Below are 229005 nucleotides of genomic sequence, written 5' to 3' on the forward strand. Positions count from 1 at the left end.
ATTGGTCACGACTTTAGGGATGTTGACACTGGTCGGATCTTCATCCTCGCCTATCCAGCAAAAGCCATTGATGACAGCCTGCATGTGCTGTTCTTTGACCTTGATAATCCGCTGGATGTCCAGCGGGTCAATGACCGGCTCATCCCCCTGAACGTTGATGTAGATATCCGCATCGATTTGCTTGGCGGCTTCAGCCAAGCGGTCTGTCCCCGTCAAGGCACCCGCGGACGTCATCACGACGTTGAAGCCCGCTTCCGTCACGACATCAGCGATGCGTTCATCTTCTGTGGCAATGTAGACATTCGCCTTTCCAACTGCCTGGGCAGACAGTTCAGCCACCCACAACACCATAGGTTTTCCCAGCAAGGGTACCAAGGGTTTCCCTGGGAAGCGGGATGACTTGAACCTTGCAGGTATTACAACAACGCTTTTCATATCATTTGTCCAACGCATAAATCGATTTTGATTTCAATGCATAACGCGACGGGGTCACTGCGCAAAGCTCGAAGCCTGGCATGACATCCTTGAACACATTCAGAATGCCTTGGACCTCTGTGGTTCTAGGGTCGTCAGCACCATAGCCGTCAAAGCCTGCGAGGTGGACGAGGTTTGCCTTGCCACTGGCGGCAATCGCCAGTGCATAAGCGAACACCAGCGAACTCGGCAGGGTACAGTATGTCCCGTGGACCTCGAGGGTATTAGCCTTGATCGCGATACCGAAATCGAGAATTTCCTTGCCGCGAAGGGATGCGGTGACATCGGCCGGCAGCATACTTGCCGGTGTGATCAAAGGTTGCGGCAGATTTGCATGATGCTGGCAGTCCGCCAACAACCGCACAGGATGACAAGCAACCCGCACATCTATGAGCGCTGGATCGATCATCGACTGTGTATTGAGCGCCATCACAAATGGCTTGTTACGCTTAATGTATGACTCCAACGCCCTGCGATGCTCGGCCACCCCGGGACCGGTGCCCAGCAAGAGCACTTCGCGGCCCTGAATAAGGCTTTCAGGAGACCATGCCCCTCGTGGGTGGCCTTGATAGAAGTTTCTCGCCGTATCAAGGGTATTAGAACTAAACTTCTTCCCACCTTCGACTTTCAGGTGATGGATAACCGCAAACACATCTTCTTCGCTGTATCGAGAGTCACCCAACATTTCCTGAATGTAAGTTGGATGAATACCGTATTTACCAGCCAGATAGTAGTACGTATTGGTTCCCCACCCACATTTGTGCTGCAAAGGCTTGAAGTATTTCTCAACCAAAACCATCAATGGAACCAGGTTTATCTGAGAATATTCTCGTTCCCCCAACTCCAACAACAAGTACTCGCTCTTGGCATTTCCTGGGCCACGCCCCATACCCGTCACCGTGGCATCCAGCCACTCCACACCGCACGCGGCAGCTCGCAGTGTGTTGGCCAGCGCATGGCCCATGTTATCGTGGGTATGAATACCCATAGCCCCACTCCAGTACTGCCTGAACCAGCCGATTATCTCTTCGATCCGATCAGGATCCATGCTACCCATGCTGTCGGCGAAATAGAGAACATCCACTGGCCATTGGCTTGCCTTCCTGGCTAGCTCCTCAATCTCGGGCTGATTGCGGTCGGCAACCTGCATCAGGTTGAACCCAACCGTGAACCCCCTCTCCTTCAGCCATGAGGACGCGGGCAAGGCATCGAAGAATTCGTGTACATGGCAGGCAATGCGCACGATGCTGACGGGCGAGAGCCCAGCCCGCTCAGGGAACAGGCTCTCCAGTACCTCAACAAGCGACTGCTGGTTACCCACCAGCTCGGAGGCGTTCACCATGACCGCAATCTCAAGACTTGCGGGCAGATTCAAACTTCTCAGGTAACTATCCGTGGTGAATGCGCTTGCACCGAGGAATGCACTGTTTTTCAGCGAGCGCAGCCCCAACTCAACAATATCGACCTTGGCGGCCACCATCGCCTGGAGGTACTCGGCAACTACCGCCTCCGGGAAATTCCATGAGTTGTAATAACCACCGTCACGCAGAGTGCAATCCAGGATCTTGACGTTGCGCACTATTCACCCCTCGAATTCAGTATTTCCACAAGCTGGCCATGGACGACACGCCAGTCAAGACTGTAACTAATAAAATCCCGGCGAAGGTCGGCGTCCTCCGGGCGATCAACAATAAACTTTTTATCGACTAACCGCGTGCGTCGACGTACATGTTCATCGGAATCTATCATCTTGGTATTGAGATGGCCCACCCCAGGGCGACCCGCAAATCGCGCCACGTGGAGACCACCCGTTCCAGAGTTTCCAACGTAGGCATCGGCAACCCTCGCATACGCTATTTTCTGGGTACTGGTTGCACCAACAGCACTGAAGACGGGGATAGACGGGTTTAATTTGCTGGCCACTTCGGCGACCACTAAATTATCTTTTGCCGTCTCACTTTTGTCTGCCGCAGTCGGGTTGAGTGGCGAAGTCCACCCATCAAAAACAACGCCAACCTTGGGGTAGGTTTTCTGCAACTCGTTCATCAAATTTTGAGCTGCCTCAACCTGCTCAAGCCATGAACGCTTTTGTACCGTGATGCCGAACCAGATGAGGGGATAGCACTCAGACATCGACGACAGTTCAGCGTCGTTTGAAGCTTTATAAGTACCCCGAGAGAAACGCAAAAACTCATCATCGAAGCGCGTTAGGCGCTCACAGGACTCACGATCAAAAAGCGTACCGACATGAAATACATAGCCGCTATGCCTGGCGACATGCGCTTGTAAAGCAACGGCATTTAAGGTTTGCTCATTCGCCGGCAACTGGTAAATATCCTTGTACGAGCAGAAGTCGGCACCTTCGTAATAATAAATATTATCTAGCCTGTACAGGATATCTGCTTCATGCAAGCCTTGAATCGCTGGCGCGACATCATAATAAAAATGGTAGGGTCGACCATGAGAAGCGATGGCACCCAAGAATTGCCTTTCGTCGCTGGGCTCTGTCAATGCCTCATCCTGCATACCCTTCAACAAGGCGACCATGGCATTTCTTACAGACTCTGCCGGCAAATGTTTCACGAGGACGACAAGATTTTTGGCAGGAAAATAAATTGCGTCAGCGGAGCTTACATGCTGGAGTACAAAGAAAGCCTCTTGGGAAGGTGCACGGAACATTAATACGTTTATATTCCCAGGCACCGTGAAGCTGTGACGACAGAGTGCCACTCCATAACCAAAAGGGTTGGGGGCAACGATCGCCCCATGGGACAGTGCGGTTTCCAGGGCGTGACACGCAAAGTCCTCTGCGGTCAAGTAATCTATCAGCTTTTTGCCGCGCGCCAACCAGCCCGATCTTGCCTCAACCGCCTTCAGTCCGACAACCTCCGCCTCCCCCATGAGCACACGCGAGATGACATCATTGCTCAATGAATCTAAGGTGCGCAGGAACTTCAAATCTGCGGGGACCACCGGCTCACCCGTCGAATACCCACGCCAGAAAGACTGAAGCCGAGGATAATCGAACTTGGAGGCTTGCACGCCTAATGTGGTCCAAAGATGAAGCACGCCATCAACTTCGAAATAGATTTCAATTGGGCTCTTCGGATTGATCGCCAGCTCAATAGAAAAGCCACAACGCAGCTGCGGGTGACGCGGTAGCTCAGCATCATTGATGCCCAATACTTTTGAAAGGACATCGCGCCGCTCAACAGGCGTGCCAACCGGGTGCGCATGACCACCGTTCTTGATAACGATGGAGGTAAGCTGACCGGGCACAGCACCCAGCAACCAACCTGAGAAAACTATTTTATCTTGAAAAACCTGTCCATCTCTCGGCAAGTCAAGGCACGAGAAGTTAACAACTTCTTTTGCAGACTCGGGCAACCGAGCCGCAACATTCAGCTCAAACAATGTCTCTTGCATAACTTCTCGCACCTTTGCCTTCACCATTACAACTAAATCAAACCGCGCTCGAATGCCGCCCGCTTCCACCCGAATAACACATTTCGGCCGAACGGCCGCGCATACATGCTTCGACGGAACCTATCTGCTTGCTCATCGTCGAAGTCTTCAGCGATGACCTCTACATCACGAACAGAGAAGGCACCTCGATAAAGGCCGTCCAGCTTGACGAATGGCAGCCCTATGCGGTGCAGAAAAATAGCATTCTGGTGAACTTGCGAGCCCTTGATAAAGAAGTCGAGAAATGCGTAAAGCGCCTCTTCTCGCACAGCGCTGGACATATCGCTCTCACAGAATTCCCCACCACTGATCGAGCTGGAAATAAACTTGCAATACCCAGAAACATTACGAGCATAGTGCAGCGGGAGGTTATCAAAATTCTCCAACTCGGAGACATCCAGATTTATCCCAACCAGACTGGATGAATTGAACAGGTACTTAGACACCAGCTTTTCCGACACATGCGACAAGGAAAAGCTTCGGAACTCTGGATTGACATTCTCGCGCGCCAACACGGTGAGTTCGTCCAGCATATCCTTATTGTTACGCAAAAAATTAGCAGCCGCAGCGACATCATACAAAGCGCGGAAATTTTCAGGCGAACTGACGCATGACTTTAACGTCTTTGACAGCTGCATTTCCCCGCGCTTAATGACCAGCGGGCGGACATCGCTGCATTTGTAGTCTTTCCAGTACTTCTTCAGCTTTTCGTGACGAAGCACATTGCCCGCCATCGCAATACAGAAAGAACCCAGATGATGTTCGATCTCAAAGTTCTCTGTCCCCCCGAGCACCTCAGCGGGCGACTCAAACATGTCCTGAATAAAGTTTTCCGCCTTGCTGGCGCTATAGAAAACGCTGTCATTCAGCATCAAAAGCCGAGGGCAATTCTCCGATATACCTTCTCGATAGAGGTACTCAAAAGCAGACTGGTAGCTACCAAAATCGCGCCCGAAGTTGTACTTATCTATGTAGCAATCAACCAACCCATCATAACGCTCAGGGTTGGCAATACGCAGTGTATTGACACAGAGCACATAGGCACCTTGGCGCTTTGCACTCTCAAACAGCGCCAAAACATCATGGCGAATCTCGCCTTTTTCAAAAAGAGCCATCAGCAGGATTTTTTCGCCGGCATAAGGCTTGGCAAAAACTACCTTGTCCTTTTTCGACAGGCTTTTCATCTTGTTCCAGCCCGATTGCAGCGATACATACGCATACGCCGCAGGGTAAATCAGGCGGTTTTGGAGATTTTGCAGAATGCCCAATGCTAATATCCTATTCCAGGTACTTAAAAGGGGTATTTGGCCAGCTTACAGGGTGATGTTTTTCTTGATACCGCAAAGAACCTCACGACTTCCATCGGACATTCTCAACGAAAAACCGTAAGCCCCTTTTGGAACTTCAGCCACACTCGCTACCAAGGTAAATCCGGCCCCCGAGACTGCAGGGCTTTTAAACACCTTGGCGACATCCGGCCGCTCAGCGCGCTTACCACCCGCAATGACAAACACTTTCCCCTCGCGGTCCTTGAGCAGTAAATCCACCGTCTCAGGCACGGTCATCGTATTGTGATCAAACGCCCATCCGCGCATGGCAATCCTGCCATCAGTTACCGCCACGAGAGGATTGGCACTGCCGTTGATAAAATCCACACTGCACGCATTCGTTGCCGACACGGATTTGGAGGGCGCGGTTTCTGCCCCACAGCCGGCCAACACCATGACCAATGCCAAAGGCATGCTCAACGCAAGAAACTTCATTTTCACTACCTTGTTCATCTTGATGAAATCATTTCTTCATAAATCTCAAGAACCTGTTCAACCGACTCCCCGGAGACAACGCGCCCCTCGTCGAGAATCACGCAGCGGTCACACAAACTCTCGATCATCGTTTTCGAATGCGAAACAAGCACTACCGTTTGCCCGTGCGCAATTTTTCTCATCATGGTGTGCTCCGCCTTTTTTTTGAAATTGGCGTCACCCACACTCAGCACCTCATCAACCAGCAAAACGTCCGGGCTTATCGTCGTGCTGATGGCGAAGCCCAGCCGCGCCGCCATGCCCGTTGAATAACTGCGCACAGGTTCATGGAAATAATCGCCAAGCTCTGAGTACTCTTTTATTTCCTCAAGTTTGGGCATGATCTCTTTACGACTGTGCCCCAGCAACATACCGCCAAATATGGCGTTATCTCGGCCGCTCAGATTGGGGTCAAAACCGGCCTGCAACGCAAGCAGCGAAACGGAAACACCGTGATTTTCCACCACGCCAAAATGGGGCTTCAACGCCCCGGACATAACCTTCAACAGGGTCGATTTGCCCGCGCCATTGATGCCAAGCACACCCAGTGTTTCACCACCGAATACCTCGAGATTGACTTCCTTCAACGGCTCGAAAAATCTGGAACCTGCGGCATGATTTCGTTTGAAGCGAACACCAACATTACGCAGCGAAAGAAATTTTTTTATGCTCACGCCATGCCTCGACGTACAAAATTATTACGCTGCCATTTGTAGAATGCGGCGCAGACTACTGTCATGACCAAGGTGACCACAATAACGTACGCCATCGCATAGGCATCGGGCGCAGCACCTTCGAGTATGATGGTTCGATAGGCCGCTATCAGTAACGTCAAGGGGTTGTACTGAACCCAATGCCCAACACCTTCAGGTAGCGACTGATACTGGTAAATGACACCTGACAAGAACATCAAAAGCATCAGGCCCGTCCCCACCAGATTGGCCAAATCCCTCACCACTGTCACCGCGGCCGCGAGCAGCATACCGACGGTGAGCGTCAACAGCATCTGCAGCGCCATGATTACCGGCAGATAACAAATATTCCAGGTAAGCGATTTACTGTCGGTCAGCAACGCCAAGACAAAAAGCGCCGCCAACGCGGGCAACTGCTTCAGAGTCGACTGAACCATACTGACCAAGGGGAAAAATACAGCGGGCAAATTGCTGTTCAACATGAGCCCCTGCCCGCCGATTATGCTGCTCGCGCTCACCGAAACGGACTTGCTGAACCACATCCATGGAACCAGGCCGCAAAGCAAAAATAACCCGTAGTTTTCAACACCGGCGTTCAAGATTTGCCCAAACAGATAATAATAAATAACCAGATGCAACAAAGGCTCAGCCACCACCCACACATAATTCAAGTAGGTTCGCGAGGCTTCGGATTTAAGGTTTAAACCGGCCTTGGTGAACACCAATCCCAGAAAATGCGAGAATCGAGTTAACCCTACGGCTGCGGTCTTATTGCCGCCCGGCGCGCCACTCGGCACGGCCTCCAATAAATTCGCACCGTATTTTGCAGCCAAGCGGTAGCGTCGTGCGCTGAGCAGATCACCCTTCAACTTGTAAATGCTCACTAATTGAAGGTAACCGCGCGTGAAATCAGGCTTGAGTGCCACGACGGCTTGCCAGCGCTGTTCCGACTGCGCCCAATCCTTCAGACTGTCGGCAAATTCTGCCGCCTGAATCAACGGCTCTATCGCATCGCCACGCTGCTGAACCGCAAGTTGGTTCAGCGCCTCAGCAGCCTCGACATCCCCTTTACGCATGTGCAGTTCGGCACGGCGACACACAATTTCCCAGCGCGCACTCAGTACATGCTGCCCCTGGGCCAAGATGTCGTCTTCAGCCGCTTCATCATTCTGAAGTTTCGCCAGGTCAGCAGAGATCAGCCAAGTCAGAGGATTCTTGGGGAATTTTTCGCGCGCGACCACAAGCAGCGCTTCAGCGTTGTCACAATGGCCCTGGCGCATAAGACAAACAGCCCCCTGCAACCATGGAGCGGCATGACCTGAATACTGATCACGAAAAGCCCGCCACAACGTGCCCGCTTCCACCCAGCGTTTCTGGCGCATCTGTGCCATCGCCAGTTCAAATGCCTGAGCCGGCGCGAGATTTTCTATCTGAGTCATAAGTTCCAATACGCAAAGCGCAGGGCGGGTGCCCTGCGCCTGCTCGGTCGCTAATTTGCTATTGGTTTCAAACAGCCCCGAACACTTCAGCCTCGGCCAACCGCTTACCCAGCTGGTCCTTGGCCGACAACTGCGGCGCCCACTCGATCGGCCATTCGATGCCGATCTCCGGGTCGTTCCAGGTAATGCAGCGCTCGTGTGCCGGTGCGTAGAAGTCGGTGGTCTTGTAAAGGAACTCGGCGGTTTCCGAGAGCACCACAAAACCGTGGGCGAACCCTTCCGGGACCCACAACTGATGTTTGTTTTCCGCAGACAGGTGCGCACCCACCCACTTGCCGAACGTCGGCGAGTTGCGGCGAATGTCTACAGCGACATCGAAGACTTCACCTTGGACGACGCGCACCAATTTTCCCTGCGCCTGTTGCAGCTGGTAATGCAAACCGCGCAGTACGCCTTGGGCCGAACGCGAATGGTTGTCTTGGACAAACTGGACGTTGCGGCCAACGACTTCGTCGAAGATCTTCTGGTTGAAGCTTTCAAAGAAGAAGCCGCGCTCGTCACCAAAAACCCGTGGTTCGAACAGAATGACATCTGGAATTGCGAGTGGAATTGCTTTCATCAGTAAATCTTTTCCTGCAGCAAACGCTTGAGGTACTGGCCATAACCGTTCTTGCTCAGCGGAGCGGCAAGTGTCTCGAGTTGTTCGGCGCTGATCCATTGCTGACGGAAAGCCACTTCTTCCGGGCAGGCGACTTTCAGGCCTTGGCGATGTTCGATCGTTGCAATGTAGTGGCTGGCTTCAAGCAGCGAATCATGGGTACCGGTGTCGAGCCAGGCGTAACCGCGGCCCATGATCTCTACCGAGAGGTTGCCCTGGTCCATGTAGATGCGGTTGAGGTCGGTGATCTCCAGTTCGCCACGCGCGGACGGTTTGATGCTTTTGGCGATCTCGACGACTTGCTGGTCGTAGAAGTACAAACCCGTGACGGCATAATTGGACTTCGGTTGCAGCGGCTTTTCTTCGAGGCTGACCGCCTTGCCCTGGGCGTCGAACTCCACCACACCGTAGCGCTCGGGGTCATTGACGTGGTAGGCGAAAACGCTTGCGCCTTGCTCACGGACGGTCGCGCTGTGCAGCAGCTCGTTGAAGTGGTGGCCGTAAAAGATGTTATCGCCCAGCACCAATGCCGAAAGGTCGTTGCCGATGAACTGCTCGCCAATCAGGAATGCCTGGGCCAGGCCATCAGGTGAAGCCTGAACCGCATACTCGATGTTCAACCCCCACCGCGCGCCATCACCGAGCAGTTGCTCGAAACGTGGGGTATCTTGAGGTGTGGAAATGATCAGGATGTCGCGAATGCCGGCCAACATCAGCGTGGTCAGCGGATAGTAGATCATCGGTTTGTCGTACACCGGCAGCAGCTGCTTGGAGATGGACAATGTCGCCGGGTGCAAGCGGGTCCCCGACCCGCCCGCCAGAATGATGCCTTTACGTTTGCTCATTATTGCTTCTCGATAATTTCCGTCAGCATCCGTGCCACCCCCTGTTGCCAGGCGGGCAGATTGAGCATGAAGGCTTTCTGCAGTTTTTCGGTATTGAGGCGGGAGTTGGCCGGACGCTTGGCGGGGGTCGGGTAGGCATCGGTGGTCAGCGCCTTAACGGCTTCGGCCGGCACCTTGAGTTGCACGCCGGCTGCCGCTGCCTGGCCAATGACGTAACGTGCGTAACCATGCCAGGTGGTCTCACCTGCTGCTGCCAAGTGATACAAGCCACTCAGCTGAGGCTGCCGTCGCGTAGCCTGGATAGCATGTGCAGTAACGTCGGCAATCAGGTCTGCGCCAGTAGGTGCGCCGAACTGGTCATCGATAACGCCCAGGCTGTCGCGCTCACTCGCCAGGCGCAGCATGGTCTTGGCGAAATTGTTGCCGCGCGCCGCATAGACCCAGCAGGTGCGGAAAATCAGGTGCTGACAACCCGAAGCCTGTATCGCCCGCTCTCCCGCCAGCTTGCTGACACCGTAGACATTCAACGGCGCGACCCCATCGGTTTCTCGCCATTGCGCTATTCCGTCGCCGGGGAAGACATAGTCGGTCGAATAGTGCACCAGCAGCGCACCACTGCGGGCCGCCGCGTCTGCCATGACCTGCAGCGCCTCAGCATTGACGCGATGGGCCTGCTCTGGCTCGGACTCTGCCTTGTCAACGGCGGTGTAAGCCGCTGCGTTGACAATCACATCGGGCGCATAGCGCTGCAGTGTATCCGCCAGGCCTTCGAGGTTGGCCAGGTCACCGCAGTATTCCGGGCTACGAGAATCAAGTGCCAGCACCTCGCCCAGCGGGGCGAGGCTGCGCTGCAATTCCCAGCCGACCTGACCATTCTTGCCAAGCAGAAGTATTTTCATGCATTGCGCTCGGTGTAGTTCTTCTCGACCCACTCACGGTAATTGCCAGACTGGACGCTTTCTACCCATGCCTGGTTTTCCAGGTACCACTGCACCGTCTTGCGGATACCCGTCTCGAAGGTTTCGGCAGGCTTCCAACCCAGTTCACGCTCCAGCTTGCGCGCATCGATCGCATAGCGCCGGTCGTGGCCGGGGCGATCGGTAACATAGGTGATCTGCTCATTGTAGTGCTTGCCATCGAGCCGAGGACGCAGCTCATCCAGCAGCGCACAGACACGGTTGACGATTTCCAGGTTGGGCTTTTCGTTCCAGCCGCCAACGTTGTAAACCTCACCGACAGTGCCCGCTTCCAGCACGCGGCGAATGGCACTGCAGTGATCCTTGACGTACAACCAGTCGCGGATCTGCTGACCATCGCCATACACTGGCAACGCCTTGCCGGCCAGCGCATTGACGATCATCAGAGGGATCAGTTTTTCAGGGAAATGGTATGGGCCGTAGTTGTTCGAACAGTTGGTGGTCAGTACCGGCAGGCCGTAGGTGTGGTGATAAGCCCGCACCAGATGGTCACTCGCTGCCTTGCTCGCCGAGTATGGACTGTTGGGCTCGTACTGGTGCGTTTCAGTGAATGCGGGTGCGTCACCGGCCAGCGAGCCATACACTTCGTCGGTTGAAACGTGGAGGAAGCGGAACTTTTGCTTTTCGTCACCTTCCAACCCATTCCAATAGGCGCGAACGGCCTCCAGCAGGCGGAACGTGCCCACGATGTTGGTCTGAATGAAATCTTCAGGACCGTGGATAGAGCGATCGACATGCGACTCTGCTGCAAAATTGACGACAGCCCGAGGGCGGTGTTCGACCAGCAACTGCTGCAGCAGTTGGCCGTCGGCAATGTCACCACGCACGAACACATGCTGGGGGTTACCCTCCAGGGTGGCGAGGTTCTCCAGGTTGCCGGCGTAGGTCAGCTTGTCCAGGTTGATGACGGTTTCACCCGACTGGTCAATCCAGTCGAGGACGAAGTTGGCGCCGATGAAACCGGCACCACCAGTTACCAGAATAGTCATGTGATCAGATCTTTTTCAGTATTGTCGCGAGCAGCAAGCCGAGGTTGCCGAGGAGGGTCTGCCGATGCAGGCCTGCCCTGAGTACTTTATAGACCCGTACAGGCAAGCTTCTTTTCCGCGCTGTCTTGAACAGCTTGAGGGTTTTGCGGTGGTCTTTGCTCAACCGGTGGCTCATGGTCTCAAGGGCACGGATGTTCAGCGCGTTCCACTCATAGAAGCGCCCCTGGAACACCATGGCCAGGCGACGCATGCGTGCGCGCCAGTCGGAATTGCTGCCAACCACGTTGTTTTCATGTTGACGGTAAAACACCCGAGGCTGCGGATCGTAATGCACGATACCGGCAGCTCCGGTGATCAGCTGGTAACACCACCAATCATGCGAGGGCACCGTCAACTCGGCCCCCGCTTCCATGATCAAGGCGCGCGCCGCCTTGTTGAAAACCATGGTGTTCCCGCCCCCGATGCTTTGCACCAGGGCATTCTTGAAATGCGGCGGCGAGGCAAAATGCGGCGAAAAGCCGCGGTGGATACCGCCCTCGCAAATCAGCTGGGTTCGCCCGCAATAAAGTGCAGGCTCATCAGGCGGCAAGGTGGCTAACCAGTCCACAGCGACTTGCAGCTTGTCGGCGCCCCACACATCGTCCTGATCCGACCAAGCGAAATACTCTGCGTCGATATCCGCCCGGCAAGTGACAGACAGGAAATTGCGCACGAAACCGGCTTGCGGCCCTTCGTAGACCTTGATGCGATGCCCGCCCCACTGCTCGGAGTAGGCCTTGAGGACATCGAGCGTCTGATCCTTGGACGCATCGTCCGAAACGTGGAGTACCCAATTGCGGTAGCTCTGCTGCTCGAACGAGTCCAACTGCTGGGAGAGGAAGTGAGCACCGTTGTACGTGCACATCAAGATGGCCACGCGTGGCACGCCAGGCAGGCTCAACTCCTGCGAAAACACACGTTTGCTCGGCGCATCGACGCCGGGAGGTTGAGTAAGCACCGCCACGGATATCTTCCCTGAATGACCACTGCGTGCGCAGCTTATGTAAATTAATGTGACGTGCTATCAAATAGCCATTGCAAAAAATCGCCGCAAATAGTAGCACGCTCACATCACTTTCTAAATATCCCGTGAAATTCTTCCGTGGCAGGTGAAATCTTTTTTACCGAAAAGAACTGAAACCTATATTAAAGTCATTTAATGGATTATCTCGGAATATTGAACACTAAACGACTAATCATTTCCGGTTGCGATCAGGGATCGATTCGCTAAAAAAAGTGGCGAAAATCGAGAAACGTGATTTTTGTATTCGGCCGATGTCCAGCGTACTGACTGAGCATCGGGAGAATTTGAGACTTACGTTTCATTACAAATTTCTGACAAGCGGTAGTCGGAAAAGCGAGATTTCACTTGAACAATGGTGAAATTTTGACCAGCTAAGGGTGGGTGATCGCAACAAGCGGGCTGGGGTGAGGGGGTCATGCAGGCCCGCCGCGAGCCCCAGTGCCCACGGCGAGCTTTGCCTACATCAGTAGATGTTGCTTTCCAAAAGCCTCAGCAGATATTGCCCATAGCCATTCTTCGCCAGCGGCGTCGCCAGCTTCTGCAACTGCTCTGCAGTGATCCACTTCATGCGGTAGGCCAGCTCTTCGGGGCAAGCTACCTTCAACCCTTGGCGTCGCTCGATAGTAGCGATGTACTGGCTGGCCTCTAGCAACGAGTCATGCGTCCCCGTGTCGAGCCAGGCGTAACCCCGCCCCATGATCTCGACAGAAAGCTTGCCCCGCTGCAGATAAGCGATATTGACATCGGTTATTTCGTATTCGCCGCGCGCGGAAGGTTGCAGTTGCTTGGCGATGTCCACCACGTCATTGTCGTAGAAATACAGACCCGTCACCGCGTAGCTGGAAGGCGGTTGCCGAGGTTTCTCTTCAAGGCTTACCGCCTTGCCGGCATCATCGAATGCAACCACGCCATAACGTTCCGGGTCCTGGACGTGGTAGGCAAACACACTGGCGCCTTCATCGCGGGCCATGGCACTGGCCAAAATGACATGGAAATCATGCCCATAGAAAATGTTGTCGCCCAACACCAGTGCCGAGTGGCCACCAGCAATGAAGTCTTCGCCAATCACGAAGGCCTGGGCCAAACCATCAGGTGAAGCCTGCACCGCATACTGGATATTCAACCCCCATTGGTGGCCATCGCCCAGCAGATGCTGAAACCGCGGCGTGTCCTGCGGCGTCGAAATCACCAGGATGTCGCGAATGCCCGCCAACATCAGGGTGGTCAGTGGGTAGTAAATCATCGGCTTGTCGTATACCGGCAGCAACTGCTTGGATATCGACAGGGTTGCTGGGTGCAGACGTGTGCCTGAGCCACCTGCGAGTATGATGCCCCTACGTTGTATCGTCATGATTACCCCTACGTGTCGTGCCACCCCGCTGGAGTGGCGTCACTGGCTTTGACCGTAGTGCTTCGAGACCCAGTCCCGGTAACTGCCAGACTGCGCATCCTGCACCCACTGCCGGTTATCGAGATACCACTGAACCGTCTTGCGAATCCCTGTCTCGAAGGTTTCTGCCGGCGTCCAGCCCAACTCCCGCTCAAGCTTGCGCGCGTCGATGGCGTAGCGGCGGTCATGCCCGGGGCGATCGCTGACAAAACTGATTTGCTCACGGTATGAAAGCCCATCAGCACGGGGCTGCAGCTCGTCAAGCAGCCCACAGACGCGCTCGACAATCTCAAGGTTCGCCTTTTCATTCCAGCCGCCAACGTTGTAGACCTCGCCTGGCTGGCCTGCCTCTAGTACACGGCGGATGGCACTGCAGTGGTCCTTGACATAAAGCCAGTCGCGTATCTGCTGGCCATCGCCATACACCGGCAACGGCTTGCCAGCCAGCGCGTTGACAATCATCAGCGGAATGAGCTTTTCGGGAAAATGGTAAGGGCCGTAGTTGTTCGAACAGTTAGTGGTCAATACCGGCAAACCGTAGGTGTGGTGGTAGGACCGAACAAGGTGGTCGCTTGCGGCCTTACTGGCCGAATAAGGGCTATTGGGTGCGTAAGGGTGGCGCTCGGTAAACGCGGGGGCATCGGCATCCAGCGAGCCGTACACCTCATCCGTTGACACGTGCAGCAGGCGAAAGTGTTCACGTTCTGGCTGCGGGAGTGCATTCCAGAAACGCCGCACGGCCTCCAACAGGCGGAAGGTACCGACGATGTTGGTCTGGACGAAATCCTCAGGGCCATGGATCGAGCGATCGACATGGGACTCAGCAGCAAAGTTGATCACCGCACGTGGCTTGTGCTCGTTGAACAGGCGCTCGAGCAGCTGCGCATCGTTAATGTCACCCTTCACGAAGATGTGCCGGGCATTGCCCTCCAGGCCGGCCAGGGTCTGCAGATTGCCAGCGTAAGTGAGCTTGTCGAGATTTATCACGTGCTCGTCAGACTGGGCAACCCAGTCCAGCACGAAGTTGGCGCCGATGAACCCGGCGCCGCCGGTTACCAGTATGGCCACAGGAGAGGTCTTCAATTCTGGCAAAAAGCGGCAACGGCCGTCGCTGCAATTCGCGGGTTCATGGAAGTTGCCCTGTAGAGTAGACCACTGTCATGCAGGATGAGGTATGTCAGAGGTCTCGACGCCGCTGTTGGTAGACCCAGTCGACAATTTCGCCCTCGGGCGAATAACCGCTCACCAGCTCCCGCAGTATCAAGCGAATACGGGTAAAGTCGTCTTCCGCTACGGCCTTGAGCAAAACGCCCAAGCGCTCCCTCAACACGTCCCAGGCCAGGTAATCCTCGTTGGCGGCCATGATCATCGGGTGTGCGGTAGGTGACACATCGTCGCCAATCAGCAGTTCCTCATAAAGCTTTTCACCCGGCCGCAGGCCACTGAACTCGATGGCGATATCGCCATAGGGATTGCTGGGGCTTCGCACGCTCAACCCGGAGAGGTGAATCATTTTTTCCGCCAGCTCGACAATCCTCACCGGCTCGCCCATGTCCAGCACGAACACATCACCGCCCTGCCCCATGGCACCGGCCTGCACAACCAGTTGGGCCGCCTCCGGAATGGTCATGAAGTAGCGGGTGATCTTCGGGTGGGTCACCGTCAGCGGGCCACCGGCCTTGATTTGCTGATGGAACAGCGGGATCACCGATCCGGACGACCCCAGCACGTTGCCGAAGCGCACCATGGTGAAGCGGGTCTTGTTCACCCGCGAAACCTTGCTGCTGTCGCCATACATCACCGGCGCCGGCTCACGGCTCAGCGCCTGCAGGACCAGCTCTGAAAGCCGCTTGGTGCCGCCCATGACATTGGTCGGCCGCACGGCCTTGTCGGTGGAGATCAGCACGAAATTGGCCACGCCGGACTGCAGCGCCGCCTGCGCCGTGCACAGCGTGCCGAAAACGTTGTTGAGCACACCTTCAGCCATGTTGTGCTCGACCATGGGCACATGCTTGTAGGCGGCAGCATGGTAGACCGTGTCGACATTCCAGGTGCTCATGACATCCGCCAGATGCTGCTGGTTGCGCACCGAACCCAGTATCGGCAACAGGCGCACCGACAGAGACTCGCGGGCAATGCGCTGCTCCAGCTCGGTCAGGATGCTGTAAAGGTTGAACTCGCTGTGGTCGAACAACAAGAGCGTCCTGGGCCCCAGGCCGATGATCTGCCGACACAGCTCGGAACCGATCGAACCGCCCGCACCGGTCACCAACACAGCCTGCTTCTTGATGCATCGCTCGAGCAGCTCGTCCTGCGCCGGCACCGGATCGCGGCCAAGCAAGTCGGCGATGTCGACGTCCTGGATATCATCGACCTTGACCCGACCACTGGCCAGGTCGGAGAACGCCGGCACACTGCGCACGTGTAACGGATAGGGCTCGAGGAACGCGAGGATCTCCTTGCGGCGGGCGCGCGAGGCGGACGGCAGCGCCAGGAGGATCTCCTGGGCGCCGGTTTCCTTGATCAATTGTTGCAGGTGCTTGGGCTTGTACACCTGCAACCCTGAAATGACTCGGCTGGCAAGATCGCCATCGTCGTCGATGAAAGCCACTGGGCGCATGACCCGGCCCATGCGCAAGGCTGCCAGCAGCTGGTTACCCGCCGTGCCCGCGCCGTAGATGGCGACCTTGATCAGCCCGTCATCGCGGTGCGCGAACGGTATTTGATGGGTGCCTGAAAACCAGTCCCCCAGGAAGAACTGGCGCATGATCAGGCGCAGCCCACCGATGATGACCAGGCTCAGCCACCAGTAGTTGAAGATGATCGAGCGCGGGACGACGACCTGATGGTTGCTGTACCAGAACACTACGACGGCGAGAATAAGCGACGACAGCGTGACGGCCTTGATGATGGTAACCAGTGCATCGTTACCGAAGTAGCGCATCACGGCCCTGTACATGCCGAAACGAATGAACAGTGGAATGGCCACGATCGGTGCTGCTACAAATAGCCAGGCGTGCTCGAGAACCGGGTTGTACATCTCCTCGATGCCCAAGCGCACGATGAAGGACAACCACAGGGCAAACCAGATCAACAGCACATCGGTACACACCTGGATCAGGCGCTTCTCACGCCTGGAAAGGTTCACCAGGTACTGGCGGATCCGGTCTTTATTTTCGTCGCTCATCCGGCTCTCCTCAAACCCGTGAACCCACACATGGCCGCGCAATACGGGAATCAGCACACTCGATCATTGTCTTCCCGTTTACCCGCCTGGTATTTGATCGCCAGCAACGTAAGAGGCACGTAGGCCACCAAGGTTCCAACAGCACCCTCGAGGTCGTACATTACCACTGCCACTGCCACCGGCAGCAACCAGCACAGGTTGATGACCGCCACGGCCATGCTGACCGGGCGATGACTGGCGTGGTAACGCGACGCATACTGATAGGCATGGCTTCGATGTGCCTCATAGACACGCTCGCCCCGCAGCAATCGCCGGCCGAGGGTGAATGTGGCATCGACCACGAATACGCCCAAAAGTATTAACCACCCCCAGAAGAATAGCGGGTTTATCCAGGCCGCCTGCAGAGACAGCAACCCCAGCACGATACCTAGAAAACCGCTGCCGGCATCACCCATGAAGATGCGTGCGGGTGGGAAATTCCAGAACAGGAAGCCGGCAACCGTCACGGCCAGCAGCAAAGGCAGGCAGATGGCCTGCAGGTTGCCTGTCATCCAATACAGTACGCAACCCCCCAGGCAGACACAGACAGCCTCGATACTGGCGATCCCGTCAATGCCGTCCATGAAATTGTAGAGGTTGAGCAGCCATACCAGGTACAACGCCCCAAAAGCCACCCACAGCCATTGCAGTTCAAGCCGGACCCCGAACACCGCAAGCGGCGGAACCCCGCCGAGCCAGTAGAGCCCCCAGGCTGCCGCGGCGAAGTGCCCCAACAAGCGCCAGCGCGCCGCGATGTGCCCATGGTCGTCCATGAAGCCAACCACCGCCACCAACCCGCCAGCCCCCAGCAACCCGATCAGCAGCCCCGGCGCCACTTGCCCAGCCCAGCCCAGCGCACTTAGGGCGAGCAAAAACGCAACCACAAAGGCCAGCCCGCCACCACGCGGGGTGGGCTCTGTATGCGAGCTGCGGGCATTGGGGATATCCAGCAGGCTGCGCGACAGCGCATAACGCCGCAGGGCTGCCGTCATTAATAGAGAGGCCAGACCGGCGGCCAGTATCAACCAGATCATGGGCGACGGTTTTCCAGAAAAGAGCGAGCGGTCACATCGAGTCCTTGTTGCAACGTATGCGGCGGGCGCCAGCCCAGCACGCGTTGATTCTTGAAGATATCCACCTGCAGTGAACCCAGCAGGCGCTCGGCAAGGTCGCGCCTGCCAGCCAAGCGAGCGGCAAACAGCAACAGGCCCGGCGGAACCGCCAACAGTCGCGCAGGGCGATCCAGTGCACGGCCAAGGGCACACAGTAACTGGTTTAGCGAAACGTCTTCGCCATCACTCGCCACGAAGGTCTGATTAGCAGCCTGAGGATGATCGATGCATGTAACGACCAGGTCGACCAGGTTGTCCAGGAATACCAGGCTGCGGCGATTGTCCACCGCCGCAAAGGGCAGCGGCACACCGCGTTGCACCCAGCGCATCATGCTGAGGAAGTTGGCTTTCACCCCAGGCCCGTACACCAGCACGGGACGAATGACCACCAGCTCCATGCCTGTATCTGCGGCCAACTGGTGCAATGCCTGCTCAGCCTCGTACTTGGAAACCCCGTAAGCGTCCTGTGGTGCAGGTAAGTCATCGGCATTCAACGGCCGGCCTGGGTGGCTGGCCTCACCGTTGACCTTGATCGAGCTGATGAAGATGAAGCGCCTCACACCGGCAGCCGCAGCTTGCCGAGCCAGGCTGAGTGTCCCCTCGACGTTCACCCGCCTGAATTCGGCCAGGCTGTCGGCGGCGGTCTCCTTCATCACATGAACGCGCGCGGCAGCATGCACCACCACCTGTACATCCCTCAAGGCCGCGGCCCAGTCAGTGGATGCAGCCAGCTCGCAGCCGAACGCGAGTTGCACGCCGGCGGGGAGCCGTGCACCGGCTTCGCGCAAGGCCGCCCTGACGTTACCGCCCCCCTGGGCCCCCAACGTGCGGCACAGGGCACTGCCGACGAAGCCGCTGGCACCGGTGACTAGAACGGTTGGTCTATCTCTATCCATGGAAAATGACTCACAAGCTGCACACGCACCCCTGCCAAGGTTACTCAACCTTTAAGCAGGCCACGGTAAAGGTCGGCATAGGCACCGGCCATTGCTGACGCGGTAAATACATCTTCGTAACGTTGCATCGCTTGCCCCCCCATGGCCTGCGCCATGACCGGGTCATCCCAGAGCCGCTGCATCGCCTGCGCCAAGGCCGCTGCGTCACGCGGCGGTACCACCAGGCCAGTTTTATCGGCAATGTTGATGAAGGTGGTGCCCGAGCCCATTTCGCAGGCGATCAGCGGTTTGCCGTACATGGCGGCTTCCAGTAACGAAATGCCGAACGACTCGGAACGCAGGTGCGATGGGAAAACAAAGCCGTAGCACAGCTCCAGTAGCGCTGCCTTGTCCTCGTCGGGCAAGCCACCGAGGAAGTGCACATTGGCCAGGCCCAAATCGGCAGCTTGCTGCTTGAGTGACGCTTCAAGGAAGCCGCCACCCACGATGACAACGGGCAGCCCGTTGATACGCGCCGCCTGCAGCAGGTAGTCCAGCCCCTTGTAGTAACGCAGCGCGCCGACGAACAAGAAGAAACGTTCACCCACGCGTGCTCGCCAGTAGGCCAGTTTTTCTGCACTGGAAGGGGGGTAGGTGGCGCGGTCAAGGCCGTAAGGAATGACACTGACCTTATCCTTGAAACGCGTCAGTGCCTGGCTGCTTGCGGCGTAATTGGGTGAAGACGCGACGATCCGGTCGACACTGGAAAAGAAGCGGTTCATCAGCGGCTGGTACAGCTTGAGCAACCACTTCTGCTTGACGATATCCGAGTGGTAACTCACCACCGTCGGTTTTTTCAAGCGCGTGGCGAAATGCACCAGGTCCATGTAAGGCCAAGGGTAGTGGTAGTGCACGATGTCGGCCTGGCTGGCCAGCTCGGCAAAATCCTTGAACGCCGACAGTGAGAAACCGGTCGAGGCGACATGCAGGTCCAACCTGGAGCGATGCGCCAGGTGGTGGGCTACCTGGATGTCGCGCGCCGCACCCTGAGGGCTGAGGGAGAGCACCTGTGAGTCGATGCCCTGCGCGCGACCGCCTTCAGCGATCTGGAAGATGACCTGCTCGATGCCGCCCATGGAATCGGGGTAATACGTCTTGAAAAAATGCAGAACCTTGATCATCGCCCCTCACTGACCTTGTGATACACCTCGACGGTCGCCTGCGCACAGCGCTCCCAGGAAAAGCCCGCAGCATGCTCTAGTCCCCGCCCCACCGCAGCCCTACGCCAGGGCTCATCTTCCAGACCACGCTGCAATAACCCACTCAGGCCTTCGACGTCATCGGGCGCACACATCAAGGCTGCGTTGCCCGCAACTTCTGGTAACGACGAACTGTTGGAGCACACCACAGGCACCCCGGAGCTCATTGCCTCCAGCACCGGCAAGCCAAACCCTTCGTAATGCGACGGGAATGCGAACAGGCGTGCGCCGGCATACAGCAACGGCAGGTCTTCGCTGGCAGCGAACCCCAGGTAACGCGCCCAACCTTGCTGTTGCGCCTGGGCAATGCGTGCGTGGATCGCCTCACTGCGCCAGCCGTGGTAGCCGGTGAGGATCAACGGCCAGCGTTGGCGCAGCGCAAGCGGCAACCTGCCGTAGGCGTCCAACAGGGTTTCAATATTCTTGCGCGGCTCGATGGTGCCCACGAACAGGCTGTAACCACCCGGCTGCAGGCCATGACGCGCGAGGGTTTCACGCAGCATCTCGGGGCTGCGCGGGTAGAACTCCGGCGAGCTGGCCAGTGGCACCGCATGAATGCGCTCGATGGGCCAGGCGAAGTAATCGGCCAGCTCCTGGCGGGTGTAATGCGAGTCGGTGATCAACGCGTCGGCCCGTTCCAGGGTGAGCTTCAGCTCTTTTTGCAGGAAACGCGCGATCTGCGGCGCATGGCAGTGTGACCAGGTGAATGGCGACAAGTCATGGAACGTCGCCACGCTGCGGCCGGCGAACGGTGGCAGGTAGTAGTTCGGGCTGTGGTAAAGGTATTCCCCGTACCCTTTTAGCGCGCGTTTGCGCAGGTAGGGCATGAGCCGCCGGTAGGCCTCGACGGCCAGGGCGTTCTTCTGCACCACACGCTTGAAGCCATGCACCGCATCGGACTGATCGGAAGGCTTGGGCAAGCCCGGCAGGAAGCGCCGCCCCGCGAACAGCCGAAGGTCGGTAATCTCGCTACTGCGCTGCAGCCTCGAAGCCAGTTCGTAGGTATAGCGCCCTATGCCGGTCAGCGGAAAGCGGACCGGCTCGACAGAGAGAATTAGCTTCATTTACCCGCAAGCATCCAACCCAGGGTGTCGTCCAGCGACGGGGTTTGCCAGCCGGGTACCAGTGCACGCAGCCTGGCGTTGTCACCACACAGGGTTTTCACCTCGTTGGCGCGGACGAATGCCGGGTTGACCTGCACCTCGATCTCATGGCCGGTAATGGCCGAACACTTGGCAATGACTTCGCGCAGCGAATGGGTTTGCCCCGAGCTGACGTTGACCGTCTGCCCCAGCGGGCGGGCTTCGATCAGGCCGCGGTAGGCCTGGACCACTGCACGCACATCGCTGAAGTCGCGCCACACGTCGAGATTGCCGAGCTCGATGGTGTCGGCCTTGCGACGGAAATGCGAGACGATCTTGGGCAGCAGGAAGTTTTCTGCCTGCCCAACACCGGTGTAGTTGAAGGGGCGCGTGATGACGATCGGCAGGCGATCGGACCACAGCCGCGCCATGTATTCCATGGCCAGCTTGCTGACCGCGTAATCATTGGCCGGCGCAGGCAACGTCTGCTCGTCCAGCATCCCTTCGGAAACATTGCCATACACATTGGCACTGCTGGCGATCAGCACACAATCCGGTGCCTTGCCGCAGGCTGCGATGGCGTCGAGCAGGTTGCGTGTGCCCACCAGGTTGACCTGGTAAAACGCATCGGCTGCACCGTGCCCGACAAACGCAATGGCAGCCAGATGCACGACAACATCCGGCTGCACTTCGGCCAGCACTGCGCGCAAGCCCGGGCCATCCGTAAGGTCGACCTGGTAGTAGCCTGGGGCATCCAGCGCTTGGCTGCCCGTGCCGACCACTTCATAGCCATTGGCTCGCAACTCGTCCGCCATGTAGCGGCCGGTGAACCCCTGAATCCCTGTGATAAGCGCGCGTTTACTGGCCATTTGCATCAGAACGAGAACCCTTTTTCGTTACGACGCAGGTCGGCTTCGACCATCATGCGGCACAGCTCTTCCAGGCTGGTTTTTGGCTCCCAACCCAGCACTTCCTTGGCCTTGGCCGGGTTGCCGATCAGCAGCTCCACTTCGGCCGGGCGGTAGAATTTCGGGTTGATGACGACCAGTACCTTGCCGCTGGCGGCGCAGGTGCCCTGCTCTGCCTCGTCCTTGCCGCTCCAATTGATTTCGATGCCCGCAGCCTTGAAGGCCATGGAAACGAAGTCACGCACGGTTTCGGTACGGTTGGTAGCCAGTACGAAGGTGTCCGGCACGTCAGCTTGCAGCATGCGCCACATGCCCTCGACGTACTCCTTGGCGAAGCCCCAGTCGCGCTTGGCGTCGAGGTTGCCCAGTTCGAGCTTGTCGAGCAGGCCGAGTTTGATCTTGGCCACCGAGTCGGTGATCTTGCGGGTCACGAACTCACGGCCGCGCAGCGGCGACTCGTGGTTGAACAGGATACCGCTGGTGGCAAAGATGTTGTACGACTCGCGGTAGTTGATGGTCATCCAGTGAGCGTACAGCTTGGCGACGCCGTAAGGGCTGCGCGGGTAGAACGGGGTGGTTTCGACCTGCGGAATTTCCTGGACCTTACCGAACATTTCCGAGGTGGACGCCTGGTAGAAGCGCACCTTCGGGTTGACGATACGAATGGCTTCGAGCAGGTTCACCGCGCCCAGGCCAGTGATTTCGGCGGTGGTCAGCGGCTGTTCGAACGACACACCCACGAAGCTTTGCGCAGCGAGGTTGTAGACCTCGGTGGCTTCGGTGGTTTGCAGCAGGCGGATGCTGGCGGACAGGTCGGTGAGATCGTATTCGACCAGGTGCAGGTTGGGGTTGGTGTGGATCCCCAGTTCCTCGATGCGCCAGAAGTTAACCGAGCTGGTACGACGGTAGGTGCCGTACACGGTGTAGCCCTTCTCCAGCAGCAGTTCCGCCAGGTAGGCGCCGTCTTGACCTGTGATCCCAGTGACGATTGCTTTCATGCGACTTAACCAACTCCGATAGTGCCGTGCGGGCATGGGTAGATAGAAGGCCTGGCGCGGGCAATTCCTGGCCACGCGCGTGAGGGTTCGAGGGCGGAGTATACATCCGTTGTTCGGTGTACTCGACTCAGAAAAAGCTGCGGCACATGCCAATACGTGCAGGCTGTAGCCCATGGAGGATGCACATCATTACACTGGGTGGCAAACCCTGCGCAACTCCTTACCTATAAACGACGCCGCAATCAGCAATGCCGTTGCTCGCAGCACGTAGATCCGGGCACAAACGCTTCTTGCTGCGGACCGCGAGCGCCCGTCACTGCATGCGTGTCGCCAGTCACCCAGCAACAAAGGATGTGCATCCTCCGCACCTCGGCTATCATGGCGCCCCCTCTGGAGGTATCAACTTAACCTCCCCCTTTTCAAACCCAGCATGGATAGGTGTTTGAGCATGACGAAAGGATTTCCCGGGCCTGCCCACGCTCCCGCGCCTCGATCGGCCCAGCCATATTCCCCGACCCCAATTGCGCGGTCTCATGTCCAACCTGCCCGCATTGCGCCCTTTGTACTCGAGAAAACATCACCTACAAAGCTGGCAGCACTCGACCACTCGCCGTCAGTAAAATCCTCAAATTTCCGCCGCCCGGCGACTTCGCCGCTGAACTTGCAGGCTCGGTGGTAGACTCCGTGGCCCGGAGCTACTTGAGCGTGGCACTGGGGTTCCTACCAGAACCTCATACAGCAACTTATGTAACCAACGGTATTTTCCAATTCGGTAATCTTCATGGCTTCAGTAAAACTCCAAAACGGGAAGACATTCAGTTCCGAGTCCGGCACCTCATTGCTCGACAGTGCCAAGGCTGCGGGCATTACCCTGGAATACAGCTGCCGCACCGGCCGCTGTGGTGTTTGCAAGACCATGGTACTTTGCGGTGACACCGAAGCGTTCAAAGAAGAAACTTCGCTGACCCTCGAAGAACAGGCTGCCGGGATGATCCTCACCTGCTGCCGCCATGCCACAACCGAGGTAGAAATCGATGCCGAAGACCTCGGCGCACTCGGCGACATTGTGGTCAAGACCGTGCCCTGCCGCATCGACAGCCTTACCCGGTTGGCGGACAACGTAGTCGAGGTGGTGCTGCGGGTACCGCCCACCGGCAAACTCACCTACCTGCCGGGCCAGTACCTGGACGTGATCGGCGAAGGCGGCCTGCGCCGCAGCTACTCCATTGCCAACGCCCAGCGCGCCGACGGCAAGCTGGAGCTGCAGATCCGCGAAGTCGAGCAAGGCCTGATGTCGCAATACTGGTTCGGCAGCGCCAAGCACAACGACCTGCTACGCCTCGAGGGCCCACTGGGCACCTTCTGCCTGCGCGACAAAGACGCCAGCACCCTGGTATTCCTTGCCACCGGCACCGGCATCGCGCCGGTCAAGGCGATGCTTGAGCAGTTGCTGGGCAACCCCGAGCTGGCCGCCGGCAAGAAGATCTACATCTATTGGGGCGGGCGCATTCCCGGTGACATCTACTGGGCCCCACAGCTCGAAGGCTTGAACGCCGAATTCATTCCGGTATTGTCACGGGCTAGCGATCAATGGGCCGGGCGCACCGGCTACGTACAAAAGGCACTGCTCGAAGACGGCATCGACCTTGCAGACGCTGTTGTCTATGCCTGCGGTTCGGAAGACATGATTCATTCTGCCCGCGATGCCCTGACGGCCGCCGGGTTGCCTGTCAAACACTTTTACTCAGATGCATTTGTAAGCTCAAACTAACAAGGAGCAGTCATGAAAGCAGTCATTTTGGCAGGCGGGCTTGGGACGCGCTTGAGCGAAGAGACCGGTACTCGTCCAAAGCCAATGGTCGAGATCGGTGGCAAACCGATTCTGTGGCACATCATGAAGATGTATTCCGCCCATGGCATCAATGACTTCATCATCTGCTGTGGCTACAAGGGCTACATGATCAAGGAGTACTTCGCCAACTACTTCCTGCACACCTCGGACGTAACTTTCAACATGCGTGACAACAGCATGAAAGTTCACGACAAGCGTGCAGAAGACTGGAACGTCACCTTGGTCGACACCGGCGAAACTTCGATGACCGGTGGCCGCCTGCGCCGCGTCGCCGACTATGTGCGAGACGAAGAAGCCTTCTGCTTCACCTACGGCGACGGCGTAGGCGACATGGACATCGGTGCCACCATCGCTTTCCACAAGCGCCACGGCAAGGCCGCGACGCTGACTGCAACCTTCCCGCCAGGGCGCTTTGGGGCACTGGACATCAGCGAAGGCAAAGTCCTCAACTTCAAGGAAAAGCCGAAGGGCGACGGTGCCATGATCAATGGCGGCTTCTTCGTGCTTTCCCCCCAGGTGCTCGAACACCTCACCGACGACAGCACGGTCTGGGAACAGGAGCCTCTGATGGGGCTGGCAGAAGCCGGCCAGTTGATGGCGTTCGAGCACGCCGGCTTCTGGCAGCCGATGGATACCCTGCACGATAAAAATCTGCTCGAGAAGCTGTGGCAGAATGGCACCGCGCCATGGAAATCCTGGGAATAACAACGATATGAAAGCTTGCGTCTCGGCCGCCTTCTGGGCTGGCAAGAAGGTCTTCCTCACCGGCCACACCGGTTTCAAGGGCAGCTGGCTGGCCCTGTGGCTGCAGGGTATGGGCGCACAGGTCAAGGGTTTCGCCCTGGCACCGCCCACCACGCCGTCGCTGTTTGAACAGGCACAGGTCGAGCGTGGTATGGCGGCATCGCAGATCGGCGATATTCGAGACCTGCAGGCCATCACCGAAAGCATGACGGCGTTCGACCCGGACATTCTCATCCACATGGCCGCGCAGCCGCTGGTGCGCCTTTCCTATCGCGAACCGGTGGAAACCTATGCCACCAACGTGATGGGCACGATTCATGTGCTGGAGGCTGCGCGCAAGTGCCCGAGCCTTCGCGCCATCGTCAACGTCACCACCGACAAGTGCTACGAGAACCAGGAATGGGAATGGGGCTATCGTGAAAACGAACCCATGGGCGGCCACGACCCCTACAGCAACAGCAAGGGCTGCGTCGAGCTGATCACCAGCGCCTACCGCAACTCATTCTTCCACGGCGAGCACGCCGTGGCGCTGGCTTCAGCGCGCGCGGGCAACGTGATCGGCGGCGGCGACTGGGCAGATGACCGGCTGATCCCGGATATCCTTCGCGCCGTTGAACAAAGCAAGCCCGTGGTGGTGCGTAACCCCAAGGCCACGCGCCCTTGGCAGCACGTGCTCGAGCCGCTCAGCGGTTACCTTGTCCTGGCCCAGCACCTGTGGGAGCATGGCCACGCCGTCGCGCAAGGCTGGAATTTCGGGCCGCGCGACGAAGACGCACGCCCTGTCGAATGGATCCTCGATCACATGGTGCAGGCGTGGGGGGACGGCGCCAGCTGGCAGCTCGACAACGACCCACAGCCGCATGAAGCACGTTATCTGAAACTGGATATATCCAAGGCTCGCGCTCACCTGAAATGGGAGCCGACCTGGAGCCTGGAAACCACGTTGACCCGCATCGTGCACTGGCATCGTGCCTGGTTGCAGGGCGACGACATGCACGAGCGGTGCGTGGAAGAAATCAATAGCTACATGGCAGCCATGGCCACTGGCGCCTAACCAATTATTAGCTTGAGCAGGAACTACTATGACCCCCGATATGATCCGTCAGGAAATCAGCCAGCTCGTCGAGCGCTATGCCCAGACAGCCCTGGCTGCCAAACCTTTTGTTGGGGGCGAATCCGTCATCCCTCCTTCGGGCAAGGTGATCGGCGCCCGTGAATTGCAACTGATGGTCGAGGCCTCGCTGGACGGCTGGCTGACCACTGGCCGCTTCAATGCCGAGTTCGAAAAGAAGCTGGCCGAGTTCATCGGTGTCAAATACCTGATCACCGTCAACTCCGGTTCTTCGGCCAACCTGGTTGCCTTCAGCACCCTGACCTCGCCGAAGCTCGGTGATCGTGCAATCAAAAAAGGCGACGAAGTGATCGGCGTGGCCGCTGGCTTCCCCACCACCGTCAACCCGATCGTTCAGTTTGGCGCGATTCCGGTGTTCGTCGATGTCGACATGGCCACCCACAACATCGACCCCGAACTGATCGAAGCGGCCATCACACCGAAAACCAAGGCCATCATGCTCGCCCACACCTTGGGCAACCCGTTCAACCTGGCCAAGGTCAAGGAGCTGTGCGAGAAGTACAACCTGTGGCTGGTCGAAGACTGCTGCGACGCCCTGGGCGCCAAGTTTGACGGCAAGCTTGTCGGGACCTTCGGCGACATCGCCACCCTGAGTTTCTACCCTGCGCACCACATCACCATGGGTGAAGGCGGCGCGGTGTTCACCAACAATGCCCAGCTCAAGCTGATCGCCGAATCGTTCCGTGACTGGGGCCGCGACTGCTACTGCGCACCGGGTTGCGACGACACCTGCGGCAACCGTTTCGGCCAGCAGTTCGGCAGCCTGCCACAGGGTTACGATCACAAGTACGTGTATGCCCACCTGGGCTACAACCTGAAGATCACCGACATGCAAGCCGCCTGCGGCCTGGCCCAGCTTGATCGCGCCGCGGAATTCATCGAAACCCGCAAGCGCAACTTCAAGCTGCTCAAAGAGCGCCTGTCCAGCCTGAGCGACTTCCTCGAAATCGCCGAGCCGACCCCGAACAGCGAACCTTCCTGGTTCGGCTTCCCGGTCACGCTGAAAGAAAGCGCCGGGGTCAAGCGCGTCGACCTGCTGAAGTTCCTCGACCAGCACAAGATCGGCACCCGCCTGCTGTTCGCCGGCAACCTGACCCGCCAGCCGTACTTCCATGATGTGGAATACCGCGTCGTGGGTGAGCTGACCAACACCGACCGGACCATGAACCAGACCTTCTGGCTGGGCGTACAGCCTTCCCTGGGCCAGGAACACTTCGATTTCGTCGGCGAAAAACTGGAAGAATTCTTCGGGATCGGTTTCTAACTATGAAAGCTTCAGATGCAGTGGCAAAAGTTCTGGCGGACAACAATGTCCTCTATGGTTTTGAGCTCATTGGTGGAATGATCGCCCATCTGGTGGACAGTATTAACTTGCTCGGCAAGACCAAGTTGGTATCCATGCACCATGAGCAAGGCGCGGCCTTCGCTGCATCTGCTGTCGCACGTGCGACGCATCACAAGGTCATGGGCGTGGCCCTGGGCACCAGCGGCCCAGGCGCCACCAACCTGATCACGGGCATTGCCGACTGCTGGCTGGATAGCCATCCGTGCCTGTTCCTCACCGGGCAGGTCAACACGCATGAACTGAAGGGCGACCGGCCCATCCGCCAGCAAGGCTTCCAAGAGCTCGACAGCGTGGCCCTGGTGCGCAGCATCACCAAATATGCTCACCAGGTCACCCATGTCGACGAACTGATTCCCAGCCTTCTCAAGGCGGTCCGTATCGCCCGGGAAGGCCGTCCGGGGCCTGTCCTGCTGGACATCCCCATGGACATCCAGCGCGCCGAGATCGACGAGGCGGTGCTGGACCAATTACTCAAGGCCGATGCAGAGGCCGCAGCGCCCGCCCCGGCCTCCTACGGCGACGTTTGGGCAGCCTTGGCCAAGGCGCAAAAACCGCTGTTCCTGATCGGTGGCGGCGCGGTCAACTGCCCAAGCTTCAATCGCTGGTTAAGCCAGGTAGGCAAACTGGGCATTCCTCATGTCGCCAGCCTCAAAGGCGCCGAAAAGCTCACCGCCAGCGAACATTACCTGGGCATGCTCGGTGCCTACGGCACCCGCGCCGCCAACCATGCCGTGCAGAACTGCGACCTGCTGGTGGTGTTCGGCAGCCGCATGGACGTACGCCAGACCGGCGCTAAAACTGAAACCTTCGCAGCCAAAGCGCACATCGTGCAGTTCGACCTCGAACAAGGTCAGCTGGATAACCGGGTCAAGGGGCAGGATTCGATCCTGGCCGACCTGGAAGCCGTCTTCACCGACTTCCTCGCCTACGCACCGGCCCTGCAACCGGCCCCCACCGCCTGGCGCGCCAGTCTTGCCACGGTGTTCAAGCAGTCGTTCGTCGACGAGTACGCATCGTGGAGTATCAGCCCCTTCGAGCTGCTGAACCTGCTCAATGACATGGCCGCCGACCGCGCCCTGGATTATGTGGCAGACGTTGGCAACAACCAGATGTGGGCCGCGCACACCTTGCGCCTGGGGCCAAACCAGGCCATGCACCACTCCGGTGGCCTGGGTACCATGGGCTTTGCGATTCCCGCAGCGGTCGGCGCCAGCATTGCAGGCGACAAGCCGGTGATCGTCATCACCGGCGACGGTGGCGCCCAGCTCAATATCCAAGAGTTGGACATCATCGCCCGCGAACAGCTGCCGATCCTCACAATCGTGCTCAACAACCACTCGCTGGGCATGGTGCGTGGCTTCCAGGAGATGTATTTCGAGGGGCGCAACTCCTCGACGTACTGGGACGGCTACACCTCGCAGTTCAAGGCCCTGGGCGACGCCTATGGGATCAACTCGCTGAGCGTGGTCGACCTCGCGTCGTTCAAGACCGCAGTGGCCGAGTTCCTCGCCAACGGCAAGCCGATGCTGATCGAGGTGCTGATGCCAGACGCACGCGAGTGCCGGCCACGGCTGGAGTTCGGCCGCCCGATCGATGAACAGTCGCCCCTGCTGGACCTGGGACAATGAGGCTAGCGATTCTGGGGGCGAGCAGCCATATCGCCAAGGACCTGGTAGCCAGCATCGCTGAACAGACCACTTACGATTGCACCCTGTTCGTGCGCGCACCGCACGCGATCGATGCCGAAGTACGTTCCATTGCCGAGCGCAAGGCATTTGCCGTGCTCGACTATGCTGGCTTCGATGCCAGCCGCCAGTTCGATGCGGTCATCAACTTTGTCGGTGTTGGCGACCCGGCCCGTGCGGTGCAGATGGGCAAGGACATCTTCACCGTCACCGAGCAGTACGACAATCTTGCCCTGGATTACCTGCAACAGCACCCGCAGTGCAAGTACATCTACTTGAGCAGCGGCGCAGCCTACGGCACTAACTTCGAGACACCCATCACCGAGGCCTCGAAGGCGGTTTACGCCATTAACGCACTCACGCCACAGGACTGGTATGGCGCGGCCAAATTCCAAGCCGAGTGCCGCCACCGAGCCCTGCCAGCAGCGGCTATCGTCGATGTCCGGGTGTTCAGTTATTTCAGCCATCGCCAAGCGGTGGAGGCGCGCTTCTTCCTCAGCGATATTCTGCGGGCACTGCGGGCCGGCACAGTGTTGGAAGTTGCCCCAGATGACATGCTCCGCGATTACCTAACGCCAGCCGATTTCTTGCAATTGATCAATCGGATCCTGCAAGCCCCGCCGTGCAACGACGTGGTCGACTGCTATACCTTGGCGCCCGTTGGCAAATTCGAGCTGCTGGCGGCACTGGGCAAGACGTTCGGCCTGCAGTACACCGTTGCAGGCGACCAGGCACGGGTCAATGCCACCGGCCCCAAAGCCCATTACTATTCGCATAATCGCAAGGCCGAGCAACAGTTCGGTTACGTGCCCGGCGACTCCTCGCTCAGTGGTGTATTGCGCGAAATCAGGCAGCAGTTGAATGCAAGAGATTAATCAATCGCCGTCCTTGCTGCGTAGGCTTCTGCAGGTAAAGCTGTTCAGGTTCCTGCTGGTGGGCGTCTTGAATGCCGCCTTCGGCTACGGCTGTTTTGCCGGTTTCCTCTACCTCGGGCTGCACTACAGCGCAGCCTTGCTGCTGGCCACGATACTGGGCGTCGCGTTCAATTTCAAAAGTACCGGCGCGCTGGTGTTCGGCTCGAAGAACAACAAGTTGATCTTCAGGTTCGTCGCCGGCTATGGCGTGGTATACGGCGCCAACGTGGCAGGTATCGCAGCGCTCAAGCTGTTTGGCGTCGACCCGTATTTGGCTGGCATGGCCTTGATCGTGCCAATGGCCCTACTTTCATTCGTCATTAATAACAGGTTCGTTTTCAATTATGCGTAAGCTTATCAGCATAGTGACACCCTGCTACAACGAAGAAGCCAACATTGATGAGCTGTACCAGCGCATTGTCGAGGTGATGTCAGGCCTCGATTATGACTACGAACATATTTTCATCGATAACTGCTCGACCGATGGCAGCCACGCGAAACTTCGCGCCCTGGCGGCGGAAGACAAGCGGGTCAAATTGATCTTCAACGCGCGCAACTTCGGCCACATTCGCTCGCCCTACCATGCGCTGCTGCAGGCCAATGGCGATGCCGCCGTGCTGATCGCCTCCGACTTGCAAGACCCGCCAGAGATGATCAAAGAATTCGTCAAGAAGTGGGAAGAAGGCTTCAAGACGGTCATGGCAGTCAAGCCGGAGAGCGAAGAATCACGCCTGATGTTCCTCGTACGCCGTACTTACTACCGCTTCGTCACCCGCATCTCGGAAGTGCCGCTGGTCCAGAACGCCACCGGTGCCGGCCTGTTTGACCGCGCCGTGCTGGATATCCTGAAGAAGATCGACGACCCCTACCCGTACTTCCGCGGCCTGCTGTGCGAAATCGGCTTCCCGATCGCCACCGTGCCGTTCAAGCAGCCACGACGCCAGCGCGGGATCACCAAGAACAACTTCTACACCCTGTACGACATCGCGATGCTGGGCATCACCAACCACTCCAAGGTGCCACTGCGCCTGATGGTAATGGGCGGTGCACTGCTTGCCGGCCTCAGCCTGCTGGCGGCTTTCGGCTTCCTGCTGGCCAAGCTGGTGTTCTGGAATTCGTTCTCGATGGGGATCGCGCCTTTGTTGATCTCGCTGTTCTTCTTCAGCTCGGTGCAGATCCTGTTCCTGGGGATGCTGGGGGAGTATCTGGGGTCGGTGCATACGCAGATGCGTAATATGCCGCTTGTGGTTGAAGCTGAACGCGTGAATTTTGACTGAACCCTAGGGACAATGCACTTTGAACTCACCTAATCTTCATGCCAGAGCAGGCAGCCTGCCTACATCGACCCAACTTGGGTGGCGAAGCATTGTCAATGAAGACTGGCGCTTGATACTTATCGGTGCAATTGCGTCTTTCTTTCTTGCCAGTTTGATAACCTCTGGAGCGCCAGCAGGGTTCATTCCAGACCTGTCAGTGCCATTCGGTTATAATGGCGACTCGATTTTTCACGCCTGGATGGCCAATCGGGTCGATGAAGGCTGGATATTCAACAACGCCAGAAGCGGCTATCCCTTCGGCTCCAACTTTCTCGACTATCCCGGTGCCGATGCTGGCAACCACCTTGTCATCAAGCTACTTTCGGGCTTGACCGGGGGGTGGGTCGGTGGGCTCAACCTGTACTACCTGCTCGGGTTTCCGACGTGCTTCGTCGCTAGTTATATTACAAGCCGTGCATTCGGATTGAACCGCAGTTTCTCAATGGCCGTGGCCTTACTCTATAGCTTCACGCCTTTTCACTTCCTTCGCTTAATATACCAACATCTTTTTTATACATGGTACTTTGTAGTACCTGTATTTTTCTACTTAGCACTCAGCGTTTACCGGGCCGGCCAGCCCCCCCAGATCGGTAGCCTGCCAGCCCGTATTACCAAAGCAGTCCCAGCAACACTGGGATTATTCATACTTGCCTCATTTGGTGTTTATTACGCGGTATTCGGCGTCATTGTCATTGCCTTGGCTGGCCTTTTGAGCTGGGTGAACTCAAAACACCTCCAAGGCCTGAAAAAATCTATCCTGTTGAGTTGCGCTATCGGCGCAGGCGTTGCCCTCAATGTCGCTCCAAATGTGATAAACACCTACACGAATGGCGCGAATGAAGAAGCGGCACAACGCTCGCCAGGCCAGTCAGAACACCTCGGTTTCAAGTTAATGCAGCTGATGCTGCCAAGACTGGATCACAGGTCGTCAGCGTTGGCCAACCTGACGCAGGTTTATAACAACAGCTCTCCACTGATCAATGAAAATGCCACGGCGACACTCGGCATGATCGGCGCGGGAGGGCTAGTGCTGGTATTCTTCTTCCTGCTGTTCAAGCCATCGGGCGCTGCCGATGATGAACGCCTACGCCTTGTTGCTGCAATTACCTTTGTACTTTTCATGTTCGGCACCATAGGCGGGCTAGGTACAGTCTTTGCTTGGATCGTCTCCCCGTCCATCAGGGGCTGGAACAGGATCAGTGTTTTCATTGCCTTCAGCACTGTATTGTTCACTTTTATAGCATTGCAAATACTGCTAAAAGAAAAGGCTCCGCGCCTCGCCCGATACGCTGCAGCCATTGCCGCAGTAGCGCTGTTGTTTGGCCTGCTCGACCAGACCGTTCCTGCTTGCAAAAGCTGCTATGTGCAGCGTAAAGCTGAGTTCGAAAACGACAAGCACTTCGTTCAATCGATCGAAAGCGAGTTGCCTCCTGGGGCTGCCGTGTATCAGTTACCGTACTTCGGCTTCCCAGAAGAGCCGCCCATGAATCGGATGATGAGCTACCAATCTATGGCCGGCGTTATCCACTCCAAGGGGCTGCACTGGAGCTTCGGCGGGATGAAGGGACGGGATGGTGACGCGTTCTATCGTGCCTTGGCCAAAGAGTCAACGAGCAAGCAACTGAGTGTGATTCGCCAACTTGGCTTTGACGGAATCTATATTGATCGCCGAGGCTATGCCGACAACGGTGATGCCTTGATCAGTGAGTTGACCGAGCTTCTTCAAAGCACCCCACAGTTAGTCAGCAGCAGTGGCGACCAAGTTTTCTTCAGGGTCACCGGTAGCCAGCATCGGCCACTGGAACACCTCAGCCCAGCTCAGATCATGAAGCTGTCGGGATACTACGTCGATCACAACGGCATTCGCTACCCTTCCACCCTGGAGAACGGCATTGACTTCACCAGAGAAGGATGGCCAGAGTTTATCGCCAACGTGAAAGGCGTATGGCCCCTGGAATCTTGGGGCAGGTGGTCAGTCAAACCGGAAGTTACCCTCGACTTCACTGAACCCTTACCGCAGAAATTTACCTTGATATTAAAGGCTCGTGCATTCGCATCTAACGCTCAGCACCCTACTCGCATTCGGGTAGCCGATAGGGAATACACAGCCCAGCTGACGGGCGATACCTCAGAGGTGCGGGTGGAGGTCGATCTCCAGGGCTCAAGCACTAATCGAATTACTTTCATCCCGCACGCTCCAACCTCACCCCGGAAAATTATGGGTGGTTCGGATGATCGAATGCTGGGTATCGGTTTCGTATCGATGCGTATAGAGCAATAGCCTACCCACATAGCCTCGTGCGGGCGCTACTGATCTGGTGCCCGCGCTGATGCCATAGCTGCACTGACCGTGCATGCCTTTTTCTCTGATATCCTTAAGGTTCTCATCATTACCAATTGCGAAAAAGCAGGGCACCAAACATCAAGCGCTTGAGCACTACTCAGCGGAGCGTGTACGAAAAACCGATATTACTTTGCTACCAAGCTATAGATACTTGTGCGAATACTTTACTGGACCAAGATCCAAAGCTGCAGCCTTGTCTGACGGGTAATTTCCAGAAAATTCGCTCAATCAGAAGTCACAGAATTACAAGGAGAATACATGTTTGGATTGTTGAGAGGGCTATACAGCTATAGAAGCTTCATCGCCACCTCGATCCGCAATGAGTTTGTGTCGCGATTTTCGCGAAGCAGCCTGGGTGGGCTGTGGATGATAATCAATCCACTGGCAAATGTGCTGATCTATGCGCTGATTCTTTCGAACGTACTGGCCGCAAAACTGCCTGGCATTGACAATAAATATTCATACGCATTGTATCTGATGGCCGGCACCCTAGCGTGGAGCTTGTTCGCCGAAATCATCAACCGGTGCCTGACATTGTTCATTGAGAATGGCAACCTCATGAAGAAGATGAGGTTCCCACGAATCACGCTACCTTTCATCGTACTTGGCTCCGCCCTGTTAAACAACCTGCTCCTATTACTATCAGTACTCGGCGTATTTGTTTGCCTAGGCCACTGGCCAACATTACAGATGTTGTGGGCCATTCCACTAATCATAATGGTAGCGGCCTTGGCCATGGGCATAGGCCTTATCCTTGGCGTGCTCAATGTATTTGTTAGAGACATTGGGCAAGTAGTACCTATTGTTTTGCAGATACTTTTCTGGTTTACGCCCATTGTCTACCCCATTACCATCATCCCTGAAGAATTGAAAACGCTGATCGGCTACAACCCAATGTTCCCGATAGTGAGCGCATACCACGACATCTTTGTTTATGGTGTAACCCCTCACCTTTCACAAATCGCGTTCACGTTCGGCATCACTTTGCTGCTGCTCGCCTTCAGTCTCTATATATTTCGCCGCGCGGCCCCTGAGATGGTGGATGCACTATGAGCCTTATGAGTGCTAAAGATCTGGGCAAGGCCTACCGCACCTACAGGAGTGAGTGGCAGCGTATTGCACGATGGTTAGGTGTCAATACTAGCCCCCGCGAGGAGCACTGGGTGCTCAGGCATATCAATTTCGAGATAAATGCCGGTGAAGCGATAGGCATAGTTGGGCAGAATGGAGCGGGGAAATCGACCTTGCTGAAGATGCTCACTGGTACGTTGCAACCTACCACAGGTGAGGTCAAGGTAAACGGACGTATTGCTGCAATTCTGGAACTTGGCATGGGCTTTAATCCGGAACTGACAGGCCGTCAGAATGTGTATCACGCTGCAGGACTGATGGGCTTCAGTGCACAAGACATCGAGCAGTTGATGCCGGCCATAGAAGCATTTGCTGAAGTGGGGGAATACTTTGACCAAGCTGTTCGAACGTATTCCAGCGGCATGCAAATGCGGGTAGCGTTCGCTGTAGCAACGGCTAAGCGCCCAGAGATCCTGATTGTCGACGAAGCGTTGTCAGTGGGTGACAGCTATTTCCAGCATAAGAGCTTTGACCGAATCCGGGAATTTCAGGAGCAAGGTACGACGCTATTGATAGTTTCTCATGATCGTAGTTCGATTCAGGCGCTGTGCGACCGCGTCTTGCTGATCGAAGGCGGCACCGTGATCAAGGATGGCGCCCCTGAAGAAGTGATGGATTTTTACAACGCCATCATTTCCGAAAAGGAGAACGCCACTGTCCAAGTGCACAAGTTAGAGGATGGCACGGTTCAAACAAGATCCGGCTCAGGTGAAGCCTCTATTGAGAGCCTTGCCCTGTATGATGAGGACCATAACCCAATTGAATTTGTAACCGTTGGCCAAGCGGTTAACTTAACAATCAAAGTCAACATCAACAAGGCTATTCCAGAACTGGTCGTTGGCTACATGATCAAGGATCGACTGGGGCAAACCATCTACGGCACTAACACTCACCACCTTCAAAAAAAGATGGGCGCATTGAGTGCTGGCCTTCAACTGGAATACAGTTTCAGATTCAATGCCAACATCGGCGTTGGGTCATACTCCATAGCGGTTGCTCTTCATACCGCAGACACTCACCTCAATGCAAACTACGAGTGGCGAGACTTGGCGCTGGTATTTAATGTTATCAATATTGATAAGGTCCCATTCGTTGGCTCTGCCTGGATCCAGCCCACTGTGGAGTGCGATCAATGACTCAATTTTATCGCGCATTTGAAGATGAACATCGCGGCTCTCATGACGTGATCAAAGAACGCTTGCAGGTGTATCTTCCTTTTGCACTGCCGTTACTGACACTTTACCCCAATGCGCGCGCGCTCGACGTAGGCTGTGGTCGGGGTGAGTGGTTGGAAACGCTGGTGGAAAACGGCTTCGACGCGACGGGAGTGGACCTTGACGATGGAATGCTTGAGGCGTGCAGTGCCCGTCAACTCCCCGCGCAAAAGGCTGATGCGCTCGTCTATCTGCAATCAATGCCTAACGAATCTTTCGCTATGGTTACGGGTTTCCATATCGCGGAGCACATCTCTTTCGACAATCTTAGAGAGCTGGTGTCCGAAGCCCACCGGGTCCTCCAACCTGGGGGACTGCTGATTTTAGAAACCCCCAACGCAGAAAATCTTATCGTAGGTACGCAGAACTTCTACCTGGATCCAACTCATGAGCGCCCAATCCCGCACATGCTTCTGGATTTTCTTGCGAGATTTTGCGGCTTTGAACGCAGTAAACTATTGCGGTTACAGGAAAATCCCAATCTGGCGCACGCTGACTCACTGACGCTCATGGATGTAATCGGAGGCACAAGCCCTGATTATGCAATTGTTGCCCAGAAAGAATACGCCGGTCTCGATACGTCAGCGTTCGATGGCGCATTTGAGGAGGATTATGGCCTGAGTATGGCTGAACTTGCCCACCGTTACGAGTTGACATTAGACGGCAAAGCCGAAAAACAACGTCTAGCGCTAGAGGATCGCACTGCAGCACTAGACGCAAAGACTGTAGAGCAGCACGTGAATCTGTTGAGCAACCAGAACTTAATCAATGCCAGGGTTGATGCCATTGAACAAACGCAACTGGTTATTGAGAGCCAGCTATACGGCGTTCAAAAATCAGTTCTAGCGCTAAAACTAGAAGAACTCAAGCTGGCCAACGCCTCCTTGCAAAGGTCGTTGGACGAGACACATAAAAACGCTCACCACTGGTATACAGAAGCGGAGGAGCGCCAGCAGCACATTATCGCACTGAGAGATGCAATCAACTATAAAGATCAAGCAATCAATGCATTGAGTGATAATGTGCAGCAGTTAAAGTCGAGTACGTCTTGGCGAATCACTGCCCCCATGCGCAAAAGCGTGACCGTTACCAAAGTGCTTATGACTTCGCCATCACAAGCTACTAAACGCATAGTCAGAGCGCTGGGAAAAAGAGCGCTGAAGCACAAGAGCCTGATCAAAATTGCCAAGAAAATTTTGCAGCGTTTCCCGACTCTGAACGCGCATGCGAGAAAACTGGCTGTTCGCTTGCAAACCGAGGCCGCATTTTCTAATCACGGCGTTCATTTCAATGAACATTACTCGGCTCCCATGACTGATGCAAGCCAGGCGCCGGCGCCGCCCGCCCAATTTACGGAAAACGCGAAGGCCATTTACAATCGCCTTAATAGCAACGTTCAACGCAAGGAGATGAACTGATGCGCGTCGTCATTGACCTCCAAGGGGCACAGGCAGAAAACAGAACCCGAGGCATTGGGCGATATGCACTGTCGTTCGCCAAAGCGTTTATCAAGCATCGTGGTGAAATCGAAGTTTATGTTGTTCTCAATGGCTTATTTGAGGAGTCAATCGACTCCATCCGCGACGAGCTATACGGCCTGTTACCAAGCAGCCATATCCAAGTATGGTTACCTAACGCCAATGTGAGCGCGCTTGCGCCTGAACATACTTGGAGCCGCAAGGCAGCCGAACTGGTCAGGGAAGCATTCATCGCAGGCCTGGATCCTGATCTGGTGCTTGTGTCTAGCCTGTTCGAAGGCTTGGTGGATGACGCGGTCACGAGCATCAAGACGTTAAATGCGTCCACCCCCACTGCCGCAATCGTCTATGACTTGATACCGCACATCAACCCTGATGATTATTTGCATTCTCCGCCGGTGCGTCAGTGGTATGAAACCAAACTCAAGCACCTGCGGCGCGCCGACCTTATATTGGCGATCTCGAATTCGTCGCGTTCTGAGGTAATTGATCACTTGGGTTTCACGCCCAGCGAGGTAGTCAATATTTCTACGGCGATCGACACTGATCGATACCGGCCCGTGGTCAGCGAAGACATGGATATTGCGCTGAAGGGACGCCTCGGAATCGATCGCGAATTCGTGATGTATACGGGAGGCATCGATCCACGGAAAAATATAGAGGGTTTAATCAAGGCCTACGCCAAGCTGTCCGCACCCGTGCAGTGCAAGCACCAGCTTGTTATCGTGTGTAAGATACAGCCAGAAGAACGCTCACGCCTCGAACGCCTGGCAGTGTCGAGCGGCCTTAGCAAAAACGACGTGCGCTTTACCGGATACGTCAGCGAAGAAGATCTGGTCGCTTTGTACAATGCCTGCAAGCTTTTCATCTTCCCCTCATTCCATGAGGGTTTTGGCCTTCCAGCGCTGGAAGCAATGTCTTGCGGCAAGCCCGTCATAGCTTCGGATACCTCCAGCCTGCCGGAAGTCGTTGGTTGCTCGGAAGCACTGTTTGACCCTTACCAAACAGATTCCATTACAGCCAAGCTTCAAGACGTACTCGTCGACGACGCTTTACGATCAAGGCTCGCCATGTCGGCAATTGAACAGTCGACTAAGTTCAGTTGGGACCAGACCGCAATAACGGCGATCAGTGCCATTCAAAAGCTGATTATTGAGCGTCGAGCAATTTCAAGCCCGACTGCAACACCCAGACAGCCTCGACTGGCCTACGTCTCCCCGCTCCCTCCCGCCCGCAGTGGCATTAGCGATTATAGTGCAGAGCTACTTCCCGAACTTGCCGCACATTATCAGATCGATGTAATTCTGGCACAGGAGTCGGCATCACCCGTCGATGCCGGCATAAACTACACCTTACGCTCAGTCGCCTGGTTTGAAGACAACGCGCATTTATTTGATCGGGTAATTTATCACTTCGGAAACTCCACTTTCCACGACCACATGTTCCGCTTGATAGAAAAAATCCCCGGAACGGTAGTTCTTCATGATTTCTTCTTGTCTGGTATCGTGGCCAACATGGAAGTACACCAAGGACAGCCAGGATTTTGGACCCAAGCGCTCTACCACGGTCATGGATACAAAGCCGTTAGTGATCGAATCCACGGCGAAGACACCGCTGACGCTGTATGGAAGTACTCCTGCAACCTACGAGTATTGCAGCAAGCAGAGGGCATCATTGTGCACTCTCATTACTCGATTCGCTTAGCACAGCAGTGGTATGGCGAAAACTCGGGATTGAAGTGGGCAGAAATCCCCTTGCTGCGTACACCACGGTTCTCGGACGCGCGCAAACGAACTCAGACACGGGAAAGACTTGGTTTCTCAGAACAAGATTTCGTAGTTTGCAGCTACGGCTTGCTGGGTCCTTCGAAACTCAATGATCGTCTACTCGAGGCATGGCTTGACTCACAGCTCTCGAAAGACGAAAACTGCTACCTTGTTTATGTCGGGCAAAACAGCGAAGGTGCATTTGGCGAGGCCCTGCTGAAAAGAATTAAGGCCAGCCCTTGCCGCGATCGGATCAAGATCACCGGCTGGGCCGATGCGGATGCGTTCAAATCTTATTTAGAAGTTGCGGATGCCGCCGTGCAACTCAGAACCTTGTCACGAGGCGAGACCTCAGCTGCCGTGCTAGACTGCCTGAATTATGGTATCGCCACAATTGTCAATGCCAACGGCAGCATGTCGGACATATCTGAGTCGAGCCTCATCAAGCTCTCGGATGATTTCAGTAACGCCGAACTGTCAGAGGCACTGACTTTGCTCAGGAATGATATCCATATTCGAGCGCGAATCGGTGCTGAAGGGCAACGACTGATACATACGCGACATTCGCCACGTGCTTGCGCCGAGCTCTACCACCAATCCATCGAAAAATTCCACGAAGAATCTTTCCATTCAGTGGCTGAATTGGTGACGTCCATTGGCGCGTTGGAAAAGACTAACTTCAGTTTTGAAGGCTCAATGGCAGTTGCAAACTCGATAGACCAGAGCATCAGGCCGACGATTGCAAAGCCTCAGCTGCTTGTGGATATATCCGAACTGGTAAACCGAGACGCAAAAACTGGAATTCAGCGCGTCGTTCGCAATATCCTTGAAATCTGGCTGCTGAACCCTCCCGGCAATTATCGAGTCGAGCCTGTCTATGCAACGGAGCATGAAGCTGGCTATCGTTATGCGCGCCAATTTACACTCGGTTTTTTGAACTGCCCGCCCCACCTGCTTCATGATGAACCCGTTGTGGTTCACAGTGGAGACCACTTTATCGGCCTAGATTTGCAGCCAGTGGTAGTTCCCAAACAACAAGCGGCACTAGCGGACATGCGGCGCCGCGGCGTGAAAGTTCAATTTGTTGTTTATGACTTGCTGCTGAAGAAACTTTCTGACTGCTTCCCACCTGGCGCCGACGGCATTGTGGATGAATGGCTGAAGGTCGTTTCACAATCTGACGGGGTAATCTGCATATCAAAGGCTGTAGCGGATGAAATGACCGAGTGGGTTGAAGACTATCGCACCCCACCCAAGCGACCGTTCTCTATTAATTGGTTCCATCTGGGCGCCGACATTACGAAACCTAGCCATTCCGAGGCAACAGCTCCTATCCCGACAGAATTGACCTCTAGCCTTAAAAATCGACACTCTTTCTTGATGGTAGGCACGATCGAACCGAGAAAAGGCCACGCACAAGTTCTCGATGCATTCGAATTGCTTTGGGCCAATCAGCAAGACGTTAATCTTTTGATTGTCGGAAAGGAAGGCTGGCTGGTGGAGCCACTGATCAAGCGTTTGAGAAATCATCCAGAAAAAGGCAACAGACTGTTCTGGTTTGAAGGAATCGATGATGATTATCTAAGCGCGCTATATACACACGCAGACGCTCTGATCGCTGCGTCACTTGGTGAAGGATTCGGATTGCCACTCATTGAAGCAGCGCAGTACGGTGTACCGCTGATTGTGCGAGACATTCCGGTGTTCCGCGAAGTGGCGAAAAACCATGCGTACTACTTCACGGGGAAATTAGGGCAGGATCTGTACACTAGCCTCAATGCTTGGCTCGAACTGCATGCTAAAGCGGAGCACCCTAAGTCAGTCAGTATGCCTTGGATGACCTGGAAGCAAAGCGCACAACAGCTCTTCATAGCATCCCAGTCTGCTGCTGAGTAACCTAGAAACCACAAGCCCCCAACGTCGGGGGCTTGTGGTTACTGGAAGCCAGTTAGCCGTACCTGAATCACCTCTACTCTAGCCCTGAATCAGACGGGCGATTTCCGCAACGCGTTGCGTTACCAGCGCCTCATCGGCGCGGCTTTCGACGTTCAAGCGCAACAGCGGCTCAGTATTCGACCCCCTGAGGCTGAAGCGCCAGTCAGCGAATTCGACGCTGATACCGTCCGTGCGGTCGACGCTAGGGTTTTGCGCTGTATAGAAGTCGAGGATCTTCTCGATGGTGCCCTTTACATCGGCCACTTCGTAGTTGATCTCACCACTGCACGGGAACGCGGCAATGCGCTCATCCACCAACTGCGCAAGGCTCTTGCCACTGACACTCATCAGCTCGGCAACCAACAACCAGGGGATATTGCCGCTGTCGCAATAAGCGAAATCACGGAAATAATGGTGGGCGCTCATTTCGCCGCCATACACGGCGTCTTCGGCGCGCATGCGCTCTTTGATGAACGCATGGCCGGTTTTGCTCTGAATGGCCAGGCCGCCGGCGGCTTCGACTTGCTCGATGGTGTTCCAGGTCAGGCGCGGATCGTGGATGATCTTGCTGCCCGGGTGCTTGGCCAGCAGCATCTCTGCCAGCAGGCCGACCACGTAGTAGCCCTCGATGAAGCGGCCCTGGTTGTCAAAGAAGAAGCAGCGGTCGAAGTCGCCATCGAAAGCGATGCCCATGTCGGCGCCGGTTTCGAGTACGGCCTGACGGGTCAGGTCGCGGTTCTCTGGCAGCAGCGGGTTGGGAATGCCGTTGGGGAAGTTGCCATCCGGCTCGCCGTTGATGATGGTGATGTCCAGTGGCAGGCGTGCCTTGAGCAGCTCCAGCACCGGGCCGACGGCGCCGTTGCCGGGGTCGGCCAGCACCTTGAGGGGCTTGAGGGCGGACAGGTCGACGTAGGTCAGCAGGTGGTCGATGTAAGCCGTCTTGTCGAATGCTTCGCGCACGCTGCCCGGCGTGGCAGCCACGGTGCCGAGATCGCCGGCCTCGACGCGCTGGCGGATGTCGTTCAGGCCAGTATCGCCGCTGATCGGACGGGACTGCTCGCGCACCAGCTTCATGCCGTTGTAACCCTTGGGGTTATGGCTGGCGGTGACCATGATGCCGCCGTCGGCCTGGTAATGGCTGGTGGCGAAGTAGACTTCTTCGGTGCCGCACAGGCCGATGTCGATCACATCAGCGCCGCCTTCGGTCAGGCCTTTCTTCAAGGCGCGGGACAGGCCTGGGCTTTCCAGGCGCATGTCGCGGCCGACTACGTAGGTACGCCCGCCCAGTTGGGCCACCAGGGCACGGCCGATGCGGTAGGCCACATCGTCGTTGAGGTCAGCGGGCACTTGGCCGCGGATGTCATAGGCTTTGAAGCAACGGGTCTGGATAGGTGCGTGCATACAACTCACTTGATGCGGCGCTGAATGAACGGGCGCCGATTGAAAGGCGGAGGTCAGCGGCTATTGGCTGCTCAATATGAGCCCGCAACCCCGTAAAGGGGCCACGGACCGACTGAATGACCGGGTATCAGGCGCCACAACGGCCGTAGTTATCCTCGAAGCGGACGATGTCGTCCTCGCCAAGGTAATCGCCGCTCTGCACTTCGATCAGGACCAGGTCGATAACACCTGGATTCTGCAAACGGTGTTTGTGGCCGGCACGGATGAAGGTGGACTCGTTGGTATTGAGCATCAGCTCCTGGTCGTCGTTGACGACCACGGCCATGCCGCTGACCACGATCCAATGCTCACTGCGGTGATGGTGCATCTGCAGTGAAAGCGACGCCTTGGGCTTGACCACGATGCGCTTGATCTTGAACCGCTCGCCCTCTTCCAACGTGGTGTACGTACCCCACGGACGGTGCACCGTCTGGTGCAGCATGTGTGCTGTGTGGCCATCACTCTTGAGGCGCTTGACGATGTGCTTTACATCCTGCGCGTGATCTTTGTGCGCGATCAGCAAGGCATCGGGCGTATCCACCACCAGCAAGTCCTGCACACCGACCAGCGCGGCAAGACGGTCTTCGGTGCTGACGTAGTTGTTACTGGCACCGTATGCCATCACCTCGCCTTCGAAACGGTTGCCCTGCTCATCTGGCGGGGTCAATTCGCTGACCGCATTCCACGAGCCGATATCGCTCCAGCCGATGTCGCAAGGGATGGTTGCCACCTTGCGCGAGCGCTCCATCAGCGCGTAGTCAATGGAGATGTCCGGCACCTTGGCAAAGCTGTCGGCATCCAGGGCCAGGCAGCTGTAACCGGCGGAAGTAGAACGACGGGACGCGGCAAGCGTAGTGGCAACTGCCTCCAGGACATCGGGCGCATGCGCCTTGAACTCCTCGATGACAGTTCCAACCTGGAAGCAGAACATACCCGCGTTCCAGAAGTAGTTACCGGCAGCAACGTACGATTCCGCGGTCTTCAGGTCAGGTTTTTCAACGAACCGCTCCACCTTGAGCCCGCCTTCGAGCACACCCCGGGGATCAGCCTCGATATAACCGAAGCCGGTTTCCGGATACTGAGGTTTTATACCGAACGTCACCAGCCAGCCTTGCCCGGCCAGCTGCACGGCCTTGCTTACGGCTTCGCAGAAGGCTTGCTCATTCTGGATGAGGTGGTCAGCGGCCAGTACCAGCATGTGAGCCTGCGGGCCATGCGTCTCTTGCAACTGCAAAGCGGCCGCAGCGACCGCTGCGGCGGTATTGCGACCGAAGGGCTCGAGGATGTAGCCCTGGGCATGCCCTTTGCTGTTGATGGCGCGATACTCGTCCTCGGTCTTGAACAACAGTTCACGGTTGGTAACGGTCAGCAACTCGACCACCCCATCCAACTGAGCTGCCCGCAGGAACGTTTTCTGAATAAGATTTTGCCCGTCCGGCAACGTCATGAATGGCTTCGGATGAGCCTCACGGGAGACAGGCCAGAGGCGACTGCCAACACCACCGGATAGGATTACCGGGATCAATTCCATCTTCGAGTCCTTAAGGGCCCCTAGAATTCGTTCAATTCAGGGCACCGGCACATGTCTTATTTCTGATTGCCATCGTGAGATCCGCAACGGCTCTAGTCCAGCGCCCAGCATGTTCATTTCCTGGCCATCCATAGGCCCAGGATTCAAGCATCGGCCAGTAGAATATCAGAGATTTTTCATCGCAGGTTGCCGGCCACACTGCAGCGTATCCCGCATCCTGCGTACGCTCAAGGTCCACCACCTGCTGCTGTAAACGCCACGAAACACTTCATGGCGCGCATCAGACAACGCCACCCGGCATCGTTCACTCGACCCTGCGTTTCAGGCCGGAATCTTGATGTTCGGCCGCGTTGTCGAGCCGGCATATTCACGCTCCAGTGCGGCAGCCAGTGCAAGCTTGCCCCGACGCTCACCGTGCACCAGAACGATGGACGCAGGCGGGCTGGCCATGCTTGTGACAAACTCGACAAGCCCCGCCTGATCAGCATGCGCCGAATAACCGCCAAGGCTGATCACCTTCGCCCTGATCTCATGCATCTGCCCATCCAGATCAATCTGTACAAACCCCTCCGCCCCCTCGCTGGCCTGGATAACCGCACCCGGCGTGCCCTTGGCTTGATAACCGACAAACATCACTTCATGACGGGGGTCACCCAGCATCGCCTTGAGGTAATTGACGATCCGCCCACCGGAGCACATGCCATTGCCAGCTATGACAATCGCCGGCCGGCCGGTGCTCTTGAGGTAATTGACCACTTGCTGATGCCTGGCATGGGTATCCACGCAGACCAACTGGCCGAAGCCAAGGGGGTCCCTGCCCTGCCCCAAGCGCATCCTGGCCTCATGATTCCAGTACTCATGCAGCTCGCCATAAACCTTGGTAATGCGCTGGGCCAGCGGTGAGTCGAGGATGACCGGCAAACGGGACCAATCGACCCCCAATACGGGGTCGGCCCCTTCACCCCCTTTGCTTTCAGCCAGCAAAGCCTTGCGGTGAAGGATCTCTTCGAGCTCGTACAGCAGCTCCTGGGTACGCCCCAGGCTGAAGGCGGGAACTAGCAGGGTGCCATTGTCGGCAAGCGCCCGGTCGACGGCCGCTTCGAGCCGCTGCAGGCGATCACGTCGATCAGGGTGCAGCCGGTCACCATAGGTGCTTTCCAGTATCAGCAGATCGGCACGCTCGGGCGAGCACAAAGCCCTTAACAGCGGGTTGTTGGCTGACCCGAGATCGCCAGAGAAGACAATGCGCTTGCTGCGCTCCACGCACGGGTACCGCACATCGCATTCGACATACGCAGACCCCAACAAATGGCCGGCACGTTGCAAGCGAATGGAACACAGCACATCGCCCTGCTCAACCAGCGGATGCCATTGCTCGAAAGGTAATGCCACGATGAGCCGCTGAAGCAGAGCGAGGTAGCGATCGACCTGTACTGGGTCTGCACTGACTCCCAGCTTGTAGGCATCTTCCAGCACCAACGGCAGCAATCTGGCCGAGGGCTCGCTACACAGAATCGGCCCGCGATAACCCGCAGCCAGCAGCGCAGGAATACGGCCGACATGATCAAGATGAACATGGGTAACGATCAGCGCCTGGATACCCGCGATGTCGAAGCCCACAGGCGCAGTCTCGGCACCAGGCGCGACGTCGGCACCCTGCTCCAGCCCGCAGTCGATCAGCAGGCTCGAGGATGCATCGAGGTGAAGCTGGTGGCAGGAGCCTGTGACGCTCCGGGTACCACCATGATGGGAAAGCGTAGGAAATGCCATGCTGCTGCGCGCTCGTCTTGGCCGGGAATGAAGTGCGTATTACTTCATTTCAGCGCCCCCGCGCACAGGTGATCGCTTCCTATAAAAGGGTAGGATTTCCCTTTAATTACCGCTCAGCACCGCCTGACGCGCCGAAGCGCGAATCTTGCGCTTGCTCCGCTGCACACCATAGGCGCCCAACAGAGGGCCCACCGCCAGCCCAACCACCAGGGCAGCCAATACTGGGACCGCCACGGGTACGGCCGGCGCCGCCCAACCAAACAACACCAGCGCTACGGTTTGCTGGTTCTCCAGCACGAAGAACAGCACCACAGCCGCCAACAGCAGCACGAATAACGCCGCGAGGGCACGCTTGAGGTTACGCATCAGATTGCTCCTTCATCACTCAGGGATGCTCGTGCTCTTCTTCATTGACCCGGTCACGCAGCTCTTTACCCGGTTTGAAATGCGGCACGAACTTGCCTTCGAGCTCCACCGATTGGCCGGTCTTGGGATTACGCCCGACCCGCGGCGCGCGATAGTGCAAGGAAAAGCTGCCAAAACCCCGGATCTCGATGCGATCACCAGTAGCCAGGCATTGGGACATCTGTTCAAGCATGGTCTTGATTGCCAACTCCACATCCTTGGACGAGAGTAGCCCTTGATGGGTGACAATACGTTCGATCAGCTCCGACTTCGTCATGTTTTTCCCTTCGTTATCAAGCAGCTAGATCATTGCTTAATCAGTTTGTAGCACGCTCGGAAGGATTTGAACAGGCCGGTTCTTGACTTAATAAAAAAATTCAAGATTCAAGTGTGAGGAAATAAGATCCGAGTTGCGCTGCACCCCATCGCTGGCAGCCGGCTCCCACAGGGTTAGGCGTGGGCCAAGAGGAAAATCAGGCACAAAAAAAGGGTGGCCCGAAGGCCACCCTTTTTTACCGATCAAACAGAACTTAGTTCTGCTTGGCCATAGCTTCGCGCAGCAGCGCGGCCATGGTGGTGTCGGCAGCCGCTTCCGGAGCAGTTTTCAGGCTCTGGATGGCTTCACGCTCTTCAGCGTCGTCTTTCGACTTGATCGACAGGCTGATGACGCGCGATTTGCGGTCAACGCTGATGATCTTGGCTTCGATCTCTTGGCCTTCCTTCAGGACGTTACGCGCGTCTTCAACGCGGTCACGGCTGATTTCGGAAGCTTTCAGAGTGGCTTCGATGTCGTCGGCCAGGGTGACGATGGCGCCTTTGGCGTCAACTTCTTTCACGATGCCCTTGACGATAGCGCCCTTGTCGTTGACAGCAACGAAGTTGGAGAACGGATCGTCTTCCAGCTGCTTGATGCCCAGGGAGATGCGCTCGCGCTCTGGGTCAACCGACAGGATGACGGTTTCCAGCTCGTCGCCCTTCTTGAAGCGACGCACGGCTTCTTCGCCGGTTTCGTTCCAGGAGATGTCGGACAGGTGAACCAGACCGTCGATGCCGCCGTCCAGACCGATGAAGATACCGAAGTCGGTGATCGACTTGATGGTACCGGTGATCTTGTCACCCTTGTTGAACTGGCCGGAGAAGTCTTCCCATGGGTTGGACTTGCACTGCTTGATGCCCAGGGAGATACGACGACGCTCTTCGTCGATGTCCAGAACCATGACTTCCACTTCGTCGCCAACCTGAACGACTTTCGACGGGTGGATGTTCTTGTTAGTCCAGTCCATTTCGGAAACGTGTACCAGACCTTCAACGCCTTCTTCCAGCTCAGCGAAGCAGCCGTAGTCGGTCAGGTTGGTAACGCGAGCTTGTACGCGAGTACCTTCTGGGTAGCGGGCAGTGATAGCAACCCACGGATCTTCGCCCATCTGCTTCAGACCCAGCGAAACGCGGTTACGCTCACGGTCGAACTTCAGAACGCGAACGTCGACTTCGTCGCCAACGTTAACGATTTCCGATGGGTGCTTGATGCGCTTCCAAGCCATGTCGGTGATGTGCAGCAGGCCGTCGATGCCGCCCAGGTCCACGAATGCGCCGTAGTCGGTGAGGTTCTTGACGATACCTTTGACTTGCTGGCCTTCCTGCAGGGTTTCCAGCAGGGCTTCGCGCTCGGCGGAGTTCTCGGCTTCCAGCACGCTGCGACGGGAAACGACAACGTTGTTGCGCTTCTGGTCCAGCTTGATGACCTTGAATTCCAGCTCTTTGCCTTCCAGGTGGGTGGTGTCGCGCACAGGGCGGACATCAACCAGGGAGCCCGGCAGGAACGCACGGATGCCGTTAACGTCGACAGTGAAGCCGCCTTTAACCTTACCGTTGATAACGCCCTTGACCACTTCTTCGGCGGCGAAAGCTGCTTCCAGAACAATCCAGCACTCGGCGCGCTTGGCTTTTTCACGGGACAGTTTGGTTTCGCCAAAGCCGTCTTCGACCGCGTCCAGCGCAACGTGAACTTCGTCACCGACCTTGATGGTCAGCTCGCCAGCTTCGTTGTAGAACTGCTCGAGCGGGATGACGCCCTCGGACTTCAGGCCAGCGTGTACGGTAACCCAGTCGCCGTCGATGTCGACAACGATACCGGAGATGATCGCACCCGGCTGAAGATTGAGGGTTTTCAGGCTTTCTTCAAAGAGTTCTGCAAAGCTTTCGCTCATTTTAATTCCTGTAGATTCGGGCGAAACAAACGCCCCTCGCCACATTCCAGACAATGTGGGTCTGTTTTAAGTAAAGGAAAACCGACAGGACGTTGACTGGTGCCCCTGCCTGCTCTCCTGGTTATCAGAGCAAGTCGCGCTGGGCGATCTCACTCCTGATACGTTGCAGCACCTGCTCGATGGACAACTCGGTAGAGTCCAGCTGAATGGCATCGGCCGCTGGTTTCAGCGGGGCCACTGCACGCTGGGTGTCACGCTCATCACGCGCACGAATCTCATCTAGCAGACTCGACAGACTAACATCTTCGCCCTTGCCCTTCAACTGCAGGTAGCGGCGACGGGCACGCTCCTCGGCACTGGCGGTGAGGAAGACCTTCAATGGCGCGTCCGGGAACACCACGGTGCCCATGTCGCGGCCGTCGGCGATCAGCCCCGGCAACTCACGGAAGGCGCGCTGGCGCTGCAGCAGCGCCTCACGCACCGCCGGCAGCGATGCAACCATCGACGCCCCGGCACCGACCGTCTCGGTGCGGATGACATTACTGACATCCTCACCTTCAAGAATGATCTGCTGCAGCTTACCCGGCTCGGCAGCGATGAACTGCACATCCAGATGGGCGGCCAGGGCCTTGAGCAGCTCTTCGTTGGTCAGGTCGACGCCGTGGTTGCTGGCGTTGAAGGCCAGCAAGCGGTAAAGCGCGCCGGAATCCAGCAGCTTCCAGCCCAGCTCGCGCGCCAGCAGACCAGCGACCGTACCCTTGCCCGAACCGCTCGGGCCGTCGATGGTAATGATGGGCGCTTGCGAACTCACGACTTGCCCTCTTCCGCGACGCGGATACCGACCTCAGCGCACAGCTTGAGGAAGTTCGGGAACGAGGTGGCGACGTTGGCGCAGTCATGGATACGGATCGGCGCGCTGGCACGCAGCGAGGCGACACTGAAGGCCATGGCGATACGGTGGTCGCCGTGACCATGCACTTCGCCGCCACCGATCTGGCCGCCATCGATGATGATGCCGTCCGGGGTCGGCTCGCACTTCACGCCCAGGGCGATCAGGCCGTCAGCCATGACCTGGATGCGATCGGATTCCTTGACCCGCAGCTCTTCTGCGCCACGCAGCACGGTGCGGCCTTCGGCACAGGCCGCGGCGACGAACAGCACAGGGAATTCGTCGATGGCCAGCGGCACCAGGTGCTCGGGGATATCGATACCCTTGAGCTTGGCGCCACGCACGCGCAGGTCGGCCACCGGCTCGCCGCCGACTTCACGCTGGTTCTCCAGGGTGATGTCGCCGCCCATCAGGCGCAGGATATCGATGACACCGGTGCGGGTCGGGTTGATGCCGACATGCTCGAGCACCAGCTCGGAGCCTTCGGCAATCGACGCAGCCACCAGGAAGAACGCTGCGGACGAGATGTCTGCCGGCACTTCGATGCGGGTCGCGGTGAGCTTGCCACCGGACTGCAACGATGCCACCGGGCCATTCGTCTCGACCGGGTAGCCGAAGCCGCGCAGCATACGCTCGGTGTGGTCGCGGGTCGGAGCAGGCTCGGTGACGGTGGTCTTGCCTTCGGCGTACAGGCCAGCCAGCAGCAGGCAGGATTTGACCTGGGCACTGGCCATCGGCAGCGTGTAGGTCAGCGCCTTGAGCTTGCTGCCGCCACGAATGGTCAGCGGCGGGCGGCCATCCGGGCCGGTCTCGACCACTGCACCCATTTCGCGCAGCGGGTTGGCCACGCGGTTCATCGGGCGCTTGGACAGCGACGCATCACCGGTCATGGTGACGTCGAACGACTGGCCGGCCAGCAGGCCGGAAAGCAGGCGCATCGAGGTACCCGAGTTACCGACATAGATCGGCCCGGGTGGCGGCTTGAGGCCGTGCAGGCCGACACCGTGGATGGTCACGCGGCCGTGGTTGGGGCCTTCGATGACCACACCCATGTCGCGAAAAGCCTGCAGGGTCGCCAGGGCATCCTCACCTTCGAGGAAACCTTCGACTTCGGTCGTGCCTTCGGCCAGCGAGCCGAGCATGATCGAACGGTGGGAAATCGACTTGTCGCCCGGTACACGGATTCGCCCGGTCAGGCGGCCACCCGGTTGGGCCAGGAAAATCAGATCGTTGGCGTTCATAGCGTCCACATAGGCCCGGCGGGCCAGGATTTTACTGAAATGCTCGCGGGCAACCCGAGCGCGGGTGAATACACCCAGCAACTGGTGCCCATCCCCTGCATCGACCGCGTCGCGCAAGGCGTCGAGGTCGCTGCGAAATGTGTCCAGGGTGCGCAGGACAGCCTCGCGATTGGCGAGGAAGATGTCGTGCCACATGGTCGGGTCACTGCCGGCGATTCGGGTGAAATCGCGGAAACCACCCGCAGCGTACCGGAAGATCTCGAGGTTTTCATTGCGCTTGGCCAGCGAATCGACCAGGCCGAAGGCCAGCAGGTGCGGCAAGTGACTGGTGGCGGCCAGCACTTCGTCGTGGCGCTCCACCGACATGTGCTCCACATCGGCATCCAGCGCGCGCCACAGGCGGTCAACCAGCAGCAACGCCGCAGGGTCGGTTTCGGGCAGCGGCGTGAGGATGACTTTGTGGCGACGGAACAGGGTGGCGTTGGAAGCCTCTACCCCGCTCTGCTCGGAGCCGGCGATCGGGTGGCCGGGCACGAAGCGTGGCAAACGCTGACCGAACACGGCGCGCGCCTCACGTACGACATTGCCCTTGGCGCTGCCGACGTCGGTGATAATGGCATCGCCGAGGTCGAGCTGGGCCAGGCGGGCCAGCACCTTTTCCATGGCCAGAATCGGCACGGCGAGCTGAATGACATCGGCGCCGACACAGGCGGCGGCGAGGTCTTCTTCACAGCGGTCGACCACGCCCAGGTCCACGGCGAGCTTGCGCGACGGCGCGTCCAGGTCGACGCCGACCACTTCGCGGCACAGGCCGCTTTCACGCAGGCCCTTGGCGAAGGAACCGCCGATCAGGCCAAGGCCGACGACGACCAGGCGACCGATGAGCGGTGCGGATTTGTTTGTTACGGCATCTACCACGAGTGCGAACCCTGTTCAGAAATCATGCGAGTCTGTGAAAGCCATTGGGGCCGCGTTGCAGCCCCAATGGCATCAATCAAAGCACCGCCTTCGGATACGACCCCAGCACCTTCAACCCCACAGCCTCCTGGCTGATTTGTTCCAGCACCGCCTTGATCAACGGGTCGCGGTGGTGGCCGACGAAGTCGATGAAGAACACGTAGGTCCACTTGCCGCTGCGCGACGGACGAGTCTCGATGCGAGTCAGGTCGATGCCGTTCTCATGGAACGGTACCAGCAGCTCGTGCAAGGCACCTGGCTTGTTGCTCATCGAAACGATGATCGAGGTCTTGTCATCGCCGGTCGGCGGCACTTCCTGGCTGCCGATCATCAGGAAGCGCGTGGAGTTGTCCGGACGGTCTTCGATCTTCTCGGCCAGGCGAGTCAAACCATACAGGTTGGCCGCCATGTCGCCGGCGATCGCCGCCGAATTCCACTCGCCCTTGACCCGTTTGGCCGCTTCGGCATTGCTCGACACCGCCACGCGCTCGACATTCGGGTAGTGCGCGTCCAGCCACTTGCGGCACTGGGCCAACGACTGTGCGTGGGAATAGATGCGGGTGATGCTGTCGGTCTTGGTGCTATCGCCCACCAGCAGGTGGTGGTGGATGCGCAGCTCGACTTCGCCGCAGATCACCATGTCGTGCTCAAGGAAGCTGTCCAGGGTGTGGCTGACCGCGCCTTCGGTGGAGTTTTCCACCGGTACCACGCCGAAATTGACGGCGCCGGCCGCGACTTCGCGGAACACTTCGTCGATGGCGGCCATCGGGCGGCTGATCACCGCGTGGCCGAAGTGTTTCATCGCCGCGGCCTGGGTGAAGGTACCCTCAGGGCCGAGGTAGGCGACTTTCAGCGGCTCTTCCAGGGCCAGGCAGGACGACATGATCTCGCGGAACAGCCGCGCCATCTCTTCGTTGCCCAACGGCCCCTTGTTGCGCTCCATGACGCGCTTGAGCACCGCGGCCTCACGCTCGGGGCGGTAGAACACCGGCTTTTCACCTTCGGCCAGCGAGGCGGTCTTGACCCGGGCGACTTCCTGGGCGCAGCGGGCACGGTCGCTGATCAGCTCGAGGATCTTCTCGTCGAGGCTGTCGATGCGAACGCGCAGCGCCTTGAGCTCGTGTTCGGACATCAGCCGTGCTCCTTCTCGAATTCAGCCATGTAGGTGACCAACGCATCAACGGCGTCCTGGCCCAGGGCGTTGTAGATCGAGGCGCGCATGCCGCCCACCGAGCGGTGGCCCTTAAGGTTGAGCAGGCCGCGGGCATCGGCGCCGGCAAGGAAGGCCTTGTCGAGGCGCTCGTCAGCCAGGCGGAACGGCACGTTCATCCACGAACGGGCATTGATGCTGATCGGGTTGGTGTAGAACTCGCTGGCATCGATGAAACCATACAGGCGGTCTTTCTTGGCGCGGTTGCGCTGTTCCATGGCCTCGACGCCACCTTGCTCCTTGAGCCACTCGAAGACCAGGCCGGAGAGGTACCAGGAATAGGTCGCCGGGGTGTTGTACATGGAGCCGTTGTCGGCCGAGACCTTGTAGTCGAGCATGGTCGGGCAGCTGCTGCGGGCGCGGCCCAGCAGGTCTTCGCGAACGATCACAACCACCAGGCCGCTTGGGCCGATGTTCTTCTGCGCGCCGGCGTAGATCAGGCCGTACTGCGAGACGTCGATCGGGCGCGAGAGAATGTCGGACGACATGTCGACCACCAGCGGGACGTCACCGGTCTGCGGCACCCAGTCGAACTGCAGGCCACCGATGGTCTCGTTGGAGGCGTAGTGAACATAGGCTGCGTTCTTGCTCAGCTGCCACTCGTTCTGGCCGGGGATGGCCAGGTAATCGTAGGGCTTGGCGCTGGCGGCGACGTTGACGTTGCCGAAGCGACGCGCTTCCTCGATGGCCTTTTTCGACCAGATACCGGTTTCGACGTAGTCGGCAGTGCCGTTTTCCGGCAGCAGGTTCAGCGGAATCTCGGCGAACTGCTGGCTGGCACCGCCCTGCAGGAACAGGACTTTGTAGTTGGAGGGGACGGACAGCAGGTCACGCAGGTCCTGCTCGGCCTTTTCGGCGATGGCCACGTAGTCGTCGCTGCGATGGCTCATTTCCATCACCGACAAGCCCTTGCCACGCCAGTCCAGCATTTCGGCCTGGGCACGCTGCAGGACAGCTTCAGGAAGCGCGGCAGGGCCTGCGCAGAAGTTAAAGGCTCGTTTGCTCACATCCACTCTCGCTCTGCCAAATAGAACAAAATCGTCAATCTTCGATGTTGCCGAGACCCCTGTGGAAGCGGCTTCAGCCGCGAACAAGGGCGAAGCCCTTGCAAGCACCGCACTTGCCCATTCGCGGGTAAACCCGCCCCCACAGGGATTTGCATAGCCTCAAGGGCTTTGCCATCCGTAATCAGTCAAACGGGGCGACCTTGGTCGCCCCGTTCGGGTTGTTGCGCTTGCTTACTCTTGCGGTGCCTCTTCGGCGCCCGCATTGTCGTCGTCCGCCGCTTCTGGCGCGTCGGCTTCGACGCCCTCCTCATCCGTCTCGATCAGTTCATCGAGCTCTTCCTCGGAGGGCTCCTGGATACGCTCCAGGCCAACCAGCGTTTCATCTGCCGCCAGCTTGATCAGCGTCACACCCTGGGTGTTACGGCTCAGGCTGGACACTTCACCGACCCGCGTACGCACCAGGGTGCCCTGGTCGGAGATCAGCATGATCTCTTCGCCTTCCTGCACCTGGATAGCGCCGATCAGCAGGCCGTTGCGCCCCTTGGTGCCCATGGCGATCACGCCCTGGCCACCACGGCCGCGACGCGGGAACTTGGACAGCGGGGTACGCTTGCCGAAGCCACGCTCGGAGGCGGTGAGGATCTGCGCGCCGGATTCCGGAATCAGCATCGAGATGATCTGCTGCCCCTTGCCCAGCTTCATGCCGCGCACACCACGGGCGGTACGGCCCATTTCGCGCACCACGCTTTCGGCGAAGCGGATCACCTTGCCGGCGTCGGAGAACATCATGACTTCCTTGGCACCGTCGGTGATGGCCGCGGCAATCAGGGTGTCACCTTCTTTCAGCTTCAGGGCGATCAGGCCGTTGGAGCGCGGACGGGCGAACTGCACCAGCGGGGTCTTCTTGACGGTACCGGAAGCGGTGGCCATGAAGATGTACGCGCCAGTCGGCTCAGCCACCCACTCGAGCGTGTCACCGTCTTCTTCGTCGACCTCTTCGACTTCGACCACTTCGCCTTCGATCACGTTCTCGTCGCTGTCTTCCAGCTCTTCATCCGGATCGGCGCTCTGCTGCAGCGCTTCGAGGTCGATCTGCAGCATGGCGGTGATGCGCTCACCTTCTTCCAGCGGCAGCAGGTTGACCAGCGGGCGACCACGCGCGGCGCGGGAGGCCTCGGGAATCTCGTAGGTCTTCTTCCAGTACACCTTACCCTTGCTGGAGAACAGCAGCAGGGTGGCGTGACTGTTGGCGACCAGCAGGTGCTCGATGTAGTCCTCGTCCTTCACCCCGGTCGCCGACTTGCCTTTACCGCCACGGCGCTGGGCCTGGTAGGCGGACAACGGCTGGGTCTTGGCATAGCCACCGTGGGAGATGGTCACCACGCGCTCTTCTTCCGGGATCATGTCGCCGTAGTTGAGGTCGTGGCTGGCGTTGAGGATCTCGGTACGGCGGGCATCGCCGTATTCGGCACGAATCGCTTCGAGCTCTTCGCGGATCACTTCCATCAGGCGCTCGGCGCTGCTGAGGATGCGGATCAGTTCGCCGATCTGCTCGAGGATCTCCTGGTACTCGGCCAGCAGCTTCTCGTGCTCCAGGCCGGTCAGGCGGTGCAGGCGCAGGTCGAGGATCGCCTGGGCCTGTTCGGGCGACAGGTAATACTTGCCGTCGCGCAGGCCGAACTGCTCTGGCAGGTCTTCCGGGCGGCAGGAATCGGCGCCGGCGCGCTCGACCATGACCTGCACGGCGCTGGATTCCCAGGCAGTGGAAACCAGCGCCTCCTTGGCTTCCGAAGGCGTCGGCGAGGCCTTGATCAGGGCGATGACCGGGTCGATGTTGGACAGCGCAACCGCCTGGCCTTCAAGGATGTGGCCACGCTCACGGGCCTTGCGCAGCTCGAACACGGTACGACGCGTGACCACTTCACGGCGGTGACGGACGAACGCTTCGAGCAGGTCCTTGAGGTTGAGCAGGCGCGGGCGGCCGTCGATCAGGGCCACCACGTTGATGCCAAACACGCTCTGCAGCTGGGTTTGCTGATAGAGGTTGTTGAGCACCACCTCCGGCACCTCGCCGCGACGCAGCTCGATGACGATGCGCATGCCGTCCTTGTCGGACTCGTCGCGCAGTTCGGTGATGCCTTCGATCTTCTTCTCTTTGACCAGCTCGGCGATCTTCTCGATCAAGCGGGCCTTGTTCAGCTGGTACGGCAGCTCGGTGACGACGATCTGCTGGCGACCACCGACCTTGTCGATGTCTTCGATCTCGGAGCGCGCACGCATGTAGATGCGGCCACGGCCGGTGCGGTACGCCTCGATGATGCCCTGGCGACCATTGATGATGCCGGCAGTCGGGAAGTCGGGGCCGGGGATGAACTGCATCAGCTCATCGATGGTGACTTCCGGGTTGTCGATCAGTGCCAGGCAACCGTCGATGACTTCACCGAGGTTGTGCGGCGGAATATTGGTCGCCATGCCCACGGCAATACCGCTGGAACCGTTGACCAGCAGGTTGGGGATACGGGTCGGCATGACCGCCGGGATCTGCTCGGTGCCGTCGTAGTTGGGCACCCAGTCGACGGTCTCCTTGTGCAGGTCGGCCAGCAGCTCGTGAGCCAGCTTGGACATGCGCACTTCGGTGTATCGCATGGCTGCAGCGTTGTCGCCGTCCACCGAACCGAAGTTGCCCTGGCCGTCGACCAGCAGGTAGCGCAGCGAGAATGGCTGGGCCATACGCACGATGGTGTCGTAGACCGCAGTATCGCCGTGCGGGTGGTACTTACCGATCACGTCACCGACCACACGGGCGGACTTCTTGTACGGTTTGTTCCAGTCGTTGCCCAGTTCGCTCATCGCATAGAGAACGCGACGATGCACGGGCTTCAAGCCGTCACGCGCATCGGGCAGCGCTCGCCCGACAATCACGCTCATCGCGTAGTCGAGGTAAGACTGTCTCAGTTCGTCTTCGATATTGACCGGGAGGATTTCTTTGGCCAGTTCGCCCATGAGAAGCCTGATTCCTTTTTCTGGTGAAACTTCGCAGCTCCATCAAGGGCCGAACGAAGCTCGCCGCCGCAGCGCATAGGGGTGCGACGACTTACGACAAATCAATGAGTTGTGCCATGGATCTGCGCAAAATTGGCCGCCGTGATGGGCGGTCTTGGAAACTGCCGGATGTTATCACAAAGGCAGTGGCGGTGGGGAGATATGGCAGGCTGCCGCCGGGACAGAATTAATGCCCGGCTGCGCCCCCTCATCCGACTCAATGCAACCGCTTGCGACACATCAATTGCGCCAGCTTGGCGGTGTCCGGGCGTTCGACGATGCCTTTTTCGGTCACGATCACATCGATCAAGTCGGCCGGGGTCACATCGAATACCGGGTTGAACACCTCGACATCCGGCGCCACGCGGGTACCGGCGTAATCCAGCAACTCGTCCGCGTCGCGTTCTTCCAGTGGAATGTCCTCGCCCGTAGCAAGGTTCAGGTCGATGCTGGTGCTCGGCGCCACCACCATGAAGCGCACGCCGTGGTGCATGGCGCTCACCGCCAGCTGGTAGGTGCCGATCTTGCCGGCCACATCACCATTGGCGGCAATGCAGTCGGCGCCCACCACCACCCAGGTAATGCCCTTGCTCTTCATCAGATGGGCCAGCGCCGAGTCGGCGCACAGGGTCACCGGGATGCCTTCGTTGGCCAGTTCCCAGGCTGTCAGGCGCGAGCCCTGCAGCCAAGGGCGGGTTTCGCCGGCATACACGCGCTCCACCATGCCTTCGATGAAGCCCGCGCGGATCACCCCCAGCGCGGTCCCGAAACCGCCACTGGCCAAGGCCCCGGCGTTGCCATACGTCAGCAACGTCTGCGCGTTGCCCTGGTGACGACGGATCAGCTCGATACCGTACTGGGCCATGGTCAGGTTGGCCTCGCGGTCGCTTTCGTGAATGGCCACCGCTTCGGCTTCCAGCGCTGCCAGCACGTTTTCGTCGGAGCGCACACGCTGCAGGCGCTCACGCATGCGGTTAAGTGCCCAGAACAGGTTGGCAGCGGTGGGACGCGCCTCGGCCAGGCTGAGGAAATCCTCCTCCAGGTCCATCTCCCAATCGCCACCCTCGGCCAGGCGCTCTTCCAGCGCCAGCACCAGGCCATAGGCGGCAGCAATGCCGATCGCCGCCGCGCCGCGCACGGCCATGTCGCGAATCGCCGCCACCACCTGCGCGACATTGTCGCAGGCCAGCCAGCATTCTTGCGATGGCAGCAGGCGCTGGTCGAGCAGGTGCAAGGCGCCGTCGTGCCAGCGGATGCCGGTCACCTTCTCCGCCGCCAAAAGTTGCTCGCGCATCGCCTCTCCCCGTCGTTCGGACATCAAAAGCGGACGATTATAGCGACCATCAGCCGTGGGCGCTCGGGTATACTCCCGCGCAATTCGTAGAAGTTTCAGAGGACTGTTCAATGAGCAACGTCGACCACGCCGAAATCGCCAAGTTTGAAGCCTTGGCGCACCGTTGGTGGGACCGCGAAAGCGAGTTCAAGCCGCTGCACGACATCAATCCGCTGCGCGTCAACTGGATCGACGAGCGCGTCAGCCTGGCCGGCAAGAAGGTGCTGGACGTGGGCTGCGGTGGCGGCATCCTCAGCGAAGCGATGGCCCTGCGTGGCGCCACCGTCACCGGCATTGACATGGGCGAAGCGCCACTGGCCGTGGCCCAGCTGCACCAGCTGGAGTCCGGTGTACAGGTCGAATACCGGCAGATCACCGCCGAGGCCCTGGCCGAAGAAATGCCCGAGCAGTTCGACGTGGTCACCTGCCTGGAAATGCTCGAGCACGTACCCGACCCGTCCTCGGTCATCCGCGCCTGCTACCGCATGGTCAAGCCCGGCGGCCAGGTGTTCTTCTCGACCATCAACCGCAACCCCAAGGCCTACCTGCTGGCCATCGTCGGCGCCGAATACATCCTCAAGATGCTGCCGCGCGGCACCCATGACTTCAAGAAATTCATCCGCCCCTCCGAACTGGGCGCCTGGAGCCGCGTCGCCGGCCTTGAGGTCAAGGACATCATCGGCCTGACCTACAACCCGCTGACCAAGCACTACAAGCTGAGCAGCGACGTGGACGTCAACTACATGATCCAGACCCTGCGCGAGGAATGAGCATGCGTTTGCGAGCAGTACTCTTCGACATGGACGGCACCCTGCTCGACACGGCGCCGGACTTCATCGCCATCTGCCAGGGCATGCTCGCCGAGCGCGGCCTGCCCGCTGTTGACGACAAGCTGATCCGCGACGTGATTTCCGGCGGCGCCCGGGCGATGGTTGCCGCGACCTTCGCCATGGACCCGGATGCCGAGGGCTTCGAGGCCCTGCGCCTGGAGTTCCTCGAGCGCTACCAGCGTGACTGCGCCGTGCACAGCAAGCTGTTCGACGGCATGGCCGAACTGCTGGCCGACATCGAGAAAGGCAACCTGCTGTGGGGCGTGGTCACCAACAAGCCCGTGCGTTTTGCCGAGCCGATCATGCAGCGCCTGGGCCTGGCCGAGCGCTCGGCCCTGCTGATTTGCCCGGACCACGTGAAAAACAGCAAGCCCGACCCCGAGCCGCTGATCCTGGCCTGCAACACGTTGAACCTGGACCCGGCCAGCGTGCTGTTCGTCGGCGACGACCTGCGCGACATCGAGTCTGGCCGCGATGCCGGCACCCGCACGGCGGCCGTGCGCTACGGCTATATTCATCCAGAGGACAACCCGAACAACTGGGGCGCCGATGTGGTGGTGGACCACCCGCTGGAACTGCGCAAAGTGATCGACAGCGCCCTGTGCGGCTGCTGATCCGCCCCCGGTCATTCAAGGACACCTGACATGTTCGACTACACCGCCCGCCCCGACCTGCTCAAGGGCCGCATCATCCTGGTCACCGGTGCCGGCCGCGGCATCGGCGCCGCCGCCGCCAGGGCCTATGCCGCCCTGGGCGCCACCGTGCTGCTGCTGGGCAAGACCGAGGCCAACCTGAACGAAATCTACGACCAGATCGAGGCCGCCGGCCACCCACAGCCTGTGGTGATCCCGTTCAACCTGGAAACCGCCCTGCCCCACCAGTACGACGAACTGGCAGTGATGATCGAGAACGACTTCGGCCGCCTCGACGGGCTGCTCAACAATGCCTCGATCATCGGCCCGCGCACGCCACTGGAGCAATTGTCAGGCGACAACTTCATGCGTGTGATGCACATCAACGTCGATGCCACCTTCATGCTCACCAGCACGCTGCTGCCGCTGCTCAAGCTGTCGGAAGACGCCTCGGTGGTGTTCACCTCCAGCAGCGTCGGGCGCAAGGGCCGGGCTTACTGGGGGGCTTACGGGGTATCGAAGTTCGCCACCGAGGGGCTGATGCAGACCCTCGCCGATGAGCTGGAAGGAGTGGCACCGGTGCGCTCCAACAGCATCAACCCGGGTGCTACCCGGACGGCGATGCGGGCTCAGGCGTATCCGAGCGAGAATCCGCAGAACAACCCGCTGCCCGAAGAGATCATGCCGGTGTACCTGTACCTGATGGGGCCGGATAGCACCGGGGTGAATGGGCAGGCCTTCAACGCCCAATAAACCTGGGTTGACAGTACCGGCCGCTTCGCGGGCGTGTCCCGCGAAGCGGCCGGTACTGCTCAGCCCGCAGCCAACGCCGGGCGCATGCGCCCCTGCTGGCGCCCTTCCAGCTGCATGCACCGTTCCAGGAACAGGTACATGCAGTCATAGCTCTTGCACACCGCCTTGCGCAGTTCGTTGCGCAGCCCCAGGGTCGGGTTCTCGCCCGCCAGCGTGCAAATGATCTCCAGCGCCTCCCATGGGTGGGCATCGTCGTACTGCGCATGCATCTTCAACCATTTCATGGCGCGCTTGCGCTGATCCTCCGGGAAGCCCATGGCATAGGTGTCCTCGGCGCAGACCACCGCCGACCATTCACCGGTCGCGCCTTCGATGGCATAGTTGGTGGCCGCCATGGCGATCGCCAGTGACTCGGTGGTGCACACCCGCCAGCACCAGTCGTTAAGCCCATTGAGCTCCGCTGGCACCTCCTGGGACTGCAGCTCGTGCAGGTGAATGCCATGGGCATGGCACCAGTGCACCCAGTAGTCGGCATGGTTGAGCTCGACGCGGATATTGCGCATCAGCCAGCGCCGCGCCATGTCTTCGCCGGGGTGGCGAGCAAAGCGGGTCTTGGTCAGGTTGTGCGCCATGTACAGCGAGAACTGCTCGACCACTGGCCAGCCGCCGATCAGGTACTGGCGAATGGTCGATTGGCGCAGCTGGCCGTCACGCAGGCGCTGGTAGAACTCATGCTCGACCACCCGGCGCTTGCTCTCGCGGCAATCTTCGATCAGTTGCTGAGCCCAGGCGGGGTAACTGGCGGGGTCCATCAATGGCCCGATGCGAACGAATGCGTCAATCACTTTCAGCTCCTTGATCCTTGTGATTTTGCGGACGTTTCTTCAGCGAAAAGTACCAGGCGCCCGATGCAGCAGGGGCCGTGCAGCTATCCGTTGCCGCTGCAGACTGTCACAGGTGAACACCTGCGGACGTTCGATCAGGTAGCCCTGGGCGTAATCCACGCCTATTTCCTGCAAGGCCTGCTCGATCAACGGTGTTTCGACGAACTCGGCAATGGTCCGCTTGCCCATGACGTGGCCGATGTGGTTGATCACCTCGACCATGGCACGGTTGACCGGGTCATCCAGCATATCTTTGACAAAACTTCCGTCGATCTTCAAGAAGTCGACGGGTAAATGTTTCAAATAAGCGAATGACGACATTCCGGCACAGAAGTCATCGAGGGAGAACTTGCAGCCCAGCCCTTTCAATTCATTCATGAATCGAATGGCGCTTCCCAGGTTCGAGATAGCGCTGGTTTCGGTGATCTCGAAGCAAATCAGCCGCGGCGGAATGGAATATTCGACGAACAGTCGCTGCAGGTACTCAAGAAACTTGTCATCGCCGATGCTCGTCCCCGACAGGTTGATCGCACACATCGACAGCGGCCCCTCGCGCCCCTCCTCCAGGCACTGGCGAATGACCTGAAACACGTTGCGCACCACCCAACGGTCGAGGGCGGTCATCAGGCCATAGCGCTCTGCCGCCGGGATGAAGCTGTCGGGCAGTATGGTGCGGCCACTTTCATCATGCAGGCGCAGCAGAATCTCGATATGGCCCGGCCCTTCGATGGCAGTGAGCGGGGCAATTTCCTGGGCATACAGGCAGAAGCGGTTTTCTTCCAATGCCACATGAAGGCGCTGGATCCAGGCCATTTCGCCGAAGCGCATGGACAGTTCGCTGTCGTCGGCGTGGTACACCTGAACCCGGTTGCGGCCCTTTTCCTTGGCCATGTAGCACGCCATGTCAGCAGCACGCAGGGAGGCCTCCAGCGTGGACGGGGCCTGCGCCATGTTCACCAGGCCAATACTGACGGTGGTCACGAACGGCCTGCCCTTCCACACGAAGTGCAGGCTTTGCACCGCCTGGCGCAGGCTCTCGGCGATACGCTCGGCCTGATCGGGCGGGCAGTTCTCCAGCAACACACCGAATTCGTCACCGCCCAGCCTGGCCAGGGTATCACCCTCGCGCAGCCCCGACTGCAACACCGCGCAAATATGCCGCAGCAGCTCGTCGCCGGCGGCATGCCCACAGGTATCGTTGACCAGCTTGAACTGGTCGAGGTCGAGGAACATCAGCGAGTGGCGCCCGGCCTGACGCACCAGGCCATTGAGCGCCTGCTCCAGGCGGTACTCGAACTCGCGGCGGTTGGCCAGGCCGGTCAGGGCGTCATGAGTGGCCTGCCAGGACAGGTTGGCGATGTACTGCCGCTCCTGGGTCATGTCGTGCAACACCAGCACGATGCCGGCCATCTGGCCGTCGTTGATGATCGGGGAGCCGACCAGGTTGATCGACACCGTGCTGCCGTCCAGCCGCTGGATCAGCCGGGCGTGTTCGGCACCCCCCTTGAGGCTGCCGCTGAGCACCTGCTCGAGCAAGCTGCCGCTGTCGTTCTCGGCCTGCTCGTCGACCAGGCTGAACAATGCCGTCAACGGCAGGCCCTGCGCCTGCCCTGCCTGCCAGTGGGTAAGTTGCTCGGCCGCCGGGTTCATGAACACGATGCAGCCTTCGACATCGGTGGTGATTACCGCGTCGCCGATGGCCTGCAGGGTGATCTGCGCCCGCTCCTTTTCTTCCTGCAGGGCGCTGGCAAAGGCTTGGCGCTGGGCCAGCAGCTTGCTCGAACGGCGCCAGGCGATGGTGATGAGGAACAGCGCGGTCAGCAGGTTGGTGATCAACAGCACCCGCAGCAGCATCCGCGAGCCCTCGCCCAAGGCATCACTGAAGGCCTTGGCGGCCGGGGTCACGCCTTCGTTGATGGCGACAATGCGCGCCCGCCACTCGCTGACCTGCCGGGGGCTCGCCTGCTGACTGGCAAAGCCGTCGCGCATGTCGCGGGCCAGCACATCCAGCTGGCCGAGGTAATCGTCACCGATGTTCCAGTAGGCGATGGCGGTCTGCATGTAGCTGATTTGGCGGAAGTTGCGGTAGAACCAGATGATGCGGTCAACATCGTCAGGGTGGTTGCCGCCCTGCAGGACGGCCTGGCGCGCCGCTTCCAGGTCTGGGTCGGGCTGCTCGAGCACCTCACGCAGCTGGTGGTCGCCCTGAGGCACACTGATGACCTGGCGATAACGCTGATAAGCGCTCTCGTCACCACTGTCGGCGTACAGGTTGAGGTAATAGATGGCATCTTTCTGGGCTTTCGACCACAAGCTTTCACCCGCGACATAGGCACGCACGGCCGACAGCGCATAAAGGCTGAGGCTGCCCAACAGGACCTGGAAGACTACAACGGCGATGAAGGGCCAGATGATACCCAGCAACCTTGGCGCCTCTAGCGTGCGATTTCCCTTCATGAAGTCCCTGTCACAGAGCAGATAAGGCTTGAATCAACCCAGACAAGCACAGCGTAGGCCATTTGCCATCTGTATGGAGGGAATTTTGTGACGGGAGATCGTAGTCGAATGCTTCGCGGGCATACCCGCGAATAGGCCTTCATAGCCAACACAACACTGTCAGGTCTGCTGCAAATGCCCATACAACTTGGCATACAGCCCACCGTCGGCAATCAGCTGCTGATGGTCGCCATCCTCGGCCACATGCCCACCATCAAAAACCAGCACCCGGTCGGCCTGCTTCACTGCGGACAGCCGGTGAGCGATGATCAGCGTGGTGCGGCCGCTTAGGAAGCGTGCCAGGGCCTGGTGCAGGTTGTACTCGGTGGCGGCGTCCAGCGCCGAGGTGGCCTCGTCGAGGATCACCACCTTGGGCTCGGCCAGGACCATGCGGGCAATGGCCAGGCGCTGGCGCTGGCCGCCGGACAGGCGCACGCCGGAGCGGCCGACCACGCTGTCCAGCCCTTGTGGCAAGGCGGCGATGGTGGCGTCCAGCTGGGCGATGCGCAGCGCCTGCCAGCAGGCCTCGTCCGTGCAATCGCGGCCCATGGTCAGGTTGGCGCGCACCGTGTCGTTGAACAACGAAGGGTGCTGCAGCACCACCGCTACATTTTCCCGCAAGGTCTCCAGGCCGATTTCCTGCAGGCTGGCACCGCCAAAGCGGATGGTCCCGGCCTGGGCGCTGTACAGGCCCAGCAGCAACTGCACCAGCGTGCTCTTGCCGCCGCCACTGGCACCGACGATGGCGACCTTTTCGCCGGGGGCGATGGACAGGTCGAGGTGCTCGAGCACCGGCTCGTCGGCATAGGCGAAGCGCAGGTCGCGCACATCGATACCCACCGTATCGCGGCCGGCGAACGGGTCGCTGGCCGCCGGGTACTGCGGCTCGTCATCACGCGCCAGCAACTCGTTGAGCCGGCTCAGCGCGCCACCGGCGGCGTAATAGGCATATTGCAGGTTGAGCAGTTGCTCGACCGGGCCGATCATGAACCACAGGTAGCTGAACACCGCCAACATCTGCCCGATCGACAGGTCGGAGAACAGCACCGTCAGCATCGCTGCGGCGCGGAAGATGTCGATACCAAACTGGAACAACAGGCCACTGGCACGGCCGCTGGCGTCGCTCTTCCACTGCGAATCCACGGCGTAGTCGCGCACTTCACGGGCACGCACGCCCAGGCGGCCGAGGAAGTAACCCTGACGGTTGCCGGCGCGGACTTCCTGGATGGCATCGAGGGTTTCCGCCAGCGCCTGGGTAAAGCGCGCGGTGCTGTCGTTTTCGAGCTTTTTGAGGTGCTTGACGCGTTTGCCCAACTGCACGGTGAAGTAGATCACCAGCGGGTTGAACAGCAGGATCAGCAAGGCCAGCTGCCAGTGCATCCAGATCAGGATCGCCGCGGTGCCGGTCAGGGTCAGCATGGCCACCAGGAAGCGGCTCAAGGTCTCACCGACGAACTTGTCGAGGGTGTCCAGGTCGGTGACCAGGTGAGTAGTCACGGTACCGCTGCCGAGGCTTTCGTATTCTTTCAGCGAGATACGCTTGAGCCGCTCGATCAGGCGAATGCGCAGGCGGTACACGATGTCCTTGGCAAGGCCGGCGAACAGCTTGGCCTGGACCACGTTGAATGCCAGTGCGAACAGGCGCAGGCACAGCGTGGCCACCAGCATCAGGCCGATATAACCGGCCGCCACCTGCCAGCCGCTGGGCAGCAGGTGGTTCATGAACTTGAGCGCGCCATCGCCATGGCCGAGCAGCACTTCGTCGACCAGCAACGGCAGCAGCAACGGGATCGGCACGCTGCAACAGGCAGCGAGCACGGCAATCAGGTTGGCGGTCCAGAGGTTTTTCTTGTGGTGCAGCGCCAGGCGGCGGATTTCCGCCCAGCTCAGGCGATCGGGCACAGCAGCGGGCTTCCCTGGCACCGGGTCGGGCGACCCCGGCAAATCAAGCACAGGCGGCCTGCTGTAGCCAGCGGCCAAGCAAGGGTTGCAGGCTCTCCAGCGGCTGGTAGCCGTTGGTCAGCAGGGCCAGCTGCCCGTTGCGCTCGGCCAGCAGGGTCGGGAAGCCGGCGATACCGAGGTCCTGCACCCAGCTGAAATCGGCAGCCGTGGCAGCACGGGTATCGGCTCGGGTAAGGGCGTCGGCAAAGGCGGCGCGATCGAACCCGGCCTGCTCGGCCAGGTCGACCAACTGCGGTGCGGTGGTGACGTCCACGCCCTGCTCGTAGAACGAACGTTGGATCAGCTTCAGCAGCGGCCAGACGCCTTCGGCGCACAGCTCGCGGGCGGCAACCAGGGCGCGGCAGGCCGGCTCGGTGTCGTAGACAAAGCCATCGGGCATGGCGCCTTCGAAACGGAACGGCTGGCCGGTGGCCTCGGCCACCGCCTGCCAATGCTCGAGGATGTACTTGCGGGTCGAGGCATCCAGCGCGCTACCACCGCTGCGCAGGCCACCCGGCACCAGCTGGGTGGCCACGCCCGCTTCACGCGCCTGGGCGATCAGGGCCTCGGCCACGGGTGCGAACCCCCAGCACCAGGAGCACATCGGGTCCATCACATAGAGCAGGCGTGCAGTCATGCATCAGGCCTCGGCTTTGTAGTTGTAACCGATCGGGTGCGGCAGGTTGCGGGCCTTGGCCAGCTCGATCTGCTTCTGCCGGTCGATGGCGCTGCGCCGGGTCTTCTCGCTCAGGCTGTCCCAGCAGTGCGGGCAGCTTACACCTGGCGAATAGTGCTCGGACGCACGCTCCTGCGCGTTGATCGGGTGGCGGCAGGCGTGGCACTGGTCGTACTCGCCTTCGCTCAGGTCATGGCGCACCGTCACGCGGTTGTCGAAGACGAAGCAGTCGCCGTCCCACAGGCTTTCTTCCTGAGGCACTTCCTCGAAGTATTTCAGGATGCCGCCCTTAAGATGATAGACCGCCTCATAGCCTTCACCGAGCATGTAGCTGGAGGCTTTTTCACAACGAATGCCACCGGTGCAGAACATGGCGACCTTCTTGTGCTTGCTCGGGTCGAAGTTGGCCTTGATGTACTCGGGGAACTCGCGGAAGGTTTCGGTCTTCGGGTCGATGGCGCCCTTGAAGGTGCCGATGGCCACTTCGTAGTCGTTGCGGGTGTCGATCAGAAGCACTTCCGGGTCGCTGATCAGGGCGTTCCAGTCCTTGGGGTCGACATAGGTGCCGACGGCCTGGTTGGGGTCCACGCCCTCCACGCCAAGGGTGACGATCTCTTTCTTCAGCTTGACCTTGGTGCGGTAGAACGGCTGCTCGTCGCAGTAGGACTCTTTATGGTCGACGTCGACCAGGCGCGGGTCGTTGCGCAGCCAGGCAAGCAGGCCGTCGATGCCTTCGCGGGTGGCCGAGACGGTACCGTTGATGCCTTCTTTGGCCAGCAGCAAGGTGCCTTTGACGCCGTTGTCGGCCATGGCCTTGAGCAGCGGCTCACGCAGCTCGACGTAGTCTTCCAGGGTGACGAACTTGTACAGCGCCGCCACGACGATAGCTTGGGACATGAATTCGGTTCTCCAGGTGGTCACCCTCGTAAGGGGCGGACCGGAATGACAAATAAAAACGCGCCGACAAGCGGCGCGTGGTGCAGTTTACCAGAATGACCGAAAGGATTCAGTGCTTGCCGCCACCTGCGCACACCGGCGAGGCTGGCGCCACGCCCACCTTGGCCCATTCTTCGGCCGTATAGGTGTGGATCGCCAGGGCGTGGATTTCGCCCATCAGCTCACCCATGGTGGCGTAGACCTTCTGGTGGCGCTTGACGCTGTTGAGCCCGGCAAACTGCTCGCTGACGATCACCGCCTTGTAGTGGGTTTCCTGGCCACGGCTGTGCATGTGGCTTTCGTTGAGCACTTCAAGGTGCTGCGGTGCCAGCGTGGCCAGCTGCTGCTCGATGCGTTGCTGCATGGTCATCGGGTGTTACTCACTTCTTCGCCGGGGCGGCAGCCTTGCCGGCATTCGGGTCAAGCTCTTTGGTCATGTCTTCAAGCAGCTTGTTCACCACCGGCACTGCCGGCTCCAGGCTCTGCTGGGTCAGCTGAGCCGACTGTTGGGTGACCTTGGGCATCTGGGTCAGGACTTTCTTGCCCAGGGGCGACTCGTAGAACTTGACCAGGTCCTTGAGCTCCTGCTCGGTGAAGGTCTGGGTGTACAAGTCGACCATCTTAGGCTTCAGCTTGTTCCAGCCGATGGCGCTGTCCAGTGCGGCGTTGGCCTTGGCCTGGTAGCTTTCCAGCACCTTCTGCTTGGCGGCCGGAGCCTTGGTCTGGGCAAAGCGCTCGGCGAACATCTGCTGGACCTGCATGTACACCGGGGTGCCCAGCTTGTCAGCGTGGGCCAGGGTCAGGAATTTCTCGGCGGCAGCGTTGTGGCTGGCGGTGGCAGCGAGTACCTGGCCGCTGGCACAGGCCAGGGCTACGGCAGCACAGAGGACACGGAGACGGGTCATTGCATTTCCTTCAAGGAGGGGAGGCGGTACCTCAGGGTAGAGCATTCTGCTCCTGCAAAGGCGCAGCGCTCAAGTGGCACGACGAGCGATTGAACCGCTCGTTCGCATGAGGGCCTAAACTGCTGATTCTGACTGACACAGGAGTGAATGCAGCATGAGCCGTATCGAGACAGACAGCCTGGGCGCGGTCGAAGTTCCTGAAAACGCCTACTGGGGCGCGCAGACCCAACGCTCGCTGATCAACTTTGCCATTGGCAAGGAACGCATGCCGCTCGCGGTGCTGCACGCCCTGGCGCTGATCAAGAAGGCCGCTGCGCGCGTCAACGACCGCAACGGTGACCTCCCGGCCGACATTGCCCGACTGATCGAACAGGCCGCCGACGAAGTGCTCGATGGCGAGCATAACGACCAGTTTCCGCTCGTCGTCTGGCAGACCGGCAGCGGCACTCAAAGCAACATGAACGTGAACGAGGTGATTGCCGGGCGGGCCAACGAACTGGCCGGCCAGGGCCGCGGCGGCAAGGCGCCGGTGCACCCCAACGACCACGTCAACCGCTCGCAAAGTTCCAACGACTGCTTCCCCACCGCCATGCACATTGCCGCCGCGCAGGCCGTGCAGGAGCAACTGCTGCCGGCCATCGCCGAGCTGTCCTCGGGCCTGGCCGAACTGTCGGCGCGCCACCACAAGCTGGTCAAGACCGGCCGCACGCACATGATGGACGCCACGCCGATCACCTTCGGCCAGGAGGTTTCAGCCTTCGTCGCCCAGCTCGACTACGCCCAGCGCGCCATCCGCGCCACCTTGCCGGCGGTGTGCGAGCTGGCCCAGGGTGGCACCGCCGTGGGCACCGGTCTGAATGCTCCGCATGGTTTTGCCGAGGCCATTGCTGCCGAGCTGGCTGCGCTGTCCGGCTTGCCGTTTGTCACAGCGCCGAACAAGTTCGCCGCCCTCGCTGGCCATGAGCCGCTGACCAGCCTGGCCGGCGCCCTCAAGACGTTGGCGGTGGCCTTGATGAAAATTGCCAACGACCTGCGCTTGCTGGGCTCCGGGCCACGCGCCGGGCTGGCCGAGGTGCGCCTGCCGGCCAACGAGCCGGGCAGCTCGATCATGCCGGGCAAGGTCAACCCGACCCAGTGCGAGGCGCTGTCGATGCTGGCCTGCCAGGTGCTCGGCAATGACGCCGCGATCGGCTTTGCCGCAAGCCAGGGCCACTTGCAACTGAACGTGTTCAAGCCCGTGATCATCCACAACCTGCTGCAGTCGATCGAACTGCTGGCCGATGGCTGTCGCAACTTCCAGCAGCATTGCGTGGCCGGGATCGAGCCGGATGCCGAGCAGATGGCGGCGCACCTGGAGCGTGGGTTGATGCTGGTGACGGCGCTGAACCCGCATATCGGCTATGACAAGGCGGCGGAGATTGCCAAGAAGGCCTACAGCGAGGGCAAGACCCTGCGTGAGGCAGCGCTGGAGCTGAACTACCTGACCAATGAGCAGTTCGATCAGTGGGTGAGGCCGGAGAACATGCTGGCACCCGGCGGCAAGGGCTGATTGATCGGCTGGTGCTTGAGGCCTTATCGCCGGCTTGCCGGCGATAAGGCCGGAACAGCCAATCAACCCATCTGAGCCAAGCGCGCCCTCCTCGCCCGCCAGCCGGCCACCAGCGACGGCCCCAAGGCCACCAGCGACGACCCCAGCACCACCGTCACCGCCCCCACATACCCCAGGGCATTGATGTCCTCGGCCTGTACATAGTCCGGCCACACCCAGGCCGCAATCGCCACCGCTACAAAGGTGACCAGCGGCGTCAGCGCAAGCGTCGCACTCACCCGCGACGCCTCCCAATGCGCCAGCGCCTCGGCAAACGCCCCGTAGGCCACCAGCGTGTTCAGGCAGCAGGCCAGCAGTAGCCAGCCTTGCAGCGGCGTCAACTGCAGCGCTTCCAGCGGATGCACCCAGGGCGTCAGCAACGCCGCGCAGCTGAGGTAGATGACCATCATCACCTGCTGCGAATGCCAGACCGTCAGCAGCTGCTTCTGGCTCAGGGCATAGAACACCCAGATGCTGGTGGCCAGCAGAATGGTCAGCACCCCGGTAGTGTAGGCACCCAACGAGGTCAGCAACTCGTCCAGACGCTGATTGAAGAACAGGCCGAAACCACCCAGCAGAACCACCAACCCCAGCCCTTGGCCCAGGCTGAAGCGTTCCTTGAATACGAACACGCTGGCCACCAGCAGCAGCACTGGGCCAATCTGCACCACCAGTTGCGCCGTACCAGGGCTGAGCAGCTTGAGGCCGATCAGGTAGAGCACGTAGTTGCCCATCAGCCCGCACACGGCTACGACTACCAGGCCTTTGCCCCTGGGGCCGAGATTGGCGAACGAAGGCAAGCGCCGCTTGGCCGCCAGCCAGGCGAACAGCAGGCTGCCCGACACCAGTAGGCGGTACCAGGTGACCGTCACCGGGTCGACCACCTGCAACACTTGCTTGAGCTTGATTGGCAAAATGCCCCAGAGCAGCGCGGTCAGCAGCGCCAGGAACAGGCCATAGCCCCAGCGTCCGGAAGTGATGTGCATGAAGTCCTCGATCGATCCCGTGGTGGGGGTACCTGGATTCTAAGGGCTTGCTGCCTGCCACCGGGGAAAAAACCACAGAAAAGAATTCATCAGGTCATTCACGCTGGGCATGCCTCACTTCTTGTCCTTGGCAAACGCCGCTTCCAACGCCTCGTTGATGGTGCGCAACACTTTCACCCGCGCCCAGCGCTTGTCGTTGGCCTCGACCAAGGTCCAGGGCGCGATCTCGGTGCTGGTACGGTCGACCATGTCGCCGACCGCATCCACATACAGGTCCCACTTCTCGCGGTTGCGCCAGTCGTCTTCGGTGATCTTGTAGCGCTTGAACGGGATCTGCTCGCGCTCCTCGAAACGCTCCAGCTGGGTCTGCTGGTCGATCGCCAGCCAGAACTTCACCACCACCACGCCGGCGTTGACCAGTTGCTCCTCGAAATCGTTGATTTCGCCATACGCGCGCATCCAGTCGGCCGGGGTGCAAAAACCTTCGATGCGCTCCACCAGCACCCGCCCGTACCAGGAGCGGTCGAAGATGGTGAACTTGCCACGCGCCGGGATATGCCGCCAGAAACGCCACAGATACGGCTGTGCGCGCTCTTCTTCGGTGGGCGCGGCGATCGGCACGATGCGGTACTGGCGCGGGTCGAGCGCGGCGGCGACGCGGCGGATGGCGCCGCCCTTGCCGGCTGCATCATTACCCTCGAAGGCCGCCACCAGGGCGTGCCGGCGCATATGCTTGTGGCGCAGCAGGCCAGCCAGGCGGGCCTGCTCGGTCACCAACTGCTCCTGGTAGTCGTGCTTGTCCAGGCGCACGGTCATGTCCAGCGCGCCAAGCAGGCTGCGCTGGTCGATGCTGCGGCCCAGCGGCGCGATGTTGCCGTGGTGCTTGCCCTTGGGGTTGACGGCCAGCGCGGCCTGCAGGCTTTCCAGCAGGATGCGGCCCACGGCCAGGCTGCGGTAGTACGGGTCGGCGCCTTCAACGATGTGCCAGGGCGCATAGTCGCGGCTGGTGCGGCGCAACACGCGCTCACCAAAGCGCACGAAGCGGTCGTAGGTTTCCGACTGCTGCCAGTCCAGCGGGCTGATGCGCCAGCTGTGCAGCGGGTCGTCCTTGAGCGCCTTGAGCCGCGCCTTCATCTGCTTCTTGGACAGGTGAAACCAGAACTTGATGACCAGCGCGCCTTCGTCGCAGAGCATCTGCTCCAGGCGCTCGGCACCGGCAATGGCCTGGTCGAGCACGGCATCCTTGAACAGCCCGTGCACCCGGCCCTGAAGCATCTGGCTGTACCAATTGCCGAAAAACACGCCCATCCGCCCTTTCGGCGGCAGCGCCCGCCAGTAGCGCCAGGCCGGAGGTCGGGCCAGCTCTTCGTCGGTCTGCTGGTCGAAGGTGAGCACGTCGATCATGCGAGGGTCCATCCACTCGTTGAGCAGTTTGACCGTTTCACCCTTGCCGGCGCCCTCGATGCCATTGATCAACACGATCACCGGGAAGCGCGACTGCTGCTTGAGTTCGTACTGGGCTTCGAGCAGGGCCTCGCGCAGGGCGGGCTCTTCTGCCTCGAAGATTTCCTTGTCGATGCTGTGGCCGATTTCGGCGGATTCGAACATGCACTGGCTCCTTCAATGGATAAGCAAGACTAGCGGATTTGTAACCGGCCTGTAGCCCTGCGCAAAACCTGCGGATGGCATAAAATCCCTCATCCGCTGCAAACGAGCCAACCATGTCCACCCTCCTCCAGCATGCCCAGATCGACTGGGACGACCAGGGCCGCCCCCATTCGCGGCATTACGACGATGTGTACTTCGCCGTCAACGAAGGTATCGAAGAAACCAAACACGTCTTCCTCGGCCAGACCCGTCTGGCCGAACGCTTCGCTGACCTGGCCCCGCACGCTTGCCTGGTGATCGGCGAAACCGGTTTTGGCACCGGCATGAACTTTTTCTGCGCCTGGCAGCTGTTCGACGCACACGCACACGCCGACGCCCGCCTGCATTTTGTCAGCGTCGAAAAATACCCGCTCGGGCGCGACGACATGGCCAGGGCGGTGGGCCTGTGGCCAGCGCTGAGCGCCTACACCGAGCCACTGCTTGAGCAGTACGTGGCCGTGCACCCGGGGTTCCAGCAGTTCACGTTCGCTAACGGCCGGGTCACCCTGACCCTGTTGATTGGCGATGCGTTGGAACAGTTGCCGCAGCTCGATGCCCGCATCGACGTGTGGTTCCTCGATGGCTTCGCCCCGGCCAAGAACCCCGACATGTGGACCCCGGAGCTATTCGCGCAACTGGCACGGCTGTCGCACCCGAACACCGTGCTGGGTACCTTCACCACCACTGGCTGGGTGCGACGCAGCCTGATCGAGGCCGGCTTCGCCATGAAGAAGGTGCCGGGCATCGGCAAGAAGTGGGAGGTGATGAGCGGCGTCTACACCGGGCCGTCAGCCCCGCCGCCGCACGCGCCCTGGTATGGGCGTGCGCGCAGTGACGAGGGGCCGCGCCAGGCACTGGTGATCGGTGCCGGGTTGGCGGGCAGTGCCAGTGCCGCCAGCCTGGCCAGACGCGGCTGGCAAGTGACGGTACTGGAGCGCCACGATGCCCCTGCGCGAGAGGCCTCCGGCAACCCGCAAGGGGTGCTGTACCTCAAGCTGTCCGCCCATGGCACCGCCCTTTCGCAGATGATCCTGTCCGGCTTCGGCTACACCCGACGGCAACTTCAGCAGTTGCCGCGCGGGCTGGACTGGGACGACTGCGGCGTTCTGCAACTGGCCTTCGACAGCAAAGAGGCCGAACGCCAGGGCAAACTCGCCGAGGCCTTTGAAAGCAGCCTGCTGCGCACCTTGCCGCGTGAGGAAGCCGAAGCCATTGCCGGCGTCGCGCTGCCTGCGGGTGGCCTGTTCTATCCGGAAGGCGGCTGGGTACACCCCCCGGCGTTGTGCCAGGCACAACTGAACCACCCGAACATTCGGCTGCTGGCTCACCGCGAAGTCGTCGAACTGCGCAAAGTCGATGGCCAGTGGCAAGCGTGGGATGGCGAGCAACTGCTGGCCAGTGCACCGCTGGTGGTACTGGCCGGGGCCGCCGATGTGAAACGTTTTGAAGCCTGTGCGCAACTGCCACTCAAGCGCATCCGTGGGCAGATCACTCGCCTGCCAGTGACCGAGGGCAGCCGGGTGCTGGGTACCGTGGTGTGCGCCGAGGGCTATGTGGCGCCGCCACGGGGCGACGAGCATACCCTGGGCGCCAGTTTCGACTTCCACAGCGATGACCTGGCGCCGACCGTGGCCGAGCACCAGGGCAACCTTACGCTGCTGGATGAAATCTCCACTGACCTGGCGCAGCGCCTTGGCCGTGCGACTCTGCACCCTGAGCAGTTGCAGGGACGCGCGGCATTTCGTTGCACCAGCCCGGACTACCTGCCGATTGTCGGGCCCATCGCCGACCCTGCTGCGTTTGCCCAAGCCTATGCCGCATTGAGCAAGGATGCGCGACAGGTGCCTGAAGTGCCCTGCCCTTGGCTGGAGGGGTTGTACGTGAACAGTGGCCATGGGTCGCGGGGCTTGATCACGGCGCCGCTCTCGGGCGAATTGATTGCAGCGTGGGCCAGTGGCGAGCCCCTGCCGTTACCTCGGGCGGTGGCGCAGGCGTGCCATCCGAACCGCTTTGCGTTGCGCACATTGATTCGTGGTAAATGACTGATAACTGGGGCCGCTTTGCGGCCCTTCGCGGGCAAGCCCGCTCCCACAGGTTCTGCTCCGGCTTTAGGTTCAGCTGCGCTGCATATAACAGATTGATCTAAAACTCTCGCAAATCGCTCAGGTCAGTTCCTTACAGGTGCCCTAATCCGGGGCACTGATTCCCCAACGGAAAAACCGGTAAGGACCTATGTGCGGATTAGCAGGAGAGTTGCGTTTCACCCCCCTCGACCAAGCCCCTCGCCCGGCGGACCTCGCCGCGGTAGAGCGCATGACCCATCACCTGGCGCCCCGCGGCCCCGACGCCTGGGGCTTCCATAGCCTGGGCCCGATCGCCCTCGGCCACCGCCGGTTGAAAATCATGGACCTGTCCGATGGCTCGGCGCAGCCCATGGTCGACAACACGCTGGGCCTGTCGCTGGCCTTCAACGGTGCCATCTACAACTTCCCCGAACTGCGCCAGGAGCTGCAGGACCTGGGCTACAGCTTCTGGTCCGACGGTGACACCGAGGTATTGCTCAAGGGCTACCACGCCTGGGGCGCCGCCTTGCTGCCCAAGCTCAACGGCATGTTCGCCCTGGCCATCTGGGAGCGCGACAACCAGCGCCTGTTCCTGGCCCGCGACCGCCTGGGCGTCAAGCCGCTGTACCTGTCGCGCAACGGCGAGCGGTTGCGTTTTGCCTCTACCCTGCCGGCGCTGCTCAAAGGCGGCGACATCGACCCGATGATCGACCCGGTGGCGCTCAACCACTACCTGAACTTCCACGCCGTGGTGCCGGCGCCGCGCACCTTGCTGGCCAACGTGCAGAAGCTCGAACCCGGCACCTGGATGCGCATCGACCGCCACGGTGAAGTCGAACGCCAGACCTGGTGGCAACTGCACTACGGCCCAAACCCGGACGAGCGCGAACTTGACCTGGAAGGCTGGACCACCCGCGTGCTCGACGCCACCCGCGACGCCGTGGCCATCCGCCAACGTGCCGCCGTGGATGTCGGTGTGCTGTTGTCTGGCGGTGTCGACTCCAGTCTGCTGGTCGGCCTGCTGCGTGACGTGGGCGTGGACGACCTGTCGACCTTCTCCATCGGCTTCGAGGATGCCGGCGGCGAGCGCGGCGACGAATTCCAGTACTCCGACCTGATCGCCAAGCACTACGGCACCCGCCACCACCAGTTGCGCATCGCCGAAAGCGAAATCATCGAACAGCTGCCAGCCGCATTCCGCGCCATGAGCGAACCGATGGTCAGCCACGATTGCATCGCCTTCTACCTGCTGTCGCGGGAAGTGGCCAAGCACTGCAAGGGCGTGCAGAGCGGCCAGGGCGCCGACGAACTGTTTGCCGGCTACCACTGGTACCCGCAGGTGGACGGCGCCGAGGATGCCTTCGGCGCCTACCGGGATGCCTTCTTCGACCGCAGCCACGCCGAGTACCGCGACACCGTGCAGGCCCCCTGGCTGCTGGAAACGGATGCCGCCGGCGATTTCGTCCGTGAACACTTCGCCCGCCCCGGCGCCGCCGATGCCGTGGACAAGGCGCTGCGCCTGGACAGCACGGTGATGCTGGTGGACGACCCGGTCAAACGCGTCGACAACATGACCATGGCCTGGGGCCTGGAGGCGCGCACGCCGTTCCTCGACTACCGCCTGGTGGAGCTGTCGGCACGCATCCCAGCACGCTTCAAGCTGCCGGACGGCGGCAAGCAGGTGCTCAAGCAGGCCGCGCGCCGGGTGATCCCGCATGAGGTGATCGATCGCAAGAAAGGCTACTTCCCGGTGCCCGGCCTCAAGCACCTGCAAGGCGCCACCCTGGACTGGGTGCGCGAACTGCTGACCGACCCCAGCCAGGACCGCGGCCTGTTCAACCCGGCCATGCTCGACCGCCTGCTGAGCAACCCGCACGGCCAACTGACCCCGCTGCGCGGCTCCAAGCTGTGGCAGCTGGCGGCGCTGAACCTGTGGCTCAGCGAACAAGGAATCTGACCCATGAAGCCCCATGAAATCGCTTACGGTCAGCGCCTGCTGCGAGGCCAGACGCCGTCCTACGAGCGCCTGCAGGCGCGCCTGGCCGGCGACGGCAGCGAGCCCCACGACCAGCCGCGTGCCCTGCATTGCGGCTGGGGGCGGCTGCTGATCGGCCACACCTACCCGGACCCGGCAAGCCTTGCCGAGGCACTGCAGGAGGAGCGCCCCGGCGAGCGCGACATCGCCCTGTACGTGGCCGCGCCGCAGCAGTTGCTGGCGCAGGCACCGCATCAGCTGTTCCTCGACCCCTCCGACACCCTGCGCCTGTGGTTCACCGACTATCGCCAGGCGCAGCGTGTGTTCCGCGGCTTTCGCATCCGCCGGGCGCAGAGCGACGCCGACTGGCAGGCGATCAACGGCCTGTACCAGGCGCGGGGCATGCTGCCGATCCAACCCGAGCTGCTGACCCCACGCCACCTGGGCGGCCCGGTGTACTGGCTGGCCGAGGACGAAGACAGCCACGCGGTGATCGGCAGCGTGATGGGCCTGAACCACAGCAAGGCGTTTGACGACCCCGAGCACGGCAGCAGCCTGTGGTGCCTGGCCGTGGACCCGCACTGCACCCGCCCCGGCGTGGGCGAGGTGCTAGTGCGCCACCTGATCGAGCACTTCATGAGCCGCGGCCTGGCCTACCTGGACCTGTCCGTGCTGCATGACAACCGCCAGGCCAAGCGGCTGTACGAAAAACTCGGTTTTCGCAACCTGCCCACCTTCGCGGTCAAGCGCAAGAACGGCATCAACCAGCAACTGTTTCTCGGCCCCGGCCCCGAGGCCGGGCTCAACCCCTATGCGCGGATCATCGTCGATGAGGCCTACCGGCGTGGCATCGAGGTACAGGTGGACGACGCTGCCGCCGGGCTGTTCACCCTCAGCCTCGGCGGGCGTCGGGTGCGCTGCCGCGAGTCGTTGAGCGACCTGACCAGCGCAGTCAGCATGACCCTCTGCCAGGACAAGCGCCTGACCCAACAGGCCCTGCACAACGCCGGGCTGTCGGTACCCGTGCAGCAGCTGGCCGGCAATGCCGACGACAACCTGGCATTTCTCGACGAGCACGGCGCCGTGGTGGTCAAGCCGGTGGACGGTGAGCAGGGCCAGGGCGTGGCGGTCAACCTGACCACGTATGACGAAGTCAGCCAGGCCATCGAACACGCCCGCCGCTTCGACAGCCGCGTGCTGCTGGAAAGTTTCCACCCCGGCCAGGACTTGCGCATCCTGGTGATCGGCCATGAAGTGGTGGCCGCCGCCATCCGCCACCCGGCGCAGGTGGTCGCCGACGGGAAGCACAGTGTCAAGGTGCTGATCGAAGCCCAGAGCCGTCGTCGCCAGGCCGCGACCGGGGGCGAAAGCCGCATTCCGCTGGACGACGAGACCGAGCGCACGCTGCGCGATGCCGGCCTCGACTACAGCAGCGTGCTGCCCGCCGGCACGCGTCTAGCCGTGCGCCGCACCGCCAACCTGCACACCGGCGGCACGCTGGAAGATGTGACCGAGCGGCTGCACCCGGTACTGGCCGATGCGGCTGTGCGCGCTGCACGGGCACTGGATATTCCGGTGGTGGGCCTGGACCTGATGGTGCGTGATGCCCAGCACCCGGATTACGTGATCATCGAGGCCAACGAGCGGGCCGGGTTGGCCAACCATGAACCGCAGCCAACGGCGGAGCGCTTTGTCGACCTGCTGTTCCCGCATAGCCGGGCGTTGGCGTGAATCAATGATGGCCTCTTCGCGGGACCAGCCCGCTCCCACAGATTGGCTCTGGGCTTTAGGGCCACAGTGAACCTGTGGGCGCGGGCTGGCCCCGCGAAGAGGCCAGCGAAGGAGTAAGCATGTCTGAACACCACCCCGAACCCGATCTCGACTACCTCAAGCGCGTCCTCCTGGAGATGCTCGCCATCCCCAGCCCAACCGGTTTCACCGACACCATCGTGCGATATGTCGCCGAGCGTCTGGACGAGCTGGGCATCCCCTTCGAACTGACCCGCCGCGGCACCATCCGCGCCACCCTCAAGGGCCGGCAAAGCTCCCCCGACCGCGCCGTCTCGGCCCACCTCGACACCATCGGCGCCAGCGTGCGCCAGTTGCAGGACAACGGCCGCCTGGCCCTGGCCCCGGTAGGCTGCTGGTCGAGCCGCTTCGCCGAGGGTAGCCGGGTCAGCGTGTTCACCGACACCGGCGTGTTTCGCGGTAGCGTGCTGCCGTTGATGGCCAGCGGGCATGCCTTCAACACCGCCATCGACCAGATGCCGGTCAGCTGGGAGCACGTCGAAGTGCGCCTGGATGCCTACTGCGCCACCCGCGCCGACTGCGAAGCCTTAGGTCTGTCCATTGGCGATTTTGTCGCCTTCGACCCCCTGCCGGAGTTCACCGAAAGCGGCCATATCAGCGCCCGCCACCTGGACGACAAAGCCGGCGTCGCGGCCTTGCTGGCAGCCCTCAAGGCCGTGGTGGAGAGCGGCCGCCAGCCACTGATCGACTGCCATCCGCTGTTCACCATCACCGAGGAAACCGGCTCCGGCGCCGCCGCCGCCCTGCCCTGGGACGTCAGCGAGTTTGTCGGCATCGACATCGCCCCGGTGGCGCCTGGCCAGGCCTCCAGCGAACATGCCGTGAGCGTGGCCATGCAGGATTCCTCGGGGCCTTACGACTACCACCTATCACGCCACCTGCTGAAACTGGCCGGCGACCAGGACCTGCCGGTGCGCCGCGACGTGTTCCGCTATTACTTCAGCGATGCCCATTCGGCAGTCACTGCGGGGCACGATATCCGCACCGCGCTGATAGCGTTTGGCTGCGATGCCACCCACGGCTACGAGCGCACCCACATCGACAGCCTGGCCGCGCTCAGCCGCCTGCTGTCGGGTTACCTGCTCAGCCCGCCGGTGTTCGCCAGCGACTCCAACCCGGCCAATGCCTCGCTGGAGCGCTTCAGCCATCAGCTGGAGCATGACGCGCAGATGGAGAGCGACACGCGCGTGCCGGCGGTCGACAGCCTGGTCGGCAACAAGGGGTGAGCCACAGGGGCTGGGTTTCGCGTAGCATGGGCGCATTGTTCAACGAAGCCGAATGCCGCCCATGCTGATCCCCTACGAGCAACTGCAAGCCGAAACCCTGACCCGCCTGATCGAGGATTTCGTCACCCGCGACGGCACCGACAACGGCGACGACACCCCACTGGAAACCCGGGTGCTGCGGGTGCGCCAGGCGTTGGCCAAAGGCCAGGCATTCATCCTGTTCGACCTGGAGAGCCAGCAGTGCCAGTTACTGGCCAAGCATGATGTGCCACGCGAGCTGCTCGATTGACAGTGCCGGCCTCTTCGCCGGGCAAGCCCGCGAAGAGGCCGGCACAGCCTGAGTCAGGCTGAACTGCCCTTGCGCCCCTCCCCCGCCTTGATCCGCTTGTACACCTCGGCCCGATGCACCGGCACCTCACGCGGCGCACTCACGCCAAAGCGCACCATGCCATCGCGGGTTTCCACCACTTTGATCCGAATATCGTCACCGATGGTGATGACTTCACCGACTTCACGTCCAATGACCAACATGCTGCGATCCTCCGGCAACAGGGAAAACCGCAGATTGCATGGGGGTATTCACCTATTCAACGCTTGCATCACAATTCAGAACATACCTACATGAACCGGTAATTACCCCTACATACACACCCTACATTCAACGTACCTGAGCCTTGCCACGCATCTTCACCGCCATCTCCGCCATCTCGTCATACAGCCGCTCCGGCGCCTGCCGCTTAAGCGCCCAAGCTTGGCGCCCGGCCTCGTGGGGCAGGATCAGGAACGTTCCGACGCCGACCTGTTGGTGAATGTAGTCGGCAATATCCGCCGCGCTGATCGGCGACCCTTCCAGCAACTTGCCGACCTGGGCCTTCATTGCCGGGTTGGGGCCGCGGAAGGAGTCAAGCAGGTTGGTCTGGAAGAACGACGGGCACACCACATGCACCCCCACCTCCAGCTGGCGCAACTCCACCAGCAGGCTCTCCGACAGCGCCAGCACCCCGGCCTTGGCAACGTTGTAGTTGCTCATGCCCGGCCCCTGCATCAGCGCCGCCATCGAGGCCACGTTGATGATGCGCCCCTTGCTGCGCTCGAGCAGCGGCAGGAAGGCCTTGCAGCCTTTGACCACGCCCATCAGGTTGACCGCGATCTGCCAGTCCCAGTCCTCCAGCGACAACTCGGCGAAAAACCCGCCCGAGGCCACCCCGGCGTTGTTGACGATCACGTCGATGCCACCGAATTTCTCTTCACAGGCCTGGGCCAGTGCGGTCAGCTGGCTGTAGTCGCGCACGTCGCAACGCTGAACGAAGCCCTCGCCTCCCGCGCCACGGGCAAGCTCCAGGGTTTCGCGCAGGCCGTTTTCGTTGACGTCGGCCAGCGCCAGGCGCCAGCCCTCGCGCGCCCAGCGCAGGGCAATCTCGCGGCCGAGGCCGGACCCGGCGCCGGTGATCATGATGCGGTTGTGCATGGTGGCAGGCCTTGTGCTGATGGGTTGTCAGGCCAGTCTAATCAAGGCTTTACCGGGTGGGAGGATCCATCAGGGTAGTGAATGGGCGGGCATGACCCAGCGGTCAGTGGCAAGCGGATGGAATCTTTCGCAAGCGGCACCGGTCCGAATTAACAAGAGGCCAGCAGTCCGAGGCCCTTGACCCCTAACCATGCAAGGACTCCGTCATGACCACGATCCTCATCATCATCCTGATCCTGCTGTTGATTGGTGGCTTACCGGTCTTCCCGCACTCGCGCAGCTGGGGCTACGGCCCGTCCGGCATCATCGGCGTGGTGCTGGTGATACTGCTGGTGCTGTTGTTACTTGGCATGATCTGAACCAGGGGCGTGCGAGGCCAATTGCCGCTCCAGCTGCAACATGGCCTCGCGCAATGCCCCCACTGCCTGTTCCAAGTCGCCTGGTGCGAGCGGTGTACCGTTACACCTGCGCTCCAAACGCTCGCACAGGTCGACCAACTCCCTCGCCCGGGCGATCCGCGCCCCTCCCTTTATTCGATGGGCCAACATGGCCAAGGCCATCGGGTTTGCCATTGCCTGCTCTAGTTGCTGCAGGTCTTGCAGGTTGCTGGCACGTAGGTCCGCCAATAAGGATCGCAACGCAGACTCATCGTTGGCCACCAAGCGTCGCATGTGCTCGATGTCGACTATTGCCGGACGTGCCCGGGACAGTGCCTGGACCAGGCTGTCCAATCCCAATGGCTTGAACAAGCAATCATCCATGCCTGCTGCACGGCAGCGCTGGCGCTCCACGTCGGTAGCACTGGCCGTCAACCCGATCAACTGGCAACGCGGCCGGCCGCTGCGGCGCTCGTGTTCGCGGATGGCACGGGCCAAGGCGTAGCCATTGAGCCGTGGCATGTTGCAGTCACTGATCACGCCATCGAAGTGCTCGCCCAACCACAAACGCAACGCCTGTGCACCGTCCTCGGCAACACGCGCCTGATGCCCGAGGTAATCGAGCTGCTGGGCCAGCAACAGGCGGTTGGCCGGATAATCATCGACCACCAGCAGACGCAGCGGCATCGCCAGGTGCCGGGTGTCCTCTGCATCGGTCGGCGGCATTTCATGCGCGGTACTCAACTGCGGCAGGTTCAACCGTACCTCCACCTCCGTTCCCTGCCCCAGTACGCTATGCAGGCGCAGGCTACCGCCCATCATCTCGCACAGGCTGCGGCTGATGCCCAGGCCCAGACCTGTGCTGCAGCGTGGTGACTGATGCTGGTTGCTGGCCTGATGAAACGGCTGGCCCATGTGCAACAGCTCGCCGGCGGCGATGCCGACGCCGGTATCGCGCACCTTCAGTTCCACCGCCAGGTGGCCATCGGCGGGGGTTGCCGACAGGCTCACCTCCACCCCACCCTGGTGGGTGAACTTGATGGCATTGCTCAGCAGGTTGGCCAGCACCTGCTTGAAGCGCAGCGGGTCGAGCATCACCAGGGCATCCACCTCGCCCTGGGTGGTCAGGCGCAGCGTCAGGTCTTTGCTGCGCGCCTGCTGCTCGAACAGCTGCACCACCCGCACCACCTGCTCGCGCAGGCACACCCGTTGCGGGGTCATGTGCAGATGCCCCGACTCGATGCGGGTAATGTCGAGGATGTCGCCGATCAGCTCCAGCAGGCCCCGCGCCGCGTCGTCGGCCACTTCCAGCGCCAAGTGATCGAACACCCCCTGCTCGGCTTTGCGCCGTACCAGTTCAAGCACGCCCTGCACGGCATGCAGGGGCGTGCGTATTTCGTGGCTCATGGTGGTGAGGAACTGGGTCTTGGCCTGGTTCGCCGCCTCGGCCTCGCGCTTGGCGCGCTGCAGTTGCACCTGCACCCGGCGCTGGTAGCGGATCCACAGCAGGGCCAGTGCCAATAACAGCGAAGCGGTGACGAAGCCGAGCAGGATCCGCGCACGGTAGCGCGGCCAGGCGCCATCGGCGACGATCATCGGGTTGCGCCAGCGCCGCATCAACTGGTCGGTTTCTCGGGGGGCCAGGCTGAGCAATGCCTTGTCGAGGATGCCCTGCAGCTCTACCGCCCCACGTGCGCTGGCAAAGGCGAAGTGAGCGGGCGGCAAGGGCAGGCTGGCGCTGATTTTAAGCCGCCCTGGATACCAGCGGGCGATCAGTGGACGGGCGTCGTCGAATGTCAGCACTGCGGCGGCGGCCTGACCGCGGGCCACTGCATGCAGTGCGTCGACGGGGCCTGGCACCACCATGGGTACGACCTGCGGATGATGCCGCGCCAGCTCTTCGTGTACCGCACTGCCCCACACGAGCGCCAGCGACTGCCCGGCCAACTGCGCAAGGCTGGTCGGTGCTTGCAGGTTATCGCGCGTCACCAGCACCCGCGAGGCACTGAGGTAGGCCCGACTGAAACCCACTTGGCGCGCCAGGGCTGGGCTACGCGGTACGCCGGCGATCAACTGGGCCTGCCCCTGACGCAGCTGTTCGAGCATGCGCTGCAGCGTGCCGCCAGCCTCCACCTGAAACTGCAGCCCGGTACGCCGGCTGATCAACTGCAGTACATCGCGGCTCAGGCCACGCAATTGCCCTTTTCCGTCGATGAAACTCAACGGCAGCAGATGCTCGTCCACCACCACCCGGACGGTCGGGTTTTCACGTAACCAGCGCTGCTCCGCTTCGCTGAACTGCAGCGGCTCGGGCCTGTGCGCTGCAGCGGCGACCGGGCTCCAGCGCTGCAGGATGCGCTGGTGCTGGCGCTCGCTGAGGCCGGCCAGGGCGGCATCCACCAGGCGCGGCAGCGGCGTGTCGCCATCGAGCATGGCAAAGCCGATGCCCTGCCCGGGCAAGCCGGCAGGGCCAACTTCCTCGACGCCGCCAAGCTGGCTGCGGCCCAGCACGTAGCGTGCGGCCAGGCCATTGCCCAGGTACACGTCGGCCTGGCCCAGCGCCAGCGTCGCCAGCGCGCTGAATGGCGAGGGGTGCACCTGTACCCGCGCCTGGGGGTAGTGCTGGCGAACCTGCCGCACATCACGGTAGCCCTCGACCATCACCAGGTTGAACGGCTGCGCCTCATCGCCCCCTTCCCTGCCCTGCTCATCCCGCCCCAGCAGCATGGGTAGGTCCTGGGCGTAGGGCTGCGACAGGCGCAGGCCAGCCTCCAGTGCCTGTTGCGCGCTCACCGAACCCAGCAGTTCGATATCGCCTTCGCGCAGCGCTGCAGCTGCTTCGGCAAGGGTGTCATAGCTATGCACGCGGACTTGCAGGTTCAACTGTTCGCCCAACAGCCCTGCGTAATCGGCGGTGATGCCTTCGTAGGCATTGCCGGTACCGAGGATATCGAAAGGCGGGTTGTCCCTTGCCAGCACCCCCAGGCGCAGCAGCCGGCGCTGCCACAACCAACGTATGCCGGCATCGTCGGGTTGATGACGCGGCCCGTCCAGCGTGGCGCGTGCGTGCAGTCGAGGGGCGGGTAACGCGGGCAGTGCAACCAGGATGCAGACCAACGCCAACAACAAGGCACGCAGCGGCACGCGAAAGCAGGGTTAAATGAGGTGATTGCGGCGAGCGAAATCCGCCAGGTCAATCAACGAATTCAGCCTGAGCTTCTCCAGCAGGCGCGTCTTGTAGGTACTGATGGTCTTGTTGCTCAGCAGCATGGCCTCGCCAATTGCCTTGTTGCCCAAGCCACGGGCCAGGTGCTGCAGCACCATCAGCTCACGGTCGGTGAGCCCGGCGATGCACTGCGCCTCGCTGGCGCGCAGGTCCTGCTTGTGCACCGAGCTGAGGGCGACTTCGGGGAAGTAGGTGAAGCCCGACAGCACTGCGCGCACGGCCTTGCCCAGTTCGTCCAGGTCATCGGTCTTGGCCACATAGCCGGCAGCGCCGGCCTGCAAGCAACGCAGCGAATAAGCCTCGGCCAACTGTGACGTCAGCACCACGACCTTGCTCGTCTGGCCGAAGGCCTTGATCCGGCTGATCACCTCCAGACCATCCAGGCCAGGCATGGCGATGTCGAGAAGCACCAGGTCCGGCGCCAGCTCACGCGCCAGGCGAACCGCGTCGATGCCGTTGTCGGCCTGGCCAATCACTTCCACACGCTGCTGGCGCAACAGCATGCAGACAGTCGCACGAATGAAAGGGTGATCGTCGACCACCAGGGCTGTGTGCATGCTGTTCCTCGCTCGGGGTGATGCCTACAACTCGGCATCGAATACGACGGTTACCTGCCCGGTGTAGGTACTGCCGGGATACTTCAACATGGCCTGCACCTGATCGCGGGCGACTTCGAAATGCAGCTGGCCGCCACGGTTGAGCGTCGCCGCCACCGCCTCGAACTGCAGCGCCGCCTGGGGGCCGCTGGGCAGTACCAGGCGTTCCACCTGGCCGCCGGCGTGCTGGATGCCGCCCGGTAAACTGAGCGCGAGGTGCACCGGTACCTGGTCGTTATGCTGGTTGCGAATGCCGCAGCCGCTGCCGGCGTCGTACTGGCAGAGCTTGTAGACCTTGAACGGGCCCGTCGACCAGGCCCTGAACGGCAGGTCGCGACTGAGCCGCTGCGGCGGTTTGCCACCGGCCAGCCAGGCCTGCCAGCCGCCGGGAGGCTCCAGCACCGCGCGTTCGGAGCCTGGTGGGAACTCGAACATGAATGCGTGCTGTATATCGAGGACGAAGTTGACGGTCAGGCTGTCGCCGCTCAGGGCGGTGACATCGTTGCCAAAGTCGAAGTCGCCGCCGGGGCCGATGCTGTAGGTCACACTGCCCCGGTACGTGCCGCTTGGCATGCGGAACGGGGGGGCGATATTCATCATGTAGGCGACGCTGGTCTCAAGCACCGTGGCTACCTCTACCCGGCCGTTGGGGGCAGATCGGCCAAACCCCCAACAGGGCGAGGGGGCAGCCGGTTGGGTGAAATCCCAAAGATAACTGACCTTGGCGGGCCGTTCCTGGCTTATGCCCCCCACGATTGCGCATCCCCCGCTGAGGGTTAGATTATGCAGTGGGTGATTATAAAGACTACCGCTGGTCTGCACGCGCTGACTCAGCGCAGTCCAATCGAACGTCAGGCGCCGCGTTTCCCCGGTGATGTCGTGATACACATCGACCTCACGCCTGGCAGGCAGGCTGACGAAAAAGAGGTCTCGTGGGTCCGCAGCGCCTTTGGTGGTTTTCTTGTCGTAGGTAATCGGCAGGGCCACGGTGGTCCGCGCCCTGCAGGTTGCTGCCCAGCTGCTGCAAAGCCCACCTGGCGGCGTGGTGTTGTCGAAACGCCCCGTGCCACCTCCCAGGTATTGAGCGGTGATTGTCACCTCGAGCGCCACCGCCAGGGGCGCGACAAGCAGCAATGCCAGCCCACACCACCGCCACCGCCCGAAGCGCTTGAATGTGCTCATCATTCCACCACCATGGGCGTGCGCTGGTCGCCTTCGTGCATTTCGAATTGATGAATGCGGGCCGCGTCTCCGGCGAACTGCCGACTACGCCCCGGCAGAAGATGGTGCTTGGTGGCAGGTTCACAGGCTTCGTCCGGCGCGCGACACTGGCGGAAATGGTCGAGCACAACGGTGGCATTGCCCCGGTTGGCGACGCTCAACTGCCCGGCATCGCGCCCCACCAGCGTTTGATAGCGTGGCTGCGCCGGCCGGACGAACAGCAGCGAGCCATAGCCGGCCAGCAGGTTGACGCCCGCCCGCAGGCTGTCGCGGTATTGCTGCGCTTCATGCTCGTCCACGGCAAAACCATCGCCCAGTTCGGGCAGCACCGGCATGAAGCGCAGGCGGAAGTAGCGCTCTTCGGCCCGTGGCCCGCGGTACAGCAAGCGCACCGCCTGCATGCCGTTGGCCGGCACGATCAGGCGCGCCGGGCTGACGACAAGGCCGCGCTGTTCGAGCGCCAAGCCCTCGGTGTCGATTTCCCGCGCCACACCGGCTTCGTCGTAGACCAGCTCGGCAACGCTGACCTTGACGAACGCCGTGGTGTCGCCGCCATTGCGCACCCGCTTGAGCAGTGTGCTTTTGTCACCGTCGAGGTAGTCATACAACCCGCCGATATTAAGCTCGGGGGCGGCCACTGCGGCCAGCGGTATGGCCAGCAGCGCGACAACCAGTAACTGGGGCATTCTCATTGCATGGTTCCCTGGGTCCATTACATTAGGGTATTGCTCCGCGCAGCTCGCCGGCCACGATAAAAGCAGTAGGAAATTTCTGAAAACACCACCAAGGCGATGGACGCGAGTGCAGCAACTCACTGTGCAGCCCCCCCCGTCAGGCCCACTGCCGTCGCAATCTCCGGCAGGCAGCGCTGATCTCCAGCCAACAGCACATCGCCTTCGCGTGGCAGTGCGTTCAGCTCGAGGCGTAACAGGCACAACGCATGGCCGCGCTGGCGAATATCCAGAGTGGGTGTGGACTCGCTCATTTCCACGGCGAAGAAACCATCGGCCTCGCTGACACTGCGGCTGGCGTGGTTGACCACCTGGGCGCCACGCAATGGCTGGCCGTGGCCATCGAGCAGACGCCCCAGCACGGTCACCGTACGCAGCACACGCAGCTGGCGGTAATCGATACCGCCACGGTTGAGGTGGTAATCCATGCTCGACGGTTGGATCACCGCCGCGGTGGTCTCGCCCCCGTCAAAGTCGAACTGCACGTGCCCGGCCTTGTAGGCCGTCACCGGGATGATGTTGCGCCCGGGGTGCAGGTTGACACCAAGGGTATCGTCGGCGCGCAGCTTGAGGCCGTCGATGTCGCTGTCCACGTCGACGATCAGCGCGGCCTGATGCGGCAGGTACTGGCCGCTGACGGCAGCCTTGCCGGCACCGATGGCGACCAGGCTTTCCAGGTTCAGGCCACCGCTGAATTCGCCGTTGTACGACGAGCGCTGGACATAAGCATCGCCATGCAGCACCTGGTTTTCGAACTGGGTATCCCCCCCCAGCCCGGCGCCATAGCGATCGGCCGTGAGGGTTGCGCCGATGCTGCGCAGGGGCCCCAGCTCGACATCCTGCTGGTAGCCCAGCGAGGCGTTGAGGTCACGGCCTCCATCACGCGAGGTGCGGCTGCCGACGCTGGCGGCAATACGACGCCCGCCGCCACCCAGGCTCATGCTCAGGCTCAGGTTGACGCCACGGCTGCGTGCGTCGTCGGTGCCGCTATTGCCGGGCCGATCGAACAACGACAGGCGCCAGTTGGCGTCGGAGCCGAGCAGCTGGCCATAATAAGACCAGCCCAGGTCGATGCCGGTACCGGCGTCGCCGCCAGTGCTATGGGAAAGGCGCACGCTGGCGGTGTTGCGTGGGTCCAGGCGATGGTTGAGCGACAGTGACGATTGCGTCTGGCGTGCCTGAAACGGCCGTGTCGGCGCATCGTCCCGGTGCCCCCAGGCAGGGCGCGTCAGCCAGGTGCGGCTGTGGCTGGCGACCAGCGAGCCACTGGCATAGGCATGAATCAGCTGCAGGTCGTAGCCGTTGCCATGGCCTTGAGCCTGAAACAGGTTGCCGTAGAGTTTCAGGCGGTCGCGCACGTCCCAGTCCAGCGAGGTGCCGTACTGCATGGCATCGTCGATACGCTGGGCAGACAGCCCAAGGACGGCCCGTGGGTGCAACAGGTAGTTGGCCAACACACCGGCGGCGAGGGTGTCGCCATTGTCATGCTGCCAGTTGCTGAATTGGCTGGTCTGGCGACCGAGGTACAGGTTGTAGCGCCAGGGGGCATCGGTGCTGCGCCAGTTGCCTGGCTTGTAGATGAACGCCTGGCTGCGCGAGCTCTCCTGGCCATCTTCAACCAGGCGCACCTCGACTTCGTAGATCCCGCCGGGCAACACCTTGGTATCGAGGGTCTGCAGGCCAGGCTGCACCGGCTGGCTGTTGATCAGCACGCCGTTGCGGTAGATCTCGGCGACCGCCGGGCGGTTCGGGGTGACATAGATAGGCGTGGCGCTGGGCGCAGCACTGTCGATCAGTAGGCTGTCGCTGCTGCCGAACATCAGCCCCAGGGTGGTATCGGGGCTGGCCCCCATCAGCCTGGGCTGTCGGGTCAGGCCCTGGGCGCCGGGGGTGAAATAGCCCAGGCGGTAGAAATGGTCTTCCACCAGGCGCTCACCATACAGTTGATCGACCCGGTAGCGGGTGCCGTCGCGGTTGTCGCTGCCACGGTCAAGCTGGCCTTCGGCAAGGGCCGTCCACTGCCCGACACTGCCCTGCCCTTGCAAGGCATAGCGGCCACTGGTGGCGTGGCCGTCATTGAGCACGTTGAGCTGGTTGCGCAGCAGCATTCCATGGCTGCCTTGCTCTGGTAAACGGTGAAAGCGTTCAGCGGCGCCGGACACCTCGGCCTGATCGGTCAACAGTGAAAGCTGCGAGTTGACCAGGCTGTAATGCACAGCACGCAAACCCTCCGGGCAATCCGCCTGGCAATCGCCCAAGGTTCGGCCATTGGCCAAGCGTTCGCGCCAGCGGCGGCGGACGCTTTCGGGCTCGCGGCTCTCCAAGGTGTCGGTAAAGTCCAGCAACTGCACGCGCTGGTCGCGGCCGAGCACCACCCTGGCATCGCCCAGGTAGCGGCCATCCAGGTCGACCCGCACGGCCAGCGGCACGTCGAAAAAATGCGCCTCGAACTCACGCGGCAGGCCTTCGACCGAGCCCAGGGCAGTGGCTGCGCAGTAGCCCGCAGCAGGCCAGAGGCCCAGAATGGCGGCCAGCGGCAGCCAGCAGCGCAAGGCTGCGGTTGAGGATTGATCGATCATGGGCATCGCTTGCAGGCAAGGCCTGCCCGCCACTCGCAAACAACGAGGGCCGGGGCAGGCGAACATCGATGAACGGAGCGGTGTGGATCAGGGTGCGACGGTTTCGAAGATCATGCTCACCAGGCCCTGGTAATTGCCAGGCTCATACCCGGTGGAAGGTGCTGGCTGGGCCGCGACATGGAAGCCGATGGTGGCCCCCGGCGCTGCTTGTGCGGCGCTGACCACTTCGGCCGGAGTGGTCTGCAGCAAGGTATCGCCAACGGTCACATCCAGGCCGATGTTATGGGTGCCGCTGGCAATCACTGCCGGCGAAACCAGATAGGCGCTGATCGGGCCGATGGTGCTCTTGACCTGCAGTTCCTTACGGATCGGGTCAAGCTTGCCCTGATAAGAGTTCCATGCCATTTCTTGCGGATCATTCATCCAGTTGCCACCCACCGGCTCGACGAAGAAGGCGTCGGTCGGCACCTGGGCGACGATCTGCACCTGCTTCTCGATAGGATCGACCGCATGGGCGGTGCTGGCTAACAACAGGGCCAGCGGAAGGGCGATTAACGTCTGTTTCACGAATGGTTTCTCCTTGAAGGTTCTTAGCCCAGCAGATGTGCCTGACGGGTAGGAGAAGTATTCGGGAATGGTTCGACGAGATGACCAGGAACCGTCCGAGCGAGCCTCGGAAATTTCCGAGCGAAGGCAAATTGATACTGCAGAATGCACAACGCCCCGGCTGGCGGGGCGTTGTGTTTCAGCGCTCGAGCGTTAGTGGGAAACCGCCCCACTGGCGCCCAGGCCAGTCTGCGAACGGACGAACTGCGGGAAGAACAGCGCACGTTCATTCTCAGCAGCCTTGGACTTGTCGGTGACCGAGAAGAACCAGATACCGACGAAGGCAATCAGCATCGAGAACAGCGCCGGGTACTCGTACGGGTAGATGGCTTTCTCGTGGCCGAGGATCTGCACCCAGATGGTCGGGCCAAGGATCATCAGCCCCACGGCACTGACCAGGCCCAGCCAGCCGCCGATCATGGCGCCGCGGGTGGTCAGTTTCTTCCAGTACATCGAGAGCAGCAGTACCGGGAAGTTACAGCTGGCGGCGATGGAGAACGCCAGGCCGACCATGAAGGCGATGTTCTGCTTCTCGAACAGAATGCCTAGGCCGATTGCCAGCACGCCCAGCGCGATGGTGGTGATCTTCGAGACGCGGATCTCGTCCTTGTCGTTGGCCTTGCCCTTGCGCCAGACGCTGGCGTACAGGTCGTGGGACACCGCCGAGGCACCGGCCAGGGTCAGGCCGGCAACCACGGCCAGGATGGTGGCGAAGGCCACTGCCGAGATGAAGCCGAGGAAGATGCTGCCACCCACGGCATCGGCCAGGTGCACCGCCGCCATGTTATTGCCGCCCAGCAGGGCGCCGGCGGCGTCCTTGAAGTCTGGATTGGTGCTGACCAGCAGGATCGCGCCGAAGCCGATGATGAAGGTCAGGATGTAGAAATAGCCGATGAAGCCGGTGGCATAGAGCACGCTTTTACGCGCTTCCTTGGCATCGCTGACGGTGAAGAAACGCATCAGGATGTGTGGCAGGCCAGCGGTGCCGAACATCAGCGCCAGGCCCAGCGAGAAGGCCGAGATCGGGTCCTTGACCAGGCCGCCCGGGCTCATGATCGCCTCACCCTTGCTGTGTACCTTGATCGCTTCGGAGAACAGGGTGTTGAAGTCGAAGCCCACGTGTTTCATCACCATCAGCGCCATGAAGCTGGCACCCGACAGCAGCAGCACCGCCTTGATGATCTGTACCCAGGTGGTGGCCAGCATGCCGCCGAACAGCACGTACAGGCACATCAGGATACCCACCAGGATGACCGCGACGTGGTAGTCCAGGCCGAACAGCAACTCGATCAGCTTGCCGGCGCCAACCATCTGCGCGATCAGGTAGAACGCCACCACCACCAGCGAACCGGAAGCCGACAGGGTGCGGATTTCCTTCTGCCCGAGGCGGTACGAGGCGACGTCGGCAAAGGTGTACTTGCCCAGGTTGCGCAGGCGTTCGGCGATCAGGAAGAGGATGATCGGCCAGCCGACCAGGAAGCCGATCGAGTAGATCAGGCCGTCGTAGCCGGAAGTGAACACCAGGGCAGAAATACCCAGGAAGGACGCAGCCGACATGTAGTCGCCAGCAATCGCCAGGCCGTTCTGGAAGCCCGTGATCTTGCCGCCGGCAGCGTAGTAGTCGGCCGCCGACTTGTTGCGTTTGGAGGCCCAGTAGGTGATGCCGAGGGTAAAGGCGACGAAGGCCACGAACATGGCGATCGCGGAAACGTTGAGCGGCTGTTTCTGCACCTCGCCGGTCAGGGCATCAGCGGCCCACACGGCGGGTGCGAAAGCGCCGCAGGCCAGTACGGCCAAGGCTTTGGCGTGGCGAATCATTGTTGCGCCTCCTTCAGGATGGCCTTGTTCAGCTCATCGAATTCGCCGTTGGCGCGGCGTACGTAGATGGCGGTCAGGACGAATGCCGACACGATCAGGCCGACGCCCAGGGGAATGCCCCAGGTAATCGACGACTCTGGGCTGAGCTTGGCGCCCAGCAATTGAGGACCGTAGGCGATCAGAAGGATGAAAGCGCTGTACAGGCCGAGCATGATCGCCGAGAGAATCCAGGCGAACCGTTCGCGTTTGGTGACCAGCTCCTTGAAGCGCGGGCTGTTTTGTATCGATAGGTAAATGCTGTCGTTCATATTGTTTTTGTCCTAGCAGCACAGAGAGGGGATGGAACCCACACCGTCACTTTATGCTGCCTTTGGACGCCAACCAGACGACCTTAGTCTTAGATGCAACACTGTATTGCAGGATCAGTAACAAAGTAGGGCCGCTTGGCGGCCCCACTGTGCAAAGAATGAATGAATTACTTGCCGGTCCACTCCTTCACCCGGTCCGGATGCTTGGCCACCCAGTCCTTCGCCGCCGCTTCAGGCTTGGCGCCTTCCTGGATCGCCAGCATCACTTCGCCGATTTCGTCCTTGGACTGCCAGCTGAACTTCTTGAGGAACTCGGCCACTTCCGGCGCCTTGGTCGCCAGCTCTTTGCTGCCGATGCTGTTGACCGTCTCGGCGGCGCCATAAACGCCTTTCGGGTCGTCGAGGAACTTGAGTTTCCACTTGGCGAACATCCAGTGCGGCACCCAGCCGGTCACCGCAATCGACTGATTCTTGGCATAGGCACGGCCCAGTTCAGCGGTCATTGCCGCACCCGAGCTGGCCTGGAGTTTGTAACCGGTCAGGTCGTAGTCCTTGATGGCCTGGTCGGTCTTGAGCATTACGCCGGAGCCGGCGTCGATGCCGACGATCTTCTGCTTGAAGGTGGTGTCGGTCTTGAGGTCGGCAATGCTGTTGATCTTCACGTATTCCGGGACGATCAAGCCAATCTTGGCGTCCTTGAAGTTAGCGCCGTAGTCGACCACGTTATCCTTGTTCTTGGTCCAGTACTCACCGTGTGTCACCGGCAGCCAGGCCGAGAGCATGGCGTCGAGTTTGCCAGTGGCCACACCCTGCCACATGATGCCGGTGGCCACGGCCTGCAGCTTCACGTCGTAACCGAGTTTCTGCTTGATCACTTCGGCGGCCACGTTGGTGGTCGCTACACTGTCGGCCCAACCATCCACGTAACCAATGCTTACTTCTTTGGCCATTGCCTGCGCAGCGCTCATGGCCAATACCAGGGCGGTGCCCGCCCCCAGGAAACGTCGCACTGTCTTCAAAGTCGCCATCAAAGCATCCCCTCGTCAGGTCTCGGAGATTGCATCATGTTCCTGCAACAACGCGCGACCTGCTCCAGCTGCGACCTGTACCCGATTCCTTTGCGACAGCACTGTGCCATTAGCGTCATCGGCCTACGCGGTTCTGCGCGATCCTTGCATGCCAAATGATTGGCGCCGGGCTACTATCTAACGCTTTGCGCCTGACGATGGACCGCCTGATGCCCACCCCTGCCCGTTTGCTGCTGCCGTTCTACCTGCTCGCCTGCCTGCTTGCCCTGCTCGGCCTCGGCGCGCTCTGGTACGGGCTCGGCAAGCCGATCGTGCTGCCGGATGCAGCCAGCCCCACGCACAAGTTGCAGTGCGCCTCGTACACCCCGTTCGACAAGGACCAGTCGCCGTTCGACCAGCCGTTTCGCCTGCGCCCGGCGCGCATGGACGCCGACCTGGCGCTGCTGGCCGAACGTTTTCAGTGCATCCGTACCTATTCCATGACCGGCCTGGAGGCAATCCCTGCACTGGCGCGCAAGCATGGCCTGAAAGTAATGCTCGGGGCCTGGGTCAATGCCAACCCGGTCGACACCGACAAGGAGGTGGACTTGCTGATTGCCGCCGCCAATACCAACCCGGACGTGGTCAGTGCGGTGATCGTCGGCAACGAAGCGCTGCTGCGCAAGGAAGTCACCGGCGAGCGCCTGGCCGGGTTGATCAACAAGGTAAAAAGCCAGGTGAAGGTGCCGGTCACCTACGCCGATGTCTGGGAGTTCTGGCTGCAGCACCCGCAGGTCGCGCCCGCCGTGGATTTCCTCACCATCCACTTGCTGCCCTACTGGGAGGATGACCCGCGCGGCATCGACGATGCCCTGGCCCATGTCGCCGATGTGCGGCGGGTGTTCGGTACGCGCTTTGCGCCCAAGGACATCCTCATCGGCGAGACCGGCTGGCCGAGCGAAGGCCGCCAGCGCGAGACCGCCGTACCCAGCCGGGCCAACGAGGCGCGGTTCATCCGCGGCTTCGTCGCCATGGCCGAGGCCAACGGCTGGCAGTACAACCTGATCGAAGCCTTCGACCAGCCGTGGAAGCGTGCCAGCGAAGGTGCGGTGGGCGGTTACTGGGGGTTGTACGATGCGGATCGGCAGGATAAAGGCGTGCTTGAAGGGCCGGTGAGCAACTTGCACGACTGGCCGCAGTGGTTGTTGGCCAGCGCGGTATTGATGACCGTCATGCTGCTGTTCGCCGGGCGCCCTGCCAGCGCAGGTGCCGCCTTGCTGTTACCGTTGCTGGCCGCGTTGGGTGCAGGCTGCCTGGGGCTGTGGGGTGAGTTGATGCGGAGCCACGCGCGGTTTGCCGGGGAATGGTTGTGGGCAGTGGCACTGGCGGGGCTGAACCTGCTGGTACTGGCCCATGCCGTGCTGGCGCTGGCACGCCGAGATGGCTGGCGTGAACGCCTGTTCGCCTGGTTCGAAGCGCGTGCGGGCTGGCTGTTGCTGGCGGCTGGTTTTGCGGCGGCGGTGAGCATGCTGGCGATGGTCTTCGACCCGCGTTATCGCAGCTTCCCCACACCGGCACTGGCATTGCCGGCGATGGTCTACCTGCTGCGGCCGGTGGCGACAGCGCGGGCTGAGGTGGCGTTGCTGGCCTTTATCGTCGGCGCGGGCGTGCTGCCGCAGTTGTACCGGGAAGGGCTGGAGAGTCAGCAGGCCTGGGGGTGGGCGGTGGTCAGCGTGCTGATGACGGCGGCGCTGTGGCGCAGCTTGCGGGTGCGCAAGGCTTGATACCAAGGTGTCGCCATCGCCGGCAAGCCGGCTCCAACTGGGGCCGCAGGGCCGCTGAAAGCACCGCTATAGCTGTGGGAGCCGGCTTGCCGGCGAATGGGCTGCGTAGCAGCCCCTGTCAGCCATGACGCCCTTGCCGCACCAACCGCAACCCCGCCAGCACCACCGCAAACACCGCCATACTGGCGGTATACAACACCAACGCTGGTACCCCGAACACCAGCGCCAACACCGCTATCCACCAACCGCCACGGCCAGGCACCATCTGCGCCAACAACGCCAGCCCCAGCCCGGCCCAGGCCATTACCTGGAAGTGAATACCCAACCCCAGCACCGCGCGCACCTGGCATTGCCAGTACTCGCCCGGCGCCGTGCACAGGCCCACCCACTGCGCATCTTCCATCAACCCGTAGCGCACGCCGTAACTGGCAGCCAGCCACAAAGCGAGGAACAACAGCAGCAAAACGGCAGGCAACGAACGAGACATCCAGTTCTCCAATAGCGGTAATCGAAAGCATCCATGATCGCCCAAGGCCACTTGTAAGGCAAAATCCCCACCCTGCAGCTATGTTGCAGATAACAAGCACACCAAAGGCCACTGCACTTGGCAACTTTGCCAAGGCACTTGTGGTCCTAGCCTGCGTAGCGCAGTACCTTGCTCGCGTTCTTTCTGGGGGATTACATGCTTCGATCTTGGCGCCTAGCCGCCCTACTTGGCGGCCTGCTCATGGCTGCGGCCGCTTCGGCGCGGGACATCGACGCCGCGACCTACGGCTTCCCCTTGACCAACCCGTTCGAGGCGACCATCGCCACCACACCGCCCGACCAGCGCCCCACGCTGCCCAGCGACGACGAAATCGACCAGGCCGACTACAGCCTGAACCTGCGCCCGGAGCGCGAGTTCACCCTGCCCGACAACTTCTGGGCGGTGAAGAAGCTCAAATACCGCCTGGCCCGCCAGGACCACGAAGCGCCGCTGATCTTCATCATCGCCGGCACCGGTGCGCCCTATTCCAGCAGCATCAACGAATACCTGAAAAAGCTCTTCTACCAGGCCGGCTACCATGTCGTGCAGCTGTCGTCGCCGACCAGCTATGACTTCATGAGCGCCGCTTCGCGCTTCGCCACGCCGGGTGTCAGCCAGGAAGACGCCGAAGACATGTACCGCGTGATGCAAGCCGTGCGTGCCCAGCACCCGCGCCTGCCAATCAGCGAGTTCTACCTCACCGGCTACAGCCTGGGGGCGCTGGATGCAGCGTTCGTCAGCCACCTGGACGAAACCCGCCGCAGCTTCAACTTCAAGCGCGTGCTGCTGCTGAACCCGCCGGTCAACCTGTATACCTCGATCAACAACCTCGACAAGCTGGTGCAGACCCAGGTCAAGGGCATCGACCGCAGCACCACGTTCTATGAGCTGATGCTGGAAAAGCTCACCCGCTACTTCCAGGACAAAGGCTATATCGACCTCAACGACGCCCTGCTGTACGACTTCCAGCAATCGCGTCAGCACCTGTCCAACGAACAGATGGCCATGCTGATCGGCACCTCGTTCCGTTTCTCGGCGGCCGACATCGCCTTCACCTCCGACCTGATCAACCGCCGCGGCCTGATCATTCCGCCGAAGTTCCCGATCACCGAGGGCAGCAGCCTCACGCCGTTCTTCAAGCGTGCACTGCAGTGCGACTTCGACTGCTACCTGACCGAGCAGGTGATCCCGATGTGGCGCGCCCGCACCGACGGCAACAGCATCCTGCAACTGGTCAACCAGGTGAGCCTGTACGCGCTGGAGGATTACTTGCGCGACAGCCCGAAAATTTCCGTGATGCACAACGCCGACGACGTCATCCTCGGCCCCGGCGATATCGGTTTCCTGCGCAAGGTGTTCGGCGAGCGGCTGACCCTTTACCCCCATGGCGGCCATTGCGGCAACCTCAATTACCGCGTCAACAGCGACGCCATGCTGGAGTTCTTCCGTGGCTAACAAATTCCTCCTCGCCACCGCCCTGCTGGTTGCCGGCAATGCCCTGGCCGCGGAAACCGCGCCACGTACCAGCGTGATCGAGGCCGACCCGCAGGTCACCGCCCAGCCACTGGCCCCTGAGGCCGACGGTTTCATCGACCCGCTGCGCGAACTGAAATTCAACCCAGGCCTGGACCAGCGTGAGTTCGAACGCTCGACCCTGGCGGCCTTGAACATCTACGACCCGCTGGAGTCGCTGAACCGGCGCATCTACCACTTCAACTACCGCCTGGACCAGTGGGTGCTGCTGCCGCTGGTCGATGGTTACCAATACGTCACGCCGCGCTTCGTGCGCACCGGGGTGAGCAACTTCTTCAACAACCTGGGCGATGTACCGAACCTGTTCAACAGCGTGCTGCAGCTCAAGGCCAAGCGCTCGGCGGAAATCACCGCGCGGCTGATGTTCAACACCATCATCGGTGTGGGCGGGCTGTGGGACCCGGCGACCAGGATGGGCCTGCCGCGCCAGAGCGAGGACTTCGGCCAGACGCTGGGTTTCTATGGTGTGCCTGAAGGGCCGTACATCATGCTGCCGGTGCTGGGGCCGTCGAACCTGCGCGACACCACCGGTGTGGTGGTGGACTACGCGGGTGAGCAAGCGGTCAACTTCTTGAACGTGGCCGAAGTCAGCACCGATCATCCAGAGATCTTCCTGCTGCGCGCGGTGGACAAGCGCTACACCACCAAATTCCGCTATGGCCAGCTCAACTCGCCGTTCGAGTACGAGAAGGTGCGGTATGTGTATACCCAGGCGCGCAAGTTGCAGGTTGCCGAGTAAATAGTGGCCGGCCGTTTCGCGGGCTTGTCCGCGAAAGGGCCGGCAAAGCCTGCATCAGAGCCCCAGAAACTGTTCCAGCTCCCGCCGTTTAGCCAAGGCATCCTTGCGCCCCAGTTCGATCAGCTCACTACAATAGCTGGCCTCGAACAGCAAATAGCTCAGCACCCCTGCCCCGCTGGTCCGGGTCGCCCCCGGCCCCCGCAGGAACACTCGCAGCGGCGCCGGCAACTCACGCCGGTGCCGTGCGGCAATCTCGTCCAGCGGCTGGCTGGGCGCTACCACCAGCACATCGATCGGCGCCAGGCCCAAGCGGCGCGCATCCAGGTGGGCGGGCAGCAGGCGGCTGAGGTGGTTCAGGCGCTGCAGCAGTTCGATGTCATCTTCCAGGCTGTCGATGAACGTGCTGTTGAGCATATGCCCGCCGATCTGCGCCAGGCTCGGCTGCTGGCCACTGAACACGCGCTGTGTCGGCAACGGCGGCGCTGGCCGCTGCGGGTTGCCGCTGACCCCGACCACCAGCACGCGGCTGGCCCCCAGGTGCAGGGCCGGGCTGATCGGCGCCGACTGGCGTACCGCGCCGTCTCCGTAGTACTCGTCACCCAGCCGGACCGGGGCGAACAGCAGCGGGATCGCCGCACTGGCCAGCAGGTGGTCGACCGTCAACGGCGCGGGCACGCCGATACGCCGGTGGCGCAGCCAGGCGTCGATGGTGCCGCGGCCCTGGTAAAAGGTGACAGCCTGACCAGACTCGTAACCGAACGCCGTTACCGCCACTGCGCGCAATTGCTCGCTGGCCAGGGCATGGGTGATGCCATCCAGGTCCAGGTGCGACTGCAACAGGCTGCGCAGCGGGCTGCTGTCGAGCAACGCCACCGGTGCCTGGCCGCCCAGGCCGAGCAGGCTGTGGCCAACGAAACGGCTGGCCTGGCGGATCACCCCGGGCCAGTCGCTGCGCAGAACCAGGTGGCTGCGAACGTTCTGCCAGAAGGCGGTGAGGCGTTGCACCGATTCGCTGAACCGGGTGGCGCCGCTGGCCAGGGTCACGGCGTTGATGGCGCCGGCCGAGGTGCCGACAATCACCGGGAAGGGGTTGGGCGCGCCCGGCGGCAGCAGCTCGGCGATACCGGCCAGCACGCCGACCTGGTAGGCGGCGCGGGCGCCGCCGCCGGAGAGGATCAGGCCAGTGCTAGTCTTCATGGATTCACCCTGTCAGTGCTGCCTCTTCGCGGGCCAAGCCCGCGAAGAGGCAGCACTGACACCACAACGCTCAGCGCTTTTTCTTGTCATACAGCCGCGGCGCACCCTCAGGCCGTGACTTGAAGCGCCGGTGCGCCCACAGGTACTGCTCGGGGCACTCGCGCAGCACGCCTTCGATCCATTGGTTGATGCGCAGGCAATCGGCCTCTTCGCTTTCACCGGGGAAGCCCTCCAGCGGCGGGTGGATCACCAGACGATAGCCGCTGCCATCCTCCAGGCGCTTCTGGGTGAAGGGAATGACCTGCGCCTTGCCCAGGCGGGCGAACTTGGTGGTGGCGGTGACCGTCGCCGCCGGGATGCCGAACAGCGGCACGAACAGGCTCTGCTTGGCGCCGTAGTCCTGGTCCGGCGCGTACCAGATGGCGCGTCCCGAACGCAGCAGCTTGAGCATGCCGCGCACGTCTTCGCGCTCCACCGCCAGCGAATCGAGGTTGTGCCGCTCGCGGCCGCTGCGCTGGATGTAGTCGAACAGCGGGTTGCCGTGCTCGCGGTACATGCCGTCGATGGTGTGCTCCTGGCCGAGCAGCGCTGCGCCGATTTCCAGGGTGGTGAAGTGCACGGCCATGAGGATCGCGCCCTGCCCCGCCTGCTGGGCGGCCTGCAGGTGCTCGATGCCCTCGATGTGTGCCAGGCGCGCCAGCCTGGCCTTGGGCCACCACCAGCTCATGGCCATTTCGAAGAAGGCGATGCCGGTGGAGGCGAAGTTCGCCTTCAGCAACCGGCGCCGTTCGTCGACGGACAGTTCCGGGAAGCACAGTTCCAGGTTGCGTGCGGCGATGCGCCTGCGCTCGCCGGCCACCCGGTACATCAGCGCGCCCAGGGCGCCGCCGAGCCACAGCAGGGCCCGGTATGGCAGCTGCACCACCAACCACAGCAGGCCCAGGCCAAGCCACAGGCCCCAGAACCTGGGGTGGAGGAAATAGGGACGAAAACGCGGGCGGTCCATTGAAGCTTCCGGTAAGTCAAAGGCCGAGCATTCTACATCGGATCGGTGCCGGTTGCGGCCAACCGGTCTTATCGTTATAAGTCAGGGCACTTTTTTCGCAACAAGCCGTCTATGCAGACCATGAGCCCAAACCACACACCTGACTCCGCCTCCGTGTTCCAGCTCAAGGGCAGCATGCTCGCCATTACTGTGCTGGAGCTGGGGCGAAACGACCTGGAAGCCCTCGACCGCCAGCTGGCGGCGAAAGTGGCCCAGGCCCCCAATTTCTTCAGCAACACGCCGTTGGTGCTGGCGCTGGACAAGCTGCCGGCCGACGAAGGGGCGATCGACCTGCCCGGGCTGATGCGCATCTGCCGCCACCATGGCCTGCGGACCTTGGCCATTCGCGCCAACCGCATCGAGGACATTGCCGCGGCAATCGCCATCGACCTGCCGGTGCTCCCGCCGTCCGGGGCCCGCGAGCGCCCGCTGGAACCAGAGCCCGAGGTCAAAAAGCCCGAGCCGGCCCCGCCCCCCGCCCCCGAGCCAGCCCTTGTGCAAGAGCAGCGCCCGACCCGGATCATCACCTCGCCGGTGCGTGGCGGCCAGCAGATCTACGCCCAGGGGGGCGACCTGGTGGTCACTGCCTCGGTCAGCCCGGGTGCGGAACTTCTTGCCGATGGCAACATCCATGTGTACGGCGCCATGCGCGGCCGCGCCCTGGCGGGTATCAAAGGCAATACCAAGGCCCGTATCTTCTGCCAGCAGATGACCGCCGAAATGGTCTCCATCGCTGGCCAGTACCGGGTGTGCGAGGACCTGCGCCGCGACCCTTTGTGGGGCACCGGTGTGCAAGTCAGCCTGTCCGGTGACGTGTTGAACATCACCCGTCTTTAACGGATACTTGCCGTCATTTTTAGAGCAACTTTTTTACCTGTTGCCATTTTTTGCATTTTGCTGGGACACATGTCCCGACTTATTTAGGGGTGAAACACCTTGGCCAAGATTCTCGTCGTTACTTCCGGCAAGGGGGGTGTGGGCAAGACCACCACCAGCGCCGCCATCGGCACCGGCCTCGCACTGCGCGGCCACAAGACCGTCATCGTCGACTTCGACGTCGGCCTGCGTAACCTCGACCTGATCATGGGCTGCGAGCGCCGCGTGGTGTACGACTTCGTCAACGTGGTCAACGAAGAAGCCAACCTGCAGCAGGCCCTGATCAAGGACAAGCGCCTCGAGAACCTGTATGTACTTGCCGCCAGCCAGACCCGCGACAAAGACGCGCTGACCCTGGAAGGCGTCGAGAAGGTGCTGATGGCGTTGAAAGAAGATTTCGAATACGTCATCTGCGACTCCCCGGCGGGTATCGAGAAAGGTGCACACCTGGCGATGTACTTCGCCGACGAAGCCATCGTGGTGACCAACCCTGAAGTTTCTTCGGTACGTGACTCGGACCGCATGCTGGGCATTCTGTCGAGCAAATCGCGCCGCTCCGAAAACGGCGAAGAGCCGATCAAGGAACACCTGCTGATCACTCGCTACAACCCAGAGCGCGTCGTCAACGGCGAAATGCTGAGCATCGACGACGTGACCGACATCCTGGCGATCAAGCTCAAGGGCGTGATCCCTGAATCCCAGGCCGTACTCAAGGCTTCCAACCAAGGTATCCCGGTCATCCTCGACGACCAGAGCGATGCTGGCCAGGCGTACAGCGACACCGTCGATCGCCTGCTGGGGAAAGACAAACCCCTGCGTTTCGTTGAAGTGCCGAAGCAAGGATTCTTCGCGCGCCTGTTTGGAGGCAAGTAAACCATGAACCTTTTTGACTTCTTTCGTGGCAGACAGAAACAGACCAGCGCGTCGGTAGCGAAAGAGCGTCTACAGATCATCGTGGCGCATGAGCGCGGCCAGCGCAGCGAGCCGGACTACCTGCCGGCGCTGCAGAAAGAACTGCTCGAAGTGATCCGCAAGTATGTGAACATCGGCAACGATGACGTGCACATCGAACTGGAGAACCAGGGCAGCTGCTCCATCCTGGAGCTGAACATCACCCTGCCTGATCGCTGATACAGCCCCTCAGGCAAAGACGAAACCACTGGGATTGCCTTGCAGCCCCAGTGGTTTCGTCATTTTCATCGAGAACCCGCAATGCCGCTGTCGAACGTCCAGATCCTCCACGAAGATGCCGCCATCCTGGTGATCAACAAGCCGACCCTGCTGCTGTCTGTGCCAGGCCGCGCCGACGACAACAAGGACTGCCTGATCACCCGTCTGCAGGAAAACGGCTACCCCGATGCGTTGATCGTGCACCGCCTGGACTGGGAAACCTCCGGCATCATCCTGCTGGCCCGTGACGCCGACAGCCACCGTGAGCTGTCTCGCCAGTTCCACGACCGCGAGACCGAAAAGGCCTACACCGCGCTGTGCTGGGGCCAACCGGCACTGGACAGCGGCAGCATCGACCTGCCCCTGCGCTACGACCCACCGACCAAGCCACGGCATGTGGTGGACCATGAGCAGGGCAAGCATGCCCTGACCTTCTGGCGCATCCTGGAACGTTGCGGCGATTACTGCCGGGTCGAGCTGACGCCGATCACCGGGCGCTCGCACCAGCTGCGCGTGCACATGCTGTCGATCGGGCACCCGCTTTTGGGCGACCGCTTGTATGCCAACCCTGAAGCGTTGGCAGCGCATGAGCGGTTGTGCCTGCATGCGGCGATGTTGAGCTTTACCCACCCGGTGTCCGGGGAGCGGATGAAGTTCGAGTGCCCTGCACCCTTCTGAATGTGTGCTGCCTGTACAGGCCGCTTCGCGGCTGATGCCGCGAAGAGGCAGACACAATTTGTCGACTTAATACGCTAAACTCGCGCCACTGCTGTCTGGAGTGAGTTATGCGCGAAGCACTGAATACCGGCCTGATCGATTTCCTCAAGGCCTCCCCCACGCCCTTCCACGCCACCGCCAGCCTGGCCCAGCGCCTCGAAGCTGCCGGTTACCAGCGCCTGGACGAGCGTGACAGCTGGGCCACGGTGCCTGGCGGTCGCTACTACGTCACCCGCAACGATTCTTCGATCATCGCCATCAAGTTGGGCAAGCAAGCGCCGCTGCAAAGCGGCATTCGCATGGTCGGCGCGCACACCGACAGCCCCTGCCTGCGGGTCAAGCCACAGCCTGAGTTGCAGCGCCAGGGCTTCTTGCAACTGGGCGTGGAAGTGTACGGCGGCGCCCTGCTGGCGCCGTGGTTCGACCGCGACCTGTCGCTGGCCGGCCGGGTCACCTTCCGCCGCGATGGCAAGGTCGAGAGCCAGCTGATCGACTTCAAGCTGCCGATCGCGATCATCCCCAACCTGGCGATCCACCTCAACCGCACCGCCAACGAAGGCTGGATGATCAACCCGCAGACCGAACTGCCGCCGATCCTGGCCCAGGTCGCGGGCGACGAGCGCATCGACTTCCGCGCCCTGCTCACCGAGCAGCTGGCCCGCGAACACCAGCTCAACGCCGATGTGGTGCTGGACTACGAACTGAGCTTCTACGACACCCAGGACGCCGCGCAGATTGGCCTGCATGGCGACTTCATCGCCGGCGCCCGCCTGGACAACCTGCTGTCGTGCTATGCCGGCCTGCAGGCGCTGTTGGCCGCCGACAGTGACGAAACCTGCGTGCTGGTGTGCAACGACCACGAAGAAGTCGGCAGCAGCTCGGCCTGCGGTGCCGACGGCCCGATGCTCGAACAGACCCTGCAGCGCCTGCTGCCGGACGGCGACGCCTACGTGCGCACCATCCAGCGCTCGCTGATGGTGTCGGCCGATAACGCCCACGGCGTGCACCCCAACTATGCCGACCGCCACGACGGCAACCACGGGCCCAAGCTCAACGCCGGGCCAGTGATCAAGGTCAACAACAACCAGCGCTACGCCACCAACAGCGAAACCGCCGGGTTCTTCCGCCACCTGTGCATGGCCGAAGAGGTGCCGGTGCAGAGCTTCGTGGTGCGTAGCGACATGGGTTGCGGCTCGACCATCGGCCCGATCACCGCCAGCCACCTCGGTGTGCGCACGGTCGACATCGGCTTGCCCACCTTTGCCATGCATTCCATTCGCGAGCTGTGTGGCAGCCATGACTTGGCGCATCTGGTGAAGGTGCTCACTGCGTTCTATCGCTGCCGCGAATTGCCTTGAGCCTGTTCTGGCCTATCGCCGTCAAGCCGGCGATAGGGCCGGTACCGACAACACAGCTGCCCAGGATCAATCCCGCTTCGCTTGCCACCGGCTATGCTTACTGCATGGCCCCAACGCAAAAGGATTGCAGTCCATGTCCCCCTTCCTGTCCCTGTTCGTGCCGGTGTTCCTGTTCCTGATGCTGCTGACCATCGGCTTCAGCCTGCGCGAGCGCAACATCGGCGTGCTGATGATGTGGATCGGCACCCTGGGTATCTTCGGCCTCACGTGCTGGAAGATCCTGGAGAAACTGCCCACATAAACCTCTACACTCGGGCAATCGTTTGACCTGAGGTAGATTTCCCGGTGCCAACCCTTCTGCGTTGCCTTGCCCTGCTGTTGTTTCTGTTCATCGCCCCGGTTCAGGCGGCGGGCCTGCCGAGCCTGTTGGGCTCCAGTGCACCCGCCCAGCCCGAAGCGACCGAGCCGCTGGGCAAGTCGCTGGACGAGGTGATCAAGAACCTGGAAAACGACCAGCAACGGACCAAGCTGCTGGCCGACCTGAAGAAACTGCGCGACGCCACAAAGCAATCGCAACCCACTGTCGAGCAAGGCGTGCTGGGCCTGATTGGCGGCGCGCTGCATGACTTCGAGAAGCAGTTCAGCGGCGACGCCAGCCCCTTCCACCGCTGGGCACTGGAGATCGACCAGGCCCAGTCCGAGCTCGCCGAACTGGTGGTACCGGTGCACCAATGGCCGGCAATCCTGTTCGGTTTCGCTGCGATCATCGCCGTCTGGAGCCTGCTGGCCTATGCCTTCAATTGGATCGGCCACCGTGTGCGCCTGCGCTTCGGCCTGACCGAGGAACTGCCCCAGCACCCGCGCACCTGGGACCTGGTGCGCTTTGCCCTGCGCAAGCTCGGGCCGTGGCTGGTAGCACTGGTGTTCACGGTGTACCTGAGCTTCGCCCTGCCCTCCTCGCTCGGCAAATCGATGGCCATGGTGCTGGCTTATGCGCTGGTGGTGGGTACCTGCTTCTCGGCCATCTGCGTGATCGCCTTCTCGCTGCTCGACGGCCCGCACCGCCACCGCGCTCTGCACATCTTGCGCCACCAGGCGTTTCGGCCACTGTGGCTGATCGGCAGCTTCGCCGCCTTTGGCGAGGCGATGAGCGACCCGCGCCTGATGGTCGCCCTGGGTACGCACCTGGCGCACGCCCTGGCCACCCTGGCCAATGTCATCGCTGCGCTGTGCACCGGGTTGTTCGTGCTGCGCTTTCGTCGCCCGATCGCCCACCTGATCCGCAACCAGCCGCTGTCCCGGCGCCTGACCCGGCGCACGCTCAGCGACACCATCGAAATTCTCGGCAGTTTCTGGTTCATCCCGGCGATGATTCTCGTAGCCATCTCGCTGTTCGCCACCTTCGTCTCGGCCGGCGACACCAGCACTGCCCTGCGCCAGTCGCTGATGTGCACGGTGCTGGTGGTGGTGTGCATGGTGCTCAACGGCCTGGTGCGCCGCCACGCGGCCAACCCCAAGCGCGCCAACAAGCGCCAGGCGGTGTACACCGAGCGCCTGCGTAACTTCGGGTATGTGCTGGTGCACCTGTTCATCTGGCTGGTGTTCATCGAACTGGGCCTGCGCGTGTGGGGCCAGTCGATGATCAGCTTCGCCGAGGGTGACGGCCATGAAGTGAGCCTGCGCCTGCTGGGCCTGGCCGGCACGCTGATCGTCGCCTGGCTGGTGTGGATCCTCGCCGACACCGCCGTGCACCATGCGCTGGTGCGTTCGCGACGGGGCCTGGCCAACGCCCGCGCGCAAACCATGATGCCGCTGATCCGCAACGTGATGTTCGTGGTCATCTTCATCATCGCGGTGATCGTCGCCCTGGCCAACATGGGCATGAACGTCACGCCCCTGCTGGCCGGTGCCGGTGTGATCGGCCTGGCCATCGGTTTTGGCGCACAGTCGCTGGTGGCCGACCTGATCACTGGCCTGTTCATCATCATCGAGGACTCGCTGGCCATCGACGACTACGTCGACGTCGGCGGCCACCTGGGGACGGTCGAGGGCCTGACCATTCGTACCGTGCGCCTGCGCGATATCGACGGCATCGTGCACACCATCCCGTTCAGCGAAATCAAGAGCATCAAGAACTACTCGCGCGAATTCGGCTACGCGATCTTCCGTGTGGCCATCCCGCACAGCATGAACATCGACCAGGCCATCACGCTGATCCGCGAGGTGGGACAGAAGCTGCGCAACGACCCGCTGATGCGCCGCAATATCTGGTCGCCGCTGGAGTTGCAGGGGGTCGAGAGTTTCGAGTCGGGCTCGGCGATCTTGCGCGCGCGCTTCAAGACGGCGCCAATCAAGCAGTGGGAAGTGTCTCGAGCGTTCAACCTGGCGTTGAAACGGCAGCTGGATGAGGCCGGGCTGGACCTGGCGACGCCGCGGCTGTCGGTGCAGGTAGTGACTGCCGGCGGCGGCGGGATGGCCGAGGCTGGTTCGTCCAGTTAAGGCCTCATCGCCGGCTTGCCGGCGATTGGGCTGCAAAGCAGCCCTACCCGGCCTGGGCGCGGATGCGGATCGCATCATGCCGCCAGTATTCAAGGTCACAATCGATCAGGTACCCATGCTGGTCACTGTTGACCCGGGTGATATGCAGCCCCGGGCTCCCGGTAGACACCTTCAATGCCGCTGCCGCGTCCACGGGCAAGGCCGTCGGAAGGATCTCGAAGCACACCTGGCCATAGCGGATGCCATACACCCGCCCATAAATCTCGGTCAGCGACTGCGCCAGGTCCTGCTCGAGAATCTTGGGGAAGTACCTGGGGTTGAGGTAGTGCTCGGCATACAGCACCGCCCGCCCATCGATGCGCCGCAACCGGCAGATGCGCACCACGCTGGACAACGCAGGCAGGCGCAAGCGTGCGCAGATCGCCGCCGACGCCGGCTGCAGCCGCGCCGAAAGCAACTCGGTGGTCGCCACCCGCCCCTGCGCCCGCACCATCGCATGAAAGTGGCTACGCTCGATCAGGTCATAGGTCAGCCGTTGGGGCGCGACGAACCAGCCGCGACGCTCTTCGCGGTAGATCAGCCCCTGGGCCTCCAGCTGCGCCAGCGCCTCGCGCAGGGTGATGCGCGTGGTGTCGAACACCTCGCTGAGCTTGCGCTCGGCCGGCAGCTTGCCGCCCGGCGCCAGCAGGCCGTGCTCGATCTGCTCCTGCAGGGCATGGCAGATGGCTGTTACCGCACGCGGTGGCGTCGACTGCATCAACGGTTACCTTTCTGGACTAGTCCAGCCCCAGAACAGGGCACTTGGAGAATAGTGCAAGCCTAGGCAGGGCTGATGAACATCCTGTGACAAAGGCGCTGCGCATCCATGCCCAAAGCACTGCCAGATTTGCGCCAACCTCGATGAATCGGGCCTTTCGATCTGGGCTACGCTGTATTTTCAGGCCCCTTCAGCACCCGGTTCAGGCCTTCACCTACATCAAACTGTCACGCAATCGGCCTACCTTGGCGCAAGGTTTGCTGACCTAGACCAAAGGTTATCCAGCAACGGTTTCACTCATAACAACGATCGCGCAAGGCACCCACCCAAGGAGCTTCGGATGAAAAAGTTGTTCATGGCGTCACTGCTCGGCTCGGCCATCACCCTGTGTACCTCGGCCATGGCTGCCGGCACCGACCTCAAGGCCCTGGAAGACGCCGCCCGCAAGGAAGGCACCGTCAACAGCGTGGGCATGCCCGATGCCTGGGCCAACTGGAAAGGCACCTGGGATGACCTGGCCAGCAAGTTTGGCCTCAAGCACAGCGACACCGACATGAGTTCGGCGCAGGAAATCGCCAAGTTCGACGCCGAGAAGGACAACGCCAGCGCCGACATCGGTGACGTCGGCGCAGCCTTCGGCCCGATTGCCGTAGCCAAGGGTGTGAGCCAGCCATACAAGCCAAGCACCTGGGATCAGGTGCCTGAGTGGGCCAAGGACAAGGACGGGCACTGGGCGCTGGCCTACACCGGCACCATCGCCTTTATCATCAACAAGGACCTGGTGAAAGAAGAAGAGCGCCCTAAAACCTGGCACGACCTGGAAAAAGGCAAGTACAAGGTCGCCATCGGCGACGTCGGCACCGCCGCCCAGGCTGCCAACGGCGTACTGGCCGCGGCCATCGCCTACAAGGGTGACGAGAGCAACCTTGCGCCAGGCCTGCAACTGTTCACCAAACTGGCCCAGCAAAAGCGCCTGTCGCTGGCCAACCCGACCATCCAGACCTTGGAAAAGGGTGAAGTGGAAGTCGGCGTGGTGTGGGACTTCAACGGCCTGAGCTACCGTGATCAGATCGACCCCAAGCGCTTCGAAGTGCTGATCCCGTCGGACGGTTCGATCACTTCGGGCTATACCACCATCATCAACAAGTACGCCAAACACCCGAATGCGGCCAAGCTGGCGCGCGAGTACATTTTCAGCGACGCCGGGCAGATCAACCTGGCCAAAGGGCATGCTCGACCGATCCGTGCCGAGCACCTGAAACTGCCAGAGGATGTGCAGGCCAAGCTGCTGCCTAACGAGCAGTACAAGGCCGCGCAGCCGATCAAGAATGCCGAGGCCTGGGAAGCGACCTCGAAGAAGCTGCCGCAAATGTGGCAGGAGCAAGTGATCATCGAGATGGAGTAATTGCGAGGGCTGCGCCCTCGTTCGCAGGACAAGCCCGCTCCCACAGAGATTTACGCAGTCTTGAAGACCTGCGTTGTATCTGCGGGAGCGGGCTTGCCCCGCGAAAGGCCGCACAGCGGCCGTTCTTGAAACCTGCGGAGCTTCCAATGAACCACAACGTGATCCTGGTCCTGCTCGACGGCCTCAACCACCAGGTCGCCCACCATGCCATGGGCCACCTGCACGCCTATGTCGAGGCCGACCGCGCCGCGCTGTACCGCGTGGAATGCGAGCTGCCGTCGCTGTCGCGGCCGCTGTACGAGTGCATCCTCACCGGCGTGCCGCCGATCGACAGCGGCATCGTGCACAACAATGTCAACCGCCTGTCCAACCAGCGCAGCGTGTTCCACTACGCCCGCGAGGCCAACCTGGGCACTGCCGCGGCGGCTTATCACTGGATGAGCGAACTGTACAACCGCTCGCCCTTCGACCCGCAGCGCGACCGCCATACCCACGCACCCAAGCTGCCGATCCAGCACGGGCTGTTCTACTGGGATGACCGCTACCCCGATTCGCACCTGCTGGCCGACGCCGAATACCTGCGCCGCCGCCACGCACCGAACTTCCTGCTGGTGCACCCGATGAGCATCGACGACACCGGCCACCGTCATGGCCTGGACAGCAGCCAGTACCGCAATGCCGCGCGCAGCGCCGACATCCTGCTGGCCGACTACCTGCCGCGCTGGCTCGAAGAGGGCTACCAGGTATTGGTCACCGCCGACCACGGCATGAACAACGACCGCTCGCACAACGGCCTACTGGCCGAAGAGCGCGAGGTGCCGCTGTTCGTGTTCGGCGACGCCTTCAGCCTCGACCCAGCCGCCAAGCCGCTGCAGACTGAGCTGTGCGGGACCATCTGCGAGCTGCTCGGGGTGCCCCACGACAAGACCGTCTGCCGGGAGCTGCTCAAGTGACTCCCCCTAACCGCAGCGGCTCGCGTGGCCGCTACCTGGCCCTGCTCTGCCTGCTGCCGTTCGCCGTGTTCTTCATCATCTTCCAGATCGCCCCGCTGGCCTGGGTGGCGATCAACAGCGTGCAGTCGGAGGCGGGCTGGGGTGTCGAAAACTTCAGCAAGGTGTTCGCCTCGAAGTTCTACCTGCAGGCGCTGCAGCGCAGCCTGGAGATCAGCTTCTGGTCGAGCCTGTTCGGCATCGTCATCGCCACCCTCGGCGCCTACTCATTGCGCCAGGTGGATTCGCGCCTGCGCGACTTCGTAAGTGCCTTCGCCAACATGACCAGCAATTTCGCCGGGGTGCCGCTGGCGTTTGCCTTCATCATCCTGCTCGGTTTCAACGGCGCGCTGACCTTGCTGCTCAAACAGATCGGCCTGCTGGAAGACTTCAGCATCTACTCGAAAAGCGGCCTGATCCTGGTGTACACCTACTTCCAGATCCCGCTGGGCGTGCTGCTGCTCTACCCCGCTTTCGACGCCCTGCGTGAAGACTGGCGCGAGTCGGCTGCGCTGCTCGGTGCCAGCCACTGGCAGTTCTGGCGGCACATCGGCCTGCCGGTGCTGACCCCGGCGCTGCTTGGCACTTTCGTCATCCTGCTGGCCAACGCCCTGGGCGCCTATGCCACGGTGTATGCGCTGACCACCGGTAATTTCAACGTGCTGCCGATCCGCATTGCCGGCCTGGTGGCGGGCGACATCAGCCTCGACCCCAACCTGGCCAGTGCCCTGGCGATGGTGCTGGTGGGGCTGATGACGCTGGTCACGGTGGTTCACCAATGGCTGCTGAAGAGGAGCTACCATGCGCGCTGATGCCAACACCGGCAGCGTGTACCACCGCGTGGTGGTGTACCTGCTGTTCCTGATCTTGCTGCTGCCGCTGGCCGGCACCCTGCTTTACTCGCTGGCCACCAGCTGGTCGGCCAGCCTGCTGCCCAGTGGCCTGACCCTGAAGTGGTACGTGGCACTGTGGAGCGAGCCGCGTTTTCTGGCTGCCTTCGGCCAGTCGCTGTTGGTGTGCGTGGGCGCGCTGCTGCTGTCAGTGGTACTGATCCTGCCACTGCTGTTCGTGGTGCACTACCACTTCCCTAAGCTCGACGCACTGATGAACATCCTCATCCTGCTGCCGTTCGCGGTGCCGCCGGTGGTGTCGTCGGTGGGCCTGCTGCAACTGTACGGCAGCGGGCCGATGGCAATGGTCGGCACGCCGTGGATCCTGATCGGCTGCTACTTCACCATTGCCTTGCCGTTCATGTACCGGGCGATCACCAACAACCTGCAAGCGATCAACCTGCGCGACCTGATGGACGCCGCCCAGCTGCTGGGTGCCAGCACCTGGCAGGCGGCATTTCTGGTAGTGCTGCCCAACCTGCGCAAAGGGCTGATGGTTGCGCTGCTGCTGTCGTTCTCGTTCCTGTTCGGCGAGTTCGTGTTCGCCAACCTGCTGGTCGGCACCCGCTACGAGACGTTGCAGGTGTACCTGAACAACATGCGCAACAGCAGCGGCCACTTCAACAGCGCGCTGGTGATCTCGTACTTCGCCTTCGTGCTGGTGCTGACCTGGGTCGCCAACCGTTTGAACAAGGACAAAACCTGACATGAGCTTCGTCAGCGTACAGCAACTGCACAAACGCTATGCCGGTACCCCGGTGTTCGAGAACATCGACTGCCAGATCGAACGCGGCGAGTTCGTTACCCTGCTGGGCCCATCCGGCTGCGGCAAGTCCACCCTGCTGCGCTGCATCGCCGGGCTGACCCCAGTGGACGGTGGGCAGATCCTCCTCGACGGCCAGGATATCGTGCCGCTTAGTCCGCAAAAGCGCGGCATCGGCATGGTATTCCAGAGCTATGCACTGTTCCCCAACATGACCGCGGAGCAGAACGTCGCTTTCGGCTTGCGCATGCAAAAGGTGAAAGCCGACGAAAGCCAGGCACGGGTGCGCGAAGCCCTGGAACTGGTCGAGCTGGGCAGCTTTGCCGCGCGCTACCCGCACCAGCTCTCCGGTGGCCAATGCCAGCGCGTGGCCCTGGCCCGCTCACTGGTTACCCGGCCGCGCCTGCTGCTGCTCGACGAGCCGCTGTCGGCGCTGGATGCACGCATCCGCAAGCACCTGCGCGAGCAGATTCGCGCCATCCAGCGGGAACTGGGGCTGACCACCATCTTCGTCACCCATGACCAGGAAGAAGCGCTGACAATGTCGGACCGCATCTTCCTGATGAACCAGGGGCGCATCGTCCAGAGCGGCGACGCCGAAACCCTCTACACAGCGCCCGTGGACCTGTTTGCCGCCGGTTTCATCGGCAACTACAACCTGCTCGACCCGGACAGCGCCAGCCGCTTGCTGCAACGCCCGGTGGCCAGCCGCCTGGCAATCCGCCCAGAGTCGATCACCCTGGGCCGCAATGGCGAGCTGGACGGCGAGGTACGCAGCCACAGCCTGCTCGGCAACGTGATCCGCTACCGGGTGCGGGTGCGCGACGTGGAGCTGGTGGTCGACGTGCTCAACCGCTCATCGGCCGACCTGCACGCGGACGGCCAGCGGGTATCCTTGTCGATCGACCCCACGGCGCTACGGGAAGTGGCCTAAGGAGATTCAACACATGGCACTGGCAATTTTCGACCTCGATGAAACCTTGATCCACGGCGACTGTGCGTCGCTGTGGAGCGAGCAGATGGCACGGCTGGGCTGGGTCGATGGCAAGGCCTTTTTACGCCGCGACCATGAATTGATGGAGGCCTATGGCAAAGGCCACCTGCAAATGGAGGACTATATGGCCTTCAGCCTGGAGCCGATTGCCGGGCGCACGCTGGAAGAGGTCGAGCACCTGGTCGAGCCCTGGGTCGAAGAGGTGATCGAACCGATCATCTTTGGCGACGCCTGCCGCTGTATCGCCGAGCACCGCAAGCGAGGCGACCGCATCCTGATCATCTCGGCGAGCGGCACACACCTGGTGGGGCCGATTGCAGCGCGGCTGGGTGTGGACGAATACCTGGCGATCGAACTGGAGGCGGTGAACGGGGTGTATACCGGCAAGACCCATGGCGTGCTGACCTACCGCGAGGGCAAGATCACCCGGCTGCTGGAATGGCTGGATCAGGAGCAGGAGAACCTGGAGGGGGCGAGCTTTTATTCGGATTCGCGCAACGACTTGCCGCTGTTGCTGAAAGTGGACCATCCGCATGTGGTGAACCCGGATGCAGTGTTGCGTGAGCACGCACAGATCAATGGGTGGCCGATTCATAGCTGGACTTGAGGACAAGGGGGGCGCTTTGCGCCCCCAGCAATGTCAGATCAAACTCGGATCTATCACCATCACCAGCTTGCCCGACACCTGGTTGCTGTCCAGCGCTGCATACGCCGCTTGAGCGAACGCCACCGGGTAGGTATCCACCAGTTGCGGCGACAAACGCTTCTCGGCGAACAGCGGCCATACCTGCTGCTGCAACTCACGCAACAACTCGGCCTTGAACCCATCATCACGGTTGCGCAGCGTGGAGCCGGTAATCTCCAGGCGCTTGCCCAGTACCTGCGCCAGGTCCAGTTCGAACTTGCGCCCGCCCATCAGGCCAATGATCACCCAACGCCCGTCGCGCGCCAGCAGCTTGAGGTTGAGTTCCCCGTAACTGGCGCCGACCGGGTCGAGGATCACGTCGAACGGCCCGAAGCCTTCCAGAGCGTCGAGGTTCTCGTTACGCACCACGCCACCCGCAGCGCCCAGCGCTTCGCAGTAGGCCAGGCGGTCCTTGGAGCCGACGCTGACATACACCGGGTTGCCAAACGCTTTGCACAGCTGGATCGCCGCCGAACCGACGCCACTGGCGCCCGCGTGCACCAGCACCTTTTCGCCCGCCTTCACCGCGCCCAACTGGAAAATGTTCAACCATGCCGTGGCATAGACCTCGGGCAGCGCCGCCGCCTCGTGCAGGCTCAGGCCTTCGGGCACCGGCAGCACATGGCGGGCATCCACCACCACTTCTTCGGCCATCGCCCCGCTGGCCAGCAGTGCGCAAACCCGGTCGCCCACACGCCAGTCGGCGCCCGGCCCCACCTCCTCGATGATGCCGGCGCATTCCAGGCCCATGTACGGGCTGGCGCCTGGCGGTGGCGGGTACAAGCCCTTCATCTGCAACAGGTCGGCGCGGTTCAGCCCCGCAGCAGCCACTCGAATGCGCACCTGGCCGGCGTCAAGGGCCGGGCGCACGGCCTCGACCCACTCCACATGTCCGTCTTCGCCTTGCAATGCCTTCACAGTGCCTCCATAGTTGAATCATGACTGGGCCTGGGGACGCTTACCCCAGGCTTTTTGCAGTATTTGTCCGGCTCCATGGAACCGGCAACGGAAAAGACGGCCTACTATGCGTGATCAATTGCCTCCACGTCGAATCAGCATGAAGCATTTCCTACCTAGCACCGCCCTGGCTCTCGTAATCGGCCTTGGCAGCCTCACGCTCGGCGGCAATGCGGCGGCCGCCAACAAGTGGGACAGCCTGCAGCCGGACCGTGACGAAATCGTCGCCAGCCTCAACGTGGTGGAGCTGCTCAAGCGCCACCATTACAGCAAGCCGCCGCTCGATGACGCCCGCTCGGTGATCATCTACGACAGCTACATCAAGCTGCTCGACCCTGCGCGTAGCTATTTCACTGCGGCCGACATCGCCGAATTCGACAAGTGGAAGACACAGTTCGACGACTTCCTCAAAAGCGGCAACCTCGACCCCGGCTTCACCATCTACAAACGCTACCTCGACCGCGTCAAGCAACGCCTGGACTTCGCCCTGGCCGAGCTCAACAAGGGCGTCGACAAGATGGACTTCACCACCAAGGAAACCTTGCTGATCGACCGCAAGGATGCCCCGTGGATGAAGAACCAGGCCGAGCTCGACGACCTGTGGCGCAAACGCGTCAAGGACGAAGTGCTGCGCCAGAAAATCGCCGGCAAAGAGCCCAAGCAGATCCAGGAAACCCTGACCAAGCGCTACAAGAACCAGCTGTCGCGCCTGGACCAGACCCGTGCCGAAGACATCTTCCAGGCCTACATCAATACCTTCGCCCAGTCCTACGACCCGCACACCAACTACCTGTCGCCGGACAATGCCGAAAACTTCGACATCAACATGAGCCTGTCGCTTGAAGGCATCGGCGCGGTGCTGCAGAGCGACAACGACCAGGTCAAGATCGTCCGCCTGGTGCCGGCAGGCCCTGCGGCCAAGACTAAGCAAGTGGCCCCGGCCGACAAGATCATCGGCGTCGCTCAGGGCAACAAGGAAATGGTCGACGTGGTCGGCTGGCGCCTGGACGAAGTGGTCAAGCTGATCCGTGGCCCGAAAGGCTCGGTGGTGCGCCTGGAAGTCATCCCGGCCAGCAATGCGCCAAGCGACCAGACCAGCAAAATCGTTTCGATCACCCGCGAGGCGGTCAAGCTTGAAGAGCAGGCGGCGAAAAAATCGGTGCTCAAGCTCAAGCAGGCCGGCCGTGACTACAAGCTGGGCATCATCGAAATCCCGGCCTTCTACCTGGACTTCAAGGCCTACCGTGCCGGCGACCCAGAGTACAAGAGCACCACGCGCGACGTGAAAAAACTGCTCACCGAGCTGCAGAAGGAAAAGGTCGACGGTGTGGTCATCGACCTGCGCAACAACGGCGGCGGTTCCCTGCAGGAAGCCACCGAGCTGACCAGCCTGTTCATCGAAAAAGGCCCGACCGTGCTGGTGCGCAACAGCGACGGCCGCGTCGATGTGCTTGAGGACGAAAACCCCGGCGCCTTCTACAAAGGCCCGCTGGCATTGCTGGTCAACCGCCTCTCGGCCTCGGCCTCGGAAATCTTCGCCGGTGCCATGCAGGACTACCACCGCGCCCTGATCATCGGCGGCCAGACCTTCGGCAAAGGCACCGTGCAGACCATCCAGCCGCTCAACCATGGCGAGCTGAAGCTGACCCTGGCCAAGTTCTACCGGGTTTCCGGGCAGAGCACCCAGCACCAGGGCGTGCTGCCGGACATCGACTACCCATCGATCATCGACACTAAGGAAATCGGTGAAAGCGCCCTGCCCGAGGCTATGCCGTGGGACACCATCCGCCCGGTGGTCAAGCCGGCGGCCGACCCGTTCAAGCCGTTCCTGACTCAGCTCAAGGCGCAGCATGAAGCACGCAGCGACAAGGACGCGGAATTCACCTATATCCGTGACCGCCTGGCGCTGACCAAGAAGCTGATGGACGAGAAGACCGTCAGCCTCAACGAGCAAGACCGCCGCGCCCGCCACGACGAGATCGAAGCCAAGCAGCTGGCCCTGGAAAACACCCGCCGCAAGGCCAAGGGTGAAGAGCCACTGAAAGAGCTGAAGAAAGAGGACGAGGACGCGCTGCCGACCGAGGACGAGAACACCAAGCCGGAAGACGACGCTTACCTGTCCGAGACCGGGCGCATCCTGATCGACTACCTCAGCGCCAGCACCAAAGTGGCCAAGCAGTAATCAGCCACCCCGGTGTCGCAAAATGAAAGGGCCGGACATGAAAATGTCCGGCCCTTTCTTTTAACGTTCACCGACAGCCTGTCAGGCTATTTCGGGATAGGCATACTCAAATACCCGTACCACCTCAGAGGCATGCCACGAAGCGGCCTCCATGCCATCCACCGGCCCGGTGAAGCGCCCCAGCCTCTCCACGCATTCGAAGAAGCCGGTACGCGGCAGCCGGCTGGCGCCCTGGCTGATCACCAGCGAGCTGCGCAGCGGCTGCTCGGCACGGGCATCGAGCACGGCCAGGTACTCCAGCGCGGCGGTCAGCGTCTGCATGGCCGGCGTAGGCAGTTGCAGGCGCTCTATCAGCGCACGATAGGTCAGCAAGTGCCGTTGACGGCGGGCCAGGTCAAGCTCATCCAGCAGGCTCTGCCAATGCTGTCGGCTGATCCTGACCTGGCTCATGACGGCTCGCTCCAGCCTGCCACGCCCAAGTGCCACGCCAGGGCACGGCGGATGACATCACCTGGCTCGCGTTCGCCCGACTCGATCATGGCCAGGTAGGCGGGACTGACGCCCACATTACGCGCCAATGCCTCAGGCGCGATGCCTTTGGCCTGTCGCAACTGCGCCACCTCGCTGAAAGCGGGCAGTTCAACGCGTGCCGCGCGCGGTTCATCGACTTCGGCAACCGCCTCGGCAGGCGCCTGCCCGGCCGCCTTGAGCAACGCCTGATACTGCTCCCAGGGAACAACGGCGTACTCGGGCTGACCGTCCCGGCTAATGACCTGAATACCCATAACAACCCCCTAACGTAGGATTACGGCATGTAATCCGTAGGCATAATCCTTATGCCAATTATATTACCAAGCGCGGGAGTCTGTGGGGATCTGCTCGCTTTCAGTGCGATTTGCGCTCCAGGCGCAGTGCTTCAGGGGTATCAGGCAGCCGCTCGACCACGCGCAGCCGCTCTGGCGCCTGGCTGTCACGCCAGGCCTTGAAGCGCGCCAGCTCATCCGCCACGGTCTTCAGCACCCAGCCAAGCACGGCGATGTCATCAAGAAAGCCTACGCCCAGTAACCAATCGGGGATGGCGTCGATGGGGCTGACGAAGTACAGCAGGCCGGCGACGATGGTCACCAGTGCCTTGGGGCTGATCGCGCGGTACTCGCCGCGCCACCAGGCCAGGCACAACGACTGCAGCAGCTTGATATCGTCGCGCAACTGGCCAAGGCGCGGGCCTTTGCGGGCCACGGCAAACAACAGGGCCGGCAGCCGGCCACGGCTGAGCAGGCGCTCGGCCAAGGGCAGGAAGCGGGCGAAATTCCAGGGTGCGCTCATGGAGCCTCCAGCAGGAAGAGGTTATCCACATTTATTGTGGATAACCTTGTGAACAGGGCGAAGTTTCTGACGGCAGGTGCCCACAAGGCAAGGGCCGCGGTCAGATCGGGCGTTTTTTACACAGTCGTTTCAATGGCGCAAACGATTTGCGTCAGAAGCCTCCTGCTTCTTCACGCTGCATCTGCTCGGACACTATCAGGCCCGCGAGGTTCGGCCCAGTGCCCGGTGCAGAAACGACAACGCCCCGTCGAGACGGGGCGTTGTGCAGTTACCAGCCAGTATTACTTGGCAGGTGCTTCAGCGGGGGCTTCGGCCGGAGCGTCAGCGTCCGGAGCCTCGCCTTGCAGCTGAGCCGGGTCCTTGATGGCGATCAGTTCCAGGTCGAATACCAGCACCGAGTTGGCCGGGATCAGCGGGCTTGGGCTCTGTGCGCCGTAGGCCAGTTCAGCCGGGATGAACAGCTTGTACTTCTCGCCGACGTGCATCAGTTGCAGGCCTTCGACCCAACCCGGGATTACACCGCTGACGGGCAGGTCAATCGGGCTGCCGCGCTCTACCGAGCTGTCGAACACCTTGCCATCAGTCAGCTTGCCTTCGTAGTGGACAGTGACCACGTCGGTCGGCTTGGGCTGCGGGCCGTCGGCCTTCTTGATGACTTCGTACTGCAGGCCCGAGGCGGTGGTGACCACGCCAGGCTTCTTGGCGTTCTCTTCGAGGAATTTCTTGCCGGCGGAGGCGGCTTCTTCGCTGGCCTTGGCCAGGCGCTCCTCGGCGCGTTTCTGCAGCGAGGTGAAGGCTTCTACCAGCTCTTCGTCCTTGATGCGCTGTTCTTTCTTGCTGACGGCGTCTTCGATGCCGAGGGCGACGGCTTTGGAATCAAGGTCTTCCATGCCTTCCTGAGCCAGGCTCTTGCCCATGTTAAGGCCGATACCGTAGGAGGCTTTCTGTGCCGGAGTTTTCAGCTCGGGGCTGCTGGCTTGTTGGTCACAGCCAGCCAGTACCAGGCCTACCAGGGCAACCGCAGCCGCCAAACGATGCTGTTTCATGCTATTTCCTTGTTCATGCGCCATGTGGGCAATCAGGGTAAAGCCGCGAGCTTATCAGGCGGCCATTACCAATGGCTACCGGCATAAGAGCGGGTTCTGATAAGGAAGTTCAGTACTTAAAAGCTTATTCATCCACGCTTTGCAGCCATTGGCCAGTATTGACCCTTGATCGCGGTTTTGCCCGGAATTTGTGGCGATTTATGTCCAGGGGTTCTGAGCGGCCCAATCAGGGGTATGCGCCCTCGCGGTATTGCCCGGCCACTTCCCGCAATACATCGCACACCCACTGCCCTGGCACGCTCTGCGCCAATGCGGCATTGCGGCAGATCCCCACCGAACCACCGGGCTCGCGCACGCCCAGGTCCAACTCGGCCAGCTCGCCACGTCGCAGGTCGAGCAGCACCGCATCACGCGGCGCCACCCACAGCGCATCGCTGCCCAGCAGGTAGCGACGGCTCAGGGCCAGCGAAAGGGTTTCCAGCCGCTGCGCCGGCAGCTGGATACCGCACTGCACGAACAGGCTATCGGCATGCTGGCGAATGGTGGTACCGGGTGGCGGCAGCACCAGCGGGTAACGCCCCACCAGTGCGCGCTCCACCGGCGTGCCGGCCAGCAATGGGTGCCCCGGGCGTACCACCAGGGCCATCGACTCGCTGTACAGGTGCTCGAACGACAACCCCTGGATCTGCGGGCTGTCGGTCATGCGCCCGACCACCAGCTCCAGCTCACCCAGGCGCAACTGCCCGAGCAACTGCGCGCTGGCCCCGGTCACCACGCTGATCAACAGCGCCTCATGGCGTTGATGCAGGCGGCACAACACCTCGGGCATGAGCAAGCCTTCGACCGTCGACAGCACGCCGATGCGCACCTGCGACGGCGCCCGCGCTTCACCCCGCAGACTGCTGACACCATCGCGCAGGGCCTGCACGCTGGGCCCGGCATAGCGCATGAAACGGGTACCGGCCGGGGTCAGCTCGACGCCCTGACGGCTGCGCTCGAACAGGCGCGCCTCAAGCAGGTCTTCGAGCTCCTTGAGGGTCTTGGAAATCGCCGGCTGGCTGATCGCCAGAATGTCCGCTGCCCTGGCCAGGCTGCCCTGCCGGGCAATCTCCAGGAAACACAGCAGGTGGCGGTACTTGATGCGGGTGTCGAGGTTCATGCCGGCAAGCTTACCGCATCGCCACCTGCGGCGTATCCGGGTCGCGCTGCTGGCGACGGAACTGACCCGGCGGCAAGCCATGGATCTGCCGGAAGCGCCGGGAGAAATAGGCCTCGTCGGCAAAGCCGCACAAACGCGCCACCTCCCCCACCGGCCGGCTGCCGTTGAGCAGGTAGTTGCGCGCCGCGTGCATGCGCCGCTCCAGCACCAGTTCGCTGAAGGTCTTGCCGATTTCCTTGCGCAGCCAGTGGGTCAGGTAGGTGGGCGACAGGTAAGTGGCCGCCGCCACTTTGTGCAGGTTGAGGTCGGGATCGTCGATGTGCCGGCGCAGGTACTCGCTCATGCGCCCCAACGCTGCGCGCCGGCTGAGCTGCGCGGCGTTGTTGTCGGCCAGTTCGCGCAAGGGTTCGGCATACAGGCCGCAGACCTGCCCGATCAGCTGCAACAGCAGGCCCTTGAGGATTTCGCGGCTGCCGAAGCGGCGGTTGGCGTCGAGTTCGCGCATCTGCGCGAGGATGCGTCGGACTTCGACAAAGTCGGCCTCTGCGAGGCAGAAGTCCAAGTGCTCCTGGAAGCGGAACGGTGACAATTCGGGCGCCTGCAGGATCGACACCTCTTCCAGGTCCATCGGGTCGCAGGCCAGGTGCGGCAGCAGGAAGGTCTGGGCGAAGTTGATCACCACAAAATCGTGGTCGGCCGGGTGCGGGATCACATGCACGCGGTGCGGCAAGATGAACGCCAGGGTGTTGCGGCGGAAGGGGCGCTGCACGTTGCCGATGTGCTGCACCGTGTCGCCGCCGAAGTTGACCTGGATCTGGAAATACTCGTGGCGATGCGGCGCGGTCTCGGCGGGGCGGCCGCGCTGGTCGCGGATATAGAAATCCATCAGCTCGCTGCGCTGCTGCATGAGGTAGGTCGGGACCTCGCGCTTGGGGGGCATGGTTAATCTCCGGTAGGCGGGTGTTGAGTTGTACGATGTCTAAGCTGTTCGATTTAACGCCTTCTGCAAAAACCAATGCAACCGAAAATCCCGCCAGCCCTGTCAGAACGCGATATCCAGTCAGTATTCGAGGCAAAACCCCGCCTCTGGAATTTCTTGGACAGCACAGCCATCCCCTGCCTCGTGTGAAAAAAACGGTCTAAAACCACCGTTGCATTCACCCTGTTGTACGACCACCTTAGAAAAGGGACTGCAGCCCAACCTCTACCAACAACAACAAACGAGGTCGACTCATGTCGAGCACGCCTACCCCCCGCGCCGCGTCGTCGTACGCGCTGGACGCGGCCCCTGCCCAGCGCCTGCCCACCCGCCGCCGCTGGTTCATGCTTTCGCTGCTGCTGGTGGCGACCATCATCAACTATGTCGACCGGGTCAACATCTCCATCGCCGCGCCGTTCATGGCCAAGGACCTGGGCCTGGACAAGGTCGAGATGGGCCTGATTTTCTCCGCCTTCGCCTGGACCTACGCCCTGGCGCTGGTGCCGGCCGGCTTCATCGCCGACCGCTTCGGCTCGCGCCTGACCTACGGCGTGTCGCTGATCAGCTGGTCGGCGGTCACCGTCGCCCAGGGCCTGGCCAGCGGCTTTGCCTCGCTGTTCGGCCTGCGCCTGGCGGTCGGTGCCATGGAGGCACCCGCCTTCCCCGCCAACAGCCGCGCGGTCACCGTGTGGTTCCCGGCCCGTGAGCGCGGCATGGCCAGCAGCATCTACGTCTGCGGCCAATACCTGGGCACCGCGCTGTTCACTGGCGCCTTGCTGTGGCTGGCGACCACTTACGACTGGCGCCACGTGTTCTACAGCACGGGCCTGGTCGGCATCCTGTTCGGCGTGGTGTGGCTGTGGCTGTACCGCGACCCGCTGAACTGCAAGAAGGTCAGCAAGGAAGAACTGGCCTATATCGAAGACGGCGGCGGGCTGGTGAAAAGCAGCCAGCAGCGCACCCGCTTCGACTGGCGCCAGGTGGCCGAGCTGTTCCGTTACCGCCAGGTGTGGGCGATCTGCCTGGGCAAGTTCGCCAGCACCTCGGCGCTGTACTTCTTCCTGACCTGGTTCCCGACCTACCTGATCGAAGAGCGTCAGCTGACCCTGATCAAGGTCGGCATCTTCGCGGTCATGCCGTTCATTGGCGCCACGGTCGGCATCCTGCTGGCGGGGATCGTCTCCGACCTGCTGATCCGCCGTGGCTACTCGCTGTCGTTCGCCCGCAAGCTGCCGCTGGTGGTGGGTTCGATGCTCGGCATGTCGATCGTGCTGGTGAACTTCACCGACTCCAACGTGCTGTGCATTGCCGTGCTCACCCTGGCGTTCTTCGCCCAGGGCATCGCGTCGTCGTCGTGGGCGGCAGTGTCGGAAGTCGCGCCCAAGGAACTGATCGGCTTGACCGGCGGTGTCACCAGCCTGGCAGCCAATATCGGCGGCATCGTCACGCCGATCGTGATTGGCGCCATCGTGCACGCCAGTGGCTCGTTCGCCATGGCCTTCTGGTTTATCGGCGCGGTGGCGTTGATGGGCACCCTGTCGTACTCGCTGCTGCTCGGCAAGCTGTACCGCATCGAACTGAAGACCGCCGCATGAGCCCGGATATGTCCAAGCCGACCCTGCTTTCGTCCAACTTTGCCCGCCGGCCGCTGGTTACGCTGGCCACTCCAGCACGGAGGATCCACCCATGAGCTACCTGTTCAACCCGCCCGCCGTCGTCAGCCTGCCGGTCCTCGGCAGCGCTGCGCGCTTCCCGGTCGGCCGAGTGTTCTGCCTGGGCCGCAACTACCCCTGGCCCGAAGCCGCAGGCCCGGCGCCAAGCGAGCCGGTGTTTTTCATGAAGCCCGCCAGCAACGTGGTCGAGGCGCAGGGCGAACTGCCCTTCCCGCCGCAAACCGACGAGTTCTGCCACGAAATCGAACTGGTGGTGGCGATCGATAAAGGCGGCGCCGACATCGCCCCCGAGCAGGCGCTGGAGCACGTCTTCGGCTTCGCCGCCGGGCTCGACCTGACCCGTCGCGACCGCCAACGCCAAGCCAAGCGCGATGGCCTGCCGTGGGAAGGCGCCAAGGTGTTCGAGGCCTCGGCACCGATGACTGCCATCACCCCCGCCAGCCAACTGCCGTGGCCGCTGGACGCCGCGTTGTGGCTGCAGGTCAACGGCCAGGAGCGCCAGCGCGCGCACCTGAGCCAGCAGACCTGGGCGCTGGCCGAGGTGATCAGCCGGCTGTCCCGGCAACTGCCGCTGCGCCCGGGTGACTTGATCATGACCGGCAGCCCGCCTGGCGTGGCGCCCTTGAACCCGGGTGACCTGATCCATGCCGGCATCGACGGCATCGGCGAGCTGCACGTGCGCGTCGGCCCACGCCCCGCCAGCCAAACCGCCACCGCAGCCTGAATCACTGGAGCCCCACGATGAGTCAACAGAAGAAAATCGCCCTGGTCACCGGCGCAGGCAGCGGCATCGGCCGCGCGGTCGCCCTCGCCCTGTTGCAGGACGGCTTCAGCCTGGTGCTTGCCGGGCGCCGCGCCGAGCCGCTGCTGGCGGTGGTCGAGCAAGCGCAGGCAGCCGGTGGCGAAGCCCTGGCAGTGCCCACCGACGTACGCGATGAACAGAGCGTGGCGCAGTTGTTCGCCACCATCGAGGAGGTGCATGGCCGCCTCGATGTAATCTTCAACAACGCTGGCATCAACGCCCCGGCCGTGCCCATCGACGAACTGCCCCTGGAAAACTGGCGCAACGTCATCGCCACCAACGTTGACGGCGTGTTCCTCTGCGCCCGCGCCGCCTTCGGCCTGATGCGCCGCCAGCAGCCGCAGGGCGGGCGGATCATCAACAACGGCTCGATCTCGGCGCACACCCCGCGCCCGTTCACCGCGCCCTACACCGCCAGCAAGCACGCGGTGCTGGGCCTGACCAAGGCCCTGGCACTCGACGGCCGCCCCTACAACATCGTCTGCAGCCAGGTGGACATCGGCAACGCGCTGACCGAGTTGTCCGAACGCATGACCCGTGGCGTGCGCCAGGCCAATGGCGAGATCGCCGCCGAACCGATGCTCGACGTGCGCCATGTGGCCGACGCGGTGCGCTACATCGCCGCGCTGCCGCTGCAGGCCAACGTGCTGAACATGACCGTGATGGCCAGCAACATGCCCTTCGTCGGCCGCGGCTGACCCCTGCCTTGAATGGAGTGTTTGATGAAACCTGAAATCCTGCAGCTGAGCCCGATCCTCATCCCGGCCATCCGCGAGCGCCTGGAAGCACTGTTCACGGTGCACCGCTATTACGAGCAGGCCGACAAGGACGGTTATGTCAGCCGGCATGGCGGCAACATCCGTGGCGTGATCACCGGCGGCCACACCGGCATCAGCCAGGCGCTGATGGCGCGCCTGCCCAAACTTGAAGTGGTGGCGGTCAATGGCGTGGGCACCGACGCGGTGGACCTGGCCTATGCCCGCGATCGCGGTATCCAGGTGACCGCCACGATCGGCGCACTGACCGAAGATGTCGCCGACTTGGCCATCGGCCTGCTGATCGGCGTGTGCCGTGGCATCGCCACGGGCGATCGCTTCGTCCGTGCCGGCCACTGGGCGACAAGCGCCACGCCACTGGCGCCGCTGCCGCTGGCACGCCAGGTGTCTGGCATGCGCGTGGGCATCGTCGGCATGGGCCGGGTTGGGCGTGCGGTAGCCCAGCGGGCGGCGGCATTTGGCTGCCCGATCCGCTACACCGACCTGCAGGCACAGGCGGTGCCTTATGGGTTCGAGCCGGACCTGGCGCAGTTGGCCAAGGGCAGCGATGCGCTGATCCTCGCGGCGGCGGCGGACAAGGCTGAGGCCTTGGTCAACCGCGAGATCCTGCGGGCGCTGGGGCCTGAGGGTTACCTGATCAATATCGCCCGCGGCAAGCTGGTGGATGAACCGGCGTTGATCGCGGCGCTGCAGGCGGGCGAGATTGCCGGTGCGGCGCTGGATGTGTTTGCCGATGAGCCCCGTGTGCCCGAGGCGCTGTTCGAGCGCGAGGACGTGCTGCTGCAGCCGCACCGGGCCAGTGCCACGGTGCAGACCCGCACGCGCATGGGGGAGATGGTGGTGGCGAGCCTGTTGGATGTGTTTGCCGGGCGTGAACCGCCGGGGTTGGTCATCTAAGCTGGTTGTACCGGCCGCTTGGCGGGCAAGCCCGCGAAGCGGCCGGTACTGGCAACACAGTGAAATCAGGCCACCGCCACTTCCACAGCCCCGCCGTTCAACCGCACCGGCCACACCCGCAACCGCTGCCCGGCATCTTCCAGGCACTCGCCGCTGCGCAGGCTGAAGTGCTGCTTGTACAGCGGCGCCGCCACCACCAGTTGCCCCTGCAGGCTACCCACCAGGCCACGGCCGATGATGTTGGCCCCGGAGCGTGGGTCGCGGTTGTCCACCGCGTACAGCGGCTGTTCCTGGCCTGGCAGGTAGAACAGCGCCACCTGATCACCCTCCAGCCACACCACCACGCCAGAATCGGCGACCAGGTCTTCGGCCCGGCACACCGCTTGCCAGTTGGATTGCGTTGCCACAGCAGCATTGGACAGGTTCATCAGACAGCCTCCTCGACGGTTGGGATCAGGTGCAACGGTGCCACAGGGCGGCGCTGTTCGCGCTCGCGGACGAAGTGCACGTCCGGGTCGGCGCGCCGGTCGTTGACGAAGGTGCGGAAGCGCTTGAGTTTTTCCGGGTCGTTGAGGGCGTTGGCCCACTCGCATTCATACTGGTCGACCACATGCTGCATCTGCGCTTCCAGCTCGGCAGCCAGGCCCAGGCTGTCGTCGAGGATCACCTGCTTGAGGTAGTCCAGGCCGCCGTCCAGGCTCTCGCGCCACACCGACGTGCGCTGCAGCTTGTCGGCAGTGCGGATGTAGAACATCAGCACACGGTCGATCAGGCGCACCAGGGTTTCGTCGTCCAGGTCGGTGGCGAACAGCTCGGCATGCCGTGGGCGCATGCCGCCATTGCCACAGACGTACAGGTTCCAGCCCTTGTCGGTGGCGATCACGCCGATGTCCTTGCTCTGCGCCTCGGCGCATTCGCGGGTGCAGCCCGACACCGCGAACTTGAGCTTGTGCGGGCTGCGCAAGCCCTTGTAGCGGTCCTCCAGGCGCAGCGCCATGGCAACGCTGTCCTGCACACCGTAGCGGCACCAGGTGCTGCCCACGCACGACTTCACCGTACGAGTCGACTTGCCATAGGCGTGACCGGTCTCGAACCCGGCTTCGATCAGCTCACCCCAGATCAGCGGCAGCTCGTGCAACTGGGCGCCGAACAGGTCGATGCGCTGGCCGCCGGTGATCTTGGTGTAGAGGTCGTATTTTTTCGCCACCTGGCCGATCACGATCAGTTTGTCAGGGGTGATTTCACCGCCGGGGATGCGCGGCACCACCGAGTAGGTGCCGTTCTTCTGCATGTTGGCCATGAAGGTGTCGTTGGTGTCCTGCAGCGGCACCAGTGCCGGGTCCATGATCGGCTGGTTCCAGCACGAGGCAAGGATGTTGCCCACCGCCGGCTTGCAGATGTCGCAACCGACGTGGCCTTTGCCATGGCGTTCGAGCAGGTCGTTGAAGGTGCGGATGCCACCGACCCGCACCAGCCCGTAAAGCTCCTGGCGGGTGTAGGCGAAGTGCTCGCACAGGCTCTTGTCCACGGTCACGCCACGGGCGGTCAGTTCGTGCTCGAAGACCTGCTTGAGCAACGCCGCGCAGCCGCCGCAGCCGGTGGCCGCCTTGGTGCAGCCCTTGACTGCGGCAAGGTCGCCGCAACCGCTGTCGATGGCCGCGCACACCGCGCCCTTGCTGACGTTGTGGCACGAGCAGATGGTCGCACTGTCGGGCAGCGCATCGGCGCCCAGGGCCGGCGCGCCACCGCTTTGCGGCAGGATCAGCGCAGCCGGATCGGCCGGCAGGGCAATGCCGTTCTGGGCGTATTGCAGCAGGGTATCGTAGTAGCTGTTGTCGCCCACCAGCACCGCGCCGAGCACATGCTTGCCGCTGGCATCCACCACCAGGCGGCGGTAGGCCGCGTTGGCCTCGTCGATGAAGCGGTAGCTGCGCGAGCCCGGCGTGGCGCCATGGGCATCGCCGATGGAGCCGACATCGACGCCCAGCAGCTTGAGCTTGGTCGACATGTCGGCGCCGGTGAATGCCACGGCCGGCTCGCCCAGCAGCAGCGCCGCCAGGTTGCGCGCCATGCTGTAGCCCGGCGCGACCAGGCCGAACACGCTGCCGTTCCACGAGGCGCACTCACCGATGGCGAAGATGCGCGGGTCGCTGCTGCGGCAGTGGTTGTCGATCACCACGCCGCCGCGGGCGGCGATTTCCAGGCCGCTGGCACGGCCCAGGGCGTCCTGCGGGCGGATGCCGGCGGAGAACACGACCAGATCGGTTTCCAGGTGTTCACCGCCGTCGAAGTTCATGCGGTAGCGGTAGGCTTCGCCAGCACTGATCGACTGGGTGGCACGTGACAGGTGCACGCCGACGCCCAGGGCTTCGATCTGCGCCTTGAGCGCCGCACCGCCCTCGCCGTCCAGCTGCACCGGCATCAGCCGTGGGGCGAACTCCACCACGTGTGCTTCAAGGCCCAGGGACTTGAGCGCGTTGGCCGCTTCCAGGCCCAGCAAGCCGCCGCCGACCACTACACCACGCGTGGCATCGGCGGCAGCGGCGCGGATCGCGTCAAGGTCGTCGAGGGTGCGGTAGACCAGGCGTGCATTGCCGCTGGAGCCTTCGATCGGCGGCACGAAGGGGTAGGAACCGGTGGCCAGGATCAGCTGGTCGTAGCCGTAGCGGCCTTCGGCGGTGACCACTTCGCAGCGCGCGCGGTCGATCTCCAGCACCGCTTCACCCAGGTGCAGGTGCACGCCGTTGTCGTCATAGAAACCTTGCTCGCACAGGGCCAGGGTTTCGGCACAGCTGCCGCCGAAGTACTCCGACAGGTGCACGCGGTCGTAGGCGCGCTGGCGCTCTTCGCCGAACACATGCAGCTCGAACCGCGCCAGCGCGCCGCGTTCGACCAGTTGCTCGACGCAATGGTGGCCGACCATGCCGTTGCCGACGATGACCAGTCGCTCTCGTTGCCCGCCGCTCGCTGTTGCCTTCATAAGCCGATCCTCGATCAAAAAAAAAGCGCCTGGAGCCGAAGCTCCAGGCGCCTTTGCCTGTATTCATCACGGTGTGCCCCTGGGTTGATCGCCGTTGATCAGTGGGGCTTGTTGTGTGGGAGATAAAGCAGGGACTGTGCCAGTTATGTTGCCTGTACCGGCCCCATCGCCGGCAAGCCTGCGCCTACAAGGGCTGCGCTGTTCTCAGGCCCTGTGCTGCACCTGTGGGCGCCGGCTTGCCGGCGAGGGGGCCAGCCCAGACCATGCACTTTCAAGGTGCAACGCTCCCCATGCTGGAGCATTTCAGTACACATCCCGCCGGTATCGCCTGGCCTTGCTCAGGGCTTCCATGTAAGCATCGGCATCCACGCCTCCGTGCTCGGCAATAATCTCGCGCAGCGCTGCATCCACATCCTTGGCCATGCGCTGGGCATCACCACAAACATAGAAGTACGCCCCCGCCTCCAGCCATTGCCACACCTGTGCCCCCTGCTCACGCAGGCGCTGCTGCACATAGATCTTTTCGGCCTGGTCACGGGAAAACGCCGTGTCCAACTTCAAGTGACCACTCGCCTGCCAGGCCTCAAGCTGCGCCTGGTAATAGAAGTCGGTTGCGGCGTACTGCTCGCCAAAGAACAGCCAGTTGGCTCCCTTGGCGCCACGCACCTCACGCTCTTCGAGGAAGGCGCGAAAGGGCGCGATGCCGGTACCGGGGCCGACCATGATCACCGCCACATTGTCGTCTTCAGGCAGGCGGAAGTGCTTCGACACCTGCGGGAAGATCGCCACTTTTACCGCCTGCCCACGGTCGGCCAGGAAGCTCGAACAGACGCCTTTGCGCGCGCCATAACGCACGGTCGAAACGGTCAGATGAACCTGCCCAGGGTGCGCCAGCGGGCTGGAACTGATCGAGTAGAGCCGTGGTTGCAAGGGTTTGAGCAGGTCGAGCCAGGTGGCCAGCGGCAGGTCCTGGGGAAACGCACGCAGCACGTCGACCAACTGCCGGCCCCACAGCCAGTCCTGCAACTCGGCTTTGCACTCGGGCTGCAACAGGCGCTGCAGGTCGGCGGCTTGCTGGCTGAAGACCTGCAGTTGCTGCGCGGTGACCTTGGCGATTTCCAGGTGCGACTCCAGCGCCGCAGCCAGGGGCATGGCCGGCTGGCCTTTGATCTGGACCGTGGCATGGCCCTCGAGCCGCATCGCCGCCAACAGCTCCTCGACCAGCGCCGGGCAGTTGCGCGGCCACACCCCCAAGGCGTCACCGGCGGCATAGGTGAAACCACTGTCGGCGAGGTCGAACACCAGCTGGCGGGTTTCCTTGCCGGCGCCCGGGCCATTGAGCAGGCGGTTTTCCAGTAAGCTGGCCGACCACGGCTGTTGCTTGCTGTAGGTGGCAATCGGTTCACTGGCCGGCAGCGACAGCGCAGCGCTACCCAGCTCGGGCAGCAGCGCAGCGAGCCAGCTGGCAAAGGCGTCATCGAAGTCAGGCTCGCAATCGACCCGCGGCAGCAGGCGCCGCCCACCCAGTTCGGCCAGGCGCTGGTCGAGCTTGCGGCCAAACCCGCAGAACTGGTCATAGCTGGAATCGCCCAGGGCCAGCACGGCATAGGGCAGCTCGGCGCAGTGCGCGCCTTGCTCGCCCTGCAGCGCCTGCCAGAATGCCATGGCAGTGTCGGGCGCATCGCCATCGCCAAAGGTACTGGTGATCAGCACGACGCTGGCAGCGCCCTGCAACTGCAGCGGGCTGACCGCCGCCATGCAACTGAGCTGCACTTCCAGGCCTGCCCCCCGCAAACGCTCGGCGCAGCGTTCGGCCAGCGCCTCGCCGTTGCCAGTCTGCGAAGCCCACAGCACGTGATGACGCGGCGCAATGGCGAGCGTGGCCGGCGCCGCCGCAGGTTGCGCGAACAGCCCGGCCAGCAGCCCGTCGACGAACAGGCGCCGGTGCGCCGCCAGCGGCGCACTGGCCGGCAAGCGGGGCACGCCCTCGGCACATGCCTGGTCCAGGCCGAGCAGAAACCCCTGCAGGTAATGGCGCTCTTCTTCGGCCAGCACGGGGGCTGGCAGGGTATCCAGGCCAAGCAGACGAGAGAGGGTCGCGGTCGGCATGCGGGCAGGCTCCGGGGTGATGGTGGCGGTGTTCAGGTCGAGGGCATCGATGCGTTCCCCGGCCACCCACTCAAGGGCCACGGCGCAGTGCTTGAGCGCCGGCTGCAGCGACAGCGGGTCGACCGCATCACAGGTGACGGCATTGATTGCCAGTTGCTCACCCACCACGTCGTTCCAGTGGAATGGCGCGAAGCAGTTGCCGGGCATCACCCGGTCGCTGACGCGCGCTGGCAGCACGGCCTGGCCACGGCGCGAGCGGATCGCCACCTGGTCCTTGTCGTGAATGCCCAGCCTTGCCGCATCCTCGGGGTGGATTTCGACAAAGGGGCCGGGCTCCAGCTTGTTCAGCGCCGGCACCTTGCCGGTCTTGGTCAGGGTGTGCCACTGGTGTTGCACGCGGCCGGTGTTGAGCACCAGTGGGTAGTCGGCGTCTGGTAATTCTGGCGCGGGCAGCCAGGGCCGGGCGAAGAACCGGGCTTTGCCGCTGGCCGTTGGGAACCGCAGCGTTGCGGGGGCGCCATCTTCGACATAGCGCAGCGGGCTGCGGTCGTCCTCTTGGCCTGGGGCGCAGGGCCACTGGCGTGGTTTGTCGCGTAGCGCCTGATAACCGATACCGCGCAGATCGTAGCCGGTGGCCGGGTTGTAGAAGCGGCGGATTTCGTCGTACACCGCTTCGGCGTTGGGGTAATCGAAGGCCTCGGCATAGCCCATGGCACAGGCGACCCTGGCGATGATCTGCCAATCCGGCAAGCTCTCGCCCGGTGCTTCGACCGCACGCGGCATCAAGGTGAGGTTCCGCTCGCTGTTGATCATCACGCCCTCGCCTTCGGCCCACAGCGCGGCGGGCAGCAGGATGTCGGCGTAGCGGTTGGTTTCGGTGTCGAGGAAGGCATCCTGGGTAATGACCAGCTCGGCCTGGCACAGGCCATCGATCACCTGCTGACGGTTGGCGACGCTGGCCACCGGGTTGCTGCAGATGACCCAGCAGGCCTTCACGTCGCCCGCCTTCAACTGCTCGAACAGCGCCACCGTGCCTTCGCCTCCTTCGCTGCGCAGGCTGCCCGGGGCCAGGCCCCACTGCGCCTCGACGAAGCGGCGGTCACCTTCGACCAACGCCGAGCGCTGGCCCGGCAGCCCTGGCCCCATGTAGCCCATTTCGCGCCCACCCATGGCATTGGGCTGCCCGGTCAGCGAGAACGGCCCGCTGCCAGGGCGGCAGATGGTGCCTGTGGCCAGGTGCAGGTTGCAGATGGCGTTGCTGTGCCAGGTGCCGTGGATGCTCTGGTTCAGGCCCATGGTCCAGCAGCTCATCCACTCCCCGGCGTTGCCGATCAGCTCAGCTGCTTGGTGGATGTCCGCTTCTGCCAACCCGGTGATGGCTGCCACGCGTTCAGGGGTGTAGTCCTCGAGAAAGGCCGGCAGTTCATCCCAGCCCTCGGTGTGGCGAGCGATAAAGGCGGGGTCGGTTTGGCCGTTGCGGTGCAGCAGGTGCAGCAGGCCATTGAGCAGCGCCATGTCGCTGCCGGGGCGCACCTGCAGGAACAGGTCGGCCTTGTCGGCGGTGGCGGTGCGACGTGGGTCGATGACGATCAGCTTTGCCCCGGCTTTTACCCGGTCGAGCAGACGCAGGAAGAGGATCGGGTGGCAGTCGGCCATGTTCGCACCGATAACCAGGAAGACATCCGCGCGCTCGAAATCCTGGTAGCTGCCAGGCGGGCCGTCAGCGCCAAGCGACAGCTTGTAGCCGCTGCCGGCGCTGGCCATGCACAGGCGCGAGTTGGACTCGATATGGCGCGTGCGGATGAAACCCTTGGCCAGCTTGTTGGCCAGGTACTGGGCCTCCAGCGACATCTGCCCGGAAACGTACAGGGCCACGGCGTCAGGGCCATGTTGGTCGATGATGCCGCGCAGGCGCTCGCCGGCCTGGGCGATGGCCTGGGCCATGCTGCTGCGCGCCGGTGGGTGGTCGCGCTGCTGGCGGACGAAGGCGCTTTCCATGCGCCCGGCGGCGGTCAGCGGGACGTGGGCGGTAAGGCCTTTGGTGCACAGGCGGCCGAAATTGCTCGGGTGCTGCTTGTCGCCGCTGATCTTGCTGACCTTGCCGTCGTCCACGCGCATGACGATGCCACAGCCGACGCCGCAATAGGGGCAGACGCTGCGTACTTCGGTGCTGGCCATGGGCGGGTCTCCTGATGGAAACGCAAAAGGCGCCGGCTGCCCCGGCTTGCTTGGCAAGCGGGGGCAACACGGCGCCTTTGTCGTGAAGAAGTGTGAGCCATCGACATTGATGGCCCTGGGTAAAGGTATGCCAGCAATTCCTGGGCCAGCCCCACTGGCCCTATCGCCGGCAAGCCGGCGCCCACGGGATCACCCGCGCTTCAAGGCTCATCGGGTACCCGTAGGCGCCGGCTTGCCGGCGATGGCCCCCCACGACAACGCACCATGCGGTGGCACCACGAAGCCTCATGGCGCTATGCTGGGGCAAATTCCAGCATGAGTTACTGCCCTCCCCCCATGTCCCAAGTGATCCTCAAGACCCCCGCCCAACTCGACCTGATGCGCAACGCCGGCCAGCTGCTGGCCCGAGTGTTCGCCGACCTCGACAGTTTCATCCGCCCCGGCGTGACCACGATGCAGATCAACGATCGCGCCGAGGCGTTCATCGTCAATACCCTCAAGGCACGCCCGGCGAGCAAGGGCCAATACGGGTTCCCTTACGCGCTCAATACCTCGGTGGACCATGTGGTCTGCCACGGCATGCCCAACGTGGATGAGGTGTTGAAGGAGGGTTCGATCATCAACGTCGACATCACCCTGGAACAAGGCGGCTACATTGCCGATTCGTCAAAGATGTACAGCCTGGGTGAAATCAGCGAGGAGGCCCGGCGCTTGGTCGACACCACCTACGAAGCATTATGGAAAGGTATCGGGCAGGTACACCCCGGTGCGACGCTGGGCGACATCGGCCATGCCATCCAGGCACATGCCGAGGCTGCCGGTTACAGCGTGGTGCGCGAATATTGCGGGCATGGCATCGGCCAGCAGATGCATGAAGGGCCCGAGGTGCTGCACTTCGGCCAGCGCGGCATGGGCATGAGGCTCAAACCCGGAATGGTCTTTACCATCGAGCCGATGATCAACCAGGGCGGGCGCGGTACACGCACGTTGAAAGACGGTTGGACGGTGATTACCCGCGACCATGCGTTGTCGGCGCAGTGGGAGCATACCGTGGCGGTGACGGCTGATGGGGTCGAGGTGCTGACCCTGCGGGAAGAAGAGCGCAACCGTTGATACTGCAGAAACAAAAAAAGCGACCCTAAGGTCGCTTTCTCTGTAACTTCCGGGTGTTCAGTGGGCCCTGGAAGTTGAATATGGCGCAGCGGACGGGACTCGAACCCGCGACCCCCGGCGTGACAGGCCGGTATTCTAACCGACTGAACTACCGCTGCGCTATTCATCGAGTGGTGGGTGATGACGGGATCGAACCGCCGACCCTCTGCTTGTAAGGCAGATGCTCTCCCGGCTGAGCTAATCACCCTTCGTCTCGGTGAGGCGCGCATTCTACGGAGGAACCGACACCTTGGCAAGCCATTGGGCTGTTTTTTTTCATCGCCCTGCGCGATTCAAACTGCACAAACAAAAAAAGCGACCCTAAGGTCGCTTTCTCTGTTGCTTCAGGGTGTTCAGTGGGCCCTGGAAGCTGAATATGGCGCAGCGGACGGGACTCGAACCCGCGACCCCCGGCGTGACAGGCCGGTATTCTAACCGACTGAACTACCGCTGCGCTATACATCGAGTGGTGGGTGATGACGGGATCGAACCGCCGACCCTCTGCTTGTAAGGCAGATGCTCTCCCGGCTGAGCTAATCACCCTTCGTCTCGGTGTGGCGCGCATTCTACGGACGAGGCACACGGCTGGCAAGTACATTTTTCAACTTTTCTGAAAAAAATTCCTTGGCCTTTCAAAGACCTAGCGCTGCCTGCGGTTTCTTACCCCATTAGCAGCTGCTGGCCCTATGACAGGGCTGGCCTGGAACGCCTGCTCGGAGAATAATGCCCCCCTTATGCATTAAGGAGAGACTCACCCTCATGTGGTTCAAGAACCTGCTGTCCTACCGCCTGACCCAGGAAGTGCCGTTCGAAGCTGAAGCACTGGAAGCTGCCCTGGCCAGCAAGCCGGCCCGCCCCTGCGCCAGCCAGGAGCTGACCACTTATGGTTTCGTCGCGCCGTTCGGCAAAGGCGAAGACGCTCCCCTGGTGCACGTCAGCGGCGAGTTCCTGCTGATTGCCGCACGCAAGGAAGAACGCATTCTGCCCAGCAGCGTCGTCAACGATGCTGTCAAAGAGAAGGTCGAAGAGATCGAGACCGAGCAGATGCGCAAGGTCTATAAAAAGGAACGCGACCAGATCAAGGACGAGATCATCCAGGCGTTCCTGCCGCGCGCGTTCATCCGCCGCTCGATGATCTTCGCCGCCATCGCCCCACGCCTGGGCATGATCCTGGTCAACTCGGCCAGCGCCAAGCGCGCCGAAGACCTGCTGTCGACCCTGCGCGAAGTCATGGGCTCGCTGCCGGTACGCCCGGCCACCGTTAAAATCGCTCCGGCCGCGACCATGACCGATTGGGTCAAATCGCAACAGGCCGCCGAAGGCTTCTATGTGCTGGACGAATGCGAGCTGCGCGACACCGCCGAAGACGGCGGCATCGTGCGCTGCAAGCGCCAGGACCTGACCGGCGAGGAAATCCAGCTGCACCTGAGCACCGGCAAGGTGGTCACCCAGCTGGCCCTGGCCTGGCAGGACAAACTGTCGTTCGTGCTGGACGACAAGATGGTCATCAAGCGCCTGAAGTTCGAAGAGCTGCTGCAGGAGCAGGCCGAGCAGGATGGCGGTGATGAAGCTGCGCAGCAGTTCGATGCAAGCTTCCTGCTGATGATGATGACCTTCAGCGAATTCCTGCCGGTGCTGTTCGAGGCGCTGGGTGGTGAAGAGATTCCGCAAGGGGTCTGAGTTAGCTGATCTGCCGGTGCTGGTCAGGGCGTTATCCTGAGCCAGCACCGGCCTCTTCGCGGGCAAGCCCGCTCCCACAGGTCCCCCACTGCTCTTGAAGCGTGGGGTGTCTCTGTGGGAGCGGGCTTGCCCGCGAAGAGGCCCTGGAAAACCACACTTATATAAGTACAAGGAATATCCCATGCGCGCCCTCGCCGCCCTCAGCCGCTTCGTCGGCAACACCTTCGCCCTCTGGGTGCTGGTGTTCGCCTGCCTGGCTTTCCTGCAACCGCAATGGTTCATCGCGCTCAAGGTTGCCATCGTGCCACTGCTGGGGCTGGTGATGTTCGGCATGGGCCTGACCCTCAAGCTCGACGACTTCGCCGCCCTCGCCCGTCAGCCCTGGCGCGTGGCACTCGGGGTAGTCGCGCACTTCGTGATCATGCCGGGCATGGCCTGGCTGCTGTGCCAGCTGTTCCAGCTGCCGGCGGAAATCGCCGTGGGTGTGATCCTGGTCGGTTGCTGCCCGAGCGGCACCGCGTCGAACGTGATGGTGTGGCTGTCAAAGGGCGACCTGGCACTGGCGGTGGCGATCGCTGCGGTCACCACGTTGCTGGCGCCGCTGCTGACACCGACGCTGATCTGGTTCCTGGCCTCGGCCTGGCTGCCGGTGTCCTTCATGGACATGTTCTGGTCGATCCTGCAGTTGGTCATGTTGCCGATCGTGCTCGGCGTGCTTGCCCAGCGCCTGCTGGGGGCGCGGGTGCAGATGGCGGTGCAGGTGCTGCCGCTGGTGTCGGTGGTGAGCATCGTCATGATCGTCTGCGCGGTGGTGGCGGCCAGCCAGGCGAAGATCGCCGAATCGGGGCTGCTGATCATGGCGGTGGTCGTGCTGCACAACAGTTTTGGTTACCTGTTGGGCTACCTCACCGGCAAGTTCTGCAAGCTGCCGCTGGCCCAGCGCAAGTCGCTGGCGCTGGAGGTGGGGATGCAGAACTCTGGGCTTGGGGCGGCACTGGCCGCCGCGCATTTTTCGCCGCTGGCGGCGGTGCCGAGTGCGCTGTTCAGCGTTTGGCACAATATTTCCGGAGCACTGCTGTCGACCTGGTTCCGGCGGATGGAAGCGCCAGCGGGCGAGGTTGAAGGGGTTGAACCCGTCAGGCATTGATGTTCCCCCGCGAAGAGGCCGGCACTGACTTGCTCGAGAATCTGTAGATGTGCACTATGATGCCCACGGTGAGGACGGCCTCACGACGCACCGCGTGACCATTCCGGGGACGGCCCCATCATTCAAACGATGGAGACACACTCATGTCCTGGATCATCCTGTTCTTCGCCGGCCTGTTCGAGGTCGGCTGGGCTGTCGGCCTGAAGTACACCGACGGCTTCACCCGCCCACTCCCCACCGTGCTGACCGTTGGCGCCATGGTCATCAGCCTGGGCCTGCTGGGCCTTGCCATGAAAGAACTGCCACTGGGGACTGCCTATGCCATATGGACCGGTGTGGGCGCAGTGGGCACGGTGATCGCCGGGATCATCCTGTTCGGCGAGTCCATGGCCCTGGTGCGGTTGGTCAGTGTGGCGCTGATCGTCTGCGGCCTGATCGGCCTGAAGGTCAGCGCCAGCTGACCCTTGCCGTTTAACGCAGCTCGCCGCGCAAGCGGCTCACCTGCTCACGCAACAGTGCTGGCTGCGCCGCCTCCACCGGGATGGCGGCGCCTGCCACGATGGTCACCCGCGACCACAAGCGCTTGAAAAAGCCCTTGCCCGGATCACGGCTGAAGAAACTGCCCCACAGCCCCTGCAAGGCCAATGGAATCACGGGCACCGGGGTCTCTTCCAGAATGCGGCTGACACCGCCCCTGAACACGTCGATCTCGCCATCACCGGTCAACTTGCCTTCCGGGAAGATGCACACCACCTCACCCGCCGCCAGGTACTGGGCGATGCGCTCGAATGCACGCTCATAAATCGCCGCGTCCTCATTACGCCCGGCAATCGGGATGGCACCGGCGGTGCGGAACACGAAGTTGAGCACCGGCAGGTTGTAGATCTTGTAGTACATCACGAACCGGATCGGCCGGCGGATCGCCCCGCCGAGCAGCAGTGCGTCGACGAACGATACGTGGTTGCACACCAGCAACGCAGCACCCTCATCCGGGATGCGCTCAAGGTCACGGTGCTCCACGCGGTACATCGAATGGCTGAGCAGCCAGATCAGGAAGCGCATGGTGAATTCGGGCACGATCCTGAAGATGTAGGCGTTGACCAGCACGTTGAGCAGCGACACTACCAGGAACAGCTGCGGGATGCTCAGGTCGGCCAGGCCCAGCAGGACGATGGTGAGGATGGCCGACACCACCATGAACAGGGCATTGAGAATGTTGTTGGCCGCAATCACCCGCGCGCGCTGGTCCTCGGCGGTGCGTGCCTGGATCAGCGCATACAGCGGCACGATATAGAAGCCACCGAACACGCCCAGGCCAACGATCGACAGCAATATCCACCACGCCTGGCGCATGCCCAGCAACGTCAGCCAGTCATGCGGCGCCGCAGCGGCCGGCACATCGCCGGAATGCCACCACCAGAGCAAGCCGAACAGGGTCAGGCCGAACGAGCCAAACGGCACAAGGCCGATCTCGACCTTGCGCCCGCTGAGGCGCTCGCACAGCAACGAACCCAGGGCGATACCCACCGAGAACAGGGTCAGCACCAGGGTCACCACCGTGCCGTCGCCGTGCAGCCAATCCTTGGCATAAGCCGGGATCTGGGTCAGGTAGATGGCGCCGACGAACCAGAACCACGAGTTGCCGACGATCGAGCGCGACACCGCCGGTGGCTGGCCCAGGCCCATGCGCAGGATCAGCCACGACTGCTTGAAGATGTTCCAGTCCAGCTTCATCTGCGGCGCAACAGCCGCAGCGCGGGGGATCCAGCGGCTGGCCAGGTAGCCCAGCACCGCGGTGCCCACCACACCACCCGCCACCACCGTGGCGTAGCGGTCGCTGGCCATCATTACCCCGGCACCGATGGTGCCGGCGAGGATGGCGAGGAAGGTGCCCATCTCCACCAGGCCGTTACCGCCGACCAGTTCTTCTTCACGCAGCGCCTGAGGCAGGATCGAATACTTCACCGGGCCGAACAGCGCCGAATGGGTGCCCATGCCGAACAGCGCCACAAGCATCAGCGCCAGGTGGTGGGTGATGAAGCCCAGCGCGCCGATGGCCATGATGGCGATTTCGGCCAGCTTGATCGCGCGGATCAACGCGTCCTTGGCGAACTTCTCGCCAAACTGCCCGCCCAGCGCCGAGAACAGGAAGAACGGCAGGATGAACAGCAGCGCGCAGAGGTTGACCCAGATCGAGCGGTCGCCGCCGCCAAGGCTGAGTTTGAACAGGATCGCCAGGATCAGCGACTGCTTGAACAGGTTGTCGTTGAAGGCACCCAGCGACTGGGTGATGAAAAACGGCAGGAAGCGCCGCTTGCCGAGCAAGGTGAATTGCGAGGAATGACTCATCGTCCTTGTTCCCTGAGGGGCTTTAGTCATTGGAGGCACGCTGGCCGCAAGAAGCCACAAATCTGCACGGGAATGCGTGGTGCTGGCAAGTCGAGCACGCCGATCCAAGCCATGCCATCCGCACTACTGGCACATTGAGGCCAAACAACAGGAAATTCCTGTTCAGATTTTGTTACATCTGCCGATAATTCATATAGATGACTATATCTGACAGAAGGGACAGACCTCCGGTCTCCTCCAACGCATAAGAAAAGGAGCTCAGCAGCATGTTTACCTGGTTCGGCGACCTCAGGATCGCCAGCAAACTCTTCCTCGGTTTCGGCCTGGTGCTGTGCCTGACCCTGATTCAGTCGTTGATCGGCTGGGATGGGCTCGGCAGCTTGGTGCGCCGCAGCGAAGTGGTCAATGATGTCTCCGGCCTCAATGACGCCCTCGGCGATCTGCGGGTGGCCCGACTGCGCCATGCCATGGCCAACGGCGAAGAAAGCGAAGGCAAGGCACTGCAGGCGGCACTGGACGCGTTCCAGCAGCCCCTGGGCAGGTTGCGCGGGGTACTGGCCAAGCCGGAAAGCCAGGCAATCCTGAGCCAGGCCGACCAGACCTTGCAGGCCTACGCCGGCAATCAGGCGCTGAGCTTCCAGTCCTACCAGAAGATGCGCGCCGCGCAGAAAGCCATGGGCGTATTGGCGACCGATTCCTTTGCCAGCATCGAACGCATCCGCAATCAGGTGCGCGCCCTGCCCGACGCCGAACAGCGCTTCGTGCGCATCGAAGCGATCAACCAGATTCGCGAAAACCTCATCCTGCTGCGCTACCACGTACGCGGCTACACCGGTAACACCAACGCCGATACCGAAAAGCAGATGAACACGCAGATCGCCACGACGGTGAACGAGCTGCCGGGCCTGGTGGCCAGGTTCAACGGCAGCTTCGCTGCGCAATTCCAGCAACTGGAGCAGCAGGTGCGCGCCTACGCCGGCGCAGTGGACGCTTTCCGGGGCGAAGTGAGCAAGCTGGTGGACTACCGCACGCAAATGGGCAATGACGTCGAAACGCTCAACACCCTGATTGGCAAGCTGCTCGACGCGCAGGCCGTGGCGGTGGCCAATGACAGCCAGTTCGCCAAGACCCTGCAGGTCGTCACCACCCTCCTCGCCCTGCTGATCGGCGCGCTGGCCGCCGTGGTGATTGCCCGGCAAATCAGCCAGCCACTGCGCCAGGTGCTCAGGGCCATGGAACAGGTGGCCGCCGGTGACCTCAGCGAACAACCGGCCAGCCGCCGCCGCGACGAAGTCGGCCAGCTGCAGAACGCCCTGCAGGGCATGACCCGCAACCTGCGCGAGCTGATCGCCCAGGTGCGCGACGGCATTTCGCAGATCGCCAGCGCCACCGAAGAGCTGTCGGCGATCACCGAGCAGACCAGCGCCGGCGCCAACAATCAGAAAGTCGAAACCGACCAGGTCGCCACCGCCATGCAGGAAATGGCCGCCACCGTGCATGAAGTGGCGCGCAATGCCGGCGAAGCCTCACTCGCGGCCAGTGCCACCGATGAAGAAGCGCGCGAAGGCGACAGTGTGGTGAACCGCGCCGTCGCACAGATCGACCGCCTGGCCAGCCAGGTGGATGCCACCGGCGAGGCCATGGGCGCGCTGCGCAGCGAGAGCCAGCGCATTGGCAAGGTGATGGACGTGATCAAGGCAGTGGCCGAGCAGACCAACTTGCTGGCGCTCAACGCCGCGATCGAAGCGGCCCGCGCCGGCGAGGCAGGCCGTGGTTTTGCCGTGGTGGCGGATGAAGTGCGCAGCCTGGCCCAACGCACACAGGCCTCGACGCTGGAAATCGAGTCGGCGATCGGCAGCCTGGAACAAGGCACCCGTTCGGTGAGCGAGCTGATGCAAGAAAGCCAGAGCCTGACCGAGAGCAGCGTGGCGCTGGTACGTGAGGCGGGTGTGGCGCTGGAAGGGATTACCCAACGGGTGTCGGGGATCCAGCTGATGAACCAGCAGATCGCTGCGGCCTCGGAGCAGCAGAGCGCGGTGGCCGAGGAGATCAGCCGCAGCGTGGTAACGGTGAGGGATATTTCCGAACAGACGGCTGAGGCCAGCCAGCAGACTTCGGCATCCAGTGTGGAGCTGGCGCGGCTGGGTGGGCAATTGCAGCAGATGATCAGCCGGTTCCGGTTCTGATTTTTTAAGCAGTCGGTACCGGCCCTCTCGCCGGCAAGCCGGCTCCCACAGGTACCCCGCAGCTCTTAGGTTCAGCGGGGTACTCGTGGGAGCCGGCTTGCCGGCGAGAGGGCCGGGGCAGGTGCTGCATCACTCGAAACCGAACAACGCCCTCGCAGTATCCACCAGCAGCGCCCGGCGCAGTTCAGCGGAACACCCCAACGCCTCGAACTGCTCGACCACCGTGGCAAAGCTCACCGCCGATTCATGCTGGGTATGCGGCCAGTCGCTGCCCCACATCAAACGCTCGGCGCCATAGTGCGCCTCGAGCGCACCCAGCGCCTTGCGCGCGAACGCCAGGTTCTGTTCCGGCGTGCCTTCCAGCCGATAGATGCCCGACACCTTCACCCAGACCTTGCCCTTGCCGCCCAGCGTCAGCAGCTCGGCAAAGCCCGGTTGGCCCAAGCCCAGGCGGGCATCGGGCCGGCCGAAATGGTCGACCACGATGTCCAGGCCATAGGGCGCCAAGGCCCGCACCAGCGCCGGCAGATCCGCCACCTGGCGGTGCAGCTCCAGGTGCCAGCCCTGTTCACCGATGCGCTCCAGCAGAGGCCGCCACGCTGCACCTTTGAGATCGGGCAGTGCCTGGCCCATGAGGTTCAGGCGCACACCCCGCACCCCAAGACGGGCCATCTCATCCAGGGTTTCGCGCTCGACGTCCCGCTCCAGCATCACCACCCCGCGCAACTGCCCTGGCACGGTCTGCAGGGCGCTCAGCAGGTAGCGGTTGTCGGTGCCCAGGAAACTGGGCTGCACCAGCACGCCATGGCTGAAGCCATGGCCCTGCAACTGGGCCAGGTAATCGCCCAGCGGCGCGTCGTAACTCGGCGCGTAGCGGCGCTCGCTGGCCAGGTTCAGCCCACGGCTGAAGACGTGGGCGTGGCTGTCGATGGCGGTGATCAATGAAGCGGGAACGTCAGGCATGGTTTTCAATCGGAGCTTTTCAATCGGGGCAAGGGTCAGGTTACTTGGCTGCAGCGCCGGCCAGGTGCGGCTCGGGCGTTGCCTCAAGGGTGCGGCCTCGGGTTTCCGGCAGGCACAGCACGGCGATCATGGCCACGCCGTAGGCAATGCCGGCATCGATGCCGATCGCACTGCCCAGCGACATGGACTCACTCATGTGGCCGACCAGGAACGGGAACACCGCTGACAGCACGCGGCCGAAGTTGTAGCAGAAGCCAACCCCGGCGCCGCGTACGTCGGCCGGATACAGTTCGTTGAAGTACGAACCCAGGCTGGCCGGGATGCCGGCGGCGAAGAAGCCCAGCGGGAAGCCGAGGAACAGCATCTGGGTGTTGGTCAGCGGGAAGAACACGTAGGCCTGCACGGTCAGCACGCAGCACAGGGCGAACAGCAGGATATTTTTGCGCCGGCCGATGCGGTCGATCAGCAAGCCGCTGACCACACAGCCGCACCAGAAGGCGAAGATGATCACCGCCAGGTAGCCGCCGGAGTTCAGTACCGAGAGGTTGCGCTCAGTCTTGAGGAAGGTCGGCAGCCAGGTCATGACCGCGTGATAACCACCATGGGCACCCAGGCCCAGCAGCCCCCCCAGCAGGGTCACGCGCAGCAGCTCGGGGCGGAAGATACCGGCCATGGATTTGAAGAAGCTGACCGGGATGGCCTGTTCTTTCTGCAGGCGCTGGAAGCTGTCCGGCTCCTGCACGTTGCGGCGCACCCAGATGATCAGCAGCGATGGCAGCAGGCCGACGAAGAACATCACCCGCCAGGCGTATTGCGCAGGCACCAGCGAGTAGATCAGCATGAACAGTGCCACCGCCAGGCCCCAGCCCACGGCCCAGGCGCTCTGCACCGTGCCCATGACCTTGCCGCGGTATTTCGGGTTGATGGTCTCGGCCATCAGCACCGCACCGGCCGCCCACTCGCCACCGATGCCGAAGCCTTGCATGGCCTTGACGAACAGCAGCGGGTAGAAGCCGGTGACGAAGGCCGAGAGGAAGGTGAAGAAGGAGAACCAGAGGATCATCCACTGCAGCGTGCGCACGCGGCCGTAACGGTCGGACAGGGTGCCACCGAGCCAGCCGCCGATGGCCGAGGTGACCAGGGTCAGGCCGCTGATCAGGCCAGCGTCACCCTTGGTCAGGGAGAACGCGGCGATCAGCGCCGGGATGGCCAGGCCGAACATCTGCACTTCCAGCGCATCGAGCGACCAGCCGCCGAAGCAGGCCCAGAACGTCTTGCGTTCCCGTGAGGTGATCTGGCGGTACCAGCTGAACATGATTGTTATCCTTCTAGTTGTGTGTGTTACGGCCGGGCGTACCGAAGCGCTTGGCACGCTGGCGACCGGGCAGGCGAAGCCACTGCGCCGTGGCAGAACGGCGCAGACGGGTAACGGGGCGAAGCAGCCGGGTCAGCGAATGTCGATGCGGTAGCGGAAGTGCTGCGCATGGCCGCGCGAGCGGCGCCATTCCAACGGTTTGCCGGCGTAATCACGGGCCAGACGCTCGATCACCACCACCGGGCTGTCGGCCGGCAGTTGCAACAAGCGGCCATGCGCCGCATCGACCGCTTCAGCGGTCAGGCTCTCTTCGGCGTAGGCGACTACCTGGCCGCACAGCTCCTCATAGATCGGGTAAAGCAGCGGGCCCTTGCTCTGCAGGTCGACATCCAGCAAAGGCTGGAAGGTCTGGCGCGGCAGCCAGATCTCTTCGGCGAGCACCGGCTGGGCACCGAGCAGACGGGTACGGACGATACGGATGACTTCGGCCTCGGCCGCCAGCCCCAACGCTGCAGCCACTGCCGACGGTGCCGGCACGGGCTCGATGGAAAGGATGCGGCTTTCCGGCATCACCCGTTCGCCGCTGGCGGTCTCGAAACGGAAGAAGCGGAACAGCGAAGACTGGAACTGTGGGCGGCGGATGAACGTGCCGCGGCCTTGCTGGCGCTCCAGCACGCCTTCGCTGACCAGCACATCGACGGCCTTGCGCACGGTGCCGACCGACATGTCGAACTCGGTCGCCAGCGCGGCTTCGGTAGGGATCGCTTCACCGGGGCGCCAGCGGTTGTTGGCAATCTGCTCGATCAGGTGGTCGCGCAGTTGTTGGTAGCGTGGCAGTCGAGCATCACCGGACAGTGGGGGCATGGTCGCTCTCGTCTTGTTATATAAACATATATATGAATTTGCGAAGAGTATTCCCGGTGGATGCCAGGGTGTCAATCCTCCGCTGGTCGCCACGCCGCGGCGCCCCCATTGCCGGCAAGCCGGCTCTCACAGGAATCATCCGGCGTTACTGGCGATGCGCTACCTGCAGGCGCTGGCTTGCCAGCGATGGGCTGCGCAGCAGCCCCCCTATGTCATATGCTCAGCAGCGGCAATCCCCACAACAAGGAAGTGGCAATGCTCGCCGCCCTCAAGCACTACCCCGCAGCCGTGCGTCTGCTGCTGGCCACTACTTTCACCCTGACCGTGGCCCGTGCCCTTACCCTGCCCTACCTGGTCGTTTACCTGGCCGACAACTTCCAGCTGTCGATCAGCCACATCGGCCTGCTGATCGGCGGCGCGCTGATCGTCGCCTCGCTGTTGAGCCTGTACGGCGGCCATCTGGTCGACACCCTGCGCAACCACACCCTGGTCACCGCCAGTACGCTGGTGTTTGCCCTGGCCTTCGTCGCTGCCATTGCCAGCCGTTCGGCGCTGCTGTTCTTTCTGTGCCTGGTGCTGATCAACCTGGCCCTGGCCGTGGTCGACATCGCCGCCAAGGCGGGCTTCTGCGCACTGCTGCCGGTGGAGCAACGTGCCGAGGTGTTCGCCATCAAGTACACCCTGAGCAACGTGGGTTACGCGGTCGGCCCGCTGCTGGGGGTGGCGCTGCTGGAGCTTGACGCTCATCTGCCCTTTTTCGCCTCCGCGCTGATTGGCCTGGGCATGTGCCTGGCCTACTGGCACTTGGGCGACCGCGGGCTGCAGGCCAGTGCCCCCGCCCCGCCGGCTGCCGGCTTTGCCCAGGTGGCGTTGGGGCTGGCGCGGGATCGGCGGCTGGTGTGCTTCACCCTCGGCGGTGTGCTCAGTGCGGTGGTGTTCGGCCAGTTCACCGCTTACCTGTCGCAATACCTGGTGGTGACCACCAGCGCCCGCGAGGCGGCGCACCTGGTCGGCTACCTGGTGACCACCAACGCCGTGACGGTGATCGCCCTGCAATACCTGATCGGCCGCCGCATCAGCCGCCAGCAGCTGATGCCCTGGCTGCTGGCCGGGATGGCGCTGTTCATCGCCGGGCTGCTGGGCTTCTCGGTCGCCGGGACGGTGCTGGCCTGGTGCCTGGCCATGCTGGTGTTCACCCTCGGCGAGATCATCGTGATACCGGCCGAGTACATGTTCATCGACCTGATAGCGCCGGAGCACCTGCGCGGGGTGTATTACGGTGCGCAGAACCTCTCCAACCTGGGCGCGGCGCTGGGGCCGGTGATGGTCGGGTTCGTCTTGGGGCACGGGTGGCCGGGGGCGACCTTCTACCTGCTGGTGTTGTCGGTGATACTGGCGGGAGTGTTCTACTGGCTGGGTACTCGCCGCAATTGAGGGTGGCTGTGCCGCGTATGGGCCGGCACAGGTATTAGCTGAAGCCTGCGACGACTCGCCACTGCGACCATCGTCGGCGCTGACGAACCCTCGCCTGCGTGCCAGACTGGTTGATCGGGACCGCGTTATCTTTTTTGCTCCGGAGTTTTCATGTCGTTGTCCAGCTGGCTGATCGCCGTGGTCGCCCTGGCCTATATGGCCGTCATGTTCGCCATCGCCTTCTACGGCGACCGCCGCAGCACGCCGTTGCCGCCGCGGCTGCGCGCCTGGGTGTACAGCCTGTCGCTGGCGGTGTATTGCACCAGCTGGACCTTCTTTGGCGCGGTCGGCCAGGCCGCCGAACAGCTCTGGGCGTTTTTACCGATCTACCTGGGCCCGATCCTGCTGCTGGTCTTCGCACCCTGGGTGCTGCAGAAGATGGTGCTGATCAGCAAACAGCAGAACATCACCTCGATCGCCGACTTCATCGCCGCGCGCTACGGCAAGTCGCAGACGTTGGCGGTGGTGGTGGCGCTGATCTGCCTGGTCGGGGTGCTGCCCTACATTGCCCTGCAGCTCAAAGGCATCGTGCTCGGCGTCAACCTGCTGATCGGCGCCAATGCCGATGCCACCGGCACCCGCGTGCAGGACACCGCACTGGTGGTGTCGCTGGTGCTGGCGCTGTTCGCCATCGTCTTCGGCACGCGCAGCCTGGACGTTACCGAGCACCACCGCGGCATGGTCCTGGCAATTGCCTTCGAATCGCTGATCAAGCTGCTGGCCTTCCTCGCCGTCGGCGTGTTCGTGGTGTTCAACCTGTACGACGGCTTTGACGACCTGTTCACCCAGGCACGCCAGTCGATCCACCTGGAGAGTTACTGGCAGGAGACCATCAACTGGCCGTCGATGGTGGTGCAGACCGCCGTGGCGATGATGGCGATCATCTGCCTGCCGCGGCAATTCCATGTGACCGTGGTGGAGAACATCGAGCCGCAGGACATGCGCCTGGCACGCTGGGTGTTCCCGATGTACCTGGCCCTGGCCGCACTGTTCGTGGTGCCCATCGCCCTGGCCGGGCAGATGCTGTTGCCCGGCACGGTGATTTCCGATTCCTTCGTGATCAGCCTGCCGCTGGCCGAAGCGCACCCGAGCCTGGCCTTGCTGGCCTTCATCGGCGGCGCCTCGGCCGCCACTGGCATGGTCATCGTCGAGGCCGTGGCGCTGTCGACCATGGTCTCCAACGACATGCTGCTGCCCTGGCTGCTGCGCCGCAACAACGCCGAACGGCCGTTCGAGGTGTTCCGCCACTGGATGCTCTCGGTGCGCCGGGTGACCATCGTGGTCATCCTGCTGCTGGCCTACGTCAGCTATCGCCTGCTCGGCTCCACTGCGAGCCTGGCGACCATCGGCCAGATCGCCTTCGCCGCCGTGACCCAATTGACCCCGGCCATGCTCGGCGCGCTGTACTGGAAGCAGGCCAACCGCCGCGGCGTGTTCGCCGGCCTGGCCGCGGGTATCTTCCTGTGGTTCTACACCCTGGTACTGCCGATCACCGCCCACAGCCTGGGCTGGTCGCTGGAGCTGTTCCCTGGCCTGGCGTGGCTGCACGGCAACCCGTTGAACCTGCCGATCACCCCCCTCACCCAAGGCGTGGTGCTGTCGCTGGCGGGCAACTTCACCTTGTTCGCCTGGGTCTCGATGCTGTCGCGCACCCGCGTGTCGGAGCACTGGCAGGCGGGGCGTTTCATCGGCCAGCAGACCAGCGCCCGGCCCAATGGCAAGCCGCTGCTGGCGGTGCAGATCGATGACCTCCTGACCCTGGCCTCGCGTTTCGTCGGCGAGGAACGCGCACGGCAGAGCTTCATCCGCTTCGCCTATCGCCAGGGCAAAGGTTTCAACCCCAACCAGAACGCCGATGGCGACTGGATCGAGCACACCGAGCGCCTGCTGGCCGGCGTGCTCGGCAGCTCCTCGACCCGTGCCGTGGTCAAGGCGGCCATCGAAGGCCGCGACATGCAGCTCGAAGACGTGGTGCGGATTGCCGACGAAGCGAGCGAAGTGCTGCAGTTCAACCGCGCCCTGCTGCAAGGCGCCATCGAGAACATCAACCAGGGTATCAGCGTGGTTGACCAGAACCTGCACCTGGTGGCCTGGAACCGCCGCTACCTGGAGCTGTTCAACTACCCCGACGGGCTGATCAGCGTCGGCCGCCCGATCGCCGACATCATCCGCTACAACGCCGAACGCGGCCTGTGCGGCCCGGGCGAAGCACAAGTGCATGTGGCGCGGCGCCTGCACTGGATGCGCCAGGGCCGCGCGCACTCGTCCGAACGGCTGTTCCCCAATGGCCGGGTGATCGAGCTGATCGGCAACCCGATGCCTGGTGGCGGTTTCGTCATGAGCTTCACCGACATCACCCCGTTCCGCGAGGCCGAGCAGGCGCTGCGCGATGCCAACGAGGGGCTGGAGCAGCGCGTGGCCGAGCGTACCCATGAGCTGTCTCAGCTCAACCAGGCACTGTCGGAAGCCAAGAGCCAGGCCGAAGCGGTAAGCAAGTCCAAGACCCGCTTCCTGGCCGCAGTCAGCCATGACCTGATGCAACCGCTGAATGCCGCGCGGCTGTTCTCCGCCGCCTTGTCGCAGCAGGCCGAGGGGCTCAACGACGAGGCCCAGCAACTGGTGCAGCACATGGACAGCTCGCTGCGCTCGGCCGAAGAGCTGATCAGCGACCTGCTGGACATCTCGCGCCTGGAGAACGGCAAGATCACCCCGGACGCCAAACCCTTCGCCCTCAACGAGCTGTTCGACACCCTCGGCGCGGAGTTCAAGGTGCTGGCCGCCGAGAAGGGGCTGGCGTTCCGCCTGCGCGGCAGCCGCCTGCGCATCGACAGCGACATGAAACTGCTGCGCCGGGTGCTGCAGAACTTCCTCACCAACGCCCTGCGCTACGGCAAAGGCCCGATCCTGCTGGGCGTGCGCCGCCAGGGCGAACAGCTGTGGCTGGAAGTGTGGGACCGTGGCCCGGGGATCGCCGACGACAAGTTGCAAGTGATCTTCCAGGAGTTCAAGCGCCTGGACAGCCACCAAACCCGCGCCGAAAAGGGCCTGGGCCTGGGTTTGGCGATCGCCGATGGTCTGTGCCGCGTACTGGGCCACAAGCTGGAAGTGCGCTCGTGGCCTGGCAAAGGCACGGTGTTTCGCGTCAACGTACCCATCGCCCGCCAGGCGGTGCCCGCACCGACAGCGCCAGTCGAGCAGGCCAGCCAGCCGCTGGCCGGGCTGCAGGTGCTGTGCATCGACAACGAAGACAGCATCCTGATCGGCATGAACAGCCTGCTCAGCCGCTGGGGCTGCAAGGTCTGGACCGCGCGCAACCGCGCCGAATGTGAAGCGCTGCTGGCCCAGGGCATGCGCCCACACCTGGCGCTGGTGGACTACCACCTGGACGAGGGCGACACCGGCAGTGCGCTGATGGGATGGCTACGCGCCTGCCTGGCTGAACCGGTGCCGGGGGTGGTGATCAGTGCCGACGGCAGCAAGGAAACCCTGGCCACGGTACACGCCGCAGGCCTGGACTACCTGGCCAAGCCGGTCAAGCCGGCGGCCCTGCGCGCCCTGCTCAATCGCCATCTGAGCCTGGTGCAGTAACCGCCGCGTCCGCCAACCCTTCATCCGACAGCGCCCGCTCCAGCAGGTCGGCCGGCAGGCTCTTGCTGGCACGGGCCCCGAGCAGCTTGAGCTGTTCGCTGCGGCTGACCAGGTTGCCGCGCCCCTCGCAGAGCTTGTTGCGCGCTGCCGCGTAGGCCTTGTCGACCTGCTGCAGCCGGTTGCCCAGCTCGTCCAGGTCCTGGATGAACAGCACGAACTTGTCGTACAGCCAGCCGGCGCGCTCGGCGATCTCGCGGGCGTTCTGGCCTTGGCGTTCCTGCTTCCACAGGCTGTCGATTACCCGAAGCGTGGCAAGCAAGGTGGTCGGGCTGACGATCACGATCTGCCGGTCGAATGCCTCCTGGAACAGGTTCGGCTCCGCCTGAAGGGCGGCCGAGAACGCCGCCTCGATAGGCACGAACAACAGCACGAAATCCAGGCTGTGCAGACCTTCGAGGCGGTTGTAATCCTTGCTCGACAGGCCTTTGACGTGGCTGCGCAGCGACTGAACGTGCTGCTTGAGCGCGTTTTCATCGTTGCCGCTGACGTACTGCTGATAGGCGGTCAAGCTGACCTTGGCATCGACCACCACCTGCTTGTTGCCCGGCAACATGATCAGTACGTCGGGCTGGAAGCGTTCGCCGTCGGCGCTCTTCAGGCTGACCTGGGTCTGGTACTCGCGGCCCTTCTCAAGGCCGGCATGCTCCAGCACGCGTTCAAGGATCAGTTCACCCCAGTTGCCCTGGGTCTTCTGGCCTTTGAGCGCCTGGGTGAGGTTGGTGGCTTCGTCGGACAGGCGCAGGTTGAGCTGCTGCAGGCGCTCCAATTCCTTGCCCAGCGAGAATCGCTCACGGGCTTCTTGCTGGTAGCTCTCCTCGACGCGCTTTTCAAAGGCCTGGATGCGCTCCTTGAGCGGGTCGAGCAACTGCCCCAGGTGCTGCTGGCTGGTCTGGGCAAAGCGCTGCTCACGCTCGTCGAAGATCTTCGTGGCCAAGTCGGCAAACTGGGCGCGCAGCGTATCGCGGGCCTCCTGCAGGTCTTCCAGGCGCTGCTGGTGGCTGTCCTGCTGCTCGCGCAGCTCCGCTTCCAGGCGGGCACCCTGGGCCTCCAGGCGGCGCAATTCGGCCTCACGACTGGCCCGTTCGAGCTGCCAGGCGTGAGCCGCGTCGCGGGCATTGTCGCGGTCGATCTGCAGCAGTTCGAGCTCGCGGCCTTGAGCAGCCAGCTGGGCCTGCTTGACGCTATTGGCTTCGCTGAGGTCGCTGACCTCGTCGCGGCTGGCATCCAGTTGCGCCTGCAGGCCGGCCTGGGCCAGTTGGGCGCCATTGAGACGCTCCTCAAGCAAGGCCTGCTCGCCTTGCCGTGCGCCGTGCCGGCGTTGTACATGCATGACCCAAATCAGGCAAGGCAAGGCGCCTGCCACCAAGCCCAGCAGAATGCTGGTCAGATCCACTGCCATGCTTACCCCGAACGGTCTGTTGCAAATGAGCTGCAGCTTATCAGTCTGCCGTGGCGGGCGCCTGCTCCGGCTCATTGCCCTGGCACAGCCGCGCATATTCCAGCTGCGCCCGCTGATCACCGGCCCGAGCAGCCTGGCGCAGCAGTTCGTGGCCGATACGTCGGTCGCGGGCGTTGCCGCAATCGCGGCAAAGCATTTGCCCCAAGCGGCTCTGGGCCACCACCACGCCCTGGCGCGCGGGCTGCTTGAGCAGACGCCCGGCCAGGTGCTTGACCTGAGGCTTGTCGCCCAGGCGCGGGTTGTCGAGCAACCACAGGGCCACTTTCAGTGAGAAGCGCTTGGTCGAAGGGGCCGGTGAGGCCGCAGTGGGGCTGGCGAGGTGTTTACCGCGAAATTTCATGACAAACAGGGAAGGCAACTCGAAAGGCGCGCCACTCTACTCTTTTTTCTGCCGCGTGGCCTGTCGATTTACGGAGGGTTGAAAAAAAATTTCACCGATCTTTTCTTGACGTTTTCAAGTCGATGACCAGCAGGTCTGCAGCTGCCTGACGATTGTCGGACAGTTCTTTAATTTGCTGGCACGCCCGTCCTAGAGCAAGCGCTCGGGACAATCCACAGTTCCTGTGGATAACTCGGTGGACAACCCCCTTAAGGACCCCGCAAACCCCTATGAAACGGGGCTTACAGTCAAACTGACGATTTTTTCACCAGCTAAAATTAGTGTTTTTTTTCATTGACTTAAGCTGCCAGTCAAGGCATTGGCGAGCTTCTGCGGCGCTGTTGCCGGGCTGTTACAACTCACGCCTCGAATGTGAACAAGTGCACCGAAAACCTGCAGTTGAATGCACGAAATTGGTACATCCTGCCACTTGAAGGCCGTTTGCCCCCTCTTCCCAGCACGCGCAAGAAACGCCATAATGCTCGGCTCACCTGTGGAATTTTCGCAAGGCTTGCAAAGCCCGCAAAGTTCCGGTAAGGTGCGCCTCGTTAGTACCAAGCTGAAAGTCAATTCTGGCCAGAAGCGTCCTTGCAGGCCTGCTCCCCCCCAAGAGCATCACTGCTGAAATCAGGACCGGCCCTTTCGATGATTCACTCGCCAGCCCAGCGCTGTTCAAGCACGAATCACGTGACAGATTGATCAGGATTCCATACCGACGGCCTAGAACCTTGGCCCCGGCATGCTGCCTGCCCTCTGAAGTACCTACCAGTCAGCCCAAGCGCCTACCTTATGATTGCGCTCTCCCTGGCTGCCCTGTTCCAGTCAGGTTCGTTCGTCCCTTAATAAAGGCGTCACTGGAACGTTTCTATCATGCACGGATCATATCTCCCGTGTTTAAAGCAGGAACCTCCAACAATATGCATACTCATCATCAAATTCAGGCTGCCATTGGCACCCTCTCCCAGGCCTTCTCGCCGTTGAAGTGCCTGATCACCGCCCCTCGCAAGGGCAACTTCAGCTTCACCCTGGTGGACGAACACGGCGTCGCCTGCCACACCGAACGTCTGTACCCAGAGCAGTACAACCGCTCGGAACCGCTGCAAGCCGTGATTGCCCGGACCCGCCAGTCGCTCACCGCGTGAGCGGCGAATACCGATGCATTCAGCCGCTGAATGCACCGTGTCGCAAGCTTCCTGATCGTTCTTGGCGTAATTGCCGCAAGGCATATGGCGCCGAACGTCAGGCAGCAATCGATTTAAAAACAGCTCTTTACACCATGATTATCACACTACACTTCAACTCGAGCGGTCCCTACCGCTTCCGGCGGGCCTGACCAATCACCAGCTGCCAAGCTCCAGCGCCCGTCGGCCCTTTACTGCTCGAGGGCATCATGGGTATTGCGGCGAATGAATTGTGTCAGTATGTGATCCGACCAACCCTGGTCTACCTCAACCGTCATTGCGCCAGTGCCGAAGCTCTTTTGCTGGGCATCGCGGCCAGCCAGTCGGCGCTCGGCTCAGCCTTGCATGACAGGCGTGGCCACGGCCTGTACCGCATCGGCGAGCATCGCCACCAAGCCGTATGGGACAATTTTCTCGCCCGCGACCCCGAGCTAGCCAGCCTGGTACGCGGCCTGGCGAGCCAGCACGCGTTCCTCGGCGGCCCGCACCTGGAACTCACGGTCAACCTGCGCTACTCCACCGCCATTGCCTGGATGCTGATCGAAGCGCAGTCCACCCCCCTGCCTGCCGCTGACGATCTGCTCGGCCAGGCGCGGATCTGGCGGCAAATTTTTCACCCCCAAGGTCGCCTGCGCGACTTCACTCAGGCCTGGCATCTGTGCGTTGATCAGAAATTGCCACAGGCATCTTGAGAATCATCCTACGCATTACCGGAAAAAAAGGAATTTTGGTCGGATTGTCCTACAAAACCGCTCTATCTCCTGTGATACGGGCTATAGCGCAGCGCGTGATTTGTTGGTAGCTTTTCGCCCCGGAGATCCCAAGGAGTTCTAATAATGAAAAAAGTCATGCTCAAAACCTCCCTCGGCGTAGCCGTTGCTCTCGCCTCCAGCCAACTGTTCGCTGCCGGCTTCGCCCTTAACGAACAGAGCATCAGCAGCATGGGGACAGGTTTCGCGGGACGTTCTTCTTCTGCCGAAGATGCCAGCACCGTGTTTGGCAACCCGGCAGGCATGTCCCGCCTCAAGCGCGAACAAATCACCGTGGGCGGCGCTGCCGTCATCGCCAAGTCCGATATCTCGGGCCCTGGCAGCAACTTCGGGGGGGAAACCGATGGTGACATGGTGCCGGTCGTTGGCGTACCGATGGGTTACTACGTCAAGCCGATCGATGATCACTGGAGCGTCGGCTTCGGTGTTTACGTACCCTTCGGCCTGGTCACCGACTACGGCAGCGACGATGCCGCCCGCTACTGGGGCAAAAAGAGCCATGTCGAGGTAGTGACCTTCCAGCCAACTGTCAGCTACGCCTTCAACGACAAGGTCTCGATCGGTTTCGGCCCAACCATCAACCGCATCAAAGGTGAACTGGGCTCTAACCTGCCGACCCCAGCCTTCCTCGGCGGAAATGATGGCGAAGTCAAGATCAAGGGCGACGACACCGCTGTCGGCTACAACATCGGCATTCTGGTGCAGGCCACCGACAGCACCCGCGTCGGCCTGACCTACCACTCGATGGTCGACTACAAGCTCGAAGGCAAGACCCGCGTCAGCACCCCGCTGATAGGGGCATTCAGCGGCAGCAAGTTCGACGCTACCCTGAAGATCAAGACACCAGAGTCGGTCGACCTTTCGGTCACCCACGAACTCGACGACCAGTGGACCCTGTACGCAGGCAGCACCTGGACCCGCTGGAGCCGCCTGAAAGATATCACCGTGCAGAACGATGTCCCGGCGCGACTGGCAGGTTCGGCGTTCCAGACCATTACCGAAGAGCAGAACTGGCACGACACCTGGGCCCACGCCATTGGCGCGTCCTACAAGGTGAACAAGGAGTGGGTACTGCGCACCGGCTTCACCGTAGACCAGTCGCCAACCAACAACCACGACCGTTCACCGCGCATCCCGACCGGCGATCGCAAGGTGTTCAGCCTGGGTGCGGGCTGGAGCCCGAACGAAGACATGACCATCGACGTGGCCTACTCCTACCTGTGGGAAGAGGACACCAAGGTCAACCAGGTCAGCGCCAGCAAAGGCAGCTACCAGGCCAAGTACGAGAACAGCGCGCACGGCGTGGGTGCATCCCTCACCTACCGCTTCTGACGCTTGTTGCTGCATGAAGAACCGCCCTTGTGGCGGTTTTTTCAGGCCTGGATTTGCCAGCTGTCACCCAGCGAATCCTGCAGGTAGTTCATGAACGCGCGCACCTTGGCGGTCATGGCGAAGCGGTCGGCCAGGCACAGGTAGATGTCCATCGGCTCGGTCTGGGCGTAGGCCTGACTGTCGTCGCGGTATTCGAACAACGGCACCAGCGCACCGGACGCGAGGCGCGGCCTGAGGATGAATTCGGCCAGCCGGGTGATGCCACCGTCGTTGAGCGCCATCTGCGTCAGCGCGTCGATATCGTCACTGATCAGCACCGTGCCGAATTCGGCCTCGAAGCGCAGGCCATCACGTACGAACCCCCACCGCAGGAAGCGGCCATCCACCGGGTAGCGAAACACCAGGCAGCGATGGTCGCGCAGTGCCTCGGGCGTGGCCGGCAAGCCTGCGCTCGCCAGATAGCCTGGGGATGCACAGCAGATGAACGGAATGCGTGCGATATGCCGCGCCAGCAGTTGGTCTTCGAGTTGCGGGGCAATGCGCAGGCTGACGTCGACGTCTTCACGCGCATGGTTGACCCGTCGATCAGTCGTTACCAACTCTATCGAAAGCAAGGGGTAACGGGCGCTGAAGGCGGGGATCAGCGGTGCCAGCACGTGGCGGCCGAATGCCGAGGTGGAGGCGATGCACAACCGCCCTTGCGGCTCACTGTCGGGCGTAGTGACGGCCTGCTCGGCGTTGAGCAAGTCACGCTCCACGTTCCTGACCCGCTCGTAATAGAGTGTCCCGGCCGGGGTCAACGCCATGCTGCGCGTGCTGCGACTGACGAGGCGCACCTGCAAGTGGCCTTCGAGACGTGCGAGGTTCTGGCTGACCGCAGCAGGGCTGACCCCCAGGCTGCGCGCCCCACCGGCAATACTGCCGGCTTCGACCACCTTGATGAAACTGCGGATGGCGTTGAGCAGGTCCATGTCGAGCCCTTCGATTCGTAAGAATCTCTTTATAAAGAACTCAGCCTTACGGGTCTACAGCGGGGCCCCGGTGCATTGCTAACCTGCGCCTCACCCACCGTTGAGGAGATCACATGAATAACCCGTCCCAGCCACGCAGCCTTCGCAAACTACGCCCCAGCGCAACGCCGTATGTGTTTGCGCTCTACATGTCGTCGATCATGGCTCTGCTGATGTGCTTCGTGATCACCGCCGCCAATGCCGGGGTGAATGCGCAGTACCTGAGCAATGTGCTCAAGGCTTACCAGTTGGCCATGCCGGTCGCATTCATTTGCGTGTTGATGGTCAGGCCGCTGGTAGTGCGCCTGGTAGCGCTGACGGTGCATCCGCATTGAGGATGCACGACCGTGGCAGCCGCCTTGCCAGCGCTTGAGGCCCTGCGGTGTATGACACCGGCTTCGCCGGTGTTCGCGGGTGAAATTGAGCAAGGCAGTCGCTGCCACAGGAGCCGTGCACGCTTTACCCTGTCACGGCTGCGAGGCAATCGCCTTCTCGATCGCCGCCCTGAACGCCGGGTCATCCGGCTTGGTCAGGCTGGAGAAGTTGCCGACCACCTTGCCCTTGCGATCCACCACGTACTTGTAGAAATTCCACTTGGGCGCACTGCTCTGCTCCGCCAGCCCCACGAACAACGGTATCGCATCCTTGCCGCGCACCGCCTGCGTCTTGGTCATGGTGAAGGTCACACCATAATTGGCGTAGCACACCTTGGCCGTCTTCTCGCTGTCGGCGTCTTCCTGCTTGAAGTCGTTGGACGGCACGCCGAGCATTTCCAACCCCTGCCCGTGGTACGCCTTGTAGGTGCTCTCAAGCCCCTCGAACTGCGGCGCAAACCCGCAATAGCTGGCGGTGTTGACCACCACCAGTGGCTTGCCGCCAAAGCGCTGGCACAGGTCGACCTGTTCCTTGCCACGCAGCTCCGGCAGGCTGCCCTGCAACAACGCCGGGCAATCCGCAGCCCAGGCAGAGCTGGCGGCGAACAGGGCCAGCAATGGCATCATCAACCCATGTACACGCATCGTTCGGTTCCCCGGCAAGACATTCCTTGAACTTGCAGGGTAGCGCTTAACAAACGCCCATGCCCAGTTGCATCAGCGCCATGCCGCCCTGCTGCCAGCCCCACCAGGCCAGCACCAGCAGCAACGCACCGGCCAAGGCCACCAACCCCTGGGCCAAAAAGCGGTTCATGCGGCTTGCGCCTGCAGGCGGGCAACCGGGCGTTCGCTCACTGGCCAGTTAAGTGCCGCGGCCAACAGGCTGAGCAGGATCGATATCTGCCAGACCAGGTCGTAGTTGCCGGTGCGGTCATACACCACTCCACCCAACCAGCCACCGAGGAAGGCGCCCAGCTGGTGGAACAGGAAGACGATGCCGCCCAGCATCGACAGGTTGCGCACACCGAACACCGAGGCGACGGTGCCATTGGTCAACGGCACGGTGGAGAGCCACAGCAGGCCCATGGCGATACCAAACAGGTAGGCGCTGAACTGCGTCACCGGCGCCCACAGGAACAGCACGATCACCACCGCGCGCAGCAGGTACAGCGCCGTCAGCAGCCGCGGCTTGGACATGCGCCCACCCAGCCAGCCCGCCGTATAGGTACCGACGATATTGAACAGCCCCACCAGCGCCAGCACGGTGGTGCCGGTGGTAGCCGCCAGATGCTGGTCGACCAGGTAGGCAGGCAAGTGCACACCAATGAACACCACCTGGAAACCGCAGACAAAAAAGCCCAGGGCCAGCAGCCAGAACCCTGAATGCGAGCAGGCTTCATGCAGCGCCTGGCCTAGCGTCTGTTCGGCACCGTGGCTGGGCAGCGGGCGGTCACGCAGCAGGCCGACAAAAGGCACGATCAATGCCACCAGCAGGCCGAGCACCAGCAAGGCGGCTGACCAGCCCAGCGATTCGATCAGGCCGAGCGTACCGGGTAGCATGGCGAATTGGCCGAACGACCCGGCTGCGCTGGCGATGCCCATGGCCATACTGCGTTTCTCTGCCGGTACGGCACGGCCGACCACGCCCAGGATGACCGAGAAGGAAGTGCCGGACAGGCCGATACCGATCAGCAGCCCAGCACTGAGCGACAGCGACCAGGCCGAATCTGCAGTGCTCATCAGCAGCAACCCGACGGCATAAAGGATGCCACCGATGATGACGACCTTGGCAGCGCCGAGGCGGTCGGCCAGTGCGCCGGCAAACGGCTGGGCCAAGCCCCAGATGAGGTTCTGCAGGGCGATGGCGAAGGCGAACACCTCCCGGCCCCAACCGAAATCAGCGCTCATCGGCGCCAGGAACAGGCCGAAGCCATGCCGGACACCGAGCGACAACGCCAAAATGAGCGCCGCCCCTGTCAGTACCCACCCGCTGGTTCGCCAAACCGAAGTCATTGTCGTTATCTCCAGCACATCGCAAGGTTATGCGGGTATATACCCGCTTATAGTCGTAATCAATCAGCCCAGCTGACCCAGCAAACGCACCAATTCGTCACGCTGCCCTTCACCCAGTTGCTCCACCAACCGCCGCTGTGCCTGTTCCCAGGCTGGGTAGGCCGCTTGCAGGCGCTCTATCCCTGCCGCAGTCAACACCACCACCCGGTTGCGCTGGTCGTCACCGTCGGCCAGGGCTACCAGGCCATCGGCTTCCAGCACCCGCAGGTTACGGCCCAGGGTGCTGCGCTCAAGCCCCATGGCCTCGGCCAGCGTGGTGATACTCGGCCGGTCGAGGCGCTGCAGATGACGCAGCAGGGAAAACTGGGCGACATTGATACCGAAGCCGACAAGGGCTTCGTCGTAATGCCGGCTCACCCCACGGGCGGCGCGACGCAGATGGGTGCAGATGCATTCACTGGTCAACATGATTACGTGTATATACCCGCACCTTGGATGTTGCAAGATTTTTCAATGGTTATTCCGGATTCATGCGCTTACGGATCGGCTCGAATTCAGCCGTAGCACTGCGCGCCAGAGGATCGGGTGTACCCTGCTCCATGGCCTGCCAATAACGCCAAGGAACCTTGGCTGAACCCAGCTCATAATCCATGCCATCCCAACTGTCTTCACGGAAGCTGTAAAACGCCCAGTGCAGCTGGTTGCGATCACATGACTGGAAATTGCAGCTGACATTCCGATACTCAGAACGCCAGCGCCAATGCCAATACGACAACGAGCTCCAGCAGCTCCAGCATCGCCCCGGCAGTATCGCCTGTGGTCCCGCCCAGCCGCTGACACATCAGCCGACGCAACCAGCAGAACATGCCGAGCGCCACTGCCAACGGCCAGATCGCGCTCCAACCTCCCAGCGCCAGGCACAGCAGCAGGCTACCCAGCAGTACCCAGCCCGCCGCGCGGCGCGGCACGTGTTCGGCCAGCGCCTGCCCCAGGCCGCCCGGGCGCACGTAGGGGGTGCGGAGGAACAGGCCAAGCATCGCCGCACGCCCTACCACTGGCGCCAGCACCAGCAGCGCTCCAGCGCCGCGCTCGACCAGCACCCACAGCGCACAGAACTTCAGCAGCAGCACCAACACCAGGGTCACCACGGCAATTGGCCCGCTGCGCGGATCCTTCATGATCTGCAACGTCCGCTCACGGTCGCCAAACCCGCCCAGCCAGGCATCGGCACTGTCGGCCAGGCCGTCCAGGTGCAGCGCGCCGCTGAGCAGCACCCACAGTGTCAGCAGCAAGGCCGCATGCAAGGGCGCAGGGGTGCCCTGCAGCAGATGGCTGGCCAGCCACAGCATCAGGCCGAACAGCAGGCCGACCAGGGGATAGCACAGCAACGAACGTCCCACCTCTCGTGGCTCGGGCATCCCCGGTAAACGTACCGGCAGGCTGCTGAGAAACTGCAGGGCGATCCAGAATGGCAGCACTTCAGCGCACCTCTTCCAGTCGCCCGCCTTCCTGCAGCCTTACACGCATCAGCGCTCCGTGCCCCACCTCGACCTGCAGCAACTGCTCCCTGGGCAAACCCCGCGCCCGCGCCAGCAGCAGGCGCATGACGCCGCCATGGGTGACCAGCAGTACCCGCTTGCCGGCATGTTGCCGATGCAACCGGGCGACTGCAGCCAGTACACGCTCGGCGAACGCGCTTACAGGCTCGCCCCCAGGCGGTGTAAAGCCGTAGGGGTCGGCCCAGAACTGGCCGAGCTCATCGGCTTGGGTCTCCATGACCTGCAAGGCGCTGCGCCCTTCCCACTCACCGAAATGCAACTCTTGCAGGTCGGCCTCGCGCTGCACTGGCAAGCCCAAGCCCGCCCCCAGCTCATCGGCAAACCGCGCGCAGCGCTGCAAAGGCGAGCTGACCAGTACCTGCCAAGGCCCGCCCTCGCGCACGGCCGCGCGCATCTGCGCCCAGCCTTGCTCGGTCAGGGCATCATCCAGGCTGCCGCGCAGGCCGCCACCCTGCTCGGTCTCACCGTGGCGCAGCAGGTCGATGATCATGCCGGGCGATCCGCCACGGCCGCTTCGGCGAAGGTCGCCATCTGCCCGTGCAGCACGCAGGCCAGGCGCATCAGCGGCACGGCCAGGGCGGCACCGCTGCCCTCACCCAGGCGCAGGCCCAGCGCCAGCAGCGGTTCGGCCTGCAGCGCTTCGAGCAAGGCCTTGTGCCCAGGCTCGGCGCCCTGGTGGGCGAACAACAGCCAGGCGCGGCACTGCGGGTTGAGGCGCACCGCCACCAGTGCGGCGACGCTGCAGATAAAGCCGTCCACCAGCACGGCAATACCCTGCTGCGCGCAGGCCAGGTAGGCGCCGACCAGGGCCGCGATCTCGAAGCCACCGACACAGGCCAGCGCCTGCAGCGGGTCGTCGGCACGCAGGCCGTGCAGCACCAGGGCGCGCTCGATCACTTCAGCCTTGTGCCGTACCCCGGCGTTATCCAGGCCAGTACCCGGGCCACTCAGGTCGCGCGCAGGGCAGGCCAGTAGCGTACTGGCCAGGGCCGCGGCGGCCGTTGTGTTGCCGATGCCCATCTCGCCACCGATGAACAGCTGGGCACCGTTCTCGGCTGCGCGCTGCACGCTGTCACGGCCGGCCTGCAGCGCCGCCCGCAGTTGCGCATCGGTCATCGCTGGCTCGCGGGCGAAGTTAGCGGTACCGGCCCCCAGGTGCAGGTGGCGCACACCCGGCAGCGCCAGCGCCGGGTCAACAGTCCCCAGGTCGACCACTTCGAGGCTGGCCTGCAGCTGGCGCGCCAGCACGCTGATCGCCGCGCCGCCGCCGACGAAGTTGCGCAGCATCTGCCCGGTCACCGCTTGCGGGTAGGCCGAGATGCCCTCCTCCACCACGCCATGGTCACCGGCAAAAATAGTGATGGCGACCTGGTCCAGGGTCGGTCGTTCACGCCCCTGCAGGCCGGCCAGTTGCACCGCCAGGCCTTCCAGCTGGCCGAGCGAGCCGGCCGGTTTGGTCAGCTGCTGCTGACGGGCGCGGGCCTGGTCCATGGCAGCGGTGTCGAGAGGTTGGCAGGCGTCACGCCACCAGGTCGGGTTCATAGTGCAGGTCCTTTGAGCATCAGGGGCAGGCCAGCGACGGTCAGTACCACGCGCTGGCAGCGTTCGGCGACGGCCTGGTGCAGCCAGCCGGCCAGGTCGACATAGCGCCGGGTCAGCTCGCCCATGGGCACCACGCCCAGGCCGGTTTCGTTGCTGACCAGGATGAGGGTGCCGGGCAACTGCTCCAGGCAGTCGAGCAGCGCATCGCGCTGCTGGGCCAGGCGCTGGTCGTCCTCGAGCATCAGCAGGTTGGTCAACCACAGGGTCAGGCAGTCCACCAGCAGGCAGCGGCCTTCGGCAGCTTCAGCGCGCAACACGGCGGCCAGGGCCAGGGGCTCTTCGATCAGCCCCCAGTCGCCTGGGCGGCGCTGGCGGTGCAGGCGTACGCGTTCGTTCATTTCGCCATCCAGCGGTTCGCTGGTGGCGATGTAGGTCACCGGCAGGCCGCTGTCGGCAGCCAACTGTTCAGCCAGGCGGCTCTTGCCCGAACGGGCGCCGCCGAGGATCAGGTTGCGCATGTCAGGCGACTCCACACAATGTTCGCAGGTACGCGGTATCCAGGTGCTTTTCCACCAGGTCGGCCAAGCGCTCGATGTCGCGCTCGCGCAGGGCCTCGTAGTCGATCGGCTGCACGTTCTCCAGCCCCGCCCAGCGCAGCAGCGCGGCGCACGACTGGCTGCCTTCGAACAGGCCATGCAGGTAGGTGGCGAAAATCTGACCGTCAGCGCTGATAGCGCCATCGCTGCGGCCATCGGCCAGTTGCACGGCAGGGTGCTCCAACGCAGGGCCGTGGGTGACGCCGGCATGGATTTCATAACCGCCAACCGGCGCTTGCTCAAGGCTCAACACCCCGGCCACGTTGCGCAATTGCTTCTCGGCTTCGAGTGTCGTCGCGTAGTCGAGCAGGCCAAGCCCCGGGCTGGAGCCTGCAGTGCCTTCCAGGCCGAGCGGGTCGTGCACGTTGCGGCCGAGCATCTGCAGGCCACCGCAAATGCCAATGAGCTTGCCGCCATAGCGCAGGTGCCGGGCGATGGCGGCGTCCCAACCGCGTTCGCGCAGTTGCGCCAGGTCGCCGCGCACGCTCTTGGAGCCTGGCAGGATGATCAGGTCGGCTGGAGGAATTGGCTGGCCGGGGCCGATGAACTGCAGGTCGACCTGCGGGTGCAGGCGCAACGGGTCGAAATCGGTGTGGTTGCTGATGCGCGGCAGCACCGGGACGATCACCTTGAGCACGCGCTCGTCCTTGGCTGCCTGGCGCACATCGATGCCGTCCTCAGCCTCCAGGTGCAGGTCGGTGACATACGGCAGCACGCCCAGCACCGGTTTGCCTGTGCGCTGTTCGAGCCAGTCCAGGCCCGGCTGCAGCAAGGCGATGTCACCGCGGAAACGGTTGATGACGAAACCCTTGACCCGCGCCTGCTCGCTCGCCGACAGCAGTTCGAGGGTGCCGACCAGGTGGGCGAAGACCCCGCCGCGATTGATGTCGGCCACCAGGATCACCGGGCAGTCAACCGCCTCGGCAAAGCCCATGTTGGCGATGTCACCGGCGCGCAGGTTGATCTCGGCAGGCGAGCCCGCCCCTTCGACCATCACCACCGGATACCCGGCGCTCAGGCGCTCATGGGAGGCCAGCACCGCCCGCATGGCGATGGCCTTGTAGTCGTGATAAGCCACCGCGTTCATGCTGGTGACCGCGCGGCCATGGATGATCACCTGGGCGCCGGTGTCGCTGTTGGGCTTGAGCAGCACCGGGTTCATGTCGGTGTGCGGCGCCAGCCGGCAGGCCTGGGCCTGCACCGCCTGGGCACGGCCGATCTCGCCACCGTCGGCGGTCACCGCGCTGTTGAGCGCCATATTCTGTGGCTTGAACGGCACCACGGCGACGCCCTGGCGCAGCAGCCAGCGGCACAGCGCGGTGACCAGCGTGCTCTTGCCGGCATCGGAGGTGGTGCCTTGCACCATGAGGGTGGTCATGCCGTTTCCTTCTGATAATCGGCCAGGGCCTGGGCCAAGCGCTGTTCATCGGCCGCGCAGGCGGGCAGCCCCAGGCGCACGGCGGGAGGCTGCTGGAACAGGCGCACGAGGATGCCGCGGCGGGCAAGAAAGTCATGCAGGTGCGCGGCACGCTCGCTGCGCACGTACTGGAACAGGTCGCAGCTACCTGCAGGTGCCAGCCCGGTGCTCTCCAGCAACAGGGCCAATCGTGCGCTGGCCTGGGCGCAGCGCTCGATCTGCGCCTGATGCGCTGCCGGGTCGGCGAAGCAAGCCTGGGCCAGCACGCGCGTGGGGCCACTGACGGTCCACGGGCCCAGCAGGTCGGCCAGGCGTTGCAGCAGGGGCAGTTCGGCAGCGACACAGCCCAATCGAACACCCGCCAGGCCGAAGAACTTGCCGAACGAGCGCAGCACGATCAGCCCGGGGCGTTCGGCACACTCGACCACGCTGTGTTCGGGGGTGTTGTCCATGAAGGCTTCATCGACCACCAGCCAACTGCCCCGCTCGGCCAAGCGGGCATGCCACGCGAGCAGTCGGTCCCGGGGCACACGGTGGCCGGTCGGGTTGTTCGGGTTGACCAGCACCAGCACATCGAGGCTGTCGAGGGTCGCGTCGACCTGCCCTTCCTGCAGCTCGATCAGGGTATGCCCTGCCCGCTGCCAGGCCTGCGGATGCTCCGCGTAGCAAGGCGATAGCACCCCGACCCGGCCACTGGGGCGCAGCTGGGGCAACGCCTGGATCGCCGCCTGGGAGCCGGCCACCGCCAACAGCTGGCGGGCGCCGTAATAGGCGCGCGCCGCCGCCTCGAGGCCGTCCTCCGTCTCGGGCAGGCGCGCCCAGGCGTCCATCGGGATCGGCGGGATCGGGTAAGGCCACGGCGCGATGCCGCTGGACAGGTCGAGCCAGGCCTCACGCGCAATCCCGTATTGCCGCACCGCCCGTAACAGGCGGCCACCGTGCTCAAGCATTCAGGTACGCTCCCACGCAGATCACCAACAGCCACAGCCATACGCCACGCTGCACCAGGCTCCAGCCGCGCTCGATGGCATCGGCATCGGCCATCGGCCCTTCGCCCAGGCACGGGCGCTCGTGCAGTTCGCCGTGATACACCGCCGGGCCGCCGAGCTCGACACCCAAAGCACCGGCGCCCGCCGCCATCACCGGGCCCGCATTGGGGCTGTCCCACAATGGCCCCTGCTTGCGCCAGCAGGCCAGCGCCAGGCGGGTCTTGCCGAGCAATGCATAGCTCAGCGCCACCAGCCTTGCAGGGATATAGTTGAGCACATCATCGATGCGCGCGGCGCACCAGCCGAAGCGCTCGAAGCGTTCGTTGCGGTAGCCCCACATGGCATCCAGGGTATTGCTCAGGCGGTACAGCACCACGCCCGGCGCGCCGGCGACGATGAACCAGAACAGCGCGGCGAACACCGCATCGCTGCCGTTCTCCAGCACCGACTCGGTCGCGGCCCGGGCCACGGCGGGCTCATCGAGCTCGCGGGTTTCGCGGCTCACCAGGTAGCCGACACGCCGCCGCGCCTCCTCCAGGTCGCCCTGGCGCAAGGCGCTGGCAACGGGCAGCACGTGCTCGCCGAGGCTGCGCAGGCCCAGCGCGCAATACAGCGCCAGCACGTCCACCAGCCAGCCGATATAGGGCAGCCAGGACAGGATCAGCGCCACCAGGGTCAAGGGCACCACGGCCAGGAACCAGGCACTCACGCCATGGCTGCGCCAGCCTCGCCCACCGGCATTCAGGCGCCGCTCCAGGTTGGACGCCAGGTTGCCGAAAGCTACCAGCGGGTGGCGCCGCTGCGGTTCGCCCAGCAAGGCATCCAGGGCCACGCCGGCCACGGTCAGCAAGGCCACGCTCATGGGCGCTCTCCCCATTGGTTCTCGAACAGCATGTCGCTCAAGGGCCGTTCTTCGGCCCAGTTTTCCAGCACCAGCATCGGTGCCGGATAAAATTCGGTAACAGGGCCAAGGCACAGTACAGCGACCGGCTTGGCCCCGGCAGGCATACCCAGCAGCTCGGCCAGTGCCTGTGGGTCGAACAACGAGACCCAGCCCATCCCCAAGCCTTCGGCACGGGCCGCCAGCCACAGGTTCTGAATGGCGCAGGCCAGCGAGGCGAGGTCCATTTCCGGCAGGGTGCGGCGGCCGAAAATGTGCGGTTCGCGGTTGTCCATCAAGGCGGCTACCCACAATTCGGCGCAGTCGTTGATGCCTTCGACCTTGAGCTTCATGAATTCGTCGGTGCGCTCACCCAAGGCGTCGGCCGTGCGCACCCGCTCTTGTTCCACCAGCGCCTGGATGCGCGCGCGCAGGTCGCCCTGGCGGATGCGAATGAAGCGCCACGGCTGCATCAGGCCCACGCTGGGTGCCTGATGTGCGGCGCCGAGCAGGCGGCCGAGCACGTCAGGGGCGACCGTGCCGCCGGCAAAGTGGCGCATGTCACGGCGCTCGCCGATGGCGCGGTAGACGGCGGCACGCTCGGCCTCACTGAAAGCGTGTTCGCTCATGGTCGCAACAGCGCCGCCGCCGCCTCTGGGTTGGACGGGAAATAGAAGTGCACGTAGGACGCGGTGAGCCGGCCCAGGCGATAGACCGCCTCGTTGCCGCGCCCACCGTTGGGGCTCAGGCCACGGGCGATCGGTTCCAGTTCGGTGCTGGTCAGCGAATGGTGGTAGGTGTGCCCGCGCAAAGTACCTTCCGGCAGTTCCACAGCTTGCAAGGCCAGGGCCGCCAGGCGTTTTTGCAGGGTCGCTTCGCCCGGTAGCAGGCCGACCAGCGCCGCTCGTTCACCGGCAACGTCGGTCAGGGCATCGAGCAGATAAAGCATGCCGCCGCATTCGGCCAGCAGCGGTTTGCCAGCGCCGTGGTGGGCACGGATGGCCTCACACATCGTCGCGTTGGCGGCCAGCGCATGGTGATGCAGCTCGGGGTAGCCACCCGGCAGGTACAGGCTATCGACGGCCGGCAGTTCACGGTCGTGCAGCGGCGAGAAGAATGCCAGTTGTGCGCCCAGGTTGCGCAGCAGGTCGAGGTTGGCGCCGTAGGTGAAGGCAAACGCTTCGTCCTTGGCCACGCCGATGCGCACACCGGCCAGCGACGCGGCGCTCGGCTGCGGCTCAGGCTCGGCGAACGCCACCGGCGGCGGCGGCGCGGCGTCGCAGCTGCTGCCCAGTGCTTCGGCGGCAGCGTCCAGGCGAGCATCCAGGTCATTCAGCTCGCTGGCCTGCACCAGCCCCAGGTGGCGGCTGGGCAGCTCGATGCCGCGCTCGCGCGACAGGCCGCCATACCAGCGCAAGCCTTCGGTCAAACTGCCTTCGAGCAGTTGCGCATGGCGCAGGCTGCCGACCCGGTTGGCCAGTACGCCGGCAAACGGCAGGTCGGCCTGGTAGCGCGCAAGGCCCAAGGCCAGGGCGCCGAAGGTCTGGGCCATGGCCGTGCCATCGATCACTGCCAGCACCGGCACGCCGAAGTGGCGCGCCAGGTCGGCGCTCGACGGCGTGCCGTCGAACAGCCCCATGACCCCTTCGATCAGGATCAGGTCGGCCTCGCCTGCCGCGTCCCACAGCAGTCGACGGCTTTCCTCCGCACCAATCATCCACAGGTCGAGCTGGTACACCGGCGCACCGCTGGCGCGCTCGAGGATCATCGGGTCGAGAAAATCAGGCCCGCACTTGAACACCCGGACCTTGCGCCCGAGGTTGCGGTGCAGCCGGGCCAGGGCCGCAGTCACGGTGGTCTTGCCCTGGCCAGACGCCGGGGCCGCGATCAATACGGCCGGGCAATGTCGCGTGTGGCTCACAGTTCGACGCCCTTCTGCGCGCGGATGCCCGCCTGGAACGCATGCTTGAGCATGCCCATCTCGGTGACGGTGTCGGCCAGCTCGATCATTTCGGGCTTGGCCGCGCGGCCAGTGACGATCACATGCTGCATCGGTGGCCGCGCCTGGATGTCGGAAAGCACCTGGTCGAGGTCGAGGTAGCCGTGCTTGAGGGCGATGTTCAGCTCATCGAGCACCACGAACTGCACGCTCGGGTCCTGCAGCAGCTGGCGCGAAACGTGCCAGGCCGCTTCGGCAGCGGCAATGTCGCGCTGGCGGTCCTGGGTTTCCCAAGTAAAGCCCTCGCCCATCACGTGGTAACGCACCTGCTCGGGGAAGCGACGGAAGAACAGCTCTTCGCCGGTGCTGTTGCGGCCCTTGATGAACTGCACCACGCCGCATTGCATGCCATGCCCCAAGGCGCGGGCGAGCATGCCGAATGCCGAGCTGCTCTTGCCCTTGCCGTTGCCGGTGAGCACCAGCAGCAGGCCGCATTCGTTGGGGGAATTGGCGATACGTTCGTCGATGACCGCCTTCTTGCGCTGCATGCGCGCCAGGTGGCGTTCGTCGCGTTCGGTGGGTTCGCTCATGGGGGTACTCCGCAGGCTGGCGCCACGCGAAGCAGCGGCGACAGGTCGATAGACAGGCAAGCGGAGAGCGCGCAGGAGCCATGGCCAGACGCCACGGTGCACCGCGCATCACCCTCCGTGATGCCGTTGGCAGTGACAGGCCGGTCTCCGGGCTTGTGAGCGGGCGTCGGCCCGGGCCTGCGCGCCTTCCCGGATGCGGGCATCCAGTGGCCGTGCGCGGCTTTTTACTCACCTACCGTTGCGGGGGCAGCGCCGGACTCGCGCCATGCTGGCGCCCACCGGCTTCCCAGTTTCACCCTGCCCAGTCGAGGCTGGCAGGGCACCTGAAACACGCGCGAAGGTTAGAGGGTTGAATGGGGAGCGTCAATCGAACGGGGGCGATTTCACGGAGCCCATCGTCGGTGTACCGACGATGGGCCATCACGCTTAGCGACGAATCAGCGCCAGCACCGCATCGGTCACTTCACGGGTGGTCGCCTTGCCCCCCAGGTCAGGCGTGTGCACGCCACTCTCGGTCACCGCCTCGATCGCCGCCATCAGTTCGCGAGCGGCAGCCTCCTCCCCCAGGTGCTCGAGCATCATCACCGCGGTCCAGAAGGTGGCAATGGGGTTGGCCACACCCTTGCCGGTGATGTCGAAGGCCGAACCGTGGATCGGCTCGAACATCGACGGGAAGTCGCGGCCGGGGTTGAGGTTGGCGGTGGGCGCGATGCCCAGGCTGCCGGACAACGCGGCAGCCAGGTCCGACAAGATGTCGGCATGCAGGTTGGTGGCCACTACCACATCCAACTGCTCGGGCTTGAGTACCATGGTGGTGGTCACCGCATCCACCAGTTCGCGGGTGGTGCGTACATCCGGGTAGTCCTTGGCCACGTCCTCGAATACCTCGTCCCACAGCACCATGCCATGGCGCTGGGCGTTGGACTTGGTCACCAGGGTCAGGTGCTTGGCCGGCCGTGTGCGGGCCAGGTCGAACGCAAAGCGATGGATGCGCTCGACGCCGACGCGGGTGAACGTCGAAACCTCGGTGGCCACTTCGATCGGCAAGCCCTGGTGAACACGGCCGCCACTGCCGGAATATTCGCCTTCGGAGTTCTCGCGCACGATCACCCAGTCGATCGCCTTACCCTTGGCCAATGGGCTGGTCACCCCCGGCAGCACACGGGCCGGGCGCACGTTGGCGAACTGATCGAAGCCCTGGCAGATCGGCAGGCGCAGGCCCCACAGCGACACATGGTCCGGCACCTCCTGGCTGCCCACCGCGCCAAAGAAGATGGCATCGAAGGTCTTGAGTTTCTCCAGGCCACCGGCAGGGATGTATTGGCCTTCGCGCAAGTAACGCTCCGAGCCCCAGTCGAAATGCTCGAAATCGATGCCGAAGCTGCCGCGCTTGGCAGCCAGTGCCTGCAGCACCTCCACACCTGCGGCGATCACTTCTACGCCAATGCCATCACCTGGAATTGCCGCGATCTTGTAGTTGTTCATGCCTCGACTCCCCTGCTTATTGTGGCCCGCCGAACTTGTGCTGGCGGGGATGAGCCGAGTATATGTAGTGAACACAGGGCAGCAGTTAACCCTGGATCACCTCTTAAGTAACCATGGGTTAATGATGAATCCGACACAGGACCTGGGCTTCTTCCACCTGCTGGCCAAGCAAGGCAGCCTGGCCGCCACGGCACGCGAGCTGGGCGTAACACCACCGGCGGTGAGCAAGCGCCTGGCGGCGCTGGAGGCACGCCTGGGCGTACGGCTGGTCAATCGCACCACCCGCTCCATGAGCCTGACCGCAGAGGGTGAGCTGTATTTTGCTCATGCGGCGCGCATCCTCGCGCAGGTCGACGAAGTGGAACAACTGATCGGCCGCCACCGCGCCGAGCCCAAAGGCCTGATCCGGGTGAACGCCTCGCTGGGCTTTGGCCGCCGCTACATCGGCCCAGCCTTGGCAGACTTCTATGCCCGCTACCCGGACATCGAGGTGCAACTGGAAATCAGCGACCATCCGCTGGACCTGGCCAGCCATGGCTTCGACCTGGGGATTCGCTTCGGCAGCCTGCCGGATGCCTCCTTCCATGCCCGCAAGATCGCCTCCAACCGCCGCTTGCTGTGCGCCTCGCCGCTGTACCTGGAGAAGCACGGCACGCCACTTAAACTGGCAGACCTGGCCCAGCACAACTGCATCTTCCTGCGCCAGAATGAATCGCCTTATGGGGTGTGGAGCTTTACCAACGGTGGCCGTACGCAGAACATCAAGGTGCAGGGCGCACTTAGCTGCAACGACGGTGAAGTGGCCCTGAACTGGGCGCTGCAGGGCCACGGCATTCTGCTGCGCGCCGAGTGGGACATCGCCCGCTACGTGCGCAGCGGGCGCTTGCGCCTGTTACTGGAAGACCAGACGCCAACCCGCGCCGACGTGTATGCGGTGTACCCGCAGCAGTTGCACCTGTCGGCACGGGTGCGGCGGCTGATCGACTTTCTGATCGAGCGCTTCGAGCGCATCGACCATCTGGACCTGGAAGAGGTTGGCTAGGCTGTTATCGAGGCACTACTCCGGGAAGAAACGGCGCACCAGCGCAGGGGTTCTGAACCGCGCGCTATACGCCTCCATGTCGAAGGGGAGCGCTGTGCGCAAGTCGTACACCGGGCCCGACGCAGGCTTGGCGACCTGCTTCAGCGTGACTTTGATGAAGCGGTAATGTTCGCCATAAATCTGCTGCAAGCTGTCGATGCGCAAGTAGTTGCCAGGCAGGAACAGGGTCTCGGCCTCCTCGGGAAAGGACGAAAATGCGCTGATCGGTGTTGCGCTGTGGTACTCCCCTGCAGGCATTTCGAACACCACCGAGCTGTCATCGAACACACCTTGCAAGCCGCCTGGCGCATTGGGGTAAGGCAAACACGCGAACTCGGCGGCCATGTAGGGGTTTTCGGTAAACGAGGTGAAATCGGTATTGACCAGTACATCGCCAACCCGCACCTCACCGCTTCGGTAGCGGTCACCGCCGGTACTTCGCGAGCGGTGGCCACCCCGGTATAGCCTGACGTGATTGCTTTTAGGCAGCCGCTCAAGGCTGCTGGCAAGGTCGGCGATATAGTCATCCTCATCGCCAAATCGATAGTTTCCCGCGCGGAACACGTCATTAACCTTCGACTCGTCGCTGGTGTAGTAGTCGATCAGCGCATTGAAGTATTTGCGCTTGTAGCGGAAGGAATAGTGCGTTTGGCCACCTGTCATCACACAGTCCATGCCACGCCCGTCCAGATCAGGCGAGCGCCCGGGCTCCAGCTCAGCAATTGGCCAATCACTCAACACATCCTCCTGGCGCCCCAATGCATACTTGGACAGGCTTTTACTTTGGGGTCCATTGGCAAGCGTATAGGTATCCCAGAACTGCGAATGCATGCTCTGCATGCCATCCACTGCCGGAGGAGCACCGGCTAGCAGCCGCGGTGGCGCCAGCAACTCCCACTCACCCGCCTCGTTCACACGCACCGGGTGAAGCGGGCTGAAGGCAAACGGGTTATCCGCCGAAACCACCAGCCACACCGCCAGCTCGTGGCTGTAACGTACGCGGTATGGCAAGCCTTCCATGGTAATCCAGCAACTGCCATCGCCATTGACATGGACACCGCGCAAACGGCCCGATTGCCCAGCCTCCCCAGCGAGCAAGGCGTTGCCATCGCGCACTTCGGCGGGCAACGTCGACGCATCCGCCACTTGCCAGTGCTGGAGCGACACGCCGGTTTCATGCGGGGGCGCCTCGTAAGACAGTGAGGCAAAACTCGACTGGAAGCTGATATCCACCAGGTTCAAGCTCGCGAACAGGCTTTCGAACATTGCCGCGCGCAGCGCCCGCTTGCGGCCCTCCTCGTCTTGCGCGTGCAACGCCGCATCGATGTTCAGCGCCACTTTGCCGGCGCTGGCGCCGAGCAGCATGAGTGACATGGGCCAACCCAAGGGCGCAAGGCCGCCAAAGACACCCAGAAATGCAGATAGATAACCACTGAACATGGCTTTGCGCAGGCCGGCATTGTCCTGCATCAGGTGGGCATGCCCCCGCATTTCGACCTCGGCCTGCTCGGCGAGATAGGTGAATAAATCCTTGCCTAGCGGGCGCTTGAACAGCGACAAGGCCATCAATGCGGCTTCGTCCGAGCGGCTCCCGGCAATCCCTTGCAGATGCACCTTGATCAGGCGTTTGGCGGCTGAATCGTCGGGCTTGCTATGGGCGCCGATGACGAACGCATCGAGCGTGCTGCTGGACTGCAACTGCCGGCAGAGCCAGCTCGCCATCGCCGCCTCGCTGTCGAACCCTTTAATGGCCTCATCCGACCAGGGCATGAATGCCAGCACCCGGCCGTCCGGCGCTACCAGGCTGAACAGGCACCATCTGTCACCGTCACCGAATACGTAGCGATTGACCGTCATGACGTTGCGCGTCGCATCCCGCTGCAGCCCCGCCAGTGTCGGCAAGATGTCATGGGCCAAATCGTCGCTGGTCATGGCACGCAGGCGCTGCCAATCGAGCAGCGAGATCCTGTCGCCACTCAGGGCAGTGGCCCCCTGCCCGAGCAGTTTGAACTTGGCCATCACCCGAAAATTGGCACTATAGGTCGACCAGAATCGCTCCACTTCGGCGCGATACAGCACCGCAAAATCCAGCGCCCACAAATCCTGCTGTACCTCACTGCCCAGCATCGGCACTTCATTGCGCTCATCATAGGTCGTCGCATGCGGCCCCTGACGATAAAAGCCACCGCGCATGTCCAGTTCGTCGCTGGCATCCTGGAAGTAGACATCGAATCGGTTGATCACCAGCTCGTCCATCAGCATGGATTTCTGTGGCGGGCCGCTGTGCTGCCAGCCGGTGAATGCGCGGGGGCTGGAACTCTCGGTGTTGAACTGGTGCCACCAGACGAACCGCGGGTCCATATCCCGGCCGGTGTGCTTGCGCAAGATGCGCGCTGCGCGCTGGCCAGCCAGCGCATAGGGGTCAGGGAAATCGCGGATGATGGCATCCAGTAGTTGCACCAGGGGCGCGGCTGCGTCCATTGCTTCCAGGCTGCGGCGCGCTTTGTCGTTGATACCGCTCATGCTCCACTCCAAGCGTTGATTGTCGGGCAACCATCCTTGCTGCCTGAGCCCGCACAGAGTGGTAGATGCCTGCTGCCGCGCGCTGAACCAGTCATGCATGGCCGCGCTCTCAATACTGAGCGACCATCGTCGGAGGGCGGCGCCTATGAAACGCATCGGTATCTTCTTACCTTGGGTGTTCAGCGCCTGCCTGGCGGGCTGTGGCGATACCGCCCTCCTGAGCGTGGACGCAGGTAGTGGGCCCACACCGCAATTGCCCGCGCCCAACCCGACGCTGATCCCGACCGTCAACATCGCGCCTGCCATCGGCTGGCCGGATGGCGGCAAGCCCAAAGCCGCCACTGGGACGCAAGTGACAGCCTTCGCCGACAAGCTCGACCATCCGCGCTGGCTGTACGTGCTGCCCAATGGCGACGTGCTGGTGGCCGAGACCAATGCCCCGCCCAAGCCCGATGATGGCAAGGGCATCCGTGGCTGGGTGATGGGCAAAGCGATGAAGCGCGCTGGCGCTGCGGTGCCCAGCGCCAACCGCATTACCCTGCTGCGTGATGCCGACCGTGACGGCATTGCCGAGCTGCGCACGACCTTCATCGAAGGGCTCAACTCACCGTTCGGCATGGCCTTGGTCGGCAAGGACTTCTATGTCGCCGACACCGACAGGCTGCTGCGTTTTCATTACTCGCCCGGGGCCACGCAGATTCGCGAGCCCGGCAAGGCAGTTGTCGAGTTGCCCGGCGGCAGGCTCAACCACCATTGGACCAAGAACGTGATTGCCAGCGCCGATGGCAAGAAGCTGTATGTGACCGTGGGCTCGAACAGCAATGTCGGCGAGAACGGCCTGGACCAGGAGCAGGGACGTGCGGCGATCTGGGAAGTCGATGCCGCAAGCGGCACGCACAGGATTTTTGCCTCAGGCTTGCGCAACCCCAACGGCCTGGCCTGGGAGCCGCATACCGGCGCCTTGTGGACCGCGGTCAACGAGCGTGACGAGATTGGCAGTGACCTGGTGCCGGACTACATCACTTCGGTCAAGGATGGCGGATTCTATGGATGGCCTTACAGCTACTACGGGCAGCATGTCGATGAACGCGTCAAACCGCAGGATCCGCAGAAAGTAGCCCGGGCGTTGGTGCCAGATTACGCAGTAGGCCCACATACCGCCTCGTTGGGGCTGGCGTTCGCCCAACCTGGCGTATTGCCGCCCCCGTTCGACAACGGCGCATTCGTCGGCCAGCATGGCTCGTGGAACCGCAAGCCACACAGTGGTTACAAGGTAATATTCGTACCGTTCAACCGTGCAGGTAAGCCGAGCGGTAAACCGGTCGATCTGCTGACCGGCTTTCTCGATGGTGACGGCAAAGCCATGGGGCGACCGGTGGGGGTGATCAACGACCAGCGCGGTGGCGTGCTGGTGGCGGACGATGTCGGGAATGTGGTGTGGCGAGTCAGCAAGGCGCCGTAGCGCCTGGCTCGATCAAGGGTTCTGCGCCAGATGCCCTTGTGGGATCACCCTTTTTGCCTGCAGGTAGGCCTTCGACCAATAGCTGTTCGACAGGTAATCCAGGCGCACAGTGCCGCCCGTGGACGGCGCATGCACGAAGCGGCCCTCCCCCACATAGATACCGGCATGGCTGACCTGCGACCCGCCACTGGTGGCGAAGAACACCAGGTCACCAGACTGCAGCGCGTTCATGTTCACAGTCGGGGCACGCATGACGATCATCTCGCGCGTGGAGCGCGGCAGGCTGATGCCCGCGGCATCGCGGTAGACATAGCCGATCAGGCCACTGCAATCGAAACCCGAGTCGGGCGTGTTGCCGCCCCACCGGTACGGCGTACCCACCAGGCCGATCGCGCGGATCAGCACATCATCCGCAATGGGCGACCCATCCGGTTGGCTGTAGGTGATTTTTGGCTGAACGACGGGAGCCGGTGCCGGGGCACGGCTGGAGCAGGCAGCAAGCAATGCCACCAGGGAAAGGAATGCGAAGCGCGCCATCATCTTCATGGCCAAAACATCCTGTCTGAGACCGCAGGCCGCAGCCGAAAAGTGTTGAGAATTTAGATTAGACGCATTCTGTAAATGCGCACGGCGGCGAGCTTTTTTTCAAAGCATCGCCGCCGCGGCAGGGTACATCATTTTGATATCAGTTGCGCGCGATATTGGTGGTCGGCGCCATGGCCAAGGCACGCTTGGCTTCAATGAAGGTCTTGCTCCAGTAACGGTCACCGAGGCTGTCGATGCGCACACCACCGCTGCGGCGGCTGCTGGAGTGGATGAACTGGTTGTCACCCAGATAGATGCCGGCATGGCTGACACGGCCACGGCCGTTGGTGCTGAAGAACAGCAGGTCGCCTGGCTTGAGCTTGTTGCGGGCAACCTTGGGTGCATCGACGTTGATCATTTCGCGGGTCGAGCGCGGCAAGGTCATGCCTGCCTCTTCGCGGAACAGGTAGCCGATGAAACCGCTGCAGTCGAAACCGGATGCTTGCGAGGTACCACCGAAGCGGTAGCGGGTGCCGATCAACGACATGCCGCGCTCGAGGATGCTGTCCGCAAGAACTGGCAGTTGATACGGTTTGCTGTTGCTGGAGAACGCCTGAAGGTCGTCTTCAGTGGCCAGTTCTTCCTGTTCGCCGAAGACGGAGGAAGCCGAAGCGTTAGCCTTGGTCGCCGACTGCGAGGCGACTGGGGTGTGATCCTGAGGCTGGGAAACCGGGCTTTGTGCCGCGCAGCCAATCAAGAGGGTCAAGAGTGCGAGGGGCACGAGGGGTGCGAAGCGCTTTAGCATGGGCACGACCGTGTCTGTAATCCTTTAGAAGGGGGAAACTATGCCCTCTATCATGGCCATTTGCAAATTTTATCGAAAAAGATGTGACTTTTCTGATTTGGCGCTCTGAGGCCCGTGTTCAGGGGCCTACCAGCCGAGCGTTTCCTTCAGGAAGGGGATGGTCAGCTTGCGTTGCGCCTGCAACGAAGCCTGGTCGAGGCGTTCGAGCAGGTCGAACAGCGCGCTCATGCTGCGCGTGCCACGGGTGAGGATGAAATGGCCGACTTCGTCGGTCAGGTGCAGGCCACGGCGCGAAGCACGCAGCTGCAAGGCGCGCAGTTTGTCTTCGTCGGACAGGCCGCGCATCTGGAACACCAGCGCCAGGGTCAGGCGCGACTTGAGGTCGGGCAGCTTTATTGGCAACTCGCGCGGCGAGGCCGAGGCCGCCAGCAACAGGCGTCGACCGCTGTCGCGCAGGCGGTTGAACAGGTGGAACATCGCCTCCTCCCAGTCCGCCTTGCCGGCAATGACGTGCAAGTCGTCGATGCACACCAGTTCGTACTGCGCCAGGTAGTCGAGCAACCCGACACCACGCTCGAGCAATTGCGCCAGCGGCAGGTACACAGCGGCTTCGCCGCGCTGCTGGAAGCGGTGCGTCGCGGCCTGCAACAGGTGGCTACGGCCCACACCTTGCTTGCCCCATAGATAGATGAGGCTCTCGGTCCAGCCGGCGTCGGCTTCGCACAGCCGCTCGACGTAGCCCAATGCCGCGGCATTGGCGCCCGGATAGTAGTTGATGAAGGTGGCGTCGTCGCGCAGGCGCACACCCAGGGGCAACTGGATCGGTGGTTTCATGCTCGCGGGCGGTCGGGAGGACCGCAGGGGGCCTAGGGTGATCGGTGTGCAAAGTCTATACCCGCAACGCAGGAGGCACAATCGCGAAGGCAGATAGCACAAGCAAAATCAACGAGTTGCGCCGTTTGTGGGCCGCTGTTGGCCCACATTTCACAGCGGCGGGTCACAAGTCGGGGTCGATTTCCCCGGCATACATGTCCGATTCCTTATACATATCGTGCACATGCCGCAGCAGCACCATGATCACAGCAGCCACGGGCAGGGCCAACAGCACCCCGGTAAAACCGAACAACTCGCCACCGGCAAGGATGGCGAAGATCACCGCCACCGGGTGCAGGCCGATGCGGTCGCCCACCAGCAGCGGTGTCAGCACCATGCCTTCCAGGGCCTGGCCAACCATGAATACCGCGACAATGCCAAGCATCGGGTACAGGTCGCCACCAAACTGGAACAGCCCGGCCACCAGGGCCGCACCGATACCGATGATGAAGCCCATGTAGGGCACGATGGCCGCAAGCCCCGCCAGCATGCCGATCAACAGCCCCAGTTCCAGCCCCACCAGCATCAGCCCGGCGGAATAGATCACGCCGAGCGCGAGCATGACCATCAACTGGCCGCGCACGAAGGCGCCGAGCACCTCGTGGCACTCCCCGGCCAGCCCGACCACCTGCGACTCACGGTGGCGTGGCAGCAGGCTGCGCAGCTTGGCCATCATCAAGTCCCAGTCGCGCAGCAGGTAGAAGCCCACCACCGGGATCAGCACCAGGTTGGCCAACCAGGCCAGCAGTGCCAGGCTCGACGCAGTGGCCTGGGACAGCAGCATGCCGACGATGTCGGTGGTCTGGCCCATGTGCTCACTGACGGCGGCCTTGATCTTGTCGAACTTCCAGAACCCGTCAGCCAGGCCAAGGCGGTGCTGCACCCAGGGCAACGCCACGTGTTGCAGCCAGTCGAGCATCTGCGGCGCCAGTTCGTACAGGCGCACCAACTGCTTGGCCAGCATCGGGATGAGCACCAGCAGCATCGCCAGCAGGATCAGGGTGAACAGGCTGAACACCACCACCACACCCCAGGTGCGCGACAGGCCCAGGCGCTCCAGGCGGTCGACCAGCGGGTCGGCCAGATAGGCCAGGAGGATGCCCACCAGGAATGGCGAGAGAATGTTGTGCAGGCTATAAAGAAGCACGGCAATCAGCAGGGCAGCGCCTAGCCAGATCCAACGACGCATATCAGTCATTTACGCTATTCCTTACCAGCGAAAACGCAGGCCGTCGAACGGCTTGGGTGCTGGGGTGGCAGCCGGCGGCTGCTCTGAGGGAGTACTGGTGCCCGCTGCTGGCGCCACCGGGGCGGCAGGTGCAGGCTCTGCCGGCAGTTCCTGCAACTTGGCCAGGCCGAGTTGGGCGCGCAGCTGGTCGCGGTTGGCGGTGACGCCGTAAGTCAACGTTTTACCATCGGCCATCTGCAGCCGCGGGCCGTAGGGTTCGAGCACGCGGCTCAGTTCGGCATAGCGCTGCAGGTTCATGCCTTGCACTTGCAACTGCAACTGGCTGCTGGCACCCGGCTTGGTCACGTAGCGTGGCGCCAGGCGGTTGCTGACCGCCAGCATCACGGCATCGGCCAATGCGGCCGGGTCAGCCCCCTCGGCGGTGCCTTGCTCGCGCTTGTCGCCCAGCCACAACTGCCATTTGCCTTGCCACTTGCCGTCGGCTTCATGGGCGTGCACCGCCAGCAGGGCATCGGCGCCATACCGCTCGGAGGCTTCGCGCAGGGGGGCCGGGTCGCTGCCTTCGAGCTGCTTGGCGTTGGCCACCAGTTGCTCCTGCAGGTCAGCCAGCGGCAGGCGCAGCGGCAGCCCGCGGTGCTGGGCGGCGCGGCGCAGGGGTTGCGCGCTGGCCTGGCCGTCGCCAATCAGGTTGCTGCCATCGACACTGTCGTTAAGCCACCAGCCGAGGATAGACGGCCGATTACTGCCCCACAGTGCCAGGCCGGCCTTGCGCAAGGCACGCTCGGTGCTGCCCGGGTCGAACTCGACCAGCACCGACTCGGGCGGGCCGGCCTCGGTGCCGACCTGGTTGATGATCTGTTGCGGGTCCTTGCGCAAATCGGCCAGCGCCGGGCTTTGCGCCGCCTTGGGGTCGCCGGTCAAGCGCAACACCAGGGTATCGAGCGCCTTGACGGTGGCTGCGCTACGGGCTTCAGCGCCCTGCCCTTCGAGCGGCTCGTGCACCTGATAAAGCCCGGAGACGTTTTCGGCCTGCGCCGCGAGGCTGGCCATGGCAAGGCAACCCGCTGCCAGATAGTTGAGAAGACGCATTGAGGATTCCTGTCCAGAAAACAAGGCGCGACGAGCCGCCGCGTGCTGGCTGTGACCGTCACAGGGCGAAGATTGCTCCCTGGCACGGCGCATTTCGACCCGTCGCCTTTCCTATACCTTATACAGCCACCTGCCCGGCAACCAGTCACGGCCTGTGAAAGGATGTTTTTTGCAGCATTAAGGCCCTGCCCGTCGGCCTGAGGATGGCCGCTGCACGGCAACCCTGATAAAATCGCGCGCCTTCACAGACCTCTGACGTTTCAGGCAGCCGCCGCTCCCCAGCCGGCCTTGGCCGTCACGGTCGTTTTTACGAATCCCTCCCTCTTAAAGGCCTGGATCAATGAGCAAGCAACCCTCCCTGAGCTACAAGGACGCCGGTGTAGACATCGACGCCGGCGAAGCACTGGTCGAACGCATCAAGGGCGTGGCAAAACGCACCGCACGCCCTGAAGTCATGGGTGGCCTGGGTGGCTTCGGCGCCCTCTGCGAGATCCCGGCCGGCTACAAACAGCCGGTGCTGGTCTCCGGCACCGACGGCGTCGGCACCAAGCTGCGCCTGGCATTGAACCTGAACAAGCACGACAGCATCGGCCAGGACCTGGTCGCCATGTGCGTCAACGACCTCGTTGTGTGCGGCGCCGAGCCGCTGTTCTTCCTCGACTACTACGCCACCGGCAAGCTCAACGTCGACGTGGCCGCCACCGTGGTCACCGGTATTGGCGCCGGCTGTGAATTGGCCGGCTGCTCCCTGGTTGGCGGCGAAACCGCCGAAATGCCGGGCATGTACGAAGGCGAAGACTACGACCTGGCCGGTTTCTGTGTCGGTGTGGTGGAAAAGGCCGAGATCATCGATGGCTCCAAGGTTGCCACCGGTGACGCGCTGATCGCCCTGCCGTCTTCCGGCCCGCACTCCAACGGCTACTCGCTGATCCGCAAGATCCTCGAAGTGTCCGGCACCGACATCGAGAACACCCAGCTGGACGGCAAACCGCTGACCGACCTGCTGATGGCGCCAACCCGCATCTACGTCAAGCCACTGCTGCAGCTGATCAAGCAGACCGGCGCGGTCAAGGCCATGGCCCACATCACCGGTGGCGGCCTGCTGGACAACATCCCACGCGTGCTGCCGAAGAACGCCCAGGCCGTGGTCGACGTGGCCAGCTGGCAGCGCCCAGTGGTCTTCGACTTCCTGCAAGAGAAAGGCAACGTCGACGAGCACGAAATGCACCGCGTGCTGAACTGCGGCGTTGGCATGGTCATCTGCGTGGCCCAGGACCAGGTCGAGGCTGCCCTGAACGTACTGCGTGCTGAAGGCGAGCAGCCATGGGTCATCGGCCGCATCGAACAAGCCGCTGAAGGCGCAGCCCAGGTCGAGCTGCAGAACCTCAAGGCACACTGATGCCGAGCAAGCCCTGCAATGTAGTGGTACTGCTGTCGGGTTCCGGCAGCAACCTGCAAGCCTTGATCGACAGTAGCCGGGGTGAAGAAAGCCCAGTACGCATCGCCGCGGTGGTTTCCAACCGCGCCGATGCCTACGGCCTGCAACGCGCCGCGGCGGCGGGCATTGCCACCGCCGTGCTGGACCACACCGGCTTCGACGGCCGTGAAGCCTTCGATGCGGCGCTGATGGCGCGCATCGACGGCTTCGCGCCCGACCTGGTGGTGCTGGCCGGCTTCATGCGTATCCTCAGTGGCGGCTTCGTGCGCCACTACCAGGGCCGCCTGCTCAACATCCACCCGTCGCTGCTGCCCAAGTACAAGGGCCTGCATACCCACCGACGGGCACTGGAGGCAGGCGACGCCGAGCATGGCTGCAGCGTACACTTCGTCACCGAGGAACTCGATGGCGGCCCTCTGGTCGTACAGGCTGTAGTACCGGTAGCGTCAGGCGACACTGCTGAAAGCCTGGCCCAACGGGTGCACCATCAGGAACACCAGATCTACCCGCTGGCAGTGCACTGGTTTGCCGAGGGGCGCTTGCGCCTGGGTGAATCGGGTGCATTACTGGATGGCCAGCCACTGCCGGCCAGTGGTCATTTGATCCGACCCTAGGAGAATTTATGCGTCGCGCCCTGCTCTTGGCTCTCGCCGTGCTCGCCCTGCCCCTGCAGGCAGCCGACCTGAAGCCCTTCTCGGCCAGCTACACCGCCGACTGGAAGCAACTCCCCATGAGCGGCACTGCCGAGCGCAGCCTGGTCAAGAACGCCAACGGCACCTGGGACCTTAACTTCAAGGCCTCCATGATGATCGCCAGCCTGACCGAGCAAAGCACCCTGCGCATGGACAACGACACCCTGCTGCCGCAGAAGTACCACTTCGAGCGTGGCGGCCTGGGCAAAGCCAAGAAGGTCGACCTCACCTTCGACTGGACGGGCAAGAAAGTCACCGGCAGCGACCGTGGCGATGCTGTCAGCCTGCCGCTCAACCGCGGCGTGCTGGACAAGTCGTCCTACCAGCTGGCGTTGCAGCATGATGTCGCCGCCGGCAAGAAAAGCATGACTTACCAGGTGGTCGACGGTGACGAGATCGACACCTACGACTTCCGCGTGCTCGGCACCGAGAAAGTCACCACCAAGACCGGCCAGGTCGATGCGGTGAAGGTCGAGCGCGTGCGCGACCCGAGCCAGAGCAAGCGCATCACCGAACTGTGGTTCGCCAAGCAGTGGGACTACCTGCTGGTGCAATTGCGCCAGGTCGAGACGGATGGCAAGGAGTACGTGATCGTGCTGCAAGATGGCACGGTCGACGGCAAGGCTGTAAAAGGCAACTGATTCCACCGCAGCCCGCAGCATCCGGAGCCCCGCCCGCGCGGGGCTTCTTTTTGCCTGCTGAACATGAAACTTGTTTCATCGGCGTTTTATTTACTTAGCCTGCTAACAAACTCTATAAAGAAGGTGTGCGACACAATGTCGCAACCAACTGAGCAGTGGAGTTTACCGATGACAGTCCAAGTAACCGAACGCGACGAATCGAAAATGTCCCACGAAGGCCTGGCCGCTGGCCTGCGGATCTGGGATGTGCACCAGCAGGGCCAATTGGTCGGGATGTTCCACAATGAACACGAAGCCCACCAGTATCGGGTAGAACTCGAAGACCTGGAAAACCAGCGCAGCACGCAATGACACCATCATTCAAAAGAAAACCCCGCCTAGGCGGGGTTTTTGCTGCTTACCACATCAGATCGTCAGGGATCTTATAGGCGGCGTACGGGTCATCCTCATCCGCTTCCTCGACATGGGTGTTGAGCAGCAGGATGCGATTAGGGTCGCGCTCCTGGATCTTCACCGCCGCCTCCCGTGGGATCACCTCGTAACCACCACCATGCGACACGATCGCCAACGCACCGTTGCTCAGCTTGCTGCGCATCAGGGCGTTGACCGCAAGGCGCTTGACCTTCTTGTCGTCGACGAAATTGAAATAGTCTTCGGTGGTGAGCTTGGGCAGGCGAGTCGCTTCGATCAACTGCTTGATCTGTGCGGCACGGGCCTTCTGCTCGGCCTTTTCCTGCTGCTGGCGGTTCAGCTCCTGGTCACGCTTGGCCTTCTCGGCCATCGCTTCCTTGGCCAGACGCTGCTGGGTGTCGTCGACTTCGACCTGGCCCTTGTGTTCCAGGCGTTTCTGTTTCTTCTCGGCCTTGTTGGTCTGGGAAACCTGTTTCTGGTTGACCAGACCGGCCTTGAGCAATTGATCGCGAAGGGAAAGACTCATGGATGTTCACTCACTTATGCAGCCACTCAGCCGCAGCTGGGCAGGTTCTTTTCCTGACGCTTGGCTTCCCCCCAAAGGGCGTCCAGTTCGTCAAGGTTACACTCTTCAATGGGCCGACCGCTGCCGCGCAATGCCTGTTCGATGAAGCGGAAACGCCGTTCGAACTTGCGGTTGGCGCGGCGCAGGGCGTTTTCCGGGTCGTGCTTGAGGTGGCGCGCCAGGTTGACGGTGGCGAACAGCAAGTCGCCGATTTCATCCTCGAGGGCATCGGCATCGCCGTCGGCCATGGCCTGCAGCACTTCGTCGAGCTCTTCGCGCACCTTGTCCAGCACCGGCAGGGCCTCGGGCCAGTCGAAACCGACCGTGGCCGCTCGTTTCTGCAGTTTGGCCGCACGCGACAGCGCCGGCAATGCCGTTGGCACATCATCCAGCAGCGACAGCTGTTCGGGTTCGCTTTTCTCGGCGCGTTCTTCCGCCTTGATCTCTTCCCAGCGCGACTTGACCTGGGCCTCGCTCAGGCTGGGAGTATCCAGCGGCGCGTACAACTCGCCGGTGGGAAAAACATGCGGGTGCCGGCGGATCAGCTTGCGGGTGATGGCATCGACCACCCCATCAAACTCGAAACGCCCCTCCTCGCGGGCCAGCTGGCTGTAATAGACCACCTGGAACAACAGGTCGCCGAGCTCGCCCTGCAGGTGCTCGAAATCGCCGCGCTCGATGGTGTCGGCCACTTCGTAGGCTTCCTCGATCGTGTGCGGGACGATGCTCGCGTAGTTCTGCTTGAGGTCCCACGGGCAGCCGTATTGCGGGTCGCGCAGGCGGGCCATGAGGTGCAGCAGGTCTTCGAGGGTGTAGGTCATTCTGGCAGGTCCTTCGGTGGTATCCGCTTCGCGGATGAATCCGCCGCTGCAGGCATTGCGCTGTTCCTGCAGGCGCCGATTCATCCGCGATGCAAGCGCCGCGGTCTCAAGGGGTACGATTACGCCGCGTCTCGATGATGTTTGGCAACTGCGAAATCCTCCCCAGCAAGCGCCCCAGCGCATCCAGGCCTGGAATCTCGATGGTCAGCGACATCAGCGCGGTGTTGTCTTCCTTGTTCGAGCGGGTGTTGACCGCCAGTACGTTGATCTTCTCGTTCAGCAGCACCTGCGACACGTCACGCAGCAAGCCTGGGCGGTCGTAGGCACGGATGACGATGTCGACCGGGTAGGTCTGCACCGGGATCGGCCCCCAGCTGACCTGGATCATCCGCTCCGGCTCACGGCCGGACAGCTGCAGCACCGAGGCGCAGTCCTGGCGGTGAATGCTCACGCCGCGGCCCTGGGTGATGTAGCCGACGATGGCATCGCCCGGCAGCGGCTGGCAGCAGCCGGCCATCTGCGTGAGCAGGTTGCCGACGCCCTGGATCTGGATGTCGCCCCGCTTGCCGGTGCGCGTGCCGGTGGGCTTGCGCGGTACCAGTTCGATCTGCTCGATACGATCGGGTTCGAGCAACTGCTGGGCAGCGTTGACCAGGTGCGCCAGGCGCAGGTCACCGGCCCCCAGCGAGGCGAACATGTCCTCGGCGGTCTTGACGTTGGTCTTCTCGGCCAGGCGTTCGAAGTCCACCTGTGGCAGGCCCAGACGGCTCAGTTCGCGCTCGAGCAGGGTCTTGCCGGCGGCGACGTTCTGGTCACGCGCCTGCAACTTGAACCAGTGGACGATCTTGGCTCGCGCCCGCGAGGTGGTGACGTAGCCCAGGTTGGAGTTCAGCCAGTCACGGCTCGGGCTGCCGTGCTTGCTGGTGATGATCTCCACCTGCTCGCCGGTCTGCAGGCTGTAGTTGAGCGGCACGATGCGCCCGTTGATCTTGGCACCACGGCAGTTGTGGCCGATCTCGGTGTGCACGCGGTAGGCGAAGTCCAGCGGTGTGGAACCCTTGGGCAGATCGATGGCATGGCCGTCGGGGGTGAACACATACACCCGGTCCGGCTCGATGTCGACTCGCAATTGCTCGGCCAGCCCGCCGATATCGCCCAGCTCCTCATGCCATTCGAGTACCTGGCGCAGCCAGGAGATCTTCTCTTCGTAGTGGTTGGAGCTTTGCTTGACGTCGGTGCCCTTGTAGCGCCAGTGGGCGCAGACGCCGAGTTCGGCTTCCTCGTGCATGCCGTGGGTGCGGATCTGCACTTCCAGCACCTTGCCCTCGGGGCCGATCACCGCAGTGTGCAGCGAGCGGTAGCCGTTCTCCTTGGGGTTGGCGATGTAGTCGTCAAATTCTTTCGGGATGTGCCGCCAGAGGGTGTGCACGATACCCAGCGCGGTGTAGCAGTCGCGCACTTCCGGTACCAGCACGCGCACCGCGCGCACGTCGTAGATCTGGCTGAACTCAAGGCCTTTGCGCTGCATTTTGCGCCAGATCGAATAGATGTGCTTGGCCCGGCCGCTGATGTCGGCATTGACGCCGGTGGCCAGCAGTTCGTTCTGCAACTGGTTCATCACGTCGCTGATGAACCGCTCGCGGTCCAACCGGCGCTCGTGCAAAAGCTTGGCGATCTGCTTGTACTGATCGGGTTCGAGGTAACGGAAGGACAGGTCCTCCAGTTCCCACTTGATATGGCCGATACCCAGGCGGTGGGCCAGCGGCGCATAAATGTCGAACACCTCGCGCGCCACGCGCAGGCGTTTCTCGTCATCGGCAGACTTCACCGCGCGGATCGCGCAGGTCCGCTCGGCCAGCTTGATCAACGCCACGCGCACATCGTCAACCATCGCCACGAGCATCTTGCGCAGGTTCTCGACCTGCGCCTGCGAGCCCAGCACCAGCGACTGACGGGGGCTGAGGCTGGCGCTGATGGCAGCCATGCGCAACACGCCGTCGATCAGCTTGGACACCACCGGGCCAAAACGCTGGCCGACCTCGGCCAGGGTCACCTTGCCTTCACGTACCGAGCGGTAGATGACCGCCGCCACCAGGGAATCCTGGTCGAGCTTCAGGTCGGCGAGGATTTCGGCGATTTCCAGGCCAGCCTGGAAGCTGGACGTACCGTCGGCCCAGGAATGCTTGGCCGGGTTGCCCTTTTTCTCGATTTCCTGAGCGAACTCGCAGGCCTCTTTGAGTGCCACGCGATCCAATGCCGAGTCCACGCTCACCACGTGATCCAGCCATGCTTCGAGATTGATACTGCCGTCGGTGTTGACCGGCTGGTGCACTCTCACCTGTACCATCTTTGCTTTACCTTTCCATACAGCGCACCTCGCGGGTGCGCTGGCTATCACCGTGTGGTTTCCAGTCCATGGAAACCGCACCAAGGGGCCAGTTCGCTAGCCCGCTTCGAATAACGCCATGGCTTCGACATGCGCCGTCTGAGGAAACATGTCGAGAATCCCGGCCCTTTTTAACCGGTACCCTTGGCCGACCAGCACCTGGGCGTCTCGCGCCAGCGTGGCCGGGTTGCACGATACGTAGACCAGCCGTTTGGCCTTGAGGCGTGCGATGCCTTGCACCACCTCGAACGCACCGTCGCGCGGTGGATCCAAGAGTACCGCAGAAAAGCCCTCGGCGGCCCATCCGGCGCCCGCCAAAGGCTGCGATAAATCGGCCTGAAAAAACCGTGCATTATGCACTTCGTTGTTCCGGGCATTGGCTGCAGCCCGATCGACCATGGCCTGCACCCCCTCCACCGCCACCACTTCACGCGCCTGGCGAGCCAGCGGCAGGGCGAAGTTGCCCAGGCCGCAGAACAGGTCCAGCACACGCTCGTCGGCTTGCGGTGCGAGCCAGGCCAGGGCCTGCTCGATCATGGCCGTGTTGACCTGGGCATTGACCTGGACAAAATCGCCCGGGCGCCAGGCCAGCTCCAGCTGCCAGGGCTGCAAGACAAAGCCCAGCTTGGCGTCGGCTTGCACCGGCGCCGGCTCGCCCTCACCTTGCAGCCAGAGCTGCGCCTTGGCCTCGTCGCAGAAAGCCTGCAAACGCGCCAGGTCGTCGGCCGGCAGCGGCGCCATGTGACGCACCAGCAATGCTTCGGCGGTACCGCTGAAGAGTTCTACATGGCCGATAGCCTGGGGTTTGCTCAGCGAGCGCAACACCGTCGGTAAGTGCCGAAGAATAGATTGCAAAGGCTGTACCAGCACGGCGCAGTCATCAATAGCGACAATTTCCTGGCTTGCCTCGGCACGCAAGCCTACGTCCAGCCGGCGTGCCTTGACATCCCAACGCACGGCCACCCGCGCCCGGCGCCGGTAGCCGAACTCCGGCCCGCTCAAGGGCGGCGCCCACTCCTCGGGCTGCACACCGGCAACCCGCTGCAGCTGTTCGGCCAGCGTGCGCTGCTTGAGCGCCAGCTGGCCGTCATGGGGCAGGTGCTGAAGGTTGCAGCCACCGCAGCGCTGGTAATAGCGGCACGGCGCCTCACGCCGCTCGGGGCTGGCCTGCAGGACACGCTCCAGCCGCGCCTCGACCACCTTGCCGCGGGCATTGAGCACGCGCGCCTCGACCGCTTCACCGGCCAGGGCGCCGCTGACGAACCAGGTGCGCCCGTCATGGAAGGCAATGCCACGGCCGTCACCGGCCAGGCGCTCGATATCCAGGCGCTGCTTCTTGCCCACGGGGACCTGGGCCGTACGGTTGCCGCCGGCCGGCTGGAAGCGCAGGCCGCTGTTGGTTTTTTTCTTGGACATTTAGCTCGGGTCGAACAGGCCGGTGGACAGGTAACGGTCGCCACGGTCGCAAATGATCGCGACCATTACCGCGTTTTCCACTTCCTGGGACAGGCGCAGCATGGCTGCCACCGCACCACCGGAAGACACGCCGCAGAAAATGCCCTCTTCACGGGCAAGGCGGCGGGTGGTGTCCTCAGCTTCCTGCTGGGACATATCCATCACGCGGTCGACGCGGGTGGCGTCGAAAATCTTCGGCAGGTATTCCTCGGGCCAGCGGCGGATGCCTGGAATGGCCGAGCCTTCCATCGGCTGCAGGCCGACGACCTGCACTGCAGGGTTCTGCTCCTTGAGGTACTGCGAGCAGCCCATGATGGTGCCGGTGGTGCCCATGGAGCTGACGAAGTGGGTGATGCTGCCCTGAGTCTGCTGCCAGATTTCCGGGCCGGTGCTGTTGTAATGGGCAATCGGGTTATCGCCGTTGGCGAACTGGTCGAGGACCAGGCCACGGCCTTCGGCCTGCAGTTTTTCAGCCAGGTCGCGGGCGCCTTCCATGCCCTCTTCCTTGCTCACCAGGATCAGCTCGGCGCCATAGGCGGTCATTGCCGCCTTGCGTTCGGCGGTGGAGTTGTCGGGCATGATCAGGATCATCTTGTAGCCCTTGATCGCCGCTGCCATGGCCAGGGCGATGCCGGTATTGCCGGAAGTGGCCTCGATCAGGGTGTCGCCGGGCTTGATGTCGTTGCGCAATTCGGCGCGGGTGATCATCGACAGCGCCGGGCGGTCCTTCACGGAGCCTGCCGGATTGTTACCTTCGAGCTTGAGCAGGAGGGTATTGCTGGTTTCGCCAGCGATGCGCTGCAGGCGAACCAGGGGCGTATTGCCGACGCAATCGGCGATGGTTGGGTACTGCAAGGTCATGGCGTATTTCACAATCCGGACGGCAGGGGCGCCTATCATACCGGCAAACCCTTCGCGGCCATATCACGCAATCTGCGGTCGATATAGCCACACGCTATATCGATGCTGCCTGGAGCTTCGGGATTGCCTGCGAGGGAATGGGTAGATGGACCGGCAAACGCATGCACAACCGCAGCCCACGCTTGCCGTTTTCGGCCCACAACGTTCCGCCCTGGCGCTGGATCGCACTGCGGGCGATGCTCAGGCCCAAACCAAAACCGCCATCCCCGGGCCGCGAGCCATCGAGCCGAGAAAAGGGCGCGAAAATCCGCTCCAGGTCCTCTTCGGCCACACCGCCGCCCTCGTCTTCCAGCCACAGGCGCCAATAGCCACCCTCGCGCTGCCCAGTCAGCCGCACCAGGCCGTCTTTTGGCGAATGGCGGATGGCATTGCGCAGCATGTTCTCCACAGCCTGGGCCAGGTAATTGAGGTTACCCTGCACCCAGCAGTCGGCAGGCAGCTCGCAGCGCAGCCGCGCGGGCGACCAGCCACTTTCATAACGGGCATCTTCGGCCAGCAGGTCCCACAACGCCTGCACCTGGATCGGTTCCAGGTTCATCGGCGCACGCTCGGCATCCTGCCAGGCAAGCTGCAGGGTGTTCTCGACTAGCTGCTGCATGCAGTCCACCTCGCGGCCCAGCCGCTCGCGCAAGCGCTGCAGGTCGGTTTCACCGTCGCAGGCCACACGCAGGCGGCTGAGCGGTGTGCGCATCTCGTGGGACAAGTCGCGCAGCAACTGTTGCTGCATGGCCACCGTACCCTGCAGCCGCTCGGCCATCTGGTCGAAGGCGCGGGCCAGCTCACCCAGTTCGTCATGGCGGGCGATGGTGCGTGAATCCAGCCGCGCCGAAAGCTGGTCGGCGCGCCAGGCATTGGCCTGCTCGCGCAGTTGGTTGAGCGGCACGATCAGCATGCGGTACAGGCCCACGCACAGCAGCAAGGTGAACAGGCCGGGGATGATGCCGTTGGTCACCACCCGCCACAGCACGCGGTGCTGGCCCGGGTTGAAACGTTGCGGCAACTCGATCACCAGCATGCCCTGCTGCGGCGCGCCCGGAAACGGTATGCGCAACCAGGGCTGGTCGATGCTGCGCTGGCTCATGGGCCAGTCGACGCCACGCAGGCGGGTGAGCCGCTGCATGATTTCAGGGCCGAGCGTGGCACTGTCAAGGGGCCGCAGGCTGGTGTCGAGCACACCCACCCAGCCATGCTCACGCTGGCGCATGGCCGCAACCCAGCGGTCCAGCTCCGCTCGCCCCCCCCTTTGCCAGGCCTGCTCGGCCTCGCTGGCGTAACCGCGCAGCACCTGGCGGGCAGGCTCGTCGAGAAAGGCGTTCTGGGTTTCCACGTGACGGCCCCAGGTGTAGCTGAGGCCGATCATCAGCAGGCAGAAGCCCACCAGCAGGATGGACAGCTTCCAGAACAGTGAACGGCGATCGAGCATGGCCTACTCCGCCTCGCCGACGCTGAGCACGTAGCCCTTGCCCCATACGGTGCGGATTTGCCGCTCCTGGTAGCCGATGCCCTTGAGCTTGCGGCGGATCTGGCTGACGTGCATGTCCAGGCTGCGGTCATGCCGCGAGTAGCCACGCTGCAGCACCTGCTGATAAAGGAAGGGCTTGCTCAGCACCTCGTCGACGTTGCGGTTGAGAATGTCGAACAGGCGGTATTCGCTGGGGGTCAAGCCTGCCTGCAGGCCGCCAAGGCTGACATCGCACAGGGCATCGTCGAAGCGCAGCTCGCCGCTGGCGACATCCGCGGGCGGCTGATGACGACGTTCAAGGGCGACGCGGCGCAGGATGGCTTCGATACGCACCTGCAGCTCGACCATGCTGAACGGCTTGGGCAAGTAGTCGTCGGCACCGCGCTGAAAGCCGCTGATGCGGTCGGCCTCGGCGCCCAATGCCGACATCAGGATGACCGGCGTGGCGCTGCGCAGGCGCAACTGGGCCAAGGCATCCAGGCCATTGAGCCCAGGCAGCAGGATATCCATCAGCACCACGTCGAAGGCCTGCCGGCCGGCGGCTTCCAGGCCTTCAAGGCCATTGCGGCACCAGGTCACCTGGAAGCCGCCGCGCTGCAGCTCTTCGTGCAGGTAGGCGCCCAGGACCGGGTCGTCCTCGATGGCGAGGATACTGGATGTGTTAATAGCTACGGGATTCATTGGCAACTGCCATGCATTCTCAGTTACGTGATTATTGAGCATGCTCACGCTCCAGGCAACCGCCCAACGACCAACGCCGCGACGCACGGGTGAAAACCGCTATAAAAGGGTGCATTAGGCAGGCAGGCGGAGTAACTTTCCGCTTTGGTCCGCCACCTCGGTGACGGCGTCCAGGCACATCACAGGAGGCGAGTGTGCTCGATCGTTTGGGAATCAGAAGCCGGGTGCTGCTGCTGGCGCTGTTGCCTGCCAGCTTGATGGCTCTGGTGCTGGGCAGCTACTTCACCTGGTTGCAGCAAGACCAGTTGCGCACCCAGTTACTGCAACGCGGCAAGATGATTGCCGAGCAACTGGCACCGCTGGCCGCGCCCGCACTGGCCCGCCAGGCCCCGGCGCAGCTGGAGCGGATTGCCGCGCAAACCCTGGAGCAGGCCGATGTGCGCGCCGTGGCCTTTCTCGCCCCGGACCGTAGCCGCGTGGCCCATGCCGGCCCCAGCATGATCAACCAGGCGCCCAGCGGCGGCACCGGCACCCAGCTGCTGCAGCGCACGGGCAATGACGCCACCCGTTACCTGATGCCGGTGTTCGGCCACCACCGCGACCTGGCCACCGATGCCGTGCCGGCCGAGGCCGAACGCCTGCTGGGCTGGGTCGAAATCGAGCTGTCGCACGACGGCACGCTGCTGCGTGGCTATCGCAACCTGTTCACCAGCGTGCTGCTGATCCTCGGCTGCCTGGTGCTCAGTGGCCTGCTGGCAATGCGCATGAGCCGCACCATCAACGACCCGATCGCGCGCATCAAGCACGCGGTCAACCAGCTGAAGGACGGCCACCTCGATGAGCGCCTGCCGGCCATGGGCAGCCACGAACTGGACGAACTGGCCCGCGGCATCAACCGCATGGCCGAAACCCTGCACAGCGCCCACGAAGAACTGCAGCACAGCATCGACCAGGCCACCGAGGACGTGCGCCAAAACCTCGAAACCATCGAGATCCAGAACATCGAGCTGGACATGGCGCGCAAGGAAGCCCTGGAGGCCAGCCGGATCAAATCGGAATTCCTGGCCAACATGAGCCACGAGATCCGCACCCCGCTCAACGGTATCCTCGGTTTTACCCACCTGCTGCAGAAAAGCGAGTTGACTCCGCGCCAGCTGGATTACCTGAGCACCATCGAAAAATCTGCCGACAACCTGCTGGGGATCATCAATGAGATCCTCGACTTCTCAAAGATCGAGGCCGGCAAGCTGGTGCTCGACAGTATTCCGTTCAACCTGCGCGACCTGGTACAGGACACCCTGACCATCCTCGCCCCCGCCGCACACGCCAAGCAGCTCGAACTGCTCAGCCTGATCTACCGCGACACGCCGTCAGCGCTGATTGGCGACCCGTTGCGGCTCAAGCAGATCCTCACCAACCTGGTGAGCAACGCCATCAAGTTCACCCGCGAAGGCACCATTGTCGTGCGCGCGATGCTCGAAGACGAGCAGGAAGACAGCGCGCAGCTGCGCATCAGCGTGCAGGACACCGGTATCGGCCTCTCGCCCCAGGATGTGCGCACGCTGTTCCAGGCCTTCAGCCAGGCCGACAATTCGCTGGCCCGCCAGCCGGGCGGTACCGGCCTGGGCCTGGTGATTTCCAAGCGCCTGATCGAGCAGATGGGCGGTGAGATCGGTGTCGACAGCACCCCGGGCGAAGGGTCGCAGTTCTGGATCAGCCTGAGCCTGCCCAAGGCGCACGACGATATCGACCAACAGCAGCCACAGCCGCTGCTGGGCCGCCGCGCAGCCATCGTCGATAGCCACGAACTGGCCCGCCAGGCCCTTGAACATCAGCTTGAGGACTGCGGCCTGAGCGTCAGCCTGTTCGCCTCCTTTGAGCAGCTGCTGCAAGGTGTGCAGGCCGGTTTCCAGGCCGGTATGCCGTTCGAGTTCGCCGTGCTCGGTGCCAACCTGGGCAACCTCACACCCGAACAGCTTGGCCAGTACCACCAGCAACTCGAGCGCTACCACTGCCAGTGCGTGGTACTGTGCCCGACCACCGAGCAGGCGCTGTACCACCCTTACCTGCCCAATGGCCATGGCCAGCTGCTGTCCAAGCCAACCTGCACGCGCAAGCTGCGCCGGCTGCTGCTGGAGCTGCTGCAACCGCGCCGCCCGCTGGGCGAACCGGCGCCGGGCAAGCGCGGCCAGCGCCAGCCAAAAATCCTCTGCGTCGATGACAATGCCGCCAACCTGCTGCTGGTGCAGACCCTGCTGGAAGACCTCGGCGCCGAAGTGCTGGCGGTCGACAACGGCTACGCCGCACTGCAGTCGGTACAGAGCGAGCCTTTCGACCTGGTGCTGATGGACGTGCAGATGCCGGGCATGGACGGCCGTGCTTGCACCGAGCAGATCCGCCTGTGGGAAAACACCCAGAGCGGCAGCCCGCTGCCGATCGTCGCCCTTACCGCGCATGCCATGGCCAACGAGAAGCGCGCCCTGCTGCACAGCGGCATGGACGACTACCTGACCAAGCCGATCAGCGAGCGCCAGCTGGCCCAGGTGGTGATGAAGTGGACTGGCCTGAGCCTTGGCGCCGGGCCGCTGGAACGGCTGGACGAAGAGCAGGCCGAGGGCCAGGAGCTGCCAGTGCTCGACCCTGAGGAAGGTCTGCGCCTGGCGGCGGGCAAACCGGACCTGGCGGCGGACATGCTGACGATGTTGCTGGCGTCGCTGGAGAGCGACCGCGAGGCAATCTTTGCGGCACGGGAAGCCGGCGACCGCTCGACGCTGATCGAGCAGGTGCACCGTTTGAACGGTGCGTCGCGCTATTGCGGGGTGCCGCAATTACGCGCGGCCTGCCAGCGCAGCGAGACCTTGCTCAAGCAGGATCACCCACATGCCCAGCAGGCGCTGGACGAACTCGACGGGGCGATCGCCCGGCTGGCGGAGCAGGCGCGGCAAAGCGCCTGACTTTCATGGCCTCATCGTCGGCAAGCCGGCGATGAGGCCGGTGCAGATCAACATCCCTGTCCGGCCAGGTGGCTACAATCCCCCAACCACCGCAAAGGAAGCCCGACCATGCGCGCCCTGTTGTTCAGCTGCCAGCACTACGACCAGGAAAGCTTCACCCCGGCCGCCCACGCCAGCCCCCTGGAGCTGCACTTCCAGTCTGCCCGCCTGACCCTCGACACCGCCGCCCTGGCCCAGGGCTTCGAGGTGGTCTGCGCGTTCATCAACGATGAGCTCGACGCCCAGGTGCTGCAGCGCCTGGCCACTGGCGGCACACGGCTGATCGCGCTGCGCTCGGCCGGCTACAACCATGTCGACCTGGCCGCCGCCCAGCGCCTGGGCCTGGCGGTGGTGCGCGTGCCGGCCTATTCGCCGCATGCCGTGGCCGAGCATGCCGTGGCGCTGATCCTCGCCCTCAACCGGCGCCTGCACCGCGCCTACAACCGCACCCGCGAGGGCGACTTCACCCTGCATGGCCTGACCGGCTTCGACCTGCATGGCAAGACCGTCGGCGTGGTCGGCACCGGCCAGATCGGTGTGGCCTTCGCCCGGATCATGGCAGGTTTCGGCTGCCAGTTACTGGCCTACGACCCCTACCCCAACCCTGAGCTGCTGGCGCTGGGTGCACGCTACCTGACGCTGCCCGAACTGCTGCGCGAGGCGCGGATCATCAGCCTGCACTGCCCGCTGACCGAGCAAAGCAAACACCTGATCAATGCGCAGAGCCTGGCCCAGCTGCAACCCGGTGCCATGTTGATCAACACCGGCCGCGGCGCGCTGGTCGATACCCCGGCACTGATCGACGCGCTGAAAAGCGGCCAGCTCGGCTACCTGGGCCTGGATGTGTATGAAGAAGAAGCACAGCTGTTTTTCGAGGACCGCTCCGACCTACCGCTGCAGGACGATGTACTGGCGCGGCTGCTGACCTTCCCCAACGTGATCGTCACCGCGCACCAGGCGTTCCTCACCCGCGAGGCACTGGATGCCATTGCCTCCACCACGCTGGACAACATCATCCGCTGGGCGGCGGGCAAACCGCAGAATCTGGTCACGGGTTGATGCTAGGATACGCGGCATTTCTGGAGGACCCATGGTCGAGCACGATTTCCGCTACACCCTTTTCAACCCGCAACACACCCTGATCGAGTGCCGCGCACTGGTGCCGGGCCGCTACCAGGTGACCGGCAACGGTGGCTCGATGCACAAAGGCGACACCCTGCTGGTGACCCTCAAAGGCAGCAAGGACTTGTCCATGCGCCTGAGCGTGGAGAGCGTGCGCCACCTGATCAACCCGCGCGGCCAGTGGGTGGCCGTGGCCAGTGGCCCGCTGTTCAACGAGCTGGAAATCCTCAACTGGCAGGCCGAATGCGACAGCTGCGACGCGGTGCTGGACTTCGAGTTCGCCGTGGACGCCAAGCTGGGCAAGAAAGCCCGCCAACCGGCCGCTACCGCGCGCATCGCCGAGCTGGGCTGGGCCAGCCGTGGCGACAAGCACGTGTGCCCGCAATGCCAAGGGAGCGCCGCGTGAAGAATCTGCTGACCGGCGTGCTGATTGCCACCGGCCTGCTCGGCTGCGCCGCCGAACCGTCAAAGCTGCAGCAGGAGCGCAGCTATGTGCTGGAATGGATCGGCGAACGCCCGCTGATCGACTACAGCCACCTGACCCTGACCCTGGCCAGCGACGGCCGCGCCTACGGCAATGCCGGCTGCAACCATTGGTTTGCACCCTACACGCTGGACGGCGAGCGCCTGAGCTTCGGCAAGGTCGGCAAGACCCGCAAGCTGTGTGCACCGGCCTTGATGGAGCAGGAAAAACGCTTCTTGCAGGCGCTGGAGACGGTGCAACGCTGGGACGTGTCGCCCATCGAGCAGATGCGCTTCTGGCCAACTGAAGGCAAGCCGCTGCGCTTCTGGCCTGAGGAAGGCTGAGGACCATTGGGGCCGCCATGCGGCCCCGACAGTATCAAGCGCCCTTGAGCGCCTTGATCTTGGCCTGCAACCCTTCCAGGGTCTGCTCACCCATCAGTTGCTCGCGCACCTTGCCCTTGTCGTCGATGATGTAGGTCACCGGCAGCGCCTCGCTGCGAGGCAGGTCATAACGCTCGGCCGGGTCCTGGGCCAGCACGGTGAAGCCGATGCCCAGGGTGTCGGCAGCCTGTTTCAGCTCCTGCCCCTGCAAGCCATCGAAGTTCACCCCGACCACCTTGATACCGTCGGCCGACCACTGCTTGGCCGCCGTATTCAGTTCCGGTACCTCGGTACGGCACGGGCCGCACCATTCGGCCCAGTAATTGAGCACCAGCCAGTGCCCGTCGATCTGTTCGGCCTTCACCGTGTTGCCGTGTTGGTCCACGCCGTAGTCGGCACCGCAACCACCGAGCAACAGGCTCGCGGTGATGGCCAGTACTGCTGCCAAACGCCTTGCCATGGGTCAATCCTTATCAAGTTTTCAAGCAAAGGGATCAGTCGCTACGGTTAGAATAGCCGCCACACCCAGCTGGATGCGACCCGACATGACTGACCTGACGCTCTATCATAACCCGCGCTGCTCGAAATCCCGCGGCGCGCTGGAACTGCTCGAAGCACGCGGCCTGGCGCCGACCATCGTGCGTTACCTGGAAACCCCGCCCGACGCCCCTGCCCTCAAGGCCCTGCTCGGCAAGCTGGGCATCGCCCCGCGCCAGTTGCTGCGCACTGGCGAAGATGAATACAAGGCACTCGCCCTGGCCAACCCGGCCCTGAGCGACGCGCAACTGATCGACGCCATGGCCCAACACCCCAAGCTGATCGAGCGGCCGATCCTGGTGGCCGGTGACAAGGCGGTGATCGGTCGGCCACCAGAGAAGGTGCTGGAGATTCTGCCGTGAGCGCGCCTTACATCCTGGTGCTGTATTACAGCCGCCACGGCTCGACCAGCGAAATGGCCCGGCATATTGCCCGCGGCATCGAACTGGCCGGCATGGAAGCACGCCTGCGCACGGTGCCGGCGATTTCTACCGAATGCGAAGCCGTGGCCCCGGACATCCCGGCCAGCGGCGCGCTGTATGCCACCCTGGACGACCTGCGCCACTGCGCCGGCCTGGTGCTGGGCAGCCCGACCCGCTTCGGCAACATGGCCGCGCCGCTCAAGTACTTCCTCGACGGTACCAGCAGCCTGTGGCTGGGCGGCGAGCTGGTCGGCAAACCGGCGGGGGTGTTCACCTCCACCGCGAGCCTGCACGGTGGCCAGGAAACCACCCTGCTGTCGATGATGCTGCCGTTGATGCACCACGGCATGCTGGTGATGGGCTTGCCGTACAGCGAATCGGCCCTGCTCGAAACCCGCGGCGGCGGCACGCCTTACGGCGCCAGCCACCATGCCGGCGCCGACGGCAAGCGTGAGCTCGACCCACACGAAATCACCCTGTGCCGCGCCCTGGGCCAACGCCTGGCAAGCACCGCCAAAGCCCTGGAGACTGCGCGTGGCTAAGCAGCCCAAGGTGTTGCCGCCGGTGGAATGGCTGGCACCGCGCCTGCGCCTGACGCGGGCGTTGAGCCTGGCACTGTTCTTCGGCCTGATGGCGTTGCTGGTGGTGAACAATGTGTGGTTCGCCAACCTGCATGGGGCGCGGGTCGAGGTGATCCTGGCGATCGAGCTGGTGCCGCTGCTGTTGCTGCTGCCAGGCATGCTGCTGGGCAGCGCCCGGGCGCATGCCTGGACCTGCTTTGTGGTGAATATCTACTTCATCAAGGGCGTGCTGGCGGCATTCGACCCGGCGCGGGCGGTGTTTGGCTGGATTGAGGTGCTGGTGAGCCTTGGCTTGTTCGTCAGTGCACTGCTGTACGTGCGCTGGAAGTTCCAGCATGAACGGCGCATGGCGGGCGAAGGGAGTTGATGTCTTCGCGGGCAAGCCCGCGAAGGAAGCACTGCCGAATTCAATGGTTGACGGTATGCGCCAGCATCACCGACAACTGGCACAGTGGCCGCCCGCTCTCGGCATGCCACTGGTTGAACGCCTGCTGCACCAGCGCCAGGTCGCGCTGGCTGGTCGGCTGCTTGTCGATCACCTTCTGGGCGATCAGCGCGGCGGCCATGTCGTCGGTGGGGATGAACGTGTCCTTGCCGACCATGCGCAGGAAGCGCGGCGCCGACAGCCCGCCGAGCTGGTTGCCATGCTTGGCCAGGTACTTCCACAGCCCGACGATATCGGTCACCGGCCAGTCGGCGATGAACGCGCCAAAACTGCCCTGCGCCTTCGTCACATCCAGGATCATATGCGCATTGCGCGGCACGCTCTTGAGCTTGCCCAAGTGGCGGATGATGCGCTCGTCCTGCATCAACCGCTCCAAGTGCTCGGCGCCCATCAGCACGACTTTCTCCGGGTCGAAGCCGAAGAACACCTGCTCGAACGCCGGCCATTTGGCGTCCACCAGGCTGTGCTTGAGCCCGGCGCGGAACACGCGCAGGGCCAGGGTCGACAGGTAGCGGTCAGCGCTGATGTCGCGCAACTGCGCCGGCGTGCGCGGCTGCGGCAGGAAGGCCTCGAGGGCCTGGGCCGAGCCGAAGCGGTTCAGGCAGAACTCATGCAGCCACTGGTAATCGCGCATGGGCTCAGATGTTCAGCACGTCGAGGAAGCGCGGGGTGGCGCTTTCGTCGATCTTCAGGCTGGTGAAATCGAACAGGTTGCGGTCGGCCAGTTGCGACGGTGCAACGTTCTGCAACGCACGGAAGATGCTTTCGGTACGGCCTGGGTGCTTGCGCTCCCACTCCACCAGCATGTCCTTGACCACCTGGCGCTGCAGGTTTTCCTGCGAGCCACAGAGGTTGCACGGGATGATCGGGAATTCCTTCATGTCCGAGTAGGCCTGGATGTCCTTCTCGCTGCAGTAGGCCAGTGGGCGGATCACCACGTTGCGGCCGTCGTCGGCACGCAGCTTGGGCGGCATGCCCTTGAGCGCGCCGTTGAAGAACATGTTGAGGAAGAAGGTTTCGACGATGTCGTCGCGGTGGTGCCCCAGTGCCATCTTGGTCGCGCCGATTTCATCGGCGAAGGTGTACAGGGTGCCACGGCGCAAGCGCGAGCACAGCGAGCAGGTGGTCTTGCCCTCGGGTACCAGTTCCTTGACCACCGAGTAGGTGTCCTTCTCGACGATGTGGTACTCGACACCCAGTTCCTTGAGGTAGGCCGGCAGCACATGCTCGGGGAAGCCCGGCTGTTTCTGGTCCATGTTCACCGCAACGATCTCGAACTGGATCGGTGCCACCTTCTGCAGGTGCAACAGAACGTCGAGCATGGTGTAGCTGTCCTTGCCGCCGGACAGGCAGACCATGACCTTGTCGCCATCCTCGATCATGTTGAAGTCGGTGATGGCTTCGCCGGCGAGACGACGCAGGCGTTTTTGCAGTTTGTTCTGGTTGACCGAGAGGGTGCCCATAGCGCTTGAATCCGCGAGGTGTGACAAAAGCCGGCTATTTTACGCATAAACCACGCGCGGCTGTAGGGATTCCGATAAAGACTTCAAGGGAATCAGCAGCCAGCCTGACAGCGCAATTTGCTCTAAAAAGCAGGTTTTATGCGGGTAACCGCTTCCTATACTGCGACATAAGGCCACATTACCGCTTTGCTTCGGTGCCCTGGCCTCGGGCCGCTTGCGCTCCATCTGGGGGGCGGTTGGCAACATTGAGAGGAGTGACCGGCATGATTCATCACGTTGTGGGGCTGTTTACCCATCCCGACCAGGAATGGCGGGAGATTCGTGGAGAAGAAGAAAGCATCAGCCACATGTACCTGACGCACACGCTGATCCTGGCAGCGATCCCTGCCATTTCGGCATTCATCGGCACAACCCAGGTCGGCTGGGTGATTGGTAATCGCCCGGCGGTGATGCTGACCATGGAAAGCGCGCTATGGATGAGCATCATGTCCTACCTGGCGATGCTCGCCGGGGTCGCGGTCATGGGCGCGTTCATTCACTGGATGGCCCGCACCTACGACGCCACACCGTCCATGGCGCAATGCATCGCCTTCGCCACGTACACCGCCACCCCGCTGTTCCTTGGCGGCCTGGCAGCACTCTACCCACACCTGTGGCTGGGCATGCTGCTGGGGACTGCGGCCATCTGCTACACCGTTTACCTGCTGTACGTCGGCTTGCCGACGTTCATGAACATACCGTCCGATGAAGGCTTCCTGTTCTCCAGCTCGGTGCTGGCAGTAGGCCTGGTCGTGCTGGTAGCGATCATGGCTGCCACCGTGATCATCTGGGGACTGGGCGTGGGGCCCGTCTATACCAACTAGCGTTCAGAAAACACACAGAACCAACACTGGGGCATCAAACCAGAGGCCGCCGCAAGGCGGCTTCTGGCTGTGTGCTGACCGGTGGCTCGGCAGCCTGCCCATGCGTGCGGCATAATGCCCGGTCAGGAGAATTACCCCGCCATGCCCGAGCTGCTTACACAACGCGTCGAAACCTGTTACCAGCAAGCCGAACGCTTTTTCAAACGCCCCTTCGCGCGCCCGCACATCAGCTTCAAGCTGCGTGGCCAGAAGGCGGGCGTCGCCCACCTGCACGAGAACCTGCTGCGCTTCAACCTGCAGCTGTACCGCGAAAACCAGGAAGACTTCCTGCGCCAGACCGTGGCGCACGAAGTGGCGCACCTGGTCGCCCACCAACTGTTCGGCGACCGTATCCAGGCGCATGGTGAGGAATGGCAGCTGATCATGCGTGGGGTGTATGAGCTGCCGCCGAATCGTTGCCACAACTATGAGGTGCGCCGGCGCGTGGTGACCCGCTACATCTACCGCTGCCCCTGCCCGGAAAGTGACTTCCCGTTCACGGCGCAGCGGCACAAGCTGGTAAGGCAAGGGCGGCGGTATCTGTGCCGGCGGTGCAAAGAGATACTGATTTACAGCGGCGAGACTCGGGTTGAATGATCCGGCGATCGGGCCGGTACAGAAACAGAAAAGGCGACCCAAGGGTCGCCTTTTTCGTTACTGCATCACACTCAACGAACCGGGACTTCTGCAACACCCAGGTCATCGGTCGGGGTGGTCAGTTCGAGCGGCGCGCCACCGGAAGCCAGTTCCGAGGCCAGCTTGTCGTTGTCCATTTCCTTGACCCACTTGGCCACGACCACGGTGGCCACGGCGTTGCCGATCAGGTTGGTCAGGGCGCGGGCTTCGGACATGAAGCGGTCAATACCCAGGATCAGGGCCAGGCCGGCGACCGGCAGGTGGCCAACAGCCGACAGGGTCGCAGCCAGCACGATGAAGCCCGAACCGGTCACGCCGGCAGCACCTTTGGACGCCACCAGCAGCACCAGCAGCAGGGTGATCTGGTGGGTGATGTCCATGGTGGTGTCGGTGGCCTGGGCGATGAACACCGCGGCCATGGTCAGGTAGATCGAGGTGCCGTCCAGGTTGAACGAGTAACCGGTCGGGATCACCAGGCCAACCACCGACTTCTTGGCGCCCAGGCGCTCCATCTTGGCCAGCATGCGTGGCAGGGCCGATTCCGAGGACGAGGTGCCCAGGACGATCAGCAGCTCTTCACGGATGTAGCGGATCAGCTTCAGCACGCTGAAGCCGTGGGCGCGGCAGATACCGCCCAGCACCACCAGCACGAACAGCAGGCAGGTGATGTAGAAGCAGGCCATCAGGTAGCCCAATTGCACCAGCGAACCCACGCCGTACTGGCCGATGGTGAAGGCCATGGCGCCGAAGGCACCGACCGGGGCCAGCTTCATGATCATGTTGATGATGTTGAACATGACATGGGCGAAGCGGTCGATCAGGTCGAGTACCGGCTTGCCGTAGCTGCCCAGGCGGTGCAGGGCGAAGCCGAAGATCACCGAGAACATCAGCACTTGCAGGATGTCGCCATTGGCGAATGCGCCGACCACGGTGTTGGGGATGATGTTCAGCAGGAAGCCGACGGTGGTCTGCTGCGCGCCGGCGGCGGCGTAGGCAGCCACGCTGCTGGCGTTCAGGGTGCTGACGTCGATGTGCATGCCAGCGCCAGGCTTGACCACGTTGACGACCACGAGGCCGATGATCAGGGCGATGGTGGAGACGATTTCGAAGTACAGGAGCGCGTAGCCGCCGGTCTTGCCGACCGACTTCATGCTCTGCATGCCGGCGATGCCGCTGACCACGGTACAGAAGATGATGGGCGCGATGACCATCTTGATCAGTTTGACGAAGCCGTCACCCAAGGGTTTGAGTGCGACGCCGGTTTCTGGATAGAAGTGGCCGAGCAGAATGCCGATGGTGATGGCAACGATCACCTGGACATACAGGGATTTGTACAGCGGCTGACGTGTCGTCATGGCTAATTTTCCTCGAGTGTGCCGGCTTCACCCTTCCCAGGGTGTCGGGGCACCTGAATCGCTAACCCTCCTGCACCCGGAGGGATTTGTCGTTGTGTTCGAGCTGCCTGGGCAGGCCTCTGCCAACTCAGATAGCAAGGGCGATGCCAAAATGCCCATGAAGGGTGCAAAAGGCGAATTTACGAGGGATTAATGCCCAGAGACAGGGCGAACTATCTGAAGAAAAGTGGCGGATTTCCGCCCGGTGGCGGGAATTGTACAGCGCGCATGGCGGGAATCCGCCCGTGCCCGCCGATCACTCAAGACGCAAGGCAATACGGAAGGCCGCCCCGCCCAGTGGCGAATCGCCCAGGCTCAGCTCGGCGTCATAGCTGTCGACGATATCCTTGACCACCGCCAGGCCAATCCCCTGCCCCGGGTGCTGGCGATCCAGCCGCTCGCCGCGCTCGAGAATGCGCTCGCGCTGGTCGGCGGGCACACCCGGCCCGTCGTCTTCGATGCACAACGTCAATTGCCCGGGGGCTTCCAGCAGGCTGACCCGCACCTGCCCCAGGCTCAGACGGTAGGCGTTTTCCAGCAGGTTGCCCAGCAGCTCCAGCAGCGCGCCCTGCTCCATCGGCACCTGGGCCTGCGCCGGCACCTCCAGCAGCACCTCGACGCGCTTGTCGCGGTAGACCTTGGCCAGTGTGCTGCACAGGCTCTCCAGCACCGGGCGCAGCTGCACGCTATGGCGCACCAGGCCGCTCTTGCGCAGGCTGGCCCGCTGCAACTGGTAGTCGATCTGCTGGCTCATGCGCTCGATCTGGCTTTGCAGCACCCGCGCCTGTTCGCGCTCGGTGGCACGCTGCTGCAGGCTTTCCCCCACGCCCTGCAACACCGCCAGCGGGGTTTTCAGGCTGTGCGCCAGGTCGCCCAGCGAGTCGCGGTAGCGCTGGCGCTGCTCACGCTCGCTGCGCAGCAGGCGGTTGAGCGAGCCGGTCAGGCGCAACAGCTCACGCGGGTGCTCGGTGCTCAGGCCATCGCGTGCGCCGGATTCCACATCATCCAACTCGCGGCTCAACCGCCGCAACGAACGCAGGCCCCAGGTCAGGCCTGCCCAAAGCAATAGCAGCAACGCCAGCAGGGCCGCACCAAAACCCAGGTAGAGCTTTTCGCGCAGGCCATCGAGGGTCTGCTTGTATTCACGTACCGGCTGCAGGGCGACGATGCTGTAAGCCGCGCTCTGCCCGCCGAGCAGTTTGATCTCGACGTCGTAGACGAAGAATTCCTCGCCGTCATCCTGGTGCATGCGAGCGAACTCGTTACCGCGCCCGTCATAGCGCGGCTGATAGTTGATGTGCTGGTCGGCGGTAGCGCGCGAGCGCCAGACCAGCGTGCCCTCGCGGTCGAAGATGTAGCCGAGCAGCCCGGTGTATGGCAGGTTGTAGCGCTCGTCCGGCAGCAGCGCGGGCATCTGCAACTGGCCATGCTCGATGCGCGCGGCGGAAATCAGCGTGGTCACGTCCGAAGCCAGGCGCTGCTCGATCGACTCCTGCAGGGCCAGGCTGAAGGCCTTCTGCAACGCCGGCAACAGGGCCAGCATGAAGAGCACCGCCAGTACTGCCGCCGCGAGCATCAGGCGCAGCCGCAGCGAACGGATCATCGGCAGCGCTCGGTGAACAGGTAGCCCAGGCCGCGCACTGTGTCGATGGGCTTGAACGCGTGCTCGCCTTCAAGTTTGCGCCGCAGGCGGCCGACCAGCACCTCGATGACGTTGGGGTCACGTTCCTCGTCGCCAGGGTACAGCTGTTCCATCAGGCGCTCCTTGGCCACCACCTGCTGGTGGTGGCGCATGAGGTATTCGAGGATGCGGTACTCGTAGGCCGTCAGTGCCAGCGGTTGCTGGTCGAGGGTCGCCTGCTTGCGGTTGAGGTCCAGCACCAGCGGGCCGGCGGCGATGGTCGACTGGGTGAAGCCGCTGGAACGGCGCAGCAGGGCATTGAGGCGCGCTTCGAGTTCTTCGAACTGGAAGGGTTTGACCAGGTAATCGTCGGCGCCGGCAGCCAGGCCTTCGACCTTGTCCTGCCAGTTGCCACGGGCGGTCAGGATGAGAATGGGAAAGGTCTTGGCCTGGCTGCGCAGGCGGCCGATCAGTTCCAGGCCGCTCATGCCGGGTAAGCCCAGGTCGATCACGGCCAGGTCGAAGTGGAATTGTTCGGCCTGGTACAACGCTTCTTCGGCATCGGCCACAGCTTCGACCACATGGCCACTTTCGCTCAGGCGTGTGTAGAGGTGGTGCCTCAACAGGGCTTCGTCCTCGACCACCAGCAGTTTCATGTAACGCTCCTTTCATGCATTGCCTAACTGGCCTCATCGCCGGCAAGCCGGCGATGAGGCCAGTAAAGGATAACGCGACTCGCTCATCAGAACTTGTAGTTCGCCGACAGGTAAGTCTGCGCACTGCTGGTCAGGCGCAGGGTGCCATCTTTCGGCCCACCGCTCTGCCCCACCTCGGTGGCCGCATTGGTGCGCAAGTAACGGTAGCCCAGCTCGACCGACGCCTTGTCGGTAATCTCCTGGATCACCCCGGCCTGCAGGCCGACGGCGTAACCATAGTCGGTATCACGGCTGGCACCTGGCGAGTCCTGGGTCAGCTTGGTCATGCCCAGGCTGCCGCCACCGAACAGCTTGGTGGTATCGCCCACTGGCAGGAACAGGTCATAGCTGCCGAGCAGGTTTTCCTGGCGCAGCTTGAGGCCGCTGTGGTCGCCCGAGACATTGTCGTAGGTCATGTAGTAGCGGGCCTGATCATTTATCTTGCCCAGGCGCACGCCCCAGGTATCGTCCTTGCCGATGATGCCGTCGGCATTCAGGTTGTCGGTGTTGCGCTGCAGCAAGCCGGACTTGCGCACCTTGTCGCTGGTCTGCCCGTAGGTGAGGCTGGCGAAATTGTCGTCGGCAGCCTGGGCGGTGGTGATGCCAGCGGCGCAGACGGCCATGGCGGCAAGCAGGGTGTTGAAGGTTTTCATGCCGGGGTACTCCAGTTGAATGCGCTGTTTCGGTCTGGAAGCTAGAGTAAGCAGGACGCCCTGAACCGCGGCTGAACCCTGGCTGAACCCCGGCTGAACGAACCGTTTGCAAAACAAGGAGTAGTGAACATGCGTGCCCTGCTGGCTTTGACCCTGATGTGCAGCGCCGCTCTTGCCCAGGCGGCAGTAGTGACCCGTGAAATCCCTTACCAGGACGAGGACGGCAAGCGCTTTGTCGGCTACTACGCCTATGACGATGCGCTGGACGACAAACGCCCGGGCATCGTCGTGGTGCATGAATGGTGGGGCCTGAACGACTATGCCAAGCGTCGTGCTCGGGACCTGGCGGCCCTGGGCTACAAGGCGCTGGCCATCGACATGTACGGCGACGGCAAGCACACCGAGCACCCGCAGGATGCCCAGGCCTTCATGGCCGAAGCCATGAAGGACCCGGCCGCAGCGGCCGCGCGCTTCGATGCGGGCCTTGAGCTGCTGAAAAAGCAGCCGAACGTCAACAAGCACCAACTGGGCGCTGTCGGCTACTGCTTCGGCGGCAAGGTGGTGCTCGACGCAGCGCGGCGGGGCGAGAAACTGGACGGCGTAGTGAGCTTCCATGGCGCCCTGGCCACGCAGACGCCGGCCAAGCCTGGCGTGGTCCGGGCCGACATTCTGGTCGAGCACGGCGCGGCGGACAGCATGGTCACCGAGGAGCAGGTGGCGGCGTTCAAGGCGGAAATGGATGCGGCCAAGGTCAAGTATGAGTTCGTCAGCATTCCCGGGGCCAAACATGGTTTTAGCAACCCAGACGCCGACCGCTTGAGCCATGGCGCGCATGGCGGGCCGGACATTGGCTACAACAAGGCCGCAGACGAAAGCTCCTGGGCGGACATGCAGGCGTTCTTCAAGAAAGCATTCGAGTAACGATCGCCGGGGCTGCTTTGCGGCCCCATCTCCCACACAGCCAGCTCGGCTGGCACAATACCCCCCATGAACAGACTGCCTTCCTGCTGCGCCCCGCTTCAACACCACTGGCCCCTGCCCCGCCCACTCCCCGGCGCGGTACTGGTCAGCTGCGCCTTCGACCCCAGCCGCCTGGCCGTCGACGACTTCCAGCGTGCCGGCATCGCACCCAGCGCCAGCCTGCAACGCTCGGTGGCCAAGCGCCAGGCCGAGTACCTGGCCGGTCGCGTCTGCGCCCGCGCCGCACTGCAACGCCTGGATGGCCGCGACTACGTGCCTGGTACCCATGAAGACCGCTCGCCGATCTGGCCGGCAGGCATCCATGGCTCGATCACCCATGGCAAAGGCTGGGCCGCGGCCGTGGTTGCCGCCGAAGGTAGCTGCCGGGGCCTGGGCCTGGACCAGGAATCGCTGCTCGACGCCGAGCGCGCCGAACGCCTGATGGGCGAGATCCTCACCCCGGCGGAGCTTGAGCGTCTGGACCGCAGCCAGCTGGGCCTGGCAGTTACCCTGACGTTCTCGCTCAAGGAAAGCCTGTTCAAGACCCTCTACCCCCTGACCCGCCAGCGGTTCTACTTTGAGCATGCCGAAGTGCTGCACTGGTCGGCCGATGGCCTGGCGCGGCTGCGCCTGCTCACCGACCTGTCGGCCGAGTGGCGCCACGGCGTCGAGCTGGTGGGCCAGTTCAGCGTGCAGGACGGCCATTTGCTCAGCCTGGTCAGCGTTTAAGCCTTACAGCGGCGCCTGCTCGCGTGGCCAGTTCAGGCTGAAGCAAGCACCGCCCAGCGCTTCGCTGCGGCCCACCGTGGCCCGGCCCGCGTGCCAGTAGATGATCCGCCGCACGATCGACAAGCCCAGGCCATGCCCGCCGGAGGCGCGGGTACGGCTGTCGTCCAGGCGGGTGAAGGGCGTGAAAATGCGGTCCCAGTAGCCCTCGGGGATGCCCGGCCCGTCATCTTCCACATCGATGCGGCAACGCTGCTGGCCCAGGTGGTAGCTCAACCGTACCTCGGCCCCGGCATGGCGCAGGGCGTTGCCAACCAAGTTCTGCAAGGCCCGGTGCAGGTAGCGCGGCTCGGCCTCGACCCAGGCGCCCTCACCTTCCTGCAGCTGACAGGCGCCGCGCACCAGCTTGATGGCGGGGTTGAGCGGCGCCAGCTCCTCGATTACCCGCTCAAGCAAGGCGTCCAGGTCGACCCGCTGGAACTTCAGCGCTGGCGCCCCCTGCTCCAGGCGGGCATAGGTGAGCATCTCGTCGACCAGCTTGTCCAGGTCCTGAATATCGCCATCCATGCCGGCCAGGTGCTTGGCACGGGCCTGCTCGGTGGGTGCGCTTTCGATCATCTCCAGGCCAAAGCGCAAACGCGCCACCGGCGTGCGCAGCTCATGGGACACCGCCCGCACCAGCTCGCGTTGCATGTTCAGCGAGCGCTGCAAGTGTTCGGCCATGCCGTTGAACGCCGCCGCCAGCCGCCCCACGGAGTCGGCATCGCCGGCGGGCACACGGGTCTCCAGGCTGCCTTGGGCGATGCGGGTGGCGGCGACCTCCAGGCCCGACACCCGCCGCTCCAACTGACGCACCAACAGGTAAACCACCAGGCCGATCAGGCACAGGCCGAGGAAAGCGATCAGCACCAGCAACTGGGGTGGATAGGGGTTGAGCTGGTACAGCGGGCCGATCTCCAGCACCCAGGGCGAGCCCGGCACGCCAGCGAACACGCGGATGGAATCACCATCCTTGCCCAGCGCCATGACCGTATCGCCTTCCTCTACCCGACGCCGCTGGTCATCGTCCAGGCCCACGCGCTCCAAGCGCTGCAGGGCGACGCCGAAACCGAAACCCTTGCTCTGCTTCAACTCTGCCAGGCGCTGTTGCTGTTCAGTCACCGGGTAGCGCACCAGTTCATCTGTCAGTAAGTAGAGGGTGGCCCGCGCCAGTTGCTCGCTGACCTGCTTGACCTCGGCGACCAGCAGCAGGTCTTCCTGGCCGACCTTGCGCAGCACCTGCGCGGCATGCGGCCCGGTCTTCTGCACCACCACCAGGGCGCGATACAACCGCGCGCGTTCGCCCCCGTCCAGGGTGCGCGCCGACAGGGGCTGCAAATCCAGTGGCACGCCCAGCAGGCGCTCCCACATCAACAGCGAGCGCTTGCGTTCGGTTTCGTTCTGCTGCGCCAGGTTGTCGGCCATCAGGCTGAACGTGCCCTGGGCCAGGCGCTCGCGGTGCTGGGCGGCGCGAACCTCGTTGACCAGGTGCAGGCTGAGCACGCCGAGCAGGGCCACCAGCACCAGCACCGCCAGCATGCCGCCATAGATACGCAGGAAGATCGAGTTGTTCATGGCGCCTCGCCGACGAACAGGTAGCCTTTGCTGCGCAGGGTCTTGATCAACCGTGGGTGGATCGGGTCGTCGCCGATCTTGGGGCGGATCTTGGAAATACGCACATCGATGGAGCGGTCCTGGCCGTCATAGCCGACCCCACGCAGCGCGGTGAAGAGCTGCTCGCGCGACAGCACCCGCCCGGCATTGCTGGCCAGTAGCCAGAGCAGGTCGAACTCGGCGCCGGTCAGTTCGATCAGCTGTTCGCCGAGCCTGGCTTCGCGCAGGCGGTTGTCGATGCGCAGTGCGCCGAACGCCAGGTCCTGGCGCTTGCTCTGTGCCGGTTCGCCGCGCCGCAGCAGGGCCTGGATGCGCGCCAGCAGCAGGCGTGGGCGCACCGGCTTGCACACGTAGTCGTCGGCGCCCAGGTCCAGGCCCTGGACCTGGTCGAGTTCGTCGCTGCGGGCGGTGAGCATGAGGATGGGGCCGGCGTACTGGCCGCGCACGCGGCGGCAGATGCTCAAGCCATCTTCGCCGGGCAGCATCAGGTCGAGGATCACCAGGTCAGGCTGGCTGTCGACGATGCGCCGGGCAGCGCGGGCACCATCCCCTTCCACCGCCACCTCGAAGCCGTTGGCCTGCAGGTACTCGGCGGTGAGTTCGGCGAGGCGCTGGTCGTCTTCGACGATCAGGATGCGCGGTGTGGGTTGGTCCATGGCGTTTGCCTTTTGTTGTTATTTTCTGTTGCCTGCCCTGGCCTCTTCGCGGGTACACCCGCGAAGAGGCCAGGGCAGGCAAGCTGAATCTCTGAACACTGTGAGGCTTCTCTTTAACCAAAGAGCAATATCCGCCCCGGATACTACGTCCGCCACCGGCCACTGCCAACCCGCCCGGCGGCACCCTCGACTGAACCGTTTTTTGTGATAGGGTTCGCCCCCGAAAAATTCTGCCGGGGGGCAGCGACCATGAGAAAGATAGTGCAAACCACTTGGCACTAGGCCTACAGCGATTACCCACTATTCACTCACAAACTACGCACAAGTTATCCACAGGCGACCGCCTTGCAAAGCCCCCTGTACCGCATTATCTTGTATCCCCAGCGCAGCAAACCACTAGATGTTGGGTTTCAGTCACTAACACCAAGCATGAGTCAGCAGAGAATTTCAAGCGAATTTTCTGACAGAACTCGTTGTGGTTTCATCGATCCAACCGCTCCTAGCGGATACTGAACAGCCTGCTTTGGTTTGACCCAGAGCATTTGACTTCGGCCAGGGAGCGGCAAGGTTCTTGCCCCCAATTCCTGATCTGTCCCGAAGTCGGTACGCCCGAGCGGGCGGATGCGCGCGCATGCCGCATCCCCGCCCGGGTCATCGAGCAAGTGGACGGAACGGTGGGCGCCCAAAAGGCGCCTGAACACTATAGAAACTGTGGAGACACCCACCCATGCAAACCGACACAACTCGCGAGAACCCGCAGGCCCAGGCGCCGCAGGCCGCCGATTCCAACCAGGATCTGGCCGCCACCGCCCCGGGTCAACTGCGCGTGATCAAGCGCAACGGCACTGTCGTCGCCTACACCGACGACAAGATCACCGTGGCCATCACCAAGGCGTTCCTCGCAGTTGAAGGCGGCACCGCCGCTGCCTCGTCGCGCATCCACGACACCGTCGCGCGCCTGACCGAGCAGGTCACCGCCACGTTCAAGCGTCGCATGCCATCGGGTGGCACCATCCACATCGAAGAAATCCAGGACCAGGTCGAACTGGCCCTGATGCGCGCCGGCGAGCAAAAGGTCGCCCGCGACTACGTGATCTACCGCGACCAGCGCGCCAAAGAGCGTGCTACCCGCAGCAACGCCGACGCGGTGGTAGAACCGCACCCAAGCATCCGCATCACCCTCGCCGACGGTAGCCTGGCACCGCTCGACATGGCGCGCCTGAACACCATCATCAGCGAAGCCTGCGAAGGCCTGGCCGAAGTCGATGGCGACCTGATCCAGCGCGAGACCCTGAAGAACCTGTACGACGGCGTGGCCATCAAGGACGTCAACACCGCCCTGGTGATGACCGCCCGTACCCTGGTCGAGCGCGAGCCGAACTACTCGTTCGTCACCGCCCGCCTGCTGATGGACACCCTGCGTGCCGAAGGCCTGGGCTTCCTCGAAGTGGCCGACAGCGCCACCCACCACGAGATGGCCGACCTGTACGCCAAGGCCCTGCCGGCCTACATCGCCAAAGGTGTCGAGTTCGAGCTGCTGAACCCTGCGCTGGCCGACTTCGACCTGGAAAAACTGGGCAAGGCGATCAACCACGAGCGCGACCAGCAGTTCACCTACCTGGGCCTGCAAACCCTGTACGACCGCTACTTCATCCACAAGGATGGCGTGCGCTTCGAGCTGCCGCAGGTGTTCTTCATGCGCGTGGCCATGGGCCTGGCGCTGGAAGAGAAAGACAAGGAAGCGCGTGCGATCGAGTTCTACAACTTGTTGTCGTCCTTCGACTACATGGCCTCGACCCCGACCCTGTTCAACGCCGGTACCCTGCGCCCGCAGCTGTCGAGCTGCTACCTGACCACCGTGCCGGACGACCTGTCGGGCATCTACCACGCGATCCACGACAACGCCATGCTGTCGAAATTCGCCGGTGGCCTGGGCAACGACTGGACCCCTGTGCGTGCACTGGGCTCCTACATCAAGGGCACCAACGGCAAATCCCAGGGCGTCGTGCCGTTCCTGAAAGTGGTCAACGACACCGCCGTTGCCGTCAACCAGGGTGGCAAGCGCAAAGGCGCTGTGTGTGCCTACCTGGAAACCTGGCACCTGGACATCGAAGAATTCATCGAGCTGCGCAAGAACACCGGTGACGACCGCCGTCGTACCCACGACATGAACACCGCCAACTGGATCCCTGACCTGTTCATGAAGCGCGTCTTCGATGACGGCAAGTGGACCCTGTTCTCGCCGTCCGAAGTGCCTGATCTGCATGACCTGACCGGCAAGGCCTTCGAAGAGCGTTACGAGTACTACGAAGCCCTGACCGAGTACAACAAGATCAAGGTGTTCAAGACCATCCAGGCCAAAGACCTGTGGCGCAAGATGCTGTCGATGCTGTTCGAGACCGGCCACCCGTGGCTGACCTTCAAGGACCCGTGCAACCTGCGTTCGCCGCAGCAGCACGTGGGCGTGGTCCACAGCTCGAACCTGTGCACCGAGATCACCCTGAACACCAACAAGGACGAGATCGCGGTCTGCAACCTGGGCTCGATCAACCTGCCGAACCACATCGTTGATGGCAAGCTGGACACCGCCAAGCTGCAACGCACCGTGAACACCGCCGTGCGCATGCTCGACAACGTGATCGACATCAACTACTACTCGGTGCCGCAAGCGCGTAACTCGAACCTCAAGCACCGCCCGGTCGGCTTAGGGATCATGGGCTTCCAGGACGCGCTGTACCTGCAGCACATTGCCTACGGTTCCGACGCTGCCGTCGAGTTCGCCGACAAGTCGATGGAAGCGGTCAGCTACTTCGCCATCCAGGCCTCGTGCGACCTGGCCGACGAGCGTGGCGCCTACGAGACCTTCCAGGGTTCGCTGTGGTCCAAAGGCATCCTGCCGCTGGATTCGCAACAGATCCTGATCGAGGCCCGTGGCCAGAAGTACATCGACGTCGACCTGAACGAAAGCCTGGACTGGGCACCGGTCCGTGCTCGCGTGCAAAAAGGTATTCGTAACTCGAACATCATGGCCATCGCGCCGACTGCAACCATCGCCAACATCACCGGCGTGTCGCAGTCCATCGAACCGACCTACCAGAACCTGTACGTGAAATCGAACCTGTCGGGCGAATTCACCGTGATCAACCCGTACCTGGTCCGCGACCTGAAGGCCCGCGGCCTGTGGGACTCGGTGATGATCAACGACCTGAAGTACTACGACGGTTCGGTGCAGCAGATCGAGCGCATCCCGCAAGAGCTCAAAGACCTGTACGCCACCGCGTTCGAAGTCGAAACCAAGTGGATCGTCGATGCCGCCTCCCGTCGCCAGAAGTGGATCGACCAGGCACAGTCGCTGAACCTGTACATCGCTGGCGCTTCGGGCAAGAAGCTGGACGTGACCTACCGCATGGCCTGGTACCGTGGCCTGAAAACCACCTACTACCTCCGTGCCCTGGCCGCGACCAGCACCGAGAAGTCGACCATCAACACCGGCAAGCTCAACGCCGTTTCCAGCGGCGGCGACAGCGCCCCGGTCCAGGCCGCCGGCCCCGCACCAGTGCCGAAGGCTTGCGCGATCGACGAGCCGGATTGCGAAGCCTGCCAATAAGGCTTGGCTGAGGCTTCCTGCGGGAAGCCTCTTTTCTGTGCAACCCCACAGAACCCTGTGAAGAGGCCGGCACGGCCGCCGCCTTTCCACAGCCAGACACAATAAACCGGGGCTCAAAGCCCCGGTCAGCCCGCCATCGGGCAATTCAGATTTGCGTGCAACGCAGTCCCCCTTTCCAGGGGCCCAAGCACCGCAACCAAGATCCACCGGCCATACTCCATAAATGGCCCTCAAGCAGGAGAACTCACCATGCTGAGCTGGGACGAATTCGATAAAGAAGACGGCGAAGTCGCCGCCAAAGGCAACACCCCTGCGCAGGCCGCTGCCGCCGCTACCCTCGACAAGCTCGACAGCGCCGGCGGTGCCGCCGCCCTGGAAGCCCGTGCTGCCACCGCGTCTGACTCGGACGCCGTGAAACGCGCCAAGGCCGCCCTCGACGCCCTCGACGTCGCAGAAGGCCTGGCCGAGCTGGAAGGCTCCGCCGCCCGTGTTGCCGTTGACGAAAAGCGCATGATCAACTGCCGCGCCGACCTCAACCAGCTGGTGCCATTCAAGTACGATTGGGCCTGGCAGAAGTACCTCGATGGCTGCGCCAACCACTGGATGCCGCAAGAGGTCAACATGACCGCCGACATCGCCCTGTGGAAGAGCATGGACGGCCTGACCGAAGACGAGCGCCGCATCGTCATGCGCAACCTCGGCTTCTTCTCCACCGCCGACTCGCTGGTTGCCAACAACCTGGCCCTGGCCGTGTACCGCCTGATCACCAACCCCGAGTGCCGCCAGTACATCCTGCGCCAGGCCTTCGAAGAGGCGATCCACACCCACGCCTACCAGTACTGCATCGAGTCGCTGGGCATGGATGAAGGCGAGATCTTCAACATGTACCACGAGATCCCGTCGGTCGCGAAGAAAGCCGCCTGGGGCCTGAAGTACACCCGCGCCATCTCCGACCCGGAATTCAACACCGGCACCGTCGAAACCGACAAAGAGCTGCTGCGCAACCTGATCGCCTACTACTGCGTACTGGAAGGCATCTTCTTCTACTGCGGCTTCACCCAGATCCTGTCCATGGGCCGCCGCAACAAGATGACCGGCGTAGCCGAGCAGTTCCAGTACATCCTGCGTGACGAGTCGATGCACCTGAACTTCGGTATCGACGTGATCAACCAGATCAAGATCGAGAACCCGCACCTGTGGGACGCGGCGATGAAGGAAGAAGCGACCCAGATGATCCTGCAAGGGACCCAGCTGGAGATCGAATACGCCCGTGACACCATGCCACGCGGCGTACTGGGCATGAACGCGGCGATGATGGAGGACTACCTCAAGTTCATCGCCAACCGTCGCCTGACCCAGATTGGCCTGAAGGAAGAGTACCCAGGGACTACCAACCCGTTCCCGTGGATGAGCGAGATCATGGACTTGAAGAAGGAGAAGAACTTCTTTGAGACGCGCGTGATTGAGTATCAGACCGGTGGGGCGTTGAGCTGGGACTGATTATCCGGGCTGTAAAACAAGAAGGCTGCCAATTGGCGGCCTTTTTTGTGGATGCGAATGGGTACACAACGAACCCAAAAAGGAGGGAGAGTCGAGCCTATAGTTCATCCAGCTACCTTCGCGCGCTGCGGGGCGGCCAGTCGCTCGCTTACCTTGGCGATCAGGTCTTCGTCCTCCTCGGTCATCAACACAGGGAGCAATGGCAGCTTGCCCCGCTCAGCGACATCGTGCAGCGCTTGGCCCATCAGCTCGGATGAGTACAAGGTCCGGGCATCGACTTAAGTCGTAGTATGTCTGTGAAAACTCCTCGCAGCCCGCACTAGAGCTTCTACGGCTTGGTAGGCTTATCTAACCTGCTCCATCGCTCGAATTCATCACCCTGGAAAGCGTTGACATCGCCACTAGCGCTTGATAAAAAGCGCAAAAGTTGTACGACAACACATAACAAAAACAACAATCAGCGGACGATCTCCCATGTCGACATCCCTCGCGCTACACCCACGCCTCTTACCTTCCTTCATCAAATCGCTGACGGCCACCTAGCGCCGTAATACTGTTTCACCCTCCCCGGCCCTGACCGGCCCGTTACCCTCCCGCCCCTGCTGCAGGCCGCCTTCGCGTGCCCGGTGGACGGGCTGCCACACCCTTTTGCGGAGCACAACAATAATGAAAATCTGCCAAACCTCCCTCCCCTTCGCACTGTTGGGCGCCGGCCTGCTCAGCGCGGTGCCCGGCGCCAGCCAGGCGGCGGGGTTCGTCGAAGACAGCAAGGCGGTGCTGGGCCTGCGCAACTTCTACATCAACCGCAACTTCACCAACCCGAGCAACCCGCAGAGCAAGGCCGAGGAATGGACGCAAAGTTTCATCCTGGATGCGCGCTCAGGCTTTACCGAGGGGCCGGTGGGCTTTGGCGTTGATGTGCTGGGACTGTGGTCGGTGAAGCTCGATGGCGGCGGTGGCACCTACGGCACCGCCCTGCTCCCGCGCCATGACGATGGCCGGCCGGCGGATGATTATGGGCGGCTGGCGGTGGCGGGCAAGGCACGCATCTCGAAGACCGAACTGAAGATTGGGGAGTGGATGCCGGTGCTGCCGATCTTGCGCTCGGACGATGGCCGCTCGCTGCCGCAAACCTTCCGTGGAGGGCAGGTGACGTCCAGCGAGATCGCCGGGCTGACGCTGTATGGCGGGCAGTTCCGCGGCAACAGCCCGCGCAACGACGCAAGCATGGAGGACATGAGCTACGGCGGTGGCGTGTCCGACCGATTCAACTTCGTGGGCGGCGAATACAAGTTCAACCAGGACCGTACGCTGGTCGGGCTGTGGAACGCAGTGCTCAAGGACGTCTACGAGCAGCAGTACCTGCAACTGAGCCACAGCCAGCCGGTGGGCAGCTGGACCTTCGGCGCCAACCTGGGCTACTTCAACGGTGGCGAGGATGGTTCCGAGAAGGCCGGGAAGCTGGATAACAAAACTTACTCGGGCATGTTCTCGGCCAAATATGGCGGCAACACGTTCTGGGTGGGGCTACAAAAGGTCGATGGCGACACCTGGATGCGGGTCAACGGCACCAGCGGCGGGACCTTGGCCAACGACAGCTACAACGCAAGTTTCGACAACGCCAACGAGCGCTCGTGGCAGGTACGGCATGACTTCAACTTCGTCACTTTGGGCGTGCCGGGGCTGACCTTGATGAACCGCTATATCAGCGGGCAGGACGTGCATACCGGAGCGGTGACCGATGGCAAGGAGTGGGTGCGTGAGTCGGAGCTGGCGTATGTGATCCAGAGCGGGCCGTTCAAGGACCTGAGCGTGAAGTGGCGCAATTCGAGCATTCGGCGGGATTACAGCAATAACGAGTTCGACGAGAACCGGTTGATCTTCAACTACCCGTTGTCGTTGTTGTAATGGCGTGAGCCTTGGGGCCGCGTCGCGGCCCATCGCAGGCAAGCCAGCTCCCACAGGTTATTGCGCAAGCTCTGGGACAGCGAGGGCGCCGCCTTGCTGGGGATGAAGCCATCAGCGTCACAGAATTAACATTGACAACTCCGGAATCCGCTACCGATAATCAGCAAAGTCATACGACAACCTACAACAACTAACAATTAGAGCCGGCCATGACCACTACCCCCCTCAAGCGCCTGCTGCTCACCGGAGCCGCAGGCGGCCTGGGCAAGGTCCTACGCGAACGCCTGCAAGGCTACGCCGAAGTCCTGCGCCTTTCCGATATCAGCCCGATGGCGCCTGCTGCAGGCCCGCACGAAGAAGTGGTGACCTGCGACCTCGCCGACAAAGCTGCCGTCAATGCCCTGGTCGAAGGCACCGATGCCATCATCCACTTCGGCGGCGTGTCGACCGAACATTCCTTCGAAGACATCCTCGGCCCCAACATCTGCGGCGTGTTCCATGTCTACGAGGCGGCGCGCAAGCATGGGGTCAAGCGCATCATCTTCGCCAGCTCCAACCACACCATCGGCTTCTACCGCCAGGACGAGCGCATCGATGCCCACTCCCCGCGCCGCCCCGACAGCTACTACGGGCTTTCCAAATGCTACGGCGAGGACGTCGCCAGCTTCTACTTCGACCGCTACGGCATCGAAACCGTCAGCATCCGCATCGGCTCGTCCTTCCCACAGCCACAGAACCCTCGGATGCTCTGCACCTGGCTGAGCTACGACGACCTGGTGCAACTGATCGAACGCGGGCTGTTCACGCCCGATGTGGGCCACACCATCGTCTATGGCGCCTCCAACAACCGCACCGTGTGGTGGGACAACCGCCATGCCGAACACCTGGGCTACGCGCCCAAGGACACCTCGGAGGTTTTCCGCGAAGCCGTGGAAGCCCAGCCGGCGCCGGCCGCCGATGACCCGAGCATGGTCTATCAGGGCGGCGCCTTTGCCGTAGCCGGACCGTTCAACTGATCCCCAGCGCGCCAGGAGGCATCGCCATGAACTGCGAACTGATCGTCGACGCCCGCAACGGCACCGGCGAAAGCCCCGTGTGGCACCCCACGGAACAGGCCCTGTACTGGGTCGACATCCCTGCCCGCCAATTGCACCGCTGGCAGGAGGGTGCCCACCAGGTCTGGCAGGGCGAAGAAATGCTCGCCTGCATCGCTCGCACCCAACAGGGCTGGGTCGCCGGCATGGAAAGCGGCATTTTCCAGCTCGAAACCAAGGCCGATGGCCGCCTCGAGAGCCGCTTGCTCACGGCCGTGGAGCATGCCCAGAGCGGCATGCGTTTCAACGACGGGCGTTGCGATCGCCAGGGCCGCTTCTGGGCCGGGACGATGTTGATGGACATGCCGCAAGGCGCCCACGTCGGTGCGCTGTACCGGCATGACGGCGAAGGACAGCTGCACCTGCAACAGGACGGCATGATCGTGCCCAACGGCCTGGCTTTCAGCCCCGACGGCACGCGCATGTACCTGTCGGACTCGCACCCCAACGTGCAGAAGATCTGGGTATTCGACTACGACACCGACAGCGGTACACCGCACAACAAACGGCTGTTCGTCGACATGCGCGCCTTCCCTGGCCGCCCTGACGGCGCCGCCATCGACCAGGACGGCTGCTACTGGATCTGCGGCAACGATGCCGGCCAGATTCACCGCTTCACCCCCGACGGGCGCCTCGACCGCTCACTCAACGTACCGGTGAAAAAGCCCGCCATGTGCGCCTTCGGCGGCGCCAACCTGGACACCCTGTTCGTTACCTCGATCCGCCCTGCGGGCATCGACCTCTCCGACCAGCCCCTGGCCGGTGGGGTATTTGCCTTCGAGCTGGGCGTCAAAGGCCTGGAGGAGCCTGCCTGCCGGGGCTGAACACCACACTGCCGCACCTGCACCGACACGACCGAAACCAGATAATAAAAAACACGGAGTTTCATCATGACGTTCAAACGCAAGCTGCTTCTTGCCGCACTCCCGTTCGCCTTCAGCCTCGCCCTGCCAGCCCACGCGCTGGACATCAAGTTCGCCGAGATCCACCCGGCCGGCTACCCCACCGTGGTCGCCGAGCAGAACATGGGCAAGAAGCTCGAAGCCGCCAGCAATGGCGAAATCACCTTCAAGATGTTCGCCGGTGGCGTGCTCGGCTCGGAGAAGGAAGTGATCGAGCAGGCGCAGATCGGTGCCGTGCAGATGACCCGCGTCAGCCTGGGGATCGTCGGCCCGGTGGTGCCGGATGTGAACGTGTTCAACATGCCGTTCGTGTTCCGCGACCATGAGCACATGCGCAAGATCATCGACGGCGACATCGGCCAGGAAATCCTCGACAAGATCACCAATTCTGAATTCAACCTGGTGGCCCTGGCCTGGATGGACGGCGGCTCGCGCAGCCTCTACACCAAGAAGCCGGTGCGTAGCCTAGAAGACCTCAAGGGCATGAAGATCCGCGTGCAGGGCAACCCGTTGTTCATCGACATGATGAACGCCATGGGCGGCAACGGCATCGCCATGGACACCGGCGAGATCTTCAGCGCCCTGCAGACCGGCGTGATCGACGGCGCCGAAAACAACCCGCCAACCCTGCTCGAACACAACCACTTCCAGAGCGCCAAGTACTACACCCTGACCGGCCACCTGATCCTGCCGGAGCCGGTGGTGATGTCCAAGACCACCTGGAACAAGCTCACGCCCGACCAGCAGGCGCTGGTGAAGAAGGTCGCCCGTGAAGCGCAGATGGAAGAGCGCGCGCTGTGGGACGCCAAGTCCGCCGCCAGCGAAGAGAAGCTCAAGGCCGCCGGCGTCGAATTCATCAGCGTCGACAAGAAGCCGTTCTATGACGCCACGGCCTCGGTGCGCGAGAAGTACGGCGCGCAATACGCCGACCTGATGAAGCGCATCGACGCCGTCCAGTAATACGGCCCTCTTCAAGACGACCTCGGCAGTGCGGCGCCCGCCGACCTGCCGCTTTGGTGATGCCTATGAAATCGCTTTTCCTGAGCGTGAACGACACGCTGTACCGCGCCTGCATCTGGGTCGCCGGCCTGTCGATCCTGACCATGTCGCTGATCATCCCCTGGGGCATCTTCGCCCGCTATGTCCTCGGTACCGGCTCCAGTTGGCCTGAGCCGGTGTCGATCCTGCTGATGGTGGTGTTCACCTTTGTCGGCGCCGCCGCCAGCTACCGGGCCGGCGCGCATATGGCGGTGGCGATGGTCACCGACCGCATGCCGGCGCAGCTGCGCAGCCTGGTTGCGCTACTGGTGCAGGTGCTGATGATTCTGGTGTGCGTGTTCATGACCTACTACGGCACCAAGCTGAGCATCACCACCTGGAACCAGTTTCTTGCGTCCTTGCCGGGTGTGCGGGTAGGCATGACCTACGCACCGATCCCGGTCGGTGGCGTGCTGACGCTGATCTTCGTGGTGGAAAAACTCCTGCTGGGCGATCAGAGCAACCGCAAGGTCGTGCGTTTCGACCAGGCTGAAGAATGCGAGGGAGCTGCATAAATGGATGCGTTCATTCTGTTGGGCAGTTTCATCGCGCTCATCCTGCTGGGCATGCCGGTGGCCTATGCGCTGGGCTTGTCGGCGCTGATCGGCGCCTGGTGGATCGACATTCCGCTGCAGGCGATGATGATTCAGGTGGCAAGCGGCGTTAACAAGTTCTCGCTGCTGGCGATCCCGTTCTTCGTCCTGGCCGGTGCAATCATGGCCGAAGGTGGCATGTCACGCCGGCTGGTGGCGTTCGCCGGGGTGCTGGTGGGCTTCGTGCGCGGTGGCCTGTCGCTGGTCAATATCATGGCCTCGACCTTCTTTGGCGCGATCTCCGGCTCGTCGGTGGCCGATACGGCGTCAGTCGGCTCGGTGCTGATCCCGGAGATGGAGCGTAAGGGTTACCCGCGTGAGTTCTCCACTGCCGTGACCGTCAGTGGCTCGGTCCAGGCGCTGCTCACCCCACCCAGCCACAACTCGGTACTGTACTCGCTGGCGGCGGGGGGCACGGTCTCGATCGCCTCGCTGTTCATGGCCGGGGTCATGCCCGGGCTGCTGCTGAGCGCGGTGATGATGGGCCTGTGCCTGATCTTCGCAAAGAAGCGCGACTACCCCAAAGGCGAGGTGATCCCGCTGCGCCAGGCGCTGAAGATTGCCGGTGAGGCGCTGTGGGGCCTGATGGCCATGGTGATCATCCTCGGTGGCATTCTGTCGGGGGTGTTCACCGCCACCGAGTCGGCGGCTGTAGCGGTGGTGTGGTCGTTCTTCGTGACCATGTTCATCTACCGCGACTACAAGTGGCGCGACCTGCCCAAGCTGATGCATCGCACAGTACGCACCATCTCGATCGTGATGATTCTGATCGGCTTTGCCGCCAGCTTCGGCTACGTGATGACGCTGATGCAGATCCCGTCGAAGATCACCACGGCGTTCCTGACCCTGTCGGATAACCGTTACGTGATCCTCATGTGCATCAACTTCATGCTGTTGCTGCTGGGGACGGTGATGGACATGGCACCGTTGATCCTGATCCTCACGCCGATCCTGCTGCCGGTGATCCAGGGCATCGGCGTGGACCCGGTGCACTTCGGCATGATCATGCTGGTCAACCTCGGCATCGGGCTGATCACCCCACCAGTGGGCGCGGTGCTGTTCGTGGGTTCCGCGATCGGCAAGGTGAGCATCGAAGCCACGGTGAAGGCGCTGCTGCCGTTCTACCTGGCGCTGTTCATGGTGCTCATGGCGGTGACCTACATCCCCGCCATCTCCCTCTGGCTGCCCAGCGTTGTGCTGTAAAGGCCAACAGGCGGGTCCGCTGTGGCCCGCCCTCCCTGCAAATGGATCCTGCACATGGCTGTCCCCTCTTCTGCTGTAAACCTCTTCCCACGCCAGCTGGCAATCGCACTGTTGGCGTTGCTGGCCTGCTCGTTCGCCGCCAACCACATCGCGGCGCGCATCGCCTTCGATGACGGCACGGGTGTGCTGCTGGCAATCCTCTGTCGCTCGGGCCTGACCTTTCTGGTACTGGCCGGCGTGTTGTTGTGGCAACGCCAGGCGCTCGGCTTGCCGACGGGTACGCGGCGCTGGCAGCTGCTGCTCGGCTTGCTGATCGCCACCCAAAGCCTGTGCCTGTATTCAGCGGTGGCGCGCATCCCCGTGGCCTTGGCGCTGCTGGTGGGCAATACCTTCCCGATGCTGCTGGCACTGCTCACCTGGGCATTGGGCGGCGCGCGGCCGACCGGGCGCACGGTGCTGTTCATGGGGCTGATCCTCTGCGGCCTGGTGCTGGCGCTGGATGTGCCTGCCCGGCTGGCCGACAGCGGCGATGCCAACCCGCACTGGGCACTGGGCGTAAGCCTGGCGTTCTGCGCCGCCTGTGCCTTCGCCGTGGCCTTGTGGATCACCGACAACAAACTGGCCGGCGTACGCGGGCCGGTGCGCAGCCTGCTGACCTTGCTGATCGTGTTCTCCAGCATGTTGCTGGCCGGGGCCAGCGGGGTGATGCCCTCAGGGTTGTCGCTGCCGGCAAGCGCCAGCGGTTGGGCTGCGCTGGCCAGCCTGGTGGTGCTGTACGGCGTGGCCTTTACCCTGCTGTTCGTGTGCGTGCCACGGTTGAACATGGCGCAGAACGCACCGGTGATGAACATTGAGCCGATTGCCACGTTGCTGCTCGGTTGGGCCTTGCTCGATCAGCGCCTGAGCACACTGCAACTGATCGGTGGCGCCGTGGTGGTGTGTGGCATCGTGCTGCTGACCTATCGCAAGGCGAGCTGACCCCCCCCTCTCCAAGGAGCTGTCGATGGCTGTAACCCAATTGCACCTGCAGGACCGCCTGACCCGTTTGAGCCTGGCCCCCGACCTGGGCGCCAGCTTGGTCAACTGGCAGGTGAAAGCCACCGGCCAGCCACTGCTGCGCCACAGCGACGAAGCCGCGCTGGCAAGCGGTACGCCGCGGCAGTTGGGGTGTTACCCCTTGGCGCCGTGGTCCAACCGGGTGGCCGAAGGCGGGTTCGAGTGCCCCGGGGGTTGGCTGGCGCTGGCCCCCAATACCGATCATGACCCCTACCCGATTCATGGCAGCGCCTGGCAACAGGCCTGGCAGGTGGACCAACACAGTGAGCAACATGCCCGGCTGACACTCCACAGCCAGGTGCCGTTTGCCTACCGGGCCGTCTTGGAGGTGCACCTGCACGAAGGTAGCCTGAAGCTTGATCTGCAGGTGACGCACCTGGACGAAGCCGCTACCTGGTACGGGCTGGGGTTGCATCCGTATTTTCCGCGCTATCCCGACACGCGTCTGAGGGCGGTGGCGCAGCATGTATGGCTGGCCGAAGCGGGCCAGTTGCCGTCGTACCGGGCAGACGTTCCTCAAGGCTGGCGCTTCGATGCACCGGGCCCGCTGCCAACGGATGTGGTCGATCATGCGTTCGGCGGGTGGCCCGCAAGCTGTGTGATCGAGCAGCCCAGCGCGGGTTATCAGCTGGTATGCAGCGCCAGTGGCACGGAGCATTTCCTGCTGTTCTGCCCGCAACACAAGCCGTTCTTCTGCTTCGAGCCGGTCAGCCACCCGATCAATGCCCATCACCTGCCGGGGCGGCCGGGCTTGCGTTTGTTGCAGCAGGGTGAAGGGATGAAATTGGAATTCAGGATGCAGTATCAGGCGATGTGATTGCCTGCATCGGGGCTGCGGCGCAGCCCCAATCGCTCCAGTGTTACGCCAAGGCCTCATTCGCCCCAACTGCCGGACGCTGCGGTGCTTCACCCCGCACCTCCCGCGCCACCTTCCACACCAGCACCGCCGCGACGATGTCGAACGCCGCCAGCACCACAAACAGCGGGCTGTAGCCGATCTGCGTCACCAGAATACCGAACACCAGGGTGAATACCGCTGCCCCCAGGTAGCCGCACATCCCGCCCATCCCTGTCGCCGTCGCCACCTGGTCTTTGCTGAACGAGTCCGAGGTGATCGAGTACAACGCCCCCGACAACGTCTGGTGCGCGAAGCCGCCGATGCACAGCAGCAGGATTGCCGTGTACGGGCTTTCCACCAGGCCGATGCACGCCGGGCCAATCATGCAGCTGGCGCCGAACACCAACACCATCTTGCGTGACGTGAACAACGAGACCTTGAAGTAGCGGTGGAACATCGGGCTCAGGTAACCGCCCAACACGCAGCCGATATCGGCGGCCAGGAATGGCAGCCAGGCAAACATCGCCACCTCCTTGATGTTCATGTGCCGCTCGGTCATCAGGTACAGCGGGATCCAGGCGTTGAAGGTTTGCCAGGCCGGCTCCGAGAGGATCCGCGCCGAGGCGATGGCGTAGAAGTTACGGGTCTTGAAGATGCGCTTCCACGCCCCCTTCTCACGCTTCTCGTGTTTGAAATGCGCTTCCTGGCCGGCAAGGATGTATTCGCGCTCTTCGGCGCTGAGGCGCTTCTGGTCCCGTGGGTGCTTGTACAGCAGCATCCAGAGCAGGGTCCAGACAATGCCGGAAACCCCGACCATGACAAAGGCCAGTTGCCAGCCGCTGTGCAGGATCGCCCACACCACCAACGGCGGCGCCAGCAGTGCACCCAGCGAAGAGCCGATGTTGAACCAGCCGATCGCCACCGAACGCTCCTTGGCCGGGAACCATTCGGTGGTGGCCTTGACCCCGGCAGGCAGGCCGGCCGCCTCGGTCATGCCGAGCAAGCCGCGCATGAACGCCATGCTCTGCCAGCCGGTGGCCAACGCCGCGCCCGCACAGGCGACCGACCAGGCCATGGCGAACACGGCGAAGCCCAGCTTGGTGCCGATGAAGTCGATGAACCAGCCGGCGATCGGCTGCATGAGGGCGTAGCACACCTGCCAGGCGGCGACGATTTTTGCGTATTGCTCGGTGCTGATAGAAAGGTCGGTCATCAAGGTGGGGGCAGCCACCGAGAGCGTGTTGCGGGCCAGGTAGTTGACCACGAGCCCAGCCGTGACAAGGCTGACCATCCACCAGCGGATGCCTTTTATCTTCATTGTTCACCTGAATATTATTTTTAGAGGTGCGGGTGATTGCCTCAGCGCCGGCAGGGCGAAATGAGACAAATTGTTTCAGGCGAAGAGTGCCACGTCATAGGTCGTCGTACAACAATATTAAAATATGTTTCGCAAGATAGTTTAAAGCCCCCTGCTTCCGGCTTGTTCGCCAAGACACCGCCCTGTCTTGAAGAATGTTGTACGACCTCGCTATTCAATCCAGCTGTTGTGCCCGTAGCGTCTGAGCCAGCATGTCGATGAACGTCCTCACCTTGGCCGTGCCGTACTTGCTCTCCCGATGCAGCACATGAATGGGCCACGGCGCTTCTTCATACTCGGCCAGTATCACCTGCAGCTGCCCGCTGGCCAGTTCATCCACCACCTGATACGACAGCAGCCGCGCGATCCCCAACCCACCACAGGCTGCGGCGATAGCGCCATCATTGCTGGTTACCGTCAACCTGGGCTTCATGCGCACCCAGGTCGGTTCGTCGCTCACCCCGAAACGCCAGCCAGCCCGCGGCGACAGATTGGTGGTGCCGATCACCGCATGGTTGGCCAGGTCCGAAGGGTGGTTCGGCACGCCATGACGGGCCAGGTACTCGGGCGAGGCGCACAGCATGCGGCGCACCCTGCCCACCCGCAACGCCTTCAACCCCGAATCCGGCAGGGGGCCGATGCGCACCGCCACGTCCATGCCCTCCTCGACCATGTTCACCACGCGGTCGAGAAAGTAGGCGGACACATCCACGTCAGGGTATTGCTGCAAGTAGCGGACGATGCACGGCATGACGTACTTCTTGCCGAACAAGATCGGCGCGGTGACCGCCAACTCTCCCTTGGGCGTGGCGTTGATGCCAGCGGCGGTGGCATTGGCTTCGTGAATGCTGGCGAGAATGTGCCGGGTGTCTTCCAGGTAGCGGCTGCCGGCCTCGGTCAGGCGCACACTGCGGGTGGTGCGCAGCAGCAGTTTGACCCCGAGTTGCGCTTCGAGCGCGCTGACGGCACGGGTCACGGCGGCGGGGGAGATATCCAGGCGGCGCGCCGCGGCGGCGAAACTTTCCAGCTCGCCGACGGCGACGAAGACCTTCATCAGGTGGATCTGGTCCATGCCGGCTCCTGGGCATCGGGTGGGTGAGGATTATCCTGGCAACACGATCACAGCTCCAGCACTAACGCCTGCCCGCCCTCTTCCACCTGGGCGGGCACGGCACAACAAATCAGCGCCGTGCCGTTTTCCGGCAGCTCGGCCGGTGGGTTTGGGTAATGCACCTGCCCACTCACCACCTTGGTTTTGCAGGTACCGCAGGAGCCCCCTCGGCAACTGAAATCCGGTGACAGCCCACGCGCTTCGGCAAGCTCCAGCAAGGTGCCGCCTTGGGGTACCCAGCGGGCTTCCTTGGCCGAGCTGGCGAAATACACCGGCACCGGTTCGCTGGCGGCCGGCGGTTGCTGCAAGGTCGGCTGGTTGTCATCGGTATGCCGGCGCAGGGTGGACGGGCCGAAAGCCTCGGCGTGGATGCGCCTGTCAGGCACGTTCACACCACGCAACCCTTCGTATACGTCCTGGGTGAAACTGGCCGGGCCACACAGGTAGAAATCGTAGTCATCCAGCGCAAGCGTTGCCTTGACCTGATCGATACCCAGCCGGCCGCGATGTTCGTAGTCCTGCCCCAGTGCGGCAGTAGCTTCTGGTTGGCTCAGGCAGCGATGCACATGCAAGCCATCGCCCACCTGTTGGCGCAAGCTCGCCAGCTCCTGCTGAAACGGCAGGTCCGCCAGGCTGCGCGCACCGTGGAACAGGTAGATCCTGCGCCCCGGCCGCGTGGCCAACTGCTCACGCAGCATCGCCAGCAACGGCGTGATGCCAATACCTGCACCGATCAGCACGATCGGCCGATCGCTTTCACCCTGCAAGGTGAAATTGCCCATGGGCAAGCGCACCTCCAGCAGGTCACCGACACTGACCCGCTCATGCAGATAACGCGACGCCGGGCCCTGCGCCTTGACGCTGATGCGCAGGTGGCCGTCCGAAGGCGCGCACGACAAGCTGTAGGTACGAACCAACGGGGCGCCACTGCCCTGCGGGATACGCACCGGAATATGCTGCCCCGGGGCAAACGGCACCGGTACATCCGCTGCCAGGTAGTACGAGCGGATGTCACGGCTCTCCTGTTCAATGCGCACCACGCGCCAGGCCAGCCATTGGCGTTGCCGCTCGCGCTGCTGCACGCGTTGCTCGGCCTCGGCCCAGGTACCGGTCATCAGGCTGGTCGGGGCGTAGGCCTGGAACGCCCAGCGCAGGGCTACGGCGGCCGGGCGAAACACCACCTGTTCGACCTCCAGCGTCCAGATGCGCTCGGCACCTTCGAAGGCACTGATCAACGGGCTGTCGAGGATCACCTCGGTACGGCCAACCAGTTGCAGCACGTCACCGTTGCTGAAGTCGACGAACAACAACCCTGCGACGGGGTTTTCCAGCAGGTTGCCGAGGGTGTTGAAGTGCAGGTTACCGGCATAGTCGGGGATGCTCAGGCGGTTGCCTTGCACCTTGACGAAGCCTGCCCGGCCACCGCGATGAGACACGTCCACCGCGCGCAGGCCGCTTGGGTGATCGATGTAACTGGCGACGAAGAACGTGTCGGCGTTGGCGATCATGTCGACGGCCCGCGCATCCAGCACCGGCGAATCAAACCGCCCCTGCGCCGGCACATCGACACGGGTGTAATCGCGCAGCTGGATGTATTGCGGGCAATTGCCGAAAGCCTGTTCAACGGCCACATCCAGCTGCCCGGCGGATGCCTGGTCGATCAGGCCGTTGATACGGTTGCGCCGCCGAGTGTGCAGCTCGATACCGAGCAGGCCTATCGCCTCGCCGGCGGCCAGCCCTGGGGTGGCCGGGTCATCAGCGGCGAAGTCGGTACTGATGCGCAGTCGTCGCGGGTCAGGCGAGCTGACGAACCCTTCCTCGCCTTCGAGCAGTGTCGCCCAGGGCTTGCCGTGCGCATCCACGGCACCCGCCACCATGAACGGCAATTGGCGGTAGAAGTCGCGGTGCTGATCCGGCATGTGATCACGGATGACCTTCTGCCCGAATACCTCCATGCGTTCCGCTACGCCGACCTTTTCCTGCAACGTTTTCTCGCCGGCGTGCCAAGGCGAGGTGTGACGGATGGGTTGCTCTTGCATGGCGGCATTCCTCGGCAGGGATGGGGCTCAGGCGGTGGTCTGCAGGCCGGCCACGGTACGCGGCATGGCGACAAAACCCGACAGTGCTTCGATGCGCGACAGCCAGGCGCGCACGTTGGGGTATGGCTCCAGCGACACGTTGCCTTCGGGAGCATGGGCGATGTAGGAGTAATTGGCCACATCGGCGATGGTCGGCTCGCTGCCCACCAGGAACGGCGTCTTCGCCAGCTCGGTATCCATTACCTTGAGCAGGGTATGCGCGCGACCGATCACTTCGTCGGGGTTGAACGAGGCACCGAACACCGTGATCAGCCGGGCAGCCGCCGGGCCGAAGGCCAACGGCCCGGCCGCGACAGACAGCCAGCGCTGCACCCGGGCGGCGGCGAGCGGGTCGTGGGGCAGCCAGCGGCCGCTCTCGTCGTAAGTACTGGCGAGGTAAACGAGGATGGCGTTGGAGTCGGCAATGACGGTGCCGTTGTCATCGATCACCGGCACCTGGCCGAAGGGGTTGATGGCGAGGAATTCCGCTTGTTTGTGCGCGCCCTTGGCCAGGTCGACGAGCACCAGGTCGGTGGGCAGCTTCAACAATGACAGCATCAGCTCGATGCGGTGGGCATGGCCGGACTTTGGGAAGTTGTAGAGTTTGATCATGGTCTGCGCTCCAGGGGTTGCACCGGGGTTGGTGCTGCTGGAACACATCCTGCGCTGATTCGGCGTGCAGCAGAATCAGCGTAGGGAGGAGATCATAATTTCGCGCAGCGAAACAATTACTGCCTGGTTGATATCAATGGCGCTGCTGCTTCTGGTATCGATACAGGCCCTTGGCCGCCTCGACCACTTGCGGCACGCACGCCTGCAGCTCGTCGAAGCTCATGGCATCGAGCAGCTCGAAGTTGTCCTCCAGCCCATGCAGCGAAATGGCCTTGAGCAGTTGATCCTGCTCCGCAGGCAGCTCGCTCCACTGCGCGACCTGGGTACCGCGCATGTAACCGAAGCACCACTCCTCCATGATGATCGCCGGCCCTTCCTCGGCTTCGCTTTCTTCGAACACGGGCTCGAAACCGTCGAGGTCGTCCGCCAGCTGCTCCGCCACTTGATGGGCGTAGCGCAGCATCAACGCCGTGTAGGCTTCTTCATGGGCAGGCTTCTTGAACTTCGGCACCTTGCCACCGGCTACCGCCGGCAGCCACTGCTCGGGGTTGACCCTGACTGGCGAACTGGCCAACGCGGTGAACAAGCCGTTGAGTTCGGCCAGGTTGAGCACCGAGTAATCGTTACCGTAGGTGATCAGCAGGTCTGCGAGGCGGTCGAGTTCTTTGTCGTTGAGCGGCGGGAGCATGGGCGGGTGTCCTGGGGTGAATATTTGCGTGCACCCTAGCACATGGGTAAAGGGATCGAGGTATTTGTTGGAGGCACAAAAGCAATCGCCGGCAAGCCAGCTCCCCTAAGCCAATCACTGATTCAAAGACCAGTGATGTGCCTGTGGGAACCGGCTTGCCGGCGATGAGCCTTCAGCGATTACACCGCCAGCGCGCGCTCACGCAGCTCGCTGTTGAGGATGCGGTCGTTTTCGCTGTAGTCGACCGGGCAGTCGATCACGTGCACACCCGGAGTCTTGATGCAGTGCTCCAGCAGCGGCAGCAAGCCTTCGGCGCTTTCCACACGGTGGCCATTGGCACCGTAGGCTTCGGCGTACTTGACGAAGTCCGGGTTGCCGTAGTCCAG

At 62.5% G+C, this 229005-nt stretch carries 199 protein-coding genes, 4 tRNA genes, 3 pseudogenes and 1 riboswitch (1 of these 207 running past the window's edge); of the genes and pseudogenes, 83 read left to right on the plus strand and 123 right to left on the minus strand.

Annotation, left to right across the window (positions count from 1 at the left end; all coding sequences use genetic code 11):
- From ACIPIJ_RS24135 to gmd, 21 genes are all read right to left on the minus strand, one after another.
- Window positions 1-453, minus strand: partial view of a 3-deoxy-manno-octulosonate cytidylyltransferase gene (locus ACIPIJ_RS24135; protein ID WP_401081477.1) — the 5' portion only. The gene continues 315 nt to the left of window position 1, outside the view; only the first 453 of its 768 coding nucleotides appear in the window; the start codon lies at window positions 451-453; its stop codon lies off the left edge, out of view.
- Window positions 437-2053 carry an aldolase catalytic domain-containing protein gene (locus ACIPIJ_RS24140; RefSeq protein WP_401081480.1) on the minus strand — a complete coding sequence of 539 codons (1617 nt, stop codon included), beginning with the start codon at window positions 2051-2053 and terminating at the stop codon, window positions 437-439. Before ACIPIJ_RS24140 ends, ACIPIJ_RS24135 begins: the two co-directional genes overlap by 17 nt.
- Window positions 2053-3900, minus strand: a complete 1848-nt coding sequence (locus ACIPIJ_RS24145; RefSeq protein ID WP_401081483.1) for a hypothetical protein — start codon at window positions 3898-3900, stop codon at window positions 2053-2055. Before ACIPIJ_RS24145 ends, ACIPIJ_RS24140 begins: the two co-directional genes overlap by 1 nt.
- A gap of 32 nt (window positions 3901-3932) precedes the next feature.
- Window positions 3933-5207, minus strand: coding sequence for a hypothetical protein (locus ACIPIJ_RS24150; protein ID WP_401081486.1), 1275 nt, complete (start codon window positions 5205-5207; stop codon window positions 3933-3935).
- A 45-nt stretch (window positions 5208-5252) separates the two neighbouring features.
- Window positions 5253-5720: a hypothetical protein gene (locus ACIPIJ_RS24155; RefSeq protein WP_401081488.1), complete on the minus strand. Its 468-nt coding sequence runs from the start codon at window positions 5718-5720 to the stop codon at window positions 5253-5255.
- Entirely contained in the window at window positions 5717-6415 is a 699-nt protein-coding gene (locus ACIPIJ_RS24160; RefSeq protein ID WP_401081491.1) for an ABC transporter ATP-binding protein, read from the minus strand. Before ACIPIJ_RS24160 ends, ACIPIJ_RS24155 begins: the two co-directional genes overlap by 4 nt.
- Window positions 6412-7872, minus strand: coding sequence for an ABC transporter permease (locus ACIPIJ_RS24165; RefSeq protein WP_401081493.1), 1461 nt, complete (start codon window positions 7870-7872; stop codon window positions 6412-6414). The genes ACIPIJ_RS24160 and ACIPIJ_RS24165 overlap by 4 nt, the downstream gene beginning before the upstream one ends.
- A gap of 67 nt (window positions 7873-7939) precedes the next feature.
- Window positions 7940-8491, minus strand: a complete 552-nt coding sequence (gene rfbC, locus ACIPIJ_RS24170) for a dTDP-4-dehydrorhamnose 3,5-epimerase (RefSeq protein ID WP_401081495.1) — start codon at window positions 8489-8491, stop codon at window positions 7940-7942.
- Window positions 8491-9375 carry a glucose-1-phosphate thymidylyltransferase RfbA gene (gene rfbA / locus ACIPIJ_RS24175; protein ID WP_401081498.1) on the minus strand — a complete coding sequence of 295 codons (885 nt, stop codon included), beginning with the start codon at window positions 9373-9375 and terminating at the stop codon, window positions 8491-8493. Before rfbA (ACIPIJ_RS24175) ends, rfbC begins: the two co-directional genes overlap by 1 nt.
- Window positions 9375-10274 (minus strand): dTDP-4-dehydrorhamnose reductase, encoded by a 900-nt coding sequence (rfbD, locus tag ACIPIJ_RS24180; RefSeq protein ID WP_401081501.1) that lies wholly within the window; start codon window positions 10272-10274, stop codon window positions 9375-9377. The genes rfbA (ACIPIJ_RS24175) and rfbD overlap by 1 nt, the downstream gene beginning before the upstream one ends.
- Entirely contained in the window at window positions 10271-11341 is a 1071-nt protein-coding gene (gene rfbB, locus ACIPIJ_RS24185) for a dTDP-glucose 4,6-dehydratase (protein WP_401081504.1), read from the minus strand. Before rfbB (ACIPIJ_RS24185) ends, rfbD begins: the two co-directional genes overlap by 4 nt.
- Window positions 11342-11345: 4 nt before the next feature.
- Window positions 11346-12344 carry a glycosyltransferase family 2 protein gene (locus ACIPIJ_RS24190; RefSeq protein WP_401081506.1) on the minus strand — a complete coding sequence of 333 codons (999 nt, stop codon included), beginning with the start codon at window positions 12342-12344 and terminating at the stop codon, window positions 11346-11348.
- 523 nt (window positions 12345-12867) lie between these two features.
- Window positions 12868-13749: a glucose-1-phosphate thymidylyltransferase RfbA gene (rfbA, locus tag ACIPIJ_RS24195; protein WP_401082011.1), complete on the minus strand. Its 882-nt coding sequence runs from the start codon at window positions 13747-13749 to the stop codon at window positions 12868-12870.
- A gap of 45 nt (window positions 13750-13794) precedes the next feature.
- The gene (rfbB, locus tag ACIPIJ_RS24200) at window positions 13795-14862 is read right to left on the minus strand and encodes a dTDP-glucose 4,6-dehydratase (protein ID WP_401081509.1); all 1068 of its coding nucleotides are present in this window, start codon (window positions 14860-14862) and stop codon (window positions 13795-13797) included.
- A gap of 109 nt (window positions 14863-14971) precedes the next feature.
- Window positions 14972-16981, minus strand: a complete 2010-nt coding sequence (locus ACIPIJ_RS24205; RefSeq protein WP_401081511.1) for a polysaccharide biosynthesis protein — start codon at window positions 16979-16981, stop codon at window positions 14972-14974.
- Window positions 16982-17031: 50 nt separating this feature from the next.
- Window positions 17032-18054, minus strand: coding sequence for a glycosyltransferase family 4 protein (locus ACIPIJ_RS24210; protein WP_401081514.1), 1023 nt, complete (start codon window positions 18052-18054; stop codon window positions 17032-17034).
- Window positions 18051-19028 carry a UDP-glucose 4-epimerase family protein gene (locus ACIPIJ_RS24215; RefSeq protein ID WP_401081517.1) on the minus strand — a complete coding sequence of 326 codons (978 nt, stop codon included), beginning with the start codon at window positions 19026-19028 and terminating at the stop codon, window positions 18051-18053. The genes ACIPIJ_RS24210 and ACIPIJ_RS24215 overlap by 4 nt, the downstream gene beginning before the upstream one ends.
- A 44-nt stretch (window positions 19029-19072) precedes the next feature.
- Window positions 19073-20188: a glycosyltransferase family 4 protein gene (locus ACIPIJ_RS24220; protein ID WP_401081520.1), complete on the minus strand. Its 1116-nt coding sequence runs from the start codon at window positions 20186-20188 to the stop codon at window positions 19073-19075.
- Complete coding sequence (locus tag ACIPIJ_RS24225; protein ID WP_401081522.1) at window positions 20185-21330, minus strand: glycosyltransferase family 4 protein; 1146 nt, start codon at window positions 21328-21330, stop codon at window positions 20185-20187. Before ACIPIJ_RS24225 ends, ACIPIJ_RS24220 begins: the two co-directional genes overlap by 4 nt.
- Complete coding sequence (locus ACIPIJ_RS24230) at window positions 21327-22223, minus strand: GDP-mannose 4,6-dehydratase (protein ID WP_401081525.1); 897 nt, start codon at window positions 22221-22223, stop codon at window positions 21327-21329. The genes ACIPIJ_RS24225 and ACIPIJ_RS24230 overlap by 4 nt, the downstream gene beginning before the upstream one ends.
- A complete protein-coding gene (gene gmd / locus ACIPIJ_RS24235; protein ID WP_401081528.1) occupies window positions 22223-23254 on the minus strand; it encodes a GDP-mannose 4,6-dehydratase in 1032 nt (343 codons plus the stop codon). Before gmd ends, ACIPIJ_RS24230 begins: the two co-directional genes overlap by 1 nt.
- Window positions 23255-24035: 781 nt before the next feature.
- Between gmd and ACIPIJ_RS24240 the strand changes: the two genes are divergently transcribed.
- From ACIPIJ_RS24240 to ACIPIJ_RS24300, 13 genes are all read left to right on the plus strand, one after another.
- Window positions 24036-25025 carry an FAD-binding oxidoreductase gene (locus ACIPIJ_RS24240; RefSeq protein ID WP_401081531.1) on the plus strand — a complete coding sequence of 330 codons (990 nt, stop codon included), beginning with the start codon at window positions 24036-24038 and terminating at the stop codon, window positions 25023-25025.
- 12 nt (window positions 25026-25037) lie between these two features.
- The gene (gene rfbF, locus ACIPIJ_RS24245) at window positions 25038-25811 is read left to right on the plus strand and encodes a glucose-1-phosphate cytidylyltransferase (protein ID WP_401081534.1); all 774 of its coding nucleotides are present in this window, start codon (window positions 25038-25040) and stop codon (window positions 25809-25811) included.
- Window positions 25812-25818: 7 nt separating this feature from the next.
- Window positions 25819-26904, plus strand: a complete 1086-nt coding sequence (gene rfbG / locus ACIPIJ_RS24250; RefSeq protein WP_401081537.1) for a CDP-glucose 4,6-dehydratase — start codon at window positions 25819-25821, stop codon at window positions 26902-26904.
- A gap of 28 nt (window positions 26905-26932) precedes the next feature.
- Complete coding sequence (gene rfbH / locus ACIPIJ_RS24255) at window positions 26933-28246, plus strand: lipopolysaccharide biosynthesis protein RfbH (protein WP_401081540.1); 1314 nt, start codon at window positions 26933-26935, stop codon at window positions 28244-28246.
- Window positions 28247-28248: 2 nt separating this feature from the next.
- Window positions 28249-29955 carry a thiamine pyrophosphate-binding protein gene (locus tag ACIPIJ_RS24260; protein ID WP_401081542.1) on the plus strand — a complete coding sequence of 569 codons (1707 nt, stop codon included), beginning with the start codon at window positions 28249-28251 and terminating at the stop codon, window positions 29953-29955.
- Window positions 29952-30887: an NAD-dependent epimerase/dehydratase family protein gene (locus ACIPIJ_RS24265; protein WP_401081545.1), complete on the plus strand. Its 936-nt coding sequence runs from the start codon at window positions 29952-29954 to the stop codon at window positions 30885-30887. Before ACIPIJ_RS24260 ends, ACIPIJ_RS24265 begins: the two co-directional genes overlap by 4 nt.
- A complete protein-coding gene (locus ACIPIJ_RS24270) occupies window positions 30874-31278 on the plus strand; it encodes a GtrA family protein (RefSeq protein ID WP_401081547.1) in 405 nt (134 codons plus the stop codon). Before ACIPIJ_RS24265 ends, ACIPIJ_RS24270 begins: the two co-directional genes overlap by 14 nt.
- A complete protein-coding gene (locus tag ACIPIJ_RS24275) occupies window positions 31271-32203 on the plus strand; it encodes a glycosyltransferase family 2 protein (protein ID WP_401081550.1) in 933 nt (310 codons plus the stop codon). Before ACIPIJ_RS24270 ends, ACIPIJ_RS24275 begins: the two co-directional genes overlap by 8 nt.
- A gap of 19 nt (window positions 32204-32222) precedes the next feature.
- Window positions 32223-34523, plus strand: a complete 2301-nt coding sequence (locus ACIPIJ_RS24280; protein ID WP_401081553.1) for a DUF7024 domain-containing protein — start codon at window positions 32223-32225, stop codon at window positions 34521-34523.
- A gap of 321 nt (window positions 34524-34844) precedes the next feature.
- Window positions 34845-35639 (plus strand): ABC transporter permease, encoded by a 795-nt coding sequence (locus tag ACIPIJ_RS24285; protein ID WP_401081556.1) that lies wholly within the window; start codon window positions 34845-34847, stop codon window positions 35637-35639.
- Window positions 35636-36853, plus strand: coding sequence for an ABC transporter ATP-binding protein (locus ACIPIJ_RS24290; protein ID WP_401081559.1), 1218 nt, complete (start codon window positions 35636-35638; stop codon window positions 36851-36853). The genes ACIPIJ_RS24285 and ACIPIJ_RS24290 overlap by 4 nt, the downstream gene beginning before the upstream one ends.
- Window positions 36850-38349, plus strand: coding sequence for a class I SAM-dependent methyltransferase (locus tag ACIPIJ_RS24295; RefSeq protein ID WP_401081562.1), 1500 nt, complete (start codon window positions 36850-36852; stop codon window positions 38347-38349). Before ACIPIJ_RS24290 ends, ACIPIJ_RS24295 begins: the two co-directional genes overlap by 4 nt.
- Window positions 38349-42071 carry a glycosyltransferase gene (locus ACIPIJ_RS24300; protein WP_401081565.1) on the plus strand — a complete coding sequence of 1241 codons (3723 nt, stop codon included), beginning with the start codon at window positions 38349-38351 and terminating at the stop codon, window positions 42069-42071. Before ACIPIJ_RS24295 ends, ACIPIJ_RS24300 begins: the two co-directional genes overlap by 1 nt.
- Window positions 42072-42149: 78 nt before the next feature.
- On the opposite strand, the gene ACIPIJ_RS24305 is transcribed toward ACIPIJ_RS24300, so the two are convergent.
- The 12 genes from ACIPIJ_RS24305 to mtnA all read right to left on the minus strand — a co-directional run bounded on the left by ACIPIJ_RS24305 (window position 42150) and on the right by mtnA (window position 59103).
- Window positions 42150-43511 carry a phosphomannomutase gene (locus ACIPIJ_RS24305; RefSeq protein WP_401081568.1) on the minus strand — a complete coding sequence of 454 codons (1362 nt, stop codon included), beginning with the start codon at window positions 43509-43511 and terminating at the stop codon, window positions 42150-42152.
- Window positions 43512-43638: 127 nt separating this feature from the next.
- On the minus strand, window positions 43639-45081 hold the full coding sequence (locus ACIPIJ_RS24310; protein ID WP_401081571.1) for a mannose-1-phosphate guanylyltransferase/mannose-6-phosphate isomerase: 1443 nt from the start codon (window positions 45079-45081) through the stop codon (window positions 43639-43641).
- Window positions 45082-45402: 321 nt separating this feature from the next.
- The gene (locus tag ACIPIJ_RS24315) at window positions 45403-46851 is read right to left on the minus strand and encodes an MBL fold metallo-hydrolase RNA specificity domain-containing protein (RefSeq protein WP_401081574.1); all 1449 of its coding nucleotides are present in this window, start codon (window positions 46849-46851) and stop codon (window positions 45403-45405) included.
- A 102-nt stretch (window positions 46852-46953) separates the two neighbouring features.
- On the minus strand, window positions 46954-47217 hold the full coding sequence (locus ACIPIJ_RS24320) for a lipopolysaccharide assembly protein LapA domain-containing protein (protein ID WP_401081577.1): 264 nt from the start codon (window positions 47215-47217) through the stop codon (window positions 46954-46956).
- Between the two features lie 19 nt (window positions 47218-47236).
- A complete protein-coding gene (ihfB, locus tag ACIPIJ_RS24325; RefSeq protein WP_012313292.1) occupies window positions 47237-47533 on the minus strand; it encodes an integration host factor subunit beta in 297 nt (98 codons plus the stop codon).
- Between the two features lie 253 nt (window positions 47534-47786).
- Window positions 47787-49463 (minus strand): 30S ribosomal protein S1, encoded by a 1677-nt coding sequence (gene rpsA, locus ACIPIJ_RS24330; RefSeq protein WP_401081580.1) that lies wholly within the window; start codon window positions 49461-49463, stop codon window positions 47787-47789.
- Window positions 49464-49587: 124 nt separating this feature from the next.
- A complete protein-coding gene (cmk, locus tag ACIPIJ_RS24335; RefSeq protein ID WP_401081582.1) occupies window positions 49588-50274 on the minus strand; it encodes a (d)CMP kinase in 687 nt (228 codons plus the stop codon).
- A complete protein-coding gene (locus tag ACIPIJ_RS24340; protein ID WP_401081585.1) occupies window positions 50271-52511 on the minus strand; it encodes a bifunctional prephenate dehydrogenase/3-phosphoshikimate 1-carboxyvinyltransferase in 2241 nt (746 codons plus the stop codon). The genes cmk and ACIPIJ_RS24340 overlap by 4 nt, the downstream gene beginning before the upstream one ends.
- 76 nt (window positions 52512-52587) lie before the next feature.
- Window positions 52588-53682 (minus strand): prephenate dehydratase, encoded by a 1095-nt coding sequence (gene pheA, locus ACIPIJ_RS24345; protein WP_401081588.1) that lies wholly within the window; start codon window positions 53680-53682, stop codon window positions 52588-52590.
- A complete protein-coding gene (gene serC / locus ACIPIJ_RS24350; protein WP_401081591.1) occupies window positions 53682-54767 on the minus strand; it encodes a 3-phosphoserine/phosphohydroxythreonine transaminase in 1086 nt (361 codons plus the stop codon). Before serC ends, pheA begins: the two co-directional genes overlap by 1 nt.
- Before the next feature lie 231 nt (window positions 54768-54998).
- Window positions 54999-57770 carry a DNA gyrase subunit A gene (gene gyrA, locus ACIPIJ_RS24355; RefSeq protein WP_401081594.1) on the minus strand — a complete coding sequence of 924 codons (2772 nt, stop codon included), beginning with the start codon at window positions 57768-57770 and terminating at the stop codon, window positions 54999-55001.
- A 256-nt stretch (window positions 57771-58026) separates the two neighbouring features.
- A complete protein-coding gene (gene mtnA / locus ACIPIJ_RS24360; protein ID WP_401081597.1) occupies window positions 58027-59103 on the minus strand; it encodes an S-methyl-5-thioribose-1-phosphate isomerase in 1077 nt (358 codons plus the stop codon).
- 110 nt (window positions 59104-59213) lie between these two features.
- On the opposite strand from mtnA, the gene ubiG reads away from it, so the two are divergent.
- The 3 genes from ubiG to ACIPIJ_RS24375 are packed head-to-tail and all read left to right on the plus strand — an operon-like array spanning window position 59214 to window position 61357.
- A complete protein-coding gene (gene ubiG, locus ACIPIJ_RS24365; protein WP_346615684.1) occupies window positions 59214-59912 on the plus strand; it encodes a bifunctional 2-polyprenyl-6-hydroxyphenol methylase/3-demethylubiquinol 3-O-methyltransferase UbiG in 699 nt (232 codons plus the stop codon).
- A gap of 2 nt (window positions 59913-59914) precedes the next feature.
- Window positions 59915-60586, plus strand: a complete 672-nt coding sequence (gene mupP / locus ACIPIJ_RS24370) for an N-acetylmuramic acid 6-phosphate phosphatase MupP (RefSeq protein ID WP_401081601.1) — start codon at window positions 59915-59917, stop codon at window positions 60584-60586.
- A gap of 30 nt (window positions 60587-60616) precedes the next feature.
- Window positions 60617-61357 carry a YciK family oxidoreductase gene (locus tag ACIPIJ_RS24375; protein ID WP_401081604.1) on the plus strand — a complete coding sequence of 247 codons (741 nt, stop codon included), beginning with the start codon at window positions 60617-60619 and terminating at the stop codon, window positions 61355-61357.
- 59 nt (window positions 61358-61416) lie between these two features.
- Here the strand turns inward: ACIPIJ_RS24375 and ACIPIJ_RS24380 are convergent, their stop codons facing one another.
- The 7 genes from ACIPIJ_RS24380 to ACIPIJ_RS24410 form a co-directional block, all read right to left on the minus strand.
- Complete coding sequence (locus ACIPIJ_RS24380) at window positions 61417-62202, minus strand: TenA family transcriptional regulator (RefSeq protein WP_401081607.1); 786 nt, start codon at window positions 62200-62202, stop codon at window positions 61417-61419.
- A 39-nt stretch (window positions 62203-62241) separates the two neighbouring features.
- Complete coding sequence (locus ACIPIJ_RS24385; protein WP_401081610.1) at window positions 62242-64698, minus strand: EAL domain-containing protein; 2457 nt, start codon at window positions 64696-64698, stop codon at window positions 62242-62244.
- A gap of 159 nt (window positions 64699-64857) precedes the next feature.
- A complete protein-coding gene (locus tag ACIPIJ_RS24390) occupies window positions 64858-66690 on the minus strand; it encodes an ABC transporter ATP-binding protein (protein ID WP_401081613.1) in 1833 nt (610 codons plus the stop codon).
- Window positions 66683-67315, minus strand: a complete 633-nt coding sequence (locus ACIPIJ_RS24395; RefSeq protein ID WP_401081616.1) for a DsbA family protein — start codon at window positions 67313-67315, stop codon at window positions 66683-66685. The genes ACIPIJ_RS24390 and ACIPIJ_RS24395 overlap by 8 nt, the downstream gene beginning before the upstream one ends.
- A gap of 3 nt (window positions 67316-67318) precedes the next feature.
- Complete coding sequence (locus tag ACIPIJ_RS24400; RefSeq protein ID WP_401081619.1) at window positions 67319-68251, minus strand: rhodanese-related sulfurtransferase; 933 nt, start codon at window positions 68249-68251, stop codon at window positions 67319-67321.
- 109 nt (window positions 68252-68360) lie between these two features.
- Window positions 68361-68660, minus strand: a complete 300-nt coding sequence (locus ACIPIJ_RS24405) for a BolA family protein (RefSeq protein WP_401081622.1) — start codon at window positions 68658-68660, stop codon at window positions 68361-68363.
- A gap of 10 nt (window positions 68661-68670) precedes the next feature.
- Window positions 68671-69195 carry a DUF2059 domain-containing protein gene (locus ACIPIJ_RS24410; protein WP_401081625.1) on the minus strand — a complete coding sequence of 175 codons (525 nt, stop codon included), beginning with the start codon at window positions 69193-69195 and terminating at the stop codon, window positions 68671-68673.
- A gap of 154 nt (window positions 69196-69349) precedes the next feature.
- On the opposite strand from ACIPIJ_RS24410, the gene ACIPIJ_RS24415 reads away from it, so the two are divergent.
- Window positions 69350-70744, plus strand: a complete 1395-nt coding sequence (locus ACIPIJ_RS24415) for a class II fumarate hydratase (RefSeq protein ID WP_401081628.1) — start codon at window positions 69350-69352, stop codon at window positions 70742-70744.
- Window positions 70745-70806: 62 nt separating this feature from the next.
- On the opposite strand, the gene ACIPIJ_RS24420 is transcribed toward ACIPIJ_RS24415, so the two are convergent.
- Window positions 70807-71769 (minus strand): DMT family transporter, encoded by a 963-nt coding sequence (locus ACIPIJ_RS24420; RefSeq protein ID WP_401081630.1) that lies wholly within the window; start codon window positions 71767-71769, stop codon window positions 70807-70809.
- Between the two features lie 114 nt (window positions 71770-71883).
- Window positions 71884-73377: a polyphosphate:AMP phosphotransferase gene (pap, locus tag ACIPIJ_RS24425; RefSeq protein ID WP_401081633.1), complete on the minus strand. Its 1494-nt coding sequence runs from the start codon at window positions 73375-73377 to the stop codon at window positions 71884-71886.
- 113 nt (window positions 73378-73490) lie between these two features.
- Here pap and mnmC point away from each other — a divergent pair, with 113 nt between their 5' ends.
- The 5 genes from mnmC (at window position 73491) to ACIPIJ_RS24450 (ending at window position 80778) form a co-directional block, all read left to right on the plus strand.
- Complete coding sequence (gene mnmC / locus ACIPIJ_RS24430) at window positions 73491-75458, plus strand: bifunctional tRNA (5-methylaminomethyl-2-thiouridine)(34)-methyltransferase MnmD/FAD-dependent 5-carboxymethylaminomethyl-2-thiouridine(34) oxidoreductase MnmC (protein ID WP_401081636.1); 1968 nt, start codon at window positions 73491-73493, stop codon at window positions 75456-75458.
- 190 nt (window positions 75459-75648) lie between these two features.
- Window positions 75649-77436: an N-acetylglutaminylglutamine amidotransferase gene (locus tag ACIPIJ_RS24435; protein WP_401081639.1), complete on the plus strand. Its 1788-nt coding sequence runs from the start codon at window positions 75649-75651 to the stop codon at window positions 77434-77436.
- Window positions 77437-77439: 3 nt separating this feature from the next.
- Entirely contained in the window at window positions 77440-79185 is a 1746-nt protein-coding gene (ngg, locus tag ACIPIJ_RS24440) for an N-acetylglutaminylglutamine synthetase (protein ID WP_401081642.1), read from the plus strand.
- Between the two features lie 119 nt (window positions 79186-79304).
- Window positions 79305-80489, plus strand: coding sequence for an osmoprotectant NAGGN system M42 family peptidase (locus ACIPIJ_RS24445; RefSeq protein ID WP_401081645.1), 1185 nt, complete (start codon window positions 79305-79307; stop codon window positions 80487-80489).
- A gap of 61 nt (window positions 80490-80550) precedes the next feature.
- The gene (locus ACIPIJ_RS24450) at window positions 80551-80778 is read left to right on the plus strand and encodes a YheU family protein (RefSeq protein ID WP_054900489.1); all 228 of its coding nucleotides are present in this window, start codon (window positions 80551-80553) and stop codon (window positions 80776-80778) included.
- Between the two features lie 53 nt (window positions 80779-80831).
- On the opposite strand, the gene csrA is transcribed toward ACIPIJ_RS24450, so the two are convergent.
- Both csrA and ACIPIJ_RS24460 read right to left on the minus strand, forming a co-directional pair.
- Complete coding sequence (gene csrA, locus ACIPIJ_RS24455; protein WP_401081648.1) at window positions 80832-81020, minus strand: carbon storage regulator CsrA; 189 nt, start codon at window positions 81018-81020, stop codon at window positions 80832-80834.
- 127 nt (window positions 81021-81147) lie between these two features.
- Window positions 81148-81957: an SDR family oxidoreductase gene (locus ACIPIJ_RS24460; RefSeq protein WP_401081651.1), complete on the minus strand. Its 810-nt coding sequence runs from the start codon at window positions 81955-81957 to the stop codon at window positions 81148-81150.
- Window positions 81958-82163: 206 nt separating this feature from the next.
- Here ACIPIJ_RS24460 and ACIPIJ_RS24465 point away from each other — a divergent pair, with 206 nt between their 5' ends.
- Entirely contained in the window at window positions 82164-82316 is a 153-nt protein-coding gene (locus ACIPIJ_RS24465; RefSeq protein ID WP_003252624.1) for a DUF3309 family protein, read from the plus strand.
- Here ACIPIJ_RS24465 and ACIPIJ_RS24470 read toward each other — a convergent pair.
- The 9 genes from ACIPIJ_RS24470 to ACIPIJ_RS24510 all read right to left on the minus strand — a co-directional run bounded on the left by ACIPIJ_RS24470 (window position 82299) and on the right by ACIPIJ_RS24510 (window position 94447).
- Window positions 82299-85478, minus strand: a complete 3180-nt coding sequence (locus ACIPIJ_RS24470) for a transporter substrate-binding domain-containing protein (protein WP_401081654.1) — start codon at window positions 85476-85478, stop codon at window positions 82299-82301. The genes ACIPIJ_RS24465 and ACIPIJ_RS24470 overlap by 18 nt on opposite strands.
- A gap of 12 nt (window positions 85479-85490) precedes the next feature.
- Window positions 85491-86117, minus strand: coding sequence for a response regulator (locus ACIPIJ_RS24475; RefSeq protein ID WP_401081657.1), 627 nt, complete (start codon window positions 86115-86117; stop codon window positions 85491-85493).
- Between the two features lie 24 nt (window positions 86118-86141).
- Window positions 86142-87338 (minus strand): hypothetical protein, encoded by a 1197-nt coding sequence (locus tag ACIPIJ_RS24480; RefSeq protein WP_401081659.1) that lies wholly within the window; start codon window positions 87336-87338, stop codon window positions 86142-86144.
- Window positions 87338-88069, minus strand: a complete 732-nt coding sequence (locus ACIPIJ_RS24485; protein ID WP_401081662.1) for a molecular chaperone — start codon at window positions 88067-88069, stop codon at window positions 87338-87340. The genes ACIPIJ_RS24480 and ACIPIJ_RS24485 overlap by 1 nt, the downstream gene beginning before the upstream one ends.
- Window positions 88070-88188: 119 nt before the next feature.
- Window positions 88189-90687, minus strand: coding sequence for a CS1-pili formation C-terminal domain-containing protein (locus ACIPIJ_RS24490; protein WP_401081665.1), 2499 nt, complete (start codon window positions 90685-90687; stop codon window positions 88189-88191).
- 87 nt (window positions 90688-90774) lie between these two features.
- Entirely contained in the window at window positions 90775-91254 is a 480-nt protein-coding gene (locus tag ACIPIJ_RS24495; RefSeq protein ID WP_401081668.1) for a CS1 type fimbrial major subunit, read from the minus strand.
- A 192-nt stretch (window positions 91255-91446) separates the two neighbouring features.
- Window positions 91447-93111, minus strand: a complete 1665-nt coding sequence (locus tag ACIPIJ_RS24500; protein ID WP_401081671.1) for a cation acetate symporter — start codon at window positions 93109-93111, stop codon at window positions 91447-91449.
- Window positions 93108-93419, minus strand: a complete 312-nt coding sequence (locus ACIPIJ_RS24505; protein WP_401081674.1) for a DUF485 domain-containing protein — start codon at window positions 93417-93419, stop codon at window positions 93108-93110. Before ACIPIJ_RS24505 ends, ACIPIJ_RS24500 begins: the two co-directional genes overlap by 4 nt.
- Window positions 93420-93586: 167 nt before the next feature.
- Window positions 93587-94447: a glycine betaine ABC transporter substrate-binding protein gene (locus ACIPIJ_RS24510; protein ID WP_401081677.1), complete on the minus strand. Its 861-nt coding sequence runs from the start codon at window positions 94445-94447 to the stop codon at window positions 93587-93589.
- Between the two features lie 197 nt (window positions 94448-94644).
- Here ACIPIJ_RS24510 and ACIPIJ_RS24515 point away from each other — a divergent pair, with 197 nt between their 5' ends.
- Complete coding sequence (locus ACIPIJ_RS24515; protein WP_401081680.1) at window positions 94645-96210, plus strand: glycosyl hydrolase family 17 protein; 1566 nt, start codon at window positions 94645-94647, stop codon at window positions 96208-96210.
- Window positions 96211-96328: 118 nt separating this feature from the next.
- Here ACIPIJ_RS24515 and ACIPIJ_RS24520 read toward each other — a convergent pair whose 3' ends face one another.
- Complete coding sequence (locus tag ACIPIJ_RS24520) at window positions 96329-96697, minus strand: hypothetical protein (protein ID WP_401081683.1); 369 nt, start codon at window positions 96695-96697, stop codon at window positions 96329-96331.
- A 195-nt stretch (window positions 96698-96892) separates the two neighbouring features.
- Here ACIPIJ_RS24520 and ACIPIJ_RS24525 point away from each other — a divergent pair, with 195 nt between their 5' ends.
- Both ACIPIJ_RS24525 and ACIPIJ_RS24530 read left to right on the plus strand, forming a co-directional pair.
- Window positions 96893-98191 (plus strand): serine/threonine protein kinase, encoded by a 1299-nt coding sequence (locus ACIPIJ_RS24525; protein WP_401081686.1) that lies wholly within the window; start codon window positions 96893-96895, stop codon window positions 98189-98191.
- Window positions 98184-99008, plus strand: coding sequence for a VacJ family lipoprotein (locus ACIPIJ_RS24530; RefSeq protein ID WP_401081689.1), 825 nt, complete (start codon window positions 98184-98186; stop codon window positions 99006-99008). The genes ACIPIJ_RS24525 and ACIPIJ_RS24530 overlap by 8 nt, the downstream gene beginning before the upstream one ends.
- Window positions 99009-99062: 54 nt before the next feature.
- On the opposite strand, the gene ACIPIJ_RS24535 is transcribed toward ACIPIJ_RS24530, so the two are convergent.
- Together ACIPIJ_RS24535 and ACIPIJ_RS24540 are read right to left on the minus strand one after the other, a co-directional pair.
- Window positions 99063-100205 carry a patatin-like phospholipase family protein gene (locus ACIPIJ_RS24535; RefSeq protein WP_401081692.1) on the minus strand — a complete coding sequence of 381 codons (1143 nt, stop codon included), beginning with the start codon at window positions 100203-100205 and terminating at the stop codon, window positions 99063-99065.
- Between the two features lie 70 nt (window positions 100206-100275).
- Window positions 100276-101211 (minus strand): lipid A biosynthesis lauroyl acyltransferase, encoded by a 936-nt coding sequence (locus tag ACIPIJ_RS24540; RefSeq protein WP_401081695.1) that lies wholly within the window; start codon window positions 101209-101211, stop codon window positions 100276-100278.
- 111 nt (window positions 101212-101322) lie between these two features.
- Between ACIPIJ_RS24540 and minC the strand changes: the two genes are divergently transcribed.
- From minC to ACIPIJ_RS24575, 7 genes are all read left to right on the plus strand, one after another.
- Window positions 101323-102087, plus strand: a complete 765-nt coding sequence (minC, locus tag ACIPIJ_RS24545) for a septum site-determining protein MinC (protein WP_401081698.1) — start codon at window positions 101323-101325, stop codon at window positions 102085-102087.
- 99 nt (window positions 102088-102186) lie between these two features.
- Window positions 102187-102999: a septum site-determining protein MinD gene (gene minD, locus ACIPIJ_RS24550; RefSeq protein ID WP_016501049.1), complete on the plus strand. Its 813-nt coding sequence runs from the start codon at window positions 102187-102189 to the stop codon at window positions 102997-102999.
- Between the two features lie 3 nt (window positions 103000-103002).
- Window positions 103003-103257 (plus strand): cell division topological specificity factor MinE, encoded by a 255-nt coding sequence (gene minE / locus ACIPIJ_RS24555; RefSeq protein WP_003252572.1) that lies wholly within the window; start codon window positions 103003-103005, stop codon window positions 103255-103257.
- Between the two features lie 81 nt (window positions 103258-103338).
- A complete protein-coding gene (locus tag ACIPIJ_RS24560) occupies window positions 103339-103974 on the plus strand; it encodes an RluA family pseudouridine synthase (protein ID WP_401081701.1) in 636 nt (211 codons plus the stop codon).
- Window positions 103975-104081: 107 nt separating this feature from the next.
- A complete protein-coding gene (locus ACIPIJ_RS24565; RefSeq protein ID WP_401081704.1) occupies window positions 104082-105371 on the plus strand; it encodes a M18 family aminopeptidase in 1290 nt (429 codons plus the stop codon).
- 133 nt (window positions 105372-105504) lie between these two features.
- Window positions 105505-105672, plus strand: a complete 168-nt coding sequence (locus tag ACIPIJ_RS24570; protein ID WP_011532728.1) for a hypothetical protein — start codon at window positions 105505-105507, stop codon at window positions 105670-105672.
- 44 nt (window positions 105673-105716) lie between these two features.
- On the plus strand, window positions 105717-107870 hold the full coding sequence (locus tag ACIPIJ_RS24575; RefSeq protein ID WP_401081708.1) for a mechanosensitive ion channel family protein: 2154 nt from the start codon (window positions 105717-105719) through the stop codon (window positions 107868-107870).
- 43 nt (window positions 107871-107913) lie between these two features.
- Here ACIPIJ_RS24575 and ACIPIJ_RS24580 read toward each other — a convergent pair whose 3' ends face one another.
- Entirely contained in the window at window positions 107914-108627 is a 714-nt protein-coding gene (locus ACIPIJ_RS24580) for a UTRA domain-containing protein (RefSeq protein ID WP_401081711.1), read from the minus strand.
- Between the two features lie 340 nt (window positions 108628-108967).
- Here ACIPIJ_RS24580 and ACIPIJ_RS24585 point away from each other — a divergent pair, with 340 nt between their 5' ends.
- The 6 genes from ACIPIJ_RS24585 (at window position 108968) to ACIPIJ_RS24610 (ending at window position 114275) form a co-directional block, all read left to right on the plus strand.
- The gene (locus ACIPIJ_RS24585; RefSeq protein WP_401081714.1) at window positions 108968-110032 is read left to right on the plus strand and encodes an ABC transporter substrate-binding protein; all 1065 of its coding nucleotides are present in this window, start codon (window positions 108968-108970) and stop codon (window positions 110030-110032) included.
- Between the two features lie 146 nt (window positions 110033-110178).
- A complete protein-coding gene (locus ACIPIJ_RS24590; RefSeq protein ID WP_401081716.1) occupies window positions 110179-110985 on the plus strand; it encodes an alkaline phosphatase family protein in 807 nt (268 codons plus the stop codon).
- Window positions 110982-111833, plus strand: coding sequence for an ABC transporter permease (locus tag ACIPIJ_RS24595; RefSeq protein WP_401081719.1), 852 nt, complete (start codon window positions 110982-110984; stop codon window positions 111831-111833). Before ACIPIJ_RS24590 ends, ACIPIJ_RS24595 begins: the two co-directional genes overlap by 4 nt.
- On the plus strand, window positions 111823-112617 hold the full coding sequence (locus ACIPIJ_RS24600) for an ABC transporter permease (RefSeq protein ID WP_401081722.1): 795 nt from the start codon (window positions 111823-111825) through the stop codon (window positions 112615-112617). The genes ACIPIJ_RS24595 and ACIPIJ_RS24600 overlap by 11 nt, the downstream gene beginning before the upstream one ends.
- A gap of 1 nt (window position 112618) precedes the next feature.
- The gene (locus ACIPIJ_RS24605; RefSeq protein WP_401081725.1) at window positions 112619-113608 is read left to right on the plus strand and encodes an ABC transporter ATP-binding protein; all 990 of its coding nucleotides are present in this window, start codon (window positions 112619-112621) and stop codon (window positions 113606-113608) included.
- 13 nt (window positions 113609-113621) lie between these two features.
- Entirely contained in the window at window positions 113622-114275 is a 654-nt protein-coding gene (locus ACIPIJ_RS24610; protein WP_401081728.1) for an HAD family hydrolase, read from the plus strand.
- Window positions 114276-114308: 33 nt separating this feature from the next.
- Here the strand turns inward: ACIPIJ_RS24610 and ACIPIJ_RS24615 are convergent, their stop codons facing one another.
- Entirely contained in the window at window positions 114309-115271 is a 963-nt protein-coding gene (locus tag ACIPIJ_RS24615) for an NAD(P)H-quinone oxidoreductase (RefSeq protein WP_401081731.1), read from the minus strand.
- 139 nt (window positions 115272-115410) lie between these two features.
- Here ACIPIJ_RS24615 and ACIPIJ_RS24620 point away from each other — a divergent pair, with 139 nt between their 5' ends.
- Entirely contained in the window at window positions 115411-117492 is a 2082-nt protein-coding gene (locus ACIPIJ_RS24620) for a carboxy terminal-processing peptidase (protein ID WP_401081734.1), read from the plus strand.
- A gap of 81 nt (window positions 117493-117573) precedes the next feature.
- On the opposite strand, the gene ACIPIJ_RS24625 is transcribed toward ACIPIJ_RS24620, so the two are convergent.
- The 6 genes from ACIPIJ_RS24625 to ACIPIJ_RS24650 form a co-directional block, all read right to left on the minus strand.
- A complete protein-coding gene (locus tag ACIPIJ_RS24625) occupies window positions 117574-117942 on the minus strand; it encodes a hypothetical protein (protein ID WP_401081737.1) in 369 nt (122 codons plus the stop codon).
- Entirely contained in the window at window positions 117939-118277 is a 339-nt protein-coding gene (locus ACIPIJ_RS24630) for a multiprotein-bridging factor 1 family protein (protein WP_401081739.1), read from the minus strand. Before ACIPIJ_RS24630 ends, ACIPIJ_RS24625 begins: the two co-directional genes overlap by 4 nt.
- Before the next feature lie 100 nt (window positions 118278-118377).
- The gene (locus tag ACIPIJ_RS24635) at window positions 118378-118818 is read right to left on the minus strand and encodes a YkvA family protein (RefSeq protein WP_401081742.1); all 441 of its coding nucleotides are present in this window, start codon (window positions 118816-118818) and stop codon (window positions 118378-118380) included.
- A 281-nt stretch (window positions 118819-119099) separates the two neighbouring features.
- Window positions 119100-119864 (minus strand): FKBP-type peptidyl-prolyl cis-trans isomerase, encoded by a 765-nt coding sequence (locus ACIPIJ_RS24640; protein ID WP_401081745.1) that lies wholly within the window; start codon window positions 119862-119864, stop codon window positions 119100-119102.
- Between the two features lie 226 nt (window positions 119865-120090).
- The gene (gene pcaQ / locus ACIPIJ_RS24645) at window positions 120091-121023 is read right to left on the minus strand and encodes a pca operon transcription factor PcaQ (protein WP_401081748.1); all 933 of its coding nucleotides are present in this window, start codon (window positions 121021-121023) and stop codon (window positions 120091-120093) included.
- Window positions 121024-121033: 10 nt separating this feature from the next.
- Window positions 121034-121963: a helix-turn-helix transcriptional regulator gene (locus ACIPIJ_RS24650; RefSeq protein WP_401081751.1), complete on the minus strand. Its 930-nt coding sequence runs from the start codon at window positions 121961-121963 to the stop codon at window positions 121034-121036.
- A 293-nt stretch (window positions 121964-122256) separates the two neighbouring features.
- On the opposite strand from ACIPIJ_RS24650, the gene ACIPIJ_RS24655 reads away from it, so the two are divergent.
- The 4 genes from ACIPIJ_RS24655 to ACIPIJ_RS24670 all read left to right on the plus strand — a co-directional run bounded on the left by ACIPIJ_RS24655 (window position 122257) and on the right by ACIPIJ_RS24670 (window position 126150).
- Complete coding sequence (locus tag ACIPIJ_RS24655) at window positions 122257-123597, plus strand: MFS transporter (RefSeq protein ID WP_401081754.1); 1341 nt, start codon at window positions 122257-122259, stop codon at window positions 123595-123597.
- Window positions 123598-123688: 91 nt separating this feature from the next.
- A complete protein-coding gene (locus ACIPIJ_RS24660; protein WP_401081757.1) occupies window positions 123689-124399 on the plus strand; it encodes a fumarylacetoacetate hydrolase family protein in 711 nt (236 codons plus the stop codon).
- Between the two features lie 17 nt (window positions 124400-124416).
- A complete protein-coding gene (locus ACIPIJ_RS24665; RefSeq protein WP_401081760.1) occupies window positions 124417-125175 on the plus strand; it encodes an SDR family oxidoreductase in 759 nt (252 codons plus the stop codon).
- 24 nt (window positions 125176-125199) lie between these two features.
- The gene (locus tag ACIPIJ_RS24670; protein WP_401081763.1) at window positions 125200-126150 is read left to right on the plus strand and encodes a 2-hydroxyacid dehydrogenase; all 951 of its coding nucleotides are present in this window, start codon (window positions 125200-125202) and stop codon (window positions 126148-126150) included.
- A gap of 65 nt (window positions 126151-126215) precedes the next feature.
- Here the strand turns inward: ACIPIJ_RS24670 and nirD are convergent, their stop codons facing one another.
- From nirD to ACIPIJ_RS24685, 3 genes are all read right to left on the minus strand, one after another.
- The gene (nirD, locus tag ACIPIJ_RS24675; RefSeq protein WP_401081766.1) at window positions 126216-126578 is read right to left on the minus strand and encodes a nitrite reductase small subunit NirD; all 363 of its coding nucleotides are present in this window, start codon (window positions 126576-126578) and stop codon (window positions 126216-126218) included.
- Entirely contained in the window at window positions 126578-129130 is a 2553-nt protein-coding gene (gene nirB / locus ACIPIJ_RS24680; protein WP_401081769.1) for a nitrite reductase large subunit NirB, read from the minus strand. Before nirB ends, nirD begins: the two co-directional genes overlap by 1 nt.
- 303 nt (window positions 129131-129433) lie before the next feature.
- Window positions 129434-133417, minus strand: coding sequence for a molybdopterin-dependent oxidoreductase (locus tag ACIPIJ_RS24685; RefSeq protein ID WP_401081772.1), 3984 nt, complete (start codon window positions 133415-133417; stop codon window positions 129434-129436).
- A gap of 336 nt (window positions 133418-133753) precedes the next feature.
- Here ACIPIJ_RS24685 and map point away from each other — a divergent pair, with 336 nt between their 5' ends.
- Window positions 133754-134530 (plus strand): type I methionyl aminopeptidase, encoded by a 777-nt coding sequence (gene map, locus ACIPIJ_RS24690; RefSeq protein WP_401081775.1) that lies wholly within the window; start codon window positions 133754-133756, stop codon window positions 134528-134530.
- An 81-nt stretch (window positions 134531-134611) separates the two neighbouring features.
- On the opposite strand, the gene ACIPIJ_RS24695 is transcribed toward map, so the two are convergent.
- The 4 genes from ACIPIJ_RS24695 to ACIPIJ_RS24710 form a co-directional block, all read right to left on the minus strand.
- Window positions 134612-134688 (minus strand) — tRNA-Asp (locus ACIPIJ_RS24695).
- Between the two features lie 13 nt (window positions 134689-134701).
- Window positions 134702-134777: transfer RNA gene (locus tag ACIPIJ_RS24700), tRNA-Val, on the minus strand.
- Between the two features lie 169 nt (window positions 134778-134946).
- A tRNA-Asp gene (locus ACIPIJ_RS24705) sits at window positions 134947-135023 on the minus strand.
- A 13-nt stretch (window positions 135024-135036) separates the two neighbouring features.
- Window positions 135037-135112, minus strand: a tRNA-Val gene (locus tag ACIPIJ_RS24710).
- 216 nt (window positions 135113-135328) lie between these two features.
- Between ACIPIJ_RS24710 and rdgC the strand changes: the two genes are divergently transcribed.
- From rdgC to sugE, 3 genes are all read left to right on the plus strand, one after another.
- Complete coding sequence (gene rdgC / locus ACIPIJ_RS24715; RefSeq protein WP_401081777.1) at window positions 135329-136249, plus strand: recombination-associated protein RdgC; 921 nt, start codon at window positions 135329-135331, stop codon at window positions 136247-136249.
- 181 nt (window positions 136250-136430) lie between these two features.
- The gene (locus ACIPIJ_RS24720; protein ID WP_401081779.1) at window positions 136431-137396 is read left to right on the plus strand and encodes a bile acid:sodium symporter family protein; all 966 of its coding nucleotides are present in this window, start codon (window positions 136431-136433) and stop codon (window positions 137394-137396) included.
- Between the two features lie 143 nt (window positions 137397-137539).
- Window positions 137540-137857: a quaternary ammonium compound efflux SMR transporter SugE gene (gene sugE / locus ACIPIJ_RS24725; RefSeq protein WP_054900524.1), complete on the plus strand. Its 318-nt coding sequence runs from the start codon at window positions 137540-137542 to the stop codon at window positions 137855-137857.
- Window positions 137858-137867: 10 nt separating this feature from the next.
- On the opposite strand, the gene ACIPIJ_RS24730 is transcribed toward sugE, so the two are convergent.
- Window positions 137868-139745 carry a 1-acyl-sn-glycerol-3-phosphate acyltransferase gene (locus tag ACIPIJ_RS24730; RefSeq protein ID WP_401081782.1) on the minus strand — a complete coding sequence of 626 codons (1878 nt, stop codon included), beginning with the start codon at window positions 139743-139745 and terminating at the stop codon, window positions 137868-137870.
- Between the two features lie 266 nt (window positions 139746-140011).
- On the opposite strand from ACIPIJ_RS24730, the pseudogene ACIPIJ_RS24735 reads away from it, so the two are divergent.
- Window positions 140012-141076 (plus strand): annotated as a pseudogene (locus ACIPIJ_RS24735) (methyl-accepting chemotaxis protein); the annotation flags it as partial.
- On the plus strand, window positions 141068-141931 hold the full coding sequence (locus ACIPIJ_RS24740) for a methyl-accepting chemotaxis protein (RefSeq protein ID WP_401082014.1): 864 nt from the start codon (window positions 141068-141070) through the stop codon (window positions 141929-141931). The pseudogene ACIPIJ_RS24735 and the gene ACIPIJ_RS24740, both read left to right, overlap by 9 nt.
- Window positions 141932-142060: 129 nt before the next feature.
- Here ACIPIJ_RS24740 and ACIPIJ_RS24745 read toward each other — a convergent pair whose 3' ends face one another.
- The 3 genes from ACIPIJ_RS24745 to ACIPIJ_RS24755 form a co-directional block, all read right to left on the minus strand.
- Window positions 142061-142894 (minus strand): amidohydrolase family protein, encoded by an 834-nt coding sequence (locus ACIPIJ_RS24745; protein ID WP_401081784.1) that lies wholly within the window; start codon window positions 142892-142894, stop codon window positions 142061-142063.
- A 40-nt stretch (window positions 142895-142934) separates the two neighbouring features.
- Window positions 142935-144209, minus strand: a complete 1275-nt coding sequence (locus tag ACIPIJ_RS24750; RefSeq protein WP_401081787.1) for an MFS transporter — start codon at window positions 144207-144209, stop codon at window positions 142935-142937.
- 132 nt (window positions 144210-144341) lie between these two features.
- Window positions 144342-145073: a GntR family transcriptional regulator gene (locus tag ACIPIJ_RS24755; protein ID WP_401081790.1), complete on the minus strand. Its 732-nt coding sequence runs from the start codon at window positions 145071-145073 to the stop codon at window positions 144342-144344.
- 255 nt (window positions 145074-145328) lie between these two features.
- Here ACIPIJ_RS24755 and ACIPIJ_RS24760 point away from each other — a divergent pair, with 255 nt between their 5' ends.
- Together ACIPIJ_RS24760 and ACIPIJ_RS24765 are read left to right on the plus strand one after the other, a co-directional pair.
- Window positions 145329-146507 carry an MFS transporter gene (locus ACIPIJ_RS24760; RefSeq protein WP_401081793.1) on the plus strand — a complete coding sequence of 393 codons (1179 nt, stop codon included), beginning with the start codon at window positions 145329-145331 and terminating at the stop codon, window positions 146505-146507.
- 150 nt (window positions 146508-146657) lie between these two features.
- Window positions 146658-150134, plus strand: a complete 3477-nt coding sequence (locus tag ACIPIJ_RS24765; protein WP_401081796.1) for a NahK/ErcS family hybrid sensor histidine kinase/response regulator — start codon at window positions 146658-146660, stop codon at window positions 150132-150134.
- On the opposite strand, the gene rmuC is transcribed toward ACIPIJ_RS24765, so the two are convergent.
- Window positions 150106-151479, minus strand: coding sequence for a DNA recombination protein RmuC (rmuC, locus tag ACIPIJ_RS24770; RefSeq protein ID WP_401082017.1), 1374 nt, complete (start codon window positions 151477-151479; stop codon window positions 150106-150108). The two genes, ACIPIJ_RS24765 and rmuC, sit on opposite strands and share 29 nt — an antisense overlap.
- 154 nt (window positions 151480-151633) lie before the next feature.
- Window positions 151634-151993 carry a sel1 repeat family protein gene (locus ACIPIJ_RS24775; RefSeq protein WP_401081799.1) on the minus strand — a complete coding sequence of 120 codons (360 nt, stop codon included), beginning with the start codon at window positions 151991-151993 and terminating at the stop codon, window positions 151634-151636.
- Between the two features lie 956 nt (window positions 151994-152949).
- Between ACIPIJ_RS24775 and ACIPIJ_RS24780 the strand changes: the two genes are divergently transcribed.
- The 3 genes from ACIPIJ_RS24780 to ACIPIJ_RS24790 all read left to right on the plus strand — a co-directional run bounded on the left by ACIPIJ_RS24780 (window position 152950) and on the right by ACIPIJ_RS24790 (window position 155315).
- Complete coding sequence (locus ACIPIJ_RS24780; RefSeq protein ID WP_401081801.1) at window positions 152950-153174, plus strand: hypothetical protein; 225 nt, start codon at window positions 152950-152952, stop codon at window positions 153172-153174.
- A 248-nt stretch (window positions 153175-153422) separates the two neighbouring features.
- Window positions 153423-153905, plus strand: coding sequence for a hypothetical protein (locus ACIPIJ_RS24785; protein ID WP_401081803.1), 483 nt, complete (start codon window positions 153423-153425; stop codon window positions 153903-153905).
- Window positions 153906-154049: 144 nt separating this feature from the next.
- Window positions 154050-155315: an OmpP1/FadL family transporter gene (locus ACIPIJ_RS24790; RefSeq protein WP_401081806.1), complete on the plus strand. Its 1266-nt coding sequence runs from the start codon at window positions 154050-154052 to the stop codon at window positions 155313-155315.
- A 41-nt stretch (window positions 155316-155356) separates the two neighbouring features.
- On the opposite strand, the gene ACIPIJ_RS24795 is transcribed toward ACIPIJ_RS24790, so the two are convergent.
- On the minus strand, window positions 155357-156286 hold the full coding sequence (locus ACIPIJ_RS24795; protein ID WP_401081808.1) for a LysR family transcriptional regulator: 930 nt from the start codon (window positions 156284-156286) through the stop codon (window positions 155357-155359).
- Between the two features lie 113 nt (window positions 156287-156399).
- Between ACIPIJ_RS24795 and ACIPIJ_RS24800 the strand changes: the two genes are divergently transcribed.
- Window positions 156400-156660 (plus strand): DUF2798 domain-containing protein, encoded by a 261-nt coding sequence (locus ACIPIJ_RS24800; RefSeq protein WP_401081811.1) that lies wholly within the window; start codon window positions 156400-156402, stop codon window positions 156658-156660.
- A 132-nt stretch (window positions 156661-156792) separates the two neighbouring features.
- On the opposite strand, the gene ACIPIJ_RS24805 is transcribed toward ACIPIJ_RS24800, so the two are convergent.
- The 16 genes and pseudogenes from ACIPIJ_RS24805 to ACIPIJ_RS24880 all read right to left on the minus strand — a co-directional run bounded on the left by ACIPIJ_RS24805 (window position 156793) and on the right by ACIPIJ_RS24880 (window position 169709).
- Window positions 156793-157344, minus strand: a complete 552-nt coding sequence (locus ACIPIJ_RS24805; RefSeq protein WP_401081813.1) for a glutathione peroxidase — start codon at window positions 157342-157344, stop codon at window positions 156793-156795.
- A gap of 46 nt (window positions 157345-157390) precedes the next feature.
- Window positions 157391-157513, minus strand: a complete 123-nt coding sequence (locus tag ACIPIJ_RS24810) for a hypothetical protein (protein ID WP_401081816.1) — start codon at window positions 157511-157513, stop codon at window positions 157391-157393.
- Window positions 157510-158712, minus strand: coding sequence for an MFS transporter (locus ACIPIJ_RS24815; RefSeq protein WP_401081819.1), 1203 nt, complete (start codon window positions 158710-158712; stop codon window positions 157510-157512). The genes ACIPIJ_RS24810 and ACIPIJ_RS24815 overlap by 4 nt, the downstream gene beginning before the upstream one ends.
- Window positions 158713-158775: 63 nt before the next feature.
- Entirely contained in the window at window positions 158776-159180 is a 405-nt protein-coding gene (locus ACIPIJ_RS24820; RefSeq protein WP_401081821.1) for a MarR family winged helix-turn-helix transcriptional regulator, read from the minus strand.
- Window positions 159181-159229: 49 nt separating this feature from the next.
- A pseudogene (locus ACIPIJ_RS24825) lies at window positions 159230-159421 on the minus strand (glycosyl hydrolase); the annotation flags it as partial.
- Window positions 159422-159455: 34 nt separating this feature from the next.
- Window positions 159456-160190 carry an adenosylcobinamide-GDP ribazoletransferase gene (locus ACIPIJ_RS24830; RefSeq protein ID WP_401081824.1) on the minus strand — a complete coding sequence of 245 codons (735 nt, stop codon included), beginning with the start codon at window positions 160188-160190 and terminating at the stop codon, window positions 159456-159458.
- Window position 160191: 1 nt separating this feature from the next.
- Entirely contained in the window at window positions 160192-160761 is a 570-nt protein-coding gene (gene cobC / locus ACIPIJ_RS24835; RefSeq protein WP_401081827.1) for an alpha-ribazole phosphatase family protein, read from the minus strand.
- On the minus strand, window positions 160758-161813 hold the full coding sequence (gene cobT / locus ACIPIJ_RS24840; protein WP_401081829.1) for a nicotinate-nucleotide--dimethylbenzimidazole phosphoribosyltransferase: 1056 nt from the start codon (window positions 161811-161813) through the stop codon (window positions 160758-160760). Before cobT ends, cobC begins: the two co-directional genes overlap by 4 nt.
- A complete protein-coding gene (cobU, locus tag ACIPIJ_RS24845) occupies window positions 161810-162331 on the minus strand; it encodes a bifunctional adenosylcobinamide kinase/adenosylcobinamide-phosphate guanylyltransferase (RefSeq protein ID WP_401081832.1) in 522 nt (173 codons plus the stop codon). Before cobU ends, cobT begins: the two co-directional genes overlap by 4 nt.
- A gap of 1 nt (window position 162332) precedes the next feature.
- A complete protein-coding gene (locus tag ACIPIJ_RS24850) occupies window positions 162333-163787 on the minus strand; it encodes a cobyric acid synthase (protein WP_401081835.1) in 1455 nt (484 codons plus the stop codon).
- Window positions 163784-164776, minus strand: a complete 993-nt coding sequence (cobD, locus tag ACIPIJ_RS24855; protein ID WP_401081838.1) for a threonine-phosphate decarboxylase CobD — start codon at window positions 164774-164776, stop codon at window positions 163784-163786. The genes ACIPIJ_RS24850 and cobD overlap by 4 nt, the downstream gene beginning before the upstream one ends.
- Window positions 164769-165677 carry an adenosylcobinamide-phosphate synthase CbiB gene (cbiB, locus tag ACIPIJ_RS24860; protein WP_401081841.1) on the minus strand — a complete coding sequence of 303 codons (909 nt, stop codon included), beginning with the start codon at window positions 165675-165677 and terminating at the stop codon, window positions 164769-164771. The genes cobD and cbiB overlap by 8 nt, the downstream gene beginning before the upstream one ends.
- Complete coding sequence (bluB, locus tag ACIPIJ_RS24865) at window positions 165674-166324, minus strand: 5,6-dimethylbenzimidazole synthase (RefSeq protein ID WP_401081844.1); 651 nt, start codon at window positions 166322-166324, stop codon at window positions 165674-165676. The genes cbiB and bluB overlap by 4 nt, the downstream gene beginning before the upstream one ends.
- Window positions 166321-167616 (minus strand): cobyrinate a,c-diamide synthase, encoded by a 1296-nt coding sequence (locus tag ACIPIJ_RS24870; protein ID WP_401081847.1) that lies wholly within the window; start codon window positions 167614-167616, stop codon window positions 166321-166323. Before ACIPIJ_RS24870 ends, bluB begins: the two co-directional genes overlap by 4 nt.
- Window positions 167613-168224: a cob(I)yrinic acid a,c-diamide adenosyltransferase gene (gene cobO / locus ACIPIJ_RS24875; RefSeq protein ID WP_401081850.1), complete on the minus strand. Its 612-nt coding sequence runs from the start codon at window positions 168222-168224 to the stop codon at window positions 167613-167615. Before cobO ends, ACIPIJ_RS24870 begins: the two co-directional genes overlap by 4 nt.
- 120 nt (window positions 168225-168344) lie before the next feature.
- A riboswitch (cobalamin riboswitch) is annotated at window positions 168345-168566 on the minus strand.
- Window positions 168567-168650: 84 nt separating this feature from the next.
- Window positions 168651-169709 carry a tartrate dehydrogenase gene (locus ACIPIJ_RS24880; RefSeq protein WP_401081852.1) on the minus strand — a complete coding sequence of 353 codons (1059 nt, stop codon included), beginning with the start codon at window positions 169707-169709 and terminating at the stop codon, window positions 168651-168653.
- Between the two features lie 124 nt (window positions 169710-169833).
- Here ACIPIJ_RS24880 and ACIPIJ_RS24885 point away from each other — a divergent pair, with 124 nt between their 5' ends.
- Window positions 169834-170751 carry a LysR family transcriptional regulator gene (locus tag ACIPIJ_RS24885; RefSeq protein ID WP_401081854.1) on the plus strand — a complete coding sequence of 306 codons (918 nt, stop codon included), beginning with the start codon at window positions 169834-169836 and terminating at the stop codon, window positions 170749-170751.
- 15 nt (window positions 170752-170766) lie between these two features.
- Here the strand turns inward: ACIPIJ_RS24885 and ACIPIJ_RS24890 are convergent, their stop codons facing one another.
- Window positions 170767-173313 (minus strand): dermonecrotic toxin domain-containing protein, encoded by a 2547-nt coding sequence (locus tag ACIPIJ_RS24890; RefSeq protein WP_401081857.1) that lies wholly within the window; start codon window positions 173311-173313, stop codon window positions 170767-170769.
- 145 nt (window positions 173314-173458) lie between these two features.
- Here ACIPIJ_RS24890 and ACIPIJ_RS24895 point away from each other — a divergent pair, with 145 nt between their 5' ends.
- The gene (locus tag ACIPIJ_RS24895; protein WP_401081860.1) at window positions 173459-174775 is read left to right on the plus strand and encodes a PQQ-dependent sugar dehydrogenase; all 1317 of its coding nucleotides are present in this window, start codon (window positions 173459-173461) and stop codon (window positions 174773-174775) included.
- Between the two features lie 12 nt (window positions 174776-174787).
- Here ACIPIJ_RS24895 and ACIPIJ_RS24900 read toward each other — a convergent pair whose 3' ends face one another.
- The 5 genes from ACIPIJ_RS24900 to ACIPIJ_RS24920 form a co-directional block, all read right to left on the minus strand.
- Entirely contained in the window at window positions 174788-175321 is a 534-nt protein-coding gene (locus tag ACIPIJ_RS24900) for a C40 family peptidase (protein ID WP_401081863.1), read from the minus strand.
- Window positions 175322-175460: 139 nt separating this feature from the next.
- Complete coding sequence (locus ACIPIJ_RS24905) at window positions 175461-176105, minus strand: C40 family peptidase (protein ID WP_401081866.1); 645 nt, start codon at window positions 176103-176105, stop codon at window positions 175461-175463.
- Window positions 176106-176231: 126 nt separating this feature from the next.
- Window positions 176232-176939, minus strand: coding sequence for a DnaA regulatory inactivator Hda (hda, locus tag ACIPIJ_RS24910; protein WP_401081869.1), 708 nt, complete (start codon window positions 176937-176939; stop codon window positions 176232-176234).
- 163 nt (window positions 176940-177102) lie between these two features.
- Window positions 177103-178176 carry an AI-2E family transporter gene (locus ACIPIJ_RS24915; protein ID WP_401081872.1) on the minus strand — a complete coding sequence of 358 codons (1074 nt, stop codon included), beginning with the start codon at window positions 178174-178176 and terminating at the stop codon, window positions 177103-177105.
- Between the two features lie 12 nt (window positions 178177-178188).
- The gene (locus ACIPIJ_RS24920; protein WP_401081875.1) at window positions 178189-179256 is read right to left on the minus strand and encodes a DUF2066 domain-containing protein; all 1068 of its coding nucleotides are present in this window, start codon (window positions 179254-179256) and stop codon (window positions 178189-178191) included.
- A 340-nt stretch (window positions 179257-179596) separates the two neighbouring features.
- Between ACIPIJ_RS24920 and purM the strand changes: the two genes are divergently transcribed.
- The 4 genes from purM (at window position 179597) to ACIPIJ_RS24940 (ending at window position 182378) form a co-directional block, all read left to right on the plus strand.
- The gene (purM, locus tag ACIPIJ_RS24925; RefSeq protein ID WP_008092173.1) at window positions 179597-180655 is read left to right on the plus strand and encodes a phosphoribosylformylglycinamidine cyclo-ligase; all 1059 of its coding nucleotides are present in this window, start codon (window positions 179597-179599) and stop codon (window positions 180653-180655) included.
- Window positions 180655-181308: a phosphoribosylglycinamide formyltransferase gene (gene purN / locus ACIPIJ_RS24930; RefSeq protein ID WP_401081878.1), complete on the plus strand. Its 654-nt coding sequence runs from the start codon at window positions 180655-180657 to the stop codon at window positions 181306-181308. The genes purM and purN overlap by 1 nt, the downstream gene beginning before the upstream one ends.
- Window positions 181309-181316: 8 nt before the next feature.
- Window positions 181317-182027 (plus strand): DUF3108 domain-containing protein, encoded by a 711-nt coding sequence (locus ACIPIJ_RS24935; protein ID WP_401081880.1) that lies wholly within the window; start codon window positions 181317-181319, stop codon window positions 182025-182027.
- A gap of 168 nt (window positions 182028-182195) precedes the next feature.
- Entirely contained in the window at window positions 182196-182378 is a 183-nt protein-coding gene (locus ACIPIJ_RS24940) for a hypothetical protein (RefSeq protein WP_401081883.1), read from the plus strand.
- Window positions 182379-182424: 46 nt separating this feature from the next.
- Here ACIPIJ_RS24940 and ACIPIJ_RS24945 read toward each other — a convergent pair whose 3' ends face one another.
- The 7 genes from ACIPIJ_RS24945 to ACIPIJ_RS24975 form a co-directional block, all read right to left on the minus strand.
- Entirely contained in the window at window positions 182425-182964 is a 540-nt protein-coding gene (locus ACIPIJ_RS24945; RefSeq protein ID WP_401081886.1) for a DUF2058 domain-containing protein, read from the minus strand.
- A 26-nt stretch (window positions 182965-182990) separates the two neighbouring features.
- Complete coding sequence (mazG, locus tag ACIPIJ_RS24950; protein WP_401081889.1) at window positions 182991-183824, minus strand: nucleoside triphosphate pyrophosphohydrolase; 834 nt, start codon at window positions 183822-183824, stop codon at window positions 182991-182993.
- A gap of 106 nt (window positions 183825-183930) precedes the next feature.
- Window positions 183931-186171 (minus strand): GTP diphosphokinase, encoded by a 2241-nt coding sequence (gene relA / locus ACIPIJ_RS24955; RefSeq protein WP_401081891.1) that lies wholly within the window; start codon window positions 186169-186171, stop codon window positions 183931-183933.
- Window positions 186172-186267: 96 nt separating this feature from the next.
- Window positions 186268-187626 carry a 23S rRNA (uracil(1939)-C(5))-methyltransferase RlmD gene (gene rlmD / locus ACIPIJ_RS24960; protein ID WP_401081894.1) on the minus strand — a complete coding sequence of 453 codons (1359 nt, stop codon included), beginning with the start codon at window positions 187624-187626 and terminating at the stop codon, window positions 186268-186270.
- Window positions 187627-188526 (minus strand): cysteine synthase CysM, encoded by a 900-nt coding sequence (gene cysM, locus ACIPIJ_RS24965; RefSeq protein WP_401081896.1) that lies wholly within the window; start codon window positions 188524-188526, stop codon window positions 187627-187629.
- A gap of 94 nt (window positions 188527-188620) precedes the next feature.
- Window positions 188621-190009: a histidine kinase sensor domain-containing protein gene (locus tag ACIPIJ_RS24970; RefSeq protein ID WP_401081899.1), complete on the minus strand. Its 1389-nt coding sequence runs from the start codon at window positions 190007-190009 to the stop codon at window positions 188621-188623.
- Window positions 190010-190012: 3 nt separating this feature from the next.
- Window positions 190013-190729, minus strand: a complete 717-nt coding sequence (locus ACIPIJ_RS24975; protein WP_401081902.1) for a response regulator transcription factor — start codon at window positions 190727-190729, stop codon at window positions 190013-190015.
- A 194-nt stretch (window positions 190730-190923) separates the two neighbouring features.
- Here ACIPIJ_RS24975 and ACIPIJ_RS24980 point away from each other — a divergent pair, with 194 nt between their 5' ends.
- The 4 genes from ACIPIJ_RS24980 (at window position 190924) to ACIPIJ_RS24995 (ending at window position 195651) form a co-directional block, all read left to right on the plus strand.
- Window positions 190924-193683: a response regulator gene (locus ACIPIJ_RS24980; RefSeq protein ID WP_401081905.1), complete on the plus strand. Its 2760-nt coding sequence runs from the start codon at window positions 190924-190926 to the stop codon at window positions 193681-193683.
- 108 nt (window positions 193684-193791) lie between these two features.
- On the plus strand, window positions 193792-194781 hold the full coding sequence (locus ACIPIJ_RS24985) for a 2-hydroxyacid dehydrogenase (protein ID WP_401081908.1): 990 nt from the start codon (window positions 193792-193794) through the stop codon (window positions 194779-194781).
- A 31-nt stretch (window positions 194782-194812) separates the two neighbouring features.
- Entirely contained in the window at window positions 194813-195250 is a 438-nt protein-coding gene (locus ACIPIJ_RS24990; protein ID WP_401081910.1) for a hypothetical protein, read from the plus strand.
- Window positions 195247-195651 (plus strand): META domain-containing protein, encoded by a 405-nt coding sequence (locus ACIPIJ_RS24995; RefSeq protein ID WP_401081913.1) that lies wholly within the window; start codon window positions 195247-195249, stop codon window positions 195649-195651. Before ACIPIJ_RS24990 ends, ACIPIJ_RS24995 begins: the two co-directional genes overlap by 4 nt.
- Before the next feature lie 34 nt (window positions 195652-195685).
- On the opposite strand, the gene ACIPIJ_RS25000 is transcribed toward ACIPIJ_RS24995, so the two are convergent.
- On the minus strand, window positions 195686-196150 hold the full coding sequence (locus ACIPIJ_RS25000; RefSeq protein WP_401081916.1) for a TlpA disulfide reductase family protein: 465 nt from the start codon (window positions 196148-196150) through the stop codon (window positions 195686-195688).
- Window positions 196151-196235: 85 nt separating this feature from the next.
- On the opposite strand from ACIPIJ_RS25000, the gene arsC reads away from it, so the two are divergent.
- The 3 genes from arsC to ACIPIJ_RS25015 are packed head-to-tail and all read left to right on the plus strand — an operon-like array spanning window position 196236 to window position 197597.
- On the plus strand, window positions 196236-196589 hold the full coding sequence (arsC, locus tag ACIPIJ_RS25005) for an arsenate reductase (glutaredoxin) (RefSeq protein ID WP_401081919.1): 354 nt from the start codon (window positions 196236-196238) through the stop codon (window positions 196587-196589).
- A complete protein-coding gene (wrbA, locus tag ACIPIJ_RS25010) occupies window positions 196586-197191 on the plus strand; it encodes an NAD(P)H:quinone oxidoreductase (protein WP_401081922.1) in 606 nt (201 codons plus the stop codon). Before arsC ends, wrbA begins: the two co-directional genes overlap by 4 nt.
- A complete protein-coding gene (locus tag ACIPIJ_RS25015) occupies window positions 197184-197597 on the plus strand; it encodes a DUF2069 domain-containing protein (RefSeq protein ID WP_401081925.1) in 414 nt (137 codons plus the stop codon). The genes wrbA and ACIPIJ_RS25015 overlap by 8 nt, the downstream gene beginning before the upstream one ends.
- A gap of 40 nt (window positions 197598-197637) precedes the next feature.
- On the opposite strand, the gene ACIPIJ_RS25020 is transcribed toward ACIPIJ_RS25015, so the two are convergent.
- Window positions 197638-198309: a DNA-3-methyladenine glycosylase I gene (locus tag ACIPIJ_RS25020; RefSeq protein ID WP_401081928.1), complete on the minus strand. Its 672-nt coding sequence runs from the start codon at window positions 198307-198309 to the stop codon at window positions 197638-197640.
- 4 nt (window positions 198310-198313) lie between these two features.
- Entirely contained in the window at window positions 198314-199138 is an 825-nt protein-coding gene (gene ttcA / locus ACIPIJ_RS25025) for a tRNA 2-thiocytidine(32) synthetase TtcA (protein WP_401081931.1), read from the minus strand.
- Window positions 199139-199401: 263 nt separating this feature from the next.
- Between ttcA and ACIPIJ_RS25030 the strand changes: the two genes are divergently transcribed.
- Entirely contained in the window at window positions 199402-200001 is a 600-nt protein-coding gene (locus ACIPIJ_RS25030) for a Yip1 family protein (RefSeq protein WP_401081934.1), read from the plus strand.
- A gap of 141 nt (window positions 200002-200142) precedes the next feature.
- Window positions 200143-200637, plus strand: coding sequence for a SprT family zinc-dependent metalloprotease (locus tag ACIPIJ_RS25035; RefSeq protein WP_401081938.1), 495 nt, complete (start codon window positions 200143-200145; stop codon window positions 200635-200637).
- Between the two features lie 71 nt (window positions 200638-200708).
- Here the strand turns inward: ACIPIJ_RS25035 and ACIPIJ_RS25040 are convergent, their stop codons facing one another.
- The 4 genes from ACIPIJ_RS25040 to ACIPIJ_RS25055 all read right to left on the minus strand — a co-directional run bounded on the left by ACIPIJ_RS25040 (window position 200709) and on the right by ACIPIJ_RS25055 (window position 205039).
- A complete protein-coding gene (locus ACIPIJ_RS25040; protein WP_401081941.1) occupies window positions 200709-202031 on the minus strand; it encodes a dicarboxylate/amino acid:cation symporter in 1323 nt (440 codons plus the stop codon).
- Window positions 202032-202326: 295 nt separating this feature from the next.
- Complete coding sequence (locus ACIPIJ_RS25045) at window positions 202327-203673, minus strand: ATP-binding protein (RefSeq protein ID WP_401081944.1); 1347 nt, start codon at window positions 203671-203673, stop codon at window positions 202327-202329.
- The gene (locus ACIPIJ_RS25050) at window positions 203670-204347 is read right to left on the minus strand and encodes a response regulator (protein ID WP_401081947.1); all 678 of its coding nucleotides are present in this window, start codon (window positions 204345-204347) and stop codon (window positions 203670-203672) included. Before ACIPIJ_RS25050 ends, ACIPIJ_RS25045 begins: the two co-directional genes overlap by 4 nt.
- 86 nt (window positions 204348-204433) lie before the next feature.
- A complete protein-coding gene (locus tag ACIPIJ_RS25055; RefSeq protein WP_401081950.1) occupies window positions 204434-205039 on the minus strand; it encodes an outer membrane protein in 606 nt (201 codons plus the stop codon).
- Between the two features lie 129 nt (window positions 205040-205168).
- Between ACIPIJ_RS25055 and ACIPIJ_RS25060 the strand changes: the two genes are divergently transcribed.
- Complete coding sequence (locus tag ACIPIJ_RS25060; protein ID WP_401081953.1) at window positions 205169-205960, plus strand: dienelactone hydrolase family protein; 792 nt, start codon at window positions 205169-205171, stop codon at window positions 205958-205960.
- Between the two features lie 66 nt (window positions 205961-206026).
- Window positions 206027-206728 (plus strand): 4'-phosphopantetheinyl transferase, encoded by a 702-nt coding sequence (locus ACIPIJ_RS25065; RefSeq protein WP_401081956.1) that lies wholly within the window; start codon window positions 206027-206029, stop codon window positions 206726-206728.
- Between the two features lie 3 nt (window positions 206729-206731).
- Here the strand turns inward: ACIPIJ_RS25065 and ACIPIJ_RS25070 are convergent, their stop codons facing one another.
- Both ACIPIJ_RS25070 and ACIPIJ_RS25075 read right to left on the minus strand, forming a co-directional pair.
- Window positions 206732-208339 carry an ATP-binding protein gene (locus ACIPIJ_RS25070; RefSeq protein WP_401081959.1) on the minus strand — a complete coding sequence of 536 codons (1608 nt, stop codon included), beginning with the start codon at window positions 208337-208339 and terminating at the stop codon, window positions 206732-206734.
- Window positions 208336-209034 carry a response regulator gene (locus tag ACIPIJ_RS25075; protein WP_401081962.1) on the minus strand — a complete coding sequence of 233 codons (699 nt, stop codon included), beginning with the start codon at window positions 209032-209034 and terminating at the stop codon, window positions 208336-208338. Before ACIPIJ_RS25075 ends, ACIPIJ_RS25070 begins: the two co-directional genes overlap by 4 nt.
- 727 nt (window positions 209035-209761) lie before the next feature.
- On the opposite strand from ACIPIJ_RS25075, the gene ACIPIJ_RS25080 reads away from it, so the two are divergent.
- Together ACIPIJ_RS25080 and ACIPIJ_RS25085 are read left to right on the plus strand one after the other, a co-directional pair.
- The gene (locus ACIPIJ_RS25080; RefSeq protein WP_401081964.1) at window positions 209762-212641 is read left to right on the plus strand and encodes a ribonucleoside-diphosphate reductase subunit alpha; all 2880 of its coding nucleotides are present in this window, start codon (window positions 209762-209764) and stop codon (window positions 212639-212641) included.
- 249 nt (window positions 212642-212890) lie between these two features.
- Window positions 212891-214141, plus strand: coding sequence for a ribonucleotide-diphosphate reductase subunit beta (locus ACIPIJ_RS25085; RefSeq protein ID WP_401081967.1), 1251 nt, complete (start codon window positions 212891-212893; stop codon window positions 214139-214141).
- A gap of 104 nt (window positions 214142-214245) precedes the next feature.
- Here the strand turns inward: ACIPIJ_RS25085 and ACIPIJ_RS25090 are convergent.
- Window positions 214246-214395 (minus strand): annotated as a pseudogene (locus tag ACIPIJ_RS25090) (type II toxin-antitoxin system RelB/DinJ family antitoxin); the annotation flags it as partial.
- 412 nt (window positions 214396-214807) lie between these two features.
- Here ACIPIJ_RS25090 and ACIPIJ_RS25095 point away from each other — a divergent pair.
- The 8 genes from ACIPIJ_RS25095 to ACIPIJ_RS25130 all read left to right on the plus strand — a co-directional run bounded on the left by ACIPIJ_RS25095 (window position 214808) and on the right by ACIPIJ_RS25130 (window position 222752).
- Window positions 214808-216049 (plus strand): OprD family porin, encoded by a 1242-nt coding sequence (locus tag ACIPIJ_RS25095; RefSeq protein WP_401081970.1) that lies wholly within the window; start codon window positions 214808-214810, stop codon window positions 216047-216049.
- 209 nt (window positions 216050-216258) lie between these two features.
- Window positions 216259-217065 (plus strand): NAD-dependent epimerase/dehydratase family protein, encoded by an 807-nt coding sequence (locus ACIPIJ_RS25100; RefSeq protein WP_401081973.1) that lies wholly within the window; start codon window positions 216259-216261, stop codon window positions 217063-217065.
- Between the two features lie 26 nt (window positions 217066-217091).
- Entirely contained in the window at window positions 217092-217967 is an 876-nt protein-coding gene (locus ACIPIJ_RS25105; RefSeq protein WP_401081976.1) for an SMP-30/gluconolactonase/LRE family protein, read from the plus strand.
- A gap of 66 nt (window positions 217968-218033) precedes the next feature.
- Window positions 218034-219005: a TRAP transporter substrate-binding protein gene (locus ACIPIJ_RS25110; RefSeq protein WP_401081979.1), complete on the plus strand. Its 972-nt coding sequence runs from the start codon at window positions 218034-218036 to the stop codon at window positions 219003-219005.
- Window positions 219006-219070: 65 nt separating this feature from the next.
- A complete protein-coding gene (locus ACIPIJ_RS25115) occupies window positions 219071-219598 on the plus strand; it encodes a TRAP transporter small permease (RefSeq protein ID WP_401081982.1) in 528 nt (175 codons plus the stop codon).
- Window positions 219599-220879 carry a TRAP transporter large permease gene (locus ACIPIJ_RS25120; RefSeq protein ID WP_401081985.1) on the plus strand — a complete coding sequence of 427 codons (1281 nt, stop codon included), beginning with the start codon at window positions 219599-219601 and terminating at the stop codon, window positions 220877-220879.
- Window positions 220880-220933: 54 nt separating this feature from the next.
- Window positions 220934-221857, plus strand: a complete 924-nt coding sequence (locus ACIPIJ_RS25125) for an EamA family transporter (RefSeq protein ID WP_401081988.1) — start codon at window positions 220934-220936, stop codon at window positions 221855-221857.
- A 25-nt stretch (window positions 221858-221882) separates the two neighbouring features.
- Window positions 221883-222752, plus strand: coding sequence for an aldose 1-epimerase (locus ACIPIJ_RS25130; RefSeq protein ID WP_401081990.1), 870 nt, complete (start codon window positions 221883-221885; stop codon window positions 222750-222752).
- A 43-nt stretch (window positions 222753-222795) separates the two neighbouring features.
- Here ACIPIJ_RS25130 and ACIPIJ_RS25135 read toward each other — a convergent pair whose 3' ends face one another.
- From ACIPIJ_RS25135 to ACIPIJ_RS25160, 6 genes are all read right to left on the minus strand, one after another.
- Window positions 222796-224091 carry an MFS transporter gene (locus tag ACIPIJ_RS25135; RefSeq protein ID WP_401081993.1) on the minus strand — a complete coding sequence of 432 codons (1296 nt, stop codon included), beginning with the start codon at window positions 224089-224091 and terminating at the stop codon, window positions 222796-222798.
- A gap of 214 nt (window positions 224092-224305) precedes the next feature.
- Window positions 224306-225202 (minus strand): LysR family transcriptional regulator, encoded by an 897-nt coding sequence (locus tag ACIPIJ_RS25140; RefSeq protein ID WP_401081996.1) that lies wholly within the window; start codon window positions 225200-225202, stop codon window positions 224306-224308.
- Between the two features lie 47 nt (window positions 225203-225249).
- Entirely contained in the window at window positions 225250-227280 is a 2031-nt protein-coding gene (locus ACIPIJ_RS25145; protein WP_401081999.1) for a pyridoxamine 5'-phosphate oxidase family protein, read from the minus strand.
- Between the two features lie 27 nt (window positions 227281-227307).
- Window positions 227308-227931: a glutathione S-transferase family protein gene (locus ACIPIJ_RS25150; protein ID WP_401082002.1), complete on the minus strand. Its 624-nt coding sequence runs from the start codon at window positions 227929-227931 to the stop codon at window positions 227308-227310.
- Window positions 227932-228064: 133 nt separating this feature from the next.
- Window positions 228065-228619, minus strand: coding sequence for a UPF0149 family protein (locus ACIPIJ_RS25155; RefSeq protein WP_401082005.1), 555 nt, complete (start codon window positions 228617-228619; stop codon window positions 228065-228067).
- Between the two features lie 179 nt (window positions 228620-228798).
- On the minus strand, window positions 228799-229005 hold a 207-nt coding region (locus ACIPIJ_RS25160), incomplete at its 5' end, for a thiamine pyrophosphate-dependent enzyme (protein ID WP_230855429.1).

It is taken from the genome of Pseudomonas sp. NPDC087185, assembly GCF_044744955.1.
GTDB lineage: Bacteria > Pseudomonadota > Gammaproteobacteria > Pseudomonadales > Pseudomonadaceae > Aquipseudomonas.

What these genes read in the sequence shown, in the direction of transcription:
- ACIPIJ_RS24145 (WP_401081483.1), bottom strand. Translation starts at nt 3,900, where the DNA reads ATGCAAGAGACATTGTTTGAGCTGAATGTTGCGGCTCGGTTGCCCGAG.
- ACIPIJ_RS24155 (WP_401081488.1), bottom strand. Translation starts at nt 5,720, where the DNA reads ATGAACAAGGTAGTGAAAATGAAGTTTCTTGCGTTGAGCATGCCTTTG.
- ACIPIJ_RS24165 (WP_401081493.1), bottom strand. Translation starts at nt 7,872, where the DNA reads ATGACTCAGATAGAAAATCTCGCGCCGGCTCAGGCATTTGAACTGGCG.
- rfbC (WP_401081495.1), bottom strand. Translation starts at nt 8,491, where the DNA reads ATGAAAGCAATTCCACTCGCAATTCCAGATGTCATTCTGTTCGAACCA.
- rfbA (WP_401081498.1), bottom strand. Translation starts at nt 9,375, where the DNA reads ATGAGCAAACGTAAAGGCATCATTCTGGCGGGCGGGTCGGGGACCCGC.
- rfbD (WP_401081501.1), bottom strand. Translation starts at nt 10,274, where the DNA reads ATGAAAATACTTCTGCTTGGCAAGAATGGTCAGGTCGGCTGGGAATTG.
- rfbB (WP_401081504.1), bottom strand. Translation starts at nt 11,341, where the DNA reads ATGACTATTCTGGTAACTGGTGGTGCCGGTTTCATCGGCGCCAACTTC.
- ACIPIJ_RS24205 (WP_401081511.1), bottom strand. Translation starts at nt 16,981, where the DNA reads ATGAGCGACGAAAATAAAGACCGGATCCGCCAGTACCTGGTGAACCTT.
- ACIPIJ_RS24210 (WP_401081514.1), bottom strand. Translation starts at nt 18,054, where the DNA reads ATGATCTGGTTGATACTGGCCGCCGGTCTGGCCTCTCTATTAATGACG.
- ACIPIJ_RS24215 (WP_401081517.1), bottom strand. Translation starts at nt 19,028, where the DNA reads ATGGATAGAGATAGACCAACCGTTCTAGTCACCGGTGCCAGCGGCTTC.
- ACIPIJ_RS24220 (WP_401081520.1), bottom strand. Translation starts at nt 20,188, where the DNA reads ATGATCAAGGTTCTGCATTTTTTCAAGACGTATTACCCCGATTCCATG.
- ACIPIJ_RS24225 (WP_401081522.1), bottom strand. Translation starts at nt 21,330, where the DNA reads ATGAAGCTAATTCTCTCTGTCGAGCCGGTCCGCTTTCCGCTGACCGGC.
- ACIPIJ_RS24230 (WP_401081525.1), bottom strand. Translation starts at nt 22,223, where the DNA reads ATGCAAATGGCCAGTAAACGCGCGCTTATCACAGGGATTCAGGGGTTC.
- gmd (WP_401081528.1), bottom strand. Translation starts at nt 23,254, where the DNA reads ATGAAAGCAATCGTCACTGGGATCACAGGTCAAGACGGCGCCTACCTG.
- ACIPIJ_RS24240 (WP_401081531.1), top strand. Translation starts at nt 24,036, where the DNA reads ATGGCTTCAGTAAAACTCCAAAACGGGAAGACATTCAGTTCCGAGTCC.
- rfbF (WP_401081534.1), top strand. Translation starts at nt 25,038, where the DNA reads ATGAAAGCAGTCATTTTGGCAGGCGGGCTTGGGACGCGCTTGAGCGAA.
- rfbG (WP_401081537.1), top strand. Translation starts at nt 25,819, where the DNA reads ATGAAAGCTTGCGTCTCGGCCGCCTTCTGGGCTGGCAAGAAGGTCTTC.
- rfbH (WP_401081540.1), top strand. Translation starts at nt 26,933, where the DNA reads ATGACCCCCGATATGATCCGTCAGGAAATCAGCCAGCTCGTCGAGCGC.
- ACIPIJ_RS24260 (WP_401081542.1), top strand. Translation starts at nt 28,249, where the DNA reads ATGAAAGCTTCAGATGCAGTGGCAAAAGTTCTGGCGGACAACAATGTC.
- ACIPIJ_RS24265 (WP_401081545.1), top strand. Translation starts at nt 29,952, where the DNA reads ATGAGGCTAGCGATTCTGGGGGCGAGCAGCCATATCGCCAAGGACCTG.
- ACIPIJ_RS24270 (WP_401081547.1), top strand. Translation starts at nt 30,874, where the DNA reads ATGCAAGAGATTAATCAATCGCCGTCCTTGCTGCGTAGGCTTCTGCAG.
- ACIPIJ_RS24275 (WP_401081550.1), top strand. Translation starts at nt 31,271, where the DNA reads ATGCGTAAGCTTATCAGCATAGTGACACCCTGCTACAACGAAGAAGCC.
- ACIPIJ_RS24285 (WP_401081556.1), top strand. Translation starts at nt 34,845, where the DNA reads ATGTTTGGATTGTTGAGAGGGCTATACAGCTATAGAAGCTTCATCGCC.
- ACIPIJ_RS24290 (WP_401081559.1), top strand. Translation starts at nt 35,636, where the DNA reads ATGAGCCTTATGAGTGCTAAAGATCTGGGCAAGGCCTACCGCACCTAC.
- ACIPIJ_RS24295 (WP_401081562.1), top strand. Translation starts at nt 36,850, where the DNA reads ATGACTCAATTTTATCGCGCATTTGAAGATGAACATCGCGGCTCTCAT.
- ACIPIJ_RS24300 (WP_401081565.1), top strand. Translation starts at nt 38,349, where the DNA reads ATGCGCGTCGTCATTGACCTCCAAGGGGCACAGGCAGAAAACAGAACC.
- ACIPIJ_RS24305 (WP_401081568.1), bottom strand. Translation starts at nt 43,511, where the DNA reads ATGCACGCACCTATCCAGACCCGTTGCTTCAAAGCCTATGACATCCGC.
- ACIPIJ_RS24310 (WP_401081571.1), bottom strand. Translation starts at nt 45,081, where the DNA reads ATGGAATTGATCCCGGTAATCCTATCCGGTGGTGTTGGCAGTCGCCTC.
- ACIPIJ_RS24315 (WP_401081574.1), bottom strand. Translation starts at nt 46,851, where the DNA reads ATGGCATTTCCTACGCTTTCCCATCATGGTGGTACCCGGAGCGTCACA.
- ACIPIJ_RS24320 (WP_401081577.1), bottom strand. Translation starts at nt 47,217, where the DNA reads ATGCGTAACCTCAAGCGTGCCCTCGCGGCGTTATTCGTGCTGCTGTTG.
- ihfB (WP_012313292.1), bottom strand. Translation starts at nt 47,533, where the DNA reads ATGACGAAGTCGGAGCTGATCGAACGTATTGTCACCCATCAAGGGCTA.
- rpsA (WP_401081580.1), bottom strand. Translation starts at nt 49,463, where the DNA reads ATGAGCGAAAGCTTTGCAGAACTCTTTGAAGAAAGCCTGAAAACCCTC.
- pheA (WP_401081588.1), bottom strand. Translation starts at nt 53,682, where the DNA reads ATGTCCGAACACGAGCTCAAGGCGCTGCGCGTTCGCATCGACAGCCTC.
- gyrA (WP_401081594.1), bottom strand. Translation starts at nt 57,770, where the DNA reads ATGGGCGAACTGGCCAAAGAAATCCTCCCGGTCAATATCGAAGACGAA.
- mtnA (WP_401081597.1), bottom strand. Translation starts at nt 59,103, where the DNA reads ATGCGCGAGCAACTTTTGGCGGCGGAGAAGGTGACCGGCATCCGCTGG.
- ubiG (WP_346615684.1), top strand. Translation starts at nt 59,214, where the DNA reads ATGAGCAACGTCGACCACGCCGAAATCGCCAAGTTTGAAGCCTTGGCG.
- mupP (WP_401081601.1), top strand. Translation starts at nt 59,915, where the DNA reads ATGCGTTTGCGAGCAGTACTCTTCGACATGGACGGCACCCTGCTCGAC.
- ACIPIJ_RS24375 (WP_401081604.1), top strand. Translation starts at nt 60,617, where the DNA reads ATGTTCGACTACACCGCCCGCCCCGACCTGCTCAAGGGCCGCATCATC.
- ACIPIJ_RS24385 (WP_401081610.1), bottom strand. Translation starts at nt 64,698, where the DNA reads ATGAAGGGAAATCGCACGCTAGAGGCGCCAAGGTTGCTGGGTATCATC.
- ACIPIJ_RS24395 (WP_401081616.1), bottom strand. Translation starts at nt 67,315, where the DNA reads ATGACTGCACGCCTGCTCTATGTGATGGACCCGATGTGCTCCTGGTGC.
- ACIPIJ_RS24400 (WP_401081619.1), bottom strand. Translation starts at nt 68,251, where the DNA reads ATGTCCCAAGCTATCGTCGTGGCGGCGCTGTACAAGTTCGTCACCCTG.
- ACIPIJ_RS24405 (WP_401081622.1), bottom strand. Translation starts at nt 68,660, where the DNA reads ATGACCATGCAGCAACGCATCGAGCAGCAGCTGGCCACGCTGGCACCG.
- ACIPIJ_RS24410 (WP_401081625.1), bottom strand. Translation starts at nt 69,195, where the DNA reads ATGACCCGTCTCCGTGTCCTCTGTGCTGCCGTAGCCCTGGCCTGTGCC.
- ACIPIJ_RS24415 (WP_401081628.1), top strand. Translation starts at nt 69,350, where the DNA reads ATGAGCCGTATCGAGACAGACAGCCTGGGCGCGGTCGAAGTTCCTGAA.
- ACIPIJ_RS24420 (WP_401081630.1), bottom strand. Translation starts at nt 71,769, where the DNA reads ATGCACATCACTTCCGGACGCTGGGGCTATGGCCTGTTCCTGGCGCTG.
- pap (WP_401081633.1), bottom strand. Translation starts at nt 73,377, where the DNA reads ATGTTCGAATCCGCCGAAATCGGCCACAGCATCGACAAGGAAATCTTC.
- mnmC (WP_401081636.1), top strand. Translation starts at nt 73,491, where the DNA reads ATGTCCACCCTCCTCCAGCATGCCCAGATCGACTGGGACGACCAGGGC.
- ACIPIJ_RS24435 (WP_401081639.1), top strand. Translation starts at nt 75,649, where the DNA reads ATGTGCGGATTAGCAGGAGAGTTGCGTTTCACCCCCCTCGACCAAGCC.
- ngg (WP_401081642.1), top strand. Translation starts at nt 77,440, where the DNA reads ATGAAGCCCCATGAAATCGCTTACGGTCAGCGCCTGCTGCGAGGCCAG.
- ACIPIJ_RS24445 (WP_401081645.1), top strand. Translation starts at nt 79,305, where the DNA reads ATGTCTGAACACCACCCCGAACCCGATCTCGACTACCTCAAGCGCGTC.
- ACIPIJ_RS24450 (WP_054900489.1), top strand. Translation starts at nt 80,551, where the DNA reads ATGCTGATCCCCTACGAGCAACTGCAAGCCGAAACCCTGACCCGCCTG.
- csrA (WP_401081648.1), bottom strand. Translation starts at nt 81,020, where the DNA reads ATGTTGGTCATTGGACGTGAAGTCGGTGAAGTCATCACCATCGGTGAC.
- ACIPIJ_RS24460 (WP_401081651.1), bottom strand. Translation starts at nt 81,957, where the DNA reads ATGCACAACCGCATCATGATCACCGGCGCCGGGTCCGGCCTCGGCCGC.
- ACIPIJ_RS24465 (WP_003252624.1), top strand. Translation starts at nt 82,164, where the DNA reads ATGACCACGATCCTCATCATCATCCTGATCCTGCTGTTGATTGGTGGC.
- ACIPIJ_RS24475 (WP_401081657.1), bottom strand. Translation starts at nt 86,117, where the DNA reads ATGCACACAGCCCTGGTGGTCGACGATCACCCTTTCATTCGTGCGACT.
- ACIPIJ_RS24480 (WP_401081659.1), bottom strand. Translation starts at nt 87,338, where the DNA reads ATGAGCACATTCAAGCGCTTCGGGCGGTGGCGGTGGTGTGGGCTGGCA.
- ACIPIJ_RS24485 (WP_401081662.1), bottom strand. Translation starts at nt 88,069, where the DNA reads ATGAGAATGCCCCAGTTACTGGTTGTCGCGCTGCTGGCCATACCGCTG.
- ACIPIJ_RS24490 (WP_401081665.1), bottom strand. Translation starts at nt 90,687, where the DNA reads ATGATCGATCAATCCTCAACCGCAGCCTTGCGCTGCTGGCTGCCGCTG.
- ACIPIJ_RS24500 (WP_401081671.1), bottom strand. Translation starts at nt 93,111, where the DNA reads ATGATTCGCCACGCCAAAGCCTTGGCCGTACTGGCCTGCGGCGCTTTC.
- ACIPIJ_RS24505 (WP_401081674.1), bottom strand. Translation starts at nt 93,419, where the DNA reads ATGAACGACAGCATTTACCTATCGATACAAAACAGCCCGCGCTTCAAG.
- ACIPIJ_RS24510 (WP_401081677.1), bottom strand. Translation starts at nt 94,447, where the DNA reads ATGGCGACTTTGAAGACAGTGCGACGTTTCCTGGGGGCGGGCACCGCC.
- ACIPIJ_RS24515 (WP_401081680.1), top strand. Translation starts at nt 94,645, where the DNA reads ATGGACCGCCTGATGCCCACCCCTGCCCGTTTGCTGCTGCCGTTCTAC.
- ACIPIJ_RS24520 (WP_401081683.1), bottom strand. Translation starts at nt 96,697, where the DNA reads ATGTCTCGTTCGTTGCCTGCCGTTTTGCTGCTGTTGTTCCTCGCTTTG.
- ACIPIJ_RS24525 (WP_401081686.1), top strand. Translation starts at nt 96,893, where the DNA reads ATGCTTCGATCTTGGCGCCTAGCCGCCCTACTTGGCGGCCTGCTCATG.
- ACIPIJ_RS24535 (WP_401081692.1), bottom strand. Translation starts at nt 100,205, where the DNA reads ATGAAGACTAGCACTGGCCTGATCCTCTCCGGCGGCGGCGCCCGCGCC.
- ACIPIJ_RS24540 (WP_401081695.1), bottom strand. Translation starts at nt 101,211, where the DNA reads ATGGACCGCCCGCGTTTTCGTCCCTATTTCCTCCACCCCAGGTTCTGG.
- minC (WP_401081698.1), top strand. Translation starts at nt 101,323, where the DNA reads ATGCAGACCATGAGCCCAAACCACACACCTGACTCCGCCTCCGTGTTC.
- minE (WP_003252572.1), top strand. Translation starts at nt 103,003, where the DNA reads ATGAACCTTTTTGACTTCTTTCGTGGCAGACAGAAACAGACCAGCGCG.
- ACIPIJ_RS24560 (WP_401081701.1), top strand. Translation starts at nt 103,339, where the DNA reads ATGCCGCTGTCGAACGTCCAGATCCTCCACGAAGATGCCGCCATCCTG.
- ACIPIJ_RS24565 (WP_401081704.1), top strand. Translation starts at nt 104,082, where the DNA reads ATGCGCGAAGCACTGAATACCGGCCTGATCGATTTCCTCAAGGCCTCC.
- ACIPIJ_RS24570 (WP_011532728.1), top strand. Translation starts at nt 105,505, where the DNA reads ATGTCCCCCTTCCTGTCCCTGTTCGTGCCGGTGTTCCTGTTCCTGATG.
- ACIPIJ_RS24580 (WP_401081711.1), bottom strand. Translation starts at nt 108,627, where the DNA reads ATGCAGTCGACGCCACCGCGTGCGGTAACAGCCATCTGCCATGCCCTG.
- ACIPIJ_RS24585 (WP_401081714.1), top strand. Translation starts at nt 108,968, where the DNA reads ATGAAAAAGTTGTTCATGGCGTCACTGCTCGGCTCGGCCATCACCCTG.
- ACIPIJ_RS24590 (WP_401081716.1), top strand. Translation starts at nt 110,179, where the DNA reads ATGAACCACAACGTGATCCTGGTCCTGCTCGACGGCCTCAACCACCAG.
- ACIPIJ_RS24600 (WP_401081722.1), top strand. Translation starts at nt 111,823, where the DNA reads ATGCGCGCTGATGCCAACACCGGCAGCGTGTACCACCGCGTGGTGGTG.
- ACIPIJ_RS24605 (WP_401081725.1), top strand. Translation starts at nt 112,619, where the DNA reads ATGAGCTTCGTCAGCGTACAGCAACTGCACAAACGCTATGCCGGTACC.
- ACIPIJ_RS24610 (WP_401081728.1), top strand. Translation starts at nt 113,622, where the DNA reads ATGGCACTGGCAATTTTCGACCTCGATGAAACCTTGATCCACGGCGAC.
- ACIPIJ_RS24620 (WP_401081734.1), top strand. Translation starts at nt 115,411, where the DNA reads ATGAAGCATTTCCTACCTAGCACCGCCCTGGCTCTCGTAATCGGCCTT.
- ACIPIJ_RS24625 (WP_401081737.1), bottom strand. Translation starts at nt 117,942, where the DNA reads ATGAGCCAGGTCAGGATCAGCCGACAGCATTGGCAGAGCCTGCTGGAT.
- ACIPIJ_RS24630 (WP_401081739.1), bottom strand. Translation starts at nt 118,277, where the DNA reads ATGGGTATTCAGGTCATTAGCCGGGACGGTCAGCCCGAGTACGCCGTT.
- ACIPIJ_RS24635 (WP_401081742.1), bottom strand. Translation starts at nt 118,818, where the DNA reads ATGAGCGCACCCTGGAATTTCGCCCGCTTCCTGCCCTTGGCCGAGCGC.
- ACIPIJ_RS24640 (WP_401081745.1), bottom strand. Translation starts at nt 119,864, where the DNA reads ATGAAACAGCATCGTTTGGCGGCTGCGGTTGCCCTGGTAGGCCTGGTA.
- pcaQ (WP_401081748.1), bottom strand. Translation starts at nt 121,023, where the DNA reads ATGAACCTCGACACCCGCATCAAGTACCGCCACCTGCTGTGTTTCCTG.
- ACIPIJ_RS24650 (WP_401081751.1), bottom strand. Translation starts at nt 121,963, where the DNA reads ATGCCCCCCAAGCGCGAGGTCCCGACCTACCTCATGCAGCAGCGCAGC.
- ACIPIJ_RS24655 (WP_401081754.1), top strand. Translation starts at nt 122,257, where the DNA reads ATGTCGAGCACGCCTACCCCCCGCGCCGCGTCGTCGTACGCGCTGGAC.
- ACIPIJ_RS24660 (WP_401081757.1), top strand. Translation starts at nt 123,689, where the DNA reads ATGAGCTACCTGTTCAACCCGCCCGCCGTCGTCAGCCTGCCGGTCCTC.
- ACIPIJ_RS24665 (WP_401081760.1), top strand. Translation starts at nt 124,417, where the DNA reads ATGAGTCAACAGAAGAAAATCGCCCTGGTCACCGGCGCAGGCAGCGGC.
- ACIPIJ_RS24670 (WP_401081763.1), top strand. Translation starts at nt 125,200, where the DNA reads ATGAAACCTGAAATCCTGCAGCTGAGCCCGATCCTCATCCCGGCCATC.
- nirD (WP_401081766.1), bottom strand. Translation starts at nt 126,578, where the DNA reads ATGAACCTGTCCAATGCTGCTGTGGCAACGCAATCCAACTGGCAAGCG.
- nirB (WP_401081769.1), bottom strand. Translation starts at nt 129,130, where the DNA reads ATGAAGGCAACAGCGAGCGGCGGGCAACGAGAGCGACTGGTCATCGTC.
- ACIPIJ_RS24685 (WP_401081772.1), bottom strand. Translation starts at nt 133,417, where the DNA reads ATGGCCAGCACCGAAGTACGCAGCGTCTGCCCCTATTGCGGCGTCGGC.
- map (WP_401081775.1), top strand. Translation starts at nt 133,754, where the DNA reads ATGTCCCAAGTGATCCTCAAGACCCCCGCCCAACTCGACCTGATGCGC.
- rdgC (WP_401081777.1), top strand. Translation starts at nt 135,329, where the DNA reads ATGTGGTTCAAGAACCTGCTGTCCTACCGCCTGACCCAGGAAGTGCCG.
- ACIPIJ_RS24720 (WP_401081779.1), top strand. Translation starts at nt 136,431, where the DNA reads ATGCGCGCCCTCGCCGCCCTCAGCCGCTTCGTCGGCAACACCTTCGCC.
- sugE (WP_054900524.1), top strand. Translation starts at nt 137,540, where the DNA reads ATGTCCTGGATCATCCTGTTCTTCGCCGGCCTGTTCGAGGTCGGCTGG.
- ACIPIJ_RS24730 (WP_401081782.1), bottom strand. Translation starts at nt 139,745, where the DNA reads ATGAGTCATTCCTCGCAATTCACCTTGCTCGGCAAGCGGCGCTTCCTG.
- ACIPIJ_RS24740 (WP_401082014.1), top strand. Translation starts at nt 141,068, where the DNA reads ATGACCCGCAACCTGCGCGAGCTGATCGCCCAGGTGCGCGACGGCATT.
- ACIPIJ_RS24745 (WP_401081784.1), bottom strand. Translation starts at nt 142,894, where the DNA reads ATGCCTGACGTTCCCGCTTCATTGATCACCGCCATCGACAGCCACGCC.
- ACIPIJ_RS24750 (WP_401081787.1), bottom strand. Translation starts at nt 144,209, where the DNA reads ATGTTCAGCTGGTACCGCCAGATCACCTCACGGGAACGCAAGACGTTC.
- ACIPIJ_RS24755 (WP_401081790.1), bottom strand. Translation starts at nt 145,073, where the DNA reads ATGCCCCCACTGTCCGGTGATGCTCGACTGCCACGCTACCAACAACTG.
- ACIPIJ_RS24760 (WP_401081793.1), top strand. Translation starts at nt 145,329, where the DNA reads ATGCTCGCCGCCCTCAAGCACTACCCCGCAGCCGTGCGTCTGCTGCTG.
- ACIPIJ_RS24765 (WP_401081796.1), top strand. Translation starts at nt 146,658, where the DNA reads ATGTCGTTGTCCAGCTGGCTGATCGCCGTGGTCGCCCTGGCCTATATG.
- ACIPIJ_RS24775 (WP_401081799.1), bottom strand. Translation starts at nt 151,993, where the DNA reads ATGAAATTTCGCGGTAAACACCTCGCCAGCCCCACTGCGGCCTCACCG.
- ACIPIJ_RS24780 (WP_401081801.1), top strand. Translation starts at nt 152,950, where the DNA reads ATGCATACTCATCATCAAATTCAGGCTGCCATTGGCACCCTCTCCCAG.
- ACIPIJ_RS24785 (WP_401081803.1), top strand. Translation starts at nt 153,423, where the DNA reads ATGGGTATTGCGGCGAATGAATTGTGTCAGTATGTGATCCGACCAACC.
- ACIPIJ_RS24790 (WP_401081806.1), top strand. Translation starts at nt 154,050, where the DNA reads ATGAAAAAAGTCATGCTCAAAACCTCCCTCGGCGTAGCCGTTGCTCTC.
- ACIPIJ_RS24795 (WP_401081808.1), bottom strand. Translation starts at nt 156,286, where the DNA reads ATGGACCTGCTCAACGCCATCCGCAGTTTCATCAAGGTGGTCGAAGCC.
- ACIPIJ_RS24800 (WP_401081811.1), top strand. Translation starts at nt 156,400, where the DNA reads ATGAATAACCCGTCCCAGCCACGCAGCCTTCGCAAACTACGCCCCAGC.
- ACIPIJ_RS24805 (WP_401081813.1), bottom strand. Translation starts at nt 157,344, where the DNA reads ATGCGTGTACATGGGTTGATGATGCCATTGCTGGCCCTGTTCGCCGCC.
- ACIPIJ_RS24810 (WP_401081816.1), bottom strand. Translation starts at nt 157,513, where the DNA reads ATGAACCGCTTTTTGGCCCAGGGGTTGGTGGCCTTGGCCGGTGCGTTG.
- ACIPIJ_RS24815 (WP_401081819.1), bottom strand. Translation starts at nt 158,712, where the DNA reads ATGACTTCGGTTTGGCGAACCAGCGGGTGGGTACTGACAGGGGCGGCG.
- ACIPIJ_RS24820 (WP_401081821.1), bottom strand. Translation starts at nt 159,180, where the DNA reads ATGTTGACCAGTGAATGCATCTGCACCCATCTGCGTCGCGCCGCCCGT.
- cobC (WP_401081827.1), bottom strand. Translation starts at nt 160,761, where the DNA reads ATGATCATCGACCTGCTGCGCCACGGTGAGACCGAGCAGGGTGGCGGC.
- cobT (WP_401081829.1), bottom strand. Translation starts at nt 161,813, where the DNA reads ATGAACCCGACCTGGTGGCGTGACGCCTGCCAACCTCTCGACACCGCT.
- cobU (WP_401081832.1), bottom strand. Translation starts at nt 162,331, where the DNA reads ATGCGCAACCTGATCCTCGGCGGCGCCCGTTCGGGCAAGAGCCGCCTG.
- ACIPIJ_RS24850 (WP_401081835.1), bottom strand. Translation starts at nt 163,787, where the DNA reads ATGACCACCCTCATGGTGCAAGGCACCACCTCCGATGCCGGCAAGAGC.
- cobD (WP_401081838.1), bottom strand. Translation starts at nt 164,776, where the DNA reads ATGCTTGAGCACGGTGGCCGCCTGTTACGGGCGGTGCGGCAATACGGG.
- cbiB (WP_401081841.1), bottom strand. Translation starts at nt 165,677, where the DNA reads ATGAGCGTGGCCTTGCTGACCGTGGCCGGCGTGGCCCTGGATGCCTTG.
- bluB (WP_401081844.1), bottom strand. Translation starts at nt 166,324, where the DNA reads ATGAGCGAACACGCTTTCAGTGAGGCCGAGCGTGCCGCCGTCTACCGC.
- cobO (WP_401081850.1), bottom strand. Translation starts at nt 168,224, where the DNA reads ATGAGCGAACCCACCGAACGCGACGAACGCCACCTGGCGCGCATGCAG.
- ACIPIJ_RS24880 (WP_401081852.1), bottom strand. Translation starts at nt 169,709, where the DNA reads ATGAACAACTACAAGATCGCGGCAATTCCAGGTGATGGCATTGGCGTA.
- ACIPIJ_RS24885 (WP_401081854.1), top strand. Translation starts at nt 169,834, where the DNA reads ATGAATCCGACACAGGACCTGGGCTTCTTCCACCTGCTGGCCAAGCAA.
- ACIPIJ_RS24890 (WP_401081857.1), bottom strand. Translation starts at nt 173,313, where the DNA reads ATGAGCGGTATCAACGACAAAGCGCGCCGCAGCCTGGAAGCAATGGAC.
- ACIPIJ_RS24895 (WP_401081860.1), top strand. Translation starts at nt 173,459, where the DNA reads ATGAAACGCATCGGTATCTTCTTACCTTGGGTGTTCAGCGCCTGCCTG.
- ACIPIJ_RS24900 (WP_401081863.1), bottom strand. Translation starts at nt 175,321, where the DNA reads ATGAAGATGATGGCGCGCTTCGCATTCCTTTCCCTGGTGGCATTGCTT.
- ACIPIJ_RS24905 (WP_401081866.1), bottom strand. Translation starts at nt 176,105, where the DNA reads ATGCTAAAGCGCTTCGCACCCCTCGTGCCCCTCGCACTCTTGACCCTC.
- hda (WP_401081869.1), bottom strand. Translation starts at nt 176,939, where the DNA reads ATGAAACCACCGATCCAGTTGCCCCTGGGTGTGCGCCTGCGCGACGAC.
- ACIPIJ_RS24915 (WP_401081872.1), bottom strand. Translation starts at nt 178,176, where the DNA reads ATGACTGATATGCGTCGTTGGATCTGGCTAGGCGCTGCCCTGCTGATT.
- ACIPIJ_RS24920 (WP_401081875.1), bottom strand. Translation starts at nt 179,256, where the DNA reads ATGCGTCTTCTCAACTATCTGGCAGCGGGTTGCCTTGCCATGGCCAGC.
- purM (WP_008092173.1), top strand. Translation starts at nt 179,597, where the DNA reads ATGAGCAAGCAACCCTCCCTGAGCTACAAGGACGCCGGTGTAGACATC.
- purN (WP_401081878.1), top strand. Translation starts at nt 180,655, where the DNA reads ATGCCGAGCAAGCCCTGCAATGTAGTGGTACTGCTGTCGGGTTCCGGC.
- ACIPIJ_RS24935 (WP_401081880.1), top strand. Translation starts at nt 181,317, where the DNA reads ATGCGTCGCGCCCTGCTCTTGGCTCTCGCCGTGCTCGCCCTGCCCCTG.
- ACIPIJ_RS24940 (WP_401081883.1), top strand. Translation starts at nt 182,196, where the DNA reads ATGACAGTCCAAGTAACCGAACGCGACGAATCGAAAATGTCCCACGAA.
- ACIPIJ_RS24945 (WP_401081886.1), bottom strand. Translation starts at nt 182,964, where the DNA reads ATGAGTCTTTCCCTTCGCGATCAATTGCTCAAGGCCGGTCTGGTCAAC.
- mazG (WP_401081889.1), bottom strand. Translation starts at nt 183,824, where the DNA reads ATGACCTACACCCTCGAAGACCTGCTGCACCTCATGGCCCGCCTGCGC.
- relA (WP_401081891.1), bottom strand. Translation starts at nt 186,171, where the DNA reads ATGGTACAGGTGAGAGTGCACCAGCCGGTCAACACCGACGGCAGTATC.
- rlmD (WP_401081894.1), bottom strand. Translation starts at nt 187,626, where the DNA reads ATGTCCAAGAAAAAAACCAACAGCGGCCTGCGCTTCCAGCCGGCCGGC.
- cysM (WP_401081896.1), bottom strand. Translation starts at nt 188,526, where the DNA reads ATGACCTTGCAGTACCCAACCATCGCCGATTGCGTCGGCAATACGCCC.
- ACIPIJ_RS24970 (WP_401081899.1), bottom strand. Translation starts at nt 190,009, where the DNA reads ATGCTCGATCGCCGTTCACTGTTCTGGAAGCTGTCCATCCTGCTGGTG.
- ACIPIJ_RS24975 (WP_401081902.1), bottom strand. Translation starts at nt 190,729, where the DNA reads ATGAATCCCGTAGCTATTAACACATCCAGTATCCTCGCCATCGAGGAC.
- ACIPIJ_RS24985 (WP_401081908.1), top strand. Translation starts at nt 193,792, where the DNA reads ATGCGCGCCCTGTTGTTCAGCTGCCAGCACTACGACCAGGAAAGCTTC.
- ACIPIJ_RS24990 (WP_401081910.1), top strand. Translation starts at nt 194,813, where the DNA reads ATGGTCGAGCACGATTTCCGCTACACCCTTTTCAACCCGCAACACACC.
- ACIPIJ_RS25000 (WP_401081916.1), bottom strand. Translation starts at nt 196,150, where the DNA reads ATGGCAAGGCGTTTGGCAGCAGTACTGGCCATCACCGCGAGCCTGTTG.
- arsC (WP_401081919.1), top strand. Translation starts at nt 196,236, where the DNA reads ATGACTGACCTGACGCTCTATCATAACCCGCGCTGCTCGAAATCCCGC.
- ACIPIJ_RS25020 (WP_401081928.1), bottom strand. Translation starts at nt 198,309, where the DNA reads ATGCGCGATTACCAGTGGCTGCATGAGTTCTGCCTGAACCGCTTCGGC.
- ttcA (WP_401081931.1), bottom strand. Translation starts at nt 199,138, where the DNA reads ATGGGCACCCTCTCGGTCAACCAGAACAAACTGCAAAAACGCCTGCGT.
- ACIPIJ_RS25030 (WP_401081934.1), top strand. Translation starts at nt 199,402, where the DNA reads ATGATTCATCACGTTGTGGGGCTGTTTACCCATCCCGACCAGGAATGG.
- ACIPIJ_RS25035 (WP_401081938.1), top strand. Translation starts at nt 200,143, where the DNA reads ATGCCCGAGCTGCTTACACAACGCGTCGAAACCTGTTACCAGCAAGCC.
- ACIPIJ_RS25040 (WP_401081941.1), bottom strand. Translation starts at nt 202,031, where the DNA reads ATGACGACACGTCAGCCGCTGTACAAATCCCTGTATGTCCAGGTGATC.
- ACIPIJ_RS25045 (WP_401081944.1), bottom strand. Translation starts at nt 203,673, where the DNA reads ATGATCCGTTCGCTGCGGCTGCGCCTGATGCTCGCGGCGGCAGTACTG.
- ACIPIJ_RS25050 (WP_401081947.1), bottom strand. Translation starts at nt 204,347, where the DNA reads ATGAAACTGCTGGTGGTCGAGGACGAAGCCCTGTTGAGGCACCACCTC.
- ACIPIJ_RS25055 (WP_401081950.1), bottom strand. Translation starts at nt 205,039, where the DNA reads ATGAAAACCTTCAACACCCTGCTTGCCGCCATGGCCGTCTGCGCCGCT.
- ACIPIJ_RS25060 (WP_401081953.1), top strand. Translation starts at nt 205,169, where the DNA reads ATGCGTGCCCTGCTGGCTTTGACCCTGATGTGCAGCGCCGCTCTTGCC.
- ACIPIJ_RS25065 (WP_401081956.1), top strand. Translation starts at nt 206,027, where the DNA reads ATGAACAGACTGCCTTCCTGCTGCGCCCCGCTTCAACACCACTGGCCC.
- ACIPIJ_RS25070 (WP_401081959.1), bottom strand. Translation starts at nt 208,339, where the DNA reads ATGAACAACTCGATCTTCCTGCGTATCTATGGCGGCATGCTGGCGGTG.
- ACIPIJ_RS25075 (WP_401081962.1), bottom strand. Translation starts at nt 209,034, where the DNA reads ATGGACCAACCCACACCGCGCATCCTGATCGTCGAAGACGACCAGCGC.
- ACIPIJ_RS25080 (WP_401081964.1), top strand. Translation starts at nt 209,762, where the DNA reads ATGCAAACCGACACAACTCGCGAGAACCCGCAGGCCCAGGCGCCGCAG.
- ACIPIJ_RS25085 (WP_401081967.1), top strand. Translation starts at nt 212,891, where the DNA reads ATGCTGAGCTGGGACGAATTCGATAAAGAAGACGGCGAAGTCGCCGCC.
- ACIPIJ_RS25095 (WP_401081970.1), top strand. Translation starts at nt 214,808, where the DNA reads ATGAAAATCTGCCAAACCTCCCTCCCCTTCGCACTGTTGGGCGCCGGC.
- ACIPIJ_RS25100 (WP_401081973.1), top strand. Translation starts at nt 216,259, where the DNA reads ATGACCACTACCCCCCTCAAGCGCCTGCTGCTCACCGGAGCCGCAGGC.
- ACIPIJ_RS25105 (WP_401081976.1), top strand. Translation starts at nt 217,092, where the DNA reads ATGAACTGCGAACTGATCGTCGACGCCCGCAACGGCACCGGCGAAAGC.
- ACIPIJ_RS25110 (WP_401081979.1), top strand. Translation starts at nt 218,034, where the DNA reads ATGACGTTCAAACGCAAGCTGCTTCTTGCCGCACTCCCGTTCGCCTTC.
- ACIPIJ_RS25115 (WP_401081982.1), top strand. Translation starts at nt 219,071, where the DNA reads ATGAAATCGCTTTTCCTGAGCGTGAACGACACGCTGTACCGCGCCTGC.
- ACIPIJ_RS25120 (WP_401081985.1), top strand. Translation starts at nt 219,599, where the DNA reads ATGGATGCGTTCATTCTGTTGGGCAGTTTCATCGCGCTCATCCTGCTG.
- ACIPIJ_RS25125 (WP_401081988.1), top strand. Translation starts at nt 220,934, where the DNA reads ATGGCTGTCCCCTCTTCTGCTGTAAACCTCTTCCCACGCCAGCTGGCA.
- ACIPIJ_RS25130 (WP_401081990.1), top strand. Translation starts at nt 221,883, where the DNA reads ATGGCTGTAACCCAATTGCACCTGCAGGACCGCCTGACCCGTTTGAGC.
- ACIPIJ_RS25135 (WP_401081993.1), bottom strand. Translation starts at nt 224,091, where the DNA reads ATGAAGATAAAAGGCATCCGCTGGTGGATGGTCAGCCTTGTCACGGCT.
- ACIPIJ_RS25140 (WP_401081996.1), bottom strand. Translation starts at nt 225,202, where the DNA reads ATGGACCAGATCCACCTGATGAAGGTCTTCGTCGCCGTCGGCGAGCTG.
- ACIPIJ_RS25145 (WP_401081999.1), bottom strand. Translation starts at nt 227,280, where the DNA reads ATGCAAGAGCAACCCATCCGTCACACCTCGCCTTGGCACGCCGGCGAG.
- ACIPIJ_RS25150 (WP_401082002.1), bottom strand. Translation starts at nt 227,931, where the DNA reads ATGATCAAACTCTACAACTTCCCAAAGTCCGGCCATGCCCACCGCATC.
- ACIPIJ_RS25155 (WP_401082005.1), bottom strand. Translation starts at nt 228,619, where the DNA reads ATGCTCCCGCCGCTCAACGACAAAGAACTCGACCGCCTCGCAGACCTG.